Source organism: Mesorhizobium oxytropidicola, assembly GCF_056174625.1.
In genome coordinates, this window is record NZ_CM149692.1 from 6,970,810 (window position 1) to 7,147,900 (window position 177,091).

144 protein-coding genes, 3 tRNA genes, 9 pseudogenes and 1 riboswitch (1 of these 157 cut by a window edge) are annotated in these 177,091 nt (G+C 62.5%); of the genes and pseudogenes, 78 read left to right on the forward strand and 78 right to left on the reverse strand.

The features are described from left to right. The 6 genes from AC0V8S_RS34575 to AC0V8S_RS34600 all read left to right on the forward strand — a co-directional run. Positions 1–1,415 carry the 3' end of an Ig-like domain-containing protein gene (locus AC0V8S_RS34575; protein WP_475436105.1) on the forward strand. It extends 8,815 nt beyond the left edge of the window, so only the last 1,415 of its 10,230 coding nucleotides appear in the window; its start codon lies beyond the left edge, outside the window; the stop codon is at positions 1,413–1,415. A gap of 26 nt (positions 1,416–1,441) precedes the next feature. Next, positions 1,442–1,810: a hypothetical protein gene (locus tag AC0V8S_RS34580; protein ID WP_095198248.1), complete on the forward strand. Its 369-nt coding sequence runs from the start codon at positions 1,442–1,444 to the stop codon at positions 1,808–1,810. Positions 1,811–1,828: 18 nt separating this feature from the next. Next, positions 1,829–2,002: a hypothetical protein gene (locus tag AC0V8S_RS34585; RefSeq protein ID WP_183456296.1), complete on the forward strand. Its 174-nt coding sequence runs from the start codon at positions 1,829–1,831 to the stop codon at positions 2,000–2,002. Between the two features lie 49 nt (positions 2,003–2,051). After that, positions 2,052–3,245: an ABC transporter substrate-binding protein gene (locus tag AC0V8S_RS34590; RefSeq protein WP_475436108.1), complete on the forward strand. Its 1,194-nt coding sequence runs from the start codon at positions 2,052–2,054 to the stop codon at positions 3,243–3,245. Positions 3,246–3,287: 42 nt separating this feature from the next. Next, on the forward strand, positions 3,288–3,986 hold the full coding sequence (locus tag AC0V8S_RS34595) for a thermonuclease family protein (protein ID WP_183456292.1): 699 nt from the start codon (positions 3,288–3,290) through the stop codon (positions 3,984–3,986). Between the two features lie 138 nt (positions 3,987–4,124). Next, a complete protein-coding gene (locus AC0V8S_RS34600) occupies positions 4,125–4,877 on the forward strand; it encodes a GGDEF domain-containing protein (protein ID WP_244661523.1) in 753 nt (250 codons plus the stop codon). A gap of 1,500 nt (positions 4,878–6,377) precedes the next feature. On the opposite strand, the gene AC0V8S_RS34605 is transcribed toward AC0V8S_RS34600, so the two are convergent. Both AC0V8S_RS34605 and AC0V8S_RS34610 read right to left on the reverse strand, forming a co-directional pair. Further along, positions 6,378–7,619 (reverse strand): HlyD family type I secretion periplasmic adaptor subunit, encoded by a 1,242-nt coding sequence (locus AC0V8S_RS34605; RefSeq protein ID WP_475436110.1) that lies wholly within the window; start codon positions 7,617–7,619, stop codon positions 6,378–6,380. Positions 7,620–7,720: 101 nt separating this feature from the next. Next, a complete protein-coding gene (locus AC0V8S_RS34610) occupies positions 7,721–9,466 on the reverse strand; it encodes a type I secretion system permease/ATPase (RefSeq protein WP_475436112.1) in 1,746 nt (581 codons plus the stop codon). A gap of 563 nt (positions 9,467–10,029) precedes the next feature. Between AC0V8S_RS34610 and AC0V8S_RS34615 the strand changes: the two genes are divergently transcribed. Both AC0V8S_RS34615 and AC0V8S_RS34620 read left to right on the forward strand, forming a co-directional pair. Further along, positions 10,030–16,851 (forward strand): hypothetical protein, encoded by a 6,822-nt coding sequence (locus AC0V8S_RS34615; protein WP_475436114.1) that lies wholly within the window; start codon positions 10,030–10,032, stop codon positions 16,849–16,851. After that, positions 16,818–20,582 carry a beta strand repeat-containing protein gene (locus tag AC0V8S_RS34620; RefSeq protein ID WP_475436115.1) on the forward strand — a complete coding sequence of 1,255 codons (3,765 nt, stop codon included), beginning with the start codon at positions 16,818–16,820 and terminating at the stop codon, positions 20,580–20,582. The genes AC0V8S_RS34615 and AC0V8S_RS34620 overlap by 34 nt, the downstream gene beginning before the upstream one ends. A 432-nt stretch (positions 20,583–21,014) precedes the next feature. Here AC0V8S_RS34620 and AC0V8S_RS34625 read toward each other — a convergent pair whose 3' ends face one another. Further along, positions 21,015–21,359 (reverse strand): DUF6538 domain-containing protein, encoded by a 345-nt coding sequence (locus AC0V8S_RS34625; RefSeq protein WP_475436117.1) that lies wholly within the window; start codon positions 21,357–21,359, stop codon positions 21,015–21,017. A gap of 92 nt (positions 21,360–21,451) precedes the next feature. After that, positions 21,452–21,526 (reverse strand) — tRNA-Thr (locus AC0V8S_RS34630). Between the two features lie 162 nt (positions 21,527–21,688). Here AC0V8S_RS34630 and AC0V8S_RS34635 point away from each other — a divergent pair. From AC0V8S_RS34635 to yacG, 9 genes are all read left to right on the forward strand, one after another. After that, on the forward strand, positions 21,689–21,865 hold the full coding sequence (locus AC0V8S_RS34635) for a hypothetical protein (RefSeq protein WP_096458598.1): 177 nt from the start codon (positions 21,689–21,691) through the stop codon (positions 21,863–21,865). Positions 21,866–21,993: 128 nt separating this feature from the next. Beyond that, entirely contained in the window at positions 21,994–23,286 is a 1,293-nt protein-coding gene (murA, locus tag AC0V8S_RS34640; protein ID WP_095198253.1) for a UDP-N-acetylglucosamine 1-carboxyvinyltransferase, read from the forward strand. 168 nt (positions 23,287–23,454) lie between these two features. Further along, positions 23,455–23,886 (forward strand): DUF2948 family protein, encoded by a 432-nt coding sequence (locus tag AC0V8S_RS34645; RefSeq protein ID WP_475436120.1) that lies wholly within the window; start codon positions 23,455–23,457, stop codon positions 23,884–23,886. 6 nt (positions 23,887–23,892) lie between these two features. Continuing rightward, positions 23,893–25,185 (forward strand): histidinol dehydrogenase, encoded by a 1,293-nt coding sequence (hisD, locus tag AC0V8S_RS34650; protein ID WP_475436122.1) that lies wholly within the window; start codon positions 23,893–23,895, stop codon positions 25,183–25,185. Positions 25,186–25,191: 6 nt separating this feature from the next. After that, complete coding sequence (locus AC0V8S_RS34655; protein ID WP_095198256.1) at positions 25,192–25,677, forward strand: UPF0262 family protein; 486 nt, start codon at positions 25,192–25,194, stop codon at positions 25,675–25,677. Between the two features lie 47 nt (positions 25,678–25,724). Continuing rightward, complete coding sequence (locus AC0V8S_RS34660; RefSeq protein ID WP_244661520.1) at positions 25,725–26,135, forward strand: arsenate-mycothiol transferase ArsC; 411 nt, start codon at positions 25,725–25,727, stop codon at positions 26,133–26,135. Between the two features lie 87 nt (positions 26,136–26,222). Then, a complete protein-coding gene (gene infA, locus AC0V8S_RS34665) occupies positions 26,223–26,441 on the forward strand; it encodes a translation initiation factor IF-1 (protein WP_006200926.1) in 219 nt (72 codons plus the stop codon). Between the two features lie 22 nt (positions 26,442–26,463). Further along, a complete protein-coding gene (locus AC0V8S_RS34670; protein ID WP_475436124.1) occupies positions 26,464–27,090 on the forward strand; it encodes a Maf-like protein in 627 nt (208 codons plus the stop codon). Continuing rightward, positions 27,087–27,284: a DNA gyrase inhibitor YacG gene (gene yacG / locus AC0V8S_RS34675; RefSeq protein WP_475436126.1), complete on the forward strand. Its 198-nt coding sequence runs from the start codon at positions 27,087–27,089 to the stop codon at positions 27,282–27,284. The genes AC0V8S_RS34670 and yacG overlap by 4 nt, the downstream gene beginning before the upstream one ends. A gap of 14 nt (positions 27,285–27,298) precedes the next feature. Here the strand turns inward: yacG and melA (AC0V8S_RS34680) are convergent, their stop codons facing one another. The 6 genes from melA (AC0V8S_RS34680) to melA (AC0V8S_RS34705) form a co-directional block, all read right to left on the reverse strand. Beyond that, positions 27,299–28,669, reverse strand: coding sequence for an alpha-galactosidase (melA, locus tag AC0V8S_RS34680; protein ID WP_475436128.1), 1,371 nt, complete (start codon positions 28,667–28,669; stop codon positions 27,299–27,301). 20 nt (positions 28,670–28,689) lie between these two features. After that, the gene (locus AC0V8S_RS34685) at positions 28,690–30,357 is read right to left on the reverse strand and encodes an ABC transporter ATP-binding protein (RefSeq protein ID WP_475436130.1); all 1,668 of its coding nucleotides are present in this window, start codon (positions 30,355–30,357) and stop codon (positions 28,690–28,692) included. A 10-nt stretch (positions 30,358–30,367) separates the two neighbouring features. Continuing rightward, positions 30,368–31,507 carry an ABC transporter permease gene (locus AC0V8S_RS34690; protein ID WP_475436131.1) on the reverse strand — a complete coding sequence of 380 codons (1,140 nt, stop codon included), beginning with the start codon at positions 31,505–31,507 and terminating at the stop codon, positions 30,368–30,370. Then, entirely contained in the window at positions 31,508–32,515 is a 1,008-nt protein-coding gene (locus AC0V8S_RS34695) for an ABC transporter permease (protein WP_475436133.1), read from the reverse strand. Between the two features lie 110 nt (positions 32,516–32,625). Further along, positions 32,626–34,707 carry an ABC transporter substrate-binding protein gene (locus AC0V8S_RS34700; protein ID WP_475436135.1) on the reverse strand — a complete coding sequence of 694 codons (2,082 nt, stop codon included), beginning with the start codon at positions 34,705–34,707 and terminating at the stop codon, positions 32,626–32,628. 106 nt (positions 34,708–34,813) lie between these two features. Further along, entirely contained in the window at positions 34,814–36,280 is a 1,467-nt protein-coding gene (gene melA / locus AC0V8S_RS34705) for an alpha-galactosidase (protein ID WP_475436137.1), read from the reverse strand. A 66-nt stretch (positions 36,281–36,346) separates the two neighbouring features. On the opposite strand from melA (AC0V8S_RS34705), the pseudogene AC0V8S_RS34710 reads away from it, so the two are divergent. Continuing rightward, positions 36,347–37,404 (forward strand): annotated as a pseudogene (locus tag AC0V8S_RS34710) (AraC family ligand binding domain-containing protein). A gap of 22 nt (positions 37,405–37,426) precedes the next feature. On the opposite strand, the gene AC0V8S_RS34715 reads toward AC0V8S_RS34710, so the two are convergent. The 5 genes from AC0V8S_RS34715 to AC0V8S_RS34735 all read right to left on the reverse strand — a co-directional run bounded on the left by AC0V8S_RS34715 (position 37,427) and on the right by AC0V8S_RS34735 (position 43,650). Further along, on the reverse strand, positions 37,427–39,454 hold the full coding sequence (locus AC0V8S_RS34715; protein WP_475436138.1) for an aldo/keto reductase: 2,028 nt from the start codon (positions 39,452–39,454) through the stop codon (positions 37,427–37,429). A gap of 35 nt (positions 39,455–39,489) precedes the next feature. Then, positions 39,490–40,584: an ABC transporter ATP-binding protein gene (locus tag AC0V8S_RS34720; RefSeq protein ID WP_475436140.1), complete on the reverse strand. Its 1,095-nt coding sequence runs from the start codon at positions 40,582–40,584 to the stop codon at positions 39,490–39,492. An 8-nt stretch (positions 40,585–40,592) separates the two neighbouring features. Next, positions 40,593–41,429 (reverse strand): carbohydrate ABC transporter permease, encoded by an 837-nt coding sequence (locus AC0V8S_RS34725; RefSeq protein WP_475436141.1) that lies wholly within the window; start codon positions 41,427–41,429, stop codon positions 40,593–40,595. After that, positions 41,426–42,286 (reverse strand): carbohydrate ABC transporter permease, encoded by an 861-nt coding sequence (locus AC0V8S_RS34730; RefSeq protein ID WP_183456267.1) that lies wholly within the window; start codon positions 42,284–42,286, stop codon positions 41,426–41,428. Before AC0V8S_RS34730 ends, AC0V8S_RS34725 begins: the two co-directional genes overlap by 4 nt. Before the next feature lie 92 nt (positions 42,287–42,378). After that, a complete protein-coding gene (locus tag AC0V8S_RS34735) occupies positions 42,379–43,650 on the reverse strand; it encodes an ABC transporter substrate-binding protein (protein ID WP_475436144.1) in 1,272 nt (423 codons plus the stop codon). A gap of 104 nt (positions 43,651–43,754) precedes the next feature. Here AC0V8S_RS34735 and AC0V8S_RS34740 point away from each other — a divergent pair, with 104 nt between their 5' ends. Both AC0V8S_RS34740 and AC0V8S_RS34745 read left to right on the forward strand, forming a co-directional pair. Beyond that, positions 43,755–44,627: a helix-turn-helix domain-containing protein gene (locus AC0V8S_RS34740; protein WP_183456262.1), complete on the forward strand. Its 873-nt coding sequence runs from the start codon at positions 43,755–43,757 to the stop codon at positions 44,625–44,627. Positions 44,628–44,944: 317 nt separating this feature from the next. Continuing rightward, positions 44,945–45,020: transfer RNA gene (locus AC0V8S_RS34745), tRNA-Phe, on the forward strand. Positions 45,021–45,070: 50 nt separating this feature from the next. On the opposite strand, the gene AC0V8S_RS34750 is transcribed toward AC0V8S_RS34745, so the two are convergent. The 4 genes from AC0V8S_RS34750 to AC0V8S_RS34765 form a co-directional block, all read right to left on the reverse strand. Then, positions 45,071–45,664, reverse strand: a complete 594-nt coding sequence (locus AC0V8S_RS34750; RefSeq protein WP_475436145.1) for a hypothetical protein — start codon at positions 45,662–45,664, stop codon at positions 45,071–45,073. Between the two features lie 93 nt (positions 45,665–45,757). Then, entirely contained in the window at positions 45,758–46,060 is a 303-nt protein-coding gene (locus AC0V8S_RS34755; RefSeq protein WP_183456258.1) for a hypothetical protein, read from the reverse strand. Positions 46,061–46,087: 27 nt separating this feature from the next. Next, the gene (locus AC0V8S_RS34760) at positions 46,088–46,741 is read right to left on the reverse strand and encodes an acyl-homoserine-lactone synthase (protein ID WP_183456256.1); all 654 of its coding nucleotides are present in this window, start codon (positions 46,739–46,741) and stop codon (positions 46,088–46,090) included. A 186-nt stretch (positions 46,742–46,927) separates the two neighbouring features. Next, entirely contained in the window at positions 46,928–47,650 is a 723-nt protein-coding gene (locus AC0V8S_RS34765; RefSeq protein ID WP_183456254.1) for a LuxR family transcriptional regulator, read from the reverse strand. 351 nt (positions 47,651–48,001) lie between these two features. On the opposite strand from AC0V8S_RS34765, the gene AC0V8S_RS34770 reads away from it, so the two are divergent. Beyond that, on the forward strand, positions 48,002–48,442 hold the full coding sequence (locus AC0V8S_RS34770) for a hypothetical protein (RefSeq protein ID WP_183456252.1): 441 nt from the start codon (positions 48,002–48,004) through the stop codon (positions 48,440–48,442). Positions 48,443–48,533: 91 nt separating this feature from the next. On the opposite strand, the gene AC0V8S_RS34775 is transcribed toward AC0V8S_RS34770, so the two are convergent. Continuing rightward, positions 48,534–49,148 (reverse strand): hypothetical protein, encoded by a 615-nt coding sequence (locus tag AC0V8S_RS34775; protein ID WP_475436148.1) that lies wholly within the window; start codon positions 49,146–49,148, stop codon positions 48,534–48,536. A 411-nt stretch (positions 49,149–49,559) separates the two neighbouring features. On the opposite strand from AC0V8S_RS34775, the gene AC0V8S_RS34780 reads away from it, so the two are divergent. The 3 genes from AC0V8S_RS34780 (at position 49,560) to AC0V8S_RS34790 (ending at position 51,306) form a co-directional block, all read left to right on the forward strand. Next, positions 49,560–50,273: a DUF4432 family protein gene (locus AC0V8S_RS34780; protein WP_475436149.1), complete on the forward strand. Its 714-nt coding sequence runs from the start codon at positions 49,560–49,562 to the stop codon at positions 50,271–50,273. A 68-nt stretch (positions 50,274–50,341) separates the two neighbouring features. Next, positions 50,342–50,668, forward strand: a complete 327-nt coding sequence (locus AC0V8S_RS34785) for a hypothetical protein (RefSeq protein WP_475436150.1) — start codon at positions 50,342–50,344, stop codon at positions 50,666–50,668. Between the two features lie 218 nt (positions 50,669–50,886). Continuing rightward, a complete protein-coding gene (locus AC0V8S_RS34790; RefSeq protein ID WP_183456246.1) occupies positions 50,887–51,306 on the forward strand; it encodes a hypothetical protein in 420 nt (139 codons plus the stop codon). A gap of 21 nt (positions 51,307–51,327) precedes the next feature. On the opposite strand, the gene AC0V8S_RS34795 is transcribed toward AC0V8S_RS34790, so the two are convergent. Genes AC0V8S_RS34795 through AC0V8S_RS34805 form a run of 3 tightly spaced genes read right to left on the reverse strand, consistent with a single transcriptional unit; the run spans position 51,328 to position 55,172 of the window. Next, on the reverse strand, positions 51,328–52,236 hold the full coding sequence (locus tag AC0V8S_RS34795; protein ID WP_183456244.1) for an alpha/beta hydrolase: 909 nt from the start codon (positions 52,234–52,236) through the stop codon (positions 51,328–51,330). A 19-nt stretch (positions 52,237–52,255) separates the two neighbouring features. Continuing rightward, positions 52,256–54,304 carry a Fe(3+)-hydroxamate ABC transporter permease FhuB gene (gene fhuB, locus AC0V8S_RS34800; protein ID WP_475436153.1) on the reverse strand — a complete coding sequence of 683 codons (2,049 nt, stop codon included), beginning with the start codon at positions 54,302–54,304 and terminating at the stop codon, positions 52,256–52,258. Then, positions 54,297–55,172, reverse strand: a complete 876-nt coding sequence (locus tag AC0V8S_RS34805; RefSeq protein WP_183456242.1) for an ABC transporter substrate-binding protein — start codon at positions 55,170–55,172, stop codon at positions 54,297–54,299. Before AC0V8S_RS34805 ends, fhuB begins: the two co-directional genes overlap by 8 nt. Before the next feature lie 142 nt (positions 55,173–55,314). Here AC0V8S_RS34805 and AC0V8S_RS34810 point away from each other — a divergent pair, with 142 nt between their 5' ends. Both AC0V8S_RS34810 and AC0V8S_RS34815 read left to right on the forward strand, forming a co-directional pair. Beyond that, positions 55,315–55,629, forward strand: coding sequence for a hypothetical protein (locus tag AC0V8S_RS34810; RefSeq protein ID WP_475436155.1), 315 nt, complete (start codon positions 55,315–55,317; stop codon positions 55,627–55,629). Positions 55,630–55,632: 3 nt separating this feature from the next. Further along, positions 55,633–55,977, forward strand: coding sequence for a hypothetical protein (locus tag AC0V8S_RS34815; RefSeq protein ID WP_244661518.1), 345 nt, complete (start codon positions 55,633–55,635; stop codon positions 55,975–55,977). A gap of 52 nt (positions 55,978–56,029) precedes the next feature. Here AC0V8S_RS34815 and ggt read toward each other — a convergent pair whose 3' ends face one another. From ggt to AC0V8S_RS34830, 3 genes are all read right to left on the reverse strand, one after another. Further along, positions 56,030–57,769, reverse strand: coding sequence for a gamma-glutamyltransferase (ggt, locus tag AC0V8S_RS34820; protein ID WP_475436156.1), 1,740 nt, complete (start codon positions 57,767–57,769; stop codon positions 56,030–56,032). Positions 57,770–57,960: 191 nt separating this feature from the next. After that, positions 57,961–59,253: an L-rhamnose catabolism isomerase gene (rhaI, locus tag AC0V8S_RS34825; protein WP_475436157.1), complete on the reverse strand. Its 1,293-nt coding sequence runs from the start codon at positions 59,251–59,253 to the stop codon at positions 57,961–57,963. Between the two features lie 94 nt (positions 59,254–59,347). After that, positions 59,348–61,450 carry a bifunctional rhamnulose-1-phosphate aldolase/short-chain dehydrogenase gene (locus tag AC0V8S_RS34830; protein ID WP_475436158.1) on the reverse strand — a complete coding sequence of 701 codons (2,103 nt, stop codon included), beginning with the start codon at positions 61,448–61,450 and terminating at the stop codon, positions 59,348–59,350. 132 nt (positions 61,451–61,582) lie between these two features. Between AC0V8S_RS34830 and AC0V8S_RS34835 the strand changes: the two genes are divergently transcribed. The 7 genes and pseudogenes from AC0V8S_RS34835 (at position 61,583) to AC0V8S_RS34865 (ending at position 68,832) form a co-directional block, all read left to right on the forward strand. Then, positions 61,583–62,437 carry a DeoR/GlpR family DNA-binding transcription regulator gene (locus AC0V8S_RS34835; protein ID WP_475436159.1) on the forward strand — a complete coding sequence of 285 codons (855 nt, stop codon included), beginning with the start codon at positions 61,583–61,585 and terminating at the stop codon, positions 62,435–62,437. Between the two features lie 55 nt (positions 62,438–62,492). After that, positions 62,493–63,489, forward strand: a pseudogene (gene rhaS / locus AC0V8S_RS34840) (rhamnose ABC transporter substrate-binding protein). Positions 63,490–63,604: 115 nt separating this feature from the next. Further along, a complete protein-coding gene (locus AC0V8S_RS34845; protein WP_475436161.1) occupies positions 63,605–65,161 on the forward strand; it encodes a sugar ABC transporter ATP-binding protein in 1,557 nt (518 codons plus the stop codon). Further along, positions 65,158–66,135 (forward strand): ABC transporter permease, encoded by a 978-nt coding sequence (locus AC0V8S_RS34850; RefSeq protein WP_183456230.1) that lies wholly within the window; start codon positions 65,158–65,160, stop codon positions 66,133–66,135. Before AC0V8S_RS34845 ends, AC0V8S_RS34850 begins: the two co-directional genes overlap by 4 nt. Then, positions 66,132–67,127, forward strand: coding sequence for an ABC transporter permease (locus tag AC0V8S_RS34855; protein ID WP_475436163.1), 996 nt, complete (start codon positions 66,132–66,134; stop codon positions 67,125–67,127). The genes AC0V8S_RS34850 and AC0V8S_RS34855 overlap by 4 nt, the downstream gene beginning before the upstream one ends. Next, positions 67,127–67,444, forward strand: coding sequence for an L-rhamnose mutarotase (gene rhaM, locus AC0V8S_RS34860; RefSeq protein WP_475436165.1), 318 nt, complete (start codon positions 67,127–67,129; stop codon positions 67,442–67,444). The genes AC0V8S_RS34855 and rhaM overlap by 1 nt, the downstream gene beginning before the upstream one ends. Next, positions 67,441–68,832, forward strand: coding sequence for an FGGY-family carbohydrate kinase (locus AC0V8S_RS34865; protein ID WP_183456227.1), 1,392 nt, complete (start codon positions 67,441–67,443; stop codon positions 68,830–68,832). Before rhaM ends, AC0V8S_RS34865 begins: the two co-directional genes overlap by 4 nt. A gap of 443 nt (positions 68,833–69,275) precedes the next feature. Here the strand turns inward: AC0V8S_RS34865 and AC0V8S_RS34870 are convergent, their stop codons facing one another. From AC0V8S_RS34870 to galE, 3 genes and pseudogenes are all read right to left on the reverse strand, one after another. After that, positions 69,276–71,102, reverse strand: a complete 1,827-nt coding sequence (locus tag AC0V8S_RS34870; RefSeq protein ID WP_183456226.1) for an alanine racemase — start codon at positions 71,100–71,102, stop codon at positions 69,276–69,278. 2 nt (positions 71,103–71,104) lie between these two features. Beyond that, positions 71,105–72,355: a D-amino acid dehydrogenase gene (locus tag AC0V8S_RS34875; protein ID WP_183456225.1), complete on the reverse strand. Its 1,251-nt coding sequence runs from the start codon at positions 72,353–72,355 to the stop codon at positions 71,105–71,107. 101 nt (positions 72,356–72,456) lie between these two features. Then, positions 72,457–73,454: pseudogene (gene galE, locus AC0V8S_RS34880) on the reverse strand (UDP-glucose 4-epimerase GalE). A gap of 279 nt (positions 73,455–73,733) precedes the next feature. On the opposite strand from galE, the gene hemA reads away from it, so the two are divergent. Beyond that, positions 73,734–75,011, forward strand: a complete 1,278-nt coding sequence (gene hemA, locus AC0V8S_RS34885; protein WP_475436168.1) for a 5-aminolevulinate synthase — start codon at positions 73,734–73,736, stop codon at positions 75,009–75,011. A gap of 146 nt (positions 75,012–75,157) precedes the next feature. Here hemA and AC0V8S_RS34890 read toward each other — a convergent pair whose 3' ends face one another. Together AC0V8S_RS34890 and mscL are read right to left on the reverse strand one after the other, a co-directional pair. Continuing rightward, on the reverse strand, positions 75,158–76,324 hold the full coding sequence (locus tag AC0V8S_RS34890; RefSeq protein WP_475436170.1) for a pyridoxal phosphate-dependent aminotransferase: 1,167 nt from the start codon (positions 76,322–76,324) through the stop codon (positions 75,158–75,160). Between the two features lie 104 nt (positions 76,325–76,428). Further along, positions 76,429–76,848 carry a large conductance mechanosensitive channel protein MscL gene (mscL, locus tag AC0V8S_RS34895; protein ID WP_095198503.1) on the reverse strand — a complete coding sequence of 140 codons (420 nt, stop codon included), beginning with the start codon at positions 76,846–76,848 and terminating at the stop codon, positions 76,429–76,431. Between the two features lie 273 nt (positions 76,849–77,121). On the opposite strand from mscL, the gene AC0V8S_RS34900 reads away from it, so the two are divergent. Next, on the forward strand, positions 77,122–80,610 hold the full coding sequence (locus tag AC0V8S_RS34900) for a PAS domain-containing hybrid sensor histidine kinase/response regulator (RefSeq protein WP_475436173.1): 3,489 nt from the start codon (positions 77,122–77,124) through the stop codon (positions 80,608–80,610). A 32-nt stretch (positions 80,611–80,642) separates the two neighbouring features. Here the strand turns inward: AC0V8S_RS34900 and AC0V8S_RS34905 are convergent. Further along, positions 80,643–81,279, reverse strand: a pseudogene (locus tag AC0V8S_RS34905) (TetR/AcrR family transcriptional regulator). A gap of 93 nt (positions 81,280–81,372) precedes the next feature. On the opposite strand from AC0V8S_RS34905, the pseudogene AC0V8S_RS34910 reads away from it, so the two are divergent. Together AC0V8S_RS34910 and AC0V8S_RS34915 are read left to right on the forward strand one after the other, a co-directional pair. Further along, positions 81,373–82,028, forward strand: a pseudogene (locus AC0V8S_RS34910) (O-methyltransferase). A 152-nt stretch (positions 82,029–82,180) separates the two neighbouring features. Beyond that, positions 82,181–83,487: pseudogene (locus AC0V8S_RS34915) on the forward strand (MDR family MFS transporter). Positions 83,488–83,504: 17 nt separating this feature from the next. On the opposite strand, the gene AC0V8S_RS34920 reads toward AC0V8S_RS34915, so the two are convergent. After that, positions 83,505–84,164 (reverse strand): response regulator transcription factor, encoded by a 660-nt coding sequence (locus tag AC0V8S_RS34920; protein ID WP_140775350.1) that lies wholly within the window; start codon positions 84,162–84,164, stop codon positions 83,505–83,507. Positions 84,165–84,346: 182 nt separating this feature from the next. Further along, positions 84,347–84,781 (reverse strand): hypothetical protein, encoded by a 435-nt coding sequence (locus AC0V8S_RS34925; RefSeq protein ID WP_183456219.1) that lies wholly within the window; start codon positions 84,779–84,781, stop codon positions 84,347–84,349. A 107-nt stretch (positions 84,782–84,888) separates the two neighbouring features. Here AC0V8S_RS34925 and AC0V8S_RS34930 point away from each other — a divergent pair, with 107 nt between their 5' ends. Beyond that, positions 84,889–85,239, forward strand: coding sequence for a DUF952 domain-containing protein (locus tag AC0V8S_RS34930; RefSeq protein ID WP_475436175.1), 351 nt, complete (start codon positions 84,889–84,891; stop codon positions 85,237–85,239). After that, positions 85,236–86,312, forward strand: a complete 1,077-nt coding sequence (locus AC0V8S_RS34935) for a quinone-dependent dihydroorotate dehydrogenase (protein WP_475436177.1) — start codon at positions 85,236–85,238, stop codon at positions 86,310–86,312. Before AC0V8S_RS34930 ends, AC0V8S_RS34935 begins: the two co-directional genes overlap by 4 nt. A 159-nt stretch (positions 86,313–86,471) precedes the next feature. On the opposite strand, the gene AC0V8S_RS34940 is transcribed toward AC0V8S_RS34935, so the two are convergent. Together AC0V8S_RS34940 and AC0V8S_RS34945 are read right to left on the reverse strand one after the other, a co-directional pair. Next, positions 86,472–86,915 carry an STM3941 family protein gene (locus AC0V8S_RS34940; protein ID WP_475436179.1) on the reverse strand — a complete coding sequence of 148 codons (444 nt, stop codon included), beginning with the start codon at positions 86,913–86,915 and terminating at the stop codon, positions 86,472–86,474. A 93-nt stretch (positions 86,916–87,008) separates the two neighbouring features. Then, entirely contained in the window at positions 87,009–88,346 is a 1,338-nt protein-coding gene (locus AC0V8S_RS34945; RefSeq protein WP_183456216.1) for an MATE family efflux transporter, read from the reverse strand. 131 nt (positions 88,347–88,477) lie between these two features. Between AC0V8S_RS34945 and AC0V8S_RS34950 the strand changes: the two genes are divergently transcribed. After that, on the forward strand, positions 88,478–89,380 hold the full coding sequence (locus AC0V8S_RS34950) for a histone deacetylase family protein (protein WP_183456214.1): 903 nt from the start codon (positions 88,478–88,480) through the stop codon (positions 89,378–89,380). Between the two features lie 4 nt (positions 89,381–89,384). Here the strand turns inward: AC0V8S_RS34950 and AC0V8S_RS34955 are convergent, their stop codons facing one another. Then, entirely contained in the window at positions 89,385–89,648 is a 264-nt protein-coding gene (locus AC0V8S_RS34955) for a DUF6460 domain-containing protein (RefSeq protein WP_095198509.1), read from the reverse strand. A 443-nt stretch (positions 89,649–90,091) separates the two neighbouring features. On the opposite strand from AC0V8S_RS34955, the gene AC0V8S_RS34960 reads away from it, so the two are divergent. The 9 genes from AC0V8S_RS34960 (at position 90,092) to AC0V8S_RS35000 (ending at position 98,816) form a co-directional block, all read left to right on the forward strand. Beyond that, entirely contained in the window at positions 90,092–90,709 is a 618-nt protein-coding gene (locus tag AC0V8S_RS34960; protein ID WP_475436183.1) for an outer membrane protein, read from the forward strand. Positions 90,710–90,897: 188 nt separating this feature from the next. Then, complete coding sequence (locus AC0V8S_RS34965) at positions 90,898–91,290, forward strand: hypothetical protein (RefSeq protein WP_183456212.1); 393 nt, start codon at positions 90,898–90,900, stop codon at positions 91,288–91,290. 43 nt (positions 91,291–91,333) lie between these two features. Beyond that, entirely contained in the window at positions 91,334–92,008 is a 675-nt protein-coding gene (locus tag AC0V8S_RS34970; protein WP_183456210.1) for a response regulator transcription factor, read from the forward strand. Beyond that, positions 92,005–93,435 carry a sensor histidine kinase gene (locus tag AC0V8S_RS34975; protein ID WP_183456208.1) on the forward strand — a complete coding sequence of 477 codons (1,431 nt, stop codon included), beginning with the start codon at positions 92,005–92,007 and terminating at the stop codon, positions 93,433–93,435. The genes AC0V8S_RS34970 and AC0V8S_RS34975 overlap by 4 nt, the downstream gene beginning before the upstream one ends. A 112-nt stretch (positions 93,436–93,547) precedes the next feature. Beyond that, positions 93,548–94,573 carry a glycosyltransferase family 2 protein gene (locus AC0V8S_RS34980; protein ID WP_475436185.1) on the forward strand — a complete coding sequence of 342 codons (1,026 nt, stop codon included), beginning with the start codon at positions 93,548–93,550 and terminating at the stop codon, positions 94,571–94,573. 32 nt (positions 94,574–94,605) lie between these two features. Further along, positions 94,606–95,058, forward strand: coding sequence for a GtrA family protein (locus tag AC0V8S_RS34985; RefSeq protein ID WP_475436186.1), 453 nt, complete (start codon positions 94,606–94,608; stop codon positions 95,056–95,058). Continuing rightward, positions 95,055–96,545, forward strand: a complete 1,491-nt coding sequence (locus AC0V8S_RS34990) for a hypothetical protein (RefSeq protein ID WP_475436188.1) — start codon at positions 95,055–95,057, stop codon at positions 96,543–96,545. Before AC0V8S_RS34985 ends, AC0V8S_RS34990 begins: the two co-directional genes overlap by 4 nt. A gap of 213 nt (positions 96,546–96,758) precedes the next feature. Then, positions 96,759–98,645 carry an acyltransferase family protein gene (locus AC0V8S_RS34995; protein WP_475436190.1) on the forward strand — a complete coding sequence of 629 codons (1,887 nt, stop codon included), beginning with the start codon at positions 96,759–96,761 and terminating at the stop codon, positions 98,643–98,645. A 97-nt stretch (positions 98,646–98,742) separates the two neighbouring features. Then, positions 98,743–98,816: transfer RNA gene (locus tag AC0V8S_RS35000), tRNA-Gly, on the forward strand. A gap of 87 nt (positions 98,817–98,903) precedes the next feature. Here AC0V8S_RS35000 and AC0V8S_RS35005 read toward each other — a convergent pair. Then, entirely contained in the window at positions 98,904–99,356 is a 453-nt protein-coding gene (locus tag AC0V8S_RS35005) for a LysR substrate-binding domain-containing protein (RefSeq protein ID WP_475436191.1), read from the reverse strand. After that, a complete protein-coding gene (locus AC0V8S_RS35010; protein ID WP_475436192.1) occupies positions 99,244–99,783 on the reverse strand; it encodes a LysR family transcriptional regulator in 540 nt (179 codons plus the stop codon). The genes AC0V8S_RS35005 and AC0V8S_RS35010 overlap by 113 nt, the downstream gene beginning before the upstream one ends. 335 nt (positions 99,784–100,118) lie before the next feature. Here AC0V8S_RS35010 and AC0V8S_RS35015 point away from each other — a divergent pair, with 335 nt between their 5' ends. After that, positions 100,119–100,529 (forward strand): ester cyclase, encoded by a 411-nt coding sequence (locus AC0V8S_RS35015; RefSeq protein ID WP_183456197.1) that lies wholly within the window; start codon positions 100,119–100,121, stop codon positions 100,527–100,529. Between the two features lie 923 nt (positions 100,530–101,452). Here the strand turns inward: AC0V8S_RS35015 and AC0V8S_RS35020 are convergent. Next, entirely contained in the window at positions 101,453–102,442 is a 990-nt protein-coding gene (locus tag AC0V8S_RS35020) for a LysR family transcriptional regulator (protein ID WP_475436194.1), read from the reverse strand. 312 nt (positions 102,443–102,754) lie between these two features. Between AC0V8S_RS35020 and chvE the strand changes: the two genes are divergently transcribed. The 5 genes from chvE (at position 102,755) to AC0V8S_RS35045 (ending at position 109,175) form a co-directional block, all read left to right on the forward strand. Beyond that, positions 102,755–103,825, forward strand: a complete 1,071-nt coding sequence (chvE, locus tag AC0V8S_RS35025) for a multiple monosaccharide ABC transporter substrate-binding protein (protein WP_027060955.1) — start codon at positions 102,755–102,757, stop codon at positions 103,823–103,825. A 184-nt stretch (positions 103,826–104,009) separates the two neighbouring features. Next, positions 104,010–105,542: a multiple monosaccharide ABC transporter ATP-binding protein gene (gene mmsA, locus AC0V8S_RS35030; protein WP_475436195.1), complete on the forward strand. Its 1,533-nt coding sequence runs from the start codon at positions 104,010–104,012 to the stop codon at positions 105,540–105,542. Beyond that, a complete protein-coding gene (gene mmsB, locus AC0V8S_RS35035) occupies positions 105,539–106,825 on the forward strand; it encodes a multiple monosaccharide ABC transporter permease (RefSeq protein ID WP_096453435.1) in 1,287 nt (428 codons plus the stop codon). The genes mmsA and mmsB overlap by 4 nt, the downstream gene beginning before the upstream one ends. A gap of 193 nt (positions 106,826–107,018) precedes the next feature. Beyond that, positions 107,019–108,011, forward strand: a complete 993-nt coding sequence (gene araD1 / locus AC0V8S_RS35040) for an AraD1 family protein (RefSeq protein WP_183456190.1) — start codon at positions 107,019–107,021, stop codon at positions 108,009–108,011. A gap of 207 nt (positions 108,012–108,218) precedes the next feature. Beyond that, the gene (locus AC0V8S_RS35045; RefSeq protein ID WP_475436198.1) at positions 108,219–109,175 is read left to right on the forward strand and encodes an IS5 family transposase; all 957 of its coding nucleotides are present in this window, start codon (positions 108,219–108,221) and stop codon (positions 109,173–109,175) included. Positions 109,176–109,349: 174 nt separating this feature from the next. Here the strand turns inward: AC0V8S_RS35045 and AC0V8S_RS35050 are convergent, their stop codons facing one another. Both AC0V8S_RS35050 and AC0V8S_RS35055 read right to left on the reverse strand, forming a co-directional pair. Beyond that, positions 109,350–110,123, reverse strand: coding sequence for an ABC transporter substrate-binding protein (locus AC0V8S_RS35050; protein WP_183456188.1), 774 nt, complete (start codon positions 110,121–110,123; stop codon positions 109,350–109,352). Positions 110,124–110,222: 99 nt separating this feature from the next. Next, positions 110,223–111,317: a 2'-deoxycytidine 5'-triphosphate deaminase gene (locus AC0V8S_RS35055; RefSeq protein WP_475436199.1), complete on the reverse strand. Its 1,095-nt coding sequence runs from the start codon at positions 111,315–111,317 to the stop codon at positions 110,223–110,225. A gap of 98 nt (positions 111,318–111,415) precedes the next feature. After that, positions 111,416–111,493: riboswitch (SAM riboswitch) on the forward strand. Positions 111,494–111,549: 56 nt separating this feature from the next. Here AC0V8S_RS35055 and AC0V8S_RS35060 point away from each other — a divergent pair. Next, positions 111,550–112,737, forward strand: coding sequence for an O-succinylhomoserine sulfhydrylase (locus AC0V8S_RS35060; protein ID WP_475436201.1), 1,188 nt, complete (start codon positions 111,550–111,552; stop codon positions 112,735–112,737). Between the two features lie 21 nt (positions 112,738–112,758). On the opposite strand, the gene AC0V8S_RS35065 is transcribed toward AC0V8S_RS35060, so the two are convergent. Then, positions 112,759–112,986 (reverse strand): BrnA antitoxin family protein, encoded by a 228-nt coding sequence (locus tag AC0V8S_RS35065; RefSeq protein WP_183456182.1) that lies wholly within the window; start codon positions 112,984–112,986, stop codon positions 112,759–112,761. 303 nt (positions 112,987–113,289) lie between these two features. After that, a complete protein-coding gene (locus AC0V8S_RS35070) occupies positions 113,290–114,441 on the reverse strand; it encodes a ceramide glucosyltransferase (RefSeq protein WP_183456180.1) in 1,152 nt (383 codons plus the stop codon). Between the two features lie 221 nt (positions 114,442–114,662). Here AC0V8S_RS35070 and apaG point away from each other — a divergent pair, with 221 nt between their 5' ends. After that, positions 114,663–115,055: a Co2+/Mg2+ efflux protein ApaG gene (apaG, locus tag AC0V8S_RS35075; RefSeq protein ID WP_010913396.1), complete on the forward strand. Its 393-nt coding sequence runs from the start codon at positions 114,663–114,665 to the stop codon at positions 115,053–115,055. Between the two features lie 180 nt (positions 115,056–115,235). Here the strand turns inward: apaG and AC0V8S_RS35080 are convergent, their stop codons facing one another. The 3 genes from AC0V8S_RS35080 to AC0V8S_RS35090 all read right to left on the reverse strand — a co-directional run bounded on the left by AC0V8S_RS35080 (position 115,236) and on the right by AC0V8S_RS35090 (position 118,489). After that, on the reverse strand, positions 115,236–116,267 hold the full coding sequence (locus tag AC0V8S_RS35080; protein ID WP_183456178.1) for an Hsp33 family molecular chaperone: 1,032 nt from the start codon (positions 116,265–116,267) through the stop codon (positions 115,236–115,238). A 94-nt stretch (positions 116,268–116,361) separates the two neighbouring features. Next, positions 116,362–117,273, reverse strand: coding sequence for an ornithine carbamoyltransferase (argF, locus tag AC0V8S_RS35085; protein WP_172234523.1), 912 nt, complete (start codon positions 117,271–117,273; stop codon positions 116,362–116,364). 16 nt (positions 117,274–117,289) lie between these two features. Then, positions 117,290–118,489, reverse strand: coding sequence for an acetylornithine transaminase (locus tag AC0V8S_RS35090; protein WP_475436204.1), 1,200 nt, complete (start codon positions 118,487–118,489; stop codon positions 117,290–117,292). A 355-nt stretch (positions 118,490–118,844) separates the two neighbouring features. Between AC0V8S_RS35090 and AC0V8S_RS35095 the strand changes: the two genes are divergently transcribed. After that, positions 118,845–119,366 carry a GcrA family cell cycle regulator gene (locus AC0V8S_RS35095; RefSeq protein WP_095198320.1) on the forward strand — a complete coding sequence of 174 codons (522 nt, stop codon included), beginning with the start codon at positions 118,845–118,847 and terminating at the stop codon, positions 119,364–119,366. A 182-nt stretch (positions 119,367–119,548) separates the two neighbouring features. Here AC0V8S_RS35095 and AC0V8S_RS35100 read toward each other — a convergent pair whose 3' ends face one another. The 3 genes from AC0V8S_RS35100 to AC0V8S_RS35110 all read right to left on the reverse strand — a co-directional run bounded on the left by AC0V8S_RS35100 (position 119,549) and on the right by AC0V8S_RS35110 (position 122,754). Next, entirely contained in the window at positions 119,549–120,556 is a 1,008-nt protein-coding gene (locus tag AC0V8S_RS35100) for a magnesium and cobalt transport protein CorA (protein WP_475436207.1), read from the reverse strand. Between the two features lie 93 nt (positions 120,557–120,649). Further along, positions 120,650–121,375 (reverse strand): phosphate signaling complex protein PhoU, encoded by a 726-nt coding sequence (gene phoU / locus AC0V8S_RS35105; protein ID WP_475436209.1) that lies wholly within the window; start codon positions 121,373–121,375, stop codon positions 120,650–120,652. Positions 121,376–121,488: 113 nt separating this feature from the next. After that, positions 121,489–122,754 carry an ATP-binding protein gene (locus AC0V8S_RS35110; protein ID WP_475436211.1) on the reverse strand — a complete coding sequence of 422 codons (1,266 nt, stop codon included), beginning with the start codon at positions 122,752–122,754 and terminating at the stop codon, positions 121,489–121,491. A gap of 113 nt (positions 122,755–122,867) precedes the next feature. Here AC0V8S_RS35110 and ppk2 point away from each other — a divergent pair, with 113 nt between their 5' ends. Further along, positions 122,868–123,776 (forward strand): polyphosphate kinase 2, encoded by a 909-nt coding sequence (gene ppk2 / locus AC0V8S_RS35115; RefSeq protein WP_183456168.1) that lies wholly within the window; start codon positions 122,868–122,870, stop codon positions 123,774–123,776. A 55-nt stretch (positions 123,777–123,831) separates the two neighbouring features. On the opposite strand, the gene AC0V8S_RS35120 is transcribed toward ppk2, so the two are convergent. The 3 genes from AC0V8S_RS35120 to AC0V8S_RS35130 form a co-directional block, all read right to left on the reverse strand. Next, the gene (locus tag AC0V8S_RS35120; protein ID WP_183456166.1) at positions 123,832–124,596 is read right to left on the reverse strand and encodes an enoyl-CoA hydratase-related protein; all 765 of its coding nucleotides are present in this window, start codon (positions 124,594–124,596) and stop codon (positions 123,832–123,834) included. Next, positions 124,593–125,231 (reverse strand): acyl-homoserine-lactone synthase, encoded by a 639-nt coding sequence (locus AC0V8S_RS35125; protein WP_183456164.1) that lies wholly within the window; start codon positions 125,229–125,231, stop codon positions 124,593–124,595. Before AC0V8S_RS35125 ends, AC0V8S_RS35120 begins: the two co-directional genes overlap by 4 nt. 97 nt (positions 125,232–125,328) lie before the next feature. Continuing rightward, positions 125,329–126,060 (reverse strand): helix-turn-helix transcriptional regulator, encoded by a 732-nt coding sequence (locus AC0V8S_RS35130; protein ID WP_183456162.1) that lies wholly within the window; start codon positions 126,058–126,060, stop codon positions 125,329–125,331. A 260-nt stretch (positions 126,061–126,320) separates the two neighbouring features. Between AC0V8S_RS35130 and AC0V8S_RS35135 the strand changes: the two genes are divergently transcribed. Then, the gene (locus AC0V8S_RS35135) at positions 126,321–127,169 is read left to right on the forward strand and encodes a transporter substrate-binding domain-containing protein (protein WP_475436215.1); all 849 of its coding nucleotides are present in this window, start codon (positions 126,321–126,323) and stop codon (positions 127,167–127,169) included. 13 nt (positions 127,170–127,182) lie between these two features. Here the strand turns inward: AC0V8S_RS35135 and AC0V8S_RS35140 are convergent, their stop codons facing one another. Next, entirely contained in the window at positions 127,183–127,596 is a 414-nt protein-coding gene (locus AC0V8S_RS35140) for a tellurite resistance TerB family protein (RefSeq protein ID WP_475436217.1), read from the reverse strand. A 173-nt stretch (positions 127,597–127,769) separates the two neighbouring features. Here AC0V8S_RS35140 and AC0V8S_RS35145 point away from each other — a divergent pair, with 173 nt between their 5' ends. Then, positions 127,770–129,416, forward strand: a complete 1,647-nt coding sequence (locus AC0V8S_RS35145; protein ID WP_475436219.1) for a lysine--tRNA ligase — start codon at positions 127,770–127,772, stop codon at positions 129,414–129,416. Here AC0V8S_RS35145 and AC0V8S_RS35150 read toward each other — a convergent pair. From AC0V8S_RS35150 to AC0V8S_RS35180, 7 genes are all read right to left on the reverse strand, one after another. Beyond that, positions 129,382–130,239 (reverse strand): thermonuclease family protein, encoded by an 858-nt coding sequence (locus AC0V8S_RS35150; protein ID WP_475436221.1) that lies wholly within the window; start codon positions 130,237–130,239, stop codon positions 129,382–129,384. The genes AC0V8S_RS35145 and AC0V8S_RS35150 overlap by 35 nt on opposite strands. Before the next feature lie 9 nt (positions 130,240–130,248). After that, the gene (locus AC0V8S_RS35155; protein ID WP_475436223.1) at positions 130,249–130,887 is read right to left on the reverse strand and encodes a S24 family peptidase; all 639 of its coding nucleotides are present in this window, start codon (positions 130,885–130,887) and stop codon (positions 130,249–130,251) included. A 126-nt stretch (positions 130,888–131,013) separates the two neighbouring features. Continuing rightward, positions 131,014–131,559, reverse strand: a complete 546-nt coding sequence (locus AC0V8S_RS35160) for a thioesterase family protein (protein WP_475436225.1) — start codon at positions 131,557–131,559, stop codon at positions 131,014–131,016. Between the two features lie 9 nt (positions 131,560–131,568). Beyond that, positions 131,569–133,788: a 3-hydroxyacyl-CoA dehydrogenase NAD-binding domain-containing protein gene (locus AC0V8S_RS35165; RefSeq protein WP_475436227.1), complete on the reverse strand. Its 2,220-nt coding sequence runs from the start codon at positions 133,786–133,788 to the stop codon at positions 131,569–131,571. Between the two features lie 15 nt (positions 133,789–133,803). Continuing rightward, entirely contained in the window at positions 133,804–135,012 is a 1,209-nt protein-coding gene (locus tag AC0V8S_RS35170) for an acetyl-CoA C-acetyltransferase (RefSeq protein ID WP_475436229.1), read from the reverse strand. A gap of 33 nt (positions 135,013–135,045) precedes the next feature. Further along, positions 135,046–136,215, reverse strand: coding sequence for an acyl-CoA dehydrogenase family protein (locus AC0V8S_RS35175; RefSeq protein ID WP_475436232.1), 1,170 nt, complete (start codon positions 136,213–136,215; stop codon positions 135,046–135,048). A 103-nt stretch (positions 136,216–136,318) separates the two neighbouring features. Continuing rightward, positions 136,319–138,109 (reverse strand): acyl-CoA dehydrogenase, encoded by a 1,791-nt coding sequence (locus AC0V8S_RS35180; RefSeq protein WP_475436234.1) that lies wholly within the window; start codon positions 138,107–138,109, stop codon positions 136,319–136,321. A 201-nt stretch (positions 138,110–138,310) separates the two neighbouring features. Here AC0V8S_RS35180 and AC0V8S_RS35185 point away from each other — a divergent pair, with 201 nt between their 5' ends. After that, complete coding sequence (locus tag AC0V8S_RS35185) at positions 138,311–138,859, forward strand: hypothetical protein (protein ID WP_183456141.1); 549 nt, start codon at positions 138,311–138,313, stop codon at positions 138,857–138,859. Positions 138,860–138,949: 90 nt separating this feature from the next. Here AC0V8S_RS35185 and AC0V8S_RS35190 read toward each other — a convergent pair whose 3' ends face one another. Then, positions 138,950–139,408, reverse strand: coding sequence for a MerR family transcriptional regulator (locus AC0V8S_RS35190; RefSeq protein ID WP_095198515.1), 459 nt, complete (start codon positions 139,406–139,408; stop codon positions 138,950–138,952). A gap of 454 nt (positions 139,409–139,862) precedes the next feature. Between AC0V8S_RS35190 and AC0V8S_RS35195 the strand changes: the two genes are divergently transcribed. From AC0V8S_RS35195 to AC0V8S_RS35210, 4 genes are all read left to right on the forward strand, one after another. Continuing rightward, a complete protein-coding gene (locus AC0V8S_RS35195) occupies positions 139,863–143,927 on the forward strand; it encodes a peptidoglycan-binding protein (RefSeq protein WP_183456139.1) in 4,065 nt (1,354 codons plus the stop codon). A 193-nt stretch (positions 143,928–144,120) separates the two neighbouring features. Next, the gene (locus AC0V8S_RS35200) at positions 144,121–145,044 is read left to right on the forward strand and encodes a sulfite exporter TauE/SafE family protein (RefSeq protein WP_183456137.1); all 924 of its coding nucleotides are present in this window, start codon (positions 144,121–144,123) and stop codon (positions 145,042–145,044) included. Beyond that, positions 145,044–145,835, forward strand: coding sequence for a TIGR02186 family protein (locus AC0V8S_RS35205; RefSeq protein WP_475436237.1), 792 nt, complete (start codon positions 145,044–145,046; stop codon positions 145,833–145,835). The genes AC0V8S_RS35200 and AC0V8S_RS35205 overlap by 1 nt, the downstream gene beginning before the upstream one ends. Before the next feature lie 173 nt (positions 145,836–146,008). Next, positions 146,009–147,265: an Hsp70 family protein gene (locus AC0V8S_RS35210; RefSeq protein WP_475436239.1), complete on the forward strand. Its 1,257-nt coding sequence runs from the start codon at positions 146,009–146,011 to the stop codon at positions 147,263–147,265. Here the strand turns inward: AC0V8S_RS35210 and AC0V8S_RS35215 are convergent, their stop codons facing one another. Further along, positions 147,266–148,168 (reverse strand): LysR substrate-binding domain-containing protein, encoded by a 903-nt coding sequence (locus tag AC0V8S_RS35215; protein WP_475436241.1) that lies wholly within the window; start codon positions 148,166–148,168, stop codon positions 147,266–147,268. Positions 148,169–148,311: 143 nt separating this feature from the next. Here AC0V8S_RS35215 and AC0V8S_RS35220 point away from each other — a divergent pair, with 143 nt between their 5' ends. Genes AC0V8S_RS35220 through AC0V8S_RS35235 form a run of 4 tightly spaced genes read left to right on the forward strand, consistent with a single transcriptional unit; the run spans position 148,312 to position 153,043 of the window. Next, entirely contained in the window at positions 148,312–148,449 is a 138-nt protein-coding gene (locus tag AC0V8S_RS35220) for a hypothetical protein (protein WP_475438771.1), read from the forward strand. Next, entirely contained in the window at positions 148,446–151,373 is a 2,928-nt protein-coding gene (locus AC0V8S_RS35225; protein ID WP_475436244.1) for a molybdopterin oxidoreductase family protein, read from the forward strand. The genes AC0V8S_RS35220 and AC0V8S_RS35225 overlap by 4 nt, the downstream gene beginning before the upstream one ends. Continuing rightward, positions 151,370–152,104: a 4Fe-4S dicluster domain-containing protein gene (locus AC0V8S_RS35230; protein ID WP_183456129.1), complete on the forward strand. Its 735-nt coding sequence runs from the start codon at positions 151,370–151,372 to the stop codon at positions 152,102–152,104. Before AC0V8S_RS35225 ends, AC0V8S_RS35230 begins: the two co-directional genes overlap by 4 nt. Before the next feature lie 3 nt (positions 152,105–152,107). Beyond that, positions 152,108–153,043, forward strand: coding sequence for a dimethyl sulfoxide reductase anchor subunit family protein (locus AC0V8S_RS35235; protein WP_475436247.1), 936 nt, complete (start codon positions 152,108–152,110; stop codon positions 153,041–153,043). Between the two features lie 2 nt (positions 153,044–153,045). Here the strand turns inward: AC0V8S_RS35235 and pdeM are convergent, their stop codons facing one another. From pdeM to AC0V8S_RS35260, 5 genes and pseudogenes are all read right to left on the reverse strand, one after another. Continuing rightward, entirely contained in the window at positions 153,046–153,762 is a 717-nt protein-coding gene (pdeM, locus tag AC0V8S_RS35240) for a ligase-associated DNA damage response endonuclease PdeM (protein WP_475436249.1), read from the reverse strand. A gap of 3 nt (positions 153,763–153,765) precedes the next feature. After that, positions 153,766–156,312, reverse strand: a complete 2,547-nt coding sequence (locus tag AC0V8S_RS35245; protein WP_475438755.1) for a ligase-associated DNA damage response DEXH box helicase — start codon at positions 156,310–156,312, stop codon at positions 153,766–153,768. Between the two features lie 227 nt (positions 156,313–156,539). Beyond that, on the reverse strand, positions 156,540–157,400 hold the full coding sequence (locus AC0V8S_RS35250; RefSeq protein ID WP_475436251.1) for a C40 family peptidase: 861 nt from the start codon (positions 157,398–157,400) through the stop codon (positions 156,540–156,542). Between the two features lie 27 nt (positions 157,401–157,427). Continuing rightward, a complete protein-coding gene (locus AC0V8S_RS35255) occupies positions 157,428–157,778 on the reverse strand; it encodes a MarR family winged helix-turn-helix transcriptional regulator (protein ID WP_010913361.1) in 351 nt (116 codons plus the stop codon). A gap of 72 nt (positions 157,779–157,850) precedes the next feature. Then, positions 157,851–159,216, reverse strand: a pseudogene (locus tag AC0V8S_RS35260) (leucyl aminopeptidase family protein). A gap of 131 nt (positions 159,217–159,347) precedes the next feature. Here AC0V8S_RS35260 and AC0V8S_RS35265 point away from each other — a divergent pair. Beyond that, complete coding sequence (locus tag AC0V8S_RS35265) at positions 159,348–160,169, forward strand: tetratricopeptide repeat protein (RefSeq protein ID WP_475436254.1); 822 nt, start codon at positions 159,348–159,350, stop codon at positions 160,167–160,169. Between the two features lie 143 nt (positions 160,170–160,312). Here the strand turns inward: AC0V8S_RS35265 and AC0V8S_RS35270 are convergent, their stop codons facing one another. The 9 genes and pseudogenes from AC0V8S_RS35270 to AC0V8S_RS35310 form a co-directional block, all read right to left on the reverse strand. Then, the gene (locus AC0V8S_RS35270) at positions 160,313–161,338 is read right to left on the reverse strand and encodes a type II secretion system F family protein (RefSeq protein ID WP_183456121.1); all 1,026 of its coding nucleotides are present in this window, start codon (positions 161,336–161,338) and stop codon (positions 160,313–160,315) included. A gap of 9 nt (positions 161,339–161,347) precedes the next feature. Then, positions 161,348–162,361 (reverse strand): type II secretion system F family protein, encoded by a 1,014-nt coding sequence (locus tag AC0V8S_RS35275; protein WP_183456119.1) that lies wholly within the window; start codon positions 162,359–162,361, stop codon positions 161,348–161,350. Between the two features lie 29 nt (positions 162,362–162,390). Further along, positions 162,391–163,896, reverse strand: coding sequence for a CpaF family protein (locus AC0V8S_RS35280; RefSeq protein ID WP_475436257.1), 1,506 nt, complete (start codon positions 163,894–163,896; stop codon positions 162,391–162,393). 23 nt (positions 163,897–163,919) lie between these two features. Then, positions 163,920–165,202 (reverse strand): annotated as a pseudogene (locus tag AC0V8S_RS35285) (CpaE/TadZ family protein). 42 nt (positions 165,203–165,244) lie between these two features. After that, the gene (locus AC0V8S_RS35290; protein WP_475436259.1) at positions 165,245–165,982 is read right to left on the reverse strand and encodes a CpaD family pilus assembly protein; all 738 of its coding nucleotides are present in this window, start codon (positions 165,980–165,982) and stop codon (positions 165,245–165,247) included. Between the two features lie 14 nt (positions 165,983–165,996). Beyond that, a complete protein-coding gene (locus AC0V8S_RS35295; protein WP_475436262.1) occupies positions 165,997–167,514 on the reverse strand; it encodes a type II and III secretion system protein family protein in 1,518 nt (505 codons plus the stop codon). Further along, complete coding sequence (gene cpaB, locus AC0V8S_RS35300) at positions 167,511–168,326, reverse strand: Flp pilus assembly protein CpaB (protein WP_475436265.1); 816 nt, start codon at positions 168,324–168,326, stop codon at positions 167,511–167,513. The genes AC0V8S_RS35295 and cpaB overlap by 4 nt, the downstream gene beginning before the upstream one ends. 214 nt (positions 168,327–168,540) lie before the next feature. Continuing rightward, positions 168,541–169,059, reverse strand: a complete 519-nt coding sequence (locus AC0V8S_RS35305; RefSeq protein WP_475436267.1) for an A24 family peptidase — start codon at positions 169,057–169,059, stop codon at positions 168,541–168,543. 184 nt (positions 169,060–169,243) lie between these two features. Then, the gene (locus tag AC0V8S_RS35310; protein ID WP_056569967.1) at positions 169,244–169,420 is read right to left on the reverse strand and encodes a Flp family type IVb pilin; all 177 of its coding nucleotides are present in this window, start codon (positions 169,418–169,420) and stop codon (positions 169,244–169,246) included. Positions 169,421–169,778: 358 nt separating this feature from the next. Here AC0V8S_RS35310 and AC0V8S_RS35315 point away from each other — a divergent pair, with 358 nt between their 5' ends. The 3 genes from AC0V8S_RS35315 to AC0V8S_RS35325 all read left to right on the forward strand — a co-directional run bounded on the left by AC0V8S_RS35315 (position 169,779) and on the right by AC0V8S_RS35325 (position 171,590). Continuing rightward, complete coding sequence (locus tag AC0V8S_RS35315; protein ID WP_183456106.1) at positions 169,779–170,201, forward strand: pilus assembly protein N-terminal domain-containing protein; 423 nt, start codon at positions 169,779–169,781, stop codon at positions 170,199–170,201. Between the two features lie 140 nt (positions 170,202–170,341). After that, complete coding sequence (locus AC0V8S_RS35320) at positions 170,342–170,932, forward strand: TadE/TadG family type IV pilus assembly protein (protein WP_475436270.1); 591 nt, start codon at positions 170,342–170,344, stop codon at positions 170,930–170,932. A 34-nt stretch (positions 170,933–170,966) separates the two neighbouring features. Continuing rightward, positions 170,967–171,590, forward strand: coding sequence for a TadE/TadG family type IV pilus assembly protein (locus AC0V8S_RS35325; protein ID WP_475436273.1), 624 nt, complete (start codon positions 170,967–170,969; stop codon positions 171,588–171,590). A 6-nt stretch (positions 171,591–171,596) separates the two neighbouring features. Here the strand turns inward: AC0V8S_RS35325 and AC0V8S_RS35330 are convergent. Beyond that, a pseudogene (locus AC0V8S_RS35330) lies at positions 171,597–172,519 on the reverse strand (phosphate/phosphite/phosphonate ABC transporter substrate-binding protein). 339 nt (positions 172,520–172,858) lie between these two features. Between AC0V8S_RS35330 and AC0V8S_RS35335 the strand changes: the two are divergent. From AC0V8S_RS35335 to rpsT, 4 genes are all read left to right on the forward strand, one after another. Further along, entirely contained in the window at positions 172,859–174,100 is a 1,242-nt protein-coding gene (locus tag AC0V8S_RS35335; RefSeq protein WP_475436276.1) for a phosphopentomutase, read from the forward strand. After that, positions 174,093–174,983 (forward strand): bifunctional DNA-formamidopyrimidine glycosylase/DNA-(apurinic or apyrimidinic site) lyase, encoded by an 891-nt coding sequence (gene mutM, locus AC0V8S_RS35340; RefSeq protein ID WP_183456095.1) that lies wholly within the window; start codon positions 174,093–174,095, stop codon positions 174,981–174,983. Before AC0V8S_RS35335 ends, mutM begins: the two co-directional genes overlap by 8 nt. A gap of 30 nt (positions 174,984–175,013) precedes the next feature. Next, a complete protein-coding gene (locus AC0V8S_RS35345) occupies positions 175,014–175,787 on the forward strand; it encodes an enoyl-CoA hydratase (RefSeq protein WP_475436278.1) in 774 nt (257 codons plus the stop codon). Positions 175,788–175,967: 180 nt separating this feature from the next. After that, on the forward strand, positions 175,968–176,234 hold the full coding sequence (gene rpsT / locus AC0V8S_RS35350; protein WP_095198364.1) for a 30S ribosomal protein S20: 267 nt from the start codon (positions 175,968–175,970) through the stop codon (positions 176,232–176,234). Positions 176,235–177,091 lie beyond the last annotated feature (857 nt).

The following is a 177,091-nucleotide window of genomic DNA, read 5'->3' on the forward strand; positions in this document are numbered from 1 at the left end:
GCCTCGATGGAAAGGATACCCTAATCGGCGGAGCGGGTGCGGACACGATGACAGGTGGAGGCGGCGCCGACACTTTCATCATCGGGACCGGCGAATCGACCCCCGTCATAGGCGGATCCGGCAATGCCGGGACGATCTCCGGCTATGACGTCATCACCGACTTCGTCGCCGGGACCGACAAATTGACCCTGCCCGGGACGCTGGTGGCTGCGACTGCCGGCCTCGTCGACGGAGCAGGAGATTCCGTCCTGACGATCGGCGGAGACACGGTTGAGTCCCATTCGGTCACGAACGGCATCGCCAGTTTCTTCGGGACCGATGCCGGCACCTCGCCCCTGGCGATCACCACAACGTCAGGCGTGGCCGCAGCGGTCCAGTATCTTATGGGCACGGACATCGGCAATGCCGGGGCGACGCTCGCATTCACGGCAACGATCTCCGGGGTGAATCACACCTACGTCTATACCCAGACAACCGCCAGCGCCGGCGTTGGAGCGCTGGTCGATCTGCAGGGCGTCACCGTGGCGAATCTGAACACGTTGATCGGGGGATCGGTCGATCCCGTTATCCTCGACCTGAACCACAATGGCTTTACATTCTCCGACGTCAGCCACGGTGCTCAGTTCGACATGAACGGCGACGGCACCAAGGAGCAACTGGCCTGGAACACCTCGAACGACGGCATGCTGGCGGTCGACCTCAACCATGACGGCAAGATCGATGACGGCACCGAGCTGTTCACGCCGAACTTCGATGGTGGCCATTTCGCCAGCGGCGCGGCCGCACTGGCATCGCTCGACAGCAACCATGACGGCGTCATCGATCACAACGACGCGGCGTTCAGCAGCCTGCTGATCTGGAAGGACGCCAATGCTAATGGCACCAGCGACGCCGGGGAACTGTCGAGCCTCGCCGACAACGGTGTTGCCTCCATCAACACGGCAGCGCACCCCGCTGTCGGCGAAATCGACGGGCAGACCGTGACCGGCAACGGCACGTTCCAGATGGCCGACGGCACGAGCGGCAACTACATCGAGGTGGAACTCGACACATCGCTGGTTGCCCCGGCGCAGCCGTCTGTCGCCTCCGATGGTACCAGGACATTCGCCATCGGCTCGCTGGAAGTCGCCGATCTGATCGCCGACTTCCACGATGGCGCCAACGGCGACAAGATCGATCTCTCCGCGCTGCTGAAAGGTCTGGCCGGCGTAACCGATCTCGAAGCCGGCGGCTTTGTGGAGATCTCGCAGTCCTTGGCCAATGCGGCGAATGCCGAAGTCAAGGTCGACACGAATGGCGGTGGCGACAACTACCATACGGTCGCCGTGCTGGAGAACTATACGTTCCACAGCGCTGCCGAAGCGGTGAAAATACTTTACGATGACAGCCACGGCACCAAGACGGACGTGGCCTAAGGGGCGAAAGGGACGAGGTGACGAGCATGAACAGAATTTTGCGTGTGGCTTTCGGGGCCGGGCTGCTGTCGATTGTTGCGACGGGGCTGGAAGCCGCCGACATCATCGAAGGTCCGACGGGCGACTATTGCCGCGTCGTGGGGACGTCCAACCTGGTGTTGAACGACAACATCGTCGATCTCAAGGAGCAGGTGGTGAAGCTGATGGATGAATCGGTTGCCGTCGCCAACAGCCCCGAATGGATCAACTCATCCCGGCCTGCCTTCGTCTGGGCATCGGAGGCCAAGGTCGCCTGCGGCATGGCCTATGGCTATCTGAAGACGAACTACAAGGACGAAGACACGCTCAACAAATGCGAGTGTTTCCACGACCGCATGGTCGAGTACATGCACTGACCGCATGGGCCACGCCTGTTGGCCATCATGACATCAGACGGATCAATTTTATGGGCGATCGCCGCAACGATCGCCTGGCTCAGCCTTGGTCTGTTTGCCACGCTGGCCGGCGCCAACCGGCTGGGCCTTTGCCGATTGCGTGCGCCGCATGAAAGAACAGCAAGACGGCACCGCAAGTCCGCCGTAACATGAATTGAGGACCAGACCGGGAAATATCCGGCGGCAGACGGGGTGGAGCATCATGGAAGCTGTCCGGCAGGGCCGCAGTCCGCAGATTTGGGCACTCGCCTTGGCGCTCGCCATGCCCTTGTCGGGCTGCCAGTCGAAAGGCGGCGTTTCCGAAGTGCTCGATCCGGCGGCGGTCGCCGCGCCTGCGGGACAGAATGCCGGCGCCGGTTCGGCCCAGGCGAGCCAGTCGCTCGGCACCGGTTCCGCCAAAGTCACGATGCTGCTGCCCTTGTCCGCTCCCGGAACGTCAGGGGAGACCGGCCGGAAGATGCTCGACGGCGCCAAGCTGGCGATGACGGATATCGGCAATGGATTGCTGACGCTGACGATAGAGGACACGAAAGGCGACAGTGCCCAGGCCAGCAAATTGGCGGTGCAAGCCATCACGACGGGATCCAAGGTCGTCATCGGCCCGACCGAACTGCCATCGGCCCGGCATATTGCCACGCTGTCGGGATCGAAGCGGCCACCGGTTCTGGCGCTTGCCGACAATTTCGCGGGCGGCGCCGGGGTTTATGCCGTGCGCCTCAGCGAAGCCGACAGCGCCGCGGCGGGCGCCGCGGGGCTCGCTGCGAAAGGCGGCAAGAAGTTCGTATTGCTTGTCGCGGAAGGCTCGAACGCCAGTGCTGTGGAGAAGCGGGTGGCGAACGGCCTTAGCATCTATGGCGCGACGCTCGCGGTCACCGTGCCCTATTCGGCCGGCGACGGTGGCGCGAAGGCGGTCGACCAGATGGGCTCACTCGTGGACGCTCCCGACGCGGTCATCATTGCCAGCGGCGATGGCAGCCCCGCGCCGGTGCTTGCCGCCCTTAGATCAAAGGGCATTCCGGGAAAAGCAATCTCGGTCGTCGGAACGGACCGTTGGCTGGAACACCCCATGGATCCGCTGTTCGAGGGGGCATACATCGCCACGCTCGATCCAGGCGAAACCGGACCGATCGCCGACCGCTTCCGGACGACATACAACTACCCTGCCGACGTCAATGTGGCCTATGCCTATGATATGGTTGCCCTGACGGCAGGGATTGCCAGCGCGGTCGGACCCGACGGCTTCAGCAAACAGACCCTCGAAAACCCGAACGGGTTTCGCGGATCGACGGGTTTGTTCCGTTTTCGCGCTGACGGATCCAGCCAAAGGTCGATGCCATTCTACCGGATAGAAAAGGGTGCGCTCAAACTGGTTGCCAAATCGACGTCGGGTTTATGACCGGCCGCCGGCCCGACCTTGCGCGAACGCTGCGGTGGCCTGATGAGCTGGCATGCCCGCATGGTGATCGCGATCGGGGGCCTCGAGCTCGTGCTCGGAATCGCCCTGATCATGCGGGCCGGAACCTTGCTTTCTCTCGACCGGTCGGTCCCTGCGCCATCCCTGCAAATTGCCGGCAAGCAAGCAAATCAGGCGGCCGCGGCCAATCCCGACGGACAATCGCGGGGACCCGCACGACGGATCGCCGAGAGCCTTATCGCTCCGCCGCCGGTTGACGCATCGGAAACCGAGCGGGTCGGGGCCCGGCCGCCGCTTGGAGAACTCGGCCTCGCCGTCCGCCCCAAAACACCCATGCCGCAGGACTGGCGCGAAACCCTGCTCTACCATCCGATTGCAACGTCGTCGGCGACGTTCGAAGCGATGGGGTGGAAAGTGGTCATCAGCGGGGCCCAGCATATCGGCGTCGACCAGACCTGTTCGTTTCGCGACGAGGCCTGGCCCTGCGGCCAGCGGGCGCGCGCGGCCTTCAATGCCTGGCTGCGGGGGCGCGCGCTGAATTGTTTCCTGCCGCCGGAACCCGAGCGTTTTGCCATCGCCGCACCGTGCCGGCTCGGCAAGCAGGATGTCGGAGCCTGGCTCGTCGCCAATGGCTGGGCGATGGCGCGGCCGGGCGGCATTTATGGCAAGGCGGAAGCAATTGCCCGGAATGCAGAGATGGGTGTCTTCGGGCCGCCGCGATAGGCTGGAGCCGGCAAACCGGCTTTGCTCTGGGCATGGCGAAGACGCCATTCGGCCTTTTTCCGTCAAATTGTACGATTCGGCGAAACCGAAATTACGGCAGACAGGCCTTATACCAGCCTACCGACAGGAGATTGGCCAATGACCAGATCAATGGCGACCACCACTGCCCAGCCCTGGAAGCACGTTGCATGGCTGGCATTCCTGGGAACCGCCGGGAGCCTCGGCCTTTCCCTTGGCCTCAACTACCTGCTGCTGTTCAGCGACGCGCTGACGCCATTCGCCCGCAGCATGATCACCGCGGGACTGCTGCCGGTGATCATCGGTCTGCCGCTTTTCGCGCTGATCGGCTGGAATCGGATCGAAATCCGCCGCTACCGGCAGGAACTCAACAGGTCCGGAACGTATGACAGTTTGACGGGCTGCCTGAACGGGCCGGTCTTCACGTCGATGGTTGAACGACGCGCAGCCAGGCGATCAGGGCCAGGACCACGCTCGGGCGCCTTCCTGATCATTCATCCCGAACACCTTCGCTCCATCAACATGCGCTTTGGCCTTGAATGGGGCGACGAGGCCTTGCGGCTCATCGTCTCGACCATCCAGTCGTCGGTGCGCGAGGAGGATCTGATCGGACGCATCGGCGCCTCGATGTTCGGGGTTTTCCTCTCTGGCGCGACCGAAGCGGAGGCCAAGGAGATCGGCGAGCGTATCCGCACGCGTGTCGCGCAAGTCTATTTCGCGCCAAAAGGCACCGAGGATGTCCTCGCCATCAAGGTCGGCGGCGTGATGCTGGAAAACGAGATGGAGTTCTCGGACATGTTCCGGTCCGCCGAACAGCACCTGTCCGACGCGCAGGATGAAGCCGGGTTCGAACTGACGCATCTCCACAGCTGACAACCCGCTGGGGCGCTTTGGGGGGCGGCTGCTCGATTTCATGATCCCGCCCATCCACGCCCTGCTGGCGTCGGCGGCCATCCCGCTGTGGATCGGCACTACGGGGTGCTGAGTTTGATCCTCCACGGGCAGCCTTGAGGCGATATTTCTTCGTGGCACGAAGTAAGCGCTCTCGCTGCCACACAGCGCGGTGAACTCGTCCGTCGCCTGAGGCCATCCCCTAATAAAGTGGTATTGTGAGCGGGCGGACATCGAGCCCCCCGCCGCATGAGCCCTCTCTCTGCGTTCAACAATTATAACACCATGAAACAATACTGGCGCTACCGCCATTCAGGGGTATAATCAGCCGTTGTTTAGCTCAGGCTCGGCAACAGGTAGGAGGAGTAGGCCTACCGCCCCCCAGTGCAGGCCTATCCGTCGCCTCCCCCTCCGCGACGCTCCTCCTACTGGCCCTCCGAGCCGGGCCTTGAGGACAGGGGGCCGTCCACAACCAAGGTTGCGGAGGACCTGGGCGATGTCCGTTACCGACCAAGCACTAAAATACGGCATCCTAAGTGCCAAGGAGTTGGCTCTATTGAGTCGTGCGTTCGACACGGCATGTCGTCAACGCCTGGTAGACGACCATTCGTTGGAGGCGGAAATCATAGCGGAGGAAATCGTTGCCGCATACCGACATGGGGTGAGGAGCGAGGACGAATTGATCAAGGCCGCTGGAACCTCATCACACATCGGATAGATCACGCCGCGGTGAGGAGTTTGAAGGTCAGCCGCGCTCGCGCGGAAAAGACTGGTGCTGCGAGAGAGGATTGAACTCTAGATATCTTTAATAATTTCAATGACTTACATAGCTGTTTGTAACATTGTGACGGACGTCAAAATGGACCATAACCTATTGCGTGCGTTGAACTACACCACACCGGATTGGACTACACCCCGGAGCCCTATCAGGCCATAGTCTTGGCGAAAATCCGGCCGGCCGGTATGCAAGGGCGAATTGCCGATCGCCGCCCGATATTCAGTTTTGGTGGAGATCCGGCCTTATGTGCTCTCGCACAGCGCAGCCAATGATGCCGAGTAGTCTGGCGATCTCCTGGTCCAACTTGCCATCCGAAATAGCAATCTGGAGTTTGCGCTGCCTCTCGGCCGGCGAACCCGGTAGGCCGGCGGAACTCGCCGAGGTTGCAAGTCCTAGAACCTCTTCGCTGACATCCAGCGGCTGGTCGTGGAACTACGGCCGCCGCCAGTCACGTCAACGGTGTGAAGCGGTCGGGGTCACGCGTTCGTCAAAACCCACACGAGAAGTGCGCCTTGGTCGAGGGAACTCGGCCTTTCGACGTTCGACGCGGATTAAGCGGGGCGCGACGCAGTCCGCCGCCGAGCCGGTGGCGGTTAGACGGACGGTCATCTAGCAGCACAATCACAAGCCCCAGCCCCTCGCATGGAAGGCCCATGCAGGCGACATCATCGCCGCCGCTAGACGCATGGAATCAATGCAATCGTCTACCGCTCCCGGAAAGCGCGCTGGAACGAGTCCATCAGCGGCTTGGTCAAATAAGCCAAGAACGTTCGTTCCCCGGTTGATATGAAAGTCTCCACCGGCATACCCGGATAGATCTGGTCGCGTTTGATTTGCGGTGGCAGTGGGTCGGCCATACGCAGACGCACAGTGTAGTAAGATTGTCCGGTGCTGGGCATTACCAGCCGGTCTGCAGACACGTAGAATACCTTTCCTGGGACCTTCGGGGTCGTCCTCGCATTCATTGCCGTGAACATCATGTTCGCATCTTGTCCTACCCGGACAGCGTCGATGTCTTCGGGCTTTATTTTGGCCTCGACGATCAATTCGTTCGTGGTCGGCAGAAGCTCCATCACCGCCTCACCAGCTCGGATGACACTGCCTTCTGAATTGTAGAGCGACCTAACAATGATCCCATCGGCCGGGGCCCGAATGGTCGTGCGATCAAGCACCGAACGAGCGGCTTTGATCTGCTCCTCGACATCTGCAACTTCGGCGCGGACCTTATTAAGCTCCGAGTCTGCGTCTTCAACTCGACTGGTCGTAAGCCGCTCGATTTGCTCTTTAGCCTCTACGATCTGGGTTGCCGAACTGGCGATTTGCGCCTCCAGCGATCCCGCCTGGCCAACCAATTCAGCGCTGCTGCGAAGAAGATCTGTATATTCGGAACGGTTTGTAAGCCCTTTCTCCAACAGGTTCTTCTTCCGCTCCGTCTCCTCGTTGACGACCGTAAGTTGATTTTCCATTCCCTTTTTTTGAGCCCTTAGCCCAACAACAGCCTCCTGAAGGGCCGTCACCCGTTGCTTGAGAATCTCACCTTCGGCGGTGTAACGAGCCAGCCGAGCCCGAAATTCCTTGGCTTGTTCCCGGAAGACATCACCGAACTCGGAACCATTGGAATAGTCGGCCAGGTCGCCGGAAAATGCGATATCGTTCAGTCCATCGCGCTCCGCCTCAAGGCGGGCGATCTCAGCCTTCTGAGCAACCCATTGTTTCAGCACTCGGTTCAGTTGCGCTTCGGCCAGTGTCGGATCGAGCACGAGAAGGGCTTGACCCCGTGAGACCCTGTCTCCCTCCCGGACCCTGATGCTGCGGACTACGCCTCCTTCGAGATGCTGGATCAGAACGTTCTGTCCGGCAGCCACTATCAGGCCCGGGGCAATCATTGCTCCCGCGATAGGCGCAGTGCCGGCCCACAATCCGAATCCTAGCAAAAACACAGCCATGACCCCGTATGCCACCAACGCAATCCGGTCTGTGCGCGTGTTGACATGGTCCTGCCAGCGATATGTTCGCGGCATTATCTGCATGCCTTGGCTAGGACCCGTCATTGGCGCCTATCCTCATCAACGTGAAGAGGGCGAGGCGGAAGGGTTTGCGACGCTTCCGGCGGCTGCACTGGGCTCTGCCGTTGGGCAAGTTCGTCGAGCACTTCCTTGCTGAATCCGAAAATCTCTACTTGGCCATTGCGCAGCATGAGTATGCGATCGCATTTCCCAGCGAGAGACGGCCGGTGGGTTATGACAAGCACTGTTCTCTTCTGCGATCGAGCTTGCATGATCGCACGCTCAAGTGCGGCCTCGCCGAGGGCGTCAAGATTTGCATTTGGCTCGTCAAGAACCAGGACCTTGGGATCGCCGTAGAAGGCGCGCGCGAGCCCAATGCGTTGACGCTCGCCACCAGAGAGGCGAACGCCAGTGGGGCCGATCACAGTCGAGTATCCGTGTCTTTGACCGAGGATGAGATCATGCACCTGCGCTCGCTGTGCCGCCTCAACGATGCTTTCGTTAGAGGCATCCGGGTCGAAACGGGCAATGTTCTGGCCGATTGTGCCTGGGAAGAGTTCCACGTCTTGCGGAAGATAGCCGATATGCCGACCAAGTTCCTCTGGATCCCAGTTTCGAACTTCGCCACCGTCGATCCGGATCGAACCCGAGCGAGGCTCAATGGCACCGACTATGAGGCGTGCCAGCGTCGATTTTCCAGCTTGGGATGGCCCAACAATTGCAATTGCTTCACCGGCTGCGGCCTCAAAGCTCACCCGCTTTATCAGGGGTGACGAGCCGTCGACCGAGCCGGGAACCTGATACACAACCTGGTCAACGGTCAACGTCCCTTTAGCGGGCGGGAGTGCCACTTGATCCCGACTGGGGGGATTGCTAGCCGCGATCGAAAGTCTCTTCCATGCCAGATTTGCTTCGACAATCTGCCGCCAGCTTCCAATTATCTGGTCAAGAGGCTGCAACGCGCGGGCTGCAACCATCGAGGACGCGAATATCATACCCGCTGTAATCTCGTTGCGCAGAACCAAATAGGCGCCGACACCCAATATAGCGATTTGCAGGCCCGTTCGCGTGGCTCTTGAGATACCGCTATACAACGCATTGATACGAGCAACCCGATCCGAGGCGTGCAGGAAGCCAGAGAAACCGGTTCCCCATAATTCGATTGCATTAGACACCATGCCGAGCGCGCGAACTGTCTCGAAGTTTCGTGAAAAGGCCTGAGCCGAGTTCATTGCGGCGGCAAGGTTCTCCGCCGCCCCTCTACTTGGATTTGAACTCGCGGCTTGGTTCAGCGCCGCGATGGCGACCATGAGAATCGCTCCGGCTGTGGTCACCAGGAAGAGCAAAGGATGAATGAAATAGAGGAGCCCCACGAAGACTAGCCCAAAGGGTAAATCAAAGAGGTAAAAGATGGTCCGCGAGGCGATAATCCCTCGCACGGTGGCCAGGTCGCGCAAAGATTGGACATCGCCAAGTCCCGCCCGCGGTCCATTCATCGCGGCGAGGAAGGATGTCGCGCCCAACCTGACATCGAGCCGCGCAGCGAGTCGGCTCGCATACATACCCCGCAGGACCTCTAGAATTGCAAAAAATAGAATGGAAGATACCGCAATTATACTTAGATATATCAGCGTATTTATATTGGCCGCAGGTATGACCCTGTCATATATCTGAACCATGTATAACGGGATAACTAGGAGCAACGCGTTGATGACCGCCGAGAACAGGCCCATCTCAATCACGCTCTTGGACATCACCTTTGTATTTTTATGGCGTGGCTTATCCAAAATTGCTCCCCCCTAAAGCTGCCTCGAAGGTCACTATGTCGCCGGAAGCCTTTGCTCCATGGACTCGACTCCGTAGAAAGCGATAGAAGCTGCCTGTCTCCCCTAGAGCCTGACGCTCACGACTGTAGTTTCGTCATCGTTTGCCTAGCACAGCTTATGAAATCGCTCGGCACGTCCAAGGCAGCCAGAGCGACCGTTCCTATGGCATTGCACGTTCGCAGCTGTGGGCGACTCTGGAGTCCAGTGTTCGAGAAAATGGCGCAAGCTCGTCTTCTCCTCTCGACTTTACGAAATATTAGTGCTTTCTTAATTAACTCCAGTGGGACATACATTGCAATGCGCTCGGTATGTAACGACTTGCGTATTGTGCTCGAGGCAGTTGCTTTTGCCCGGGCCGCCGGCTCCTACGGACATCACGGCCGGACCGCCGCCGAAAGTTTAGGGCACTCTCCCGACCGGCAAATACCTAACGGCATAAATCTTGCGGAGGTCCTGAGCGGCTCCTAGCTCGGATTTCGGCTGCGTTACAGTTGCCGATTTCAAGCAAAAAGCGGGAGGACGCCATGCCATCAAAAACTCTTACGACAGCGAACGATACAGTTACCTTCAACGGATCTAGCTCGAACACGGTGTTTGGGACGATCGGCGCGGGCGCGACACTGAACAGCGGCGATCGCCTCACCGGCGGCACCGGCACTGACACGCTTGGCATCTCTGGGTCGGGATCGTTCGATCTCAACAGCTTGGCAACCTTCACCGGCTTTGAAAATGTCAATCTCACCGGCACCGGCGAGAGCCTGACCCTGAAGAATGGTCAGAACCTGACGGTCGCCGCCGGCAGTGGCAATACAGTCACCCTGGGCACCGGCAACGACACGGTGACTTTCACCGGCGGCACGAACACGGTCAACGCGACGATCGGCGCGGGTGCCACACTCAACAGCGGTGATCGCCTCACCGGTGGCACCGGAACCGACACGCTTAGCGTCTCCGGATCAGGATCATTTAACCTCAACAGTCTGGCTACCTTCACCGGCTTCGAAAACGTCAACCTCACCGGCGCCGGCGAAAGCCTGACCCTGAAGAACGGTCAGAACCTTACCGTGAGTGGGGGCAGTGGTAACGCCGTGACGCTCGGGACCGGTAACGATACCGTCGCTTTCACCAGCGGCTCGAACACGGTGAACGCGACGATCGGCGCGGGTGCCACACTCAACAGCGGTGATCGCCTCACCGGCGGCAGCGCTACCGACACGCTGGTGATTTCCGGCACAGGTTCTATCGATCTCAGCAGCCTGGCGACCTTCACCGGCTTCGAAAACATCAATCTCACCGGCACCGGCGAGAGCCTGACCCTGAAGAACGGTCAAAACCTCACGGTCGCCGCCGGCAGCGGCAATACGGTTGCCCTGGGCACCGGCAACGACACGGTGACTTTCACCGGCGGCACGAACACGGTCAACGCGACGATCGGCGCTGGCGCGACGCTGAATAGCGGGGATCGCCTCACTGGCGGCAGTGGGACCGACACACTGGTAATCTCCAGTGCCGGTTCTATGGACCTCAACAGCCTGGCGACCTTCACCGGCTTCGAAAATGTCAACCTCACCGGCACCGGCGAGAGCCTGACCCTGAAGAACGGTCAGAACCTGACGGTCAACGCCGGCAACGGCAACACGGTCACCCTGGGGACCGGCAATGATACAGTCTCTTTCAGCGGTGGCTCCAATACGTTGAACGCGACAATCGGCGCGGGCGCGACGCTCAATAGTGGCGATCGCCTCACCGGCGGCAGCGGCACCGATACACTGGTAATCTCCAGTGCCGGTTCTATGGACCTCAACAGCCTGGCGACCTTCACCGGCTTCGAAAATGTCAACCTCACCGGCACCGGCGAGAGCCTGACCCTGAAGAACGGCCAGAACCTGACGGTCAACGCCGGCAACGGCAACACGGTCACCCTGGGGACCGGCAATGATACAGTCTCTTTCAGCGGTGGCTCCAACACCGTGAACGCGATCATCGGCGGTGGCGGGAGCCTCAGCAGTGGCGATCGCCTCACCGGCGGCGGCGGCATCGACACGCTCAACATTTCCGGATCGCTATCGTTTGATCTCAACAGCCTGGCGACCTTCACCGGCTTCGAAAATGTCAACCTCACCGGCACAGGTGAAAGCCTGACCCTGAAAAATGGTCAGAACCTCACCGTGAACGCCGGTAGCGGCAATACGGTGACGCTCGGGACCGGCAACGACACGGTCGCTTTTGTTTCTGCCACCAACACTGTGAACGCGACAATCGGCGCGGGCGCGACCCTGAACAGTGGAGACAGCCTATCGGGCGGCATCAACACCGACTTGCTCAACATCTCCGGGTCGGGATCTTTTGACCTCAACAGCCTGGCGAGCTTCACCGGCTTCGAAAACGTAGTTCTCACCGGCAGCGGAAAAGGCCTCATCTTGAAGAATGGTCAGAATCTGACGGTCAGCGCGGGCAGCGGCAACACAGTAGGGCTGGGGACTGGCAATGACACTGTGACTTTCACCGGCGGCTCCAACACGGTGAACGCGGCTATCGGCGCGGGCGCGACACTGAACAGCGGCGATCGCCTCACCGGCGGCACCGGCACTGACACGCTTGGCATCTCTGGGTCGGGATCGTTCGATCTCAACAGCTTGGCAACCTTCACCGGCTTTGAAAATGTCAATCTCACCGGCACCGGCGAGAGCGTCACCCTGAAGAATGGCCAGAACCTCACCGTGAACGCCGGCAGCGGCAACACGATAGGACTGGGGGCCGGCAATGACACGGTCGGTTTCGCGAGCGGCTCGAACACGGTGAACGGGACGATCGGAACGGGCGCGACGCTGAACAGTGGTGATCGCCTCACCGGCGGCAACGGCATCGACACGCTCAATATCTCCGGAGCAGGTGCTGTCGACCTCAACAGCCTGGCTACCTTGACCGGCTTCGAAAACATCAATCTCACCGGCACAGGTGAAAGCCTGACCCTGAAGAATGGTCAGAACTTCGCCATGAACGCCGGCAGCGGCAACACGGTGACGCTGGGAAGTGGCGACAATGGGGTGACGATCACGCTAGCCGGCAACAGCGACACCGTGAACGTCTCTGGCGGCAGCGACACATTGAACCTGTCGGGCGCACATGACGTCGTTACGGTCACCGGCAGCAGTGATACGATCAACTTCTCGGGCACCGGCTCGTCGAGCGGTCTGAAGAGCGACAGCGACCTGACGGTCACTGCCAGCAGCACGAATGTGAACATTAGCGGCAGCGGTCACTCGATCGTTCTGGCGGGCAACAACGACACCATCAGCATGGCGGGCGCCGTCAACAGCACGATGTATCTCAATGGCACGGGCGACAACGTCACGCTGGCGAACTCGACCGGCGTCACCCTGGAGGGCGACAATCAAACCCTTTCTGTCTCCTCCACTGGCAGTGTCACCGGCGCAACCGTCACCGTGGCCGGCGCCCACGACAACGTGACCGTCACCGGGCAGTTCTCCGATCCGTGGGGCGTGATCGTCTCTGGAACCAACGATTCCGTTACCGTCAACGGCAGCTCACCGATCCACCTTGTGTCCGACAACACCGGCGCAACGCTGGCCGCCAGCAACAGCGTCATCACCATTGGAACAGGTCCTCTCCCCGGCACCGGTTCCAACGACACCGTTGCTTTGACGGGTAACAGCAATACGGTGAACGTCACCGGCAGCAGCGACACACTGAACCTTTCGGGCAGTGGCAATGCGGTGACCGTCACCGGCGGCGGCGACACGGTCAACGTTTCAGGATCTGGCGACAATGCCGTGACGCTTGGCACGGGCTTGGACACGGTAAGCTTCGCCGGCGGCACGAATACGGTGTTCGCGGCGCCGTCCACTTTGAACAGCGGCGACAGTCTCACCGGTGGCAGCGGCATTGACACGCTGGCCCTGGGAGGTGCCGGTAGCTTTGACTTGGGCACTCTGGCCCACTTCAGCGGCTTCGAAGAGATTGACCTAGCGAGCAATGGAGCAACCTCGCTTACGCTTTCGGCAGCGTTCAGCGGGACACTTCGCACCAGCGGGTTCGGCAATGAAACGCTGACGTTCAGTGCGGGCACGGTTACGGCTCACATCGGGGCCGGATCTTTCAACCATATTTATCTTGGCTCGGGCTCGGCCACTATTTACGACGACCAAAGCGGGCTTGGTCATATCGGCCTTTACTACCTTTCGAGCGGGTCGGCCACGATCTACGACCAAGGCACTGACAACTTCTTCCTTTCGAACGGCACGTATCAAATCTATAGTTCCAATAATGCCAACAGCGCCTACGTCGCCGTTGATCCTTCACAATTCCACGCGGGCGACGTCATCCAGGGCAGCGGGAATTCAAGCGGCAGCGTCCAGGTTTATGGCGGAAATGGTGTCTACGATCTCTCCGGGGTCACGATCAGTGGCGTTCCCGATTTATATCTTCTGAATGGCGCGGTTGTTGCCGCAGAAGGCGCCGTATCCCAATTCAACGAATTCATTGGATCAGGAGAGGTGCGCGCCTCAGGCGCCAGTGTGAATCTCTCCGGCAAGAGCGTCGCCACTGACGTCCACTTCACCAGCACCAATGCCACCGGCACCACCTTTACGGTGTCGAGCGCTGCAACCGCCTTCCAGATTAACGGCGGTCCTGGTCAAGACACGATCGCAGCCAATGGCTTCGACTTCACGGCCGCCCAGCGTGACGCAATCCTCGCCCAAGGGTCGATAGAGATCCTCGTCGACGGCACCGGCCGATACATAAACCTGACGCCGGCAAACGATGTCATACCTGCATCCTCAGCCGATACGACGGTTTTTGGCAACGCGCTGACGCTCAATTCCGGTGATCAACTCACCGGCGGCAGTGGCACTGACACGCTGGTGCTCTCCGGGTCGGGATCGTTCGACCTCAACAGCCTTGCGGCCTTTAGTGGCTTCGAAAACATCAATCTCACCGGCACCGGCGAAAGCCTCAGCCTGAGGAACGGGCAGAACCTAGCTGTCAACGCCGGCAGCGGCAACACGGTGACGCTGGGAACCGGCGACAATGGAGCTACGGTCTCGGTGTCTGGCGGCAGCGGCGCGGTCAACGTTGGCGGCGCCAACGATACGGTGTCGGTCTCGGGTGACAATGAGACGGTGAACGTCTCTGGCAGCAACGATACGGTGTCGATGACGGGCATCGGTGATGTGTTGCACTTCACGACTTACAACACCAACCTGGCAGTGACGGCGACCAACGCCACCCTCTATGCCGACGGCTACCAGGGAGCCAGCCAGACGATGAGCGTCACTGGCGACAACAACTCAACCACCATCTCCGGCTGGGGCGACGTTGTCACCGTAACGGGCAGCAACAATTCGGTGTTGGTTGGCGGCAACTACGAGACCGCGAGCGTCACCGGAGACCACAACCACATTTCCACGGACACCAACTATGGGTCTGTGACACTCACCGGCAACTATGGAAGCATCTCCCTTGACATCTACTCTCACTTCAACACCGCCACCTTGGTCGGCGACAATGGCAGCCTTACCGTAGACGGCTCATCCAACACTGCAAACGTCACCGGCAACAGCGACGTGGTGAACCTGCAGGCCGACGGTGACGTTGCGAACGTAACCGGCAACAACGACACCGTGAACGTCTCTGGCGGCAGCGACACATTGAACCTGTCGGGCGCGCACGACGTTGTCGCGGTCACCGGCAGCAGCGATACGCTCAACTTCTCGGGCACCGGCTCGTCGAGCGGCCTCAAGAGTGACAGCGACCTCACAATCACTGCCAGCAGCACGAATGTGAACATCAGCGGCAGCGGTCACTCGATCGTCATGGCGGGCAACAACGACACCGTCAGCATGGCGGGCGCCTCCTTCAGCACATTGTATCTGAATGGCACCGGCGACAACGTCGCGCTGGCGAACTGGACGGGTGTCACCCTGGAGGGCGACAATCAAACCCTGTCGGTCTCCTCCAATGGCAGTGTCACCGGCGCGACCGTCACCGTGGCCGGCGCCCACGACAGCGTGACCGTCACCGGGCAGTTCGCCGACCCGTGGGGCGTGATCATCTCGGGGACCGACGATTCGGTTACCGTCAATGGCAGTTCACCGATCCATCTCGTCTCCGACAACACCAGCGCAACGCTGACCGCCAGCAGCAGCGTCATCACCATTGGAACAGGGCCCCTCCCCGCCGGCACCGGCTCCAACGACACCGTCACTTTGACGGGTAGCAGCAACACGGTGAACCTCTCGGGAAACAGCGACACATTGAGCCTGTTCGGGACGAACGACAGCGTCACGCTGGGCGGAACCAACGACAAGCTGGTCTTCGGATCGAACAACGCGAACCTGGGCGTGACGTCCACCAACAACACCATTCAGCTGACTGGCGGTAACGACGTGGTGACGATTGCGGGTGACAACAATGCCGTCGCCTTCACCGCCAGCAATACAAGCCTGACGCTGACCGCCAGCAATGGCCTGAATGCCTATCAGGTCAACAATTCGATCGATCTCCTGGGCAGCAACGACAGTGTGACCCTGACCACCCACAACGAGAGGGTGAACGTCATAGGCGACAACAACACCGTCGTGGTTGCCCAACCCGGAGGCGACAGTGGAAACATCGTGCAGGTCAATGGGGCCAACGATACCGTCACCGTCAACGGTGATTACAGCTCGGTTGGCGTCAATGGCAGCAGTGACTTCGTGACCGTGACCGGCAGCTATGGAAGTGTGTCTGTAAACGGAACGGACAACCTTGTAGTGGTGAGCGGCTACTCAGGCACCGGCCTTGCCGGAAACGGCAACGTTCTCGTGCAAGGTAGTGGGCCAGTCAGCTACGCGAGAAGCCAAGCTGGACTAAGCCTCACCGCAAGCAACGATGGCGTCACGACAAGCGACAACACCACCCTGACCCTGTTGGGGAACAACGACAGCGTCACGCTGGGCGGGACCAACGATACCGTAAACATCTCAGGATCGAATAATACGGTTGTAATGACCGGTAACGAGGGTTTTATATCATTTTCTGGTGCGGGATCTAACAACAATGCCGTGACGCTTGGCACGGGCGTGGACACCGTGAGCTTCGCCGGCGGCACGAACACCGTCAACGCGACGATCGGCGCTGGCGCGACGCTGAACGGCGGGGACAGTCTGGCGGGCGGCAACGGTGCCGACACGCTGGTGCTCTCCGCGGCGGGATCGTTCGACCTCAACACCCTTGCGGCCTTCAGCGGCTTCGAAAACGTCAATCTCACCGGCACCGGCGAAAGCCTGACCCTGAAGAATGGTCAGAATTGGCGGTCAACGCTGGCAGCGGCAACACCGTGACGCTCGCAGCAGGCGATGACGCCGCTACGGTCTCGGTGTCCGGCAGCGGTGATGCGGTCAACATCCACAGCTCCAATGATACGGTATCGATCATAGGCAACAACAACACTGTGGAGACATCGACCTATCCAGGCGGTGCTGACGTGGTGAATATCACAGGGAACGGTAACAGCCTTACGCTGCACAATAATTTCGATAACTCGACAGTGATTGGAGATGGCACGTCTGTTGATTTTGGCGATAGCCATGTCACCACTGTATCCATAGTGGGCGACAATAGTTCTGTCGATTTTGGCTTCTATTCAATTTACGACACTGTGAATATTACCGGCAGCAACACAATCGTTCAGGTGGACTGCCAGGCCAGCGACACGGTCAACATCACAGGATCGAATGATTCGGTTACCCTCGGGTATGGCCATGATCACGTGGTGTCATTCGGGGCGGGCTCTGACAACAGCGTAACGTTCGGAGCGGGTAGCGGAACGGTCAGCTTCACGAGTGGAACCAACACGGTATTCGCTACGCCCTCCTCCTTCGACAGCAGCGACAGCCTCACCGGCGGCAGCGGCACCGACACGCTCAGCATCTCCGGGTCTGGCACCGTAGACCTCAACAGCCTGGCGCACTTCAGCGGCTTCGAAGAGATTGACCTGGCGAGCAATGGAGCAACCTCGCTTACCCTTTCCGGTGCGTTCAGCGGGACGCTCCACACCACCGGCTTCGGCAATGAGACGCTGACGTTCAGTGCGGGCACTGTTGCGGCTCACATCGGGGCCGGATCCTTCAACCATGTTTATCTGGGCTCGGGCTCGACCACAATTTACGACGACCAAAGTGGGCTTGGTCATATCGGCCTTTACTACCTTTCGAGCGGGTCGGCCACGATCTACGACCAAGGCACTGACAACTTCTTCCTTTCGACCGGCACGTATCAAATCTATAGTTCCAATAGTGCCAACAGCGCCTATGTCGCCGTTGATCCTTCACAATTCCACGCGGGAGATATCATCCAGGGCAGCGGGAATTCGAGTGGCAGCGTCCAGGTTTATGGCGGAAATGGTGTCTACGATCTTTCGGGGACCACGATCAGTGGCGTTCCAGATCTATATCTTCTGAATGGCGCGGTTGTTGCCGCGGAAGGCGCCATATCTCAATTCAATGAATTCATTGGATCAGGTGAGGTGCAAGCCTCGGGGACCAGCGTGGATCTTTCCGGCAAGACCGTCGCCACTGACGTCCACTTCACCAGCACCAATGCCACCGGCACCACCTTTACGGTGTCGAGCGCTGCAACCGCCTTCCAGATTAACGGCGGTCTTGGTCAAGACACGATCGCAGCCAATGGCTTCGACTTCACGGCCGCCCAGCGTGACGCAATCCTCGCCCAAGGGTCGATAGAGATCCTCGTCGACGGCACCGGCCGATACATAAATCTGACGCCGGCAAACGATGTCATACCTGTATCCTCAGCCGATACGACGGTTTTTGGCAACGCGCTGACGCTCAATTCAGGTGATCAACTCACCGGCGGCAGCGGCATCGACACGCTGGTGCTTTCCGGGTCGGGATCATTCGACCTCAACAGTCTCGCGGCCTTTAGTGGCTTCGAAAACGTCAATCTCACCGGCACAGGCGAAAGCCTGACCCTAAGGAATGGTCAGCATCTCGCCGTCAACGCAGGAAGCGGCAACTCGGTGACGCTGGCGACCGGCAATGATGGTGTTGCGGTCTCGGTGTCCGGTAGCGGCAACGCGGTCACCGTTGGCGGCACCAGCGATACAGTAACAGTGGCAGGCGATCATGAGACCGTGACCGTCTCAGGAGCGAATGACAGCCTCACTCTTACGGGCACAGGAAACGTTGTCACCTTCTTGTCCTCGGGGACAACCTTCCATCTTAACGCTGACAACGCCTTGTTTCGGACATTACATCTGGGAAGCGGCAATGTAGTTAGCATTACGGGAGATGGAAACAACCTCAGCATTGGAAACAACTCCGACACGATAACCGTTACCGGCGACAATACTAATCTTGATTTTGGCTCCAGCCATCTCGCGACTGTTTCCATAGTAGGAGACAATTCATCTGTTTTATTTGGCTATTATGCCTCTTTAAACTCTGTCAATATTTCCGGAAACAATGCGGTCGTTCAAATTGATTGTCAAAGCGACGACGCGGTCAACATCACTGGATCTAACAGTTCGGTGAACATCTCGTATGGCAATAATCACGTAGTATCATTCGGAGCAGGATCAAACAATAATAGCGTCACACTTGGGCCTGGCAATGCGACCGTCAGCTTCGCGAGTGGAAGCAATACGTTGTTCGCTACACCGCAGACACTAAACGCCGGGGATCGCCTCACCGGCGGCGGCGGTATCGACACTCTCAGCATCTCCGGGTCGGGATCGTTCGACCTCAACAGCCTTGCGGCCTTCAGCGGATTCGAAAACTTCAATCTCACCGGCACAGGCGAAAGCCTTGCCTTGAGGAATGGGCAGAACCTGGCCGTCAATGCAGGCAGCGGCAATATCGTGACGCTAGGAGCAGGCGACAATGGAGTGACTATCACGCTTGCGGGTAGCAGCGATACGATCAACGTCTCGGGCAACAGCGACACGCTGAACCTTTCGGGCGCGCACGATGTCGTCGCGGTCACCGGCAGCAGCGATACGATCAACTTCTCCGGCGCCGGCTCCTCAAGCGGCCTCAAGAGCGACAGCGATCTGACGGTCACCGCCAGCAGCACGAATGTGAACATCAGCGGCAGCGGTCACTCGATCATATTGTCCGGCGACAACGACACCATCAGCATGGCCGGCGCCATCAACAGCACGATGTATCTGAATGGCAGCGGCGACAACGTCGCGCTGGCGAACTGGACGGGTGTCACCCTGGAGGGCGACAATCAAACCTTGTCGGTTTCCTCCACCGGCAGTGTGACAGGCGCAACCGTCACCGTCGCCGGCGCCCACGACAACGTGACCGTCACCGGACAGTTCTCCGATCCGTGGGGCGTGATCGTCTCTGGAACCAACGATTCCGTTACCGTCAACGGCAGCTCACCGATCCACCTTGTGTCCGACAACACCGGCGCAACGCTGGCCGCCAGTAACAGCGTCATCACCATCGGGGCAGGTCCTCTCCCCGGCACCGGTTCCAACGATACTGTCACCGTCGCCGGCACCCACGACCATGTCAACGTGACAGGCAACAATGACGCCGTCACGGTAGGCACCTACTATGACAATGCCGACGCCAACGAGGTTCACGTCAGCGGCAGCAACGACAGCCTGGTATTTGAGGGCGGATTCAACAACACCATCAGCATGGAAGGCGCCACTGACCAGCTGCTGGTGAGCGGCTTCTACAACACCGTCAACATCTTCGGCACCGATGGCACCTCAAGGCTCTATGGCTACGGACACACGGTCTCGGTCTCTTCAAGCAACACGACGCAGACCCTCTATGCCTACAACGACCAGATCGGCGTCAGCGGAAACGGTCTCACGCTGAACTTCATTACAGACCCCAACCCGGGCAACCCGTCCGGTAGCAACCATCTCACGGTCACCGGCTCCGGCGATACCATCTCGCTCGTCGGGCCGCAGAACACCGTGGACGTGTCGGGCAACAGTGATAACATCCTTCTTCTGGGGCTGACAACACCGTCAATCTGCTTGGCGCCAATACAGCCATTCGGGTGGGATCACCAGATACCGGATTGAATCACGTATCCGGCTTTACGTCGGGCGACATTTTCCAATTCGATCACGCTAAATACGGCGGAGGTCTTGCGAGCGGGGGCGCTGACATTGGAATATTAGACGCATCTCATTTCGTTGCAAACGATACGGGATCGACTAATACAAACCAAGTTTTCTGGTTTAACACTGCCAATGACGTTCTTTACTATGACGCGGACGGCAGTGGGTCTGGTCAAGCTTTGGCGATCGTCGCGATGGATAGCGGGCATGTGCTTGAGTATTCCGACCTAGCCGTCGCGTGAGATTCGGGACCTCGCCTAGGCGAGGTTCAGCGAGACCCGTGTAGCTCTTGGGAGGAGACCGCCTTCAGAATGGTTGGTCGCTTGTTGCCTGTCCATCCGTTCGGATCGGCAAGAGGATTGAACTCTGTCTTTCTGTAATAAAATCAACTGTTTATGACGACGTTTGTAACGATGTGACGCCCCGCAAAATGACCCCTGTGACGCCCCAAGGCGCATTTTGATAGTCTCGGCTGGCTATTTGTGGTGGAAGAAGCGGGTAGCGGCCCACAATGATGAATTGTTCGCCTGCCGCAACGGCGCGGCGCTCGCCAAGTGCGATCTCGTGCTGCAGGACAGCGACAGCGCCTGGCAACATCTTCAGGGCTGTCCGGTAGTCGGGACCGAGCGCTTTTCGCAACTCGGCCTTCCCGATGTATGGCCGGAGCTCTTTCGGAACGACAAGCCGCGCGAAATAACGGCCGTCGCGATTCAGGAGATTTCGAACACGGCCTGTCATCAATTCCATCCGATTTGTTACGGCATTTGTAACATCAGAATGGACGTAAACCCTTGTATGTCAAGGGATCCAATGATTTCAATGGGATAGACTGGTGCTGCGAGAGAGGATTGAACTCTCGACCTCTCCCTTACCAAGGGAGTGCTCTACCACTGAGCTACCGCAGCCGCTGATGGCGGGGCTTCTGCCATATCGAACCGGCAAGCGCAAGGCCAAGAACAACGCTTCTGTGAAAGCCTTTGCCGGATAGCTTTCAATGACATGGCGGCGCCACAATGTTGGCTATCCCTGAACGGCAGGTTTGGCCGGTCGCCGGCCGGGACGGGACGATGAGCGACAAGACGATATCACCGAAAAAGGGCGGCACGGACCGCAAGGACCGGCTCGCCGAGCAGTTGCGCGCCAATCTGCAGAAGCGCAAGGCGCAATCGCGCTCGCGCCGTACGGGTGAAGCCGACCAAAGGCCGGACGGGCTCGGTTCGGCCAAGGAAATACAGAAAGATTAACTCAAATCGGCCACTCTTGGCCCGGATGCTTGGAAATCCTATTTCTTGAACCGGACCGGCCAATGGTCTAGACGGGCCGATACTCAAACGATTGAAGCGGCCTTTTTGGCCGAGAGGGACGTTCTCCAATGGATCGCATCAGAATTGTCGGAGGCAACAAGCTCTCCGGAAGCATTCCGATTTCGGGCGCGAAAAATGCCGCTTTGCCCTTGATGATCGCCTCGCTTTTGACAGACGACACGCTGACGCTGGAAAACGTGCCGCATCTGGCCGATGTCGAGCAGCTGATCCGCATCCTCGGCAATCACGGCGTCGATTACTCGGTCAATGGCCGCCGCGAGAAGCAGAATGAAGGCTATTCGCGCACCATCAACTTCTCCGCCCGCAACATCGTCGACACGACGGCGCCTTACGAGCTGGTGTCGAAGATGCGGGCGTCATTCTGGGTGATCGGGCCGCTGCTGGCCCGCATGGGCGAGGCCAAGGTGTCGCTGCCCGGCGGCTGCGCCATCGGCACGCGCCCGGTCGACCTGTTCCTCGAGGGCCTGCAGGCGCTTGGCGCCGATCTCGACGTCGACACCGGCTATGTCATCGCCAAGACCAAGAATGGCCGCCTGGTCGGCAACCGCTTTGTGTTCCCGAAAGTCTCGGTCGGTGCCACCCATGTGCTGATGATGGCGGCCTCGCTGGCCAAGGGCGAGACGGTGCTGGAAAACGCCGCCTGCGAGCCCGAAATCGTCAACCTCGCCGAATGCCTCAACGCCATGGGCGCCAGGATTTCCGGTGCCGGCACCCCGACCATCACCATCGATGGCGTCGAATCGCTGTCGGGTGCGCGCGTGCGCGTCATCCCCGACCGCATCGAGACCGGCACCTATGCCATGGCGGTCGCCATGACCGGCGGCGACGTCGTGCTCGAAGGTGCGCGGCCGGAGCTGTTGCAGACCGCGCTCGACGTGATTTCGCAGACGGGTGCCGAGATCACCCAGACCAATTCCGGCATCCGCGTGAAGCGCAACGGCGCCGGCATTTCGCCGGTCGACGTGACGACCGCGCCGTTCCCGGCCTTCCCGACCGATCTGCAGGCGCAGTTCATGGGCCTGATGACCATGGCAAAGGGCAAGTCGCGCATCACCGAGACGATCTTCGAAAACCGCTTCATGCATGTGCAGGAACTCGCCCGGCTCGGCGCCCACATCACGCTTTCAGGCCAGACGGCGATCGTCGACGGCGTGGCGAAGCTGAAAGGCGCGCCGGTCATGGCCACCGATCTGCGCGCTTCCGTCTCGCTGGTCATCGCCGGCCTCGCCGCCGAAGGCGAGACCACGGTCAACCGCGTCTACCATCTCGACCGTGGCTTCGAGCGGCTGGAGGAAAAGCTGTCCAATTGCGGCGCGGTGATCGAGCGGATTTCTGCCTGACGATCGGACGGCAGCCGCTCCGGACGGAGACTGCCCGTACGGCCTTCATCCCCCTGCCAATACCGCAAACCCGAGGCGATTGCCTCGGGCGGCGGTCGTGTCGCGGTTGCGCCGGCCGGAAAGACCGCCTAACAGAAGGCTGAAACCAACCTTAGGTGCAAATTCCGCATGGCCCTCAAGCTTATCGCGCTCGACGACCAGGACCTGAGCATCGTTTCGGCTCATGTGCAGGACGCCGTCCTGAAAGTCAGTGATCTCGAATTCTTGCCCTCGGCCAAGCGTTTCGTGCTGACCATGAACCGTTTCGTCTGGGAGGCGAAGTCGGGCCTGTTTCGCCAGCACAATGAGCGGCGGCAGGCCGTGCTGCATTTCGACCGGGTGCTGGGCGCCAAGACCAATGGCATTGCCCGTAACAAGCCGGCCGAGGTGCTGTCCCTGCTGGCGATCAGCTTCATCGAGATCAGCAAGCCGGCCGGCATCGTCGAGCTGATCTTTTCGGGCGGCGGCACCATCATGCTCGATGTCGAATGCATAGAGGCCCGCCTTGCCGACATAGGCGGCGCGTGGGAAGCCACTTCACGTCCTGTCCACAAGGCTTGACCGTCGATGGCCATCACGCTTCGCCAGTCTGACGCCGATTTCGAGCAGCGTTTCGCCGCCTTCCTCACGACCAAGCGGGAAGTGTCCGCCGATGTCGACGCCGTGGTGCGCGACATTATCGCGCGCGTCCGCGCCGAGGGCGACAAGGCATTGATCGACTACACGCAGAAATTTGGCGGCGGCGACCTCGGCACGCTGGGCATCGCCGTCTCCAGGGATGACATTGCCAAAGCCTATACCGAAGCCGATCCGCGGACAGTCGAAGCGTTGCATTTCGCGCGCGACCGTATTCGCTCGCATCACGAGCGGCAGAAGCCCAGGGATGATCGTTACACGGATGCCGCCGGCGTCGAACTCGGCTGGCGCTGGACGGCGATCGAGGCGGTCGGGCTCTACGTGCCGGGCGGCACGGCGAGCTACCCGAGCTCGGTATTGATGAACGCCGTGCCGGCCAAGGTCGCCGGCGTCGAGCGCATCGTCATCGTGGTGCCGGCGCCGCAAGGCATTATCAATCCGCTGGTGCTGGTGGCAGCCGATATCGCCGGCGTCTCGGAGATCTACCGCGTCGGCGGCGCGCAAGCGATCGCAGCACTTGCTTACGGCACGGAGACAATAAAGCCGGTCGCCAAGATCGTCGGCCCCGGCAATGCCTATGTCGCGGCGGCCAAGCGCCAAGTGTTCGGCACCGTCGGCATCGACATGATCGCCGGCCCTTCGGAAGTGCTTGTCGTCGCCGACGGCAGCAATGACCCGGATTGGATCGCCGCCGATCTTTTGGCGCAGGCCGAGCATGACGTCTCGTCACAGTCGATCCTGATCACCGACGATCAGGCCTTCGGCAAGGCAGTCGAAGCCGCCGTCGAACGTCAGTTGCAGAGCCTGCCGCGCGCCGAGACGGCTGCCGCAAGCTGGCGCGATTTCGGCGCGGTGATCCTGGTGCCGGCAATCGAAAAGTCGCTGCCGCTGGTCGACCGCATCGCGGCCGAACATGTCGAGCTGGCCATCGATGACGCCGAGGGCTTCCTGGCGAAAATGCGCAATGCCGGCGCCGTCTTTCTCGGCCGGCATACGCCGGAAGTCATCGGCGACTATGTCGGCGGCTCCAACCACGTGTTGCCGACGGCGCGCTCGGCGCGCTTCTCGTCCGGTCTGTCTGTGCTCGATTTCGTCAAGCGCACTTCGATCCTGAAGCTCGGGCCGGAGCAATTGCGCGTGCTGGCGCCGGCGGCGATCGCGCTTGCCAAGGCGGAAGGGCTCGACGCACATGGCCGCTCCGTCGCCATACGGCTGAACATGTAGGCCACTATGTCGGACTACGATCGAACCCGCGCAAGGCTGATCGATGTCGAACTCGACGAATCGATCGGCCGTTCGACGCCCGATGTCGAGCACGAACGCGCGGTGGCGATCTTCGACCTGATCGAGGAGAACAGTTTTCAACCCGTCAATGATGGTGGCGCTGGCCCCTATCGGTTGAAACTGTCACTGGCCGAGCAGCGCCTGGTCTTCGCCGTGGCGCGCGAGGACGGGGCCGCAGTGGTCACCCACATCCTGTCGCTGACGCCGCTCAGGCGCATCGTCAAGGATTACTATATGATCTGCGAAAGCTACTACGACGCCATCCGCTCCTCGACACCGAGCCATATCGAGGCGATCGACATGGGCCGGCGCGGTTTGCACAATGAAGGTTCGCAGACGCTGATGGACCGGCTCTCCGGCAAGATCGACATCGACTTCGACACGGCGCGCCGGCTGTTCACGCTGGTCTGCGTGCTGCACTGGCGGGGCTAGCCCTGGTACCCGGCGCCCTGCCCCGCTCGATCCTGTTCCTGTGCGGCATGAACGCCGTGCGCTCGCCGATGGCCGAGCAACTGGCGCGCCGGATGCTGCCCGCCACCATCTTCGTCGCCTCGGCCGGTGTGCGCGCCGGTGAACGCGACCCGTTCGTCGATGCGGTGCTGGCCGAAGACGGTCTCACGCTTGGCGAACGTCATCCCAGGACGCTGGACGACCTCGAGGACGACTATTTCGACCTGATCGTCACGCTGGCGCCGGAGGCGCACCATGCCGCGCTGGAGCTCACCCGCTCGCTCGCTGTCGAGGTTGAATACTGGCCGACACAGGACCCGACCGGTGCGAGCGGCACGCGCGAGCAGATCATGGCGGCCTACCGCGATGTGCGCGAGCGGCTGAAGTTGCGCATAAGCCGACGTTTTTTGCCTCCAGAAGCAAAAAACGCGGCGGATTAAGCGTGTTCACAAGCGGACGATTATCATATAGGTTCCGCCGAAATTCCAGCCGGGGCGCTGGAACTGCCATCCAAGCAAAGGTATCGAATGCCGAAGGAAGAAGTCCTCGAGTTTCCGGGTGTCGTGACGGAATTGTTGCCCAACGCGATGTTCCGGGTGAAGCTCGAAAACGAACACGAGATCATCGCCCATACGGCCGGCCGCATGCGCAAGAACCGCATCCGCGTGCTGACCGGCGACAAGGTTCTGGTCGAGATGACGCCATACGACCTGACCAAGGGCCGCATCACCTATCGCTTCAAGTAAGATCAAGCCCGACTGGTCCGCGATGAGCATTTTGCAGAAGCTGGTGCTTGCCTCGGGTTCGCCGCGCCGCATCGAACTGTTGCAACAGGCCGGCATCGAGCCGGACCGTATCCTGCCAGCCGATATCGACGAAACGCCGTTGCGTGCCGAGCATCCGCGTTCGCTGGCCAAGCGACTGTCGAAGGAAAAGGCCGAGAAGGCGTTCGCGTCGCTGAAGACCGAGACGGATTATGCACCGAGCTTCGTGCTGGCCGCCGACACGGTGGTGGCGGTCGGCCGACGCATCCTGCCCAAGGCCGAGACGCTGGACGATGCCGCCAACTGCCTCGGGCTGTTGTCCGGCCGTTCGCACCGCGTCTATTCCGGCATCTGCCTGATCACGCCGGGCGGCAAGCTGCGCCAGCGGCTGGTCGAGACGCGGGTACGTTTCAAGCGGCTGCCGCGCGAGGAGATCGACGCCTATGTCGCCTCGGGCGAATGGCGCGGCAAGGCCGGCGGCTATGCCGTCCAGGGCCTCGCCGGCGCCTTCGTTGTCAAGCTCGTCGGCTCCTACACCAACATCGTCGGCCTGCCCCTTTATGAGACGGTGGCCTTGCTGTCTGGCGAAGGCTTTAAAACCCATCAGAGCTGGCTGTCCCCACGGCCATGAATTCCGACTCCAAAGTCACGCCGCTGCGGCCAAAGCGCCCCTGCCCCGAATGCGGCAAGCCGTCGGCGCGCGACAGCTTTCCGTTCTGCTCGACGCGCTGCAAGGACATCGACCTCAACCGCTGGCTGAAGGGCGCCTATGTCATCAAGGCCCGCGACGACGAGGAAGAACCGGACACCGACGAACCGAAATAGGGCGACGCCGCCGGTCAGGCCGCCTCGGTCTTGCGGCTTGTGCGCGCCCAGGCCGGCAGCCAGTCGCCGTGAGCTGCGAGAAGGTCATCGACCAGTGACCAGATCTGGTCGAGGTCGAGCTCGGCCGCCGTGTGCGGATCCATCATCGCCGCATGGTAGATGTGCTCGCGGTTCTCGCTCATCAGCGCCCGCACCGTCAGTTCCTGGACGTTGATGTTGGTGCGGATCAGCGCCGTCAGCTGCGGCGGCAGGTCGCCTATATAGGTCGGCTGGATGCCGGAGGCGTCAACCAGGCAGGGAACCTCGGCGGCGCAATCCCTGGGCAGCGAGGTGATGCAGCCATTGTTGCGGACATTGCCATAGATCACCGACGGCTCGCCGGTCCAGACCGAGTTCATGATCGAGGAGGCATACTCCCTGGACTCCTCGACCTCGATGCGCTGGGCCGAACGGTAGGCCTGCGCCTGATCTTTCCAACGCTCGATCTGCTCGATGCAGCGTTTGGGATATTCGTCGAGCGGAATGCCGTATTTCTCGATCAGATCGGGGCGGCCCTCCTTGATGAAATAGGGCGTGTATTCGGCGAAATGCTCCGAGCTTTCGGTGACGAAATAGCCGAGTCTGGTCAGCATCTCGTAGCGCACCTTGTTGGGGCAGCGCGGATTCCAGCCCGGCTTGGGCGCGCGGCCCTCGCGATAGGCGCGCACGAGATCCGGATAGAGGTCGCGGTAGGAGCCGTCGGGCTGGCGGTGCTCGAATTTCAGGTAGAAGGCCATGTGGTTGATGCCGGCCGACCGGTAGCGGATCTCGTCATAAGGCAGGGAGAGGTCGTGAGCGAGTTCCATCGCCGTGCCTTGCACCGAGTGACAGAGCCCGACCTGCTTGATGTCGGGGTATTTCTCCGAAATCGCCCAGGTGTTGATCGCCATCGGATTGACGTATTGCAGCATGATCGCTTCGGGGCAGACGGCGAGCATGTCCTCGCAGATCTTCCACAGATGCGGCACTGTCCTCAGGCCGCGCATGATGCCGCCGACGCCGAGCGTGTCGGCGATCGTCTGGCGCAGGCCGTATTTCTTCGGCACTTCGAAATCGGTGACGGTGCAGGGCTCATAGCCGCCGATCTGGAAGGCGACGACGACGAAATCGGCGCCGGCAAGCGCCTTGCGCTGGTCGGAATAGGTCTCGGCCTTTGCCTTCACGCCGAGCGTCGCGATCAGCTTGTTGACGACGATAGCGCTCTCTTCCAGCCGCTGCGGATTGATGTCCATGAGCGCGATCGTCGCGCCCGAGAGTGCTGGGCGCTGCAGCACGTCGCCGACGATGTTCTTCATGAACACCGTCGAGCCGGCGCCGATGAATGTGATCCTGGGATTTCTTGCCACTTTAAACCTCCGGCACTTTGCTACGCCACGTCGAATGCGGCCCTGACGAGCCGTTCGGTGTAGGCGGTCTTGGGATTGGTGAGGACTTCGTCGACAGGGCCTTGCTCGACGATCTTGCCGTTCTGCATGACGATAACGCGGTGGCACAGCGCGCGCACCACTTTGAGGTCATGCGAGATGAAAAGGTAGCTCAGACCGCGCTCGTCCTGCAGCTTGCGCAGCAGATCGATGATCTGCGCCTGCACGGACAGGTCGAGCGCGGATGTCGGCTCGTCGAGTAGGATGAATTCGGGCTCCAACGCGATGGCGCGGGCGATGGCGACGCGTTGCCGCTGGCCGCCGGAGAATTCGTGGGGAAAGCGCGACAGGATATCGCCGGGCATGCCGGCGCTGACCAGCGCCTCGCGCACCCGGTCGAGCCGCTCGGCCCGCGTCGCGCCGATGCTGTTGACGATCAGCCCTTCCTCGATGATCTGGCCGATCGTCATGCGCGGGTTGAGCGAGGAGAACGGATCCTGGAAGACGATCTGCATACGCGAGCGAAACGGCCGCATCTCGTTGCGTGACAGGCCGTGGATCGGCTGGCCGTCGAAACGAATCTCGCCGCGCTTGGCGTCGGTCAATCTCAGCAGCGCCTGGCCGAAGGTGGTCTTGCCGGAACCGGATTCGCCGACCAGCCCCAGCGTCTCGTGGCGGCAAAGTTTAAGGCCGAGATCGTCGACGGCGACCAGCTCGCGCCAGTCCGGCTTCAGGAAACTGCCGTGGCGCAGCATGAAGCAGACGCGCACATCATTCGCCTCGAGGATGGCGCCGCTGCCCTCAGGAAGCGGTTGCGGACGCCCGCGCGGCTCCGAGGCGAGCAGCCGCTGCGTGTAGGGGTGCTGTGGGTCCGCGAACAGCCGCTCGGTGACGTTGTGCTCGCACATCGCGCCATGCTGCATGACATAGACGTAGTCGGAGAATTTGCGCACCACGGTGAGGTCGTGGGTGATCAGGATCACCGCCATCCGCAGCTCTTTCTGCAGGTTGCGGATCAGGTTGAGGATCTGCGCCTGGACGGTGACGTCGAGCGCGGTGGTCGGTTCGTCGGCGATCAAAACGTCGGGATTGTTGGCCAGCGCCATGGCGATCATTACGCGCTGGCGCTGACCGCCCGAGAGCTGGTGCGGGTACTGTTTGAGCCGCGCTTCCGGCTCGGGAATCTGCACATGCCGCAGCAGTTCAAGCGCCCGTGCCCATGCTTGCCGGCGGCCCACCTTGCGATGCACCCGGATCGCCTCGACGATCTGGCTGCCGACCGTATAGATCGGGTTGAGCGAGCTCATCGGTTCCTGGAAGATCATCGAGATGCGGTTGCCGCGCAGCTTGCGCCGCTCGCTCTCGGGGAATTTCAGGATGTTCTGGCCGTCGTAACAGATGCTCGATTTCGGCGACACGGTCGCCCGTCTGGACAGCAGCCCCATGACGGCGCGCGCCGTCACCGACTTGCCGGAACCGGACTCACCGACGATGGCGATCGTCTCGCCGCGATAGAGCTGGAACGAGATGTCCTTCACCGCTTCGACGACACCGTGCTCGACCTTGAAGGCCACCTCGATGTTGCGGGCGTCGATGATGGGCTGATCCTGGCGCCCGTCATGGTCATGACGAACGATGGGTGCGAAGGACTCGGCGAGTACGACGGTCATCCCAGCCACCTCAGTACGGATCGACGGCGTCGCGCAGGCCGTCGCCCAGCGCGTTGAAAGCAAAAACGGTGGCGAGCACGAAACCGACCGGCGACAGGATCCAGGGATAGGTGCCTATGACGGAATAGGTTGCGGTGTCCTGCAGCATCAGGCCCCAGGAGATCAGCGGCGGCTTGACCGCAAAGCCGAGGAACCCGAGGAAGCATTCGAGCAGCACCACGGTCGGGATCGCCAAGGTGACCGCGACGATCACGTGGCTCATCACATTGGGCAAAATGTGCTGCAGGATGATGCGCCGGTCGGTGGCGCCGACCGCCATGGCGGCGCGCACATACTCGATGCGCGCCAGCGCCAGCGTCTTGCCGCGCACCTCGCGCGACATCTGCGCCCAGCCCAGTGCCGACATGACGATGATGACGAAGGCGAGGAAGACATTGGTCGGCGCGGTGACGGGGATCAGCGTCGTCAGCGCCAGATAGAGCGGCAGTTGCGGGAAGGCGAGCACCAGTTCGACGAAGCGCTGCGTCCAGATATCGAACCGGCCGCCGAAATAGCCCGAAACCATGCCGACGGTGGTGCCGATGACGGTGATGATGAAGACGACCGTCAGCGCGATCATCAGCGAGACCCGTGAGCCGTGTACGGCGCGCGACAGCACATCGCGGCCGAACTTGTCTGTGCCGAGGAAATGCACCGGCTGGCCGTCCGTCGAGGCGAAGAAATGCCGGTCCGCCGGGATCAGTCCGAAGAGCTTGTAAGGCGCGCCCTCGACAAAGAAGCCAAGCAGCCTTGGATGGTCGTAGTCGGGGCCGACGACGGGCTGGAAGGTGACCGGATCGAGGTCGGCCGAATCGGCCAGCGCATAGACCCGCGGCCGCATGACAAAATTGCCGTCCTTGTCGTGGAAGGAAGGCAGCTGCGGCGGCGCGAAGCCGACATCGGTCGCCTTCGGATCCATCGGCGCCAGGAATTCGGCGAAGACGGCCATCACCAGCAGCAGCACGACGAGCCAAAGCCCGGCCATGCCGGTCCAGGAGCGCTTCAGCCGGCGCCAGACGAGCGCGATATAGCTCTCATTGCCGCGCGCCGGTCTGGCGACGATGGGTCCTTCGGCCGGCAGCGGTGTCGGTGATGGATCGCGGGCCAGCATCTAGCTCTCTCCGTATTGGCGGATGCGCGGGTCGAGCAGGACGAGCAGCATGTCGGCAATGATGTTGCCAACGATCAGCGTCGCCGCCAGCACCATCATGAAGGTGGCGGTGACATAGACATCGCCGACTGCCATCGAGCCGACAACCGCCGGGCCGACGGTCGGCAGCGCGAAGATGATCGCCGTCTCGATCTCGCCGGTGAGCATGTAGGGCAAAACCACGCCCTGATACATGACGAGGGGATGCAGCGCATTGGGCACGGCGTGACGCATGACGACGGCGCTGCCGGTCAGACCCTTGGCTCTAGCGGTTTCGACATATTGGGCGTTGAGCGTATCCAGCAGATTGCCGCGCATGACGCGCATATTGTAGGCGAGGCCGCCGAAAGTGGCGATCGCGACCACCGGCCAGACATGCTTGACGAGGTCGACGAACTTCGCCCACGACCATGGCGCGCCGCCATATTGCGGCGAGAAGAACGAGCCGATCTCCGAGGCGTTGAACTGGAAGACCAGCAAGTAGACGATGATCAGCGCCATCAGGAAGCGCGGCACCGTCATGCCGAGGAAGGAGATGGCCGACAGTGTCGAGTCGATCCAGGTGTATTGCCTTGTCGCCGCCCATATGCCGAAGGTAATGCCCAGCACCGAGGCGAGCAGATGGCAGACCAGCGCCAGAAGCAGCGTGCGCGGCAGCCGCTCGCCGACCACATCGGCCACCGGCTTGTTGTAGTAGAGGCTGTAGCCGAAATCGCCGCGCGTGATGATGCCGCCGATCCAGTTGAGATACTGGACGGGCAGTGGCTTATCGAGGCCGTGTTCGACACGGTAGGCCTGCGCCTGCGCATCGGCCTCGGCGAAGGAAGCGCCGCCCTGGTTGATCAGCTGCGAGCGGATGTAATCGGCATAGTCGCCAGGCGGCGCCTGGATGATGGCGAAGGTGACGAGGCTCAGTATGGCGAGGACCGGAATTGCCGACGCTATGCGCATAGCCAAGAATCGCAACATGGTCTGCCTGCTTCCTCATTCGCCGGACGCTCCCGTTGAGGGCCGTTCGGAGGGTTGGTTCACCCGGCCGCGCCAGCAGCGCGGCCGGGTCTTGGTCAGGGGAGGTAAACTTACATCGGACCTTTGTCTCCAGGCTTGCCGGGAAGCTCTTGCGGGAACAATTCGTATTTCGCCTGCTTGTCGGCCTTGACGAAGACCCGTTCGCGGACGATCGAATCCTCGGCCCAGTTGAACATGAAGATCGGCGTGCCCTGCGGAATGTTCGAGAAGCGCTTGTGGACGATCAGCGCGCCGGGATATTCCGTCAGGCCGACATTGTAGACATGTTCGGTCGAGATCTTCTGGAACTCCCTCATCAGACTGGCGCGTTTGTCATTGTCCTCTGACGCGACGAACTTGTTGACGATGTCGACAAGGTCTTTTTCGAAAGGCATCAGGTCGACTTCGCCGCTTTCCGGCGCGCGGTGGTTCCAGCTGGTCTTCGGACCGACGGGTGCGAGCTGCTCGGTGTTCTGCACGACCGAGGTCAGTTCCTGGTCGTTGCGCCGGATCAGCCAGTCGAAGCGGCCGGAATATTGCGACGCATCGCGCTGGGTGCCGTTGAGACCGTTGAGCACAACCCTAAGGCCAAGCTTTTCCATCTGGGCGACGACGCCTTCGGCGAGGCTTTTGTCGGTGCCGTAGTCGTTGTTGACCAGCATCACGATCTCGACATTCTTGCCGCCGGCGGTGCCGCCGGGAAAGTTCACGAAACCGTCGCCGTCCGTATCCTTGAGACCGGCCTTGGCGAGTTCCGCCTTGGCGCCCGCGAGGTCGAAGGGATAGTAGACGGTGGACTTGCGGTCATAGAAGCTGGTGCCCGAGGAGAAGCCGCCGGGATAGATGGCGGTGAACGGACCCTTGACGAGGGAGTCGCCCAGCGCCTTGCGGTCAAGCGCCATGGTGACGGCCTTGCGGAAGTCCTCATTGCGGTTCAGCTCGCGGACCGCCTGGCTGCGTTCGTCCGGGTTGCCCCAGCCATTGCCGGAATAGTTCAGGCGCAGATTGTAGCCGATGAGGCGCGGGCCGAAGGCCAACCGCGCCGGCGCATTCGCTTCCGCCGCGCGCTTCAGCGAGGCGACGAAATTCTCCGGCTGCTCGAGATTGGAGAAATCGGCCGAGCCGGCGACCGCCTGGACGTCGCGGTCGGCCCAGGTCGACAGCTTGTACTGCAGCTCGTTGAGGTAAGGCAGCTGGTTGCCCTTTTCGTCGACCTTCCAGTAGTAAGGATTGCGGCGCATGACGATGATGTCGTCCGGCCGGTATTCGACCGGCACCCAGGCGCCCATCACCGGCATGTTCATATATTCCGGCGGAAAGGCATTCTTGAACTGGTCGTAGGTGTTCTTCGAATATTTCGGATGCTGCGGCTTCAAGATGTGCGCGGGGCCGGGGCAGAAGGTGCCGTAGGCCATGGCGTAGAGGTACTGTTTCGGGAAGGCGTCCTTGAACGTCCACTCGACGGTGTAGTCGTCGATCTTCTTCAGCGTCGTGCCGACACCGAAGGTTTCCGGCGTCGCGCCATTGAGCGGCGAGACGTTCGGGTCGACCACCTCGTCATCCCAGTAGAACATGACATCGTCGGCGTTGAAGGCGACGCCATCGGACCATTTGGCGCCCTCGATCAGATGCATGGTCAGCTTGTGGCCATCCTTCGACCACTCCCAGCTCTTGGCGAGGTTCGGCAGCGGCTCGGTGTCCTTGGCTTCGACCTGGAACAGCGGCGCGGTGCGCGTCAGGCATTCGGAGAGGCCGATATCGATGCCGCCCCAGCCTTGCGTCTGGCCGGCGCCATAGTTCCAGCCCTCCGGCCGGCCGCCGATGACATGGCGCATCGTATCGCCATAGACGCCGATGCCATCCGGCATGTTGGCTGTCTTGAAGACCAGCGGCTCCTTCGGCAGCCGGTCCTTGACCGGCGGCAGCTTGCCGGTCTTGACGTATTTCTCCGTCACCCAGTCCGGCTCGTGATATTCCGGCAGCGCCTTGAACTCCAGGATGGAGTCGCGCGGGACATACTTGATCTTGCCCTCGGCCGGAAAGGTCGCCGGCACCGGCGGGACTGTCGGCTCTGATGCGAAGGCGTTGAGCGCCGGAACGGAGACGCTCAGCGCCAGTCCGGCGGCAATGCCAATGCTGCGTAGATTCCTCATTATCTATCTCCTCCCTCGTGTTCAGACGTTTGCTGCTGCGCGTCTTCTGCCTGGACGCTGACTGCGGCGGACCTGCCTCCCAAGGTCCGTCGCTGCGCCGAGATTTTCAGCCGGCCTGTTTGAGCGCGGCTTTCTCGGCGCGCAATTCCTCGATCGAGCGCACGTTTCGCCGTGCGGCGCCGTCCCATTCGCGGGTCTTCACCTGCGATTTCGATAGCCGTTCCTTGGCGGCCGGAACCGCATGCGCGTATTGCGGCAGCCAGGCGGCCTGGGCGACAACCATTTCGTCGACCATCTGCCAGACTTCCTCCGGCGTCGACACCGCGCCGACCAGCGGGTCATGCAGCACGGCGAGCTTCAAGAGATCGATGTCGCCTGATATCGCGGCATGGACCGACATGCGCTGGACATTGATCGACGATATGCAGGTGGCCGCACAGGCTTCCGGCAGCGTGATGCCGGCGGCCATGTTGATGCCGAAGCGGTCGACGAAGCCGGGCGATTCGATGATGGCGTCCTGCGGCAAATTGGTGATCACGCCATTGTTCTTGACGTTGAAATGGCCGCGATAGACACGGTTGGTCTCCAGCGCCTCGAGGATGTGGCTGGCATGCTCGTTGGAGCGTTTTGTCGGATCGATCGGCTTCGATGCTGCTTCGAGGAATTGCGGATATTCCGTCTCGAACCAGTTGCGGGTTTCGGTCGAGTAGCGCAGATAGCCGCCGGTCTCGCCGTGGATCCAGTCGGACATGTCGATCCAGCGCGTGATCTCGTCGGGCCGCTTGCGGTACCAGGGCAGATATTCGGAGAGATGTCCGTTGCTTTCGGTCGAATAGACGCCAAAGCGCTTCAACACATCGATGCGCAGCTTTTCCTGCTGCGAATAGACCGGATGCGCCTCGAAGGCGGCAACCAGCTCGTCCTTGCCGACCTTGCGGCCGTTCAGCCGCAGGTCGATGAACCAGGTCTGGTGATTGATGCCGGAGCAGACATAGTCGAGTTCCTGCCTGGACTTCGCGCCCAGCACCGTGGCGATCTGCTCGGCGCCATGCTGGACGCCGTGGCAGAGGCCGACCGTGTCGACCTTGCCGTACTCGATCGCCGCCCAGGTGTTCATCGCCATCGGGTTGGCATAGTTGAGGAATTTGGCGCCCGGCGCGGCGACCTCACGGATATCCTTGCAGAAGTCGAGGATCACCGGGATGTTGCGCTGGCCATAGAGGATGCCGCCGGCGCAGATCGTGTCGCCGACGCACTGGTCGATGCCATATTTCAGCGGAATACGGATATCGTCGGCATAGGCTTCGAGACCGCCGACCCGCACGCAGCTGATGACATAGCGCGCGCCTTCCAGCGCCTTGCGGCGATCGGTTGTCGCCGACACTTTTGTCGGCAATCCGTTCGCCTCGACGATCCTGTCGAGGATCGCCTTGATCATCCCGAGATTGTGCTCGCTGAGGTCGGTCAGCGCGAATTCGATATCCCTGAATTCGGGCACGCAGAGGATGTCGGTGAACAGTTTCTTGGTGAATCCGACGCTGCCCGCACCGATGATAGCGATTTTGAAACTCATCCGCCGCACCTCATCCTATTCCAATGACAGGCCGGGAATGACAGGGGCGGGCTGCAGCCACATGCCATGGCATGTGTGCGCGACAAGCCGGATTCCGGCCTGCCAACCTCCCTGTCCGCTCCTCGCCTGCGGATCTCTCTCGCTTTTCCGGGGCGATTATGCCCTTATTCACGAGCGCGACCAGAGAAGGATTATGCTTTCAAGGGTAATTTTGTGCTGCAGGATTTGATCGCCAACGGACAGTCGATGCGGACGATCTCGCTGCCGCGGGGGGCGCCAGCGCCTGCACGCCATGCCGACGAGCACCGGCTATGAGGTGCGCGAGGACGAGACCTACGACTGGGATGGGCGCAAGCGCGGCCAGACGCCATTCACCGTGCTCCAGCACACGATCAGCGGAACCGGCCAGCTGCGCTACGAAAACCGCAACTATCGCCTGCAAGCGAACGACACGCTGCTGGTGCTGGTGCCGCATAACCACCGCTACTGGCTGGCCAAGGACGAGCGCTGGGAATATTTCTGGATTTCGATGAACGGCGAGGAGGCGCTGCGGATCCACAAGTCGATCCTCAGCGTCTCCGGTCCGGTGTTCCGGCTGCAGCCGACGACGATCGATCACCTTGCCGATTGCAGCCTGCGTCTGGTCAAGGGGGCGGCCTCGCCGGGTGCCGCGTCCGCTATCGCCTATGAGGCGGCGATGGCGCTCTACGACGATGTCTTCGGCTCCCATGCCTTTGCCGAGAAACTGAGCGCCATGCAGCCGGTCATCGACCACATCAATGCCAATCTCGACAAACCGCTGCCGGTGGCGGACCTCGTCCAGATCAGCGGCCTCAGCCGCGCTCATTTCTCGCGCTGCTTCGCCGAGAGCGAAGGCTTGCCGCCGGCCGAGTTCGTCCTGCAGCAGCGCCTGCAACGGGCAGCGAAGCTCTTGACCAAGGCGGATTTCCTGCCGGTGAAGGAAGTCTCCAGCCTGTGCGGCTTCGAGGACGCAAACTATTTTTCAAAGGTCTTCCGCCGACTCTACGGCACGACGCCCAGCCAGTTCCGCACCACCGGCATGTACGCCAGCATCGAGAACTCCGGCCAGGCGCGGCGTCAGGGTGTCTGATAACGAGACCTGACGCCGCTTTGAGGCGTGTCCTATCAGGCGGCGTGCAGGCTGCCACCGTCCAGCCATTCGAGATCGGCCGGCGAAAGCGCGATGTCGAGCGCCCGCAGACTGTCGTCCAGTTCGCCCAGCGTGCGTGGCCCGATCAGCGGAACCGACGGGAAAGACTGATTGAGCACATAGGCCAGCGCAATATGGATCGGGCTCTTGCGCAGTCTGGCGGCAAGCTCGATCGCCCGGTCGCGACGGCCGAAATTGCGCTCCGAATACCAGACCCGCACCAGTTCCTCGCTGTCGCGCCGGTCGCGCCCGGCGCGCTCGGTGAAGAAGCCGCGGCCCTGGCTCGACCAGGCGAAATTCGGCATCTGCCTGGATGTCAGCCATGCCTTCCAGTCGTCGGTGGACGAGGTGACACAACCCGCCCAGATCGGCTCCAGCATTTCGGCCAGCGAAAAATTGTTGGAGAGCGCACCGGGCTTCTGCTTGCCGGTACGCTCGGCGTAGGCAATCGCCTCGTCCATGCGCTGCATCGTCCAGTTCGAGCCGCCGAACGGACCACGGATGCGGCCGGCCTTGACCTCGCGATCCATGGCATCGACGAATTCGCCGACCGGCACGTCCGGATTGTCGCGGTGCATGAAATAGATGTCGACATGGTCGGTCTGCAGGCGGTCGAGCGACTGGGCAAGCTGCTTGCCGATCACGTCGGGATAGCAGAGCGGTGAATGCGCGCCCTTGGCAATGATCACCGACTGCTCGCGCACGCCACGGTTTTTCAGCCATTCGCCAAGCAGCTTTTCGGTGTAACCGGCGCCGTAGACAAAACCGGTGTCGAAGAGGTTGCCGCCGGCCTCGAAGAAGGCATCGAGCAGGATAGAGCCCGAGGAGAAAGTGCGGAAATCCTCGAAGCCGAGCGCCACGACGGACGCTGGTTTCGCCAGGCCCGGAATGGCGCGCTTGCCGATCGCTGTGCCGCCCGACCGCAGAGGCCGGCCGGAGATGGTGCTGGTGCGCAGCGTAGCCTTTTCGATCTCATATTCCAGCCCAGCCGCGGCACGCCATCTGTCGAGCACGCGCAAGGTGCCGAGACTGTCGGCCCAGTCCATGCCCGGCCAGGCGAATTCCTGCCGCCCGGCAAGGATGGCCTCGCCGGCCCCGTCGACCTCGAAGGAATAGACATGGTGCTTTTCGTCGACGCTGACCGTCTCGCGCGACCCGTCAGCACCGATCACGTCGATCCGGCCGAGGCCGATATCGCGATTTCCCCCGGCGAACCAGAAGTCCGGCACCTCGATGCTGCCCTTGGTGCCGAGGATGCGCAGAACATTGTCCTGGTTGAGCGAGATGCTGCAAGACACCTCGGCGACGATGCCGCCGGGAAAATGCAGCAGCGCCGAGGCCCATTCGTCGACGCCCGACTGGCCAAGATGGGCGGTACCAACCACCTTGTCCGGCTCGGCAAAGGGAAGGCCTGCCGCCGCCCCGGCAATCAGCCGGACCATCGACACGGGATAACCGCCGACGTCGAGGATGCCGCCGCCTGCAGAATCGTTGGCATAGAGCCGGTGCTCAGGCATGAAGCGCGGCATGGCGAAGCCGAAACTCGACTTGATCATGCGGATCTCGCCGATGATGCCCGACTTGACCAGTTCCACCAGTTTCAGCGTCTGCGGATGCAGCCGGTACATGAAGGCTTCGCCGAGAAAGGTGCCGGCCTTGCGCGCGGCATGCATCATGGCGTCGGCCTCGAAGGCGGTCAGCGCCAGCGGCTTTTCGCACAGTACATGCTTGCCCGCTTCCGCCGCCCTGATCGCCCATTGCGCGTGGCCGGGATGCGGAACCGCAATGTAGATGGCATCGATGTCAGGATCGGCAAGCAGCGCTTCATAGCCGTCGACGATTCGGGCGCCGGGAAATTTCTCCGCGAGGCCTGGCTTGGCGGGATTGCGTGCGCCGATGGCGACCAGTCTGCCGGTGCGCGAAGCGGCCACGCCGCCGGCGAAGGCCTGGGCGATGCTGCCCGGGCCAAGAATGCCCCAGCGGATGGGCGTGGTTGCGGTCATTGTCATTCTCCTTGAAGGCTGGAAGGGGCGGCTGGTCAGCGCAGCCGCAACCCGTTTTCGTCGAACAGGTAGGATTTGCGGATGGAAACGGTGACCTTGGAGGTGGCGGGAACCTTCGCCGCGTCGCGCTGGATCACCACGTCTTCGCCATGCGCCGTCCTGGCGTAGAGAAAGCTCGTGCCGCCGAGATGCTCGACCACGTCGATGGCGACGACAAGGTCGGTGTCACCTTCTCCGGCGTCGCCGAAATGTTCGGGTCGCACGCCGACGATGACGTTACTTCCAATTTTCGGGCTGCCCGCTTCGGGCGAAGCGCCGGTCAGCGGCTGGGTGATACGGGTCTTCTCCTGGCCCGCCAGTTCGACGATGACACCACGCGCATCGTGCCCGACGATTTGCGCCTTGATGAAGTTCATCTTGGGTGAGCCGACAAAGCCGGCCACGAACAGATTGTCGGGATCGTCGTAGAGATCGAGCGGCCGGCCGATCTGCTCGATGTGGCCGGCGCGCAGCACGACGATCCGGTCGGCGAGCGTCATCGCCTCGGTCTGATCGTGCGTGACATAGACCATCGTCGCGCCGAGTTCCTTATGCAGGCGCGAGATTTCGACCCGCATCTGGACACGCAGTTCGGCGTCGAGATTGGAGAGCGGCTCGTCGAACAGGAAGACCTGCGGCTCGCGCACGATGGCGCGGCCGATGGCGACGCGTTGGCGCTGGCCGCCGGAGAGTTTCTTCGGGCGCCGGTCCATCAATTCGCTGATGCGCAGGATTTCCGCTGCGCGCTTCACCCGCCGCTCGGTGTCGGCCTTCGGATTGCCGGTCATGCGCAGCCCGAAAGAGAGATTCTGCTCGACGCTCATATGCGGATAGAGCGCGTAGGACTGGAACACCATGGCGATGCCGCGATCGGCCGGCTCGACATCGTTGACCAGCTTGCCGCCGATGGCGATCTCGCCGCCGCTGATGTCCTCGAGCCCGGCGATCATCCTGAGCAAGGTGGACTTGCCGCAGCCGGAGGGGCCGACGAAGACGACGAACTCGCCGTCCTTGATGTCGATGTTGGCGCCATGGACGACCTCGAAGGCGCCGAAGCGCTTGACCACATTGCTCAGCGTAACGGTTGCCATGCTGCCTCTTACTTGACTGCGCCGGCGGCGATGCCGGCGATGAAATGGCGCTGCAGGAGCACGAAGACGATGAGCATCGGCACGGTCAGCATCACGGCGCCGGCCATGATGCCGCCCCACGACACTTTGGTGAGGCCGATCAGCGTGCCGAGGGCCACCGGCGCCGTCATCGAGCCCGGCTGGCTGTTGATCAAAAGCGGCCAGAGATAATTGTTCCAGGAGGCAAGGAACAGGATGATGGCGAGCGCGGCCAGCATCGGCCGCGCCAGCGGCAGCGCGACGAAGAGGAAGATGCGCCATTCCTTCACGCCTTCGACGCGGGCTGCATCGAACAAATCGTCCGGCATCATCGAGAAGCTTTGGCGCATGAACAGCACGCCGAGCGAATTGAACAGCGGCGGCACGATCAGCGCCACCCAGGTGTTGGCGAGCTGGAAGTCGCGCGCCACCATGATGAATTGCGGGATCAGCACCACCGCATAGGGCAGCGTGATGGTGCCGAAGATGATGCCGACGACCACCCCCTTGCCGAAGAACTGGTAGCGGGCCAGCGCCCAGCCGGCCATCGACGTCAACAGCACCGACAGGAAGGTGTAGGTCACCGCCACGGAGACGGAGATGCCAATGGCACCGACGAAGTTGGTGTCGCGCTGCAGATTGTTGAAATTGTCGACGAAGTTGCCGTGCGGCAGGAGCTCGATGCCGGGACTGAAGATGCCGTTGTCGGGCATCGTCGAGAACACCACCATCATCCACAGCGGGAACAGCCAGACCAGCGCCAGCGGGGTGAGGAAAAGATGCAACGCAATGCTGCGCCGCAGGCGGGCGGAAGAGAGCGAACTCATTGCTTTTCCCTCGTCAGCCACAGTTGCACCAGCGTGATGGCGATCGCCAGCGCCGCCATGGTGTAGGCGACGGCCGAGGCATAGCCGAAATTGAGCGACCGGAACCCCTGGCGGTAGAGCAGCAGGCCGAGCGTCTCGGTGCCGCCACCCGGCCCGCCGCGCTCGGTGATCAGGAAGGGCTCGGTGAACAGCTGCATGGTGCCGATGATCGACAGCACCAGGCAGAACACGATGACCGGCTTCAAGAGCGGCAAGGTGATGTGGAAGAACTGTTTGAGCTTGCTGACGCGGTCGAGCGTCGCCGCCTCGTAGACATCCTCGGGGATGGATTGCATGCCGGCCAGAAGGATGATGGCGTTGTAGCCGGCCCAGCGCCAGGTGACCGCGATCATGATCAGCGCCATGGCCGGCGTGACATTGGAGAACCAGTCGATCTTGGGCAGCCCGACGCTGTTCAGGAGCTTGTTGACGATGCCGAAATCGAGGCTGAACATCAGCCGGAACACCGCCGAATAGGCGACCTCGCCGACAACGACCGGAGCGAAGAAGGCGAAGCGGTAGAGCCCCCTCGCCTTCAACAGCGGCGAATTCAAAAGCACGGCCATCACCATGGCCAGCGCGATCATCACCGGCACCTGGATGACGAGGATGAGCAGCGTGTTCTTCAGCGCGTTGAAGAAGGCCGGATCGCCGATCAGCCGGCCCCAGTTGAAGCCCGGCGCAAAGCGCCAGGGCACGGTGCGTGTCGCCTGGAACGAGATCATGAATGAAGAGATGATCGGCCACACCCAGAAGACGGAGAAGATCAGCAGATAGGGCGCCAGGAAACGATAGGCCGTGGCGTTGCGGTTGCGCATCTTCCTCCTCCCTCATATCCGGTGTTTCAGACAAGCTCGCAGGCGCAGGGTCCGGGCAGCAAGAGCCGCCCCGGACCCTCGGCCTTGGGAGGTTATGATTTGACCGGCAATCCGGTCGCCGCGGCGATCTGTTTTGCGGCGTCGTCGAGTGCTGCCTTGGCGTCGGGATAGCCGCCGCCCAGATATTTGGTCTGCACCGCGCGAACGATGATTTCGGCATCGCTCTGGAACTGCGTGCCGCGGCTGGGGACGACCTTGGGCAAGGTGCCCAGAATATCCTTCCACACCGCCTGGCCACCCCAATAGGGCAGGCCTTGGCTGACGTAGGGATCGTCAAGCGCCGAGACCAGCGAGGGGACGAGGCCGAACTCCTTCAGCATGGTGATCTGGCCTTCATTGGTTCCGAGCGTGTATTTCAGATACTCGTAGGCCGCTTCCTTGTTTTTCGAGGCCGAGGTGATGGCCAGCGACGAGCCGCCGAGATTGGCGGCACGCGGGCCGTCGGCGGTCAGGCTCGGCATCAGATAGACGCCCCATTTGCCGTTTTCACCGGCCGATTCGGTGCGGATCGTGCCTTCATACCAGCCGCCATAGATTTGGGTGGCGACGGCGCCGGCCGTGTTGTTGGTGATCTTGGTGCCCCAGTCGGCCGACGAGACGATGCCGGCGTCCTTCATCTCCTTGACCTTGGTCATGGCGTCGACGCATTTGGGCTGGTTGACCGTGATCGACTGGCCGTCCTCGGAGAAATAGGCGCAGCCCTGCTCGTTGGAGATCATGCGGAAGAATTCGCTGTCGCCGTTGAAATCGGCGTTGGTCATCGAGACGCCCGGATTGGCGGCCTGGATCTTCTTGCCGGCAGCGATGAAATCGTCCCAGGTCTTGATCGATACCGGATCGACGCCGGCCTTCTCGTAGAAGTCGCGGCGATAGAAGGCGGCGACCGGGCCTGAATCCCACGGCATGGCATAGGCCTTGTCGCCGACCTCGAGCTCGGTGCGTTTGAAATCGGGGAATTTCTTCTGGTCTTCCGCCGTGTAGCCCAGCGTGTGCAGGTCGACGAAGCAGTCGGGGAACTGGCTCCAGTAATTCTCGGCCTCGCCATTCTCGATGGTGACGATGTCGGGCAGGCCGACGCCGCCGGCGGCACATCCGGCGATCGACTTGTCGTAGGTCGGCTGGTTGCCGAGATCCTGGACCGTGACCTTGATGTCGGGATGCAGCTTGTTGAAGCCGGCAACTGTCGCCTTCAGCGAAGAAGCGGCGACATTCCAGCTCCAGATGGTGATTTCGCCGGACTGCGCAAAGGCCGGGGCTGAGCCCAGGGCAAGCGCGAGCGCGGCGCAGGTCAGTGTGATGCGCATTGAAATCCTCCCATTTCATTTGCTCTCTCTGCGAGCCGGGCTAGACTATGCAGTGCGGAAGGCTTGTCGCCGACAAAGGGAATACGGAATTGGCGGAAAGTAAGATGCCGGAACGGCCGTTTTACCAACCAGGCGCCAGCAGCGTGGAAGGCCTGCCGCTGCTCCTGCAGATGTTTCACACCGCTCCGCTGGTGATGCTGAAGCCGCACTGGCATGCCCAGGTCGAGGTGAATTTCATCGTGCGCGGCAGCGTGCACTACCGCATGAACGAGCACGAGATTTCGCTTTCGGCCGGCGAGATGTGCTTCTTCTGGGGCGGCCTGCCGCACCAGATGGACGATCTCAGCGACGACGCCATCTATGCCGGTGCGCATCTGCCCTTGGTGCATTTCTTCCGGCTGCATCTGCCGGCGGATGTGCGCCACCGACTGATGACGGGTGCTACGCTGGTGACCGCCGCCACCGATCAATCCGACAACGACAATTTCGCCCGCTGGAACCGCTACGCCCGCTCGGGCGACCCGGCCAAGGCCGAGCACGCCGTCAACGAGCTTCTGCTGCGGCTGGAGCGGGTGCGGTTCGAGCCTTACCGGCTGGTGCCCGAAACGGCGGCCGGACAGGAAGCCGGCAGTGCCTTCGACCAGCAATCGTCGCGCAATGTCGGGCGCATGTGCGATTTCATCGCCGAGAATTTCCTCTACGACATCGATTGCATGAACATCGCGGCCGCCGCCGACATCCATCCCAAATATGCCATGAGCCTGTTCAAGAAATCGACCGGCATGACGCTCAACGAGTATGTCAACCTGTTGCGGCTGAGCTACGCGCAGGCGCTTTTGATGCACCAGGACGCCAATGTGCTGCGTGTCGCCATGGACTCCGGTTTCGGCTCGCTCAGCGCCTTCAACAAATCGTTCCGCAAGCTGGCCGGCATGACGCCGTCTGATTTTCGCAGAAGCGTGGCCGGCGCCAGGTAGTGCGGCAGCCCGTCGCCGCTTGCCGTTGGCACTGCGGCATCATGATCGTCGGCTAAGGACGGATCCCGGCAGTTGCCGCGCGCCATGGCGGCACGTGCACGCGATGCCCAACGGCCGAAAGGGGCAACCCGCGCGCCATTGCGGAGATGAATGCGCCTGATGAAGCCACCCTTTCCACAGCCTCTCTTTTCCTGCCGGAAATCGCCACCTAAGCGCTGGACAGGCTAAATTCCCGTGCTATAACCCACGCGCTTTCAAGGGGCGCCCCACGGCGCCTTGATGAAATCCGGTGCGCGAGGTTTCGTTTGCCGGAACAGGCCCAGATAGCTCAGTTGGTAGAGCAGCGGACTGAAAATCCGCGTGTCGGTGGTTCGAATCCGCCTCTGGGCACCACTACCCCAGCCAGGATGTTGGCTCGGCTGAAAAATCTGCAAGGTGCACTGCTACCAAGGAAATGGCCAAGGCACCGGTAGTCCGTCGCGGACGGCTACAGTTTTGGGGTTGCTGGCCGGAATACTTGCCAAGGGAGCAAAACCAAGCTGCAATGCCTTGAGCAAGTCCGCCGTAGCAATCTCGTAGACATTGATCTGACCGGTCAAGGCGCCACACAAGGCAATATGCAACAGGCCGTCAGACGATTGCTGACTTGAGATAACTGGTATGCCGGCATCGAGCAACTCTTGGGCCATCTCTGCCAAAGGTATTTGTTGGCCAAGTCCGCATTGCAACGTGCCATCATACTTATAGATTTTGCTTGTAGCCGTGTCGTAGGGCCATTCAGCGAAGCCAGCCGGTCCGACGAAGCTTTTCAGGATTAGTTCCCATTCGGCGGATTTGATCACATAGGTATTTGCGCGTCCCGTTGGCGCTCCGCAGATTTGAGGGATAAAGACCGGGATGGTCCGCTTTTCGGCGCTTATGGCGTGCCCGCCCAGTCCTGAAAGGACCTCCTGGTCTTCTCTCAGCGTTCTGGCTCGACCGAGTCCGCATTGCAGGCTTCCGTCTGGGCGATAAACGCGAACAAGTTTGTCGGCCATTGCATTTGTCCTCGCCGAGGTCCCGATAGTGATCCGCCGTATGGATGAGTCGCTGCCGACTACCGGTGCGATCTCGAGATCCTCGAAATTTTCCTACTTGTTGTTGGCGCAGACCTTTTTCGGATCAGGCTTCCATTTCGCCGGCTTGAGAATGGTCCCCTGCTGGCAGGGATCCACGTCGCGGCTCACCGTTCCAGTCACCGTGCCGTACGTTCCCACCGTCGGCGCTGGGGTGGCGTGCGTGATGTTGTAGAGCTTTTTTCCGCTCTTCAGCACGACGCAGCTCTTTTCAACACCAGCTTCCGCGCATCCGGAGACGGTGACTTTCTTCGCTTGGGCACCAGATGCAAATCCAAGCAACATAGCTACAGAGATGACCACGACGGCGTTTTTCACGCTTTCCTCCTTGGGATCGATTGTCTTCTACGCAGACACGGAATGCAGGGTCTTGTTGTTGAAGGGCGTTTGGATGCCGCGCCGCACCAGCAGTGAGTGATCCACGCCGAGTATTTTACGAACGCTCGCCAGGGCGGCCTCATTCACATGAATGTATGCGACGATGTACCACTCGCCGTTTTGCTCCCTGGCCATGCCCATGGGTTCGGCCTGCCACTTGAGCGCGCCGTGATGCGGCATGAAATAGGTTTCCTGGACGCCCCCCACCGCGGCAAGGCCCTCGTCGAGCGCGTATTCCATCACCGCGCAGCACAGCTGCGTCAGTGTGCCCCGCAGCCCGGTCGAACGTTTGTCGGGAACGACGAATGTGCGCGTCCATTCAGCCCAGTCAGGACGTCTGGGCACGCCCGATTTTTCGCACATGTGAGAAAAAACCTCCGAGACCATGTGCGGCTCGCTCGTTGGGATTAGTCGAGCCGAGGTCACCACGCGACCGTCCTCGATACCGAGCAGATACGTCGCCGTATCCGTATCGAACTGGTCCAGCTCGCGACCGTCTGGACTTGGAGGGCGCCAGTGTTTTTGATGCACGAAAAAGTCGTGCCGGCGGCGCAGAAACTCGTCGAATTCGTTTTCGTAGAGATGCTTGTTCAGCGCATTGACGACATGGACTTTTATCATTGCGCGATCCCCCGATCGATCTCGGAGGAATAGTTGCAGCCGTTCTAAAGTACGTCACCTGTCCGATCGGACAGTTGACGTGGCTAAAGCGCGTCGCGTTGAAACGGATTCATGCGACGCGCTTTAGGTCTTTGTTTTTATGCATGTCGTTCTCCCAAAATCGAGGTCACTTTTGGGCGACATGCATTAAGGGTGGATCAGTCGCCTGCGCACGGCTTCAACGACAGCCTGCATGGTGGTCGCGACGCCAAACGCCTCGCGCGCCCTTGTCGAATGCCATTTGACCGTGCGCTCGGCCAGGCCGAGGATCTGGGACGTTTCCGATGACGTTTTGCCCGCCGCGGCCCACAACAGCACTTCCTTCTCCCTATCGCTCAGCGGGCCTTCGTCGCCGTCATCGTTGTTCGACAGGGCCTGGATCGACATGCCGGCATAGACCGCCATTGTGACCAGTTGCACCTGCTGGCGTGGCGACAAGCTGCAGCTCTTGTGCGAGGAGGCGAAGGACAGGACGGACTGCCAATGGTGGACGCTGAGCATCGGCACCGCAAAACCACTCAAGATGCCGAATTCCGTCGCTTCGCCCGCAACGCGTCTGGAGCCTTCCGTATCAGACCATTTCGCTGGAACATCGGCCCAGAAAAAAGGCTTCAGCGTCTTGGCAGAGTAAATGCAAACGCCGTCGACAGCGGCATGCTCGGCGGCGACATAGCGCTCGAACCAACCCGCCGGCCAGCCGTTCAATTCAACCATCGGCGCCAGCTTTTGGCCGCCAAGGGGAACGCCGCTCAGGATAAGGTGCTCGAAGCCAAGATTCCTGACAGTCTCAAGCAAATCGCCCAGCAACGGCCCGGTTGCGGTATGCCTCCTGCAGCGTTCGACAAAGTCGAATACGTCTGAATCGATCATGCCAGAGACCCCCAGCCTCCATGCCGCGGTGCAAGTATAAGGCAATTCAGCAATTCGTAATATCCTAATAGAGCGATCTCTGTTTTGCCAACGGGCAAGGAGGGATCGATTGGCGTTTCTTGACGAATTGCGGTGATTGCAGCCGATCTGCCTGACCAAGATTCCCGAACGCATGCATGCAGCGGCAACGAGACGCCCTGCCGTTCATTTTAGGACGTTTCCCGGGATGATCGGCACGTCCGCGCAACCCGGCCGAAATCGCTTTGCTCGGATAGGCCGGCATCCGGATTCAATTTGCTTGGCGCCCCCTCATCCCTAGGGCAAACTTCCCGTGGGGCTGCAGGAGGTGAAATGAGAGCACGTGCAGCGACGCTCGGGGATCTCGAGGATGTCTTCCATGGCCTGTCCAAGCGGATGTCGGACGAATACGCGGCGGCCGGCAAGGACAGCAAGATCGCCTACGACAATCTGATGATGAATTTGAAGGAAGGCCGGGCGCACGCGCTGGTCGAGGGCGAGAAGGCCGTGGCGATCATCGCCTGGCACGAGAACAGCGACGCCGCCGATACGCTGTTTGCCGCGCAGGAGGATTTCTTCCGCGCCTCCACCGTGCGCTTTTGCAAGCGGCATATCAGGCACATCCAGGCGCTCGCCGGCAATCTGCCCATCCATTCGCGCAGCTGGCTGCAGGGGCCTGACGTCGCCAGATGGTTCGGCATTATCGGCTATGTCGAGCGCGGCCAGGAAAACGGCGCCAATTTGTTCGAACTGCCGTCGGCCCGCGCTGCATAGAACCGCGGGTGACCTGTCGGTCTGCGCCCGCATTTGGTTTTGAAGCTGTCGCGGAGGCGTCGAGGAGCCGCCCCGGTTTTGCGGGCGCCACCTAGCGTCCGAAGATGGCTTTCATCAGCGGTAGCCTGAAGCGGCCACTCGAGGGGCGTGGCGAGGCTTCTTTGGCAATCACGCGGCGCTTCTCCTGCGCAATGAGTTCCAGTTCCCGGAACAATCCAGCGTCATAGAACCGAAAGGCCTCGACTTTCCGGAACGCCTTGACACCGGCATTGGCCGTCCACTCCTCGCCGCCTTGCTTGGTGACGGCGACGTGGGTTTCGTTCTTCACAATGCGCGCCAGGCGTTCTTCATCAGGTTTCTCTCCTGGCGCAAAGAACGGGATCACCCTCTTCATGGTCCCTTGCGGGTCGGACACAAAATCTTCGTAGCCCACCAGCAGGCGGTCGAACTTAATCCGGCTGTCCACCCACTTTGCCATGAAGGCAGCCCATCCATCGGTTCGGATGAGTGCGAATTCTTTAAAGCTTTCCTTGGTGTCCGCGCCGCCATCGAGGAGATACAGTTCAAAGTCCGATACGGTTCCAGGCATGAACGAGCGATGCTGGACCAGATAAGGAACATCCGGCAGGATCCGCCCGGATAGATCGAAATCATGGTTCTTCGAGAATTTGACCCCCGCCGGACGCACGGGAAGGTGCGGCAACAATCAGGATTATCAGCGGGATAAAACAGGCAATAATTGAAATCGTTGCCGAAATAGCTCAGGGCGAGCCGATGCATCAGGTGATGCCCACTGCGTGGCCAGCTTATGCCAGCGACGTATCTGATTTTCACTTTGGATGGTCCCCGAGTCTGCCCTCTTTTGATATCGATCTGCCTAGCTGGCGAACCGGGAGAAGTCTACCGACTTTGACGGGTACCGACCGACATTTAGGACCATTGTCCGGTGAAATTCGTCAAGCTCGGACCAACACCCGGCGCGATCTTCAAACTGCCGGTCCGCCCTGTCGAGAACGTCAGCCGGCTTGGCGGAGCATACGAGGCGCACTGCCGTTGATTTCCAGGCGCTTCCTGCGACTATCGGCATGCGCGCTTGCGGCAGATGAAGGTCGAAACAATGCATTACGAAAATTCCGATCATGTCTTCGTCGACCTCGTGCCCGAACAGTTTGGTCCGCTGGACACCACCGTGGCGCGATATTGCGGGCTTGTCGCCACCGCCTTCCGCTATCGATCCGGCGTTGCCGGCCTTCGCATCAGCAATGCGAAGGGCGAAATCGTCATCCTGCCGTTCCAGGGCCAGCAGATTTGGGACGCAACGTTCCTCAACCGCTCGCTGACCATGCGCTCGATGTTCGACGAGCCGGTTGCGACCCGGGACTATCTCTCCAACTACGGCGCGTTCTTCATTCACTGTGGCGCCACTGCGATGGGGAATCCGGGTCCGGACGACCGCCATCCGTTGCATGGCGACCTGCCCAATGCACCCTATGGGGATGTCCAGCTGATCATCGGGGACAATGCCGAAGGGCCATTCATGGCCCTGACTGGGCGCTGTCGCCAGACTGTCGCCTTCAGCCACGACTATGTGACGCAACCGACCGTGCGGCTGCAGCGCGACGCCAGCGGCGTTGCCGTAGACATCGCTATCACCAACCTGAAGCGCTCGCCTATGAATTTGATGTATCTGGCGCACATCAACTTCAGACCGGCGGATGACGGTCGTCTGGTCGACAGCGTGGTCGATGACCGCGCCGACATTGTCGTGCGCCAGGTGCTTCCCCCCTTTTCACGCCGAGCGAAAGCTACCTTGCCTACCGCGATGCCATAGTCGCCGATCCCTCGCGGCATCGTCTGCTGACCAAGGGTGAGCCGATCGACCCCGAACTCGTGTTGACAATGAAGGCAAGGGCGGATGCCGAAGGCTGGGCGCACGCATTGCAGATCCACCCTGACCAGACAGCGGATTTCGTCAGCTTTCGCCCTGATGAACTCAATTATGCGGTGCGCTGGATCACGCGCGGCCGCGACCAGGACGCGCTCGGCCTTGTGCTGCCGGCAACTGCCGAACCCGATGGCTATCGCGCGGCGGAGGAAAGAGGCCGCCTCATTCGCGTCGCTCCGGAAGGGATGTTCCGCTGCACCCTTCGCTTCGGCGCGATGGACGCGGACATGGCCGCAAAACAGGAAGACATGATTTCGAGGATCAAGGCGCCGGGCGCCTAGCGGCCTTTCACCGCGAACGCCGTCCGCAACTCGGCCACCTTATGGACTGCCTCAGCAAGCCGCTTGCGCAGGGCGACGATTGGCGGGATGTTACTGGACGGGCAACCGGGGCCAAACCGGCAGGCCGAGATCGATATGGCTGCTGGAAAATGTCGCGAGCTTGCTTCGCCTTTCTTACCTTTGTTGTCTTGCTGACGCCGGTAGAGGCAAGCGAGCGCATGTCTCATCTGCTTGACCGCTCCAACCTGCCGATCGCCTATTTTCGCGAACCAGATCTTGTGACCGCATACGCGACTGCAATGGCGCGCTTCCGTCTGCAGCTCACAGGGCGTCCCGGCGAAACCAATCTTGCGGTCTCTCTCGAACCATCGCTTTTGCGGGCGGAATTCCGTGCGCGGACATGGCGCTCGGCGGACGGCAGCTTGTTGCAAGGCTTCGTCGGCAAGGGCGGCTTCCGATTGACTATCGGTAACTGCCTGGCGCGTATCTGCGCTGCCAGCGAATGCAGCGATGCCGGTTGGCCGGTTTACGCCTGCAGCGACGGACGCAAGCGCAAGATGTCCGTCACGGATTTTGTGACGGCAAGCTTCGATGGCGTCCCCTATCGTCGATTGAGCGCCTCCCCTTCACAGGAATGACGGCGCGCGGTGCCTACCGTCTTACCGAGGCAGGTGTTCAAGGGCGGTATTCCTTTCCTTCACCGCGAACGCCGCCTGCATGGCGCGGTTGACCGTCACCGGCAGGATCGACATGTGGTTTTCGCCGGCATGCAGCTCGAAGCTCGCGCGGATCCCAGGCAGGGCGTCGAGGCGCTCGGCCATCGCCCGCGCGAATTCGTCGGTGCATGTCAGCTTCTTCTGCTGCAGGCGTTTTTCCTCATCCTCCGCGCCGATCTGAAATGGTGCCAGCTTCTCGGTCTCGTACTCGCCGGCCGACAGGATCACATCCGCCGTCAGGTCTGCGGGAACAGCCGCCTCGAAAGCCTCGAGGAAGCGATCGATGGCGCGGTCTTCCCAATAGATGGCGGGGCTGGCGGCGATGAAGGTCCGGAACGCGCGCGGGCGGGTGAACAAGGCGTAGAGCGCGAACAGGCCACCGAAGGAATGGCCGTAAAGCGCCTGGCGCTTCTCATCGATCCTGGTCCGGCTGGCGACCCATGGCTTCAACTCCTCCTCGATGAAGGCCAGAAAATCCCCTGCCCCGCCGGTCCTGACTTCCGGCGTGCCCTCATAGAAGGGCGGATAGGTCTTGCCCGGCGGCGGGCCGAGGTCCCAGGAGCGGCGCAGCGGGTCATAGGCGCCCGCGACGGGATAGCCGACGGCGACGATGACGCCCCAGCCGACATTGGTGCCCAGGGGATAGAAGGCCTGTGCGCGCATGGCATCGACCGCCGTACCGATGACGGCGTTTCCGTCGGTCATGTAGAGCACCGGCCAGCCGGCCTCGGGCGCCGGCCCGAGCGGCACATGGATGAAGATCCGCCAGGGGTCGCCGCCTGCTCTGGGGACAAGATCGTGGACAGTGGTGTCGGCGATCAGGGCGGGTGACGCCTTTGGCGAGACGGTCATGGCGATCTCCGGGGACAAATCAGCGGCGGCGCAAGAGCCACATCAGCAGCGGGCCACCGAGCAGCGTGGCGACGAGGCCGGCCGGGATCTGGCGCGGAAAGATGGCGGTGCGGCCGATCCAGTCGGCGCAGACCATGATCAGCGCGCCGGCAAGCACCGCGCCCATGGTTTGCGGCAGCGCGCGCGACAGGCCGAGACGGCGGGCAAGGTGCGGCGCCATCAGGCCGATGAAGGTCAGCGGCCCGACGACCAGCGTCGACGCGGCGGTGAGGGCTGCAACCATCAGAAGCACCAGAAGCCGCGTTGCCCTGAGGTTGACGCCAAGACTTTGCACTGCGGCCGATCCGAGCGGAAGCATGTCCAGCCAACGCATGAAGAGCGGCGCTGCCAGGAACAGGCAAAAGGCGATCGTCAAGGTCAAAAGCGCCGAGTTCGCGTCGACGCCATAGGTCGAGCCGGTGAGCCAGTTGAGCAGAAGCATGGCGCGAGGATCACCGGTGGCGGTGAGCACCAGGATCAGCGCGTCGAACAGGGCGGTCAGGGCGACGCCGGCAAGCAGCAGCCGCTCCGGCGCATAGGCGGCGCGACGGCCGATCGCCAGCGTCACCAGCAAAGCGATGAAGGCGCCGATGGTGGCGGCCACGGTCTGGACGGCACGGCCGGCATCGGACAGCGAAAACAACGCCACCATCATGCCGAGCGCGGCACCGGCGCTGATGCCGAGCACTTCGGGGCTGGCCATCGGATTGCCGGTCAGCCGCTGCATCATCAGCCCGGCCAACGCCAGCATGGCGCCGGCCGACAGCGCAGCGGAGACCCGGGGCAGCCGCCAGGACAACAAGGGTTGCAACTGGTCGCCAAACGCGAATGCCCAGCCATGCGGCCCCGGCGCATAAAGCAGGGCCAGCCCGAGCAGCAGAAGCAGCAAGCCGCCGATCGCCACCAGCACGAGGGCGGAGTGGCGAGCGCGCGGCAGGCGCTCCGAACCGAGCGCCGGCGTCTCCAGCCCGAGCGCCAGGCGCGGCAGCAGCCAGAGCAGCAGCGGCGCACCGAGAAGCGCTGTCATCGCGCCGGTCGGCAGCAGGTCGCCTTGCGGGCCGGTTGCGATCTGCACACCCTGATCGGCGGCCCACAGCAAAGCGCCGCCGATGAACGGGGCCATCACCAGCTGCTGGCTAAGCCGCCGGGCGCCGCCGATGCGGGCAAGGGCCGCGGCGGCAAGGCCGACGAAACCGATGACACCGACGGCGGCGACGACGAAGGCGATCAGCGCGACCGCCGCCGCCAGTCCGGCGAAACGATAGGCGCCAAGCGGGACGCCCAGGCTGCGCGCGCCTTCATCGTCGAGGCCAAGCAAGGTCAACGGCCGCACCATCAGCCCGATCAGCAGCGCGGCACCGCCCAGGCGCGGCAGGAGCCACAGCGTCGTCGACCAGTCCTGCTGGCCGAGCGAACCGGCGCCCCAGATGAACAGGCTGGCCAACCATTCATGCCGCAGCACCACCAGGGCCGCTCCAATGGCGCCAGCATAGAGGCTGACGACCAGCCCGGCGAGCACCACCGAAAGCGGCGACAGGCCCTTGTGCCAGGACAGCGCGAAGACCGCGGCAACAGCCGTGAAGGCGCCGGCAAGCGCCACCCATTGGCGGCCGTAGGCAAGCAGGGACGGCGCAAGAAGCGTCGCCAGCGCCAGCGCCAGATGGGCGCCGGCCGAGACGCCGACGGTTTCGGGCGAGGCGAGCGGGTTGCGCAGGACCTGTTGCAGCACCGTTCCAGCAAGACCGAGGGACGCGCCGCAGAGAAGGCTGACGGCGAGCCTGGGCAGGAAGGCATAGTGGACGAGCACCTGCCGCATGTCGTCGATATCGGGGCTTGCGAGCGCATCGAGCCAGAGCGCTGGTGGCAATTGCACGACGAGGTTGGAGAGGGTCGCTGCGGCTGCAGCGCTAAGAAGCACGACGCAAAGCAGGATCGCGCCTACGGGATATCTGTCTGATAGTCGAGCCGTCGACCCACGACCGGAGACGAGGCTGGCGTCGCCGGACAAGATTGCTTGCTGCTCAGCCATCGGCGTGCTCCGCCGTCAGCGCCGCGGCCAGCAGCCGGGCAAAGCGGCTCGCCGAAGGCAGCGCGCCGAACATCAGCGCTGGGGCAAGGCGCATGATCGAGCGGTTGCGCACGAAAGGCATGGCGTTCCAGACCGGGCTTTCGGTCAGCGTGCCGCCCACCCCTTCCGGCAGGGGCTCGAGATAGGCAAGGCGCGCGTCACTTGACGTCGCCAGGCCGTCGATGCCGACGGTGGCAAATCCCCAGTAATTTGTCTCGCCAGTCCAGGCGTTGCGGATGCCGATGCGATCGAACACCGCCTGAAACAGGCTTTTCTCGCCATAGACGCGCACATTGCGCGGATCGAGAAAGCTGACGGCGTAGATCGGCCGCGCCGAAAGCAGCTCCAGCCTCTGCCTGACATCAGCGAAACAGGCTTCCGTCGCCGCGATCAGCGCTTCTCCTTCGCTTTCCTTGCCGACCAGTGCCGCGAGTTGCCGGGTCGCCTCGATGGCGCGTCGATAGGGCTGGCCGTCCGGCGTGTAGATGCCGATCGTCGTCACCGGCGCGACGCGTTCGAGCAGCGGCTTGATGCCGTCGAGATAGGGAGTGGAAAGGATGATGTCGGGGCGAAGCTGCTGCAGGAATTCGAGATTGGGCTCCAGGATCGTGCCGATATCTGCAACTTCAGGCGGCAGTGGCGGCTCGACCACCCACTTCTCCCAGACTTCATGGTCGGCGACGGCTATTGGTGTAACGCCGAGCATCAGCAAGGTCTCCGCTAGCCCGTCATCCACGCAAACGATGCGCAATGGCTTCGCCGCGGCCGCCCGTGGCATGAAAGCGGCCAAGGGCAACGCGAACAGCGCCAAAGCGCCGCGCCGGGTCATGCAGCCGCGCGCGGGTTTGGCTGTCCCTCCGGGCCGGGCTTTCTGGTCTGTTTCCAATGTGGCGTGCCTGTCAGCGGACGACGGCCTCGAGCGGCCCATGTCGGTTGACTATAAAACATGATTTTCATAGTCAACATTGAAGATGCAGCCGGGCATCAACAATCTGGCTGTCGCATGCCTGGATGCTGCGACTCCCCGCCGCAGCCGCGTGGCGCATGACGACGCCGAATTGATCGGCGGCATCATCTTTTCCCCGCGAACGGGGCTTATATCGAAAGGAGATCACGGCGTGCCATCCGAGCGCGGGCGCGTGTTGCATTCGAGCCAGGTGCCCCGAAAAAGCGGTGACAAGCGCCGCCGGAACGTGTTGAAGATGACGGCCAACACGGGAGAGGGGCGTGCGATCGGGTTGCACTCGGCAAGTGTTGATGGTTTGTTGCCGGTCAGCGGAGAATGAGTGATGCGAGAATCGATCGGTCAAGACGAATACGGGTCGGCGAACCCCTTCGATCCGGACGACCTGCCGAATCTGAATGCGATCGGGCCAGCCATGGGTGGCGGCAACGATTTCGAGAAGTATGCGGTTGCCGTGATCATCGTGTTCGGCGCCCTGATCATTGGCGGACTGATGGCCGCGTCAATGACCTTCGGCCATCGCAACGGGTTCCTCTTCGCGCTCGGCGGCGCCACGTCGGCCTGGATCTCCGGAAACGCGCTTCTGCTCGACCGGCCGCGTATCTACGCGCTGTTCGTCGGCATCGCCGCCCTGATGCTGATCGCATCGACCATCACGCTGGTTACCTGACGGCCCCGGCCCGGCCGTGAGCCGGCGCGCGCCAAGAATTCACCCGGGTAAATCAATATTCGAGCGCCTCGCCCGAGGCTGCCCGGCTGTCGATGGCGCCATTGTAGCGCGCGCCGCCGCCCTTCTCGATTTCCGCCAGGCTCTTGCCGCCGACCAAGATGCCGGCCGCCTGCCCCCAGGTCTGCCCGCCGAGATCAAGGTGGTAACCCATGCCGGCCAGCAGTCTTTCGGTGTCCGGCGACAGGCCGAACGGCTCGACATAGACCGTATCGGGCAGCCATTGATGATGGATGCGCGGCGCGTCGATCGCTTCCTGGATGTTCATGCCGTGGTCGATGACGTTGACGATCGCTTCCAGCGTGATGGTGATGATTCGCGAGCCGCCCGGGCTCCCGATGACCATGAACGGCTTGCCGTCCTTGGCGACGATGGTCGGGCTCATCGATGACAGCGGCGTCTTCTTCGGCTGGATGGCATTGGCCTCGCCCTGGACCAGACCATACAGGTTGGGCACGCCCGGTTTTTGGGTGAAATCGTCCATTTCGTTGTTGAGCAGGATGCCGGTGCCGTCGGCGACGACGCCGGCACCGAAGGAGCCGTTCAGCGTATAGGTGACCGCGACCGCGTTGCCGTCCTTGTCGATTATCGAATAGTGCGTGGTCTCTTTCGACTCGCCAAAACCCTTCGGCATCAGATCCTGCGAGACGCCCGCGCGGAACGGATCGATCTTGTCGCGGATGTCCTTGGCGTAGGCCTTGTCGAGCAGCTTCGAGACCGGATTGTCGATGAAATCGGGATCGCCGAGCGCGGAATTGCGGTCGACATAGGCATGGCGCATGGCCTCGACCATGACATGCACCGTCTCGGCCGAGCCGGCGCCAAGATAGGACAGCGGATAGCCTTCAAGCACGTTGAGGATTTCGCAGATGATGACACCGCCTGAGCTCGGCGGCGGTGAGGAGGTGATCTCGTAACCGCGATAGGAGCAGGTCACGGGCTTGAGTTCGCGGACCGCATATTGCTCGAAATCCTGTTTGGCCAGGATGCCGCCCTTGGCGCCGCTCGCCTTGACGATCTCATCCGCGATGGCGCCTTTGTAGAAGGCATCGGGGCCTTTCTCGGAAATCGCCGTGAGCGACGCGGCCAGATCAGGCTGGGTGAGCCGATCGCCGATCCCATAGGGCTTGCCATCGGATTTCAGGAAGGCGGCAGCCGCCGCCGGGTCCTTCGCCAACCGGTCAGCGCTGCCGGCGAATGAGGCGGCATCGCCCTGATTGAGGACGAAGCCATCCCTGGCGTAGGCGATTGCCGGCGCCATCAGATCCTGTCTTGAAAGCGTACCATAATTCTCGCGCGCCATTTCCAAACCGGCGACCGAGCCCGGCACGCCGACGGCGAGATAGCCATCCAAGCTGGCGCCTTTCACTGGCTTGCCATCCTTGTCGAGATACATCGTCTTGGTGGCCGCCAGCGGCGCGCGCTCGCGAAAGTCGAGAAAAGTCGATTTGCCATCGGCGAAACGGATGGTCATGAAGCCGCCGCCGCCGATATTGCCGGCATTGGGGTAGACGACGGCCAGCGCATAACCGACGGCGACCGCCGCATCGACGGCATTGCCGCCCTTCTTCAGCACCTCGACGCCGACTTCCGAGGCCAGATGCTGGGCCGTCACCACCATGCCATGCTCGCCCTTGGCCGGCGCCGGCGAAGCGGCGAAGACGCTGGTCAAAGGCACGAGCGCGAAGGTGATGGAAAGACTGGCGGCGATCAGTGTCCGACGGGTGAGGTGCATGGCGGGTTCTCCGGGCGGGGGACGCCTAGAAGACCGTGTTGGAGTGATCGAGTCCACTAACAATTGGAGGAGCGGGAGAAAGAGCCCCCCTCACCCGGATTGCGAAGGGCAATTCGGGGCGACGCCAGCCTCTTCTCCCCAACGGGGAGAAGGTGGCCGCGAAGCGGCCGGATGAGGAGGCTGGCTCGGCGTTAGACAATTCCGCCCGAACCGCCGGCAACCGCCGGGCGTTCGGCCGCAACCTTGGCGCGGTAGCCCGCTGCGCGGTAGGCGGCGACCGGATCGATGGCGCCGCCGGTCTTCAGCCGGGCCATGGCGAGAATCGGCTCGACATCAGTGCGGTAGGCAGCCTTCAGCGTCTGCGTCGCCATGAGCGCATCATTGCCGTCCTGAAACCCTTCGAGCGCCCTGCGGTCGACCAGCAGCGCCTGTGCATAGGCGCGCTGCACCTCGACCGCCGACAACATCAGGCTTTCGATCGGGTCGGTGACGTTGTGGCTCTGGTCGAGCATGTGGGCGGGATCGAAACCTTCGGCGCCGGACAGTTCGGCATCGACCAGTTCGTTGAAGACCAGGAACAGCCGGTAGGGATCGATCGAACCGGCGTCGAGATCATCGTCGCCATATTTCGAATCGTTGAAGTGGAAGCCGCCGAGTTTCTTGAACTGGATCAGCCGCGACACGATCATCTCGATGTTGACGTTGGGCGCATGGTGGCCGAGGTCGACCAGGCAAAAGGCCTTGTCGCCCAATTCCTTTGATATGAGGTAGTTGGTGCCCCAGTCCTGCACGACGGTGGAGTAGAAGGCCGGCTCGTACATCTTGTGTTCGGTGAACAGCTTCCAGTCTGCGGGCAGCCCTGCATAAACCTCTTTCATGGCGTCGAGATAGCGCTCGAACGCCTTGGCGAAATTGACCTGGCCGGGAAAATTCGAGCCGTCGCCGATCCACACCGTCAGCGCCTTGGAGCCGAGCGTCTTGCCGATCTCGATGCATTCGAGATTGTGCTCGACCGCCTGCCGGCGGGTGCCGGCATCGGCGTGCGACAGCGAGCCGAATTTGTAGGAGAGCGTCTGGTCCTTCGCGTCGGAAAAGGTGTTGGAGTTCATGGCATCGAAGCCGAGGCCGAAGCGCGAGGCGGCCTGTTTCAGCCGATTCGGATCGGCCTTGTCCCATGGAATGTGCAAGGAAACGGTCGGCGTCGCCTGCGTCAGCTGGCTGATGACGGCGCAATCCTCGATCTTGTCAAAGATGTCGCGCGGTTCGCCGGCGCCGGGAAAGCGGGCAAAGCGGGTGCCGCCTGTGCCGACGCCCCAGGAGGGGATGGCAACGGCGAATTTTTCGACCTTGTCGCGGATGGCGTCGATGGCGATGCCGCGACGGTCGAGGCGCTCGCCGAGCGAGGCGTAGTCGCGCTCGAGGTCGGGCTTACGCGCGGTGTTGTGGCTGGCGACGAGGTCGGCCGAGATGATGGTTTCGGACAAACTGCTATTCCTCCCAAATGCGTTCCGTGAGCGCTGCCTCTCATCCGGCCCTTCGGGCCACCTTCTCCCCGTGAAACGGGAGAAGGAAGAAGGCCTAGCGCGTAAAGCTTTGCGCGTTGCCGGCGTCGACGTTGATGATGTTGCCGGTCGACTTGGCCGACATGTCGGAGGCGAAGAAATAGATCGCTTCGGCGATGTCCTCCGGAAACACCGAGCGTTTCAGCATCGAGCGCGACCGGTAGTGCTCTTCGAGGTCGTCGGTGGACATCTTGTAGGCGGCGGCGCGCTGTTCCTTCCATTCGCCGGTCCAGATCTTCGAGCCGCGCAGCACCGCGTCCGGGTTGACGACATTGACCCTGATCTGCGCTTCCGCGCCTTCCAGTGCCAGGCAGCGCGCGAGATGGATTTCGGCGGCCTTGGCGGTGCAATAGGCGGCGGCGTTGGGTGATGCGGCAAGACCGTTCTTGGAGGCGACGAAGACGACATTGCCACCGATTTTTTGAACCCTGAACAGCCGGAACGCTTCCCGCGAGACCAGGAAATAGCCCGTGGACAGGATGTCCATGTTCTTGTTCCACAGCGCCAGCGTCGTCTCCTCGATTGGCGCCGAGGAGGCGAGACCTGCGTTGGAGACCAGAATGTCGATGCCACCGAACTCGACCGCCGTCTCGGCAAAGCCGGCAACAACCTGGTCTTCCGAGGTGACGTTGATGACCACGGGGCGGACAAAATCCTTGCCATAGGCCTTGGCCAGTTCCTCATTGGCGCTGGCAAGTGCAGCCTCATCGATATCGGCCAGCACCACGCAGGCGCCTTCGCGCAGCAAGCGATTGGCGGTCGCGCGGCCGATGCCGCCGGCGCCACCGGTGACCAGCGCGATCTGGCCGGCGAGCGACTTCGGCTTCGGCATGCGCTGCAATTTGAGATCCTCGAGCAGCCAGTATTCGATGTCGAAGGCTTCCTGGGCCGGCAGGCCGACATAGGACGAGACGGTCGAGGCGCCGCGCATGACGTTGATGGCGTTGACGTAGAATTCGCCGGAGATGCGCGCCGTCGCCTTGTCGCCGGCGAAGGTGAACATGCCGACGCCGGGCATCAGATAGACCACGGCGTTGGGGTCCCGAATGGCGGGCGAGTCCGGATGTTTGCAGCTGTCGTAATAGGCCTGGTAGCCGACGCGGTATTCGGCGATGTCGTCGGCGAGGCGCGCGATCACCGCCTCGACATCAGGCTTTGCCGGATCGAACTCGATGACCAGCGGGCGGATCTTGGTGCGCAGGAAATGGTCCGGGCATGAGGTGCCGAGTGCCGCCAGCGGGCGCAGATCCCTAGAGTTGACGAATTCGAGCACGGCGGCGGAATCGTCGAAATGGCCGAGCTTGTGGCTCTTTTCCGAGATCAAGCCGCGGATTTTCGGCATCAGTTTCGCCGCGATGGCGCGGCGTTCAGTGGCATCGAGCGACTTGACCACCTCGCCGCCGAAAATGGCAAGGCCCTCGGAGCGGCGCTCGAACCACTCGATCGCCTGGTTGATCACCGAGATTGTCGTCTCATAGCATTCCTTGGGCGTGTCGCCCCAGGTGAACAGGCCGTGGCTTTCGAGGATGACCCCCTTGGCGGTGGGGTGTTCGAGGCAGAATTTCTCCAGCCACAGGCCAAGTTCGAAGCCGGGGCGTTTCCATGGCAGCCAGCCGATGGCATCGCCGAAGATTTCCTTGGTCAGTGCCCTGGAATCCTTCGCCGCGGCAATCGCGATGATGGCATCGGGATGCATGTGGTCGACGAAAGGCTTCGGCACATAGGCGTGCAGCGGCGTGTCGATCGACGCCGCGCGCGGATTGAGGTTGAAGGTGCAGTGGGGCAGATATCCCACCATCTCGTCCTCATGCTCGACGCCGCGATAAAGGCCCTTCAGCGCCCGCAATTTGTCCATGTAGAGCGTGGCGAAGCCGTCGAGCTTGATCGAGGCGCTGTCGCCGCCGGAGCCCTTGACCCACAGCACTTCGACGGTCTCGCCGCTCAGCGGATCCTTCTGCCAGATTTTGGAGGAGGTGTTGCCGCCGCCATAGTTGGTGACGCGCTTGTCGGAACCGAGCGTGTTCGAGCGATAGACCAGAAGCTCGGGATCGCTCATCCCCTGGGCTTTCGCATCATCCCACAGATTGGCAAGGCGCGAGCCGGAGCGCTTGTCGAGCATAGGTATCCTCCCTGGGACGCAAAAAACCGCAGTCCATTTTGCCGGGAATGTCTACGCAAGCCGGCCGCTTGTCAATCACAAACGATCAACATCAATCATATTGCACTGCACAATGAAATTATATGATCGGAAATGATTGACACTGCTCGTTTTGAGTGCCTAGATGGCCAGGCAGGGAGGAACCATGCACGAAAAGAGCGCCACAGGATCATTCTGTCCGCCGTCCAGGAAAAACCTGTGGTGACGGTGCAGGAAATGGTCGACCTGACGGAGTCGTCCGAGGCGACGATCCGGCGCGACATCGCGGCTCTTCATGTGCAAAAGCGCCTGCGCCGGGTGCGCGGTGGCGCCGAGGCGATCGCGCCGCCGCAGTTCATCGGCCTGGCCGGCCGGCCGTTTTCCGTCAACGAAACGATCAACGCTTCGCAGAAGCGGGCGATTGCGCGAGAAGCGGTCGAATTGTGCGGGGATGGCGAACCGATCATCATCAATGGCGGCACCACCACCTTCCAGATGGTGCATTTCCTGACCGGCCGCCGCATGCCGATCTTCACCAATTCATTCCCGATCGCCGAGCATCTGCTCAAGCACTCCAAGAACACGGTGATGCTGTCGGGCGGCACCATCTATCGCGAGCAGAACATCATCCTGTCGCCCTTCGACAATGATGTGACGCGCAATTTTTATGCGCGCCGCATGTTCATGGGCGCTCAAGGGCTGGGGCCGCTCGGCCTGATGGAAGGCGACCCGCTGCTGATCCAGGCCGAGCAGAAATTGATCGACCAGGCCGACGAGCTGGTGGTGCTGGTCGACTCCTCGAAATTCCGCAAGCGCTCCAGCCTGATCCTGTGCGGCCTGTCGCGCATCGCCACCGTCATCACCGATGACGGCATCGAGGATCGCGAAGCCAAGATGTTGGAGACCGCGGGCGTAACGCTGATCGTCGCCCGCAAGACGGCAAAGGAAGAATCTTCACTGCAGGCCTGAGACACCCTCACGCCCGCAGCGGTGATGGAATGCAACGCTCAAGGGAGGATATTCGATGAGCTTCTTGAAGAAATTGATGGTTACGGCGGCCTTTTCAGCCGCCATGTTCGTGAATGCCGCCTATGCGGAAAACGTCAAGATCGCGCTGGTGGTGAAGTCGCTCGGCAACGGCTTCTTCGACGCCGCCAACAAGGGCGCCGAAGAGGCGGCCAAGGAACTCGGCGATGTTGATATCATCTACACCGGCCCGACCAAGGCGACCGCCGAAGCGCAGATCGAAGTGGTCAACTCGCTGATCGCCCAGAAGGTCAACGCCATCGCGATTTCGGCCAATGACGCCGACGCACTTGTGCCAGTGCTGAAGAAGGCCATGGAGCGCGGCATCACCGTCATCTCCTGGGATTCGGGCGTCGCCAAGGAAGGCCGTCAGCTTCACCTCAACCCGTCCGACACCGGCCTAATCGGCGAGACCATCATCAAGCTCGCCGCCGACTACCTGCCGGAGGGCGGCGACGTCGCCATCCTGTCGGCCTCCTCGACCGCGACCAACCAGAACGCCTGGATCGACGCGGCCAAGAAAATCCTGCCGGAGAAGTTTCCGAAGATCAAACTCGTCGCCACCGTCTATGGCGACGACGACTTGGCCAAGAGCACCGACGAAGCCAAGGGCCTGCTGAAGTCGTACCCGAACCTCAAGGCGATCATCGCGCCGACCACCGTCGGCGTCGTTGCCGCCGCCCAGGTCGTCACCGACGAGAACCTGATCGGCAAGGTCAACGTCACGGGTCTCGCGCTGCCGTCCGAGTTCAAAAAGTTCATCGACAACGGTGCTTCACAGGCCGTGGCTCTCTCGGAACCCGATCGACCTCGGCTACTCCGCCGTCTACCTCGCCCATGATCTGGCGGTGAAGAAGGAAGAGGCCAAGCCCGGTGCGACGCTGTCGATCGGCCGCGTCGGCAAGGTCACGCTCGACGACTCGAACTCGGCTGCGATGGCTCCGCCCTTCCAGTTCGACAAGACCAACATCGAGAAGTTCTCCAAGATCTATTGATCTGGAGCACTTGCACCCTCCCCCTTGTGGGGAGGGGTCGGCGAGGCGGTCTTGCGAAGCAAAACCGGCGAGACGGGGCGGGGGTGGCGACATCTCCACGCACCAGGACCTTGATATGCTAGACAACCCCCACCCTGCTCACGTTGTTCGCGACCCTCCCCACAAGGGGGAGGGTGAAGCGGCGCCACGCCTGACACTGTCCGGCATCTCAAAGAGCTTTCCCGGCGTGCGGGCGCTGCACGATGTCAGCCTGTCGCTCTATCCCGGCCAGGTAACAGCACTGATCGGCGAGAACGGCGCCGGCAAGTCGACGCTGGTCAAGATCATGACCGGTATCTACCAGCCAGATGCCGGCACGATCAGCATCGACGGCCAGGCCGTCACCCTGCCAAGCGCGCACGCCGCCTTCGGCCATGGCGTCACCGCCATCCATCAGGAAACCGTGCTGTTCGACGATCTTTCGGTCGCCGAAAACATCTTTCTCGGCCATGCGCCCCGCTCGCGCTTCGGCACCATCGACTGGCGTATGATGCGCAAAAATGCGCGCGAAGTGCTCGACACCATGCATGCCGGCCATATCGACGCCGATGCGCGGCTGAAGGACCTCGGCATCGCCAACAAGCATCTGGTCGCGGTTGCCCGCGCCATGTCGATCGACGCGCAGATCGTCATCATGGACGAGCCGACGGCGGCGCTGTCGATGAAGGAGATCGAGGAGCTTTTCCTGCTCATCGAATTCCTCAAGAGCGAGGGCAAGGCGATCCTGTTCATCAGCCACAAGTTCGACGAGATTTATCGGATCGCCGACCGCTACACCGTATTCCGCGATGGCGAGATGGTCGGCGAAGGGCTGATCAGGGATGCCGGCCAGAGCCAGATCGTGCGCATGATGGTTGGCCGCGCGGTCGACCACATCTTTCCGCAGCGCAAGGCCGAGATCGGCGCGCCGGTGCTGTCCGTCGCCGGCCTGTCGCACCCGACCGAGTTCAGGGATATCGGCTTCGAGCTGCACAAGGGCGAGATCCTCGGCTTCTATGGTCTCGTCGGCGCAGGACGCAGCGAGGTGATGCAGGCGATATCAGGCATCACCCGCACATCGGGTGGTACGATCACGCTGGACGGCAAGGTGATCGCGCCCAAATCGGCGGCGGATTCGATCGAAGCCGGCATCGTCTATGTGCCGGAAGAGCGCGGCAAGCAGGGCGTGGTGATCGGCCTGCCGATATTCCAGAACGTCTCGCTGCCGTCACTCAAGCGCACATCCAAGTCAGGCCTGCTGCGGCTGGCGGAAGAGTTTTCGCTTGCCCGCTCCTACACCGAGCGGCTTGATCTGAGGGCCTCGTCGCTCAGCCAGGATGTCGGCACGTTGTCGGGCGGCAACCAGCAGAAGATCGTCATCGCCAAATGGCTGGCGACCGCGCCCAAGGTGATCATCCTGGACGAACCGACCAAGGGCATCGATATCGGCTCCAAGGCGGCTGTGCACGGCTTCATGGCCGAGCTCGTGGCGCAGGGACTGTCGGTGATCATGGTGTCATCGGAATTGCCCGAAATTCTCGGCATGTCCGACCGCGTCGTCGTCATGCGCGAGGGCCTTGTCGCGGCGGTTTATGACAACAAGGGACTGGACGCCGAGACGCTGGTCCGGACGGCAGCGGGGATCGCGGCATGATGGCTTTCCTGAAATACCGCGAGGTCTGGCTGGCTGCGGCGATCATCGTGCTGATCGGGCTGATCTCGACCCGTTTCCCGGCCTTCGCCGATCCCGCCAATCTGCGCCAGGTGTTCAACGACACCTCGATCCTGATGATCCTGGCGCTTGGCCAGATGGTGATCATCCTGACGCGCTCGATCGACCTCTCGATGGCCTCGAACCTGTGCTTCACCGGCATGGTGGTGGCGATGCTGAACGCAGCACACCCGGCGATCCCGATCCCGCTGCTGATCATTATCGCACTGGTAGTCGGGCTGGTACTGGGCGCCATCAACGGCCTGCTGGTCTGGCGGCTGAACATCCCCTCGATCGTGGTGACGTTGGGCACGCTCACCATCTATCGCGGCGCCACTTTCGTCCTGTCCGGCGGCGCCTGGGTCAACGCCGACAAGATGAGCCCTGAGTTCATCGGCTTCCAGCGCGCGGCTTTCCTCGGCATTCCGGTGCTGTCCTTGATCGCCATCCTGGTCATCGCGCTGTTCTTCATCCTGATGACGCGCACCGCACTCGGACGCTCGATCTATGCCATCGGCGTCAACCCGACGGCATCGGTCTATGCCGGCATCGATGTCGGCCGCACGAAATTCATCGTCTTCTGCATCTCCGGCATGATCGGCGGGCTTGCCGGCTACCTCTGGATCTCGCGCTATGTGATTGCCTCGGTCGAGGTCGCCAATGGCTATGAGCTCAACATCATCGCCGCCTGCGTCATCGGCGGCATCTCGATCGCCGGCGGCATCGGCTCGGTCGGCGGCGCGGTGCTTGGCGCGCTGTTCCTCGGCATCATCTCCAATGCGCTGCCGGTCATCAACATCTCGCCCTTCTGGCAGATGGCGATTTCGGGCAGCGCCATCATTCTCGCCGTCGTGCTCAACGCGCGCGGCGAACGCCAGCAAGGCCGCATCATCCTGCGAAAAGTGGAGGCGGCATGACCGACGTCCCTGCCCCGCGCCATATTTCCGACCGGCTCGACAAGCCGCTCTCTTCAGCGATCTTTTCCTGGGAAGCGCTGCTGGTCGTGGTGGCCGTCGCCATCTTCGCCATCAACAGCTTCGCCTCGCCCTATTTCCTCGACCCCTATTCGCTGTCGGACCTGACCTTCAACTTCACCGAGAAGGGCCTGATCGCCTTCGCCATGGCGCTGCTGATCATTTCGGGCGAGATCGACCTGTCGGTCGCCGCCATCATCGCGCTCGCCTCGACCATGATGGGCATGGCGGTGCAGGCGGGTGCAGGCACGCCGGTGCTGGTGCTGATCGGCATTGTCGTCGGGCTTGGCTGCGGTGCTTTCAACGGGTTGCTGGTGACAAGGCTCGGCCTTCCCTCCATCGTCGTCACCATCGGCACGATGAGCCTGTTCCGCGGCATCGCCTTCATCATCCTCGGCGACCAGGCTTACAAGGGCTATCCCGAAAGCTTCGCCTTCTTTGGCCAGGGCTACGTCTGGTGGGTGGTGTCGTTCGAACTGGTGCTCTTCCTCATCGCGGCTGTTGCCTACTGGTTCCTCCTGCACCGCACGAGCTTCGGCCGCCGCGTCTTTGCCATCGGCAACAACCCGGTCGCGGCACAGTTTTCGGGCGTGCGCGTCGGCCGCATCAAATTCATCCTGTTCTGCCTGACCGGGCTGATGTCGGGCATAGCCTCGGTGCTCATCACCTCGCGCCTCGGCTCGACAAGGCCGTCGATCGCGCAGGGCTATGAGCTCGAAGTCATCACAATGGTGGTGCTCGGCGGCGTCAGCATCCTGGGCGGCGCCGGCAGCATAGTCGGCGTCGTGCTGGCCGCCTTCATCATGGGGCTGGTGACCTTTGGCCTTGGCCTGCTCAACGTGCCCGGCATCGTCATGTCGATATTCATCGGCCTGCTGCTGATCATCGTCATCGCGCTGCCGATCGTCTGGCGGCGGCTGCGCGGGGGTCGCTGATGCCGGAAAAGTACGCGTTCAAGATGAAGCTCAAACCGGGCATGAAGGCCGAATACAAGAAGCGCCATGACGAGATCTGGCCATCGCTGGTCGCGCTCTTGAAGCAAGCCGGCGTGTCCGATTACTCGATCCATCTGGATGAAGAGACCAACATATTGTTCGGCGTGCTGTGGCGTCGGGACGACCACGGCATGGCCGAATTGCCCGGGCATCCGGTGATGCAACGCTGGTGGGGCCATATGGCCGACATCATGGAGACCAGGCCGGACAACGAGCCGGTGGCCGTGCCGCTGGAAACAATGTTCCATATGGCATGAGTGCTCCGCGCCACATCGCCGTCATCGATATCGGCAAGACCAACGCCAAGGTGGCGCTGGTCGATCTCGCCACATTGAGCGAGGTGGCGCTGCGCCGAATGGCTAATGCACCGCTGCGGCAGGCGCCCTACCCGCATCACGATGTCGAGGCGCTGTGGACGTTCATCCTCGACAGCCTGGCCAGTCTCAACCGCGAACAGCATATCGACGCCATTTCGATCACCACCCACGGCGCGACAGGCGCGCTGGTCGATGCTGCGGGTGAACTCATTTTGCCTGTCCTCGACTATGAGTTCGACGGCCCCGACAGGCTGGCTGCGGAGTATGACGCGATCCGCCCACTCTTCACTGAAACCGGCACGCCGCGGCTGCCACTCGGCCTCAATCTTGGCGCGCAATTCTTCTGGCAACAGAAAAACTTCCCGGCCGAGTTCGCGCGTGCGGCCGCGATTCTGATGTACCCGCAATATTGGGCTTTGCGTCTGACCGGCGTCACCGCCAATGAGGTGACTTCGCTTGGTTGCCACACCGATCTGTGGAACCCGTGGACCGCGGATTTTTCATCATTGGTCGACGGCCTGAAATGGCGCCGGCTGATGGCGCCGGTGCGGCTGGCCAGGGATCGTCTCGGGCCAATCCTGCCCGTGCTTGCCGCGCGCACCGGCCTTGATCCGCAAACCCCAGTGTTCTGCGGCCTGCACGATTCCAACGCCTCGCTGCTGCCGCATCTCCTGTCAGACGCGCCACCCTTCTCGGTCGTCTCGACCGGCACCTGGGTGGTGTCGATGGCCGTGGGAGGCAGGCCGGTCAAACTCGATCCGGCACGCGATACGCTGGTCAATGTCAATGCGCTGGGCGATCCCGTCCCCTCGGCCCGCTTCATGGGTGGCCGCGAATTTTCCGTGCTGACGGAAGGCCAGCCGAAGAACTGGACCGAAGACGGTATCGGTGCCGTGCTGGGGCGAAAGACTTTGCTGCTGCCTTCGACCCAGCAAGGGTCAGGGCCGTTCCCACACCAGGCCGCAACATGGCTCAATGCCGATGGCATCAGCAACGGCCAGCGTTTTGCCGCCGTCTCGTTCTATCTGGCGCTGATGACGGCGACCTGCCTCGACCTGATCGGCGCCGCTGGCCCGACCACGGTCGAAGGACCCTTTGCCCGCAACCGGCTGTTTGTCGGCATGCTAGCGGCAGCGACTGCACGTGGCGTCATCGCATCAGAGGCCGCAACCGGGACCAGCATCGGCGCGGCGCTTTTGGCATCCGAAGAGACGCCGGTGCACGGCAAGGGCGAGAGGATACAACCGCAGACCGACCCGATCTGGGCGGCCTATGTCAGCGCGTGGCGCGCGGCGGTCGAAGCGCGGGATGCGAATATCAGAGCATGACCAATGATAAAAAGTACGAAGAATATAAAATTCCAATATTACTGACGGAAAGATAATTCCGGATCGGAAAATTAAATTTCCGGGATACCAACCACGTTAAATAAATAAAAAACACCACAGTCGCGTATAGAACTAGCGGAAGAATTAAAAAATCAAATTGAGAATCGCTAGAGTTCGAAAATAAATTTATACCATACTTAACAGACAAATACGACTCACATTCCGATCCGCCGTCGCCATAAGTTATTCCCATCCCGACATAATTACCGCAATTATTAGCTTTATCTACAATGCAAGCAAAAATTCCTACTAAAAACGCCGTTGCCGCGAACAAGATGGAATGAAATCTATCGACGTTCCAATCTAGCGTCATCCAGGCACCCAACTGACGTCAAAATTTGTGAATTGAGGTTACGTTCCGCTCCGATCGCAAGTCAATATAGCTAGATAATCCGCTTGCCGAAGGCCGACATGACGAAGCTGACGGCATCGGTGGCGATCCTCGGCTCCAGATCGGCGGTCAGCCCCGAAACATCCATCGACAGCAGACCGCCGGAGAGTGCGATCGCCTCCATTGCATGATGCGTTTCGCGCACGGTCAGCCCGCCGGAGCCAGCCGCCCAGCCAGCGAATTCGGTCGCTGTCAGCGAATAGCTGACATGGAAACCTTGCGTGCCCGAGGTGGCGATGCGGATCGCCTCATGCATCAGGTCGCGCATGCCCATGGCGTCGATATCGGTCATGGTGAAGGCCGAGACACGCGAATCCTTCAGCACCCGCGCCTCGGCCGGATCGGCATGGCGCAGGCCGACGATGACGACATTTTCCGGCGACAGCTGCGGCTGCAGCGCGCCGGCCTTATGGTCGAGACCAAGGGTACGCGCCAGCACCGACGCTTCCGGCAGGTCTATGCCCTCTTCGTCTTCCGGCATCAGGGCGGCGATGGAATCGATCCAGATCAGGCCGAACGAATGCGTCGCACGCGCCGTTGCGGTCAGCGCCTTGTGCGCAACGCGGCGGTCGGCGCCGGCCGCGAGCCGGATCAAGCCCGAGGGCGGCCGCTCGATGTCGGCAAGTTCGACGACGTCGAAATTCATCGCCTCCAGCCGCGCGCCGGTTCCCTCGCGAGCGAGGATGCCGGCGGCTTCCTGTTCCGCGGAGATCGACACCATCTTGCGGCCGGAAAAGTCGGCGACGTCATGCATCGGCGCCTTCTCGACATATTCCGAGGTCATCGCCAGCAGCATGGCGCCGTAGCTCATGCGGAAGGCGACGCGGTCGCCGACAGTGGGCCGCGGATCGGCGTCCTGCACATCGAGCAGCAGATGGTCGCTGGAGGCGCCGAGCACTCGTATCCCTTTTGCGATGGGCGTCAGGCCTTCGACCAGCACATCCTCGCGGCCGATGTTGGCGATGGCACGCAGCCGGTCGCCCTCGTCGGGGAAGACGGGCTGGTTGCCGAAAGCGTCGTAGCCGGACTCGCCGATCGGCCGCGACGGCTTGAGCTTGACCTCGATGATGTCGCTGGTCAGGCGGCAGGCATCGGGTTCGAGTTGCGGCCACGGCACATCGCGGAAGGTCTCGACGCCGCCTTGCAGGATCGCCTCGCCGACCCTGAGATTGTTGATGCCGGCCGGGAGCTTGCCTTCGAGCAGCAGCGTGAGAGATGACGAGGCGCCGCCGGAGATCCAGTCGAGGCTTTTGCCGGACAGGCGCTCGGTCTTGTAGGCGTGGGCGACGAGCTGGCCGAGATTCTCCGGCGTCGGCATTATGGCGCCGAAGCAGCCGAGATTGGTGCCGATGCCGGCGATGCGCACGCCCTTGAACTCAAGGATCCGCTCAACAGTGGGGATCAGGTCGCTCGGCCAGATGCCTTCGCGGAGATCGCCAAGGTCGATCATCAGCATGATGTCGTGCACGCGGCCCATGCGCTCGGCGATGCGCGAGATCTCGCGGATGGTGGCGAGTTCCGATTGCAGGCTGATATCGACGGTGCGCACCACCTCCTCGATGCGCGCCATGGGCGGGCTGCGCAGCAGCATGATCGGGGCGTTGATGCCGCTGTCGCGCAACCGGCGGATGTTTTCGAAACGCGATTCGGCAATACCGGCAACGCCACCGCGCAGCATGGCACGCGCCACTTGCGGCATGCCGCAGGTGCCCTTAGTGACGCCGAACACCTTGATGCCAGACAAAGCGCAGCGGTCGACGATGGTGCGGGCGTTGCGCTCGATACGGCCAAGGTCGATGGCGACTTGCGGTCCCGACATTCTTATCCCCTGTAGACCAATCCTTGTGGGTCGATCTCAGGCTTTCGCCCGGCAACGAGGTCGGCAAGGAACTTTCCCGAGCCGCAGGCCATGGTCCAGCCGACATGACCATGGCCGGTGTCGAGATAGAGGTTTTTGTATCGCGCCTGGCCGATGACCGGCACGGAGTTCGGCATCATCGGCCTGAGCCCCGCCCAGAGTACGGCTTTCTTCTCGTCGAAGGCGCCGGGGAACAGGTCCTTTCCAGTCTTGAACATGGTGGCGAAATCGCTGGGCTTGTGGGTGCGGTCGAAGCCGGTAAATTCGGCGGTCGAAGCCAGCCGCAACCGATTGCCAAGGCGCGAATAGGCCATCAACTGGTCCTCGTCGGCACCGCCCATGGTCGGGCCCTTGCTCTCGTCCTCCAGCGGAATGGTCGCCGTATAACCCTTCACCGGGTAGACCGGCAGGTCGATGCCATAGCGGCGGCCGAGCAGGCCACTCTCCGGCCCCATCGAGATGACCACGGCGTCGCCTGCAATCGGACCAGCCGAGGTCATCACCGCGCGCACGCGGTCGCCGTCGATATCGAGGCCTTCGACCGTGGTGCCGAACAGGAATTTGACGCCAAGCTTTTCGCTGATATAGGCGGCGAGATTGTCGACGAACATTCTGGAATCGCCGGTCTGGTCGATCGGCGAATAGACGCCGCCGGCAATCTTTTCCTTCACCCCGGCCAAACCGGGTTCCAGCTCGACCAGCCGGTCGCGGCCGACAATCTCGATCGGCAGGCCATGCTCGGCCAGATAGCGGTAATTGTCGGTGCCGGTGTCGAGGCTGTGCTGCGAGCGGAAGAAATAGAGGATACCTTTCTTGCGCTCGTCGTAGTGGATGCCGGTGCCGGCCGAGATGGCGTTGATGCAGTCGCGCGAATAGAGCGCCAGGCGCAGCTTGACCTCACTGTTGGCGCGCAGGCGGGCCACCGTGCACTGGCGCAGGAAGCGCAGGCTCCAGGCAAGGAAATAGGGATCGAAGCGCAGCCTGACCTTGATGCCGAGATCATGGTTGTAGAGCGCGCGCAGGAACGTCTTCAGCGCCGCCGGAGAGGCCCAGGCGGTAGCGTCACCTGGCGAGACCAGCCCGGCATTGGACTGGCTGGTGCCGCGCGCCGGCGCTGGATGCCGCTCGATCACGGTGACCTCGTGACCGTCGGCGGCCAGGTAATAGGCGGCCGCCGTACCGACGACGCCGGCTCCGAGCACCACTATCTTCATGCGATCCCCCAAAGCTCTTCGCGGCACGGCGCCTCCACGCTGTGTCGCGACTGCTTCCATAGCGCGTCACCGCGTGGCTTGCGAGCCCTGGGGGACCTGGCTCAGCCGCGCGCGGAGTTCTTGCTGGTCAGGATGCGCTCCCAGGCGAGCGCATCGGCAACGATCTGGTCGAGGTCGTCGCGTTGCGGCGCCCAGCCTAGCTCGGCCCGGGCAAGGTCCGAATTGGCGACAACAGCGGCGGCGTCGCCGGGGCGCCGGTCGCCCATCTTCACCTCGAAATCGCGGCCAAAGGCACGCCGAACGCTCTCAATGACCTCGAGCACCGAATAGCCGTGGCTGTAGCCGCAATTGGCGACGAGGCTCGTGCCCCCTGCGCGCAGCCGCTGCAAGGCCAGGCGATGCGCCGCGGCCAGATCGCTGACATGGATATAGTCACGCATGCAGGTGCCGTCCGGCGTCGGATAGTCGGTGCCGAACACCTGCATGAACGGCCGTTTGCCGAGCGCGGTCTCGCAGGCGACCTTGATCAGATGGGTGGCGCCCGGCGTCGACTGGCCGGTGCGGCCCTTCGGGTCGGCGCCGGCGACGTTGAAATAGCGCAGCGCCGTGTAGCGGATATCGTGCGCGAGGCCGGCATCGCGCAACATCCACTCGCTCATCAGCTTGGACAGGCCATAGGGCGATTCCGGCGCCAGGCGGGCATCCTCGCGCACCGGCTCCAGCCCCGGCGCCGCCATAGACGGCGGCGGTGGAGGAAAAGATGAAATTGGGCACGCCCTCGCGCACCGCGGTTTTCGATCAGCGTGCGGGTCTTCGAGGTGTTGTTCTCGTAATAGGCGAGCGGGTCGGCGACCGATTCCGGCACCACGATCGAACCGGCGAAATGGATGATCGCATCGACATGATTGTCCCTGATGATCGAACCGACCAATTCCTTGTCGGCGACATCGCCGACCACCAGCTTTGCCTCCGGCGCGACCGCCCATTCGAAGCCAGTGGAAAGACGGTCGAGCACGACCACGCTTTCGCCGGCATCCAGCAATTCCCAGACCATGTGGCTGCCGATATAGCCGGCACCGCCTGTCACCAAAACCGTCATCCGCATCCTCGCATCTCAAGATTTATCGGAAACTGTCTCAAACACCGCCTTACTGGAAAGCCTGCGACATGGCCATTAGAACCCTCGGTAACCGGCGTTCACCAAATGTGGCATCGTGCTGAAACAAACGTGATCCACAGAGCGTATCGTGGAGTGGGAATAGGCCACGATCCGCCATCGTTAGGGAACAGGTGCGGGGCGTGGCATTTTGACCAAAACGGCCCGGTGGACGACCAATAGGCCAATGATTATGATCCCGCGCAAAATTGGGAAGCCGACATGAACTACCAGCGGTTCTTCGAAGAAGCGATCGACCAGCTCCACGCGGAGCGTCGCTATCGTGTCTTCGCCGACCTTGAGCGTATCGCGGGCAAGTTTCCGCGCGCCATATGGCGTTCCAACGGCCGCGCCGAGGAAATCACCGTCTGGTGCTCCAACGACTATCTCGGCATGGGCCAGCACCCCGACGTCATCGCCGCGTTCCAGGATGCGGCCGGCAAGATGGGTTCGGGCGCCGGCGGCACCCGCAACATTTCCGGCACCTCCAACCCGCTGGTCGAGCTTGAGCACGAGCTTGCCGACCTACACGGCAAGGACGCGGCACTGGTCTTCACCTCCGGCTTCGTCTCCAACGAAGCGTCGATCTCTACCATTGCGCGGCTTTTGCCCAATTGCCTGATCATCTCGGACGAGCTGAACCACGCTTCGATGATCGAAGGCGTGCGGCGCTCCGGCGCCGAGAAGAAGATCCTCCGCCACAATGACGTCGCGCATCTGGAAAGCCTGTTGCAGGCGGCGGGGCGCGAGCGCGCCAAGCTGATCGTCTTCGAAAGCGTCTATTCGATGGACGGCGACATCGCACCGATCAGAGAGATCGTCGAACTCGCCGAGCGCTACAACGCCATGACCTATATTGACGAGGTCCATGCCGTCGGCATGTACGGGCCGCGCGGCGGCGGCATCACCGAGCGCGAGGGCCTGGCCGACCGCATCGACATCATCGAAGGCACGCTGGCAAAGGCGTTCGGCACGCTGGGCGGCTACATCACCGGCACCAGTGCGGTGATCGACGCGGTGCGCTCCTATGCACCGGGCTTCATCTTCACCACGGCGCTGCCGCCGGCGATCGCGGCCGCGGCGACGACGTCGATCCGCCATCTCAAGCGCTCGCAGGCCGAGCGCGACGCCCAGCAGCAGCAAGCGAGCCGAACCAAGCAGATCCTGTCGGCGGCCGGCCTGCCGGTGATGGAGTCACCGACCCATATCGTGCCGCTGTTGGTGGGCGATCCGGAACTCTGCAAGATGGCCAGCGACCGCCTGCTTGGCGTGCACGGCATCTACATCCAGCCGATCAATTACCCGACCGTGCCGCGCGGCACCGAGCGGCTGCGCATCACGCCGACGCCGTTCCATTCGGATCAGCTGATCGCGGGACTGCAGGACGCGCTGGTCGAGACCTGGGATGCGCTCGGCATTCCCTACGGCTCCGCCGGCCGGCCCGCCGTGGCCAAGAGCGATCGGATCGTTCCGCTGCTGGTGCCCAAGTCCGGCGGCTAAAGCCGTTTGAAACTCTACTCCGGCCGCCATCTGACACGGTTTTCTGCGCTTCCGGTGCTCACGGACCCAAATGTCCGCTGCACTCCGGTTCTCGAAAACCGCGCCAGCTGACTCACCGGAGCAGCTTTCAAACCGGCTTCAGAGCATCAGACGGTCTTCATCCACTTCGCCAGCCGGTGCGCGGCTTCCTCGACCTGGTCGAGGCGGCGGTGGAAGCATAGCCGCAGGAAGGCTTCGCCGCCGGGGCCGAAGGCGGTGCCGGGCGCCAAGCCGACATTGGCCTTGTCGACGATGTCGAAGGCGGCGGTGCGGGAATCGGTGATGCCGTCGACGGTGAAGAACAGATAGAAGGCGCCCTGCGGCACGGTGAACCCGGCGCGGCCGGTGGCGCCGAGGATGCCGCAGGCCAGGTCGCGCGCCTTCCTTGCCCGCCCCACCTGTTCGACGACGAAACCATCGCCCTCGTCGAGCGCGGCGACCGCGCCACGCTGCATGAACTGGGCAACACCCGAATTCGAATACTGGATCAGGTTCTCGAACACCTGCTGCAGGCTCGGATGCGTCTTGATCCAGCCGACGCGCCAGCCGGTCATCGCCCAGTTCTTGGAAAAGGAGTTGACGAACAGGATGCGGTCTTCCGCCGTCGCAATGTCGAGGAAGGACGGCGCGCGGCCGTGGCCGTAGTGGAACAGGGAATAGATCTCGTCGGCGATGATCCAGAGGTTTTTGGCGCGCGCAAGATCGAGGATCGCCTGCAAGGTCTCGTGATCGGCGGTCCAGCCGGTCGGGTTCGACGGCGTGTTGATGAACAGCGCCTTGGTGCGCGGGGTGATTGCCGCGGCGATCTTCTCTACGTCGCAGGACCAGCCATTGCCGGAATGATCGAGCGTGACCGCGACCGGAACAGCTCCCGACAGGGCTGCGGCAGCGTCGAAATTCGGCCAGGCCGGCGACAGATAGATCGCCTCGTCACCGGCGCCGGCGAGAGCCGTCAGCGCCAGCTGGATGGCATGCATGCCGGACCCGGTGACGATGAATTGCTCCTCCGGAAACGTCTTGCCGAAATGCCTGGTGTAGTAGCGGGCCAGCGCTTGCCTGAGGTCAGGGATTCCCCTCTGCCAGGTGTAGAATGTCTCGCCGCCGGCCAGCGCCTTCGACGCGGCATCGGTGATGAAGGCGGGCGTCGGCAGATCGCCCTCGCCGGCCCAGAGCGGGATCAGACCCTCGCGCAGGCGGCCGTAGTTGACCACGGCGACAATGCCGCTTTCCGGCGCGGCGCGGGCTTCGGCGCGAAAGCTGTCGATCAGGCTCATGACAAATCCGTTTTCCCTTGGTGTTGCCGCTCTTTACCAGATACGAAAACAGAAAACCCCAGCCGCGAACGACCGGGGTTTTAGTCCAGCAATGGCTGGCTGAATTATCGCTTGGCGAGCAGATCGCGGATTTCGGTGAGCAGCGCAACATCGGCGGGGGGCGGCGCGGCCGGGGCAGCAGGCTTCTCGCGCTCGAGCCGCCGGCGCAGATTGTTCACCCCTTTGACCATCAGGAAAATGACAAAGGCTATGATCAGGAAATTCAGCGCCACGGTGATGAAGCTGCCGTAGGCAAAGACCGCGCCTTGCTTGCGCGCATCTTCAAGGTTGGTGGCAGTTACATTGTGCGACAGGCCAATGAAGTAGTTGTTGAAATCGACCCCTCCGAGCGCGCCAATGAAAGGCATGATGACATCGTCGACCAGCGAAGTGACGATCTTGCCGAACGCAGCGCCGATGATGACGCCGACGGCCAAGTCCATCACATTGCCCTTGGAAACGAATTCCTGGAATTCTTTCAGCATTCGACCCTCCTTGTCATGACCGGCCGCGCTGCCGTTCCGTCCTTGCGGCATCGACCCGGCGGCAACATAACAAAAACCTGCGGTTGCAACATGGGCAAAAGGAGAAAGCAACCGCTTTCTCTTTCCGTCACGTCACCTTGGCCGCACCCGGGCTTTGCGCCTGAATCGCGTGACCAAGACCATGCTGCCAAAGCCGCGATGGACATGGGGCTCAAGCTGTGATTGCGTTCGGACAAGCCGGATAAAAAGACGGCAAAGGAGGAAATTTCAGGCGTGCAGGGCTTGTTCATCGTCATCATCGCGATCGCCTATGTGACGCTGCTGTTCGCCATCGCCAGCCTGGGCGACCGCCGCTCGGCGACATCCGGGTCGAGCCGAGCGCGGCCTTTCATCTACGCGCTCAGCCTGGCCATATACTGCACCTCATGGACCTTCTTCGGCTCGGTCGGCCTCTCCTCCGAACGCGGCCTCGAATTCCTCGGCATCTATACCGGTCCGGTGCTGGTGTTCGTGTTCGGTTTTCCGCTGCTCAACCGCATCGTGCGGCTGGCCAAAACCGAGAAGATCACCTCGATCGCCGACTTCCTCGGCGCGCGCTACGGCAAGAGTTTTACCGTCGCGGCGATCGCCACGCTGATCGCCACCATCGGCGCGGTGCCCTATATTGCGCTGCAGTTGAAGGCAATCTCCGGTTCGGTCAGCCTGATGGTCGAGCACTATACGGGATCGCCCCCTTCCTTCGATCCTTTCGTCAGCGACATTTCGCTGGTCGTCGCCATGCTGCTGGCCTTGTTTGCCGTGCTGTTCGGCACCCGTCATGCCGACGCCACCGAACATCAGGACGGGCTGGTGCTGGCGGTGGCGGTCGAAACCGTGGTCAAGCTCGCCGCCTTTCTGGCGATCGGCCTGATGGTCACCTTCCTGATCTTCGGCGGCCCGGGCGACATGTTCGCCAAGCTTGCCGAGAATGCACAAGTGCGGCAGGCGATGGGCTACAACACCTCGCTCGCCACCTGGCTGGTGCTGACGGGCTTGAGCGGCTTTGCCATCATCATGCTGCCGCGGCAGTTCTACGTCACCATCGTCGAGAACCGCGGCGAGGCAGAATTGCGCACCGCGACCTGGGTGTTTCCGCTCTACCTCGTGGCGATCAACCTGTTCGTGCTGCCGATCGCCTTTGCCGGCCTGTCGCTGGTCGGTACCGGCACCAGCAGCGATCTCTACGTGCTGTCATTGCCGCTGTTCAGCGGCCACGACGTGCTCGCCATGGCGGCCTTCATCGGCGGGCTGTCGGCGGCAACCGCCATGGTGATCGTCGAAAGCGTGGCGCTGTCGATCATGATCTCCAACGACCTCGTCATTCCGCTGTTCGTGCGCCGCTTGCTCAAGACCTCGACCTCCGAGAATGAGGACTGGTCGACGCTGATCCTCAATGTGCGGCGCGGGGCGATCTTCATCCTGTTGTTCATCGCCTTCCTCTACTATCGCGAGAGCACCAACAGCGCGCGGCTGTCGTCGATCGGCCTGATGTCCTTCGCGGCCATCGCGCAATTCGCACCGGCGCTGATCGGCGGGCTGATCTGGCGCGGCGCCAATGGCAGGGGCGCCGCACTCGGCATGGTCGCCGGCATTCTCGTGTGGGGCTACACGCTGCTGCTGCCGTCGTTTGTCGCGCCCGACACCGACATCCTCGTGCACGGGCTGTTCGGCTTCGAGGCGCTGCGGCCGCAGGCGCTGTTCGGCACGGTCGCCGAACCGCTGAACCATGGCGTGTTGTGGAGCCTGTCGATCAACACGCTGTTTTTCGTCCTCGGCTCGCTGTCACGCGCGTCGGTACCGCTGGAGCGCATCCAGGCGTCGATCTTCGTGCCAAGGGATGCCGGCCCGATGCCCAGCCTGCGCCGCTTCCGCACCGCCATCACCGTCAACGACCTGAAGGACACGATCGCACGCTATCTCGGCACCGAGCGCACCGAGCGCTCGTTCGAGTCGTTCGAGAAGACCAACGGCACCTCGCTGCACGGCAAGGAGCAGGCGAGCATGGACGTCATCCGCTTCTCCGAGCAGCTTCTGGCCAGCGCCGTCGGCTCCTCCTCGGCGCGACTGATCCTGTCGCTGCTGTTTCGGCGCCATGACCGCGAATCCCGGGACGCCTTCCGTCTGCTCGACGACGCTACCGAGGCGCTGCAACACAATCGCGACCTCCTGCAGATCGCGCTCGACCAGATGGAGCAAGGTATCACCGTCTTCGACCGGGATTTCCGCCTGATCTGCTGGAACCGCCAGTACAGGACGCTGTTCGACCTGCCCGACGAGATGGGCCAGGTCGGCGTTTCGCTCGACCAGATCCTGCGCCATCTCGCCGAGCGCGGCGACATCCCCGCCGACCAGCGCGTGACGATGCTCAACCGGCTGACCAGCTTCGTCAGCCCCTGGCAGATGGAGTTGAAGACCAGCGGCCGCATCCTGGAGCTGCGCTCCAATCCGATGCCGGATGGCGGCATCGTCGCCACCTATGCCGACATTTCCGGACGCGTCGAGCAGGATCTGGCGTTGAAGCGCGCCAATGAATCGCTGGAGCAGCGGGTCAAGACCCGCACCATCGAGTTGACCCGGGTCAACGAGGAGTTGGCGCAGGCGCAGATGCTGGCCGAGGAGGCCAATCTCGGCAAGACACGCTTCCTCGCCGCCGCCGGCCACGACATTCTGCAGCCGTTGAATGCCGCCCGGCTCTATTGCTCCTCGCTGATCGAGAAGGCCGGCAAAGGGCCGACCGGCAAGGCGGCGGTCAACATCGAATCCTCGCTGGAATCGGTCGAAACTATTCTTGGCGCCGTGCTCGACATCTCGCGCCTCGATGCCGGCGCGATGAAGCCAGACGATACCGCCTTCAACCTCGACGGATTGCTGCGCCAGATCGGCAATGATTTTCGGCCAATGGCGGCGGAGAAAAAGCTCGACCTGACGATCATGCCGTCGTCGCTGACGGTGGTGACCGACCGCAATCTGCTGCGCCGCCTGATCCAGAACCTCGTCTCCAACGCCATCAAATATACCCGCAAGGGCCGTATCCTGGTCGGTGTGCGACGGCGCGGCGAACTGGCGGAAATCCAGGTGATCGACACCGGTATCGGCATCGCCGGTGACAAGCTGAACACGGTCTTTCATGAGTTCACCCGGTTGGACGAAGGCGCGCGCGAAGCCGAAGGCCTCGGTCTTGGCCTCTCCATCGTCGACCGCATCGCCCGGGTGCTCAGGCTCGAAATCCGTATTTTCTCCAATCCGGGCAAGGGCACGCGCTTTTCCGTCATCCTGCCCGTCGCGGCGGTGCAGCAGCCGCGACGCGAGGTCGAAACCAAGGCTCCCGCTCGTGCCGCGGCTTCGCTGGCCGGGCTGCATGTGCTCTGTATCGACAATGACGCCCGCATCCTCGAAGGCATGCGGCTGTTGCTCGAAGGCTGGGGATGCAAGGTCGACACGGTGTCCGGCTCACGCGATCTGGAGAACGCCGCGCCACACCGCCCGGACATCGTGCTTGCCGATTACCATCTCGACGGCGAAACCGGTCTCGACATCATCGCCCGGCTGCGTGCGACCCATGGCAACGACCTGCCGGCCGTGCTGGTCACCGCGGACCGCTCCAACGAGGTGCGGGCGGCGGCCGGCGGGCTGGAGATTGCGGTGATCAACAAGCCACTGAAACCGGCAGTGCTGCGCTCGATGATGGCCAGGGTCAGGCCGCTGGCATCAGCGGCAGAGTAAGCCAAAAGGCGGGCCGGACGGAACCGGCGACATCAGCCCCTGTGGCCCAGGCTTCCCAAGTAAGCGCAGAACATATCGGCCATCGCATCGGCATAGGTTTCGATCTCGGCCGGCGTTCGCGGGCTTTCCGAAAAATCCTTCCCCACCGCGCTGAGTGTCGTTTTGATCAGATCGCCGGCCACGGCGCGGACGGCCTCCGGGGCCTCGGGCAATGCCTCCCGCAGAAAGGTCTGGACGGTTCGTTCCCCCGAGGCTCTCGCTTCGTGCGCCTCCGGTGCGTCACGATAGAGAGGTGCGGCGTCATTGAGCGCCACGCGCACCTCGGCCTCTTCGCACTCCGAGCGGATGAAGGCGTGGACAAGTGCACGCAGCCGTTCGAGCGGCGGCTTCCGGTCGTCCTCGAGTATGGTGCGCAGCAGGCCACCGGTCTGGCGCCATTCATCGCTCTGCAGCCGGAACAGCAGTGCGGCCTTGTTGGGGAAATACTGATAGAGCGAGCCGACGCTCACCCCGGCCTTTTCGGCAACGCGCGTGGTGGTGAAACGCTGTGCGCCTTCGCTCTCCAAAACCTGAACAGCAGCCTGCAAAATCGCCGCGACAAGGTCCGTGGCGCGCGCCTGTCTCGGGCTGTTTTCGTGAGGAAATCGAATGGCTTGGGAGTCCGGTCATGTCTCGGTTCGGCAATGCGAATTGGAAACCTGAAGGATTATTCGTATTTTCCTCCCAACACAAGAACGCAGCCATTTTCGACCGGAGACTTTCATGACGACGCTGACCAACGCCCCGCTGGCACCCCTGCTCGCCCGCCTGTTCAAGGAAGCCAATGCCGCGACTAGTCCGGCGGTGGCTGCGCTCTCGCCCGAGGAGCGGGCGCGTCTGCTCAGCAGCAAGACCGAATATGTCGATTTCTACGGACGGCTGAAGGACCTCTGGCTGGCGATCTCGCCGGAAACCGGCACGCTGCTCTACATGCTGGCGCGCAGCAGCGGCGCACGCGTCGTCATCGAATTCGGCACCTCGTTCGGCATCTCGGGGCTCTATCTCGCCGCGGCGCTGCGCGACAATGGCGGCGGCCGCCTGATCACCACCGAATTCGAACCGTCCAAGGTGATGCGGGCCAAGGCCAATCTGACCGAGGGCGGCCTCATCGACCTGGTGGAGATCCGCGAGGGAGACGCGCTGCAGACGCTGAACGCCGACCTGCCGGAGACGATCGATCTGTTGCTGCTCGACGGCGCCAAGGCGATCTATCCGGAGATCCTCAGCCTGGTCGAGAGCCGCTTGCGGCCCGGCGCGCTGGTCATCGCCGACAATGTCGATTTCTGCCCCGAGATCTGGAACGGGTGCGCTCACCGGCATCGGGCTACATCTCCACGCCGTTCGGCGAGGACGTCGAACTGTCCGTGCGACTCGGCTGAAAGCCGGTCCCATCGCCGCATGGGATTCAACCCTGCGGCTCAAATCTCCATGTCGCCCCAGGGCGGCCGTAGGCGTTTACGTCAACCAACGCGCAAACCCCGGGCCTTCGACGACGGTCGGGCCTCCAGGCGCAGGTGACGTCATGAACAACATGCTTCTTTCCTCCTGGCGCGCAGCCCCGCGCCCAGCCCTGTTGGGGCTTCTGCTGTTCTTCTGCGCGGGTTTCGCCGACGGCGCGCTCGTGCCTTTCTTTCCGCTCTGGGCGAGCGGCGAGGCCGGCATTCCTGTCGGCATGATCGGCCTGCTGTTCGGCTGCTATGCCGGCGGCGAGCTTCTGGCCGCACCACTGATCGGCGGCATCGCCGACCGGATCGGCCGGCGGCCGGTGCTGATTGCCTCGTCGCTCGGCGTCGGCGCCGGCTTCCTGGCCCTGTTCTTCGTGCATGGCGTCGCCGTTACCGCGATTGTTCTGCTTCTGACCGGCATGTGCGAGTCCGTGCTTCATCCGACGATCCTGACCGTGATCGCCGACGTGACCGCGCCATCCACCCATCCCCGCTGGTTCAGCCTGGCGCGCGTGAGTTCTAGCGCCGGGCAGATCCTGGACCAGCCTGCGGCGCGCTGCTTACGCTCATGTCGCTGCGCAGCGTGTTTCTCGCCGGTGGTGCGATGCTTGTGCTGGGCGGGATCGTGATGCTCTTCGCGCTCAACGAGACGATCGGCGTCGGCCACGCCACCGGCGACGATCGCCATGACGGTGAGGACGAGGAAGAGGAAGGCCTGTCCGCGTTGCTGCCGGCATTCCGCGACGGCCGGCTGGCCAAGCTACTGCTCTGGGTCGTGCTGTTCGAGGTAGCCGGCAACTGGATCGAGGCGGTGATCCCGCTCTATGCGCATGATGCCGGGACGCTGACGCCATCCGGCGTCGGCGCGCTGTTCGCCTATGCCGCCGCCCTGACGGTCGGCTTGCAGATGCTGGTCAGCCGCATGGTCGAGGCACGGTCCGCTCTCTGGCTGACGGTCGGTGCCGGCCTCGCGACGATACTGGCCTTTGCGCTGCTCGCCGCCTCGCCCGCAATACTGACGCTGATCGGAGCCGTCAGCCTGTGCTCGATCGCACAGATGCTGGTCGGACCGCTGGTGCCGACCGCCGTCAATGCACTGGCGCCGCCCGCACGGCGCGCCTCCTACATGGGGGCTTCGTCGGTGGCGGTCGACCTCAAGGACTCGCTGGGGCCATCGATCGGCACGGCGCTTTACGCGCTGGCGCCGCGCCTGCCCTGGATCGCCGGCATTCCGCTGGTGGCGATCGCATCGCTCGGCCTTGGCGCGACAATCGGCCGAGCGCGACGCCCCTCATGCGAATCCGGATCAGATCGGAGCTCGGGACCGGAAGCGGTCGACACAACGGAGCCACCCATGGCTTGGTCGCCAAAACCGGCAACGGAACAGCCGTGAGCCTCGGCATTCGGCGCTCAATGCGCTGGCTGCAACGGGTCACTGCCGATCTTGGACAAAAGGATCACCGCCTGGGTGCGACTGTCGACGCCGAGCTTTTGCAGAATGGCCGAGACATGCGCCTTGATGGTCGCCTCGGAGACGCCGAGCTCATAGGCGATCTGCTTGTTGAGCAAGCCTTCGGCCAGCATGCCGAGCACGCGGGTCTGCTGCGGTGTCAGCGCCTGCAGCCGCTTGATCAGGTCCGATATTTCGGGGTCGCGCTCGACGCCGAGATCGACGCCGACGGGCGCCGCGATGTCACCGGCGAGCACCGATTGCACGGCGTTGCGGATCTCTTCCATGCTGGCCGATTTGGAGATGAAGCCGGATGCGCCAAGATCGAGCGCGCGCCTGATGGTCGCCGGATCGTCATGCGCCGAAACCACGATCAGCGGCACCGCCGGATGGATGCCGCGCAGCGAAATCAGGCCGGAGAGGCCGCTGGCGCCCGGCATCGACAAATCGAGCAGCACCAGATCGACATCCTCATTGGCCACGACCAATGCCTTGGCACTTTCGAAATCGCCGGCCTCGTGAATGGCGGCGACATTGCCGATGCCGGCAAGCGCTTCGCGCAACGCACCGCGAAACAACGGGTGATCGTCGGCGATGACGAAAGAATAGCCTGACGGCAAATGTTCCTCCCCGAATCCCGTCGATGATTTTTAAGCTTTTCGGGACCAGTCGGACGATTATGAGGGGCAGCGCGCTGTTTTCAAGCGGCAAAACCAGCGCGCGGCATTTTCCCTACTTCGCAAGATCAAAGTACTACAGCGTCCTTTGCGCATCCAAAAGGACGCGCGGCGCTGTAGGAAGCTCAGGTCTTTTGCGAATTGAGCTGAGCGCCGCCACCGTTGTCCTTGTCCATCTCCTTGACGATGCCCATGAAGCCCTTCAGGAAGCGCTCCATATAGCTCATCGTCTTGTTGAAATCCTCCTCGCTCGGCAGTTTCGATTCGAGGCGGGCGGACAGCGAATTCTCGAGCTTGGTGACGCGCTCGTCCATCGCCTTCATCGAGGTTTGCAGGCGGTCGATTTCGTCCTGGAAGGCGGCGCGTTCGTCGGCCGCCACCTTGCAGACGAGTTGGCCCGAACGTTCCTCGCAAATCGACATCGCACCGGTCTGCGTGTCCATGCGGACATAGCCGTTGGCGGATTTTTCCAGCCGGTAGCGGTCGGTTTCTTCCGAAGAGGCGGAGGCCGCGACCAGCGAAATCAGCGCGGCGGGGATCAAGATGTGTTGCAGACGCATGTTGTCCTCCATGGCCAAGGCCTGAAATATCGCATGTTTGCGCCGGAAATGGGGAAGACCCTTGGCGTGGCCTTCCCCGCACGACTGGTTCGGACTATAGCGCAACCATGTCTCAGTTTATCTACAAGATAACCCCGCAAGCGGCTTGGCGCGAGGCCGAAGCCAGTGGCCGCTTCACCGGCGCGCTGATCGACGTCGCCGACGGCTTCATCCATTTCTCCACGGCAGCGCAGGTCCGGGAAACCGCGGCAAAGCATTTTTCCGGCCAGGTAGACCTACTGCTGGTCGCCATCGACGCCGCCAGCCTGGGCGATGCCTTGAAATACGAGGTTTCGCGCGGCGGCGCGCTGTTTCCGCATCTTTACGGCGTGCTGGAGCTGAACACCGTCAAGTGGGTCAAGCCGCTGCTGCTTGGCGCCGATGGCGCGCACCAGTTCCCGCCGTTGGAGGCCGAATGAGTCTGTTCGACCGGCTTGGCCAAAAACTGCTGTTCACCTTCGATCCGGAAACCGCGCATGGGATGTCCATCGCGGCACTGCGTTGCGGATTGCCGGTCGGCGCGCGGACGGTGCACGACAGCAGGCTGAAGGTCAGCCTCTGCGGTCTCGATTTCCCCAACCCGCTCGGCATGGCGGCCGGCTACGACAAGAATGCCGAGGTACCCGACGCGCTGCTTGGCCTCGGTTTCGGCTTTGCCGAGGTCGGCACGGTCACGCCGCTGCCGCAGGCGGGCAACCCGAAGCCGCGCATCTTCCGGCTGACGGCGGACGAGGCGGTGATCAACCGGCTGGGCTTCAACAATGAAGGTCATGCGGCGGCCGAGAAACGCCTTGCCGCGCGCAAGGGACGTCCCGGCATTGTCGGCGTCAACATCGGTGCCAACAAAGACAGCGCCGACCGCGTCAGTGACTATGAGCGCGGCGTCGCGCGCTTTGCCTCCTATGCCCGCTACCTCACGGTCAACATCTCCTCGCCGAACACGCCCGGCCTGCGCAACATGCAGGCGCGCGAGCAGCTCGGCGAACTTTTGTCGCGTGTCATGGCCGCGCGTGCGTCAGCCGCAGCCCAGCCGCCCATTTTTCTCAAGATTGCGCCGGATCTGGTCGAGGCCGAGCTGGAGGATATCGCCGCCGAGGTCGTTGAAAAACGGATCGACGGCATCATCGTCTCCAACACCACCATTTCGCGGCCGGCATTGCACAGCACGGACACCGCCGGCGAGACCGGTGGCCTTTCGGGAAAACCGCTATTCGAACGCTCGACCACCGTGCTGGCAAAGATGCGCAAGCTGCTTGGCCCGGGCATCGCCATCGTCGGGGTGGGCGGCGTCGATTCCGCCGAGACGGCGCTGGAGAAGATCCGTGCGGGTGCCGATCTCGTCCAACTCTACACCAGCATGATCTATGCCGGACCGGCACTGCCGGGACGCATTGTTGCAGGGATGGCACGCTTCGCCGAGATGGCGCGGCTCAAGTCGATTCGCGAATTGCGCGACAGCCATCTCGATCTATGGGCGTCGAAGCCGCTCTAAAGAATTGCTCGAAAAGTGACCAGTCCTGTTTGAAATCCGCTGGCACGCGACTTTCCCGAGACTCGCAACTCCGCGTTCCGGCCAATTATCCGAGTCCCCTCAACCGAGCGGGTTCGGCTTGTCGTGCCAAGGCTTGCACCCGATAGGCATTCAGAATCTCTACCATCTTGTCGGTTGAAAATTGCCATCCACCAGGAAGGCAGCCCTCGGCTCCAAGACCTCTGTTAATTCGCATGAGCGAGGTGTCCTTCCTGGCGCCGGGTTCGAAGCTGTAACCACCACCTTGCCGCGGCTACGCGGCGGCCTCCAGACGTGGAAACCCTTTATATCTTGCCATGCAACTTTCTTCGGACCAGCATCTATCATGAAGCCGCTATCGTCCAAGGTCAAAGTGTGAGGGCGGATAAGCGACCGGATCAGGAATGGCACACTCGACCCTGCGAGAAATATTCCGATCCACCCAACCAGGTGCCCACCGGCTGGGCTCTGCACCATTCCAATTCCGGCCAAAATGAAAATCGGGCATGCTAGAAGCAACAGGAATGTCTTACCTCGTGATCCTCTTATGATCCTTGGCTCGATTGGTTCGACCACGTCTCCCATTGCTTCCCCGATATGTTAGCGCCCTCAATCAGGAAGGATAAAACAGTCTAGGCCCATTTTCCACCTTGCTGAAAAATCGGACAGAGAGGTGACCTAGAACGCTGTCCGCACCCTTAGCTGCAAGATCGCAAGCAGGCTGAAGCCGCGCGCCAGCAGGAACACGTGCAGCGCCGCCCACAGGCCGTGATTGCCGAAGGCAGGCGCGAGCGTTAGTAGCGCAACGGCAAAGACGAGGAAGGACAGCAACATCATGTTGCGCATGTCGCGCGACCAGGTGGCGCCGATGAAGACGCCGTCCATCTGGAACGCCAGCACGCCGCTCAGCGCGGTGAACGCCGCCCAGGGCAAATAGATGTCGGCGACCGAGCGGACCTCCTGCGACGTCGTGACGATGGCGACCAGATTGGCGCCGGCCGAAAGCAGCACCAGCGTCGCGGCACCGGCCAGCCCAAAGCCCCAGAACAAGGTCAGCCGCACCGCCTGCCGGAAGGGCTGTTCTGCCCGCGCGCCGACGGCACGGCCGGCGAGCTGTTCGGCGGCGGTGGCAAAACCGTCGAGGAAATAGCCGGCGACGAGGAAGAAGTTCATCAACACCGCATTGGCGGCCAGCGTCACCGTGCCGAACTGCGCGCCCTGGCGGGTGAACAGCGCGAAGGCGGCAAGCAGCGAGAACGAGCGGATCATGATATCGCGGTTGAGCGACAGCATGCGCAGGAAGGCGGCCATATCGAGCAGCCGATGGCGCGGCAAGGGCGGGGTCGCGCGGAAGCGGCGGACCACGATGGCAAGACCAAGCAGCATGGCCAGGAACTCACCCGTGACGGTCGCCCAGGCGACACCGGCAACGCCCCAGCCCAGCTTCAGGCCAAGCAGGAAGCAGAGCGCGATGTTGATGCCGTTGAGCACCAGTTGCAGCACAAGGCCGAGCCCGCCCTCGCCGCGGCCCAGCACATAGCCGAGGATGGCATAGTTGATCAGCGAGAAGGGTGCGGCCAGCAGCCTGATCCTGATGTAGACCCCCATCGCCTCGCTGACGCGCGGTTCGGCGCCCATGAACCACTGGCCGCCGATGGCGATCAGCGGCGAAAGCGCCGCCAGGACAATGCCGGCAACGACCGCGATCAGCACGGCGCGCCAGAACACCGCCTGCTCCTCCAGCGCGTCGCCACGCCCGAAAGCCTGGGCGACGAGGCCGGTGGTGCCCGAACGCAGGAAATTGAAGCTGGTGAAGACGACGTCGAACACCAGAGCGCCAGCCGCAAGGCCACCGAGTAGGGCCGCGTCACCAAACTGGCCGACAACAGCCGTGTCGACCAGGCCGAGCATCGGCGTGGTCAGATAGGCGAGCGTCATCGGCACCGCTATGGCGAGCACGGAACGGTTGGTGACGACAAAAGATCTGACGTCGGCTGGGGTTGCATCCTTGTCCAAGGGATCGCGCCTTGCTGATTGCTGCTTGATTGAAGCGCCGATGTGCCCCATTTTCCGGCCACCGCGCAATCATTCTTCCCGCGACGGCCAACCGAAATCCCGGTCTGGCGCGAAGCCGCCGGATCCCGTTCATGCCTCTGCAGATCGTCCACCACCCCGACTACGATGCCGGCTTCGCCACCAACCACCGCTTCCCGATGAGCAAGTATCCGCTGCTTATGGAGGCCTTGCGGGCACGCGGCCTGGCCGGTCCCGGGGCGCTCAACACCGCGGAACCCGCACCGGCGTCATGGCTGAAGCTTGCCCATGCGGCGGACTATGTCGACCAAGTCGTCAGCTGTTCGGTGCCGGAAAAAATCGAGCGTGAGATCGGCTTTCCGGTCGGCCCCCGCGTTTCTCTGCGCGCGCAGCTTGCCACCGGCGGCACGGTGCTGGCGGCGCGGCTTGCGTTGCGCCACGGCATCGCCTGCAACACCGCCGGCGGCAGCCATCATGCTCGGCGCGCGCAAGGTGCCGGCTTCTGCACCTTCAATGATGTCGCTGTCGCCTCGCTGGCGCTGCTCGCCGAGAATGCCGCACAAAACATCCTGGTCGTCGATCTCGACGTGCATCAGGGCGATGGCACCGCGGATATTCTGCGCGATGAGCCGCGCGTGTTCACCTTCTCGATGCACGGCGATCGCAACTACCCCGTGCGCAAGATCGCCTCCGACCTCGATATCGCGCTGCCCGACGGTATGGGCGATGCCGCCTATCTGGAGAGGCTGGCCACGATCCTGCCGGAGCTGTCGGCGCGGGCGCGTTGGGACATGGTTTTCTACAATGCCGGCGTCGACGTCCATGCGCAGGACCGGCTCGGCAGGCTGGCGCTTTCCAACAACGGCCTGCGCGGCCGCGACGAGATGGTCATCGGCCACTTTCGTCCGCTCGGCATTCCCGTCTGCGGCGTCATCGGCGGCGGCTATTCCACCGATGTGCCTGCCCTTGCCGCGCGGCACGCCATCCTGTTCGAGGTCGCGTCGGACTACGCCTAGGAAGCTACTTCCGGTAATTGGCGATCCTGAGCAGGATGAAGGCCGGCACGACGATCGCGGCACCGAGCAGGATGTAGCCGAGGAAGCGGTCGATGGCGTGGAAGCCCAGGTTCCAGAGGTCGATGAAGAACCTCTGTATGCTGTAGAACACATCCATGGGCGACCAGCCGAAGGCATTCATGACAAGGCCGACGAGGAACGACACCACCAGCAGCTTCAGGATCACCCTGAGCGGCGAGTCGCCGAGAAAGCGCGTCAATGCGGACAAGGCCGTCTCCCGATTGAGATGCCCGGACTCATGGGCACGGCCCAGAGATACGTGCTTGGCGGTCATCCATCAAGCCAGCCCGGTCTGTGCCCGGGCAAGCCCGGAACAGGTGATGGAGACTCCGAGCTTCAGACGGCCTGAAATTCTTAAATATCGGTAAACAGGATCATTTTAATTTATTGAAAATAAAGCACAAAATCGTCATTTTCGAATTTTGCGCAATGTGCGTGCAATTTTCACCTGCGAGACAGTCGGCGTCTTTCAGGTGACTGGTTGCGCGGCGCTCTGACCCCCTACCCCTGCTGGCGAACGCCAGTTTGAGGACCGTGCAGCCATCCCTGAAAGACACCAAATCGGAGCCCGACCGCCCCAACGGTCAGGCTCCCCGGGAGTTAACCTGCGTACCGATTTGCCGGATGCGCGTTTGTGTTGGAGTAATGCTCGTGTCCTCTCAAGCAAAGATCGTCCTGATGGCCGGTGTCCTTGGCATCTGCCTTCTCGGGCCGGCGATGGCCGCCGACCTTTCACCGACCTACAATGATCCCCCCGCCTTCCAGTGGAGCGGCGCCTATGTCGGCGTCCATGGCGGCACGGCCTTCACAAGGATGCCCAATCCGTTCGCCGATCGAAATGGCTTCGCTGGCGGCGTTCAGGCCGGCTACAACCAGCAGATGGGTCCCGCCGTTCTCGGCGCCGAGATCGAGGGCTCCTATCTCGGCGGCGCCGAACACGACGTCCAGGGCGGCAAGATCAAGGAGAAATGGCGCGGCGCCGCCAAGGCCAAGGCAGGCGTGAGCTTCGACCAGACGCTGCTGTTTGGAACCGGCGGCGTTGCCCTGACCAAATTCGACAAGGGCGACAATGTCAGCAGCGCCGACGGATGGAAGGTCGGTTATCTCCTCGGCGCCGGCATCGAGCAGGGCTTTGCCGGCGGGCTGTCCGCCAAGGTCGAGTACGACTATGTCCGCACCCCCGGCGTCGAAACGACATCGGCCCTTGGCACGTCCAAGACGACGATCGGCAGCCATGAACTGAAGGCCGGCATCAACTACCGGTTCTAGAGCGGGCGAATTGTATTGCGCGGTGCCTCCTGGGGCATCGCGCAATCCCTGTGTTTCGATGCGCGCCGGTACCCCGGATGGCCGGCTTTTTCGACAATGGATCCGTTTCCGCACCTCGCTGCAATGTCGATGCAATCTTCGCGATCTAGGTCCCGCGCGTAATCTTCATGATGGGAACCTGTTCCGACATGTCCACGCGTGGCGCCGGCCTCCTGATACGGGCTCCGAAGATCGTCTTCATCGCTATCGCGCTCGCGCTGGCGGGCTGTGCCTCCGATATCATGAAGAATTATGTCGGACAGCCGGTCGAATCGGTCGTCCTGGATTATGGTCCTCCGACGGCGATCGTCGATCTCGGCCAGGGGGAACGCGCCTATCAGTGGCGCAAGGTGTCGACGTCGGCGGTTTCCGGGACATCGAGCGGCGAGGTTCGCGAGACAAAACACGGAACCGTCTATGAAGAAACCGAGACGCCCGGCTATATCGAGCGTCAGGAATGCTTCTACACATTCTACGCCCGCGCTTCCGGCGGCCGCTGGTTCATCACCAATTTCCGCCAGCCCAAGCTGGAATGCGAATGAATTGCCGCGGCCCCCGACCGGCCGCGGATAAAGGAGAATATTTATGCGCGTCCTGTTGATCGAGGACGAACCGGAAATGGCCTCCGTGCTGAAGGCCGCTCTCGAGCGCCTGGACATCATCGTCGACCATGCCGCGACATTGGCCGATGCCGAGGCGATGGCGCGGCTGGGCTATCACGACGCGGTGGTGCTGGACCGCCGGCTGCCGGATGGCGACGGCCTCAGCCTCATACCGCGCCTGCGTGCCTTGCATCTGGATGTGCCCGTCATCGCGCTGACGGCGATGAGCGGGTTGGAGGACCGGGTCACCGGGCTCGATGCCGGCGCCGACGACTACATGGTCAAGCCCTTCGCCACGGTGGAACTGGTCGCGCGGTTGCATGCCCTGCACCGGCGCTCGTTCACCTCGCGCGCCAACCAGACCATGGTCGGCCGCCTCACCTATGATTTCCGCCACCGCGAGGCGCTGGTCGAGGATCAGGCGCTCGATCTGCCGCGGCGCGAAAGGCTGGTGCTCGAAACGCTCATCCGCCGGCCGGGGCGGACCATCATGCGCAGCGCGCTGGAGGAGGCCGTCTACGCGCTGGACGATGAGATCGGCTCCAATGCGCTCGATGCGCACATTTCGCGGCTGCGCCGCAAGCTCGACGATGTCGCCGCCGGCATCGAGATCCGGGCGATCCGCAACCTCGGCTATCTCTTGCGGGCGGCCTCGTGAAGAAGGTCCGCACAGGCTCGCTGCAATGGATCCTGGTTCGGCGGCTGATCCTGCTGCAGGCGGCGACGCTGCTGATCTTCATCGTGCTTTGCGCGGCAGCACTTTGGATTGCCAATCCGCGCCTGCTGATCGACAACGAAGCTGCCGTCGCCGCGGTCAAGGATGCCGTCGACCGAGACAAGGATGGCAGGCTGATCGTGCGCGATACGGAAGAACTCATCGCGTTTCGCGAGGGCTTCCCCAATGTCTGGTACATCGTTCGCGATGGCAGCGGCGAGAGCGTCCGCTCCGGCAACATACCCGACATCTACACCAGGAGCTTCGGCGACCTGCTTGGCGAGGCCGATCACGCCACGATCGGATTCTCCGACAAGGACATGCGGCCGGAAGCCTATATCGAAAACGCTTCGACCAGAGCCGGCACGGTGCAGATCATCGCCGCGACGCAGTCGTCGCGCCAGCAGACCGACGGCCTCGAAGTCAACATTTCGGCCACCGTCGAAGTCGCCCGCAATCCGGACGGCAGCAGGAACTGGGAGCGCGCCCTGCCGGCACTCGCGCTAGTCATCGCGATCCTGCTTTTGCCCATCATCCTCGTCATGGGCACGACAACGCTGGTGACGACGCCAGCCGTGGTGCGCCGCTCCTTCGCCGGCCTTGTCGAAACGGTCCGCCAGGCCGCGCGTATCGATATCGGCACCCGTGCCATGCAACTGCCGGTCAAGCAGGTGCCACAGGAGATCGCGCCGCTGGTGCATGCCTTCAACGAGGCGCTCGCCCGCCTCGCCCAAGGCTACGACCGCCACAACCGCTTCCTCACCGACGCGGCACATGAACTGCGTACGCCGATTGCCATCCTGCGCACACGCGCCGAACTCTTGAAGCAGGAGCCGCAGAGCGCGCGCCTGCTGCATGACATCGAGCGCCTGTCACACCTTGCCCAGCAACTGCTCGACCATCAGTTGCTCGACCGCCCGTCGGACCAGCGCCAGATCGTCGATCTCCGCGACCTCGTCAGCCGGGTCGCCGCCGACTTCGCTCCGTTGGCCATCGAGGCCGGCTACGACCTTGCCTTCGAGCCTCCGCCCGGCAAGGCCGAGGTGGAGGTCAATGTCCTGCAAATCGAACGCGCGCTCGCCAATCTGGTGCGCAATGCAATCGAGCATGGCGGCGGCAGCGGCACGATCACGATCGCCATCGACGGGACCGGCGGCATCGAAGTGCGCGACGAGGGCCCGGGCATTCCCTTAGAAGAGCGCGAGAATGTCTTCGAACCCTTCTACCGCTTGCAGCCGCAGTCGCGCGGGGCGGGGCTGGGCCTGAACCTCGCCCGGCAGATTGCGCTGCTGCATGACGGCACGATCCGGATACTGACGGGCTCGTGGCGCGGCGCCCGCATCCGCATGGAGTTGCCGGTGCGTTCGTGACGGTGCCATGTCCATCGTGTCAGCCGACCGATGCCACGATGTCGACCCCTGGCTTATCTGTTTTCTAACCAATTGCCGCTATTGCCATTCCAAGAGCGGGAGCCAGGCTTTGGTGGGAACGGGAAAAATCGGCGCGCACCGCGCAATCACGCTGTCGGTCGTCGTGCCATGCTACAATGAGCGTGACGGCGTGGCCGAGCTTCACCGACGCGTCAGCGCCGTATGCCTCGAGCAAAGCCCTTCCTATGAGATCGTGCTTGTCATCGACGGGGCGACCGACGGCACCCGGGAGGCCATTTTCGAACTGGCCGAAAAGGACGACCATGTGGTCGCCATCGACCTTGCCCGCAATTACGGCCACCAGATCGCCTTGAGCGCGGGGCTGGAGTTCTGCCGCGGCGAGCGCATCCTCATTCTCGACGCCGACCTCCAGGATCCGCCCGAACTGCTTGGCGCGATGATGGCGAAGATGGATGAAGGCTTCGATGTCGTCTATGGCCAGAGGGTGAAGCGCGACGGCGAAAGCTGGTTCAAGCGGGCTTCCGCCTCGATGTTCTACCGCTTGCTCGGCCGGATGGTCGATGTCGAGATCGCGCCGGACTCCGGAGACTTCCGGCTGATGAGCCGCCGGGCGCTCGACCATCTGAACGCGATGCCCGAACGCTACAGGTTCATTCGCGGCATGGTGAGTTGGATAGGGTTGAAGCAGGTCGCCTTCCCTTACGAGCGGCACCGGCGCTTTGCCGGCACCACACACTATCCGCTGAAGAAGATGGTTCTGCTGGCGGTCGATGCGATGACCAGCTTTTCGATCGTGCCGTTGCGGTTTGCCTCGATGCTGGGCATGATGTTTGGTCTGCTCGGCCTGGTCGTGCTCGGCTACACACTGCTCGAATGGTCGAGGGGTAACGTGGTGCCTGGCTGGACGAGCCTTGCCGCGATCATGCTGATCCTGGGCAGCGTCCAGCTTCTGGTGCTCGGCATCTTCGGCGAGTATCTCGGCCGCATGTATATGGAGACGAAGCGGCGGCCGCTCTATTTCGTCAGCGAAATCGTTTCACGCGACCGGCCCGCCAAGGACAGCGACCTGCCCGTCCATCGCCTGCAGGAGATGGCGAAAAGAGCCGCGCGTGGCTGAGGCGAAGGTCGACCTGATGCAACGAGAACGGCATGGGCAGGATGTGGTCGGCACTTCCGTTTGATGTCTGGCGGATGCTGCGCTTCGGCGCCGTCGGGCTTCTCAACACGGCGCTTGGATACTCGCTGATCCTCGCCGGGCTTGCGCTGGGCCTCGGCGATATCGTTTCCAATGCGGCAGGCTATGCCGCGGGCCTCACCCTTGGCTTCTTCCTCAATCGCCAATGGACATTCGGACGTGCCGGCGGCTTTCGCCCCGGTGCCGTAGCACGATACGCCATAACCTTTGTCGTCGCCTATGGCGCCAATCTCAGCGTCGTGATCGCCGCCATGTCCGCCGGCCTCATCGAGAACCCGTTTGTCCATTTAGCGGGAAACTGCCTTTACTCGGTCATCTTCTATCTCGGCTCGGCCCGTTTCGTTTTCGTCGGCCGCGCGGATGCCCCGGCCGCGACGAACGCGAAATTGCCCGGAGTTGCGACATGAACCAGGCCGCAGCCATCGCGACAGCAACGCCTTCGCTCGGGGACGCACAACGCATCAGGCTGGTCTTCTGCCTTCTCTGCGCCTGCGTCGTGGCCTCTGTGCTCGCCGCCTTTGCCGGCGCGATCCTGCAGGATCCCGACAATTGGTGGCAGGTGAAGGTCGGGCTGGACTTCCTGGAAAACCGGACGTTTCCGACCGTCGACCCCTATTCCTATACGTCCGCGGGCCAACCCTGGATCGCCAAGGAATGGCTGGGGCAGGTCTTTCTGGCCCTTGCCTACAGCGTGGGCGGCTGGAATGGTGTCGTCACGCTGATCATAGCCACGGTCGGCCTGACCGTCTTCCTGATGGCATGGTTCCTCAGCGCATGGCTGAAGCCGATACTGGCGATAGCGCTGGCCTTTGCAGCGGCCTTCCTGATCGCTCCGATCTATACGGCGCGCCCCCACGTCTTCACCTTGCCGATCATCGTTGTCTGGACGGCGATGCTGTTTCGTGCCGCGCAGGAAGAGAAGGCCCCGCCTTTGTGGCTGCTGCTACTTGTCGCCTTATGGGCCAACCTGCATGCCACGTTCACCCTGAGCTTCGTCATCGCCACCTTTGCCGGCCTCGCTCTCCTGGCGCGCTCGGGCCTGTCGAAACCCGCCCTCCTGGCAAAATGGGTCGCCTTCGGCCTGCTCTGCCCACTGGTCAGCCTGCTGCATCCCTACGGCGTGAAAGCCATCCTGGCCACGTTCACCGTGGCCTATGGCAACGAAGCGGTGCCGCTTATCCTGGAGTGGCGGCCGTTCAATGCCCAGGAACAGCTCTTCCAGGAAGCGGCGATGCTGTTGGCGCTGTTCGGGCTGTTGGTATCGAGGCCGCGGATCGGCTGGGCCAAAGCGTTGTTCATCGTTTTCGCCTTGCATGTCTATCTCGCCCATCTGCGATTTGTGTATCTGCCCTTCCTGCTGATTCCCTTGGTGATCGCGGTCGAGGTCGCACAGCAATACCCTTCGCTCTCGACCACGACCTGGCTGACGGACAAACGTGACGGGCTCGAAAAACTCTTCGCCAGCCGGTTCTACGCGATATGCGGCGCGATGGCTGTCTTGCTGGTCGGCTCGGTCTTGATCCTCGGCAGTGCCTATCAGGTGGCGCCGAGCCCGAAGACATCCGCCAACGGCGCCCTCGCATTTGCCAGGGATCACCAGCTCACAGGCAACGTGCTGAACTCCTATAATTTCGGCGGCACGCTGATTTTCCACGGCATCAAGACCTATATCGACGGCAGGACGGACCAGTTGTTCCTGGGCGGGTTCACGAAAGCCGACGACGCGACGGGGCACAGCGACGGAAAGCCGCTGCTCGAGGCCCAGTTGAAGAAATACGCCATCGGCTGGGCATTGCTTACGGCCGACGACACCCGCATCCCCTTTTTCGCGGAGTTGGGCTGGAAACGGGCCTATGCGGACGACGATGCCGTGATCTACGTGCCCGGCGCCTGATTTTTCGGCGCCTGTGCCAATCGGGTTCGCCGATCGAACCTCCGGTTTCCTGCCTTGACACTCATGTTGCAGTGCAGCAAAGTTGCGCAACAAAGGATGGGCCTGTGCGACCAACGAACAGGCATTTTTCACAGTATCAGGACGTCGCCGCATGAGCAGCACAGCAAGTTGCGCCGCACCAATACCGCCGACCGCACCACACGGACCGGCCGAATGAACTACAGGCGCGACATCGATGGCCTGCGCGCTGTTGCGGTGCTGCCCGTGGTGCTCTTCCACTTCGGCGTGTCCGCCATTCCCGGCGGCTTCACCGGCGTCGACATCTTCTTCGTCATATCGGGCTATCTGATCAGCGGCAGCCTGCTCGACGATCTCGAGCGCGGCCAGTTCTCCATCGGCCGCTTCTACTGGCGCCGCGCGCGGCGCATCCTGCCGGCGCTGACCTTTGTCATCCTGCTTGCGAGCATCGCCGCCTGGTTCATCCTGCTGCCGTCCGACCTCCACGAATACAGTCAGAGCGTGATCGCCGCCTCGACCTTCTGGTCGAACATCTATTTCTGGAAAACGACCAACTATTTTTCCATCGACGCGGAATTGCGGCCGCTGCTGCACACATGGTCGCTTTCGGTCGAGGAGCAGTATTACATCTTCGCACCGATCCTGGTGTATCTGATCTACCGATACGCCTCAAAGCGCTGGCTGACGATATTGCTGCCGATTGCCATAGGCAGTTTTGCCCTGGCGGTCATGGCAACCACGCTGGCGCCGACCGCCGGCTTCTACCTGCTGCCGACGCGCATCTGGGAACTGGCGCTGGGCGCCATGCTGATGCTGAGAAAGCCGCCGGCGCTTGCCAGCCGTCCGCTGACGGAACTGATCGGGCTGGCCGGTTTTGGCCTGATCGCCTTTGGCTTTCTGACGATTTCGGAGAGCGACCCGTTTCCGGGCTACAATGCCCTGTTTCCCTGCATCGGAACGGCGCTGCTCATCTATGCGGGCCAGCCCCATGCCGACCGACCGGTGCCGGTCGCCACGCGCGTGCTGCAGCTCACCCCGCTGGTCTGGATAGGCCTTATCTCCTATTCGCTCTACCTCGTTCACTGGCCGATCAATTCGTTCGTCCACTATCTCTCGCTCAAAGCCATCGGCGTGCCGACGATCATGGCGATGATCGTGGCCAGCGTCGCGCTGGCGACGTTCTCGTGGAAATATGTCGAGCAGCCCTTCCGCCAGAAGCGGGCCTTCACAGCCCCTCTGCCCATTTTCGCCTTCTCGGCGACGGCGATCGCCTTGCTGTGCGTCGGCGGCCTGGCCGGTGCGTTGGGCAAGGGCTTTCCGCAACGGTTCCCGGACTTCTCGACGGAACGGGTGCTGGTGGGTGACTGGCGCAACGGCGTCTGTTTCAACGAGGGCGCGAGCCGGATCGAGAACTGGAACCTCGCCGACTGCACCCGAACGCATGGCTTTGCCACCAATGTGCTGCTGTGGGGCGATTCCTTCGCCGCGCACTACGTGTCAGGGCTGGAAGCCAATGCCGAGAAAATCCAGGCCAACGTCATCCAGTACACCTATGCCGGCTGCCCGCCCAACCTGAGCTACTTCTCCTATGCCCGGCCGGCCTGCACGCGCTTCAACGAGCGGGCGCTGTCGATCATCCGCGATGCCAACATCCAGGCGGTGATCCTGAGCGGCCGATGGACCGACTACCAGGCAAGGGGCTTCGACGGCCTGCAGAAGACGGTCGACCGGCTGCGCGACATGGGCGTCAAGGTCTATGTCATTGGCCAGTCTCCGGAGTTCATCGCCGACGTCCAGAAAATCGCTTTCTTCGCAAGACGCGAGCACGTCGCGAACACATCCTGGCCGATGGCCATGGATCCGGACATCAACAAGCAGGTGCTGCCATTCGTCAAAGGGGCAACTTTCATCGACCCGCTGGCCTATCTTTGCGACGCGGCCGGGTGTTCCTATGCCGACGCGGGAACCAAGCAGTTCCTCTACTTCGACTACGGTCATTTCTCGTCCGCCGGCGCGACGCTCGCCATCTCGAAATACTGGCCAAGCTTCGCCGCCAGCAACAAAGTCGCCAAGGCAAAATAGGAATCGCGGCCAGCGCCGAGGGAAGCGCGAAAGCGTTTGTTCGCGGGATCGCTTTGCGATTGCCCGAAGGCCGAACCTCATGGTAACGAGGGCACGCGCGGGTATGATGTAATGGTAGCCTGTCAGCTTCCCAAGCTGAACGCGCGGGTTCGATTCCCGCTACCCGCTCCAAACTCCCGGAATTTCTCGTAATCAGGGTTTTGCCGGAATCTTGCGGATGAAATGTATCCGTCGAACTGGCATCTCGATGAGACGACTTCAGACCGATTCAATCAACTTGGTCAAAAACGTCGCGAACACGCGGACGCGTGGACTTTCTGAACTCGCGGGAGGTCGTATGAGCCAAATGTCGCCCCGACTGACTGCATAGTCGGCGAGCACCGTGCGAAGACGCCCATCCGCGATGGCACGCGCCGCGAGATAGTGGGGCAGTTGGGCAAGGCCGAGGCCGGCTATAGCGGCCAGCGCCACGGCTTCGATGTCGTTGAACACAGGCCCATTTGCTGGACGTCCGGGTGGCTTCCATCCTTTGAAGGCCCAATATTCCAGCCGGCCTGTCGTAGGGAACCGGAGACGCAGACAAGTATGGGCGGGTACGTCATCGGGCGTCTCGGGTGCCCCCCGTCGTTCCAGATAGGCGGGAGATCCGCAGGTGACGAACCGATGTGGCGCGAGCTTGCGCGCAATCAACCGAGAAGTCTTCAAGGTCACCTGTGCGCAGGACTAGGTCAAAACCCCCTTCCACGATATCCACCATCCGATCGTCCAGACTGACGTCGAGAACGACCTTGGGATAGGCCGCGATGAATTGATCGAGCGCTGGAACGATAATGCGGCGTCCCATGGCCGCCGGTATACTCACCTTCAATAACCCACGCGGGAAGGTGCGTGTCTCGGCGATCGCATTCTCGGCTTCCTGAACATCTTCGATGATGCGCATCGCGCGTTCAAACAGAAGATTGCCTTCACCGGTCAACGCGATGGAGCGAGTCGTACGGTGGAGAAGCCTGACACCAAGCCGGGCCTCCAGGCGAGCAACGGCCTTACCGACCGCTGAAGCAGATACACCAAGACGCCGCCCCGCCGCTGCGAAGCCGCCGGTCTCGACCGAAGCGACAAACGCCACCAGGCCGCTCATTGATTCGAGACTGCTAATTGCGGACATTTCGTCCGTATTATTCGGTCAAAGGCACCCATTCCGTCAATAAGCGACTTGCCCGATATTGCGTCCGGGAAGGATCAACCCTTCGGCCAGCCTGGTCGCGTCAAGGTTTACCTAGCAGGCAAACGGAATGGAGCAGGTTGTGCAAAATGCAAATTTGGTGAGCCGGGAAACGCCATCGTTCCGTGAAATTCAAACCGACGACCGGCCGACCTTTACCACAACCATCTTGTGAAGGTCGGCACGACAAACGCCGCTCAAGTGTTCAACATTCCTAACTTCACGCCACTCGCTTACCCAGGAGAACAGACATGAAAGACAGCAAGCGCCTCATGGAGCGGTTCGTCGAGTTTATCAACACTGCGAGCGAAAAGCTCGCCGAGGAACTCATCTCTCCGAAAGCAATGTTCCACGTTCCCGGCCGTCCCGAGCCGGTGACTGGACCGGCCGGCTATCTCGAGATCATCGGAATGATGCGCGGCGGCTTTCCTGACATCAAGTGGACTCTCGAGGAGACGATCACCGAGGGGGGCAACGTCGCCGCGCGCTTCACCATGAGAGGCACACATCAAGGGAGCTTCTTCGGCGTTCCACCCACGGGAAAGAAAATCGCCGTCCAGGCGATGAATTTCTATCACTGGTCGAATGGACAGATCGTCGGCGAACGTGGGCAGCCGGACTTGTTGGGGTTACTGCAACAAATCGGCGCCGCACCCATGTGACGTGCGGTGCATGCCCCCTGCATCGAGATGGTAGCCGATGATTGAACCGGGCCGATGGTCGCGAGACAGCTCGGCATGAGCGAGGCCACGATGCGCCGGCGCCTCGCTTTTGAGGACGCCCTTCACCCGCTCCATTTGAACGCGCTACCCGCTCCAGCATGTGGCCGGAGATTTTGCTGCTGATTTGATCGCTGCTGGCAACTTGTCCGGATAGCAGGATCGGCACGGGATAGGTCAGGCATGTCTAAGCCTGGCCAACGCGCATCTGCTTCTTGAGGAGGAACCGGGCGAGGTTGTTGATGTTTCGCGGCGCCACCTTCTTAGGGAGATGCGATCCAAGACTAAGTGGGTGGCCCATTCCGTCACGGTTGGATGATCGGTGCCAGCCCCGGCACCGATTGCAAGACGCAAGCTTTGGACCCTGAATGTCTACGCAGTGACGACACCGGCCACGCTGCGGTGGCCGGCCTTTCGTCAACGGTTCGTCACAGCCAGACGCCGTGCCAAACCCGCTCGCGCCAGCAACGGACATGGCGGCGCCCGTGGCGCCAGTACCGACGGCAAACTCGTCTCCAGCCGTAGCGCCGTCTTCCTCCGTGATGGCGGCGATGCCAGCGATGCCAGTGACGATGGGAGACCTGCTCCACCTCGACCCGTCATCCCCTTCGAAGACAGCCGGATCCGGCTTGTCCAGTTCATCGAGAATTCCGTTGCCCTGAGGAATACCGGCAACTGCGCGGCCGGGTCCGACTACGCCCGCAAACGCCACGGCCCCCAAAACGCCCAGCATTCCAGTGAGAAGCAACCGACGTTCCATCAAAACCTCCCGAGTTGTTGACATCGACACCTCGTTCCCTCGCCCAAAACGGGCTCCAGCGAGAATGCCGATTGGGCGTGAACGCGCGAGTGCACTTGTTGTTCCATCAGCCGACTTCGCGCAGGATGAAATCGTGCAGCATCTTGGCGGCCGGCGACAGTACGCGATTCCTGACCGTGATCAGGCTGTAGGGCCTGACCTCGATGTCGAACTCGGTCTGAACGATGTCGATGGCGCCGGCGAGCCCGTCGGGGTTCTGGATGAATTTCGCCACCTGCACCGAAACCGGCGCGATGGCGTCGGACTGCGCGACCATGACCAGCGTCAAGAGCAGCGAACTGGTGTTGAGGATCCGGTCCGGCAGCGCGATGTTGCGGTTGAGGAAATTGCTCTCCATCGCCTGGCGCAGGGGCGAGCCACCCGACTGGAAGACCCAGTCATAGGCGGCGGTGTCTTCCAGCCGCACCACGCTGCCCCTGGTGAGCGGGTGGCCACGGCGTACGATCAGGCAGGCTTTCTCGACGCCGATGACACGCGATTCGAACAGCCGCGGATTGAGGTCGTCAGGGATGCGCGCGATGATGAAATCATGGCGCGTGGCGATCAGTTCGCGCGCCAAGACATTGGAGGTCTCGACCTGCATGGTGATCTCGATGCGCGGATAGATGCGGCGGATTTCGCGGATCGCCGGCACCGCCAGCTCGATCGCAGGCGCCGTCACGGCACCGAGAAACACGGAGCCACCCTTGCCCGCCTTGAGCTCTGAAATTTCGCGATCGACCTCGCGCATTTCCAGCAGGATCGAACGCGCACGCCTGGCCAGCGCCTTGCCGTAGGGCGTCAGCGTGATGCCACGCGGCAGCCTCTCGCACAGCTTGACCTCGAGCACGGCTTCCATCTCGGCGATCATGCGCGATGCCGCCGGCTGTGAAATGTTCATGACCTGCGCCGCCGCGCTCACCCGGCCGTGGTCGTCGAGCGCGACGATCATGCGCATGTGACGCAGGCTGAGACCACTGCGCAGAAGGGTTTCGCCATCGCCCGGAGTTTCGTTGTAACCATTTGAAACTGAAGACGGATTCCGTAACGCCGCCATTGTCTTCCCAGCCTCCACTCGCGACCCTCTGGCATTTGCCAGCGATCTGTCAGGCCTCATAACATATACCACTGTCGGTATAGCAACCATCAAAGATCGCATTTGACAGTTATGGCAAAAGGGTCACAACGTCAGCGCGTTCCGAGACGCAACGGTCGCCGACGATAAAAATCGTATCGATTGAAATCAGCGGCTCGGGGCCATGGGAGGATACCGGAGATCGATATGACGGCAGTAGTGCCTTGGCGCTTCTGCACGATTGCGCGGCCCGCGACCCCCGGGGTGCTGCGTCCATCAACCAGGGAGAGTTACGTGAAAATCATCAAGACACTGGCCGCAGTCGCGGCGCTTGGCATCGCTGCCATGACCTACTCGGCGCACGCAGCCGACAAGGGTCTTGTCGGCGTGCTGATGCCGACCAAGACTTCGCAGCGCTGGATCAATGACGGCGACGCCGTCAAGTCCCAGCTCGAGGCTCTCGGCTACACCGTCGACCTGCAGTATGCGCAGGACGACATCCCCAACCAGCTCAGCCAGCTGGAAAACGAAATCACCAAGGGCCCGAAGGCGCTGATCATCGCCTCGATCGACGGCACCACTTTGTCGGACGCGCTGCAGAAGGCCGCTGACGCGGGCGTCGTCGTCGTCGCCTATGACCGCCTGATCAAGAAGACCAAGAATGTCGACTACTACACCACGTTCGACAATTTCGGCGTCGGCGTGATCCAGGCGAATTCGCTGGTCAAGGGCCTCAAGGAGCGCTTCCCGAACACCAAGCCGTGGAACGTCGAACTGTTCGGCGGCTCGCCCGACGACAACAACGCCTTCTTCTTCTACAATGGCGCGATTTCGGTCCTGCAGCCGCTGATCGACGACGGCTCGATCAAGATCAAGTCGGGCCAGACCGGCATGGACAAGGTCGGCACGCTGCGCTGGCTGGCGGCCACCGCCCAGGCGCGCATGGACAATCTGCTCTCGGCCAACTACTCGGACGGCAGCCGTGTCGATGGCGTTCTGTCGCCCTATGACGGCCTGTCGCGCGGCATCACCGCCTCGCTGCGCGCCGTCGGTTACGGCACGGACGCACAGCCTTGGCCGATCGTCACCGGTCAGGACGCCGAGACCGCCTCGGTCAAGCTGATCATCACTGGCGAACAGTACTCGACCGTGTTCAAGGACACTCGCGACCTCGCCAAGGCCACTGTCCAGCTGGTCGACAAGGTGCTCTCGGGCGGCAAGCCCGACGGCCTCGATGAAAAGACCTACAACAACGACGTCAAGGTCGTTCCCTCGATCCTGTTGACGCCGCATGAAGTCGACAAGTCGAACTACCAGAAGCTGGTCGTCGACTCCGGCTACATCAAGGCCGAAGACCTGAAGTAATCTCGGTTGTAAAATCAGGGGTCCTGCGCAACGCAGGGCCCCTTTCGTTCACAAGCGACCCCGGTATTGTTTCTGCCGGCCTAGAGCAATTCCAGGAAAAGTGCGTAGCGGTTTTCCCGGGAAAAAGCGTAACGCTTTCCCTTGGGAATTGCGTAAAAACAAGAAAGTCTGGGAGCTTGACCTGATGACCTCGACGATTTTGGAGATGCGCGACATCACCAAGACGTTCCCCGGCGTGAAGGCGCTGTCCAACGTCAATCTCAGTGTCGAGGAAGGCGAGATCCACGCCGTGGTCGGCGAGAACGGCGCCGGCAAGTCGACGCTGATGAAAGTCCTGTCCGGCGTCTATCCCGCGGGCACCTATGACGGCCAGATCATTTTTCAAGGCCAGGAGTGCCAGTTCAAAGGCATCCATGACAGCGAACACAAGGGCATCGTCATCATCCACCAGGAGCTTGCCCTGGTGCCGATGCTGTCGATTGCCGAAAACATTTTCCTCGGCAACGAACACGCCAGATACGGCGTGATCGACTGGAACGCCAACGAGGCGCGCACCAGCGCGCTGTTGAAGAAGGTGGGCCTCAAGGAGGACCCCAAGACGCTGATCACCAATATCGGCGTCGGCAAGCAGCAGCTGGTCGAGATCGCCAAGGCTCTGAGCAAGGAAGTCAAGCTCCTGATCCTCGACGAGCCGACCGCATCGCTCAGCGAAAGGGACAGCCAGGCGCTGCTCGACCTTTTGCTCGAATTCAAGCGGCAAGGCATGACCTCGATCCTGATCTCGCACAAGCTCAACGAAGTGAACCGGGTCGCCGACAAGGTTACCGTCATCCGTGACGGCCGCACCATCGAGACGCTGGCCAGGAAGGACATTTCGGAGGACCGCATCATCACCTCGATGGTCGGCCGCTCGCTCGACGACCGCTACCCGCCGCGCGAGCCAAAGATCGGCGAGGTCGTGTTCGAAGTGAAGAACTGGTCGGTCTATCACCCGATCCATGCCGAGCGGCAGGTGATCAAGGGGATCGACATCAACGTGCGCAAGGGCGAGGTGGTCGGCATAGCCGGGCTGATGGGTGCCGGCCGCACCGAATTCGCCATGAGCCTGTTCGGCCGCTCCTATGGCCGCCGCATCACCGGCGAGGTGCTGCTCAAGGGCAAGCCGATCGATGTCTCGTCGGTAAGCAAGGCGGTCGAACACGGCATCGCCTACGTGACCGAGGACCGCAAGACCTACGGTCTCAACCTCATCGACCATATCAAGCACAACATAACGCTCGCCAATCTCGGCGGCGTGTCGCGTCACAGCGTGATCGACGATTTGCGCGAGCTTGCCGTTGCCAACGACTATCGCAAGAAGACCAATATCCGCGCTTCGAGCGTCTATCAGATGACCGGCAATCTTTCCGGCGGCAACCAGCAGAAGGTGGTGCTGTCGAAATGGCTGTTCGCCGACCCGGAAGTCCTGATCCTCGACGAGCCGACACGCGGCATCGATGTCGGCGCCAAGTACGAAATCTACACGATCATCGCGCGTCTTGCCTCGGAGGGTAAGGCGATCGTGGTCATCTCGTCGGAAATGCCGGAATTGCTCGGCATCACCGACCGCATCTACGTCATGAACGAAGGGCGCATCGTCGGCGAAATGCCGGCGGCGGACGCAAGCCAGGAAAAAATAATGCGCGCCATCGTTCGCGGAGAAGGAAAAGCAGCATGAGCACCGAAATCGCCCCCGCCCCGCAGGGCAACGTCGCCGAAGAACAGCGTCCACGCATCGCCGTCTCGGCATTGACGACGAACCTGCGCGAATACGGTCTGATTATCGCGCTGATCGTCATCATGCTGTTCTTCCAGTTCACCACGTCGGGGACGCTGTTCAAGCCGGTCAACCTCAGCAATCTGGTGCAGCAGAACTCGTTCATCATCGTGATGGCGCTGGGCATGCTGCTGGTCATCGTTTCCGGCTATATCGACCTCAGCGTCGGATCGGTCGCCGGTTTCATCGGCGCGCTGGCGGCAAACATGATGGTCATCTGGCAGCTCGGACCGCTCAGCAATCCGCTGGTGGTTTCGATCCTCTGCCTGATCGTGGGCGGCTTGATCGGCGCGGCACAAGGCTACTGGATCGCCTATCACCGAATACCGAGCTTCATCGTCACGCTGGCCGGAATGCTGATCTTCCGCGGCATCTGTCAGGCGCTGCTGGGCGGCGGATCCTCGGTGGGCCCCCTTCCGGACGACTTCAAGGCGCTGAGCTCCGGCTTCATCCCGGACGTGATCGGGCCGCTGACGCTGATCCCGCCGACGGTGAATGCCGCCGGCAAGACCATCTTGGGCAGCGGCCTGACGCTGCACATGACGACGGTGGTGCTCGGCGTGATCGCCGTGGTGGCCTATGCCTATTTCGGGCTTCGCACCCGGCGCAAGCGCGAGCGCCATGGCTATGAGGCCGAGCCCTTCCCCTTGTTCGTCGTCAAGACGCTGGTCGCCAGCGCCCTGGCACTGTTCCTGGTCTATGAGTTTGCCAGTTACAGGGGCCTGCCGGTGGTGCTGCTCGTCATGGGCGTGCTGATCTCGCTGTTCGTCTTCGTCACCAAGCGCATGACCATCGGCCGCCGCATCTATGCGATGGGCGGCAACCCCAAGGCGGCGCAGTTGTCGGGCATCAACACCGAGCGGCTGACGCTGTGGGTGTTCATCAATATGGGCGTGCTGTCGGCGCTGGGCGGCCTGATCATCGCGGCGCGTCTCGGCCAGGCCGTGCCGGCTGCGGGTCTGGGCTCAGAGCTCGACGTCATTGCCGCCGTGTTCATCGGCGGCGCCTCGGCAATGGGCGGCGTCGGCCAGGTCATCGGCGCCGTGGTCGGCGGCTTCATCATGGGCGTGATGAACAACGGCATGTCGATCATGGGCGTCAACGTCGACTGGCAGCAGGTGGTCAAAGGCCTGGTGCTGCTCGGCGCCGTGATCTTCGACGTCTACAACAAGAACAAGGCCTGACAGGCTTAGGCGAGGCAAGTAGGAGGCATACGATCGCGGCGCTGCCGGCGAGTTGTCGGCATCAAGAAGTCCCCCGGGGGATCAGGCCCGCGAGCGCAATCCGGACGAAGAATTTCACCCGTGGCGCGGCTAGGTCCGAGCCGCGCAGGTCAAGGTTTGCCAAGAGGCAACCACACATGAGAGAGGACTGATCATGCTGATCTCGCAGATTCTCGACGACGCCGAGACCATCCGTGTCGTTGCCCGCAATGGCGGCAAGACCCGGATCATCAACGGCGCCCGCAGCGTCTACTCTCTGGCGATGGAGGCTGCCCGCACCGGCGTCGGCCTCGCCACCCTGATCGAACGCAAGGGGCTCGGTGAGGCGATCGATCTCGATGCCGCCTACAAGAAGGGGCGGCTGTTGTCGCCGATCAATCACCCCGATCCTGCTCACCTGCACCTGACCGGCACCGGACTGACCCATCTCGGCTCGGCGGCGACACGCGATTCCATGCACAAGAAGCTCAGCACCGATGGCGAGGAACAGCTCACCGATTCCATGAAAATGTTCCGCATGGGGCTGGAGGGCGGCAAACCCGCCAAGGGCCAGGTCGGCGTACAGCCGGAATGGTTCTACAAGGGCAACGGCACGATGGCCGTCGCGCCGGGTGCCGCGCTGCTGTCACCGGCCTTCGCCAAGGACGCCGGTGAGGAACCCGAAATCGCCGGCATCTACGTCATCGGCGACGACGGCGCGCCGTTCCGCGTCGGCTTCACCCTGTCGAACGAATTTTCCGACCATGTGACCGAGCGCGTGAACTATCTCTTTCTCGCCCATTCCAAGCTGCGCAACGCCTCGTTCGGGCCGGAGATCCTGATCGGCGACCTGCCTTCCGACATCCGTGGCACGTCGCGCATCGTGCGCGACGGCAACACGCTGTGGGAAAAGCCGTTCCTGTCGGGCGAAGCGAACATGTCGCACACCATCGCCAATCTCGAACACCATCACTTCAAATATTCGGCGTTCCGCCAGCCGGGCGACGTGCATGTGCATATGTTCGGCACGGCGACGCTGTCCTTCGCCGACGGCGTCAAGACCGAGGCCGGCGATGTGTTCGAGATCGAAGCCGGGGATTTCGGCCTGCCGCTGCGCAACCCGCTCGAGATCGAACAGCCGGTGAAGGTGGCGGTGAAGGCGCTGTAGCGCCAGCTTCCCCTTCTCCCCCTGTGGGAGAAGGTGGATCGGCGCGCAGCGCCGAGACGGTCGAGGGGTGGGTGACGGAGTGCCGTCCTTGCCAAGCTGGAACACCCCTCATCCGACCGAGCTTCGCTCGGCCACCTTCTCCCCTTGTGGGCCTGTTGCGTAATTCGCTGGTTGTGATTCTCTGAGAGGGAGCTCGGAGGAATCGCGATGGCGGTGAAGCAGACTGGACAGTTGAGCTTGGCGGAGGCTTTTCTGGGCCACAAGCTGACGGGGGGTTCTTCGCCACTCGACCGTCTGTCGGGTCTGGTGAAGTGGTACCGCTTCGAGAAGCTGCTTAATGCGCTGCGCGATGGTGGACCGGGTCGAGCTGCCTGGCCGCCGCTGGTGTTGTTCAAGGCACTGTTGCTGCAATCGCTCTACGGACTGTCGGATCGCGAGTTAGAGGAAGCGCTGGGCGATCGGCTGTCGTTCCGGCGCTTTGCTGGGCTGGGGCTGGACGATACAATCCCCGACCACACGGTGCTGTCGCGTTTTCGCAATCTGCTTGTCAGCGAAGGGCTGATGGAGAAGCTGTTTGGCGAACTGGACCGGCAGTTGGAGAAGGCCGGCGTGATCCTGAAGCGCGGTACGATGCTGGATGCCACGCTGATTGATGCGGTCTCGACGCCGCCGACACCCGAGCGGCCGTCGCAGGATACGGACGCCCGCGTCACAGCACGCAAGGGCAAGAGCGGCCTTACCTTCGGCTACAAGGCTCATGTCGGGGTGGATGAAGGCTCTGGCCTGATCCGCACGGTGATCACGACACCGGCCAACGTCAACGACACGGTCGTGGCTGATCACTTGATCTGCGGTGATGAGAAGACGGTATGGGCAGACGCAGCCTATGACACCCATGCCCGCCGTGCTCGGCTCATGGCGGCCGGCAAGAAGGTGCGCATTGCACGGCGCCCCAACAAGCATCATGCGCTGCCGCCGCGGCTCAAGCACTACAATCGCCTGATCGCCAGACGGCGAGCAGCGGTGGAGACCACCTTCGCCACGCTCAAGAACCGCATGAAGCTGACCACGATCCGCTACATCGGGTTGGCCAAGGCTGCTGGTCAGGTGACAATGGCGGCCATCGCTTTCAACATGCGCCGATGGGCCGCCATCACGGGATAGGTGCGTCCACAATCCGGCCAGCCAAGGCCGAACCGCCACCTCAAACATCGAAACCAGACCTCAACCCCTAAGAACCAGCAATAGCCCGCTGATCCTGTTCCCCCGCCGTTCCTCCCAGTAACTGCGCAACAGGCCCACAAGGGGAGAAGGTAAGACGCGAGGCAGGCTTCAACCTCAATAAATATCGAAGTCGAAATACTTGGCCTGGATTTTCTTGTAGGTGCCGTCAGCGACGATCGCATCAATGGCCGCGTTGAGCTTGTCGCGCAGGGCGGTGTCGTCGAGGCGAACAGCGATGCCGGCTTGCGTCTCGGTACCCTTGACGTCGCCGATCAGCTTGCAGCAGCCGTCACTTGCCTTCTTCAGCCAGTCCACCAGCACGAACTTGTCCGAAATCACGGCATCAAGCCGGCCGTTGGTGAGGTCGGTGATCGCCTCTTCCTGGGTCGGGTAGAGCTTTGCCTCCGCACCCGCCTTGCCATAGGTGTTCTGGGCATAGTCGGCCTGCGTGGTCGAAGCCTGGGCACCGACCGTCTTGCCGGCAAGTGCCGCCGGGTCGGTCGAGGTCAGCTCGCTGTCCTTCGGCGCCACCAGAGCGAGCGGCGTGGTGTAGTATTTGTTGGTGAAGGCGACCTGCTTCTTGCGCTCTTCGGTGATGCTCATCGAGGCGATGATGGCATCGAATTTCTTGGCCTGCAGGGCGGGAATGATGCCGTCCCAGTCCTGGGTGACGATCTCGCACTCGACCTTCATCTGCGCGCACAGCGCATTGGCGATGTCGATATCGAAGCCGACAACCTTGCCGTCCGAGGTGATGGTGTTGAACGGCGGATAGGCGCCCTCGGTGCCGATTTTCAATTTCTCGGCGGCCTGCGCCGACAGAGAGCCGGCGGCCATCGCCAACATGGCAGCGCCTGCCGCCGACAGGATCCATTTTGAAATCTGCATTTTCTTGTTCCCCTTGAGCGCCGCATCGCTGCGACCGACAAGTCAGCCAAGCATGATGTGCCGGCACAGGCAAGTATTTTGCCTGGCGGCAGTCGAGGCTCAGCGCGCGGCGCGGAAATGCTTGGAGAGTTTCAGGCCCTGCGCCTGGTAGTTGGAGCCGAGATCGGTGCCGTAAAGCGCCTGCGGCCGCTTCAGCATGTGCTCGTAGACCAGCCGGCCGACGATCTGGCCATGGTCGAGGATGAACGGCACTTCGTGGCTGCGCACTTCGAGCACCGCCCGGCTGCCGGTGCCGCCTGACGCCGAGTGGCCGAAGCCCGGATCGAAGAAACCGGCATAGTGGACGCGGAATTCGCCGACCAGCGGATCGAAGGGCGTCATTTCGGCGGCGTAGAGCGGCGGCACATGCACCGCTTCCTGGCTGACGAGGATGTAGAATTCATCCGGATCGAGCACCAGTTCGCCGGCGCCGCTCTTGTGGATCGGTTCCCAGAAATCGACGACCTCCTGCGCCGCGCGCTTGTCGACATCGACGAGGCCGGTGTGATGCTTGCCGCGATAGCCGACCAGCCCGTCACTGTCGCCATTGAGATCGATCGACAGCGCAATGCCGCCGCCCGAAATATTCGGCGGTTCGGTGGCGACCAGCATTTGCGCGCGATGCAATTCATTGAGTTCGGCTTCCGAGAGCAGCGCGTTGCCGGTGCGGAAGCGGATCTGCGACAGGCGCGAGCCGGTGCGCACGACGATCGGGAAGGTGCGCGGGCTGACTTCCAGGTAGAGCGGACCGTTATAGCCGGCGGCGATCTTGTCGAACTCATGGCCACGGTCGGTCATCACACGGGTGAAGATGTCGAGCCGTCCGGTCGAGCTCTTCGGATTGGCGGAGGCGGAAATCTCCGCCGGCAATGCCAGGCTTTCGAGCAGCGGCACGATGTAGACACAGCCGGTCTCCAGCACCGCGCCTTCGGCCAAATTGATCTCGTGCAGCTTCAGCCTGTCGAGCTTTTCCGAAACCTTGTGGTTGGGACCCGGCAGGAAGGAGGCGCGCACCCGCCAGGCCTTGTCGCCGAGCCTGAGATCGAGGCTGGCCGGCTGGATCTGGTCGGTATCGAGCGCGCGCGGCGACTTCAGCGCACCGGACTGAAACAGCGCCGCAATGTCCTGATCGGGAAGAATGCCTGTCTGCCGCAAGGCTACGCTCCTAGAGGGCAGGCTTTTGGCGAAACCTGCTTGGTACAAACCTCTTAATGAAGCCGGCAATTGACGCAAGCGTGGTACGGGTCTAAAGGGTCGTTATCCGTGGTGATTTGGCCGGTCGGCTTGCAGCCACGTTAAACAAGTCGCTAAAGGACCGTTGGCCGCGAGGCCGTATGGACCGGTTGCGACTTTCGCGGCCGGTTTTTTTGTGTCTGGAACAAGAGCGATGAGCAGCAAGAAGCGCAACTGGAAGCCTCAGACAGCCCTCGTGCACAGCGGAACCTTGCGTTCCGGCTTCGGCGAGACCTCCGAGGCGATGTACCTGACGCAGGGCTATGTCTATCAAACGGCCCAGGCTGCCGAAGCCCGTTTCAAGGGTGAGGAACCCGGTTTCATCTATTCGCGCTACGCCAATCCGACCGTCGACATGTTCGAAAAGCGCATGTGCGCGCTGGAAGGTGCTGAGGACGCGCGCGCCACGGCATCGGGCATGGCGGCGGTGACGGCGGCCCTTCTGTGCAGCGTCAAGGCCGGTGACCACATCGTGGCGGCGCGCGCTTTGTTCGGCTCCTGCCGCTGGGTGGTCGAAACGTTGGCGCCGCGCTACGGCATCGAGGCGACGCTGGTCGACGGCACCGACATCGCCAACTGGGAAAAGGCGGTCAAGCCAAACACCAAGCTGTTCTTCCTGGAAAGCCCGACCAATCCGACATTGGAAGTGGTCGATATCGCCGCCGTCGCTTCGCTCGCCAACTCGATCGGCGCGCGGCTTGTCGTCGACAATGTCTTTGCCACGCCTTTGCAGCAGAAGCCGCTGCAGCTCGGCGCCCATATCGTCGTCTATTCAGCGACCAAGCACATTGATGGCCAGGGCCGTTGTCTTGGCGGCGTCATCCTGTCGGACAAGAAGTGGATCGACGAGAATTTGCACGACTATTTCCGCCACACCGGCCCCAGCCTGTCGCCCTTCAACGCCTGGACGCTGCTAAAGGGCCTGGAGACGCTGCCGCTGCGCGTGCGCCAGCAGACGGAGAGCGCCGGCAAGATCGCCGATTTCCTCGCAGAACAGCCGCAGATTGCCCGCGTCATCTATCCCGGCCGTGCCGACCATCCGCAGGCCGAGATCGTCAAGAAGCAGATGTCGGGCGGCTCGACACTGATCTGCCTCGACGTCAAGGGCGGCAAGCAGGCGGCCTTCGCGCTGCAGAACGCGCTCGACATCGTGCTGATCTCGAACAATCTTGGCGATGCCAAGAGCCTGATCACCCACCCGGCAACGACGACGCACAAGAATTTGAGCGACGAGGCGCGCGCCGAACTCGGCATCGGGCCTGGCACGCTCAGGCTGTCGGTCGGCCTGGAGGATACCGACGATCTGCTGGAAGATATCGCGCAGGCGCTGAAGGCCGGATAGCGGCAAGCGGCAGGCCGAGGGTTACAGACCCACCGCCTTGCGCAGCGCTTCGTTCATGCGCGTCTGCCAGCCGTCACCATCAGCCTTGAAGCGGTCGAGAACATCGGCATCTAGCCGCAACTGTATGGCACGCTTGGGCCGCGCAAGTGGTGGCCGGCCAACCTTGCGGCGCGAAACGACATCGGTCGGTTGTGCATCTGGATCGGCCTCGGCGGCAGCGATGATCGTAGCATCTTCTTCATCGGTCATCGCGGCGAGCGCCTTGCTGGCAAGCGCCAAAGCATCAGCACGTGACTGCTTTGGCGGGCTAGCCTCGCGGTGGACGATTGTCTTAGAGGTTTTCGACATAGTCCATTGGCGAAATCGAAGGATGGAGCGATCGCAAAATCCACGCCATGCTTGGCCTTGTTCGTCCTTGCCTTGTTTTCATCCCACTCGAACAGCATCGCCATCGGTGCGTTTCATAAATTATGTATACACAAAAATAGCGCCTAATCCAATAATTTTTGTATATACGATAACTTCTCCTAGAATCAAGCTGAGCCGTCGAGATCAGGCGCGCGACGGCGTCTCTTCCAGTTCCGCCGCCTTGGTGCCGATGGTCATCGCATTGCCGCGCCAGTCGACGGCGCCGCCGAGCCAGCCGCGTGCCCACATCGCCGGCAAGATCAGGTCGCGCGCCATGATTGCCGCGACCGAGCGTGGCGACAGGTGCCAACCCTTGGACCAGGCCAGGGCACACTCCGGAAGGTAGAAGGCCGCCAGCACGCCGATGGCCGTCAGCGGCAGGCTGAAGCCGGCGCCGGCAGCCGCAACCAGCGCAAGCGTCAGCGGCACCACCGCGCCAGTCAGGATCTCGGGCGCGAAGAACAGCGGGAAGGTGACGCGGCGCAGGCGCGCCCAGCGGGCCTGACGCGACCAGATCTCGCCAAGCCTGCGCCGGCCGAGCGGCTGCTCGAAGGGCGCGGCGACGAGATTGACGCGCAGGCCGAGGCCATTGACCAGCTTGGTCGCGGCCGCGTCTTCGGCGATTTCGGCGGCCAGCGCGCGAATGCCGCCATTGGCATCCAGCATCGGCTTGTTCCACAACATGCTCTTGCCCTGGGCAAAACCAAGACCAAGCGCCTCGCCGGCGTACTGCCAGCGCGCCTGCAGCGTGTTGAGGAAGGCGCATTCGACCTCGGCCCAGAAGCCCTGCGGCCGCGAACCGATCGGCGTCGAGCAGACAAGGCCGGTATCCGCCCGCCACGCCGCCATCAGATGCTGGATGTAGTCTCTCGGCATCAGCACGTTGGAATCGGCCAGGACGACCCAGTTGTGCCGTGCGGCTTCCCAGCCCTTGACGCAATTGTTGAGCTTGGGATTGGCGCTGACGCGGTCGTCACCGATCAACAGCCGGGCCGGCACTTTTGGAAAGCGGCCAATGGCGGCGCGGATCAACCTGACCACCGGATCGTCGGCATGGGCGACGCAGAAGATCAGCTCGTAGCGCGGCCAGTCGAGCGAGAAGGCGCGCTCCAGCGTCTCCTGCGTGAACGGTTCGACGCCGCGCGACGGCACGACAATCGACACCGGCGGCGATTTGCCGGCTGGCCGTGCGATGATCGTGCGCCGTTTCAGCTGTGAGGCGGCGAGCAGGATGCTGGCAGCGTTTGAAAGGATAAGAGCAGTCGAAAGCGATGCGGCTATGAGAGTGAGTTCCATCGAGATCTGGTCACTCCAGAAAAGACGGCCCGCATCGTGGCCGTTTTCAACAGTTCGACAGAGCGCCGAGTCGCCCGGTTCGTGCACACCATCATTGTCGTGTGTCACTTAAATGACATTCTTTGCCGGCACCTGCGTTTCAAAGTCAGGCGCGACAAGACGCGCACGTTGACCTGCTCGCCGGGAGCGCCGAAAGGTATCGGATTGTTTTGGAGCCGCTTATGTACCGCGCCGTCACGCGCAACATCGAAGTGCAGGTCAGGCCGTTCTACCTCGAGGACCGCTCGGATCCTTCCGAGAACCGCTATGTCTGGGGCTATCAGATAACGATCGACAACCAGTCGGACGAATTCGTGCAGCTTCTGTCGCGCTATTGGCACATCACCGACGGCGCCGGCCGGGTCGAGGAAGTGCGCGGCCCGGGCGTGGTCGGCGACCAGCCCGAGCTCAATCCCGGCGACAGCTACCAATATACGTCCGGCTGCCCACTCTCGACCCCGTCGGGCATCATGGTCGGGCACTACACGATGCGCAACAAACGCGGCGAGACTTTTGATATCGCCATCCCGGCGTTCTCGCTGGATCTGCCGGGGACAAGGCGGACGGTGAATTAGCGTCTTCTCCCCGTCACTATACGGGGAGAAATGCCCGGCAGGGCAATGAGGGGCGGCGTCGAGCCTTCCTGAGATATCGTCGAGGACGGGGTTTGCGCACGGCTATTCGCCGAAGTTAGCGCCGCCCCTCATCCGCCCTTCGGGCACCTTCTCCCCGTGAAACGGGGAGAAGGAAGGACTTTACTGTGCCGCGAATTCCGCCGGGTCGAAGTCGTACTGCGTCGAGCAGAATTCGCAGGCGACGTGGATGCCGCCATCCTCGGTGCTGTCCTTGATCTCTTGCGCGGAAAAACCCTCGAGGATGCCGCGGATCTTGTCCCTGGAGCATGAGCACTGGTCGGCGACGGGGGCGCCGCCGAAGACGCGCACGCCATGCTCGTGGAACAGGCGGTAGAGCAGCCGTTCGGCGCCGATAGTCGGGTCGATCAGTTCGGTCGGCTCGATGGTACCGAGCAGCGCCACCAGTTCCTGCCAGGAATTGTCGGCCGGTTCATGCGTCACGTCGCGCGGATCGCCGTCGCCGCCCGAAATGTCGGGCACGCGCATGCGCTCGGGTGACTGCGGCAGGAACTGCGCCAGAATGCCGCCCGCGCGCCACTGCTCACGCGCGCCGCCAACGCCGGGCGTCAAAAGCTTGGCCACCGAGAGCCTGATATCCGTCGGGATCTGTTCCGACTGGCGGAAATAAGTGCGCGCAGCGTCCTCCAGCGTTTCGCCGTCAAGCTGGACGATGCCCTGATAGCGCTGGGTGTGGGCGCCCTGGTCGATGGTCAGCGCCAGCACGCCGCTACCGAGCAGCGTCTGCTGGGATGTCTCGCCCGCAGCAACCAAAGCCTCGAGCCTATCGGCATCGAAGCGCGCATAGGCGCGCAGCGCCGACGGCGTCGAAAAATCCGCCACCAGCATGTCGACCGGCCCGTCGGTGCGGGTCTGCAGGATGAACTTGCCTTCGAACTTGAGCGAAGTGCCAAGCAACACCGTCAGCACACAGGCCTCCGCCAGCAGGCGGGCGACCGGCTCGGGATAGTCGTGGCGGCTGAGGATGGCGTCGAGCATCGGCCCGAGCTGGACCGTGCGGCCGCGCACGTCGAGCGGGCCGACCTCGAACGGCACAACATGATCGTCGCCGGCATAGCCGAACTCGCCGAGTTTGGGGTGATGTTCAGTCACTTGATGCGTTTCCAACATGACAAAGCTCCAGGGCGCGGCCATGCCGCCCCCTGGGTGCATGCGTCCAAACGCGCTTGATTTGCGTGATGCGGCGCAGATAGGCATCGCGCCCCCGCAGATCAAGCGCCCGGACACTTCAAGCCCCAAGACACCAGGCAAGCACCGCCTTCTGGGCATGGAGCCGGTTCTCGGCTTCGTCGAACACCACCGAATGCGGGCCGTCAATGACCTCGTCGGTCACTTCCTCGCCGCGATGCGCCGGCAGGCAATGCATGAACAGCGCGTCCGGCTTGGCATGCGCCATCAGCTTGGCATTGACCTGATAGGGCGAGAACACATTGTGGCCGCGGGCGCGGTGCTCCTGACCCATCGACACCCAGCAGTCGGTGACGATGCAGTCGGCCTGGTCGACGGCTTCCTCGGGCGAGCGGGTGAAGTGCAGCTTGCCGCCATGCGCCTTGGACCAGTCGATGTGCTTCTGCGCCGGCTCGCTGCCTTCGGGCACGGCGACGTTGAGGTTGAAGCGGAACCGCGCCGAGGCTTCGAGCAGCGAATGCAGCACATTGTTGCCATCGCCGGTCCAGGCGATGGTCTTGCCGGCTACCGGACCGCGATGCTCCTCGAAGGTCATGATGTCGGCCATCAGCTGGCACGGATGGGTATCGTCCGTCAGCCCGTTGATCACCGGCACCGTGGCATTCTCGGTCAGCTCCAGCAACCGCTCATGCGAGGTGGTGCGGATCATGATCGCGTCGACATAGCGCGACAGCACCTTGGCGGTGTCGGCAATGGTTTCCGAGCGGCCGAGCTGCATTTCGGTGCCGGTCAGCATGATGGTCTCGCCGCCGAGCTGGCGCATGCCGACGTCGAAGGAGACGCGTGTGCGCGTCGACGGCTTGTCGAAGATCATCGCCAGCACCTTGCCTTCGAGCGGCCTGGTGCGCTCACCGGCCTTGAGGCGCGCCTTTCGCACCACCGCGTCGTCCAGCATGAAGCGCAGGTCGCCCTCGGAAACAGTGGACAGATCGGTGAAATGGCGAACTGACATCAGCAATATTCCGGAATTACTTCGCGGCGGCCGCGGCGATGGCGTCCGCCAGGCCTTTGGCACCAGCGCGGATGCGGTTGAGCGCCTCGTGGATCTCGGCGTCGGTCACGGTGAGCGGCGGCAGCAGGCGGATGACATTGTCGCCGGCCGGAACCGCCAGCAAATGCTGGTCGCGCAGTGCCATGTTCACCTTGGTGTTGGGCATGGCGCATTTGAGGCCAAGCATCAGCCCGGTGCCCCTGATGTCTTCGACGACATCGGGAAACTCGTCGGCGATCGACGCCAGGCCTTGCTTCATCAGCAATGCCTTGCGCTGGACGTCTTCGAGGAAGCCGTCTTCCAGCACCACATCGAGCACGGCGTTGCCGACCGCCATGGCCAGCGGGTTGCCGCCGAAGGTGGTGCCGTGCACGCCCGACGTCATACCGACCACGGCTTCATCGGTGGCCAGGCACGCGCCCATGGGGAAGCCACCACCAATGCCCTTGGCGATCGCCATGATGTCGGGCGCCACGCCTGACCATTCATGCGCGAACAATTTGCCGGTGCGGCCGATGCCGCACTGGACCTCGTCGTAGATCAACAACAGACCGTGCTGGTCGCAAAGCTGCCGCAGCCGCTTCAACGACTGCGTCGGGACCGGGCGGATACCGCCCTCACCCTGCACCGGCTCGATCAGGATCGCGGCGGTTTCCTGCGTGATCGCCTTCTCGGCGGCATCGATGTCGTCGAAGCCTACCTGGTCGAAGCCTTCGACCTTGGGGCCGAAGCCTTCGAGGTATTTGTACTGCCCACCGGCCGCGATGGTGGCCAGCGTGCGGCCGTGGAAGGCGCCTTCGAAGGTGATGACGCGGAAGCGCTCGGGATGACCCTTGACGAAATGGTAGCGCCGCGCCGTCTTGATCGCGCATTCCAGCGCCTCGGCGCCGGAATTGGTGAAGAACACCTTGTCGGCGAAGGTGGCATCGGCCAGGCGCTCGCCAAGCCGGCTCTGCCCCGGAATCTCGTAGAGATTGGAGACGTGCCAGAGTTTTGCCGCCTGCTCGGTGAGAGCCGCGACCAGATGCGGATGGCTGTGGCCGAGCGAGTTGACCGCGATACCGCCGGCAAAATCGAGATATCGCTCGCCTTTGTCGGTAACCAGCCAAGTTCCTTCCCCGTGGTCGAAAGCCAGGGGAGCGCGAGCAAAGGTCTCGTAAAGCGCCGAACCGCTCATTATATGCGTCTCCGGTACCGGAAAATCAAAAAAGCCGCCAAAGCGGCGGCCTTGTGCGGCTTATCGTGTTTTTCGGCCATGAAGTCAACGAAAACGTCGCGTAGTGGCACGCGATAAGCCCCCTAACTCGACGCCGGCTCATGAGCGACCGGGCAAGTTGGGGAAAACCGAAAAAACCGATTCGTGTTGCACTTGGAACTCTGTCACCGAGTCAGCGCATAAGGTAATTGTAGTCGAGAAATAACTAGATTTCGTGCGGCGGACCTAATCACCAGATATATGTGGTGTCTGCCCAGCAAGGTTGCTGGGTCGGGAAGGGATTCCGATTGCGCACGCTTAGCAGGAGCGCGGTCTCATGAACTGGACTGACGAGCGGGTCGAACTTCTCAGGAAACTGTGGTCGGAGGGTCTGAGCGCAAGCCAGATTGCTGCCCAGCTTGGAGGGGTGAGCCGCAATGCCGTCATCGGCAAGGTGCACCGGCTGAAGCTGTCGGGCCGCGGCCGCGCAACGGCAACGCCTGCACGCCAGAAGAAGACGGCACAGGGATCGACCGTTCAGAAATCGGTGGCGCGCGCCGCAAGCACGGCACGCCACGTCACGACATCGATCGGTGCGACGGCTCTTCAGACGCAGTTCGACGCCGAACCGGTGACACGCCATCATTACATCCGCCCGGTCGAGAACGTCGTGGTGCCGATTTCGAGGCATCTGCAGCTCGTCGAGCTGACCGAGCGGACCTGCAAATGGCCGAACGGCGATCCGCTGTCGGAAGACTTCAACTTCTGCGGCAACGAAGCCGCCGAGACCGGTCCTTACTGCAAGTATCACGCCCGCGTGGCGTTCCAGCCGGCGGCGGAGCGGAGGCGCAATCGCTGAATAGCGAATAGCGAATAGCGAATAGCGAATAGCGAATAGCGAATAGCGAATAGCGAATAGCGAATAGCGAATAGCGAATAGCGAATAGCGAATAGCGAATAGCGAATAGGAACGGCTTGGCTTCTGTGACTGGGAGCAAGCCGTTTTTTGTTGCTATTGGCTACTCCCTATTCGCTTTCTTTTCACAGCCACCCATTCTTGCGGAACCGCCAGTAGAGAAACGAGCAGATCGCCGCGATGGTGGCCAGCACGATCGGGTAGCCATATTCCATCTTCAGTTCCGGCATGTCGGTGAAGTTCATGCCGTAGATGCCGGCGAATGCCGTCGGCACGGCCAGAATGGCGGCCCAGGAGGCGAGTTTCTTCGAGATCGCCGTTTCCTGGCTCTGACCGACCAGAAGGCTGGCCTCGAACGCGAACGCCAGCACCTCGCGCAGACTGTCGATCTTTTCCTGGACGGTGCGGATGTGGTCGGTCACATCGCGAAACAGCGGATGCATGGCTGAATGGATCTGCGGCAGCTCGGCGCTGGTCAGCCGGCGGCAGACTTCCACCAGCGGAAGCGCCGCATTGCGCAGACGCAGGAGATCGCGGCGCAGCATGTAGAGTCGCTCGATGTCGGGACCGGTCATTGGCTTCAAAAGCACCCTGTCCTCGATCGCCTCGACCTCGTCCTCGATCTGCTCGAGCACGGGCATGTAGTTGTCGACGATGAAATCGAGAATGGCATAGAGGACGAAATCCTCGCCCTTGGCCAGCGAATGCGGGCAGCTTTCCCAGTGCTGACGCACGGCGGCGTAGGAGGTCGAGGGGCCATGCCTGACGCTGACGATGTAGCCCGAGCCGACGAACAGATGCGTCTCGCCAAAAGTGACGCGGCCCTCGATCAGCTGCGCGGTGCGGGCGACGATGAACAGCGCGTCGCCATATTGCTCGATCTTCGGCCGCTGGTGCGGATGCTCGGCATCCTCGATCGCAAGCTCATGCAGATGGAATTGCGCCTTGACGCGCAGCAGGAGGTCACGGTCAGGTTCCAGCAGCCCGATCCAGACAACGTGACCCGATTTCTTGGCCCATTCGCCGGCTTCCTCGATCGGAATGTCGGCAATGCGCCTCCCGGCCGTGTAGACACTGGACGCGATGATGCCTGATGTCGGCGCCGCGGGTTTGAACTCTCGAACATATTCCATCGCAGCCTCCTGAAAGCAGGACCTTTAAGGCCTGAGAAGCTTAACGCCGGGATAGTTTAGCGCAATATGATCTAGCGTTCGAGAGGACGAACGTTATTTCGCCGGGAGCGTCGCCGACACGCTGATCTTGTCCGTCTTGTCGCCTTTCGGCCGCTCGGCCGGCATCTGGTCGCCGGTGACGATGTAATAGATGGTCTCGGCGATGTTGGTGGCATGATCGCCGATGCGCTCGATGTTTTTGGCGCAGAACAGCAGATGCGTGCAGGGCGTGATGTTGCGCGGATCTTCCATCATGTAGGTCAGCAATTCGCGAAACAGCGAGGTGTACATGGCATCGATCTGGTCATCGCGGTCGCGCACGAAGCCGATCTTGTCGACCGAGCGCGACGCATAGACGTCGAGCACTTCCTTGAGCTGGGTCAGCGCCAGATTGGCCAGGGCCTCCAGGCCACGAAACAGGCTGGTCGACTGGCGGCCGTCGGTGACGGCGACCACGCGCTTGGCGACGTTCTTGCCGAGGTCGCCGACCCGTTCGAGGTCGGCGGAAATGCGGATGGCGCCGACGATCTCGCGCAGGTCCGTCGCCATCGGCTGGCGCTTGGCGATGATGATGATCGCCTTGTCGTCGATCTCGCGCTGCCCTTCGTCGAGCACAGCGTCGTCGCGGATGACCTTCTCTGCCAGTCCCGGATCGGCATTGACGAGAGCGGCGACCGCCTGCTCGACCATACGCTCGGCATGGCCGCCCATCGCGGCGATGCGCTTCGACAGATACTTCAGCTCCTCGTCAAAGGCGCTCATGATGTGCACGGACTGCATGGACGAAATGCCTTCCCACGGGTTCTTGATCTTGAGTCGTTTCCTCGAATCCCCGCTGATACGCTAGCCGGATGACAGAAAAAGAAACGGTCCCGGGGAAAACTAGGGCGTTATCAGTGCGTCGGCAAATGAACCGAGAAGGCGGCACCCTTGCCGACCTCGGACCAGATCGTCAGCCTGGCATTGTGACGCGTCAGGATGTGCTTGACGATCGACAGGCCGAGGCCGGTGCCTTTCTGGGTCCGGCTGGTCTCGACATCGATGCGATAGAAGCGCTCGGTGATGCGCGGAATGTGCTCTTCGGGAATGCCGGGGCCGAAATCTCTGATCGTCACATCGATGCCGGGTTCGGAACCGTCCTCGCCGTGCGCGATCGTCACTAGAACGCGGCCGCCCGGCTGGCCGTATTTGCAGGCGTTTTCCAGCAGATTCTCGAAAACCTGGAACAGCTCGTCGCGATCGCCCGGCACATTAAGGGGCCCTTTGGCGAAATCCCGCTCGATGGTAACGCTGTTTTCGCGGGCAAGCGGGGCCAGCGAGTCGATGACGCTGTCGACGGTCTGGCGCAGATCGACCTCGGTTCCGGGCTTCAGATAGGGCTTCATCTCGAGCCGAGACAGCGACAGGAGATCATCGATCAGGCGCGCCATGCGGCCGGTCTGGTTCTGCATGATCTGCAGGAATTGCTCGCGCGCCGCCGGATCGTTGCGGGCCGGTCCGCGCAGCGTTTCGATGAAACCGGCGATCGAAGCGAGCGGAGTGCGCAATTCGTGGCTGGCATTGGCGATGAAGTCGGCGCGCATGCGGTCGATGCGGCGCGCCTCGCTCTGGTCCTTGAACACCAGCACATAGAGGTCGGTACCATGCCCGACCGAGGACGCGCTGACCCGGTAGGCCCGCTCGACCGGCAGCTTCTCGGTATAGTCGACGACATCCGAGGCGATCGTGCCCGACAGCACGCTGTCAAGCAGGGTCTGCATTTCCGGCGCCCGGAATTTCAGCGGCAGCGACAGGCCCGGTGCGATGCCGCCGAAAGCGGCAAAGGCGGCGGCGTTGGCATGGACGATGGTGGCGGAGCGGTCGAAGATGATGAGCGGGTCGGCGACGGCCGCTGCCAGATATTCGCCCGACAGGCGCTGCAGGCCGATCGCCTCGATCGCAGAAGCGCCCTCGGCGGATTGGCGCAGGCCGGCGGCCGGAAGCAGCGCCGCTGCAAACAACAGGAGCAGCGCCGACACCAGCGCGTAAGCGGAAATACCCGCGAAGGCAAAGGTGATCAGGATACCGACAACGCCAGCGACGAGCAACCAGCGACTGTTCCACAGCCGGATGGCCATGGCTTGCGCCACACTTGCCTGCTCTGCGCTTTGCTCAGCCATCGGCGCGTCCTATAGCCCTCTCTGGCGCTGTCCGGCCGTATGGCAACTTCCTGCTAGACCGGCATGGAGGCTCCCAATAGCATGAGTCCGTAAGCTGGAAAGGGTTCGTCTCGATGAAAAAAGCCAAGGAAAATCCCGCAACACCGACATCAGGTCCGCTGAAGATCAAAATCGACGGCAAGGAACGGGAGTTCGACATCGAGAATCCCGAGCTTCCCGACTGGGTCGAGGACAACAAGCTGACCGCAGGCGACTACCCCTACGACAAGAAAATGAAGACCGACGAGTATGATGAGACGCTTGAGAAATTGCAGATCGAGCTGGTCAAGGCGCAGGCGTGGCTGCAGGCGAGCGGCAAGCGGGTGATGGCGTTGTTCGAGGGCCGCGACGCCGCCGGCAAGGGCGGCACGATCTTCGTGCTGCGCCAGTACCTCAATCCGCGCACGGCGCGCAACGTGGCGCTGACCAAGCCGACCCCGACCGAACAGGCGCAATGGTACTATCAGCGCTATGTCGACCATTTCCCGACATCGGGCGAATTCGTCACCTTCGACCGCTCCTGGTACAACCGCGCGGGCGTCGAGCCGGTGATGGGTTTCTGCACGCCCGAGCAGCATGAGAAATTTCTCGACGAGACGCCGCATTTCGAACGGATGATCGTCAACGACGACATCCACTTCTTCAAATTCTGGCTGAACATCGGCCAGGAGACGCAGCTCGAGCGCTTTCACGATCGCCGCTACAGCCCGCTGAAGGCCTGGAAGTTCTCGCCGATCGATGTCGCCGGCATCACCAAATGGGACGATTACACCAAGGCGCGCGACACCATGTTCGAGCGCACCCACAAGGAGTTCGCGCCATGGATCATCGTGCGGGCCAATGACAAGCGCCGCGCGCGGCTGGCGGTGATGCGGCGCATCCTGCTGTCGCTGCCCTATGACGGCCGCGATCTCGATATCGTCGGCAAGGAAGACAAGAAGATCATCGGCGAAGGACCGTCATTCCTCGGCAAGCAAGGCTAACGTTTACTGCGCCGCGCGGCCACCGGCCTGCGCGGCGCAGATTCTTCCGGATCGTTCAGGCTGCCAGCCTGGCAATCCGCTGCAATCGCCGCAGCGTGGTGTCGTCCTGCAGCGCCTGCTGGAACAGCGATATCTCCTGGTCGATGCGGTCGCACAGCGCGCCGGTGTTTCCCTTGAGCAGGCCACGGGTCTGCAGCAGGGCGGCAACCGGCTTCTTGGCGAGCTGCCTGGCGCGGCCGAGCGTCGCCTCCTCGACGCCGTCATGCACGATCTCGGCGACGAGGCCGAGCGCCCTGGCGTCCTCGGCGCGAAGCGTGTCGCCGAGGCAGAAGAAGCGGAAGGCGCCGGCATAGCCGAGCTTCTGCGGCGCCAGGATGCTGGTCGCCGCGTCCGGCACAAGGCCGAAATCGACGAACGGCACCCGGAACGTGCTTTCATTCGAGGCGATCACCATGTCGCAGTGGAACAGGATGGTGCAGCCGACGCCAACGGCATCGCCATCGACGCAGGCGAGGATGGGCTTGGGGAACGTCGCCAGCGTGCGGAACATGTCGGTGACGGCTGCGATCAGCTTCTGATGCTTGGTGGCGTCGAGGAATTCGGAAAAGTCGCCGCCAAGGCAGAAACAGCCTGCCAGGCCACGCAGCACGACGACACGCACTTCATCGTTGTCAGCGGCTTCATGGAACGTCCTGGCAAGGCTTTCATAGGCCCTTCTGTCGAGCACCGGCCGGCCGTCATTCGACGACACGGTGACGATCAGCGTGTGGTTGCGCAGTTCCGGCTGCGGGTGCGGATTCACCGCCGTTTCCAACCTCATGACGCCCTCCTTTGACCGAACATGTCGGGGTATCCCCTGGCCAGAACCGGAGCATGATGATTGCGACGCGAACGCACCACATCCAGCGTGTGCTCGTTGAAGGAGAGCAGCGTCGCCACGACCTGCTGATTGCCGTAGGTGCGCTGATAGCCCAGCGGCGTCGCCAGGAAATGCAGCTGCAAGGCGCGCAACACCCACATCGGCTCGAACTCGATGATCACCTTGTCGACGCCGCGCTTCAGCCCCCACTCGACGAAGCCGGCGATCAATTCGGTGCCAACGGTCGAAACGCCGCGACGGCCATCGCGGAAACCGGCAGCCACCGCATAGCGGGTCAATTCCCAGATGTTGGGACCCGATGGCGGCGTTCCTTCGGAAAGGTCGGCCAAAACATCGGTCAGCAGATGGGGCCGCGTGGTCGGCAACATCCTTTGATAACCCGCGACTTCGTTGCCTCTGATGACGATCTGATGCACTGCCTCGTCATGGTCGAACTGGTCGACCTCGAATCCGTCCGGGCGCCGCAGGTCCTCCCACCCCATCTCCTCGACAAATATCTGGTAGCGCAGACGATGGACGGCCTCCCAAAGGTCGGGGCGTTCCATCAATTCTTGAGTTGTAAGACAAAAAAGCATGCCGTCGTCTCCTGGGTTTAAGAGGAAGATACGGCCGTGCTTCAACGAGAAAATTGCGTGATCACGTAGGCAAGAATTCTAGATCGGCACGGCCGATCTAGCTAATGTAGCCGCGCCTTATCGCTTCTGCGACGGCCTGGACCCGGTTGACGGCACCGAGTTTGCTTTTGGCGTTAAGAAGATGTTTCTCCGACGTGTGTTCGGAGATGCCGAGGATTTGCGAAATCTCCCATTCCGACTTGCCAACGGCGGCCCATTGCAGGCATTCACGCTCGCGCGGCGTCAGTTCGATATGGTCGATGGTCTTGCCGGCCATGGTGTGGAGTTGCATGGCGCGGCCAACGGCATAGGTCGAGACCAGCGACACCAGGCCGAACTCGGCCGCCGACAACTGCACGGCCTCGCCACCCAGCGACACCATGACAATCTGGCCATCGAGCGTGATCAGCGGGAAGGCCAGCCCGTCGCGCAGCTTGAAAGCGCCGGCATCGCCCATCACTTCGCCGCTGCTCTTGTCGATGCGAATGCCCTGGGCGGCTTCGCGCCACTGGAACGGCGCCTGCAACTGCTTCATATGGCTGACCACCGGATCGTGGTCGACATAGTTGCGCGCCACGTAGCGCTCCAGCCATTCGACAGGCCAGTCGCAAAGCAGCACATGCTGCTTTTGCTGCCCGGTCGGCGTGCCCGGCTGCGGAACGGTTCCGGCCATCAGCGCCGTCAGACCGAAATCCGACGTTATGCCCAACAGCTTCTCGCAAACCGCCGCCGCCGTTCCGGCGTGCTGCAGTTGGTCTATGTATTCCAGCGTGCGATCGAACTGACCCATCGCAACATCAACCCCATGTTGCCTTATGCATTGAGATCAATGGTCCATGCATTGTCCGCACTTTGCCACCGACCGCGGATTGCAACGCGCTCATTTCCGGTTGTGGTTCTCGACCCTGGTCCCCCAACCAGAGCAGCCACCGCTGTTTGCAAACGCGCTAAAGCATACCCTGAAATCGGCGCGTTGAAATCAAAAACCATTGTGCCTGTACCATTTTCGTACCAAAACCTGTGCGAATACGAGTGTGGCGGAGTTCTATCGTGGCGTTCCAATGGAGGTCCCTGGTGCTGGCGTCGCTGATCGCGGCGCTGCCATTGGCTTCTGGGGTGCGCGCGGCTGAGCCGCAGGTGCCAGTGTTGTGGGACGCCAAGGAACGGCTGCCGAAGCCCGACCTTTCGGCGTTGCCACGGCTGCGATTCCTGACGACCACGGATTTTCCACCCTTCAATTTCCTCGATGGCGCGGGAAAGCTGTCCGGTTTCCACATCGACCTGGCACGCGCCATCTGCGCTGAACTCGGCATTGTCGACAAATGCCAGATCCAGGCATTGCCCTGGGGCGAGCTCGAAGGCGCGCTCGAGAAAGGCGAAGGCGAAGCCATCATTGCCGGCATCGCCGCGACGCCGCAATCGCGCCAGACATACGCTTTCTCGCGCTCCTATCTGCAGTTTCCGGCGCGCTTCATCATGCCGAAGACCAAGGCGTTTGCGGAACCGATTTTCGACAAGCTGCGCAGCAAGCGCGTCGGCGTGCTCGCCGGCTCGGCGCATGAGCGCATGCTGCGCGACTATTTCAACACGGTCCAAATCGTTTCCTTCGACGTGCCGGAAGCCCTCTACCGCGATCTCAAGGCGGGCAAGATCGACGCCGCCTTCGGTGACGGCATGCGCTTCGCCTTCTGGCTGGGCGGCTCGGATGCGGCCGGCTGCTGCCGCTTTGCCGGCGGCCCCTATCTGGCGCCGGAATATCTCGGCACCGGCATGGCCATCGCCACACGGGCGGACAACCCGGCGCTTGCCGCCGCGATCGACTACGCGCTGCAGGAGATTTCGATGAAAGGCACCTTCGCCGAATTCTATCTGCGCTACTTTCCGGTCAGCTTTTTCTAGGGGCTGTCGATATTCAGGTCAGCGTGCGAAGCCGCGCCTTGGCCGCGCGGCCGATGGCGGCAACGGTCAGCGTGTCGAGATCGAGCTGGCGGCGGATCAGCTGCAGCACCCGGACTTCTTCCAGGCGCATTTCGAGATCGACGGCGGCCACTTCGAAGGCGGCGGCATAGGCTGTGTCGCGCAGGCGCTCCGGCAGGGCTTCGGCAACCTGCGCCAGCACACCCTCCAGGCCATCCTTTTCATGCAACAGCCTCTGACAAGCCTGGGCGACGGAAACCAGCCGGTCCTGCTTGAAATCCTCGAACACCGGCCACGAACGGACAACCTCGCCGATCCTGGCCAGTTCGACATCGGTCATGTCGCGATCGGAGGCCGAGGTGATGACCATCAGATAGATCAGGGCTTCATGCGGGGTCGGCGACGGCATTCTCTGCTCCTTGGACGGGCTTCGAAGGTAGGTAGGCGCCAGCAGCGTCGCAAGGAAAAAGCGCCCCACGCGTTGACGCTCCGGCCATGCGCGCCTAGAGGACCGGTTGAAAATCGACACTGCGGCCATACCAGCGAACAATCTGGCCGGCGAATAATTTGGAAAACAGGACCATGGCGGGATCAAACATCCTCGATCTCAACCCCGAACTGCTGGCGGCCGCGACCGAGAGCAAAGCGTGGCCGTTCGAGGAAGCCAAAAAGATCATCGAGCGCTACAAGGGCAGCGACTTTCCCGAGACGATCCTGTTCGAGACCGGCTATGGCCCGTCCGGCCTGCCGCATATCGGCACGTTCGGCGAGGTGGCGCGCACCTCGATGGTGCGCCACGCGTTCCGCGTGCTGACGCAGGATAAGGTCGCTACCAAGCTGCTGTGCTTTTCCGACGACATGGACGGCATGCGCAAGATACCCGACAACGTGCCGGATCGCGCAGCACTCGAGCCGCATCTGCACAAGCCGCTGTCATCGGTGCCCAATCCGTTCGGCGGCGACTATGCGAGCTTTGCCGACCATAACAACGCGATGCTCTGCCGCTTCCTCGACACGTTCGGCTTCGACTACGAATTCGCCAGCGCGACGCAGTATTACAAGTCAGGCCGTTTCGACGCGATGCTGCTCACCGCCGCCGAGCGCTATGACAAGATCATGGCAGTGATGCTGCCGACGCTCGGGGCCGAGCGGCAGGCGACCTACAGCCCGTTCCTGCCGATTTCGCCGAAGAGCGGCCGCGTGCTTTACGTGCCGATGAAGCATGTCGATGCCAAGGCCGGCACCATCACCTTCGACGATGAAGGCACCGAGACCACGCTTTCGATCACCGGCGGCCGGGTGAAGCTGCAGTGGAAGCCGGATTTCGGCATGCGCTGGGCAGCACTTGGCGTCGATTTCGAGATGTTCGGCAAGGACCATCAGACCAATGCCGTGGTCTATGACCGCATCTGCAACATATTGGGCGGACGCGCGCCCGAGCATTTCGTCTACGAGCTGTTCCTCGACGAAAACGGCCAGAAGATCTCGAAGTCGAAGGGCAACGGCCTGACCATCGACGAGTGGCTGACCTATGCGCCGACCGAGAGCCTCGGGCTCTACATGTACCAGCGGCCAAGGCAGGCGAAGAAGCTCTATTTCGACGTCATTCCGAGGGCCGTGGACGAGTACTATACCTTCCTCGCCGCCTACCCCCGGCAAGACTGGAAGGAACGGCTAGGCAATCCGGTCTGGCACATGCATGACGGCAACCCGCCGGCAATCGACATGCCGGTGCCGTTCTCGCTGCTGCTCAACCTGGTCAGCGCCTCCAATGCGCAGAACAAGGATGTGCTGTGGGGCTTCATCTCGCGCCACGCCACCAATGTGACGCCGAAGACGCACCCGGAGCTCGACCAGCTGGTCGGCCATGCGATCCGCTATTTCGACGATTTCGTGCGGCCGACGAAGACCTTCCGCCCGGCCGACGAGGTCGAGCGCGAAGCGCTGCAGGCCCTGGACGCGGCGCTTGGCACGCTGCCGGCAGACGCCGGCGGCGAGGCGATCCAGAACGCTTCGCTCAACGTGGCGCGCAAGATCGAACGCTATCAGGATCATTCCAAGCAGAGCCCGGAGGGCGGCCCGGGCGTGTCGGGCGCTTTCTTCCAGATGATCTACCAGGTGCTCATCGGCCAGGAACGCGGCCCGCGCTTCGGCTCGTTCGCCGCGCTCTACGGCGTCGCCGAGACCCGCGCGCTCATTCAGCAGGCGCTGGCTGGTCAGCTGGTTTGAGGGCGCCGTCAACCTCTTCCAGGATCGAGCCCGGCGCCTGAGGCGCCTGGGCGGGCGCGGCGGGCTCCGCCGGCATGCCGGCCAGGTTCGGCGCCGATCCGAAAATGCCCTTCTTCGCGCTTTGTGCCTTTTCGCCGGCCTCGACATAGGGGCCGCCTTTGGCGGCGCGTGCCCAGCCATTGTCGACCAGCCACTGACCGACATCCTGCTTGCCGATCCGGCACTCCGCCGCGATCCGGTCGCGTCCGCCTTCGGGCGGCACGGTGCAGACCACGGCGCGGCCGCGCAGGAAGGCACGGAACGCCGTGCGCGCACGTATGCCGCACGGCCAGGACTTGCCGTCCGTGGTGCAGGTCTCGTCCTGAGGCACGACATCAATGCCGGAAATCGCGACCGAATAGCCTTTCGCCTCGATCAGGCCGGCGGCCGTCGCGACCGGCTGGAACAGCTTCGTGCCATTCCAGTCATCGGGCATCTTCGGCTTGGGCGGCACGGCGAGCGCCAGCTTGCTCAGCGGCTCGCGCGGCTCGACCCGCTCGAGTTCGCCGGCAGGCAGTTCCGGCGGCGCGACGACATCCGGATCGATCGCCCGCGAATGCACCGCAGGCTTCGGTGGCTGCGGAGCGGGCGCGGGAATGGCCGACGTGGCCGGCTCTTCAGATCCGGCATCGGTGCCTGCTTGCGAGATCGTGTCAGCGCCGGGATCGATCTGATCGATCGCAACAGTGCTTTGGCTTCCTTTCAGCGTGCGGCCGCCGGCGACGACCAGGGCGGCCATCACCGGAACCATCACAACCGCCATGACAAGGTGAGGAAACCGCACCAGCCCGACCTACTGGCTTGCCCAGACAATCCGCGCCACCCATTCGACCTCGCGCATGGGGATGTCGCGGTCGGGATGATCGGGATTGAGCGAGACCAGCGCGATCGACTTGACGGTCTGGCGTTCGAGCACCTTGGCCATCACCTCGCCTGATGTGGTCTTGACGACGACGCGATCGCCCTTGCGGGTGACCGCGCCCGGCTCGACGATGAGGACGTCGCCATTGCGGTAGAGCGGCAGCATCGAATCGCCCTGCACCTGCAGCGCATAGGAGCTTTCGGTCGATTGCGCCGGCAGTTCGACCAGATCCCAGCCCTGCCCCGCCGGAAAGCCGGCATCGTCGAAGAAGCCGCCAGCGCCGGCCTGGGCAAAGCCGAGCAAAGGCACGGCTCGTCTGGGAGCGGGCGATGCACCCGTGCGGCCTTCGATCAGCCCGGTGAATTCGTCGAGTGACGCCCCCGTTGCCTCGATGATCTTGGCGAGCGATTCGGTCGAAGGCCAGCGCGGCCTGCCGTCCGAGGACAGGCGTTTTGACTTGTTGAAGGCGGTTGAATCAAGCCCCGCCCGCCTTGCCAGACCTGACGCCGAAAGCGAATAACGCTCGGCAAGAGCATCGATGGCGGCCCAGACGCGGTCGTGCGAGAGCATGTCGTGCTCTCCTTTGAGACAGGAAAAAATGCCTTTTCCTTCTAGTCTCTGCATCCCGGTTTGTCCACCGGACGCGCTCTAACGGCACACCTTCGTGAAGGCTGCGGAAATGATGATCTCCGCTGGTCAGCCGGTCCCTTTGGTCAGGCCGCGCAGCCCCTGGTGCGACGTCATGAATATCCGTTCCGCCTCTGTCGGCGAACGCGGGTTCAACGAGCGGCCAAGCGCGGCGACGACCTCGTCAATATCAAGGAAGCGGCCGGCCTTGCGGTCGTAGACCCCGGCCGTCGTCAGGATCAAGGCGGCCGTCTCGCCATTGTCGAAGACGAAACGGTGCTTGCCGATGACCTGGCTACCTTCCCAGGTTTCGATCGAGGAGACCACTTCGAAGCGGCGCCACAGCCTGATCTCGCGCGCATAGACCGCCTGCACCCCACCCATCATCGGCGCCCAGCCATTCTTGCGCGCCAGCGTGATCAGGCCGGCGCGGACGAACAGGTCGATGCGGCCGAGGTCGGCCAGCATCATGTAGCGCGCATTGTTGAGATGGATATTGAAATCGATGTCGGTCGGCAGGCAGCGAAAGGCCAGCCGGCTTTCACCGCCCATCATATAGGGGCCACGGCTGCGCGCCGTGGCCAGCATGCGCGCCATGCGCGCCCAGACATACATAACCTGCCGTCAGGCGGCCTGCTTCACGTCGCCCTTGGCGTAGGGGTCGAAGCGCCCGTAGAAGGTTTCGCCCTTCTCGGCCATGTCGATGAGCAGCTTGGGCGCCCTGAATTCGGCGCCGTACTTCTTCTGCAGCCCCTTGGCGATCTTGACGAAGCGCTTGGCGCCGATGCCGTCAATGTAGGACAGCGCGCCGCCAGTAAAGGGCGCGAAGCCGAACGCCAGGATCGAGCCGACATCGGCCTCGCGTGGGTCGGTGACGATGCCCTCTTCCATCACCCGTGCCGCTTCCAGCGCGATGGTGACGAGCAGGCGCTGCTGCAGTTCCTCGTAATCGACCTTCTCGGCCGCGAGTTGCGGATAGAGGTCCTTCAATCCCGGCCACAGCTTCTTCTTGGCCGGCTTCGCCGGATAATCGTAGAAACCCTTGCCGTTCTTGCGGCCGAAGCGGCCATGGTCGTCGACCATGGTGTTGATCAGCGCCATCTGCTTGGGGTCGACGGCCTTATCGCCTAGATCCTTGATGGTCTGCTTCATGATCTTCTGGGCCAGGTCGATGGCTGTCTCGTCGGTAAGCGCCAGAGGCCCAACCGGCATGCCGGCGGCCTTCGCCGCATTCTCGATCATCGGCGCGGGCACGCCTTCGATCAGCATCTTGTAGGCTTCCGACATGTAACGCAGCACGCAGCGGTTGACGTAGAAACCGCGCGTGTCGTTGACGACGATCGGCGTCTTCTTGATGGCGCGGACGAAATCGATGGCAGTCGCCAACGCCTTGTCGCCGGTCTTCTTGCCGAGGATGATCTCGACCAGCATCATCTTGTCGACTGGCGAGAAGAAGTGGATGCCGACAAAATTCTTCGGCCGCGCCGAATTCTTCGCCAGCGAGGTGATCGGGATGGTCGAGGTGTTGGACGCGAAGATCGCCGACGACTTCAGCACGGCCTCCGCCTGTTCGGTGGCGGCCTTCTTGACGGCCGAATCCTCGAACACCGCCTCGACGACGAGGTCGCAGCCGGCGAGATCGGCATAGTCGGCTGTCGGCGTGATCAGCGACAAAAGCTTGTCCTTCTCCTCCGGCTTGGCGCGGCCCTTCTTGACCTGATCCGAGACCAGGCTGTCGGAATGCGCCTTGCCCTTGGTGGCGGACTCGATATCGCGGTCGAGCAGAACCACCGGGATACCGGCCTTGGCGGTGACATAGGCGATGCCGGCACCCATGAAGCCGGCGCCGAGAATGCCGATCTTCTTAAACTTGGTTTCCGGCACGCCGGCCGGGCGGCGGGCGCCCTTGTTCAGCTCCTGCAGCGAGACGAACAGCGAGCGGATCATCGCCGCCGCTTCCTTGGTCTGCATGATCTCGGTGAAATAGCGCTGCTCAATCCTGAGCGCAGTGTCGAACGGCACCAGCAGGCCTTCATAGACACATTTCAGGATCGCGGCGGCGGCCGGATAATTGCCATAGGTCTCGCGACGCAGGATGGCGATTGCCGGCGGCCACAGATTGAAGCCGGCGGGCGAATAGATCTGGCCACCGGGCAGCTTGAAGCCCTTCTCGTCCCAGGGCTGGACGGCCTTCAGGCCGTTCCTGATCATGGCCTTTGCGGTCTCGATCAGCTTGGCCGGCTCGGCGATCTCGTGGATCAGGCCCATAGCCTTCGCCTTCTGCGGCGACAGATTCTGGCCGGAGGTCAGCATCTGCAGCGCCTGCTGCTGATCGGTCAGCCGCGGTACGCGCTGGGTGCCGCCGGCGCCGGGGAAGATGCCGACCTTGACTTCCGGCAAAGCCATCTTGACCTTGTCTGAATCAGCGGCGACGCGACCATGGCAGGCCAGCGACAGTTCGAAGGCGCCGCCCATGCAGGTGCCGTTGATCGCCGACACCCAAGGCTTGCCCGATGTTTCGAGCTTGCGCCACAGGCCGCCCATGCGGCCGGCATTGTCGAACAAAAGCCTTGCCGCCTTCTCCGGATCCTTGGTCTTTTCCCTGGCGAACACGGCAAGCATCTTCTGCAGCATGGTCAGATCAGCGCCACCGGAGAAGCTGTCCTTGCCCGATGTGATCACCGCGCCCTTGATGCCGGCGTCGGCCATCACCTGGTCGATGATCTTGTCGAGTTCGTTCATCACCTCTTCGGTAAAGACGTTCATCGAGCGGTCCGGCATGTTCCAGGTGACCAGCGCAATGCCGTCGGCGTCGGTGTCGAGGGTGAAATTGGTATAGCTCATCGGTTTCTCTCCCCGTCAGACGCGTTCGATGATCGTTGCGGTGCCCATGCCGGCGCCGATGCAGAGCGTGACCAGCGCGGTGTTGAGATCGCGGCGTTCGAGTTCGTCCAGCACCGTGCCGAAGATCATCGCACCGGTGGCGCCGAGCGGATGGCCCATGGCGATGGCGCCGCCATTGACGTTGATCTTGTCGTGCGGGATGTCGAAGGCCTGCATGTAACGCAGCACCACCGAAGCGAAGGCCTCGTTGAGCTCGAACAGGTCGATGTCGGAGAGCTTCATCTTGGCGCGCTTCAACAGCTTCTCGGTGACGTCGACCGGGCCGGTCAGCATCAGCACCGGCTCGGAGCCGATATTGGCGAAGGTGCGGATGCGGGCGCGTGGCTTGAGGCCCATTGCCTTGCCGGCCTTCTTCGAGCCGAGCAGCACCGCCGCGGCGCCATCGACGATGCCGGACGAATTGCCGGCGTGATGGACGTGGTTGACCTCTTCGACTTCCGGATGCTTCTGCACGGCAACGGCGTCGAAGCCACCCATTTCGCCGGGCATGATAAAGGACGGGTTGAGCGAGGCCAGCGACTGCATGTCGGTCGAAGGCCGCATGTGCTCGTCATGGTCGAGAATGGTCAGTCCGTTCTGGTCCTTGACGGGGATCACCGAATTCTTGAAGCGACCATCGGCCCAGGATTTGGCCGCACGCTTCTGGCTTTCGACCGCATAGGCGTCGACGTCGTCGCGGGAAAAACCGTATTTGGTGGCGATCAGGTCGGCCGAGATGCCTTGCGGCACGAACCAGCCGGGCAGGCCGACCGAAGGGTCCATGAACCAGGCGCCGCCGGAGGCGCCCATGCCGACGCGCGACATGGATTCGACGCCACCGGCGATGACGATCTCGTCGGCACCCTGCGCGATCTTGGCGGCGCCGAAATTGATGGCGTCGAGGCCCGAGGCGCAGAAGCGCGATATCTGCATGCCGGGCGCCTTGGTGTCGTAGCCGGCCTCGAAGGCGGCGGCGCGCGGAATGACCGAACCCGCCTCGCCGACCGGATCGACGCAGCCGAAGATGATGTCGTCGACAGTGCCGGTATCCAGCCCATTGCGGTCGCGCAGCGCTTCCAGCGTCTTGGCGGCAAGCCGCACCGCCGGAACCTCGTGCAGCGATCCGTCCTTTTTGCCCTTGCCGCGCGGCGTGCGCACGGCGTCGTAGACATAAGCGTCAGCCATTTTCGTGCTCCTTGGGTTTGCCGATCGCCGCTTTCAGAGCGAGCGTCCGATCAGCAATTTCATGATCTCGTTGGTGCCGCCGTAGATGCGCTGGACGCGAGCGTCGCGGAACATGCGGGCGATCGGATATTCATTCATGTAGCCATAGCCGCCATGCAATTGAAGGCATTCGTCGACGACTTTTCCCTGCAGGTCGGAGAGCCAGTACTTCGCCATCGAGGCCGTCACCGGATCGAGGCCGCCATTGATGTGGCGGGTGACGCAATCATTGTAGAAGACGCGGCCGATCGTCGCCTCGGTCTTCAGCTCGGCCAGCTTGAACTGGGTGTTCTGGAAGTCGATGATCGCCTTGCCGAAGGCCTTGCGCTCCTTGACGTAGTCGATGGTCAGCGCCAGCGCCCGCTCGATCATGGCGATGGCGCCGGTGCCGATCTGCAGCCGCTCCTGCGGCAGCTGCTGCATCAGCTGGATGAAGCCCTGGCCTTCCTCGTGGCCGAGCAAATTGGAGGTCGGCACCCGCCCGTCGTTGAAGAACAGTTCCGACGTGTCGTTGGCCTTCAGGCCGATCTTGTCGAGGTTGCGGCCGCGCTGGAAGCCGTCCACCTCGTCGGTCTCGACGACGATCAGCGAGGTGCCCTTGGCGCCCTTTTCCGGATCGGTCTTGGTGACGACGATGATGAAATTGGCGAGCTGGCCGTTGGTGATGAAGGTCTTCGAACCATTGATCTTGTATTGGTTGCCATCCTTCTCGGCCCGCGTCTTGACGCCCTGCAGGTCGGAGCCGGCGCCCGGCTCGGTCATGGCGATAGTGCCGATCAGCTCGCCGGTGGCGAGCTTCGGCAGCCACTTCTTCTTCTGCTCCTCGGAGCCGTAGTGAAGGATGTAGGGCGCGACGATCGAATTGTGCAGGCCGATGCCGAAACCGTCGACGCCGACATGGCCGATCGCCTCGATGATGGCGCTCTCATGCGCGAAGGTGCCGCCCGAGCCGCCATATTCCTCCGGCATCGAGGCGCAGAGCAGGCCGGCAGCACCGGCCTTCAGCCAGCTCTCGCGGTCGACCATCTCATTCTTCTCGAACTCGTCGTAGCGCGGCGCGATCTCCTCCGACATGAAGCGGGTTGCCATGTCGTAGAGCATGCCGACCTCGTCCGCCGCCCAGGCGGGCTTGGGAAGGCCAAGTATTTCGGCGGGGCTGGTCATGTGGATATGATACTCCTCCCAGAGCGCATCGTCAGAGTTGAGGCCGGCGCACGTCACGCGGGCCTCAACCGCCCCTCCCCTCGAGGGGGGAGGGCAACCATCTTTAGAACGCTTCCGCGGGCAGGGCCATCAGCGTGTCCGCGCCACTCGAGATACGGGCGAGATGGGCCGACGTCTCCGGCATGATCCGCTCCATGAAGAAGCGCGCCGTCACCACCTTGTTGTCGTAGAAGGGCTGGGTGCCGTTGGCGCCGGTCTTGCCCTGCGCCGCCTTGGCCATCTGCGCCCACATGTAGCCCAGCGCGACAAGGCCAAAGAGATGCATGTAGTCGGTCGAGGCCGCGCCGGCGTTGTCGGGCTTGGCCATGCCGTTCTGCACCAGCCACATGGTCGCCGCCTGCAGATCGTTGAGGCCCTTCTTCAGCCCCTTGGTGAAGGGCGCCATCTTCTCGTCGGCGCGGTTTTCCTCGCAGAACTCGCCGACCTCCTTGAAGAAAGCCTGGATGGCGCGGCCGCCGTTCAGGCCGAGCTTGCGGCCGACGAGGTCGAGCGCCTGGATGCCGTTGGCGCCTTCATAGATCATGGCGATGCGGGCATCGCGCACGAACTGGCTCATGCCGTGCTCTTCGATATAGCCGTGGCCGCCGAACACCTGCTGGGCCATGACGGCGTGGTCGAAGCCCTTGTCGGTGAACACGCCCTTGACCACCGGGGTCATCAGGCCGGTGTAGTCCTCGGCGGCCTGGCGATCCTTGTCGTCGGGGGAACGATGCGCGATGTCGGACTTGATCGCCGTCCACAACGCCAGCGCGCGGCCGGCCTCGTTGAACGCCTTCATGGTCATCAGCGAGCGGCGGATGTCGGGATGGACGATGATCGGGTCAGCCTTCTTGTCCGGTGCCTTCGGCCCCGACAGGGAACGGCCCTGCAACCGGTCCTTGGCGTAGGAAACGGCATTCTGGTAGGCAATTTCGGAGATTGACAGCCCTTGCAAGGCGACACCGAGCCTCGCCTCGTTCATCATCGTGAACATTGCCTTTAGGCCGCCATTCTCCTCACCGAGCAGCGTGCCTTCGGCCTCGTCATAGTTCATGACGCAGGTCGAATTGCCGTGGATGCCCATCTTCTCCTCGATCGAGCCGCAGGAAAGCGTGTTGCGCTCGCCGGGATTGCCCGATGCATCGAGCTTGAGCTTCGGCACGATGAACAGCGAAATGCCCTTGACGCCTTCCGGCGCGCCCTCGATGCGGGCCAGCACCAGATGCACGATGTTGTCCGACATGTCGTGCTCGCCGGCCGAGATGAAGATCTTCTGACCTGAGATTTTGTAGGTGCCATTGCCGTTCGGCACCGCCTTGGTGCGCAGCAGGCCGAGATCGGTGCCGCAATGCGGCTCGGTCAGGTTCATGGTGCCGGTCCAGGCGCCTTCGACCAGCTTCGGAAGCCAGGTCGCCTTCTGGTCGTCGGTGCCGTGGGTGATGATCGCCGCGATCGCGCCCTGGGTCAGGCCCGGATACATCATCAGCGCCATGTTGGCCGAGACCATGTATTCGGAGACCGCCTGGTGCACCATGTAGGGCAGCCCCTGGCCGCCGAACTCGACCGGCGCCGCCAGCCCCATCCAACCGCCCTCGCGATACTGGTCGAAGGCTTCCTTGAAGCCTTTCGGCGTCGTCACCGAGCCGTCGTCGTGACGCACACAGCCTTCCATATCGCCGACGCGGTTGAGCGGATGCATGACGTTCTCGGCGAGCTTGGCGCCCTCGGCGAGGATCGCCTCCAGCACGTCGGGCGTGGCGTCGGCAAATCCGGGAAGGTTCGAATAGCGCTGATAGCCCAGCACCTCGTTGAGCACGAACAGCGTGTCCTGGACCGGGGCCCTGTAGATCGGCATGCTTTTCCTCCACCATGCGGATTAGGCCCCGAAATCAAGCCGTGCGCGGCAAGCGGGCCAATGTCGAAGCCGCAATAGCAAATATTGACGTTTGCGTAAACGTCAATTTATTGTGTCGAAAGAAATTTCGACAACCTCTGGCCGATCGGGATTTCGAAAAGGCCGCTTGTCCATCCGTTCGCAGCGAGGCAATTTCGCTGAATGAACCCTGCCGCATTCATAATCAGCATCCAGAGCCACTATCTAGATCAGTTCCGGATGTTCGTCGAAGAGCAGCGGCGGAGCTGCGTCCAAGGGTCACCGGAGGTAAAATTCCAGATCGGTGAGGAGAGCGGGCTCTTTGGCGGGCTTTGTTGCGTCGACTTTATCAAGAATGACGGACAGGTCGAACCTGCGGAGCTTCAGCCGGATTTCGTCACGTTCGAGCCTATATCGGGTCGGCTTGGTCGCGCCGAACTCCTGATCGAACAGTTGCAATGGAATGACGTCGTGATCCATCACACGCTCGCGGCGTCTCCGCTCGACCAGATCGGTGCCTGGTTCCAGCACTGGTTCGACCCCGATGATGAGCGTTACGTGGAGGGCGCCGAGTTCGGCAACATCATCCATTCCCTTTCCATCCGGCCCAAGGCGCTGAGCGTGGACTTCGGAACGGCTTCTCCCGACGCATTCTGGAGTTTGCTCGCACTTCTTGAGGCCGCGGGCACAGCTGGCTTGCGGATCAGCACCTCTCAGACGCAGGTATCCTGAAACGGGAGCGGCCGCGCTGGCCTGATCCACAGAAAAAGCCGCGCGGCCATGGCCACGCGGCTTTGATCGTTACAAATTCAGCAGACTTGCTTAGCTCGCGACGCTCGCCTGCGCCGTGCGCTCGGCCAGCATCTGGCGCACCGCCGACATCGAGCCGGAGAGCTCGTTGATGGCGTCGTCGATCAGCGCCCGCTGCTTCTGCAGGCGGGCAAGCTGCTTCTCCGACTTGTCCAGCGCCAGCCGCAACTGCTTGGTGTTGGAACCGGTCGGATCGTAGAGATCCATCATCTGCTTGACGTCGCGCAGCGAGAACCCGACCTTGCGGCCGAGCAGGATCAGCTTCAGCCTGGCCTTGTCGCGGCGCGTGTAGAGACGGGTGGAGCCGTCGCGCTGCGGATTGAGCAGGCCCTTGTCTTCGTAGAAACGCAGCGTGCGCAGCGTCACGCCGTATTTCTTGGCCATTTCGCCGATGCGGGCGAGATCCTCACCGGCTTCGACAGATACATTATTGGTATTGGCCGCGGTCTCGCCGGCCGAGATAAGCTTCATGGTCACTGGCTTTCCCCGTCTGGTGGCGTCGCGGTCCTGGACCATGCGTCGCCTGACTGGAAGCGGGGGCGTGCTTCCGGCCGTGGTTTCGACAAACAAAATCGCAAACAGCACACTCAAATGCGCCTTTTACGTTTACGTCAATTCTATACCGATAGCCGCCTCATGACGCAAGGGGCGTTCTGAGAAGGTGCTTTATGCCGCACCGCGGACGGCGACAGCCAACGTCCTTGCAACTTCTTAAGCTTGGTTAACGCGTTGTTTACCACGTTGGGGGAAATGTGGGCGCGTCGGCTACCCGTGTTTATCCTGTATCGAATTTTTCACGGTTTTTCGGAGCGCGGGTGAACCCCCGGGAAGCTTGTCTTCCACCGTGGCAGCGCGGTCGCCTTCGTTCCGGCAGGGACTTGGGGAGCTGGTCGCAAGCCGGCCAATCTGAAAGACGGACGCACCGATGAACAGCAAGCGGTCCTATCTCGATACACTCAACGCCGGCAGGCAGCGCAGGCCGCAGACCACGCTCGAGCAACTGAACCGCTCGCTGGAGACGCTGGAGCAGCGACTGGGGCAGACCCGCGAGGAGGTGACGGCACGTCCGGCTCCGCGCCAATACGGTGCCGACCCGCGCTATCCCGCCACCGACCCGCGTTACCCCGCCACCGATCCGCGCGCTCCCGCCGCCCAGCCAACCGGGCAGCAGCGCTGGTACGAGGATCCGCAGCCGGCACCGCGCCCGCAGAGCCCGGCCCCGGCCCCCAGCTTCGACCAGAACTACCAGGCCATTGCCCGCGACATCGACCGCGTGCGTGGCCAGGAAGACAGCGTCGCCATGGTCGGCAAGATCGCCGGCGAACTGCGCGGCATGCGCGAGGAGCTGCGCCACCAGATGACAGCAGGCCTGCAGCGCGAATTCGATGCGCTGCGCAAGGATATCGACCGCGCCTTCCAGGCGAACGCCAAGCCGGGCGCTTCAGGCAAGGGCAGCGCCGAACTCGGCGTCGAATTCGAACGGCTTTCCGGCGCCATCAAAACGCTTTCGGAGAAGAGCGACGACAGAAGCGTCAATCTGCTGCGGCTGGAGCTCGAGCAGGTCAAGACCGCGCTCGACACGCTGGCGCGCGAGGAGAGCGTGCAGAAGGTCGACCGCCGCTGGGACGAATTCGACCGCCGCTGGACGGCTTTCGAGGACCGCGTCGACGCCGACCAGCGCAAACGTTCCGACGATCCCGCCCTTGCGGCCCTGACCGACCGGCTGGAGCAGATCAGCAACGCCGTCAACAACCTGCCGGAATCGCTGTCGCTGCGCTCGCTTGAGGAAAAGGTGCGTACGCTCGCCGGCGCCGTCGAACATTTCGCGGGCCAGCAGGACAATCGCGGCAGCGACACGCTTGCCATGATCGACGAACGGCTCGACGAGATTTCCCGCGCCATCGTTGCCTCGACCGTCGCGGCACAGGCCAATTCGGTCGACCACGAAGCCTTTGAACGCATCGAGAAGCGGATCGATTCGCTCGCCCGGCAGATCGAGGAAGTGGCGCAGGACCACCCCGGCAATGCGGTCATGGATCGCCTGAGCACGCTGTCGAGCCGGGTCGACGAACTCGCCGGCCGCGCCAATCTGCCCGAACAGGCAATGGAACGGCTGGCCAAGCAGATCACCCTCATCGCCGACAAGATCGACCAGGCGCCCGTCATGCCCGACGCCGACTATATCTTCCACGGGCTTGAGCAGCGCTTCGACGTGCTGTCCGGCATGATGGAACGCCGCCAGGGCGACGCCATCGAACAGGGCAATATGCTGTTCCGCGATCTCGAGCGCCGTCTGGACGAGGTTGCCGACCGGCTCGACCAGCGCATGACACCGCAGATCGACAGCGCCGGCATCATGGAAGCCATCGACGCCCGCTTCACCGCACTCGCCACGCGCATGGAGACGCGCGCTCCCGATCCCGCCGGCGAAGCGGCGATCCGTGGGCTGGAAAGCCGGCTCGAGGATATTTCCAGCCGGCTCGACGCATCGGCGGCCCAGGTGGCCGGCATCGATCCGGCGCTGATCCGCAGCCTGGAAGCACAGGTCGCCGGCCTGTCCGCCCATCTTTCCAGGCCGAGCACCCCACTGCCGGAATTCGAGGACATCAGCCCGCGCCTCAACGAAATCGAGAAGACGCTGGCCGGCACCCGCGATTCGATCCTCGGCGCGGCACGCGAAGCCGCCGAGAACGCGGTGCGTTCGCTGGCCGGGTCGAACGCCAACGCGACGGCCGTTTCCGGCCTCGCCCAGGATCTAAAGACGCTGGAAACGCTGACGCGGCGTTCCGACGAGCGCAATTCGAGAACTTTCGAGGCCATCCACGACACATTGCTCAAGATCGTCGACAGGCTGGGTTCGCTGGAGACCAGCGAACCGTCCGAGGCGGTGAGCGAGCTGCTGGATACGCGCCAGGAAGAGGCCGTCGGCAAGCGCCGCGCACGGACCGCCAAGATGGCTGTCGAGGCGCCGTCCCTGGATATCGACGAGCCGATGCCACTGACCGGCGACATGGCCGATCTCGATGGCCGCGCCGCCGCCATAATGCGCAACGAACAGGGTACGCGTAGCGACCTGGGTGCACGCAGCGACCTGGGCACGCGCTCGCCGGCGGAAGCCGCCGCTGCCGCCGCCATGGCCGCCCTCGGGTCCGACACCATCGCCGAGAAAGACCAGCCGGCAGGCCGCAAATCGATGTTCGGCGGGCTGGCCCGCGCCTTCAAGGGCAAGAAGGCGGCGGACGTTCCGCCGCTGGCCGGCTCGGCGCCCAGCGCCGATATACCGAGTGTCGATCTCGACGAGCCGCTCGACCCGAAAGTGGCCAACCGCCCGCTTGAGCCCGGCTCCGGCGCGCCCGACCTCAATGCCATCATGAAGCGCGTGCGCGACGAGCGCGGCCAGCCGGCAAAGCCTAGCGAAAGCGACGCCGCGAAATCGGATTTCATCGCAGCCGCACGGCGCGCCGCCCAGGCTGCCGCCGCGGAGGCCGACGCCTTGAAGCGCCAGTCGACGGTGAAGGGGCCAGTGAAGGCGCTCAGGATCGGCGACCTGCTCAAGGCGCGGCGCAAGCCGATCCTGATGGCGGCGGCGGCGATCATGCTGGCGCTTGCCGGACTGCAGCTCGGCAAGGCGTTTCTCTCGGATCCCGCCCAGGTGGCAAACAACGACGCCGCACCGATCGTCGCCGCGCAACCGGTGCAAACGGCATCCGTCGACACGGCGAGCCAGCCGAAGACGGAAGCCCAGCCGGCAGCGACCGACAACGCGCCGGCCCGCGCCGTCAGGCAGGCCGAACCATCCGTGCCCGCAAGCAAAGACGACATGGTGGCGCAGACCGCCCTGGCGATGCCGTCGGACACGGACGCGATGGCGAATACAGCACCGGTCGCGGAGCCCGCGCCAGCCGCCTCTTCCGGCCCGATGGCTTCGGCCGCTCCGGCGCCAGCCGCGCCCATTGCCACGACCCCGATGGATACGACGGCTTCAGAGCCGGCTGTCACCGGTGGTGCGCAGGCGACGGATACCGATACCCAGCCGGTCGTGGCCGCGCCAACGGCGGCCAACGAGGCCACCGCCAAGGACACCACCGGTGCGGTTGCGTCAGCGGATGCCCCCACGACGGCAGCTGCGGCCAAGTTCGACATTCCGGCCGATGCCGGCCCGGCCGCGCTGCGCGATGCCGCCGCCGGTGGCGACGCCAAGGCACTGTTCGAGATCGGCTCGCGCTACGCCGAGTCGCGCGGCGTCAAGGAAGACATGGCGGCAGCGGCCAAATGGTACGAGAAATCGGCGGAACTCGGCTTCGCGCCCGCCGAATACCGCATCGGCAATTTCTACGAGAAGGGCATCGGTGTCGCCCGCGACATCAAGAAGTCGAAGACCTGGTACCAGCTCGCCGCCGAACAGGGCAACGCCAGCGCCATGCACAATCTGGCGGTGCTGTTCGCCATGGCCGCGGATGGCGTGTCCGACAATGAATCGGCCGCGCACTGGTTCCAGGAAGCCGCCGACCTCGGCGTCAAGGACAGCCAGTTCAATCTTGGCATCCTCGCCGCCAAGGGCGTCGGCATGAAGCAGAACCTCGAGGAATCCTACAAATGGTTCGCGCTCGTCGCCAAGACCGGCGACAAGGATGCGGCCGCCAAGCGCGACGAGATCGCCAATGCGCTGCGGCCCGAGCAGCTCGAGCGGGCGCGCGCCGCGACCGAATTGTGGAAGGCCAAGCCGCTCAATGCGGCGACCAATTCGGCCGACATTCCCGAATCCTGGCAGGAAGGCACACCGCAGACGACCGCCGGCATCGACATGAAGAAGGCGGTCAAGAACATCCAGCTCATCCTCAACAAGAACGGCTACGATGCCGGCGGCGCCGACGGCGTCATGGGCGAGAAGACCAAGAACGCGATCATCGCTTTCCAGACCGACAACAAGCTGCCGGCGACCGGCGCCGTCGATGAAAAACTGGTGCGGGCGCTGCTGGCGCGCAAATAACAAGAAGAAGCGTCGTTTCCACGACGCTCCTGCCACACATTTGCCTGTTAACTGATTGAGATATTTTTTGTTTCGGCGCGGCGACGGGGTTTGACCCCGCCGCCGCGTCGGCGCAAGGAAAAATTGGCTTTTCGGTGCGAGACTGCCGATAACGGCTGTATTCGCCGACAGGCAAACTGATCGAGACTGACGGGTGGGCATCTATCTCCCGATTGCGGAAATTTCCGTCAACGTCTTCGTGCTGCTGGCCATGGGTGCGGCGGTGGGCTTCCTATCGGGCATGTTCGGCGTCGGCGGCGGGTTCCTCATCACGCCGCTCCTGATCTTCTACAACATTCCCCCAGCGATCGCCGTTGCCACCGGCGCCAACCAGGTCATCGCCTCTTCCGTCTCCGGCGTGCTTTCGCACATGAAGCGAGGCACGCTCGACTTCAAGCTCGGCGGCGTGCTTCTCGCCGGCGGCATCATCGGCTCCACCGCCGGCATCTATGTTTTCGCCTTCCTGCGCCGGCTCGGCCAGCTCGACCTGTTCATCTCGCTGCTTTATGTCGTGCTGCTCGGCACCGTCGGCGGGCTGATGCTGGTCGAAAGCATCAATGCGCTGCGTGCCACACGCAGTGGTGCCGCCCCGGTACTGAAGAAATCCGGCCAGCACAACTGGATCCACCGGCTGCCGCTGAAGATGCGGTTCCGGGCGTCAAAACTGTTCGTCAGCGTCATCCCGGTGCTTGGCCTTGGTGCCGGCATCGGTTTCCTGTCGTCGATCATGGGCGTCGGCGGCGGCTTCATCATGGTGCCGGCGCTGATCTATCTGCTCAAGGTGCCGACCAACGTCGTTATCGGCACCTCGCTGTTTCAGATCATCTTCACGTCCGCCTATACGACGCTGGTCCATGCCACCACCAACCAGACAGTCGATGTCGTGCTGGCCTTCATTTTGATGGCGGGTGGCGTGGCCGGCGCGCAATATGGCGCCAAGGCCGGCCAGAGGCTGCGCGGCGAGCAGCTCAGGGCGTTGCTGGCCTTGCTGGTGCTGGCTGTGGCGATCCGGCTCGCCATCGATCTTTTCGTTACCCCGCCCAATCTCTATTCTCTGTCCAGCGCGGGCCTCAACTGATGACGGGCCCGAAAGCGTTCGCAGCCGCCATCCTCCTGTCATTGCTTGCGGCCGCCGCGCCGGCGAAGGCACAGACGCCGCTGACGGAAGGCATCCAGATCGGTCTCTCCACCGACAATGTCTCGATCACCGCCGGCTTTTCCGGCGCCGACCTGACCATCTTCGGCTCGCTGGAAAATCCCGACCCGCTGGTCGCCCGCCAGGGGCGCTACGACGTCATCGTCGTGCTCGAGGGCCCGCCACGACCGGTGGTGGTGCGCCGCAAGGATCGGGTGCTCGGCGTGTGGGTCAATCTGGACTCCGAAACCTTCGAGAATGTGCCGATGTCCTATTCGGTGGCGACGACGCGGCCGCTGCAGGACATCACCGAACCGAACAGCTACAAGCAGCTGTCGCTCGGGGCCTCCAATCTCTACATGCAGCCCGCCGACGCCGGCGACAGCCCGGCGACGATCGAAGAATTCACCACGGCCTTGCGCGAACGCAAGGCGGCGACCGGCCTCTACAGCGAGAATGTCGGCGGCGTGCAGTTCCTGTCGCAGAACCTGTTCCGCGCCACCGTGCGATTGGCGCCGAATGTGCCGGTCGGCACCCACAAGGCCCGTGCCTTCCTGTTCAAGAGCGGCCTGTTCATCAAGGAGAGTTCGGCCCAGCTCGAAATCCGCAAGTCCGGCTTCGAACAGTCTATCTTCCGTGTCGCCCACAACTACTCCTTCCTCTATGGCGTCTTCGCCATATCGCTGGCCATGCTGACGGGCTGGCTCGGCAGGCTGGTCTTCCGCAAGGATTGAGCGTCCAAAAGGGGTTTCCCTTTTCCGCGTCATGCTATAGACCGCACCTCCCCGCCCAACGGGCAAGCACGCACAATTCAATTCGGCAGAGCGGTCCGGTCGCCCGGAACCACAGCGCACGCTTCTCCCGCGAGCGCCGATCCGCTGTCTGCCGCCAATGACAGGAGGCTGCTTTGCGACCAGCATTCGCCGGTATCGACTTCGGCACTTCGAACTCCACAGTCGGCGTGGTCCGCAACGGGCAGCCCCACCTCGTCGCGCTCGAAGACAACCAGGTCACGCTGCCCAGCGCGGTGTTCTTCAATTTCGAGGATGGCCGCATCTGTTTTGGCCGCCAGGCTATCGCCAACTACACGGACAGCGTTGAAGGCCGGCTGATGCGCTCGTTGAAGAGCGTGCTCGGCAGCTCGCTGGCGCATGAAAAGACGCGCATCAAGGCGCGCTCGATCGGCTTCATGGAGATCATCGGCCTGTTCCTCGGCCATCTCAGGAAGAAGCTTGAAGAAGATGGCGGCGATCTGGTCGAGACCGTGGTGCTCGGCCGTCCGGTGCAGTTCGTCGATGACGACCCGCAAGCCGACGCGAACGCGCAGAGCGACCTGGAAAAGGCCGCGCATGCCCAGGGCTTCAAGCACATCGCTTTCCAGTTCGAGCCGATCGCCGCGGCGCTCGACTACGAGCAGAGGGTGACGCGAGAGGAGCTGGCGCTGATCATCGACATGGGCGGCGGCACGTCTGACTTTTCGGTGGTGCGCGTCTCGCCGGAGCGTGCCCGATCCCTCGACCGCAAGGACGATATCCTGGCCAGCCGGGGTGTGCATATTGGCGGTACGGATTTCGACCGGCTGCTCAGCATCGCCCATGTCATGCCGCAGCTCGGCTATTTGACCCCGACCAAGGACGGCAAGCGCAATCTGCCGGCAAGCTATTTCATCGATCTTGCCACATGGCAGCGCATCAATCTGGTCTACACCGCCAAGGCGATGACGCATCTGCGCCAGATCCGCTACGAGGCCGGGCGCGCCGATCTTGTCGACCGCTTCATCCACATTGTCGAGCATCGCTATGGGCACGCGCTGGCGGCATTGGTGGAAAAGGCCAAGATCGAGCTGACCGACCTATCATCGGCCGAAGTCGCGGTGAGGCTAGCTGACGTGGAGTTCGCCGCCGGGATCACGCGCGACGGGCTGGACGCCACCATCGCCAGGGACATCGAGCGGGTCACCGCAACGGTGGCTGAGACCATGCGCGACGCCGGGGTCAAGCCGTCCGACATCACCGCGGTGTTCCTGACCGGCGGCTCGACCGCGATTCCGCTGGCGAGACAACAAATACTGTCGCTGGTGCCGCAGGCTTCCGTCATCGACGGCGACATGTTCGGCTCGGTCGGGCTTGGCCTGGCTTTGGATGCCCAGCGGAAGTTCGCCTAACTACGCTGAGCCGCTCCCAGCGGATTCGGTACCCAGATGCGCCTTCAGTGCCATCTGGGCCAGGCTTGCCTGCCGGTCGCGATGCGTGATCATGGCGAAGTCGCGTTTCGGCAGTTCGATCGGCACGGACCGCAGGCTGCCTTCGGCGACGGCGCGCCCGACGACGAGTTCCGAGATAATGGTGGCACCGGCGCCCGCCTCGACTGCCTGGCGAACCGCCTCGTTGCTGGGCAGCACCAGGAATACCTGCAAATCGGCGAGCGAAATCCCCTCGCGCCGCGCCAGATCCTCAAGCACCTCGCGCGTGCCCGAACCGCCTTCGCGGATGATCCAGCGCAGGCCCCTGATGTCGGGACAACCCGGCGCGGTTTCGACGATCTCGGGATGGGAACTGGCAACGACCAGCATCAGCCGGTCGGTGTCGACCTTGGCGCGGCGCAATATGTCGGATTCGGTGCGCCCCTCGACCAGGCCGAGATCGGCGGTTCCATCCAGCACGCTGGCCTCGACCTGCCTTGTGTTGCCGATGCTGACGCTCAGCCGCACCGCGGGGTAGGCCTCGTGGAAGGACGCCAGCCGGCGCGGCAGCCAGTAGCTGGCGATGGTCAGGCTGGCGGCGATGGAGAGACTGCCGGCGACCGTCTGCGAGACATGTTCCAGCACATTGCGGGCGGCGGCGGCGCGCTCCAGCACGGCCTTGGCCTCCGGCAGGAACCGATGGCCCGTCTGGGCAAGTTCGATGTTGCGGCCGACGCGGTTGAACAGGTGGACGCCGTGCTGCTCTTCGAGCGCGCGGATGGCGGCCGATGCCGCCGATTGGGAAATGCCCAAAAGCTCCGCCGCCTTGGTCATGTGGCCGCGCTCGGCGACGGCGACGAAAATGCGCAACTGATCCAGGGTCATGGCGCATTAAGAACCAATATCGATCGAATTTACAAGAACAACTGATTAGACGGATCGATAGCTTTATTCTACTTTTTCAGGTGAAGTTAGAAAAAATTGGCCATCAGGTCGCAGCGCATAAAATGATCGGGCGGTTCAGATCCATGCTTGCCCATTGGGCCCGTGGCATAAGGCGGCGGCTGGCTGGCGATCGCTATCACCCTGAAGAGCATTACATGCGCGGCCCCGGGCCGAAGACACGGGCCAAGTCCGCCGGCCGCGCCGGCACCACCGGCTCATGATCCACCCACCGCGCGGCGCGAATTCGGCACCATCGCAACGCCCGCTTGCCGACACGCGCGCGCCGGATGAAGGCGACGGCGTCGACACATCGCCAAGCGTTTCGGACAGCATCGCCAAGACGACCTGCTACATGTGCGCCTGCCGCTGCGGGATCGACGTGCACATCAAGGACGGCAAGGTCCGCTTCATCAACGGCAACAAGGACCACCCGGTCAATCGCGGCGTGATCTGCGGCAAGGGCAGTTCCGGCATCATGCAGCATTACAGCCCGGCCCGGCTGAAGAAGCCATTGCTGCGTACCGGCCCGCGCGGTTCGGGCGAGTTCCGCGAGATCGAGTGGGAAGAAGCGTTCGCGATCGCCACCGAACGGTTATCAGCCATCCGCCGGACCGATCCCAAGAAACTCGCCTTCTTTACCGGGCGCGACCAGTCGCAATCTCTCACCGGCTGGTGGGCGAGCCAGTTCGGCACGCCGAACTTCGCCGCCCATGGCGGCTTCTGTTCGGTCAACACGGCGGCCGGGGGCCTCTACACAATCGGCGGCTCGTTCTGGGAGTTCGGCGAGCCTGACTGGGACAACACAAGATATTTCATGCTGTTCGGCGTTGCCGAGGACCATGATTCCAACCCGATCAAGATCGGGCTGGGCAAGCTCAAGGCGCGCGGCGCCAAGGTGGTGTCGATCAATCCGTGCCGCACCGGCTACAATGCGATTGCCGACGACTGGATCGGCATCCGGCCCGGTACCGACGGCCTGTTCGTCTTCGCGCTCATTCACGAATTGCTGAAAGCCGGACGCGTCGATCTCGACTATTTGCTCCGCTACACCAACGCCCATATCCTCGTCGTGCAGGAGCCCGGCGCCTCCGACGATGGGCTGTTCGTCAGGGATGCCTATGCCAATCCGCTGGCCTGGGACAGGGTGGCGAAGACGTCCGTCAAGGCAGCCGACCCGGAGGCGAAGCCGGCGCTGACCGGCAGCTTTGAAGTCGCCGGCCGCCGTTGCACGCCGGTGTTCCAGCTGATCGCCGACCGCTACCTCGATGACAGCTATGCGCCGGCTGCGGTCGCGGAGCGCTGCGGCATTCCAGCCGATACGATCCGCCGGATTGCCGCGGAACTTGCCCATGTCGCCTTCGAACAGACGATCGAACTGCCTATCGCATGGACCGATTGGGCCGGGCGCCGGCACGAGACCATCAAGGGTCGGCCGGTTTCGATGCATGCCATGCGCGGCATCTCCGCCCACTCGAACGGTTTTCACACTTGCCGCGCCATCCACCTGCTGCAGGTGCTTCTGGGCACGGTGGATGCCCCCGGCGGCTTCCGTTTCAAGCCGCCCTATCCCCGGTCGGCGCCGCCGGGCCCGAAACCCGGGGGCAAGACGGTCAAGCCAATGACGCCGCTGGACGGCATCCCGCTCGGCTTTGTCTGTGGGCCGGACGATCTGCTGGTCGATGAAGACGGCACGCCAACCCGCATAGACAAGGCCTATTCCTGGGACGCGCCGCTCGCCGCGCATGGCCTGATGCACACCGTCATCCGCAACGCCTGGGCGGGCGATCCATACCCGATCGACACGCTGATGATGTACATGTCGAACATGGCGTGGAATTCCTCGATGAACACTGTCGAGACCATAGCCATGCTGACCGACAGCGATGAGGCGGGCAACTACAAGATCCCCTTCATCATCTATTCCGATGCGTACTATTCCGAGACCGTGCCGTTCGCCGACCTCGTGCTGCCGGATACCACCTATCTCGAACGGCACGATTGCATCAGCCTGCTCGACCGGCCCATCAGCCATGCCGACGGGCCGGGCGATGCCATCCGCCATCCCGTGGTCGAGCCGGACCGCGACGTCAGGCCGTTCCAGTCGGTGCTGATCGAGCTCGGCGCACGGCTTGGCCTGCCCGGTTTCGTCAAGGACGACGGATCGGCCAAATACGCCGACTATGCCGACTACATCGTCAATCATGAGCGTACGCCAGGCATTGGACCGCTCGCCGGCTGGCGGGGCAAGGACGGCACGTCGATCGGCAAGGGCGAGGCCAATGCGAACCAGTTGCAGCGCTACATCGACAATGGCAGCTTCTGGCATCACGACTTCGCCGAGGACCAGCGCTACTACAAGATGGCCAACCGCTCCTATCTCGATTTCGCGGTGCAGATGGGTTTTATCCCGAAAGCGGAGCCGATCGTCTTTCAGCTCTACTCCGAGCCGTTGCAGCGGTTTCGGCTGGCCGCGCGCGGCCGTGGCCGGGTGGTACCACCCGAGAGCGAGCGCCAGCGCATCGAGACCTACATGGACCCGCTGCCGTTCTGGTACGTGCCCTTCGAGGAAGCGGCTGTCGACCTGCATAAATACCCGCTGCACGCGCTGACGCAGCGGCCGATGCATATGTATCATTCCTGGGGGTCGCAGAATGCGTGGCTGCGGCAGATTACCAGCCAGAACAGGCTGTTCGTGCATCACCGCACCGGGATCAGCCTCGGTCTCGTCGACGACGACTGGGTGTGGATCGAAAGCATCAATGGCCGGGTGAAGGGGCAGATCAAGCTGGTCGACGGGGTGAACGAAAGTACGGTCTGGACCTGGAACGCTATCGGCAAGAGGCGCGGCAGCTGGGGGCTGAAGGACGATGCCGCCGAGAGCAATCGCGGCTTCCTGCTCAACCACATCATCGGCGATCAGACCTCGGCCGATGTGCAGGGCAAGCGCTATTCGAATTCCGACCCGGTCACGGGACAAGCGGCGTGGTTCGACCTGCGCGTGCGCATTGTCAAATGCGCTGATGAGGAAGCCGGCTTCACCGAGCCGCAATTCGAGCGTTTTCAGCAGCCGCCGCATTTCGAGCCCGCGCCCGACATCCTTCGCTTCGGCGCTGAATTCCGCATGAACAGGGAAGCCGCCGAATGACCTGCCTTCCCGCCCATACCGACAAGAAACTTGGTCTCGTCATCGATCTCGACACCTGCGTCGGCTGCCAGGCCTGCGTCACCGCCTGCAAGGAATGGAACACCGGCGGCCACATGGCGCCGCTGACCGACATCGACCCCTATGGCGGCCATGTCGACGGCGTCTGGTTCAACCGCGTGCACAGCTACGAACACACCACCGAGATGGGCGGGCGCACGGTGAACTTCCCGCGCTCCTGTCTGCATTGCGACACGCCGGCCTGCGTCACCGTCTGCCCGACCGGCGCGTCCTACAAGCGGGCCTCGGACGGCATCGTGCTGATCGACGAGGACAAGTGCATCGGCTGCAAATTGTGCAGCTGGGCCTGCCCCTATGGCGCGCGCGAATTCGACACCGATGTCGGCGTGATGAAGAAATGCACGCTGTGCGTCGACCGCATCTACAACGATAACCTGGCCGAGGAAGACCGGGTGCCGGCCTGCGTCGCCGCCTGCCCGACCAGCGCCCGGCATTTCGGCGATCTCGGCGATCCCCAGTCGGCCGTCTCGCAACTGGTGGCGGAGCGCGGCGGCGTCGACCTGATGCCGGAACTCGGCTATCACCCGACCAACAAATACCTGCCGCCGCGCGCCCACACGCAACGCGCCGCATCGGTGCCAGCAAAGGCGCTGGAGCCGGTGCGGGCCGAAGGCGGCTTCCTCGGCTGGGTCGATCGCATGCTTTCGAACTAGCCCATGCATCCAGCCTTCTCCGTCGTCTTCTTCACCACCGCCACGGGTGCAGGCTATGGCCTGCTGGCGCTGCTTGGCATTTTCGGTGGTTTCCAGATCATCCCCGCCGACTTCTGGCTGGGTATCGTCGGCCTGGGGCTGGCGCTCGGTTTGATCGCAGCGGGATTGTTGTCCTCGACCGGCCATCTCGGCAGGCCGGAGCGCGCCTGGCGGGCGTTCTCGCAGTGGCGCAGTTCATGGCTGTCGCGCGAAGGCTTGGCCTCGGTCATCACCTTCATCCCGGCCGGGCTGTTCGGCATCGGCTGGGTGTTCTTTGGCCGCAATGGCAGCTGGGTGGCCATTGCCGGATTGCTGGCCGCCATCGGTGCGATCGTCACGGTCTGCACCACCGGCATGATCTACGCCTCGCTGAAGCCGATCGCCCAGTGGCACAGCCGCTATACTTTGCCGGCTTATCTTATTTTCGCGACCATGACCGGCAGTGTTCTGTTGAACGCGCTGCTGCAAGGTTTTGGTGTCGCCTCGATGGCCGTATTGGCGTTCTCGCTGCTCGCCACCCTTGCCGGCTGGGGCTGGAAGCTCGCGACCTGGCGCTACAATGACCGGCTCGAGATTCCGACCACTGCCAACACCGCGACGGGGCTGGCCGGCGGCACTGTGCGGTCGCTGGAGTGGCCGCATACCGAGGAAAACTACCTGCTCAAGGAAATGGGCTTTCGCATCGCGCGCAAGCACAGTGCCAAGCTGCGCATGCTCACACAGGGATTGGCCTTCGCCCTGCCCGTCCTGCTGCTCGCTGCCACCTTTGCCCTGCCCTGGCCTTATTCGATGGTGCCGTCGGTGCTTGCCGCGATCGTCCAGTTCGCCGGGATGCTGGTCGAACGCTGGCTGTTCTTCGCCGAGGCGAAGCACACGGTGACCCTGTACTACGGACGTTGAGGTCAGCCCGGCCGCAGCATCGAGCGGGAGATGGCGAAGATGCGGTCGGCGCCAAGCATGTAGGCCATCAACGTTTCCAGCCGGAACAGCCCGGCATAGGCGCGATCGAGGACGTTGAGCGAACCGGTATAGGCGCCGAAGGCCGGCATAATCATCCGCCCGCCATCGCCCGCGAAGCAACGCCGGCGCACCGAACGGCCGCGCTGCACAATGCGCGCGCAGGGATGCAGATGGCCAGATATCTCGCCCTCGACACGCACTTTCGACGGCTCATGCCGGAATAGCAGTGGGCCGATGGCCAATTCCCGCACGGTTTCCCCGGGCAGATCCGCCGGCGCTTCCGGATCATGATTGCCGGCGACCCAGAACCAGTCGCGGCCCGCCATCAGCGCTTCCAGCCGCTCGCGAAAACTCGCGTGCATGCGCTCTGCGCCGCCGCCATCATGAAAAGAGTCGCCAAGGCTGATGACGATCGACGGCTGGTAGTCCGATATGACGGCCTGCAGTCTGAGCAACGTCGCGCCGGTGTCGTAGGGCGGGATCAGCGTGCCGCGCCGCGCCAGCGACGACCCTTTTTCCAGATGCAGATCGGAGACCGCCAACAGCCTGAGCTCAGGAAAAAAGAGCACGCCGCGCGGATCGCAGACCGCGCGCTCGCCGGCGATACCGACCAAATCGGCCTCGGCAATCAGCGATGCGCGTGTCAGCGAGAAATTCATCCTCTACCTTCGTTCCTCACCTCGGCCCATGGCCTCTTCGACCAGGTCGGCGGCTTCCATGAGCAGGGATTCATTGGCGCCGCCATTCACCGATTCCTTGCCGATCTCCAGCATGATCGGCACAGCCAGCGGCGAAATCTGCTCGAGATGCTTATGCATGATTCGACCGCGGACACGCGAGAGCATCTCGGCAAGTCTGCTGACATCGAGCAGCCCGGCCGACGCATCAGTGCGCGTCGCCTGCAGCAGGATGTGATCCGGTTCGTGGCTGCGCAGCACATCATAGATCAGGTCGGCCGAGACCGTCACCTGCCTGCCGCTCTTCTCCTGGCCCGGAAAGCGCTTCTCGATCAGCCCGGCGATGACAGCGCAGGTGCGGAAGGTGCGCTTCAGCATCCAGCTGTCATTCAGCCAGGCCTCGAGATCGTCGCCCAGCATGTCCTCGTCGAACAGGGCGGCCAGCGACGGCTTCCTGGCCTTGAACAGAGCGGCCATGTCGTCCAGCGCCCAGATGGCCAGCGAATAGTCGGTGGCGACAAAGCCGAGCGGCCTTGCGTTCGCCCGCTCGAGCCGCCGTGTCAGCAGCATGCCGAGCGTCTGGTGCGCCAGCCTGCCTTCAAAGGGATAGGCGACCATGTAGTGGCGGTTGCCGCGCGGAAAGGTCTCGACCAGAAGGTCGCCGCGCTTGGGCAGCACCGACTTTTCCTTCTGCAGCCGCAGCCAGTCGGCGACCTGTTCGGGCAGCGCCTGCCAGCGGTCGCTGTCGGCCAGCATGCCGCGCACCTGGTCGGCCAGATAGGTCGAGAGCGGAAACTTGCCGCCGGCATAGGACGGCACGATGATGTTGGCGCCGGCACCGTTGGAGACGACGCATTCGTTCTCGCGGATGCCTTCGAAGCGCAGCACCTTGCCGGCGAACAGGAAATTGTCGCCGGGGCGCAGCGTTTCGGCGAAATACTCCTCGATCTTGCCCAGCACCGGCCCGCCGCGCCCGGCCATGCCGCGGCCCTGCCTGACATAGCGGACATTGAGCTCCGGCATCTCGACGATGGTGCCGACGTTCAGGCGGTATTGCTGCGCGATGCGCGGATTTGAGACGCGCCACAGGCCGTCCTTGGTCTTGCGGATACGCGCGTAACGCTCGTAGTTCTTCAGCGCATAGCCACCGGTGGCGACGAAATCTACGACGCGGTCGAACGTCTCGCGCGCCAGCGCGGCATAGGGGGCGGCACCGCGCACCTCTTCGAACAGATGGTCGGCGTCGAAGGGTGCGCCGCAGGCGACGCCGAGCACATGCTGCGACAGCACGTCGAGAGCGCCGGTGATCAAAGGCGGCGTGTCCTGCGCGCCGAGATAGTCGGCATCGAGCGCTGCCCGGCATTCCAGCACCTCGAAACGGTTGGCCGGGATGAGGATCGCCTTGGACGGCTCGTCCATGCGGTGGTTGGCGCGGCCGATGCGCTGCGCCAGCCGGCTGGCGCCCTTTGGCGCGCCGACATGCACGACCAGGTCGACATCGCCCCAGTCAATGCCGAGATCGAGCGTCGACGTCGCGACAATGGCGCGCAGCGCGTTCTCGCCCATCGCCTTTTCGACCCGCCGGCGTTGGCCGACATCGAGCGAGCCGTGATGCAAGGCGATCGGCAGCGAATCCTCGTTCGCCCGCCACAATTCCTGGAACAGCAGTTCCGCCTGGCTGCGGGTGTTGACGAACAGCAGCGTCATCCGATGCCGCTTGATCGCCTCGTAGATTTCGGGAATGGCGTAGCGAGCGGAATGGCCGGACCACGGAACGCGTTCGCGCGAATCGAGGATCGAAATGTCAGGTTTTGCCCCGCCCGCAACGGTGATCAGCCCAGCCATCGCGGGCCCCTTGGAGCCTGGGGGCGGATTCTGGCTGACCAGCCAGCGCCGCAATTCGTCCGGCTCGGCCACTGTCGCCGACAGGCCGATCGTTTGCAGGTCGGGCACGTAATTGCGCAGCCGCGCCAGCCCGAGCGCCAAGAGATGGCCGCGTTTCGACGTCACCAGCGAATGCAGCTCGTCGAGCACGACATAGCGCAGATCCTCGAAGAAGCGCCTAGCGTCGGGGGCGGCGATCAGCAGCGCCAGTTGCTCAGGCGTGGTGAGCAGGATGTCGGGCGGAACCAGTTTCTGCCGCTGGCGCTTGTGGGAAGGCGTGTCGCCCGTGCGCGTCTCGATGGTGACGGGCAGTCCGATCTCCTCCACCGGCTTGCCGAGATTGCGCTCGATGTCGACGGCCAGCGCCTTGAGCGGCGAGATGTAGAGCGTGTGGATGCCACGATGCGCCTGGCCGGGTTTGCGCCTTGGCCTGACGGCGAGTTCGGTCAGTGAGGGCAGGAAGCCGGCCAGCGTCTTGCCGGCTCCGGTCGGCGCGATCAGCAATACCGATTGCCCGCTTTGAGCCTTCGCCAGCAATTCGATCTGATGGGCGCGCGGCGACCAGCCCTTTTCCCCGAACCATCTGAGGAATGGCTCGGGCAGGGCAATGGCGGCATTCTGCTCGGCAAGGCGCGGCTCAACTGTCACCCGCCAGAGGTAGCGCGGGTACACGCGAACGCCAAGCAAAATCGGAACAAAAGGGGATCGTAGCGCCTTCTTCCCTTCTCCCGTTGTGGGAGAAGGTGGATCGGCGCGCAGCGCCGAGACGGTTGAGGGGTGTTCCAGCGGAGTGAGACGCTGGCGTTCCCTGGAACACCCCTCATCCTCACCTTCGGCGACACCCTTCTCCCACAAGGGGAGAAGGAAGAACTGCACTAGGGCCTTCTAACCCCTGTCGGCCCGCCATAGAGATAACCTATCCGGGCGATGGCGTCCTTCAGCCCTTCGCGCGAGACCAGCATGGTGTGGCCATTGGCGTGGATCATGGTGTCGGCGTCGGTCATGACGGCGACATGGCCCTTCCAGAAGACGAGGTCGCCCCGCCGCAGTCCGGCATAATCCGGGCCAGGCTCAAGGGGCTCGCCGATGCTTGCCGCCTGCATGTCGGAATCGCGCAGTACGTCCCTGCCGGCCATGTGCATCGCCAGTTGCACGAGGCCCGAACAGTCGATGCCGAAGCCGGAAGCGCCGCCCCACAGATACGGTGTGCCAAGAAACGTCTCGGCAACCGCGACATAGTCGGCGGCAACTTCGCCGATTGGCCTGAGGTGGCCAGCGATGATCGCTTCGCCTGAGGGCAGGACGGCATAGTGCGTGCCGCGCGTCTCGGCGGCGCCCGTCACCGTCACGGCCGATCCCATCGACAGCTGTGCCGCGATCGGAAAGCGCAGGTCGGGTCCGGGATAGAGGAAGGTGCGGGGGACGGAGACGATATGGGTGGGCGCATGGTCGCGTCCGCCCAGCATGGTGTCGGCGACATAGCCGACATAGCCGTCGCGTTCGGCTTGGATCCAGGCCCAGCCTTCGGCGACCTCGAAAACGAGGACATCATCGCCGAACAGGAGCTGCGTGTTGACGCCGGCGTCAGGCCGCGGTCCCTTACGCACATCGGCCAAGGGAGCGGTGATCCGCGCCGGACGGCCGCTGACAAAGCGGTCGGCGGTAACTTCGCCTTTCAGCCTCGCGTCGGCAAGGTCGGAACGGAAGGCGTGGAGGCGTGCATCCCTGGCGGTCAAATCAGTAATCCGGTCAAATGCTAGTGGTCAGATGGGCAGTTCATGGGCCCTGGCGATGATACCATCGCCGAAGCGCTCGACAAAGAGCGCGCCCTCGACCGTGCGCTTGATCAGCACATTGCGCTTGTCGAGTTCGTCGCGATGGCGCGACACCAGTTTCAGTGCGCCCATCGTGTCGAGCGCGCGGGTGATGACCGGCTTGGTGACGTTGAGGCGGGCGGCGAGCCCGCGCACGGTGTGCGGCGGCGGATCGAGATAGATGGTGAACAGGATCGCCGTCTGGCGCATCGTCAGGTCGGGCGCGTCGTCGCGCACCTGCGACAGCATCACTTGCTGCCACAGTCGCAAGGCCTGGCTCGGGCGCATCGCAATCGACATCGCGCCAGAATGACGGCAAATTGTTTCGGTTCCGTTTCAGTCTCAGCAATTTGCCGGCTCTGTTGACCGACTTCAGCCGAAACGCCTGGAAATGATCCGTTCCAGAGCCCGAATCCCTTGCGCCTCGCCGCCAGCGGGGCCGTGCGGACGATCGGCGGGGTTCCAGGCGAAGATGTCGAAATGCGCCCAGCCCGTCGTCTTCTCGACAAAGCGCTTGAGGAACAGCGCCGCGGTGATCGAACCGGCGAAACCGTCCGTGGTGACATTGTTGATATCGGCGATCTTTGACGACAGTTTCGCATCGTAAGGCCGCCAAAGCGGCATGCGCCACAGTGGATCCTCGACCGCCAGCGATGACGCCGCCAGCTCAGAAGCCAGCGCCTCGTCACCGGTGTAGAACGGCGGCAGATCGGGGCCAAGCGCGACACGGGCGGCTCCGGTCAGCGTCGCCATGTCGACCAGCAGCTGCGGCTCCTCGTCGTCGGCCAGCGCCAGCGCATCGCCGAGCACGAGCCTGCCTTCGGCGTCCGTGTTGCCGATCTCGACCGTGATGCCCTTGCGGCTTGTCAGCACGTCACCGGGCCGAAAAGCATTGCCGGCGATCGAATTCTCGACCGCGGGGGATCAGCACGCGCAACCGCACGTTCAGCCCGGCAGCCATGATCATCGAGGCCAAGCCAAGCACATTGGCCGCGCCGCCCATGTCCTTCTTCATCAACAGCATGCCGGATGAGGGCTTGATGTCGAGACCGCCGGTGTCGAAGCAGACGCCCTTGCCGACCAGCGTCACCTTCGGCGCGTCCTCTCGCCCCCAAATCATATCGATCAGCCGCGGCGCGCCGACAGATGCCCGGCCGACGGCGTGGATCATCGGGAAATTCCGCGTCAGCAGCTCGTCGCCCTTGATGACGGAGACTTCGGCCCTGTGCGCCGCGGCCAGGGTGCGCACCGCCTTCTCCAGATCATCCGGTCCCATATCGCTGGTCGGTGTGTTGACCAGATCACGGGCCAGGAAGACGCCCTCGGCGACGCGGCGAACGCGCGACGCGTCGACACCGGCCGGCAGGTCAAAGCGCAGCGCCTTGCCTGACTTCTTGCCGTAACGGGTAAAGATATAGGCGCCGAGCGCAATCGCGATTGCCGCGAGTTCCGGCTCGGCCGGCGTCGAGGCGAAATGCCAGTCGCCTTCCGGCAGGGCTTTCGACAGTGCGCCGAGCGCGAGCGCGCCCTCACCGTCGCCAAGACCGAACAGTGCGCCAGCAAGCGCGCCGCTTTCGCCGGGCACGGCCAGCGTCCTGCCTGCCTCGCCGGAAAACCCGTTGGCCTTGGCCCATGCGATGGTCGATGGCGCAAGGCCGGCGGCCTCCAGTCCGTCACGGGGCACCAGATGCACCGGCAGTGCACCTTGCAATTTCGTCTCGACGAGTTCGACAGGCATTCGATGTTCTCCTGCCGACCCGGGCCCCGAGTCGGCGTTTCTTAACTCTCCGTTAGGGTTAACAGAATATTTCTGCGGGAGGGAAGATGGCCACGCAATGGCCGCGCGTATGAATGGAGGCCTAGGGTGTCATGCCGACCAACCGCACAGTGAATGCCAGGGGAAAACGGCTCGTCACCACGGCCCTCATGCTGGCGCTCGCGGCGGGTGTCGGCGGGTGCGGAACCAGCAGGATGACCACGGGCTCGATCGGCCGCAGCGGCGGCAAGCCGCTGGAGACGATGTCGGCGGGAGAAGTGCACAATGCCACCGCCGCCCTTGGCCAGTCCTACGCCAAGAACCCCAACGACAAGCGTATAGCGACCAACTTCGCGGCCGCGCTGCAGATGGACGGCGATGCCGACCAGTCGCTTGCCGTGATGCGCAAGCTGGCGATCGCCTACCCCAAGGACCGTGACGTGCTCGCCGCCTATGGCAAGGCGCTGGCCGCCAATGGCCAGTTCGAGGCCGCGCTCGATGCCGTACGCCGCGCCCAGACGCCGGAATATCCCGACTGGAAGCTGGTGTCGGCGGAAGCCGCCATCCTTGATCAGATCGGCCAGAAGGACGAGGCGCGCCAGCTCTACCGCAAGGCCCTCGAACTCAAGCCGAATGAACCTTCGGTTCTCTCCAATCTCGGCATGTCCTATGTGCTGGAAGGGGATCTGCGCACCGCCGAAACCTATATGCGTTCGGCCGCGCAGCAGCCCGGCGCCGACAGCCGTGTACGCCAGAATCTGGCGCTGGTCGTCGGCCTGCAGGGCCGCTTCGACGAGGCCGAGAAGATCGCCTCGCAGGAACTCTCGCCCGAACAGGCACAGGCCAATGTCGCCTATCTCAGGCAGATGCTGGCCCAGCAGAATGCCTGGAGCCAGCTCAAGGATCAGGACAAGTCGAAGCCGGCAACCAACTGACGCAGCGATTTCGCCAACAGAGCAATTCCAGGAAAAGTGTGTAACGGTTTTCCGTCCGGAATTGCGCCAAGACAAAACCCAGACGTTGAAAGCCGCGCTGCATGCAGCGCGGCTTTCGTATTTGCGCAAGGATTGCCGTGCCTTTACTGGGTGGCTGACGCTGCCGCCCCGGAATGATCGCCGAAGATGCCGCGCTGGCTGACCTGGATGCCGGCGGGGCCGAGGATGATGGCGAAAAGCACCGGCAGGAAGAACAGGATCATCGGCACGGTGAGCTTGGGCGGCAAGGCGGCGGCCTTCTTCTCGGCGGCGTTCATGCGCATGTCACGGCTTTCGGCGGCAAGCACGCGTAGCGCGTGCGCCACCGGCGTACCGTAGCGCTCGGCCTGGACGAGCGCCTGCGACACCGATTTGACCGATTCCAGGCCGGTACGGCTCGCTAGATTCTCATAGGCTTGCTTGCGCTCCTGCAGATAGGAGAGCTCGGCATTGGTCAGGATGAATTCTTCCGCCAGAGCTACCGACTGCGCGCCGATCTCATCGGCGACCTTGCGCAGCGCCGCCTCCACCGACATGCCTGATTCCACGCAGATCAGCATCAGGTCGAGGGCATCCGGCCAGGCCATCTGGATCGACTGCTTGCGCTTGGTGGCGCGGTTGTTGACATAGAGGACCGGCGTGTAGAATCCGCCATAGGCAACGAGGACGCAGACGAACAGCCGGACCACCAATGGTTTGTCCGGCAATCCTCCGAGCACGAACATGTAGACCAGAGCCAGCGCGAAGCCGACAAAAGGCAGCACGAGGCGGAAGAAGAGAAAACGCGTCAGCGGGTTCTGTCCCCGGAAGCCGGCCACCTTGAGCTTCTGCAAGGTGTTCTCGTCGGCCAGCGCGCGCCGCAGGTCGAGCCGGTCGACGATGTTGCGCATGCCTTCCGACTGTTGCTCGCGCAGGCCCTTGCGGCGGCGATCGGCCTCGCTGGCCAGCCGCGCGCGCTGCTTGGCGCGAAGCTCATCGCGCTCCAGCGCGACCGACTTCATGCGAGCCTTGAGCTGGTTGCCGCCAAGCGCCGGCAGCAGCGTGAAGACGGTCGCGAACACGGCGATGGCCACCAACAGCGCGATCAGGAGGCTGGGATCCGTCAGTGACTTGATGACTTGTTCGCTCATGTCACGGCCCTAGACATCAAAGTTCATCATCTTGCGCATTACGAAGATGCCAATCGACATCCAGATGGCGGAAACGCCGAGGATCAGATTGCCGACACTGGTGTTGAACAGCGGCATCAGGTAGAGCGGGCTCGAAAGGTAGACCAGGAAGGCGACGATGAAGGGCAGCGCGCCGATGATGGCGGCCGACGCCTTCGCCTCCATGGACAGCGCCTGAACCTTGGCTTTCATCTTCTTACGGTCACGAAGCACGCGCGAAAGATTGCCCAGCGCCTCGGACAGATTGCCGCCGGCCTGCGACTGGATCTGGATGACGATGCCGAAGAAACTTGCCTCGGTGCACGGCATGGTTTCGGGCATGCGCAAGGTCGCATCGGGGATCGACAGTCCCATCTGCTGCGAATCGACGATGCGTCGGAACTCGGCCTTCACCGGCTCGGGGGATTCGTTGGCAATCAGGCGTATGGCGTCGTTCAGCGGCAGGCCGGACTTGACCGCGCGCACGATAATGTCGAGGGCGTTTGGAAATTCGTTGAGGAATGCCTTGACCCGGCGCGCGCGGCGAAACGAGACGAACCAGCGCGGCAGGCCGAGTGCGCCAGCCAACAGCACACCGGGCAAAACAAGCATCGGCGCGCCGGCCATGAAGGCGACCACCACCAGCGCGAGGCCGCATATGGCCGAGTAGATGTAGAAACGTTCGACCGAAACCTTCATGCCGGCCTGGCGAAGCTGGGCCTTCAGCGGCGGCTTCTTGACGGCGTTGTCCTTGGTTTTCTGCTTCTCGTCGAGTTCCTTCAGCGAATCCTGCACCGATTTGCGGCGCTTGGCCGCGTCCGCCGCGCGGTCGCGCGTGGCCTTGACGATGGAGCGATCCGTCTCGGCGGCCTTGATCGTCTCAAGCCGCTTGCCGGCCTGTTTCTCATTGCTGATCTGCTTGGCCAAGAATGCATAGGCGACCGCGCCGGCGCTGAAACCGGCGAGCACGACAAACGCCAATACGGTGCCGTCAATTCCAAACATCGACCAGAACCTTCACACCTGCGGATACCTCAGTCAGCACGTTTCTCCATCGCCTCGAGCGCGGTGGCAAGGCGCTGTTCCTCGCCATAGTAACGAGCCCGATCCCAGAAATGCGGGCGGCCGATGCCGGTCGAGACGTGCTCGCCCAGCAGCCTGCCGTTGGCGTCCTCGCCCTTGATGTTGTAGAGGACGATATCCTGGGTGATGATGACGTCGCCTTCCATCCCGATGACCTCGGTGATGTGGGTGATGCGGCGCGATCCGTCGCGCAGACGCGCCGCCTGGATGATCACGTCGATGGAGCCGACGACGATTTCGCGCACGGTTTTCTGCGGCAGCGAATAACCGCCCATGGCGATCATGGATTCGATACGGTTCAGGCATTCGCGCGGACTGTTCGAGTGGATCGTTCCCATCGAGCCGTCATGGCCGGTGTTCATCGCCTGCAGAAGATCGAACACTTCGGGTCCGCGCACTTCGCCGACGATGATGCGCTCGGGCCGCATGCGCAGGCAGTTCTTGACCAGGTCGCGCATCGTCACTTCGCCTTCGCCTTCGAGGTTGGGCGGGCGGGTTTCCAGACGCACGACATGCGGCTGCTGCAGTTGCAGTTCGGCCGAGTCCTCGCAGGTGATGACGCGCTCGTCGCGGTCGATGTAGTTGGTCAGGCAGTTGAGCAGTGTCGTCTTGCCCGAGCCGGTGCCGCCCGAAATGACGATGTTGCAGCGGACACGGCCGATGATCTTGAGCACTTCGGCGCCCTGCGGCGAGATGGCGCCGAACTTGACCAGTTGATCGAGCGTCAGCTTGTCCTTCTTGAATTTGCGGATGGTGAGCGCGGTGCCGTCGATGGCGAGCGGCGGTGCGATGACGTTGACGCGGGAGCCGTCGGGAAGGCGGGCGTCGCAGATCGGGCTGGATTCATCGACACGGCGGCCGACCTGGCTGACGATGCGCTGGCAGATGTTGAGCAGCTGCTGGTTGTCACGAAAGCGGATGCTGGTCTGCTCGACCTTGCCGTTGACTTCGATGTAGACGTTCTTGGAGCCGTTGACCATGATGTCGGCGATGTCGTCGCGGGCGAGCAATGGCTCGAGCGGTCCGTAGCCAAGCACGTCGTTGCAGATATCCTCGAGCAGTTCCTCCTGCTCGGCGATGGACATCGCGAAATTCTTGATCGCGATGATGTCGTTGACGATGTCGCGAATTTCCTCGCGCGCGGTTTCGGGGTCGAGCTTGGCGAGCTGCGACAGGTCTATCGTGTCGATGAGCGCGGAGAAAACCTGGCTCTTGGTGTCATAGTAGGTTTCGCTCTTTTCGCGGCCCCGCTTCGCCTCCGGCGCAATGGGCGGCGCCTCGACCGCGCGGCGGGCCGGCGGCGCGACAGGTGCGCTTGGCAGCGGCGGTGCCGCGGGCCGGGCAAGAACCGCCGTATCCGCCGGACCCGCGGGCGGCGGGGCGGCCGGCGCCGGTGCTGGCTGGCGGAATTCCGGCGTGAACCGGTTGCCGTCGTCGTTGCCTCTTTTACCGAACATGATCGACTACCGGTTCCAAAGCGTCACTTCTTGTTGCGCGAGAGCTTGCCGAGCAGGCTGCCCAGGCCAGCCTTCTTTTCGTCCGGATTTCGCTTCGCCCGGTCAGCACATGAGCAATCTCATTGATCGTGGCCACAACCGGGTTCTTGGCATCCATCTCGCCGAGCATACGCCCGTTGTTGGCGGCATTGCCGAACAGCAACGGATCAAAGCCGATGACCGACATCGGCGTCAGGCCGAGCGGCTCGGCGAAATCGGACGGCGAAATTTCCGGCCGCTTGGGGACGCCGGCCTGGTTGATGATCAGCTTCGGCGGCGGGTCGTTGGGGCGAAGCCGCTTGAACATGTCGACCAGGTTCTTTGTGTTGCGCAGATTAGCCAGTTCCGGCGTCGCCGTGATGACGATCTCGTCGGCCTTGACCAGCGTGTTCTTGGCCCAGCCCGTCCAGACATGGGGAACGTCCAGCACCAGAAGCGGCACGCTGCGCTGCGCGGTATCGACAAGTTGCGCAAAGGCTTCGGGATCGAAGTCGTAGACGCGCTCCAGCGTCGAGGGCGCCGCGAGCAACGACAGGTGCTCGGCGCACTGGGTCAGCAGCCGGTCGAGATAGACTTCGTCGACGCGTTCAGGCGAGAACACCGCTTCAGCGATACCCTGTGCCGGGTCCTGGTCGAAATTGATGTTGGCCGTGCCGAAGGCGAGGTCGAGGTCGGCAACAACAACCTCGGACTTGAACAGGGAGGACATTGCCCAGGCGACATTGTGGGCGATGGTGGATGAGCCGACGCCACCCTTGGCGCCGATAAAGGCGACCGAACGGCCGAGCGGTTCGGCCTCCGGATCGACGAAAATCGACGACACGACACTGACGATGTCGGCCATCGACACCGGCGCGATGACATATTCCGAGATGCCGGAGCGGATGAGTTCGCGGTAGAGACCGACGTCATTATAGTGGCCGATCACCACCACTTTCGAGGATGGATCGCAGTACTCCGAGAGCTGAGCGAGCTGCTCCAGCAATTGCTTGGGTTCGCTGCGCGACTCCAGCAGGATCAGGTTCGGCGTCGGCGCCGACTGATAGAACTCGATTGCGGTGGGAACGCCGCCCATATGGACCTTGAGATGCGCCTTGGTCATGCGGCGGTCCTCGCCGGCGCGCTCGACTGGATTGGCAACGCCCTCGGTCTCGCAGAATGCCTGGATCGAGATGCGCGGAACCGGCCGCAACGCCTGCATCGCGGCGATGTCCTGCGGTGATGTATCACCGCCGTCCACGGTGGCGTCATAGGCGAGGTTGCTCATGGTCATGCTCTTTCCGTGGCTTCTCTTTCCTCGAGGCTCGGCTCAGTACGTCACTTCCGAATTGCCGAGGAATTCATCCGAAATACCCCGGCTGCGGTAGACATCGATCACCGCGCCGCGATTTTCCGCGTCGATGGTGGTCTGCTTGCGCGGCCCGAGCAGGTCGGACGGGTTCGCAACCTGGGCGGCGAGATTGTTCTGATAGGAGCAGCCGAAATCGGCATAGTGCTTGTTCTCCGACGTATCGACCAGATCGTCGGGCCAGCGGCCGCATTTGTCGGTCTGGGCTCTCACCGCGATAAAGGAGACGCGAACCGGCGCCGATGTCTCGCTCGATCCAGCCTGATAGGAGACCACGACGATGCGGTTGCGCTTGACGCCGGCGGCGACCGCGAGCCTGGCGAAATCACGGCCAGCCGCCGACGCCGCGACCTCATTGGCCGATCCGCTCGGGATCTGGATGGTCAATGTCGGCGCGGCACTCTTGTCATAGCCGTCGAGGAACCCGAGCAGCGTGTCGCGCTGCGAGCCGGTCATGCCGCGGTCGCCGGCGCCGACAGCCAGGTCGATCTTCTGGTTCTTCTCGGCGATGACGATCGGATGGTTGGTGCGATAGTCGTCCGGGATGGCGCCGACGGTGATGCTGTCGCGCTGGGCGCAACCAGCCAGCAAGGCCGTCACCGCCACCGCCATGACCGGCAGCGCCCGCAGGCCGACCCACGAACGGCTGGTGCGCATCGTCGGGGCGATGGTCCTTGTCTTCAACGCTGACTGAAACATGTCCGCTTCCTCATTCACTTGTAGATGAAGCCGACAACGCCGTGATACCGGCCGTTGGGCTTGTCGGTCTGCATGGTGCCGTAGACGCGATTGACCTTGCCTAGGAACATGCCGGCGCCGTCGCTCGGAGGATTGAAATTGTCGTCCGGCTTGGCGAGATCGTTGCGAGCCACCGGCTTCACCAGATAAGGCGTAATGATGATCACCAGCTCGGTCTCGTTGCGCACGAAGTCTCTGCTGCGGAAAAGCGCGCCGAGTACGGGAATCTTCGTCAATCCAGGCAAGCCAGTGACGGCTTGCCTGACATCGTCGCGAACCAGGCCTGCGATCATCATGGAACCGCCCGAGGGCAGTTCGACGGTCGTATCGGCAAGACGCTTGCGCAGTGATAGGGCATTCATGCCGATACTCTTATTGTCCGTAGATGACGACACGGACCCCTCGATTGTCGGTTCGGAAACCGAGGTTCTGACCTTCAGGCTTATGCGACCGGGCGACAGAACCACCGGCTGGAATTCCAGGCCGATGCCGTACTCGATCTTGTCGACTGTATAGGTCTTCAGACCAGTCTGATTGTCGGTGGATACGTTGGCGCTGACCCCGCTCACCATATTGTATTCGCCGCCGACCTTGAAGGTCGCCTTCTCCCCGGACACGGCAGTCAACGTCGGCTCGGCCAAGGTCTTCATCACCCCCGACTGCTCCATGGCGTTGATATAGGCCTGCAGCGCCGAGCTGCCGATGCTTAAGCCCGCGTTCGACAGCGGCTTGCCAAGACCAGTGAAAGGGTCACTGAGTGCGCCGTAGCTAATGCCGTTGCTGCCGCCGCTGCCAACCATGTTGACACCAAGCTGTTTCATCACCGACCGGCTGACTTCGGCGACCGTCACTTTCAGCGTGACCTGGTCGTCACCGATGATCTGCAGGAGATTGACGATCTTCGAGACGCGTCGTTCCTGGTCGGGGTTGTTGATGTCGACGCCGTTCGAGGCCGAGCCGCCGGCAGCGGTCTGCGAATACTGACCCGTCGTCGCTTCACCGCCCGAGACGAAGATCGTCGCCAGGTCAACCGCTCGTTTGGCGTCCAGCGGCGTATCGACCGTCCCGGTCAAGACGACGTTGTCGTTCAGCAGTTCCACCTTGACGGCCGAGGTCGGAAGGAAGCGCTTGATGTAGTCCTCCAGGCCGGCGACGTCGCGTTCGACGGCCAGATCCAGGCTGGCGATCTGCTCGCCGTTCGGACCGAAGACGAAGATGTTGGTCTCGCCGACCGCCTTGCCGAACAGGTAGATACGCCTTGCGGTGCGGGTCACCGCATCGGCAACGGTCGGGTTGGCGACAAGAATGTCGTAGGCATCGCTCGGCAAGTCTATGACCACCGATTTGTTGAGGCCAAGCTTGACGCGCTGGTTGGCGGTCGTGGCCGTCACCTGCGTGCTCTTCGCCTCGACAACGCCCTGCACATTCGTTCCGACGAGCAGCAGGCCGAATGCCGCGGCTATGATTGCCGGCAGTTTACCGCTTAGCCTCATTTCCTTGCCCCTACTTCGGAAACTTCACCCGACTTGATCAGTCTCACCGTTCCCTTGCGGCCATTGCCGGAAACGAGATAGTCGGCCTCGTCCACATTCTTTTCCTGGGTGTCCGTGATCGCCCGCAGCGCCAGGGTCAGGCGATCGGCCATCTGCTGGGCGACGGTGATGATCTCCGCCTGTTTGGGCGTGAGCTCCAGCGTGGCGGTCTGGCCCACCCTGGTCTTCTTGCCCTCCTCGTCCTCCTGGATCGTCTGGTCGATTGCCAGGACGCGGATGTTCTTGAGGATGGTTTCGGTGTTGAAACCGGTGCCGCCGCTGCTGGCATCGGCCCTTCGCGTCATGATGACGTCGACGAAGTCGTTTGGAAGGATGAAGCCGCCGGCCGAAGTGTCGGCTGATATGGTTGTGGCGACCGCGCGCATCCCGGAAGGCAGGATGGACGACATGAAGCTCTGCCCCTCGCCGATCAGCTTGGAACGCCGCACCGGCTCGCCCGCATACATCGGCACACGGGCAATCGACCCTTTCAATTTCTCCAGTGCGTCGGGAGCGTTGACCTTGGTGATGAAATTCGCATTGACGCCGTCGGCCGGCCAGGATTGCCAGGAGATGTTGTTCTGGAGCGCGTTGCCCATCGCGACATCGCCCGAGAGCACAAGCACGTCCTGCAGGGGTACGGCGGGAGCCTGGGGGCCGGAATCGACAACGATCTGCGGCGGCGGGGCGGCGACCATGTTTTTTGCGACATAGCCAGCGCCACCCGCCGCGGCCACCGCCACGCTCAGAATAATAAGTCGGGATGCTGGCATCTGTCCGAACCCTCGCCCTTGGCAAACCACGTAGCCAAGCCGGACTTTGCAGCGGCAATCGTCAAAACAAGGTTAATGCAATGCTTACGATCGTGATTAATTTAAGGTTTACATAAATTAGCTGGATCCCGCCGTGACGGACGCGAAGAGCCCGACCACGGCTCTTTCAAAGGGGTCGGGCAACGCAGTCAAGGGAACGGAAATCAGATCGTGCTCAACTCGCAAGCTTTGCCAGCGCCCACACCATCAAAGGCGAGTCCGGATAGGTCAGCAGTCCGCCCAGGCCGAGCGCGATCCCGTAGGGAACCCCGGTCGTGTCGTCCGCGAAATGACGCAGGAATGGATTGCGTCCGGTAAAAGCCGCCAGCGGCGACTTCCGGTAGAGCAGGATGGCAAGCGTCAGCAGGCCGCCGATCATTGTCGAGACAACGAGGTATTCGACGAGATGGATGTTCAACCCCATCCACACGGCCGTAGCGGCCAGCAGCTTGGCGTCGCCTCCACCCATGCCACCCATCGCGAACAGGCCGAACGTCACGGTAAGGACCAGAGCGCCGGCGGCGAAATGCCAGCCATAGGCTGCCCATTCCATACCCGTCAGCGGCGCAACCAGCGCGAAGACGACGACAAGCAGCACCGAGACGCGGTTGGCAATTGTCATCGACAGCATGTCGGAGATCGCGGCAAACAGCATGCAGAACGGAAAGACGACGAAGATCAGGGCTTCAAGCATCGGTGTCGCGCCTAAGGTTCAATTCCAGTGAGCCAAGCCTAGGTATTTTCGATTAACGATTGATGAGGCGGTTCTCTAAAAATCGGAACCAGAACTGACTGTGAACCGTGTAAAAACGAAGCAAGGGCCGCCAGTGGGCGGCCCTTGCTGTAAGCAACAAGCTGATCGTCAGCAGTACAGCGGATTAGCTGCCGCTGGAGTTCAGCGTGGAACCGATCGAGGTGAACTTGGCGTTGATCGCATTGCCAAGGGCGCCGGCGCCGGTGATGATGGCGAGCGCGATGAGGGCGGCGATCAGACCATATTCGATAGCGGTCGCGCCGGATTCGTCCTTCACGAAACGTGCAAAAAGGTTAGACATTCGAGAGCTCCTACTCCACGTGTTACAGCACTTCCGTCAACTTCTGTAATGGTTGATCGGATGCTGCCAATCTAGGGAGAAGCTCTTTCGATCGGCTTAATAAACAGCCTTACCGATTCCTTTCCCGGCTCCAACGGAGTGCGTGGTTAACTCCATGCTAAGCGCGGGCCAAAGTGCCGTTTCCCAGGCCAACGCCGCAAAAGGCAAGGGCTTAAGGAAGCTTGCGACCCGGCCACGGATCCGGCCATGCGAACAGCCATGCCGGCCGCTACATCCGGCGCCGGCAAGCCGACTTAACCGTTGGTTCACCAATCTCGTTCATGTTCCGTTGAACAGTTTGCTTGCGTGGAGCGCCCCGATGGCCGTGCTGAGATCCTCAATCCTGGTTGCCGTGCTTCTTGCCGCCACGAGCTTGATCACGCCAGCCAGGGCCGGCGCCGATATCCAGGTCACGATGAATCAGGCCAAGATCGTGAAATTGTCACGCCCCGCCGACACGATCGTCATCGGCAACCCGGCCATCGCCGATGCCTCCGTCCAGGACGCCTCGACGGTCGTGCTCACCGGCAAGGGATTCGGCGTCACCAATCTCGTCGTTCTCGACCAGGAGGGCAGCCCGATCGTCGACGCGCAGGTTACCGTCGTGCGGCAGGCAGCCTCGACGGTTCGCATTTACCGGCGTGCCGAGGTCCAGACCATGTCGTGCACGCCCTATTGCGAAAGCTCCTACAAGAGCGAGGCCGAAAAATCCTCCGAAGCCGAGATGAGCGCGAGCAAATAGGCTGCACGCCCCTTAGCCGCCGCCCAGGTTACTGGCTGGTTAAGACGTTTGCGCCAACTTTAACGATCATTCACACCGGACCTCAATTGGTTTGCGCTAATACACCTGCCGGAACCGTCCAGGGGTGGCAGGAACAGGGCATGGGCAACGAATTCGGCTCGACAGGTCAGCACAAGGTGGAGCGCGCCGGGTTTTTGAAGCGCTTCGTTCGCAACCGCCGTGGCAGTACGGCCATCGAATTCGCAATCCTGGCATTGCCGTTCGCGCTTCTTGTCTTTGGCATCCTTGAAAGCTGCATCTCTTTTGCCGGCCAGGAGGTGATGGCCAACATCACCGACGATATTGCGCGCCAGTTGCGCACGGGCCAGTTGAGGCCGGCCGATGTGGCGGGGACCAAATTGACGACCCTGATCTGCAGCAAGCTGCAGATCATCGTCTCGACGGATTGCCCGCAACAGCTGCTCGTCGATCTTCGCGAATATCCGACTTTCGCCGACGCGGCCTCGGCAAGCTTCACGATCCAGAACGGCGATGTCGTGCTGATGCAAGGCACGAACTCACAGACTTTTGCAAACACGCCTGGCCTGGCGGAATCGAAGAACATGCTGCGGGTCTTCTACAAATGGCCTGTGGTGACCGATCTGATGGCGAGGTCGATGGCCAATCTGAGCGGCGGCAGGACACTGCATTTTGCGTCGGTGACCTGGCAGAACGAGCCGTTCGACAATTGAGTTCGGAACCACCAACAAGAAAAAAGGCAATGGCATGATGCGTGCGGGGGCACATCCGGGAATTGCGGGACTCTGGAGCAAGGCGGTCGGGTTCTGCTCCAATCGCCGTGGTGTGGCGGCGGTCGAGTTCGCTCTTATCGTGCCTATCCTGCTGATCATGTACTTCATGACCATGGAGGCGTCGCAGGCCATCGAGACGAGCAAGAAGGTCAGCCGCATCGGCAGCATGGTCGCGGATCTCATCACGCAGCAGCCGACCATCGTCAAGGCGGATCTCGACGCCATCATGAAAATCGGCACATCGACCATTCAACCCTACAACCGTTCGACACCCAACATCACCATCACCGCAATACAGGTCACGACCGATCCGACGCCCAGGGTCCTGGTGGTGTGGTCGCGCAAGGTCGCCAGCGGCGTCTACAGTGTCGGGGCCACCGCAGGCACGGCCACCACGGTTCCGGCAACGCTCAAGGTTGCCGGTACCTTCCTCATCCGCGTTGACAGCAATCTTAGCTATGCGCCGATTATCGGCTGGACGACGAATACCCAGCAAAAGCTTGGATTGACCCAATCCCTCACCACGACGATTCCGATGGGCGAGACCTACTATCTGCGCCCGCGCAGAAGCCTGACCATCCCCTGCAGCGACTGCTGAAGACTTTTACCGCTGCCCACCGTCGGCCGACACCAGGCGCGCGATGGCTTCCGCCGCCGCATAATCCTTTGGGGCTGCGGTCAAAAGCCGCCAGAGTGTTTCGATTCCAGGAGATCGTAGACATCCGGCGTCGTCGATTTGAGGTTGGTGAGGAACACGGTCAGCCGGCGCTTGGCTTCCGGGTCGAGATCGCTGCGCACTGCATGGGGACCATATCTCAGCAGGCCCGACATCCACACGACCTGGAGAGCCGACGCCGAAAGGCCGGCCGCTTCGAGCCTTGCCTGCGTTCCACCAGACAGCAACGGCTGGCCGTCGGCCGCGGCCCTCACCCAGCCGAACGAGGCGTCGGCCTGGCCGTCGACGAGCATTTTTTCCGCTGCCGACGCTGAATCCGTATGGATCAGAAAGGGGGCGTCTTCGGCGATCTTGACGTGCTCGGCGGCCAGCTCCGCCAGCGGCAGAAGCGAGCCCCCGACACTGTCCGGCGGCGGCATGGCGATCCGGTGCGCCTGCATCGCCCCCAGGCCAGACAGCTTGCCGTCCCTGGTCAGCAGCACGGAGCGGATGCCGGCCGCACCGTCGGAATCAACCGGCGCCACAAGCGGCTCGATGCATCCGCAACGCTGCAGCGCCGTGGCGTAGGCCGTTGCCGAATAGATGGCGTACTCGATCCGGGCGTTGGCCTGCGCCTCGATCAATGCCGCATAGTCGCGCGCGACGACGAACTCCACCTTCATGCCAAGCGCATTGGTAAAGGATTGCGTCAACAGCGCCAGCCCCGGAACGGTGTTGCCGGCGCCAGGCTCGGCGACGATGCCGATGCGAAATGTGCCGATATCATCGCGCCAGTCGGCCCGCGCCGGACCACACCAGAGCGCGCCGTGCACGACCACAAGGCCAGCACATGCCTTCAGCGCGGCGTTCATAAAAAGACCGTCCTTGGGTTTTCTTCGATCCATGCCCATGCCCGGTGCGCCGCAATACTTTTTATCTTGGATTACGTCTGTCGTCGTTGCCCCAAAACCGCCAGACACTTTTGGGCGACATGGACTATTAGTTTGTCCATGTCGTTGTCCCAGAAACCGCCAGGCATTTTGGGTTACATGCACTCTTAGCTTGTGCATGTCGTTCCCCCGAAAACCGCTGCGCACTTTTGGGCGACATGCACTGGACTATCCACGCCAGCCATTGCCGTTTGGTTTCCGAATTGCCAATACCGCCGTGGAACCCTATGTCTGGGCGTCCAAACTGGCAACAATGACCCGATGGCGCGTGCTTTCCTCTTTGTCCTGGATTCCTTCGGCGTCGGCGGCGCGGCCGATGCTGAACGCTATGGCGACGCCGGCGCCAACACGCTTGCGCACATCGCCGAAGCTTGCGCCGAAGGGCGTGCGGATCGCGAGCGGCTTCGTCAGGGGCCGCTGTTTGTCCCGCACATGGCATCGCTCGGGCTCGGCAAGGCATCCGAGACGGCGACAGGATCGGCTTTTTCCCATTTCGGAACGGATCTGGCCGCCAATGCCTTCCATGGCGCGGCGCAGGAAGTTTCGAGCGGCAAGGACACCCCTTCCGGTCACTGGGAGATCGCAGGCCTGCCGGTTCGCTTCGACTGGGGTTATTTCCCGGATACGGTTCCCGCCTTTCCGGCTGATCTGACCGCGGCGATGATCCGCGAGGGCGAGGTTTCAGGCATTCTCGGAAACTGCCATGCGCCAGGTACCGAGATCATCGAACGCTTCGGCGAGGAACACATCCGCACCGGCAAGCCGATCTGTTACACCTCCGTCGACTCGGTCCTGCAGATCGCCGCGCATGAAGTCCATTTCGGGTTGGAGCGGCTTTATGAATTCTGTCAGGTGGTACGCCGGCTGGTTGATCCGCTGAGGATCGGACGCGTGATCGCACGGCCGTTCGTCGGCGAGACCGCCGGCACCTTCCAGCGGACCTACAATCGCCATGACTATGCCGTGCCGCCGCCGGAGCCGACCTTGCTCGACCGGCTGACGGCACGGGGAAGCCGCGTTATAGCCGTCGGCAAGATCGGCGACATCTTCGCCCATCGCGGGGTTTCGGAAGTGCGCAAGGCCGCCGGCAACATGGCCATGTTCGACAAGGCGCTCGGTGCGATGGATGATGCCGGCGACGGCGATCTCGTTTTCGCCAATTTCGTCGATTTCGACACCGAATTCGGCCATCGCCGCGATGTCGCCGGCTATGCCGCCGCGCTCGAGGCCTTCGACCGGCGGCTGCCGGAAGCATTTGCAAAACTGCGGCAGGGCGACATCCTCATCCTGACGGCCGACCATGGCAATGATCCGATCTGGCGAGGGACCGATCATACGCGTGAACGTATCCCGGTGATCGGCATGGGACCGGGTTTGACAGGTGGCGACATCGGACTGAGAACGACATTCGCCGATATCGGCGAGACCGTCGCCGAACATCTCGGCCTGGCGCCCGGCCGCCACGGCACTTCTTTCCATGCGATGATTGGCGGCCATGCCTGAATTGCCCGAAGTCGAAACGGTGCGGCGTGGTCTGCAGCCGGTCCTGGAAGGTGCCCGTCTGACCAAGGTCGAGGCGCGGCGGCCAGATCTGCGCTTTCCCTTCCCCGAACGGTTTTCGGAACGGCTGACCGGCAAGACGATCACGGCACTTGGCCGCCGGGCCAAATATCTGACCATGCATGTGCAGGACGGCCCGGTGCTGATCTGCCATCTCGGCATGTCGGGCTCGTTTCGCATCGAGACCGACGATGACGGCGAGACACCTGGCGTGTTCCACCACGAACGCTCGAAAAGCACGACGCACGACCATGTCGTGTTCGATGTCGTCGCCGCCGACGGCGCCCGTTCCCGCGTGATCTTCAACGACCCGCGCCGCTTCGGTTTCATGCTGTTCGCGGAAGGATCGCCGGAGACGCATCCGATGCTGGCCGGACTGGGCGTCGAGCCCACGGGCAACGCGCTGGACGGCGTGCTGCTCGCCTCTTTGCTGAAAGGCCGCGGATCGCCGCTGAAGGCAGCACTTCTTGACCAGAAGCTGATCGCGGGGCTTGGCAATATTTACGTGTCGGAGGCGCTCTGGCGCGCCGGCCTGTCGCCCTTGCGTGCGGCGGGCACCATCGCCAAGCCGGGCAAGAAGGCCAGGGAGCAGAGCGAACGCCTGGCCGAGGCGATCCGCTCGGTCATATCAGATGCCATCGCCGCAGGCGGGTCGTCGCTGCGCGACTACGTGCATACCGACGGATCGCTGGGCTATTTCCAGCATTCCTTCGCCGTGTACGACCGCGAGGGCGAACCCTGCCCGAAGCCCGGCTGCGGCGGCCACATCGAGCGTATCGTGCAGAGCGGACGCTCGACCTTCTATTGCCGGACGTGTCAGAGCTGAGTTAGACCGGGTCGAGTGAGGAGAAGCAGCATGGCCTATGAAACGATCATCACCGAGACGCGCGGCAAGGTCGGACTGATCACGCTGGACCGGCCAAAGGCGCTTAATGCTCTGAATTCCCAGATCCTTGCTGAACTCGTCGCAGCCGTGAAAGGTTTCGGCGCCGATCTTGGCATCGGCGCCATGGTTCTTACCGGTTCCGACAAGGCCTTCGCCGCTGGTGCCGACATCAAGGAGATGCAGGCGATCTCCTATGTGGACGCCTATAGCCAGGACTTCTTCGCGGGTTGGGAAGAGTTCACGCGCACGCGAAAGCCGATCATTGCGGCAGTGGCTGGCTATGCGCTGGGCGGCGGATGCGAGCTGGCCATGATGTGCGACTTCATCATTGCCGCCGACACGGCCAAATTCGGCCAGCCCGAAATCACGCTCGGCGTCATTCCCGGCATGGGCGGGTCGCAACGCCTGACCCGGTTCGTCGGCAAATCGAAGGCGATGGATATGTGCCTGACCGGGCGGATGATGGATGCCGCGGAAGCCGAGCGCTCAGGCCTGGTGTCGCGGGTCGTGCCCGCCGCCGAACTCGTCGAAGAGGCGGTCAAGGCGGCGACCAAGATCGCCGATTTCTCGCTGCCGTCGGTGATGATGGCGAAGGAAGCCGTCAACCGTTCCTATGAGACGACGCTGGCCGAGGGATTGCGGTTCGAACGCCGCCTGTTCCACTCGCTTTTCGCGCTCGAAGACCAGAAGGAAGGCATGGCGGCCTTCGCCGAAAAGCGGAAGCCGAATTTCACCAATCGGTAGAGTGTAGCCGGCCTGCGATCGAAACCCTGTGGCATCGGCCAAAAAGAACGCCAGGCAGCGTTGACGCGCCGGAAAAGCTGAACTATAAGCCGCACCAACCGAGGCGGCCCTGTGGCTGCCCGTTTGTTTTTGCGCCCTGCGGCATGCCGCGTGCGCCGACCAGATCAGAAGAGAGGCATCATGGCCAACACATCCTCGGCCAAAAAGGCAACGCGCAAGATCGTCCGCCGCGCAGCGATCAACAAGAACCGCCGCTCGCGCGTGCGCACCTATGTACGCCAGGTCGAGGAGGCTCTCGCCTCCGGTGACAAGGCTGCCGCTCAGGCCGCTTTCAAGGCCGCCGAGCCGGAATTGATGCGTGCCGCGACCAAGGGCGTGATCCACAAGAACACCGCGTCCCGCAAGGTGTCGCGTCTGGCCGCGCGCCTCAAGGTGCTGTCGGCCTGATATCGCCTTTACAGACTAAGCTTCCTTAAAACCCGGCCGATCGTGCCGGGTTTTTTTCGTTTGCCGGCAAGTACTTAAAAAGAATGCTCGGAAACGGCGCCCAAAGCAGATTCCAGACTCCTAAATGCTTTGCCGGCACATGCATGCCTGCTGATGGCTGACATGCTTGAAAAGAGACGGCTCAAAAACTCTTAACTATCAGAAATAAGCGATATTTTTCAGACAGTTACCCATGGTCGTCCACAGCTTGTCCACAGCACCCCGGAGGGACGGGAGGACAACTGGCTGTCAAGCGAATTATTTCAGAATATTTCGAAGCGGGCCGGCTTTTTCATATTCGCCGGAAAAGGGTTTGAATCACAATGGCTTTGTCAAAATATGCCGCTACGGCATGGCGCCCCAAGGCGCCCGAGGTAACCAGATTCCTTAAAAATCCGTTAGACGTGGCCTTGCCCTATCCACAGCGATTTCGGTAATGTCGATCCATCGAAAGGGACGGGCCTGTGGCCCTAACCCAGCCTGACGCAGCCAGCTTAAATTGGCGGGATTTGCGACGCGGATCAAGTCCGCGAACGGGCATGGTTTGCTCTTTTTCGATACGGTAGGGGACTGGCGTAAATAGACATGGCAGGTAGACGGCGCGCCGGCGCTCTTTCGCCGGACGGTGTTGTATTGCCCTGACATACCCAACGCGGACTGGCTTCCATGGGCCGGCACCGGTTCCCTCCGAATAGTGGGCGACGTTCATTGCCGGCGGCGGCAACGGGCATCGTGGCGAAGACACAGTCGCTGGAAACAAGGATGCAGGAGGCGCATCCCCGGCGGAAAACAGGTACAGAAAAGCAAGGAACTCGATC

Coding starts and splice junctions, on each gene's coding strand:
- AC0V8S_RS34580 (WP_095198248.1), top strand. CDS start 1,442: ATGAACAGAATTTTGCGTGTGGCTTTCGGGGCCGGGCTGCTGTCGATT.
- AC0V8S_RS34590 (WP_475436108.1), top strand. CDS start 2,052: ATGGAAGCTGTCCGGCAGGGCCGCAGTCCGCAGATTTGGGCACTCGCC.
- AC0V8S_RS34595 (WP_183456292.1), top strand. CDS start 3,288: ATGAGCTGGCATGCCCGCATGGTGATCGCGATCGGGGGCCTCGAGCTC.
- AC0V8S_RS34600 (WP_244661523.1), top strand. CDS start 4,125: ATGACCAGATCAATGGCGACCACCACTGCCCAGCCCTGGAAGCACGTT.
- AC0V8S_RS34605 (WP_475436110.1), bottom strand. CDS start 7,619: ATGGCTGTGTTTTTGCTAGGATTCGGATTGTGGGCCGGCACTGCGCCT.
- AC0V8S_RS34615 (WP_475436114.1), top strand. CDS start 10,030: ATGCCATCAAAAACTCTTACGACAGCGAACGATACAGTTACCTTCAAC.
- AC0V8S_RS34625 (WP_475436117.1), bottom strand. CDS start 21,359: ATGACAGGCCGTGTTCGAAATCTCCTGAATCGCGACGGCCGTTATTTC.
- AC0V8S_RS34635 (WP_096458598.1), top strand. CDS start 21,689: ATGAGCGACAAGACGATATCACCGAAAAAGGGCGGCACGGACCGCAAG.
- murA (WP_095198253.1), top strand. CDS start 21,994: ATGGATCGCATCAGAATTGTCGGAGGCAACAAGCTCTCCGGAAGCATT.
- AC0V8S_RS34645 (WP_475436120.1), top strand. CDS start 23,455: ATGGCCCTCAAGCTTATCGCGCTCGACGACCAGGACCTGAGCATCGTT.
- hisD (WP_475436122.1), top strand. CDS start 23,893: ATGGCCATCACGCTTCGCCAGTCTGACGCCGATTTCGAGCAGCGTTTC.
- AC0V8S_RS34655 (WP_095198256.1), top strand. CDS start 25,192: ATGTCGGACTACGATCGAACCCGCGCAAGGCTGATCGATGTCGAACTC.
- AC0V8S_RS34660 (WP_244661520.1), top strand. CDS start 25,725: ATGAACGCCGTGCGCTCGCCGATGGCCGAGCAACTGGCGCGCCGGATG.
- infA (WP_006200926.1), top strand. CDS start 26,223: ATGCCGAAGGAAGAAGTCCTCGAGTTTCCGGGTGTCGTGACGGAATTG.
- AC0V8S_RS34670 (WP_475436124.1), top strand. CDS start 26,464: ATGAGCATTTTGCAGAAGCTGGTGCTTGCCTCGGGTTCGCCGCGCCGC.
- yacG (WP_475436126.1), top strand. CDS start 27,087: ATGAATTCCGACTCCAAAGTCACGCCGCTGCGGCCAAAGCGCCCCTGC.
- AC0V8S_RS34685 (WP_475436130.1), bottom strand. CDS start 30,357: ATGACCGTCGTACTCGCCGAGTCCTTCGCACCCATCGTTCGTCATGAC.
- AC0V8S_RS34690 (WP_475436131.1), bottom strand. CDS start 31,507: ATGCTGGCCCGCGATCCATCACCGACACCGCTGCCGGCCGAAGGACCC.
- AC0V8S_RS34695 (WP_475436133.1), bottom strand. CDS start 32,515: ATGTTGCGATTCTTGGCTATGCGCATAGCGTCGGCAATTCCGGTCCTC.
- AC0V8S_RS34700 (WP_475436135.1), bottom strand. CDS start 34,707: ATGAGGAATCTACGCAGCATTGGCATTGCCGCCGGACTGGCGCTGAGC.
- melA (WP_475436137.1), bottom strand. CDS start 36,280: ATGAGTTTCAAAATCGCTATCATCGGTGCGGGCAGCGTCGGATTCACC.
- AC0V8S_RS34715 (WP_475436138.1), bottom strand. CDS start 39,454: ATGACCGCAACCACGCCCATCCGCTGGGGCATTCTTGGCCCGGGCAGC.
- AC0V8S_RS34720 (WP_475436140.1), bottom strand. CDS start 40,584: ATGGCAACCGTTACGCTGAGCAATGTGGTCAAGCGCTTCGGCGCCTTC.
- AC0V8S_RS34725 (WP_475436141.1), bottom strand. CDS start 41,429: ATGAGTTCGCTCTCTTCCGCCCGCCTGCGGCGCAGCATTGCGTTGCAT.
- AC0V8S_RS34730 (WP_183456267.1), bottom strand. CDS start 42,286: ATGCGCAACCGCAACGCCACGGCCTATCGTTTCCTGGCGCCCTATCTG.
- AC0V8S_RS34735 (WP_475436144.1), bottom strand. CDS start 43,650: ATGCGCATCACACTGACCTGCGCCGCGCTCGCGCTTGCCCTGGGCTCA.
- AC0V8S_RS34740 (WP_183456262.1), top strand. CDS start 43,755: ATGCCGGAACGGCCGTTTTACCAACCAGGCGCCAGCAGCGTGGAAGGC.
- AC0V8S_RS34750 (WP_475436145.1), bottom strand. CDS start 45,664: ATGGCCGACAAACTTGTTCGCGTTTATCGCCCAGACGGAAGCCTGCAA.
- AC0V8S_RS34760 (WP_183456256.1), bottom strand. CDS start 46,741: ATGATAAAAGTCCATGTCGTCAATGCGCTGAACAAGCATCTCTACGAA.
- AC0V8S_RS34765 (WP_183456254.1), bottom strand. CDS start 47,650: ATGATCGATTCAGACGTATTCGACTTTGTCGAACGCTGCAGGAGGCAT.
- AC0V8S_RS34770 (WP_183456252.1), top strand. CDS start 48,002: ATGAGAGCACGTGCAGCGACGCTCGGGGATCTCGAGGATGTCTTCCAT.
- AC0V8S_RS34780 (WP_475436149.1), top strand. CDS start 49,560: ATGCATTACGAAAATTCCGATCATGTCTTCGTCGACCTCGTGCCCGAA.
- AC0V8S_RS34785 (WP_475436150.1), top strand. CDS start 50,342: ATGAAGGCAAGGGCGGATGCCGAAGGCTGGGCGCACGCATTGCAGATC.
- AC0V8S_RS34790 (WP_183456246.1), top strand. CDS start 50,887: ATGTCTCATCTGCTTGACCGCTCCAACCTGCCGATCGCCTATTTTCGC.
- AC0V8S_RS34795 (WP_183456244.1), bottom strand. CDS start 52,236: ATGACCGTCTCGCCAAAGGCGTCACCCGCCCTGATCGCCGACACCACT.
- fhuB (WP_475436153.1), bottom strand. CDS start 54,304: ATGGCTGAGCAGCAAGCAATCTTGTCCGGCGACGCCAGCCTCGTCTCC.
- AC0V8S_RS34805 (WP_183456242.1), bottom strand. CDS start 55,172: ATGACCCGGCGCGGCGCTTTGGCGCTGTTCGCGTTGCCCTTGGCCGCT.
- AC0V8S_RS34810 (WP_475436155.1), top strand. CDS start 55,315: ATGCAGCCGGGCATCAACAATCTGGCTGTCGCATGCCTGGATGCTGCG.
- AC0V8S_RS34815 (WP_244661518.1), top strand. CDS start 55,633: ATGCGAGAATCGATCGGTCAAGACGAATACGGGTCGGCGAACCCCTTC.
- ggt (WP_475436156.1), bottom strand. CDS start 57,769: ATGCACCTCACCCGTCGGACACTGATCGCCGCCAGTCTTTCCATCACC.
- AC0V8S_RS34830 (WP_475436158.1), bottom strand. CDS start 61,450: ATGCTCGACAAGCGCTCCGGCTCGCGCCTTGCCAATCTGTGGGATGAT.
- AC0V8S_RS34835 (WP_475436159.1), top strand. CDS start 61,583: ATGATTGACACTGCTCGTTTTGAGTGCCTAGATGGCCAGGCAGGGAGG.
- AC0V8S_RS34845 (WP_475436161.1), top strand. CDS start 63,605: ATGCTAGACAACCCCCACCCTGCTCACGTTGTTCGCGACCCTCCCCAC.
- AC0V8S_RS34850 (WP_183456230.1), top strand. CDS start 65,158: ATGATGGCTTTCCTGAAATACCGCGAGGTCTGGCTGGCTGCGGCGATC.
- AC0V8S_RS34855 (WP_475436163.1), top strand. CDS start 66,132: ATGACCGACGTCCCTGCCCCGCGCCATATTTCCGACCGGCTCGACAAG.
- rhaM (WP_475436165.1), top strand. CDS start 67,127: ATGCCGGAAAAGTACGCGTTCAAGATGAAGCTCAAACCGGGCATGAAG.
- AC0V8S_RS34865 (WP_183456227.1), top strand. CDS start 67,441: ATGAGTGCTCCGCGCCACATCGCCGTCATCGATATCGGCAAGACCAAC.
- AC0V8S_RS34870 (WP_183456226.1), bottom strand. CDS start 71,102: ATGTCGGGACCGCAAGTCGCCATCGACCTTGGCCGTATCGAGCGCAAC.
- AC0V8S_RS34875 (WP_183456225.1), bottom strand. CDS start 72,355: ATGAAGATAGTGGTGCTCGGAGCCGGCGTCGTCGGTACGGCGGCCGCC.
- hemA (WP_475436168.1), top strand. CDS start 73,734: ATGAACTACCAGCGGTTCTTCGAAGAAGCGATCGACCAGCTCCACGCG.
- AC0V8S_RS34890 (WP_475436170.1), bottom strand. CDS start 76,324: ATGAGCCTGATCGACAGCTTTCGCGCCGAAGCCCGCGCCGCGCCGGAA.
- mscL (WP_095198503.1), bottom strand. CDS start 76,848: ATGCTGAAAGAATTCCAGGAATTCGTTTCCAAGGGCAATGTGATGGAC.
- AC0V8S_RS34925 (WP_183456219.1), bottom strand. CDS start 84,781: ATGCGTCTGCAACACATCTTGATCCCCGCCGCGCTGATTTCGCTGGTC.
- AC0V8S_RS34930 (WP_475436175.1), top strand. CDS start 84,889: ATGTCTCAGTTTATCTACAAGATAACCCCGCAAGCGGCTTGGCGCGAG.
- AC0V8S_RS34935 (WP_475436177.1), top strand. CDS start 85,236: ATGAGTCTGTTCGACCGGCTTGGCCAAAAACTGCTGTTCACCTTCGAT.
- AC0V8S_RS34940 (WP_475436179.1), bottom strand. CDS start 86,915: ATGGGAGACGTGGTCGAACCAATCGAGCCAAGGATCATAAGAGGATCA.
- AC0V8S_RS34950 (WP_183456214.1), top strand. CDS start 88,478: ATGCCTCTGCAGATCGTCCACCACCCCGACTACGATGCCGGCTTCGCC.
- AC0V8S_RS34965 (WP_183456212.1), top strand. CDS start 90,898: ATGTCCACGCGTGGCGCCGGCCTCCTGATACGGGCTCCGAAGATCGTC.
- AC0V8S_RS34970 (WP_183456210.1), top strand. CDS start 91,334: ATGCGCGTCCTGTTGATCGAGGACGAACCGGAAATGGCCTCCGTGCTG.
- AC0V8S_RS34985 (WP_475436186.1), top strand. CDS start 94,606: ATGGGCAGGATGTGGTCGGCACTTCCGTTTGATGTCTGGCGGATGCTG.
- AC0V8S_RS34990 (WP_475436188.1), top strand. CDS start 95,055: ATGAACCAGGCCGCAGCCATCGCGACAGCAACGCCTTCGCTCGGGGAC.
- AC0V8S_RS34995 (WP_475436190.1), top strand. CDS start 96,759: ATGAACTACAGGCGCGACATCGATGGCCTGCGCGCTGTTGCGGTGCTG.
- AC0V8S_RS35010 (WP_475436192.1), bottom strand. CDS start 99,783: ATGAGCGGCCTGGTGGCGTTTGTCGCTTCGGTCGAGACCGGCGGCTTC.
- AC0V8S_RS35015 (WP_183456197.1), top strand. CDS start 100,119: ATGAAAGACAGCAAGCGCCTCATGGAGCGGTTCGTCGAGTTTATCAAC.
- AC0V8S_RS35020 (WP_475436194.1), bottom strand. CDS start 102,442: ATGGCGGCGTTACGGAATCCGTCTTCAGTTTCAAATGGTTACAACGAA.
- mmsA (WP_475436195.1), top strand. CDS start 104,010: ATGACCTCGACGATTTTGGAGATGCGCGACATCACCAAGACGTTCCCC.
- mmsB (WP_096453435.1), top strand. CDS start 105,539: ATGAGCACCGAAATCGCCCCCGCCCCGCAGGGCAACGTCGCCGAAGAA.
- araD1 (WP_183456190.1), top strand. CDS start 107,019: ATGCTGATCTCGCAGATTCTCGACGACGCCGAGACCATCCGTGTCGTT.
- AC0V8S_RS35045 (WP_475436198.1), top strand. CDS start 108,219: ATGGCGGTGAAGCAGACTGGACAGTTGAGCTTGGCGGAGGCTTTTCTG.
- AC0V8S_RS35050 (WP_183456188.1), bottom strand. CDS start 110,123: ATGCAGATTTCAAAATGGATCCTGTCGGCGGCAGGCGCTGCCATGTTG.
- AC0V8S_RS35060 (WP_475436201.1), top strand. CDS start 111,550: ATGAGCAGCAAGAAGCGCAACTGGAAGCCTCAGACAGCCCTCGTGCAC.
- AC0V8S_RS35065 (WP_183456182.1), bottom strand. CDS start 112,986: ATGACCGATGAAGAAGATGCTACGATCATCGCTGCCGCCGAGGCCGAT.
- AC0V8S_RS35070 (WP_183456180.1), bottom strand. CDS start 114,441: ATGGAACTCACTCTCATAGCCGCATCGCTTTCGACTGCTCTTATCCTT.
- apaG (WP_010913396.1), top strand. CDS start 114,663: ATGTACCGCGCCGTCACGCGCAACATCGAAGTGCAGGTCAGGCCGTTC.
- AC0V8S_RS35080 (WP_183456178.1), bottom strand. CDS start 116,267: ATGGCCGCGCCCTGGAGCTTTGTCATGTTGGAAACGCATCAAGTGACT.
- argF (WP_172234523.1), bottom strand. CDS start 117,273: ATGTCAGTTCGCCATTTCACCGATCTGTCCACTGTTTCCGAGGGCGAC.
- AC0V8S_RS35090 (WP_475436204.1), bottom strand. CDS start 118,489: ATGAGCGGTTCGGCGCTTTACGAGACCTTTGCTCGCGCTCCCCTGGCT.
- AC0V8S_RS35095 (WP_095198320.1), top strand. CDS start 118,845: ATGAACTGGACTGACGAGCGGGTCGAACTTCTCAGGAAACTGTGGTCG.
- AC0V8S_RS35100 (WP_475436207.1), bottom strand. CDS start 120,556: ATGGAATATGTTCGAGAGTTCAAACCCGCGGCGCCGACATCAGGCATC.
- phoU (WP_475436209.1), bottom strand. CDS start 121,375: ATGCAGTCCGTGCACATCATGAGCGCCTTTGACGAGGAGCTGAAGTAT.
- AC0V8S_RS35110 (WP_475436211.1), bottom strand. CDS start 122,754: ATGGCTGAGCAAAGCGCAGAGCAGGCAAGTGTGGCGCAAGCCATGGCC.
- ppk2 (WP_183456168.1), top strand. CDS start 122,868: ATGAAAAAAGCCAAGGAAAATCCCGCAACACCGACATCAGGTCCGCTG.
- AC0V8S_RS35120 (WP_183456166.1), bottom strand. CDS start 124,596: ATGAGGTTGGAAACGGCGGTGAATCCGCACCCGCAGCCGGAACTGCGC.
- AC0V8S_RS35125 (WP_183456164.1), bottom strand. CDS start 125,231: ATGCTTTTTTGTCTTACAACTCAAGAATTGATGGAACGCCCCGACCTT.
- AC0V8S_RS35130 (WP_183456162.1), bottom strand. CDS start 126,060: ATGGGTCAGTTCGATCGCACGCTGGAATACATAGACCAACTGCAGCAC.
- AC0V8S_RS35140 (WP_475436217.1), bottom strand. CDS start 127,596: ATGCCGTCGCCGACCCCGCATGAAGCCCTGATCTATCTGATGGTCATC.
- AC0V8S_RS35145 (WP_475436219.1), top strand. CDS start 127,770: ATGGCGGGATCAAACATCCTCGATCTCAACCCCGAACTGCTGGCGGCC.
- AC0V8S_RS35155 (WP_475436223.1), bottom strand. CDS start 130,887: ATGCTCTCGCACGACCGCGTCTGGGCCGCCATCGATGCTCTTGCCGAG.
- AC0V8S_RS35160 (WP_475436225.1), bottom strand. CDS start 131,559: ATGTATGTCTGGGCGCGCATGGCGCGCATGCTGGCCACGGCGCGCAGC.
- AC0V8S_RS35165 (WP_475436227.1), bottom strand. CDS start 133,788: ATGAGCTATACCAATTTCACCCTCGACACCGACGCCGACGGCATTGCG.
- AC0V8S_RS35170 (WP_475436229.1), bottom strand. CDS start 135,012: ATGGCTGACGCTTATGTCTACGACGCCGTGCGCACGCCGCGCGGCAAG.
- AC0V8S_RS35175 (WP_475436232.1), bottom strand. CDS start 136,215: ATGACCAGCCCCGCCGAAATACTTGGCCTTCCCAAGCCCGCCTGGGCG.
- AC0V8S_RS35180 (WP_475436234.1), bottom strand. CDS start 138,109: ATGCCGATCTACAGGGCCCCGGTCCAGGACACGCTGTTCGTGCTCAAC.
- AC0V8S_RS35185 (WP_183456141.1), top strand. CDS start 138,311: ATGAACCCTGCCGCATTCATAATCAGCATCCAGAGCCACTATCTAGAT.
- AC0V8S_RS35190 (WP_095198515.1), bottom strand. CDS start 139,408: ATGAAGCTTATCTCGGCCGGCGAGACCGCGGCCAATACCAATAATGTA.
- AC0V8S_RS35195 (WP_183456139.1), top strand. CDS start 139,863: ATGAACAGCAAGCGGTCCTATCTCGATACACTCAACGCCGGCAGGCAG.
- AC0V8S_RS35205 (WP_475436237.1), top strand. CDS start 145,044: ATGACGGGCCCGAAAGCGTTCGCAGCCGCCATCCTCCTGTCATTGCTT.
- AC0V8S_RS35215 (WP_475436241.1), bottom strand. CDS start 148,168: ATGACCCTGGATCAGTTGCGCATTTTCGTCGCCGTCGCCGAGCGCGGC.
- AC0V8S_RS35220 (WP_475438771.1), top strand. CDS start 148,312: ATGCTTGCCCATTGGGCCCGTGGCATAAGGCGGCGGCTGGCTGGCGAT.
- AC0V8S_RS35225 (WP_475436244.1), top strand. CDS start 148,446: ATGATCCACCCACCGCGCGGCGCGAATTCGGCACCATCGCAACGCCCG.
- AC0V8S_RS35230 (WP_183456129.1), top strand. CDS start 151,370: ATGACCTGCCTTCCCGCCCATACCGACAAGAAACTTGGTCTCGTCATC.
- AC0V8S_RS35235 (WP_475436247.1), top strand. CDS start 152,108: ATGCATCCAGCCTTCTCCGTCGTCTTCTTCACCACCGCCACGGGTGCA.
- pdeM (WP_475436249.1), bottom strand. CDS start 153,762: ATGAATTTCTCGCTGACACGCGCATCGCTGATTGCCGAGGCCGATTTG.
- AC0V8S_RS35255 (WP_010913361.1), bottom strand. CDS start 157,778: ATGTCGATTGCGATGCGCCCGAGCCAGGCCTTGCGACTGTGGCAGCAA.
- AC0V8S_RS35265 (WP_475436254.1), top strand. CDS start 159,348: ATGCCGACCAACCGCACAGTGAATGCCAGGGGAAAACGGCTCGTCACC.
- AC0V8S_RS35270 (WP_183456121.1), bottom strand. CDS start 161,338: ATGAGCGAACAAGTCATCAAGTCACTGACGGATCCCAGCCTCCTGATC.
- AC0V8S_RS35275 (WP_183456119.1), bottom strand. CDS start 162,361: ATGTTTGGAATTGACGGCACCGTATTGGCGTTTGTCGTGCTCGCCGGT.
- AC0V8S_RS35280 (WP_475436257.1), bottom strand. CDS start 163,896: ATGTTCGGTAAAAGAGGCAACGACGACGGCAACCGGTTCACGCCGGAA.
- AC0V8S_RS35290 (WP_475436259.1), bottom strand. CDS start 165,982: ATGTTTCAGTCAGCGTTGAAGACAAGGACCATCGCCCCGACGATGCGC.
- AC0V8S_RS35295 (WP_475436262.1), bottom strand. CDS start 167,514: ATGAGGCTAAGCGGTAAACTGCCGGCAATCATAGCCGCGGCATTCGGC.
- cpaB (WP_475436265.1), bottom strand. CDS start 168,326: ATGCCAGCATCCCGACTTATTATTCTGAGCGTGGCGGTGGCCGCGGCG.
- AC0V8S_RS35305 (WP_475436267.1), bottom strand. CDS start 169,059: ATGCTTGAAGCCCTGATCTTCGTCGTCTTTCCGTTCTGCATGCTGTTT.
- AC0V8S_RS35310 (WP_056569967.1), bottom strand. CDS start 169,420: ATGTCTAACCTTTTTGCACGTTTCGTGAAGGACGAATCCGGCGCGACC.
- AC0V8S_RS35315 (WP_183456106.1), top strand. CDS start 169,779: ATGGCCGTGCTGAGATCCTCAATCCTGGTTGCCGTGCTTCTTGCCGCC.
- AC0V8S_RS35320 (WP_475436270.1), top strand. CDS start 170,342: ATGGGCAACGAATTCGGCTCGACAGGTCAGCACAAGGTGGAGCGCGCC.
- AC0V8S_RS35325 (WP_475436273.1), top strand. CDS start 170,967: ATGATGCGTGCGGGGGCACATCCGGGAATTGCGGGACTCTGGAGCAAG.
- AC0V8S_RS35335 (WP_475436276.1), top strand. CDS start 172,859: ATGGCGCGTGCTTTCCTCTTTGTCCTGGATTCCTTCGGCGTCGGCGGC.
- mutM (WP_183456095.1), top strand. CDS start 174,093: ATGCCTGAATTGCCCGAAGTCGAAACGGTGCGGCGTGGTCTGCAGCCG.
- AC0V8S_RS35345 (WP_475436278.1), top strand. CDS start 175,014: ATGGCCTATGAAACGATCATCACCGAGACGCGCGGCAAGGTCGGACTG.
- rpsT (WP_095198364.1), top strand. CDS start 175,968: ATGGCCAACACATCCTCGGCCAAAAAGGCAACGCGCAAGATCGTCCGC.